Consider the following 230,686-nt stretch of genomic DNA (forward strand, 5'->3'; position numbering starts at 1 on the left):
TCACATCTTGAACAACAGATCCTAGCGCGTCTACGATGCGATACCTCTCGATGCACTTCTCAGACGAGATCGTGAACCCTTCGGTGACCGGGTTGGGGAAGACCGTACATCGACACATTTCGTCAAGGGGCGATGTGGACTCGTGCACAGAACTTGGCGTCTTGCCCGAATTTGATGTAAAGTAGTGGTCTTGTTCTCCTGCAGCGTGCACGGTATCACTGTCAACCGCATAGATGACGTTCAATTGCACGTCGAAAGTTTTCACCTGGTAGTACCACGTAGCACCGGCATCCGTGGAATGCAAGATGTTGTCAGATCCCGCACACCACAGCAACGTATCGTCGATAGCGACAACACTGCTACAGGCATACATATTCGAAGGGTACTCGGCCTTGTCCCATGTTTTTCCGCTATCCTGCGTGATAGCGATGCCAGAACCAACAGCCACGCCGCGTTCCGCGGAGATGCTCATAATGTCGTAGATAAATGCGGAGATGCCATTACCAGATCGTGCCGGAAGCCAAGTGTTACCTCCGTCTGACGTACGATAAATCCCCCCGAACCAGTCAAGTAGCAATCCATTCCACCGATCGCTGAAGGAGATTCGATATGGCTTTCCACTTTTAACCTCCACGTATCTCCATTGAGATCCTGCGTTCGTGCTCAACAGAACGCCGTTGCAAACAGACATCACAATGATGCTATCGTCGATGATTTCGATGTCGGTGATGATTCTGTCGTAACACTTCGCAACGTCGATTCCAAACTCGATCATCTTTCGGAGAACAGTGTCAGCGCGACCATCGATCACGACGACATTGTCATCGTAAACAGCCCACAGTGTTGTGTCGCCTACAAGTGCCATGCCGGCTATCCCATAAAGACTGCCCGCCCCATAACTATAGTCGGACCAAACAGTCCTCCATGTTCTACCGCCATCTTCCGTCTTTGACACAAAGACATCACCCTGATAACCCCACCCCGCGCCACCAGCGAATCCCACAATTCCGTTCACAAACGCGAGGCTATTGATTTGATCAGCGCTATCGTGAGCGTTGCTAAACGTTTGCCACTGTGCTTTGATATCAGCAACGTTCACTACGAGTGCAGCAAATGCAAGGATGTAGAGGCGGTTCATCGTCAACAATCTACACGTTCGTCATGAATCTTGGCTTTGTCATACGGACTGGGTTGAGGATCTTTGCTGCATGATCGGATACGCCCTCACGCCGGGAGAGTATGACGTCGGGAGTCACGCCGGGAGAGTAAGACGCCGGGAGCCACGCCGGGAGAGTAAGACTCCCGGCGTTATGACGTTCTGGGCATAGCGGCGTTCCCGACTCATTCAACGACAAACACCTGACGCCATACATTCTTCTGTGTCATACACTCAAGAACATACACTCCGCTCGTGAGTCGGATGGGTAGAATTGATGACGAATCCGTTTCAGTTACCAAGACACGTCCCTGCAGATCAAGAACACGTTTCGTGAACGGGATATCTATCAATTCCGCTGGAAGATCGATGGTGAGATGATCGCGCGCAGGAATTGGGGAGAGCGTTAAGACGTTATCCGCCAGATCTTCTGTATCATCAACGCTCACGACAGTTGGTTTGATATAGATAACAAATGCAATATCTCTCCTACTGAAGTACGGGTAGCCATCGCTTTGGCTCGAGTCTCTTTTTGTACGAGTCCTCCTAACCATGTGTTCTTGCAAGAGCGTATCTACTCGAACGAATTCTACCTCACCGGTAGGCCATCCGGAAGCGAGGAATGCGTTGTTTGGAGGCCACTGGTACCCGACGAAGGAACCGTCTGTGTTTCTCATGACAACTTCGAAGCAAACATATAAACGCACCGCCCCTGGCTTCACGTATCGTGATAGGAGGCCAGTTACAACAGTGTTTCTTTTACGCACGATGTGCAACGAGTCGCCAAGCGTTGTGACGTCAAAGAGACCACCTATAGAACCCTGATGCCATACGGCACTATTGCAGTAAATAATATCGTTCATCATCGCCTTGGGATTTGAGTTCTCGGGTGTCGAACCCAACATCGACGCGCGGATATTCACGGAGTCTGCAAACCGCCGGACCGCATATTCATTAACTCCGTTCGAATCTGAATCCCGGTGGTAACTCAGCTCCTTGATAGCTGACTTGGCATGCTGATAGGCAAGGATGTCTTTCACCCACGAAAGGGTATTGGACGTGTTTGATGTGGAGGGGGCGATGAATGACGGTTCAAATCCATCGCTGCGCAGTCGCAGTGCTGCTGCATCAAGAGCTGCACCCAGTTTCGATGCTGTCCACTCCGCAACAAGATCTGGTTCCAGAACAGCCTCCCATCTGTCAGGGACAATGTTCCACTTCGTCTTGAGATGCTGGTACACTGCCGACACGAACTCCGCGTACTCCTGCGGTTGGTCGTGGAGGTACGTTCCACTCGCATTCTGTCCAGTGTATGCCACATAGCTCACATTGATTTGCAGGTCTTCGCCCTTGGCATGCAGTCGCGTCCGAAGCGGGATCACTACGTTCTCGATGGTGGCATCCAATTCCGTGAAGTGAAAGCCCCCTACATCGATCGTTGAATCACTATTGTCATTTACAGTCACATATCGGTTCTGAAGCCAACGGGTATAGGCAGGGTCAGCTCCCGTTGGACAACCCGCTGCACGCCACTCTGCGTAATGGTCAACTGGATTCTCGGAACCGGCGCGAACCTCAACCCGCAGTCTATTCACACCCGTGAACCGCACCAGACTGTCAAGCATCCGATCACGCATGAGAGCGTACTGGGGATCGCACTCAGACGCTATGTAGGCCGTGGCTTCCCACCGCTCGAACGGACGTCCAATGATCGAGTCTCTCACTTCCCACGTGCACTGTGCATATAGTGGGGGCGAAAGCAGGAGAAGGAGGATCAGCAGGCGGATCATTCAATAAGCCTACCAAGAATCGTACCCAAAACCATGGGCCGCGTAGGACCGCGTAGGCCGTGCCCGGCACCCTTGGTGCCGGGCACGGTCTACGCAAACGGCACGCCCGGGTGGCCTATACTCAGGTCGAGTTCGATGTATCTGTTCGGGGCCGCCCCCTGGAGGAACTTTCCGTTTGTACCGGGGCGCACGATGATCCTCGTGTACCGGAAGACGCCGGGCGTTTGCGTGCTGAATCGAGAGTATAGCCCGAGCGGACGGTAGACGTTGTCTTCGGCGTCATTGCGATTCTGAAGAGTATGGTATGTGACGCTAACGCTCGGACTCATTCCAGCAAAAAATCCTTGGTGAACCGCGAAATCGTCGAGGGTGCTTTGTGATCGAAAGTCATAGAATCCAAGCATGGACGTTAGGTCTGCCTTTTCCGAAGGGATGTTTGCGATCGCTATGCCCCCTACCCACAGTTCCACACTATGCGGACTCTTTCCTTCTTCTCGATCTTCATTCGGCACTGCTCCCAAGGCAAAGGCAATACTGCCATCCGTTGCATTATCAACCGTGGTTACTGTGGGCCCAAATCTATCGGGATCTAACACTAGTGCATCGCCCATTGTAGAGCCGCGTTCATAGAGCCGCAATGGCGTTGTACCGGATTGAACGTCCCGACTATACCGCCATGCCGGTGCACCCAGCGCCGTGTCGTATGACGGAAGCGTTTGGTAGTTGGTAGTGACGATGCTCAGCCTGAACTCGTAGAGCTGTGGTGTGAGCTCCAGAATCTCAATACTCGGATTGGGGTCTCGGTTCTCAAAGTCACCAACAAAGATCGATCCGGAGTCCGTACCGAATTCGGATTCGCCGATAGACCGATACGAAATGCGATATCCCTGACGAACGCCAAGTGATCGTGCCGTGAACGAGACTTTCACACTACTCGCGTCCATGGCGATCACCACCAATGTGCCCTGCCCACCACCACTACCATCCGGTGCTGTCGGTTCTTCTCTTTCACAAGACATCAAAACCACTGCCATACATGTAGCGATCACCAGAAAAACATGGCGCTTCAAAACAGAGTAAGATTTGGTCATCACGTGGCTCTCTCATAGAAGTGAATGTAGGTCCCAAGTAACCTACCGGCCATTGGACCACGTATCAAGCCAAACGATGTATCATATTACGTATTCACAGTCAGCGTAGACAGGCCCCATTGCCGTATGTTAGGACTTGATAGGGGGCTTTATTATTAGTATTCAGAGGACCTTCTTTTGAGTCCATCGGCTGATCTCTACGATCTGGTGCACGCGCTCACAGCGTCGGAAAAGCGGTATGTGCGACGCGTGGCGTCTCTGTCCGGACGTGACACATCGTGGCTTGTCCTCTTTGATGCGATCAATGCTCAGTTGGCGTTTGATGATGACGAACTCCGTGCTCGACTCAACAACCACCCAATGCTTGGCAATCTCTCCCTCGCAAAAAAGTACACCTACAACAACGTGATGCGTGCCTTGCGGATGTATGGTACGGGTAGAGACATCGACAGTCATCTCGCTGATCACGTTGAGAACTACAAGGTTTTGCAAAGCAAGGGGCTGCACGATCAAGCACGGGTTGTCCTCCAGCGTTTGAGAAGCGAAGCGTTATCTCACGATGCATTTCTCAAGGTATTCTGGACCATCGTCTGTGAGTTTGGAGCGGGAGTCCATTCAACCGAACGTGCGGCAATCGACCACCTCACGTCGTTCCTTGCCATGCAACAAGACACACTTGCATGCATGCAGAACTATACGTTCACCGCCGGCATCTACTTCAAACAACGCATCATCCTTCGTCACCGTCCCAACGCTAGAACGACCAACGAGAAAGCCGAACTAACAGAGATCGTATCGCCCCTTCTCAACGATCCTGATATCGAGTTACTGTCGGACACAGCGCGGACGTTTTACAACCTTGCCCTTGGTGACTATTGGGAAGCAATGGGGATGCCGGAGAAAGCGCTGCCATACTACAACACCTTTGTGCATGAGGAGGTCCTCGACCTGCCCATTGGTCCCTTCGATTCGCTGCATCTTGCCAAGTTCACCAACGCTATGTTCTTTCGGCTTCGCAATAACATCACCGAAGGCCTTGCCGACATCATCACCTCTCTTCGCAAACGCGTCGGTGTGGTATCACTCACTGGTTCACTCCCAACCATTCAAGTATGGCGATATGAACGATGGATCGTCTTCTCGGTCTTGCTCATGAATTGTGAAGGTCGAGAGCGAGACGCACGTGCTCTTCTTGCGAGTGAGCAAAGAACTCTGAACAGGGTGAGACCGCAGATGTCCAAGAAGATCGCCCTGCAGTTACAGATCGCACAGATACGAACGTTGTATGCCGTTGGTGAAACACAGGAAGCAGCAAACCTAGCCGAAGAGATCGTCAACAACGAAGACACCGATGCTATCGAATACACCATCGCGCTTGTTGGCCTACTCCTCGTCAAGTACGATCTAAAGTCCTATGACGATCTAGACCTCCTCCTTCGTTCTGCCAAACACCATCTCGGTTCGCGAAAACACTACCATCGCAGCGAACGAGCCATTGTGCAAGGGATCGGCAAACTCCTACGATGCACAACAACGGCAGAACAGAACACCGTCCGCTCCGAGCTTGGATCAACACTCACCGCTATTTTTGCCGACCCGGCAGAGCGCACCGTTTGCAGTGCGATAGATGTGTTGAAGTGGTGTGGGGGATAGGTGCTGAGACACGGAGATACGGAGATACCGAGATACGGAGTTACGGAGTTACGGGGTTACGGGGTTACGGGGTTCGCTGTTCGCTGTTCTCTGTTCGCTGTTCTCTTCCAACCAATACGTCAACATCATACCTTTGCCCTTGATCTCCATGGAGCCACGTTCGTGTAGGGTCATGGCATTGCCATTTCGCTCTTTCGCCATTTCGCCCTTCAAAGCGAGAGCGAAGCTCGAGCTGACATGGATCTTTCCTGGTTCGCTCGTGCTCTCCATCCTGCTTGCAACGTTCACCGTGTCCCCCCACACATCGTACTGCAAACGTTGTGTGCCGATCACGCCGGCCGTGACGGGACCGCAGTGAATACCGATGCGCACCTTGATATCGCCCACGTCCTTTGTCCACGATGTATCTCCGAGGGCAGGGGGCATGGTGATTTCGAGCGCGTCGAGTGAGGAGATCATGTCGAGTGCACATGAGGCGGCGTTGACAACATTCTCAAACGACACGGCCATGTAGCTGTCGCCGATGGTCTTGATCTTGACAACGTTGTGCTTTCCACAGACAGCGTCGAGTGTGGTGAAGATCTGCTCGAGCAGGTGCACGACGTGGCCCGAAGGAATGCGGTCGGAGATGGTGGTGAAGCCCACGATGTCCAAGAAGATCACGCTGACATTGTCATAGTGGTCGTTGACCACCTCGCCCCTTGCCACTCTATCAGCAATATGTTTGGGAAGCGTTGAGTGGAGGATCGCGAGGTGCTTTTCATGCTCACTTCGCTCCTTCGCCATTTTCCGTTCCGCCTCCTGGATGGCGAGCTTTGTGGCCGTGTCCTTGCCGTTGATATCTTCGGTGATACGCGTGAATTCGTTGTTGTGTTCTACGTACCCTGCAAGGTCGTTTCTCTGTTGGCAGAGATCACGAAGCTGCTTGTGGATGGTTGCCGTCTCCGGATGAAGCGAGTGCTTCAGAGCATCCGACAACGCAGAACGAAGTGTTTGCATGGCTCCGTCAAGATCAGAGTGATGGGCCTCGATCGAAGCACGCGATCTCATCATGCCGACGCGAAGCCTAGGATCTTTGATCGACACGGTTGACAGTGTAGCAAGCAATTCATCAGCTTCGGCAAACGACCCCATGTCGACCAGCGTCGCAAGGATATTGCAGGTACCGGCCACCACGTCCCCGGAAGCACCAACTTCCGTAACGAGTGCATGTGACCGACGGTGGTATTCCAGCGCCAAGGCATAGTCCTGCATTTGTGCATAGACGTTGCCGATGTTGCCGGTAGCGTAGGCAGCGTACAAACGATTACCATCCTCCGTATGAAGTGCTAGGGCCTGCTGGAGGTGTTCTAGTGCAAGCGTGTAGTTGCCTGTACTCGAATAGAACGTGCCGATATGCGTAGTGATAGCCGCAACACCATTCCGATCGCCGATCTCCACATAGAGGGCCAAAGCGCGATGGTAATGTTCAAGGGCCTGTGGGTAGTTGCCAGTATTTGTGAGGACGGTGCCAATACAGCTGTAGTTCACAGCTACGTTTCTCTTGTTTCCAATGCCCTCATAGATCTGCAAGGATCGATGGTGGCATGCTAACGCTTCAGCGAAGTCGCCAGTGATCGTGTACACGTTCCCGAGACTAACTGAAACGCTTGCGACTCCAACTGCGTAGTCAATTTCTTCATAGAGTGCCAGCGTCCGCCGGTAGCGTTCCAGTGCATCAGCCAGGTCTCCTTGATACTTGTGCACCATGCCGATCCTGTAATTTATGTGCGCTATGCCAGAACGGTCGCCGAGCTCTTCATAGATGGCCAATGCAGACTCGAGGCTCTCCAGCGCCATCGGGTAGTTAGCCATGACGATATGGACCATGCCAACATTACCCATGTTTTGGCCAATGCCCGGTTTGTCGCCAAGCTCTTCGCATGTGCGTTGTGCGTGTTGAAAATGTTCCAACGCTTCACTGTGATTGCCGCGCGAAAATCTCGCCCAACCTAGTGCCTGTGAGCGCACCTCCATCGCTTGCGGCGTGCCGATCGCTGCTAGTTCCTCGGCACATTGCTCCAACGCAGGAACATCACTTCTGTTCGTAGCATCCGTGGCCGCATTTTTGAGTTCTTCGAACGTACGTGTGCTCATGATAGGGGGCTCTCCAGCCAGTAGGTCTGCATCATGCCTTTGCCTTTGATGTCCATCGTGCCTCTTGGCACTATGTACGCCTCGTTGAGCGCCTTGCTAAGCGCCTCGTTGAGCGCCTTTGCAAGAGCTTCAGAGATGTGAATCCTTCCTGGCTCGCTGCTACTCTCCATTCGTGAGGCCACATTCACCGTGTCTCCCCACACATCGTACTGCATGCGTTCCTTGCCAAGTACACCTGCCGTCACGGGCCCACAGTGAATTCCGATCCTGAACTTTATAAGCGCCTTTTCTTTTTCAAGCGCCTTTGCAAGCGCCTCGTTGAGCGACTCGTTGAGAGTGATGTTCATCATCTCCATTGCAACATGTGCTGCATTGATGACGCTGTCAAACGCAACGCACATATAACTGTCGCCGATCGTTTTGATCTTGGTGACGTTGTGCTGTTTGCAGATCGCATCGCATTGGGAGAAGACATCGTCGAGGAGTTCGATCACATCTTGAGATGACATGGATGCCGAGAGCTGCGTGAAGCCCACGATGTCTAGGAAGATGACCGCCGCATTCTCATGATGATCATTCACTGTCTCACCGCGTGCAACTCTGTCGGCAATGTCCTTGGGTAGCGTTGAGTGCAGCACGGCCATGTGTTTTTGATGCTCACGATCTTTTGCATCGATCTCGCGTTGTTTCTCCTGCATGGCCATCTTCAGTGTGGCCTCTTTTCCGTTGATCTCTTCGGTGATGCGAGAGTACTCGTTGTTGTGCTCTACATATCCGGCAAGATCACTTTGCTTCAATGCCAGATCGCGCAGAGCTTTATGTAGATCAGCCTGCATTGGAGCAAGGGTGTGTTCTTGAGCGATCAGCAGAGCCGCTCTCAGCGTTGCCGCTGTTTCACCAATTCTGCCATGATGCTCTTGAAGCGATGCGCGGTTCTTCTCTTTTTGAACCAGAATGTCGGGATCATCGATCTGCAAAACGTCCATGGTTTGCAGCAGAGCGTCAGCTTTGGCGTGCTCCCCTATCTCGATCATCGCTGTAATGATGTTGCAGGTGACGAGTGCCACACCGCTGCGGCTGCCGAGCTCCTCGTGCAGGGCTAGCGCGCGGTGGAAGTGCTCGAGCGCCGCCGGGTAGTTGCCGGCGCGTTGGTGCACGGAGCCGATGTTGATGGTGACAGCTGCCACGCCGCTGCTCTCGCCTAGCTCCTGGTGTATTGCGAGAGCGCGGTGGTAGTGCTCGAGCGCTTCCGGGTAGTTGTCGGTGTGAAAGTGCACGACACCGATGTTGCTGGTGACGCGCGCCACGCCGCTGCGGTCGCCGAGCTCTTCATGCAGGGCAAATGCGCGGTGGAAGTGCTCGAGCGCCGCGGGGTAGTTACCGGTGCTGCTGTGCACGTTTCCGATGTTACCGGTGCTGGCTGCCACGCCGCTGCGGTCTCCTTGCTCCTTGTCAATAGCAAGGGCGCGGTGGTAGTGCTCGAGCGTCGACGGGTAGTTGCCGGTGCGAAAGTGCACGTTTCCGATACCTACTATGACGCGTGCGACTCCACTCCGATCTTCCAGCTCTTCGTATATAGCCAGAGCGCGGTGGTAGTGCTCGAGCGCCGCCGGGTAGTTGCCGGTGTTTTCGTGCGCGATGCCGATGTTTCCAGTGACACCTGCCACGCCGCTGCGGATGCCCAGCTCCTCGAGCACGTCTAGGGAGCGTTGGTAGTGCTCCAGCGCCGCGGGGTAGTTGCCGGTGTTCCCGTACACGTTGCCGATGTTACCGGTGACGCGTGCCACGTGACGGCGCTCGCCCAGCTCTTCGTGCAGGGCCAGTGCATGGTGGAGGTGATCGAGCGCCGCGGGGTAGTTGCCGGTGTTCATGTGCACGAGGCCGATGTTACCTGTGACGCCTGCCACACCGCTGCCGTTGCCGAGTTCTTCAAATTTGCCTAGAGCGCGGTGGTAGTGCTCCAGCGCCACGGGGTAGTTGCTGCCAAGCGCAAAACCCACACCGCGTGCGGAGTGCGCCGCTGCCTCGGCCTCTGGCGTGGCCAGAGCGTCGAGCTCATCAGCGCATTTCATCAATGAGACGGCATCGTTGATGCTGTTGGCATGATCAATGTCGATCTTGATCTCTTCAAAGGTTCTCATGTAGTTCTGTTCTCCAACCAATACGTCTTCATCATGCCCTTGCCCTTGATATCGAACGATCCTCGTTCGATAGTGACAAGTGACTCTGAAGAAGTGACAAGTGACTCTGAAGAAGTGACAAGTGACGAGTGACTAGTGACGAGTGGAATTTCGTGCGATTCCGAGATTGGATTCTTGATTATTGATTCTTGATTACTCTTCAGATTCGAAGCAAACACTTCGGACACATGCACACGTCCTGCTTCGCTCGTACTTTCCATCCGTGAGGCTACGTTGACCGAGTCTCCCCATACGTCATACTGCATGCGTTGCGTGCCGATAACGCCGGCAGTTAATGGACCTATATGAATTCCAATGCGGAAATGAACCGGGTGCGAAGTTGGAGCGATGTGCAAGAAGTCAAGCGCACAACGTGCTGCGTTGACGACGTTATCGAACGACACACACATGTAGCTGTCACCGATCGTCTTGATCTTGGTGACGTCGTGCTTCTCGCAGATAGCATCGCACTGCGTAAAGATGTTGTCGAGTAACGTGATCACGTCTTGTGACGACATCGTTGACGAGAGTTCCGTGAAGCCCACAATGTCCAAGAAGATCACCGAGGCATTGTCGAAGTGGTCGTTCACCACCTCGCCCCGTGCCACCCTCTCTGCTACATGCTTTGGTAAGGTGGAATGGAGTACGGCCATGTGTTGCGCATGCTCACGATCTTTTGCATCGATCTCGCGTTGTTTGTCCTGCATGGCCATCTTTAGCGTTGACTCTTTGCCGTTGATCTCCTCGTTGATGCGTGTGTATTCGTTGTTGTGTTCCACGTATCCGGCAAGATCATTCTGTTTCAACGCTAGATCGCGCAGAGTTTTGCGAACCCCAGCCTGTTTTGCAGCAAGCATGTGTTCTTGAGCGATCAGCAGTGCCGCTCGAAGAGTTGCCCTTGCTTCATCAAGGTTGCCGTGATGCTCTTGAAGCAATGCGCGGTGATGTTCTCTTTGAACGACAATCTCGGGCTCATTGATCTGCATATTGTCCATGGTTTGCAGCAGAGCCTCAGCTTCTGCGTGCTCCCCTGATTCAAACATCGCAGAAATGATGTTCCCGGTGACGAGCGCCACGCTACGGCTCTCGCCGAGCTCTTCGTGCATTGCCAGCGCGCGGTAGAGATGCTCCAGCGCCGCCGCGTGGTTACCGGTGCTCGAGTGCATGACGCCGATGCTGCCGGTGGTGGCTGCCACGCTGCCGCTCTCGCAGAGCTCCTCATGCATTGCCAGAGCGCGGTGGTAGCTCTCGAGTGCCGAGGGGTAGTTGCCGGTGGTGTAGTGCACGTTGCCGATGTTGCCTGTGAGGCGTGCCACTTTACTGCTGTTACCGAGCTCCTCGAACACTGCCAGAGCGCGGTGGTAGTTCTCGAGTGCCGAGGGGTAGTTGCCGGTGCTGAAGTGCACGTTGCCGATGTTAAGGGTGACGCTTGCCACGCCGGTGCGGTTGCCTATCTCCTCGAACACTGCCAGAGCGCGGTGGTAGTGCTCCAGCGCCGCTGCGTAGTTGCCGGTGCTGCTGTACACGTTGCCGATGTTAAGGGTGACGCGCGCCACATCGCTGCGGTTGCCCAGCTCCTCGTGCATCGCCATTGCTCGGTGCCAGTGCTCGAGCGCCGCGGCGTAGTTGCCACGCACATAAAAACCCACACCGCGAGCGTTGTGCGCCACAGCCTCGGCCTCCGACGTAGCCAATGCATCGAGCTCATCTGCGCATTCCATCAAAGAAGCTGCATCATTGCTGTTGATGGCACTATTCACAGCGTCTTTGAGTTCTTCGATTGTTCTCTTGGTCATGGGATGAAGTTACGGGGTTACGGGGTTACGGGGTTACGGGGTTACGGGGTTACGGGGTTACGGGGTTACGGGGTTACGGGGTTACGGGGTTACGGGGTTACGGGGTTACGGGGTTACGGGGTTCGCTGTTCGCTGTTCGCTGTTCGCTGTTCGCTGTTCGCTGTTCAGAGTTCTCTATGTGAGCGCCCGATCTTCCCTGCCATGCTCTCGTCAACCCGTGCCTCGGCAGCGAACTCAGGCCAGCGTTGGACGGCGGTGGTCACATCGTCGACGATCTCTTTCCAACGTCCGCGCTTTAGGAGTGCAGGTCGTGCGCAGTCTTGAAGGTCTTGGAGCACGAAGCCGTCGCGCTTGCCGTTCATCGACATTTGATGCGTGGACGTCCACGCGCCCGAGGGGTTATAGCTGTACGTAACATCGAATGCCGGAGCGAGCGACCACTCCCCGCGTTTGTTCATGAGGAAAGCGATGTTCTTGACGTGATCATCTTGATTCCGTGCAATGATGTTGAAGACCATGCGACGGTAGAACTGCTCGAGCTCTGCCGCCGACAAACCGATCTGTCGCATCACCATCATGGCCTGCTCATAAGAATAGACGCCGGGAACGTTGAAGTCGTAGTGTGCGAGAGCGCAGAGCGACTGCATGTGGATCTTCTCGCCGTGAGGACCGCGATCGAATCGACGCGTCATGAAGTGACGTCGACCATGCTCTTCAAGGAGTCGACATTCCGACATCTCGATCCCTGCCGCCTTTGCCATCATTGAATAGGCATACTCGACAGCCCCAAAGCCCCTTGGATCATCGAGCTCCTTATCGCGATTGCCCGACACGCCATCGAACTTCAGCAGCCAGTACTCATAACCGTCACCCGCATTGACTTGACCGGAGCGCACATCATTCGTCGACCGGTTCCATGCGATCAATGCCTTCGCACGCGCTCCTCCGGCCGATGTTCCCACAAGCAAGATGTCGCGCATGGTTGCAGATGCCTCATCAACGCGTATCGATCCATGAAGAGCAGAGCGATGCAGAAGTACGTCGCTTGCGAGTTGCACCAGGGCATCGATCGCGAGCGGCGTTGAGGTGCGTTGCCTGGGACCTTGTGCAGGTGCGAACTCCAGCGCCCCCATCCCACGATTGCCCGTATAACACAGTCGTTCAAGGGTACTGAACTCTGCCGGTGTGCGACCTTGTGTTGCAAGCCAGGCATTGATAAGGGCATTGCCAAAGGTGTCAGGGAGCGAGTCAGCAAGGAGTCCCGGAAGTCCATGAAACGTACGCTGCGCAAGTGCCGGAAAGGTATAGACCCGCTCGTGTAAGGGCATTGTGATCGGCGACACTTCAATGCCACTGCGCACGAAGTCCGATTCGTATTGGAACCGCGCAACGGTATCATCATCGTCCATTGTGACAGCGCCGATCGTCCGTCCCCACAGTCGCACCTCGGCGATCACGACTCATCTCCCCACGTCCACGGTTTCTGCTGCTGATCGGATTCACGCGACGTTGTCGCACGCTGTCGACGTTTCCCCTTGTGCTTCAACAATTCCATCGGACTCGGCTTCTCATCGGGCAGGATCAGATCAAGCGCGTCCAGAACCTGCATCGCACGGCAGATGCGAAGAAACCCCGTGAGCTGCATGCCGACCTCTCCCGATTCAAATCGCTCAACCGTGCGCTTCGACACCCCGGCCCGTTCTGCGAGAGCCGCCTGCGTCAGGTTCCGAGCAAGCCGCTCGCGCTCCAGTCGTGCACCCAGCTCCCGAAGCACCGCCTCATCTGTCATGGTCGATTCGATCTTCATAGTCGCCAAATATGGCGAATAACGATCATAATGACAAAGCATTTCGTCAGATATGGCGAGATAGCGATTAATCGTCTTTATTGGCGATTTATGACGCCTATTCGAATGCTATTCGTCTATTATGGCGATTTGCCTTACTTCCCATGAATTCGCTATTCGCTATTCGCTATTCGCTATTCGCTATTCGCTATTCCCAACAGTCTATCAAAATCCGACTCAAACAACCGGTCCTGCACGATGCGATACTTTTCGAATTCGCTTTCTGCATGCGCTTGAGCGATTTCAGCTGTTACCTTACCAGCATCCTGCAGGATCTCTAAGTCAGTCGCAGCGATGAACCGATTGAGGCGTGTTTCCCAGTCGTTCATGGTCATTGGAATCTTCCGTAGCGCCATGCTTTCTGCAAGGTCGAGGTAGGCAGACACTAGGCGTTGGAGTTGCGCCATCTCATCTTCTGTAAGGTAGTTCTTTGCCACGCCTACGTCGAACTTCTGGATCTTACCGGACGGTGCGTCCTTCCATGTGGTTAGGCCCATGTGCTCTTTTTGTGCGCTTGCACGTGCGACGATCACTTCTGCCGCTGTATGGCCATGAATGGCCCAGTGCAATTTGTTCTGAACGGTGGCGAAGAAGCGTTTCGTTGATGTGGCAGTAACGTCGTAGTCGATGGAAGTCGAGTAGATGTCTGTGATCTTCTGGTAGAACTTTCGTTCACTCAGTCGGATCTCCCTGATCCTTTCGAGCTGACGTTCAAAGAACTCATCCGTGAGGGTGCCGCCTTGTTTTAGGCGTTCGGCATCCATGGTCCAGCCCTGGATCGTGTAATCCTTGACGATCCTATTGGCCCATTTGCGGAATTGGACGGCGCGCTCGTTCTCGATCTTGAAACCGACCGCGATGATCGCCTGCAGGCTATAGTGCTTCGTCTGGTAATTTTTGCCGTCCGTCGCAGTTATTAAGTACTGCTTAACAACTGAAACTTCCTGCAGTTCATTATCGCTGAAAATGCGTTTCAGATGCTGGTTGATCGCCGGGACCGAGACATCGTAGAGCGTAGCCATCATCTTCTGGGTGAGCCAGATATTCTCATCTTCGTAGCGCATTTCAACGCTGGCTTCAGAGTCGCCTCCAGCCGCCACAAACGTCAGATACTCCGCCGCTGAAGAACGCACGATAGAAACTTCCGTTTTCCCTCTGGTGCTACCGCTGCGAGATTGTTTGGTCTTACTCATGTTTCCGAAACTCAAATGGCCACAAACATCCTACCTCTCAACTTACAATGGGTCGCCTTACCTTCCACGCCTGCGCCGCCGTACTTCCCATGACTCCGCGGAGTTTCAGCCTCTTCCACCGCAGCTGCGATCTCCTCAAACCGGAGCCTCTTCAGCTTCTTCATTTCCAAGACTCCCAGCCGCACCGACTTCTGTTCTCCGAACCACTCATTGAGCTGCGATGTTGCGCAAACAAGGAAGAACCATTGCGAGAGATCCAGAGGGTCGGCCTTCTGTCGATCCAGTTCTTCGAACACGCAGAACACATAGACATCGGCCGATCTAATAGACGCCGTTGAATATGCGTTCGTTGTCGCATCCCACCCTGACTTTGGAGCGATATCAAACGCGATCGTACTCGGCTTCTTTTGCTCCCACGATTGCAGATACGCCGATGACTTCACCTCTATCGCAACACCATGCGGCGTCACCAGATCAAACTTGTCCCACTCTACGCGTGGCTTCTCCGTTGCACCCACCGCCAACCCCACGATATACTCCGCCAACATCCCACGATTCGCATTGGATAGATGATCGGAGTATGCCCATTGCAAGAAGGAAGGGGCAGAGATGTGGGTTGGAGGGGGCATGGGGGTTGAGCATACTATGCCAACCATGATTAACGGTCAGTTGTCACAAATAAAATAGCCCATCAAGTACACCCTGTTGTCGTATCCCATGCACGACCCGTACGGATTCAATGTAGATCGCATTTTGATAACGATCCATTCCAAGATATTGGCCCCAGCTAACCACGTCTTCTAAAAAGTACATTTCGGTGTACGGACTACTGTACTCATTCAGCGTGCCGTCTTCTCCTCGCGCGACAACATGCCAATCAAGCTGTAAGAGTTTGTATCGTTCCGGATTGTGAACTCGAACTACTACTCCATACTGATTCCGACTATCTATAGTCACTGTCAACGTGTTGAGTTCCGCTTGACTCAACTGCACGACCGCGCGTGAATGAACCACTAGGTTCTTGTAACTGACTGTTAGAACAACAACGACAGCTACCAGGATTGCTAAACGGATTTTGTATTGATTAACCCAAGCCAACAAGAACTGCAACTGGCCTATGAGCCTTCGGCCGTGGTCCTTGTTTCCATCTGATAGACATACGTAGAGCAATCCGAGTGCGATAGCTACTGGCGCAACTATGCCCGAGAACATATTGCCATGAAACCATGATCTGGTACTTGAAACATACGTAACCAAGACCAGAGTCCCCGCGATAGCAAGCGACCCATACACAAGCACTAGATATTGTCGATAGTTCATTTTGGGGTCCAATCTGTTGATTTGAGATTAAGAAATAACTCATCAGTCTGATTCTACTCCATCACACCACCAATGAGGATAGTTGGATCGTACGGGTTTTCCTTCGTGTTAGATGGCAAGAACTTCAACACTAATGCCTTACCGAACCTATTAAGCCGATCGAGCGCAGGCGAACAACATGGTGCTTGCCTACTGTTGGGAGTACAAGGAGAGTTCGCGTTTCCCAAGCGAATCTCGTAACCGACAATGTCACCCGACTTATCTCGGAGAAGGGGTGTAAGCACGATCTGCTTTGTGGTTGGGACTGTGCGTATTTCTGGGATTCTGTACGGATTATACCAGTTAATCAATTCACAGGATTCCTCAATAGTAATGAAGGGCGTACACGACTCTTCAAGACTAACGCGATACCACGTAGATCCAGTCGTGACTGTGTCTTTCTGTTCAATCGTTAACGAATAGATACTCATATCGATGCCAGTCGGTACGTCCAGTTCGAATGGAACACCAGTGGGAACATCAAAGTACTCTCCTCTTTTGGCAAGTGAGAATTTATATAAAGGTCTGTTCAACTTTGGCTTTACTAGAGCTCCTTGTTCATCGACCTCCATAAGTGACCGCCCCTGCACATAAAGTGAGGGCACCTCATTGCAATGACTGCAAGCATTCAGGATGAATGGTACTATCGCCAAGAAGAACCATTTCTTCATAATGTCAATTCAATAGGTTTTAGAGATTTGTATGTGCTGCTCATGCTCAACATCATTTTTCGATGGAAGCTTGACACTGCACCCCAAACAACGAAGTATGGTTGCGTTCTTATTGACAATGTCCATCCAGCCCCCATACCCGGCTCATATACTTTCTTTTCGCCACTGCTAATCTGTTTCCATACGGAACGGCTAACACTCGGCAATTGTCCAATGTATGCGAATACTGGCTCAACGCCGCTCTTCCTTACATTCATTAACTCCTTGTAGCCTTGACGAAATCTGAATGAGTACTCATCAATGTTCGTGACTGGTGCGCATTGACGTGTTGCTCGCTCTATAAAATGACGAACGCTCTCCCGATCGACGGCAACGGTGTCTCGCACCCATTTGTCATCTCCAACCAACGCGGAGATTAGTATACGTGCCTCGGATGGGAAGATGGTCTCGGCGATTTTAGTAGAGAGCAGCTCGCTCTTCTCAACAGACGGCAATCGTCCCACCACGATCACAAGCCCCTTGGTTATCGGCGACAACGAACTCAATCCCACCGGCTGACTTGTTTCGGTCGGTCCAGAACTACGCGAGAGCAGCAGGTAGGCCACAACTGCAATAACGGCAATCGTGCTAACAATCACTCTGCGCCTGTTTCCGATAAACCATCGGGGATTCGACAATTCGCTTTTTACTTCAACACCCACGTCTGCCGCGTGGCTGCTAAAAGCAGTGTCAGGCGTTTGCGGACCCTCTTCGCTGGATGGGGCGCCTTTGTGCGCTGCCTTCAACTTCTCAACGTAGCCATCCACTGCTAGCTTTGTTTCTGGCCGGAATGATCCTGGTCGCTCTTGTACAACATGCTGAATCTCTACTTTGAATAGATCAAGAAGCTTTGAGATGTCGATGCTTAGGTGATGTACGTCCGCTTCGTCGGTGTGGCCATGTGACCATTGGTTACGCAGTTCTCGCACAGCTGCGATCTTCGTAACGATTCCCTTCTGCGTGAAAGGGAACACACGTGTGAGGTTTGGGAATTCGACCTTGCCCATGCTCGTCATCGGGAGCGGTCTTTCGTTCGCGTCCCTCCAGCTCTCGTAGTCCGTGGCGAACTCAAAATAGTGCGTCAGGAAGAGCAGGTCACAGTCGAGGAAGCTTGTCTTGTCCTGATTCCGGGAGTCTCTAAGTCTCTCATTACCACTGAAGACCCGCTTGCCTGGATAATCAGGAGATGCTGTTGCAACGTACGGCCGCACAAATCGATCGAAGTACCTCGCGTCGATAGACCTCAGCGCATCATCCAAAAACAACGCCAATGGCCGTTCCGCTGCCTTTAGGAGATCCGGGATAGAGACTGTTGCCATCGAACAATGCCCTCATTAACTTGCATTGAGTATCGAATTCGTATTGGCAAATATGCATCTTGTTTTGGCACGGTCAACGGGGTCGTGCGCTTTGTAGAGGGGGCTTGTTAGATGGTGCTTTTCTCGTTCATTGGTGTGGCAGATACGAACTTGGCTTCAGAGTCTAAGGGACCTATCATAACGGCAGTAACGGGCCTTAAACCGGATGCGGTCTACTTGATCGCTACACAGAGTGAGAATTCGAAGCACGACTTCCTCGCAGGGGGCGGTTCGGTGAAAAAGGTACTCGCAAAACTGGAACCACGGTCTAAGGTCACGATCGTTACGCTGGATATTGAAGATCCTACAGATCACAACGAGATCTACCCAAAACTGAAGGATCTGCTCGCCCCCTATGTAAAGAGTGGCGTTGATCTCACAGCCGCGATCTCCTCAGGTACACCGTCGATGCAGGTCTGTTGGATCCTTCTTGCTGAATCCGGCGATGTGCCGCTTCGACTCATCCGTACGGTTGAACCGGAGCTCTCATCAAAGACGATCCGCGATGTGACACTCGGTACCGGTCTTCCGCGCATCACTGCGTTGCAGGAAGAGAATCGTGAGCTTCGCGAAGTTGCGCTCCCGCAGATCGTGATGAAGGGCAAGAAGGGCATACTGACGATAGGAGATCGTGACGTAAAGCTCTCCCCGACGCAATTCGCCTACTATCGGTTCTTCCTTGAGCTCTGCAAGAAGGGCAAGACGGACGATGATAGACGTCTGCGTCTTAGCGGTTACGATATGAGTGATCACTTTACGACAACGGTCAATCGATTTCAACAAGAGGGATTCCCCGACTTCGAAGCAAGCGACTCGGTTCGACTGAAGAAACGCAGCATGATCGCTGCAGATGTCTTTCGCTCCAATGTCACGAAACTCAACGCAAAGATCATTAGCGTACTACCATCACGTTCACTAGCTAGGTACTATCAGATAGGTCATGTAGGCTCGAAGAAGGCACGACACTATGGCATTGAATTGGACCCGTCGAAGATCACTCTGCGATAGACGAATGTTTCTGCATCGTTGCTGACGTAGTACGCTGTACATATCCTAGAATATTGCATCTGTCAAACATCTCTTTCACTCCTTGAGGGGAACGATGAATCGTTTCTACTGGTATCTCGTCGCTGCGCTTGTTCTGTGCATCGATCCACGCGCTGCAATGGCGCAATTCCCTGTGACACTCACGCTCGATGCACGCAGTGCCGATCCCGTGGTCACTCCACCCACGCGCTCCGATGCGCGCTATCGCATCACAGTATCGGGCACGTATTCCCAGTGGCCGCAGTTCGCGGACTGTCACGGCGTAGATGCCGTGTGGGTCTACGATGTTCCTCAGGAAGAGATCGACGCGTTTCGCTGGCCGCCCAAGCAGATCCTTGGACAACCGTTTGTGGAGATCCCGCACTGGGTTGGCGACTCCACGAGCTACTCCTTCCCACCAAAGGGCTTTGGTATCGAGCCGCTGTTCGAGATCAGCTTTCGCAAGTACCTTGGCTTTCGTGTCAATGGTGAACCGTTCCCCGCTCTTCCGTTGGATCCAATACTGCACCGCTACCAGCAGACACGTGCCGGCACGGGTGAACCGTTCTCATTTCGCATCGTGGACTCTACGTTGGTCCTACAAGCAGGCACACCGGTTGCCCGACATGAAGACAACTGCGGCAGCCTCACCGTAGTGGTGGAAGAGATCCTTCCCAAGGAGATCAACATCTGCGATGTGCAGCCGATCGAGATCAATGGCGAGACCATCGGACTACGCGTAGACGCTGCAGTCCTTGAACTTGATTCAACCATCGTTGATGGTCAACGAAATCTGTTGACATCGCCCGAAAAGATCGGAATCGTCTCGGACGGCAAGTTCATTTGCCCGGATTCGCTCGTATGCGATAAGGTGCGCACGAAGCCCCTTTCCATCGGTCTCGTGGTGGATGTCTCCGGCAGCATGCAAGACATCGTCTCTTTTGAAGGGGCTTCTATCAGTCGCATTGAAGCGCTGAAGATCGCCCTGCTCGGTACGCTCAAGAAGCTGTTACCGGGCGACAGTCTGTTTCTTATCCGTTTCAACGAGACAGTTGTCCTCACGCGTGACTGGACCTCCGATACGGCGTCCCTTGGCACGGCAATACGCTCTCTCTTTGCAAGCGGCTTCACGGCCTTCCACGAAGCGATGATACAGGGTCTTACGAAGATGTCAACACATAAAGCACCTTACAAGGTGCTGATCGCGATGACCGACGGACTCAATAATCGTACTCCCTATGAAGAAGCCCCTGTCATCAACACAATACGAAGTGCGAACGTACCGGTCTATCTCATTGCTCTTGGATTCACTGGCGATACAGCAGAAGCATCAGGTCTGGCATCGATGCAGCGCTTTGTTCAAGCGGCACCGACGGGAAAGCTCTATCGGATAACGACGGGTGACGAATTGGTATCTGTCTATTCCAACATAGCGAACAACGTTGCTACGGAAGATTGCTGTCGGCTCTACTTCAAGATCCCACCATGTGATCGTGGTCAGTCAAAACGGAATCTGCGCCTTGTCTATGTAGAAGGTGACCAGATCGTATCGAAAAACATCGTTGTTGACTGTGACCTAAAGACCACCGGTGTGATGGCTGATGACAACACAGATGATGACCGCGCCGAGATGCTTCAAGCCGACCCTACACCTTCTTCCGACGTGGCCTCGATCACCTGCGATCTCACCGCACCGTCATTCGTGCAGTACGAACTTTATACGATCGATGGTGTCCTTCTACGCCGCACGGACATCGGCATGGTGGATCTTGGTCGAACACGGATCGACATCCCAGTGAACTCACTCGTGAACGGGCTCTATGTATGTAGAGTAGTTGTCGGTCGGACGGCACAGCATGTCACCATCCTTGTGCAACGATAATTCAAGAAAGAACACAAACATGAACATGAAGATCAAACTCATAGCTCTTGTCGTAGCCGCTGCGCTCAGTGTACTACAGATGCGCGCCCAATGCGACACCACCGGACAGAAGATCATTGTGTCGGCCCAACCTGCCACGGTACTTGCCGGTCTATCCATTCAACTTGTGACCGAGCTGCCTGCTACTATTCCGCCTGTGGCTGCCGTGCGTCTATCCGCCTATGTGGACGGACAGCGAGCAACAGTACTCGCCTACACTTCTCGCAGCGTCGACATCCTGTTGCCCGCCTCGGTTGGCGAGGGAACTCACACAGCGTGGTTCTGCATTGATGATGGACCATTCGGTTCCGCGTCGATCACGGTTACCACGCGAGAAGAGACACTCGATACGGCCATTGACAAGACAGATCCCGATCCGCGCACCAACAACGGCCCTCGTCAAGACTTGTCAGGAGCGGGCCGCAGGCCACATGATGACGGCCGACGTGACTATCCGAACGGCGGACACGGTGGCTCGCTCCCCTGCAGTGAACGACACGTGATCGACGGAACGTTCACAAGATTGGCAGACAGTATCAGTCGCGAATGGGCCGGTATTCCGCCAATGATCGGCCGCTTCTCGCACATGTACCTCGACTACTGTGCTGAAAAAGGCGCGATGTACCTGCTTAATGATTGGCTCTTAGGAACAGGATCCTACAAGCAGAATTGCTACAATGTCTTCGAGTTCACAACCGGGAACGGACGCGAACAATGGAAGATCAAGGTCACGCATGACAGCGTGCGTCCGGTGATCGTGGTCCTCAATGGTGCTGATGTAACCGATGATTCCACACTCGTCCTCGGTGGCGGGTTTGGTTATGGGGCTTCACCAAGCGACACAACGCCCCATACCATCTATGAGTTTGGCGTGAAGGTCTCGGATGGCCTCTTCATGCTCCCTTATGGAGGCGATCCAGTGGAATACAAGCCTGCTACCGGCGTGTCACTGGACTGTGACGAGAGCATTACAAGTGGTTATGGACTGATCTATGAGCCCAACATCCGATCAGCACACTATTCATCGACCGGTGTCTCAACTCAGCAATACGAACGGTACATTCCAACGAGCGGGATCATTGGACTTGAGATCGAACCCAACATTGTAACCGGCGAGTATGGTGGCGACAGCATTCGTTACCGCTCAGGCAACGGCCCAATGGTCACGAACCGCTGCAACAGCCGCGGTGTAGTTGATGGCATCTATACCGCAGAAGAATGGTCAGGGTCCACACCTGTTGTCGGCCAATACGCCAACCTCTACGCTCAATTCTGCAGCGGCACCCTACACATCCTCAACGACTGGATCTACGCTACGGCGATGCCCAACAACGCAACGTGCTACAACCTCTTTGAACTCTTCACCGGGAACGGTCGTGAACATTGGGGCATCTGGGTCTTCCAAGACGCGGCACGCAAGCCACGCGTATTCCGCAACGGCGTTGAAGTGACCGAAGACACAACCATCGTGAAGTCCGGACTTGCCGGCTGGGGCGGATCACCACGACTCGAAGCACCCCACGCCATGTATGAGTTCCAGATCAATGCGATGGAAGGGGGCTTCTCCTTGCAGTATGCAGATCCGGGTCCTGCTAGCTTCTGCACCACCGCGACATCATCAGCAGATGATGAAGGATCAGTGATCGCTCCGGTAATGCTGCAACCGCAACCATACCGCCAGTCAGATGGTCCTCTCACGCTCACGTATCTCCCCGTCGGAGCGACGATCGACATCCTCGATGTACGAGGCAGAACGATCCACTCTGCCAACGTTGGCGCAGCGAACGCGCTCACCATCAACTTCACACAGCCACTTGCAGCGGGCCGTTACACCGTGCGTATCACCAATGATCGCAGCACACAACAGCTTCCGCTGATGGTTCTACCCTAGGTAGATTTCTACTTGATTTCCACGCCGGTTCTGCATTGTATCGGATGTTCCGCCCCCTCCCTGTTCCAAGAAGTTGCATGTGTTCAACAACACACACATCACTTCTGGGGCTGGGGACAACATGCAAACGCTGGACACACGCATCAAGGGCACCTACCACATAACCGACGTATCAAATCTCGCATCGATACTCAACCAGGGACTTCAGTCACATGCGGAAGCATACAAGTGCGGGCTCGTCAAGAAGGACATCTCCGAGCCAACGGTCAATGCGCGCCGGGGCAAGTTTCGGTTCTCCGATGGAAGATCCCTTCACGACTATGCTGTTTTGTACTTCAACCCGCTCAATCCAATGCTCTATATGCGCAAGGCTATGCAGAAGCGTCTCGTGATCCTTGAGTTCTCCACTGAGATCTTCCGTCATCATGGCATCAAGGTGACAGACGGGAACGCAGCGGATGGCGCTACACAAGTTCTAGAACCGGCACAACTCGACCTCGTGGACTTTGATACCGTGTTCGCACAGTACTGGACCGACCACACCGATGGGAAGCGCAAGCGTTGTGCAGAAGTTCTCTATCCGAGCGTACTTCCATCAGCGTTCATAACCGCAATTTGTGTTGCGTCCGCTGAGCTAGCCAAATGGATCTGCGATCACATTGAACCACGTTTTCACTCACTAGTTCAAGTGCGTCAGGAGGTATTCTTTTCATGAACATCATCCATGGCAACATCTTCGCGACCGATTGTCAGACCATCGTCAACACAGTGAATTGTGACGGCTTCATGGGTAAGGGTCTCGCGCTCGAATGCAGGTTCCTCTATCCTGACGCATTCACGGAATATGCTGCAGCGTGCACGAGTGGCACGGTAGCGACCGGCACGATTCAATCATATCGAGCAGGGCAGAACATGCTTCTGAACTTCCCAACGAAGCGTCAGTGGCACCTTCCATCGAAGATCGAGTATCTCGATGCCGGACTCAGGACGTTTGTTGAGACATACGAAGGGCTTGGGATCACCTCTGTAGCATTCCCATTGTTGGGAACGCAGAATGGCGGACTGGATGAAACTCGGGTGCTTGATCTTATGGCAAGACATCTTGACCAGCTTCCGATCCGCATAGAAGTCTATCGCCACGACCCTCGGCTGGTAGCGCCCTATATGGAAAGTTTGATCCTCTTGATCAATAGCATCGGCCATACGGAATTCGGAGCACAAGCTCGGGTCAAGGCACCGCTGTTGCGAGCGATCTCAGAGGCGGTTGAGTCCGGTGCTGCTACATGTATTGCCGATCTCCTTTCGCTCCCCAAAGTCGGGGACCGGACCATCGAGCGTCTCTTTGCAACCAGAGCGCGTCTTGCAAGCGCAATCGACCAGCAGTCTCTCTTCGTCTAACACATCGATCATCATTCATCAAAGGAAACACCATGGGCTGGACCTCACTTCTCGACGACATCAACAAGCGTTTTGACGATGACAATATGTCAGACGCATCGCTCAATGAAGAAACATCGGAACATAGACTTATCGTCCTTGCTGCCATCGTGAAAACCCACAAAGCACAGCTGGGAGCCTTAGTAGACCTTGCTTCAGATCCAAGTGTCGATGTTGCTGCACGGTATAAAGAGGCGAAGGAGAGGCATGACGATGCTGTTCTGCTTCTACAAGAAATGTTTAGAACACTTACAAAAGCAACGAATGCCGTCGATCGCGAGCGGAGCGTCCGGAGACAGCTAGAAAAAGAGAATGCATCGCTGCGATTGCAGATCGATGCACTCTCTCAGAATGACATAGCGTACATGCGTTGGACTGAGCTCCATTCACGGCCTGCCGACCTTAACCGGCACAAGCCGAACGCCTAGCCCCCTACCGTACCACATCCTTCACCCACTGGTAGAACACATACCCTACTCCGAGGCCTATTGCCGGACCAATGATCAGACGGATGAACTCGCGCGTGGCGGTACGGGCGATGGCGGTGAACACATTTGTGATGAGTCGCATGACGGCCTCCGTGGTTGGTAGGTGAAAAGAGTTGTGGGTTATCGCAGTGGTCCTCTACCCCTCATTCCAAGAAGTCCTCGGTGTCATCTTCGACGGTGCCGAGGATGGTGAGGTAGAAGCGGACGTCTTCATCCAGGATATTGCCGTCGTTCAGGAGTGAATGCTTGGACCGGACATCGATCTGCAGTGGATCGAAGGATGCACCACGCAGGTCGCAGTTTGCGAACTCGCAATCGATGAGGGTGACGCCAACCCAACGGGTGTTGCGGAGATCAGCCCCCTCATACCTGACGGTGTTGTGGAGGGAGTCGGTGAAGTCGCACCCACAAAAGGTGCAGCGCTGATACTTCACACGTCCAACAGCCATGTTGCGGAGAACAACGCCATCAAAGGTCATCGTAAGGATCCAGACCGGGAACGCGCTGTCTGTGATGCTAGGCAGGATCATCGGAGCGGACATATCATTCCCCTTTGTATGGTGTGTAGTGTTCATGGGGCTAGTGTATGCGTGTGGGCGACGTGTGGTGTCGTTAGCAAACCGTCACAATGATTGAAAGGAGGTGAATAACACCGGAGCCCAAACGATCGTCGGGATATCCTCCCAGCCGCGACGGAGGTGACTACGCGTGAAGATCTCTCTGGTGAGCAGGGATGCAATGCGTTCTTCAGCAACGGTGGAGCTCAAGCCCAGCACGCTATACATCCTGACGACATCCTCTTCGCGAGTAATGATGCCATAGGTGCTGCAATGCAACACGTAACCGATCACTACCCGATCATGATGGTCGAGTTCCTCGCGTACACATAGCCCCTCAAAGGAGGATGCAGTGAAGTCTGTTGCATCCTCCTTATCTCGCACAGCGTCAATGTGCCTGCGCAGCACATGAAGGGTATCGGCAGAGAGCAACGCTATGTGCGCAAGTGCACCGATCAAACGATACTCCGCAGCGAACTCACCGGCCGTAGTGTAGCCTTGCATTAGACCGGAAAATTCTCCGAGTTCAAAAGAGCTTGGGCTGTTGTACCATGGATAATGGCTTGCAACTCGCTGCTCACGGGATTTCTCTTCAAGGAAAACGCTTGAAGTCCGGAGATGCCGCCCGTGATCAGCGTCCTTTCATCCGCCATGATGCCCGTCATTTCCGCACCGGTAAACACCGCATCCGTGAGGTCAGCGCCACTGATGTTGGCATTCGTCAGGTCTGCATTCACAAAGGAGCAGCCGCGCAGAACGGCACCGCTCAGATCTGCTCTCCCCAGATCCGCATTGCTGAAGTCGCGGCGGGCATAGTTCGCTCCTCGGTGTTCTGTTGCGAACATGTCCGCGTCGGACGATTCATTTCCTACGATCGCATGTAACAAACCGTCGAACCCAACCTCCACGCCGATCTGTTGGAACATATCACGGAACATCTTCCAGAGGGGGCTCATCATCACATCATCCGTTTCATCCACGATGATGCGAATGGAGCGCTGCTCGGCGCGGGCACGAACATGTCTGAGCAGTCGGGAAAGATCGTGGGTGCGCACAACCGGTCCACGGTCACTGCTTGATTCATCAGCTCTGCCGATCGCATGCGGATTGAGAAATGTCACTCGTGGTACGTGACGTGGTCCGGCAACGATCTTCCGTCCAATACAGTGACGTCTCAGCATCACCCTACTCACGTTCGGCATGGCAGAAAGAACCAGATCTTCAACATCAGCCACATACGACCACGTGCCAACAAGCCCCGTCCCATCCCCGAAGCGATCGAGATGCTGTATACCGGCACCATCCAACGGCAACCACATGTCGAATCGAAGGTCACGCAGACCCGCCGGTTCCCGGGAACTGAGGTAGTCCAGATCAAAGAGCTCAACATCTCCCCTGATCGACACGATCTCCTGCAACGGCGGCGTTCGCACCACAAGGATATCCGGCTCCGTAGAACCATATCCAAGCACATGATGCCACTTCGTGATGAACTCCGTTGGGTCAGTTGCGTGCGTATCCATATCTCCTCCATAGCTCCGGTGAATGATCGCCCACTATACCGTGGACTTCACCGGAAGCTATGAGGAGCGACGACGTATGGTGTCGTTATATCTGTCTAACACCCAAGTGCAACACAATGCGGCTATGCTCCATCAACACAACTCTCATTGTCTAGTGCTGTATGGACGACCACGACTAAACTAGAGCCATAGCCAGGTTCTCGTAGTCCAAACCCGAAGGTCCATTCTTACCTGATGGATGAATCCATTGTGCGACATGAAGCGATGCACTATGGGAATTGATTCCATTGCCTATAGAAGGTTTCACACTTTTCGAACAGGGGATGGATGAAACAATCATTCCATAGGTCCGTGTTAAGTCTCCGAATAGAGACATCAGCTGTTTATCCAATCCGAGTATGATCACTCTCGGAGGAGTTTTGGAATCCAATCTGTTCCTGAGGTAATCTAGAATCCTTGGATATCGATAGGTAAGGCACCACTTTTTGTATGCAGCTTTGTCTTCAATAACGACGCCATCTATTGACATTTGTTCGTGTTTGAAGGACTCGATGGCAGTGTTCTCCGCAGGAAGGGGGAAGAGCTCAAGCATGGTTAGTGATGTTCCTCCAATAAGTCTTTTTGTGTTCGGCGCTGATACGGCACAGGAAAATTTGGCACCTGTGCGCCTCAATCGATAGTCATTAGTGAGGTGCTTTAAGTGCGCCTTGCTGGCCCTCTGAACACCACCTTCCTTCAAAGCCACAATCCGCTCAAGACCTTCTAAGAATGGCTGATATTTGGGTACGTTATTGTGCCATCCATAGAAGTCATCTTTCGCGTCAATCGCCTTAGACGTGATAAGATAATGCTGTTTTGCAGGGGCATCAACGAGTTGAGGCTTGCCTTCCTTCAACCAATACTGTACGCGCTCAAACACCGAGCACGAGGATCCTGCCTCCTCAATGCTGACAAATATCCAATCGGCTGTGTCAGAGCCATGTCCGAAGTAGTTAAGAAGGTAGTCCTTCTGGTCCTGCGCCGAGATCTTATTCCAACACGTCAAACACATAACAACCCCAAACAAAGTGAATAAACCGTTCTGCCCCTTTACTTCCCCTTCTTTGCGATCACTTTCGGCTCGGCGATGTAGCGATCATGTTGCGCTACCCACCAGAGCTTACCCTTATCAGACCATATGCAGGTCACAACATAGAGACTGCGAACGTCTCTCACAAAGGGTGGCAAATAGCTACGTAGTTGCTCGACCAATTCCTGCGTTGGTTGGGGATAGATGGCTCTGAGTATGGCAAGATCGGGCAGCGCATTGGCTACCATTGCTAGTGTATCGCGGTTGAGGGTATCGGGTTCAAAGGGACGTTCGGGGACAAGTCCACTTGTACCGTACACGCGGTCGATGCACGTATTGCCTGCGCTGGTGAGGTAGGCGCGTGTGTATTGGATCCGCGCGCCGGATGGTAGATGCGCGGTTGACTGCATGATCCCTTTTCCGTGGGTCCGTTCGCCAAACACGGTGCATAGCATATTGCTCTCCAGTCCGAGTGCGATCACCTCTCCACCGGAAGCGGTGGCTCTGTCCACGAGCACGTCAAGGGGCTTTGCACGCAGATATCCCTTTGCTATAGCAACGAACAGCGCGTTCGGAGCAGTGCGGTAATGTGCAACGGAGATCGTATCTCCCATGCGAGCAAATGGTCTGACGATTTTAACCGACTGTTCGTAGTTCCCACCACGGCATCCGCGCAGGTCTAGAATAACTCGTCGGATATCCATGAAGGAATAGTTCCAGAGTAATCGATCAACATCATCGCCCGTGATGTTACCGATCGCATGGATGCGAATGAATGCATAGCCATTGGCTATGAGATCCACCACATGTGTATTGCGAGTTGCCCCAGTGCGCAACGGTATGGTAGCTAGACGTCCGCCCCTGCGTATGGTCAACGTCACAACGCTATCGCTGCACTCAACGATCTCGCGGAGCACCTCCCATCCAGCACAATCCGTCACATCAGTGCCATTCACAGCAAGCACCCTGTCAAGCACAGCGATCCCCGCATCATACGCCGCGCTCGCATAGGCTACATAACGTACAAAGGGACCACGTCTATCAGAGCTAAACTCCAACCCAAGATTTCGTGTGGTAGCACCGTAGTGGTTATCGAACCCGGAGATATGCCATGCCGTGTGACGAAACGTGTAGTAGTCACATCCCTGTAGGATGGAGTCCACTGTCGGTCTCATGAGGATGCTATCCGGCAGCTCCCTGATATACTCCCGACGCAACAGATCGCGCAGGAACACTACATCGGCGCTGTCCTTGGCGGACAGAAGCCCCATAGCAGCAACGCTCACAACAACAAACAGAATACGTTTCATAGGTACCTCCGTCGATAATATCTGAGACGGGGCGACGTGTGGTGTCGTTTGGGTGCCGATCTTTACGGCAGCGACATCAATGACATTAGGGGGCATGTATGTCTAATCAAGTTCGGCGCGTTATCAAGATCCTTTCATGGCTTGCTGCTGGCAACGCGATGACCACGCACGAGATCATGAACAGGCTGCGCGCTGAGGATGAGGAGTATGCTGAAGTAACACTGCGTACAATTCAGCGCGATATCAACGACATCGAAGGTTCCGGCATAGCGCTCATGTCACGCAATGACACCGGCCAGAAACAATACTATCTACAGCGAAATGCAAGAATCATTCAAACTCTTTCGCACACCGAGAATTCAGCACTTGCAGAACACATGCTGCGTGCGGCCTTTCCTCAACTCCGCAATGTAGACCTCCAACACCCTACAGCAAGTGCGGGAGCTTCCCAAGACATCATCGCGACCATTACTATAGGTCAGCACTTAGAGCCAGTGAACGGCGAGTTCATCGACAAGCTCATCGAAGCCATCACCAACGGCACATGGTTGCGCATTCAGTATGGGATTCCGCGCAAGGATCTCGTCGTTCATCCGCAGCGGTTCATACCTTATATCGGTCGGGTCTACCTTGCCGCCTGGGATCCAGAGCACCAGACCTATCTTTCACTTTCCATCGATCGCATCTCACAGATCACCGAAGAGAAGTACAACGGCGCACCGGCCCCTTCCTTCTCCATCGAGGAGTTCATGAAGAACCGTTTCGGTTTGTGGGTAGGCGAACCTCAGACAATCGTTGTCCGCGTTTCGGCCGAGCTTGCCAACAACTTCAGCATGCGACAATGGCATCCCAGCCAACAGATGACCCTGCTCCCCGACACCGGCGAACTCCGCATCACCATGCAAGCCGGCCTCTCCTACGAACTCATCTCATGGGTCATGCACTGGACGCCGCATATCATTGTCGAGGAACCGGCAGAACTGATCGCCGAGGTGCGGAGGCTGCATGAGGAGGGGTTGGGGAAGTAGAAACAACGTTTAGAGCTAAGCCTCATTAAGGCGTCCTACATACATTTGCCGAATGGAATTTCAAAAAGAGAGGAATTGATGTTGAAATCACTTCATAGGTCTTGGCGTACTATCTCTGGCCTGGATGCCTTCACAATTCTTCTCGTTGCACTAACCGCTGTTTACCTCGGAATTGAGGCCTCGATCTCTAGTGGACGCTACGCTAATGTCCTTAGGTCTTTCGATTGGCTGTTGCTCTTGATGCTTGTGATTGAATTCACCTGGAGAACACTTTCCGAGGGCCCACCATGGAAACAAATCAACAATCGTTTTCGAGGTCTTTCAATCGTAGGAAAGGCTAGGCAACTTGTTCCTCTGCAACAAGAGAAGGTTCCTTCTGTCGGCTTTGTCCATTCTACTATGTATGTCATCGATCTCATTGTTATCCCGCTGTATTTAGCCACCTTACTCGATTCTGTAACCCTAGACATGCACGAGCTAACACTCATTCGCATGTTGCGCCTATTGGTTGTTGTGCGTGTCATCGACGTATCGCCGTTGCGAGACTTTGTTACAACGGTCCTACATTCCCTAAAGTCGGTGATGTATGCCTTAATTGTAATGGGTATCCACTTCTACATCTATGCAGTTGCAGGGACCTTTTTGTTTCGGAAGGCTGATCCGCAAGCCTTTGGCGACCTTCCGACGGCCTGCATTACTCTAATGCATGTCAACGGAGGCGAAGGTTTCACTTCGATTTTGACCGAACTGAATAAATACGGTGGCATCTATGGGACGATCGGAACAGCGTACTTCAACTCCTACGTTTTTATTGGAGTGATTCTCCTGGTCGGGATCGTAACTGCTATGATCACGAATGATGTTTGGGATCATCGCAACAAGGCTAATCACGATGCTCGCAACAGATTTCTAAGAGCAAGTTATCGCCATCGCAAGCGTCGATAAGTTCGGGGCACTGCAATCACTTCACTACCCCCATCATCGTCGCGAATTTCGAGGCCTCGCTTGTCGGTTTACCAGCACTTCCCCGTATCACGCCCTTGATGCTCCACTCAGGCTGAGCTGCGTGGTGATTGTTCCTTAGGTCCGGATTCTTCAGTAGTGCAGCTTGAATCAAGAACCTTTCAATCTGACCTAGCACTTTGCGCGGCACTACCTTCTTTGCATTGTTAGGGGCTATGAAGAACATTACTGGTGTCCCCTTGATTCCTCGCGCAAACACTTCCTGATAATGATCTTGCTGGTGAGACCCCATACACTCACTATAGAACGACTTTTTCGTCTTGCCCACATACCAAGCCTTGTGACCGCGTCCGGCCTTCATGGCAAACACGTAGCACCCTTGCTTTGAACCAACACTTTGGGGGATTCCTTTGAGAAACGCGGCCTTCTCACTATTGTCAATGGTTCGAGCGGCTCCCTTGTTGGAACACTTGATTGTATATGGTCCGTAAACCTTTAGCTCCGTCATGTAACCCCCAAACAAAGTAGTAACTGAATGCCTCGCCGTAGCCGGCAACATTGTCATAAGTCGGCAAGTAGTGTCACTCTGAGTAAATCGGCTTGCTTGCCTCTCTTCTAAAGTATGACGCTTTAACAGTTAGAATCAACATCAGCGTTCCTCTAAGAGGCCAATGGCGGCAAACACGCAAAGCCGGGACCATCCATCAACGTATTGGCCAGGCACTGGGCGCTGGAATAGAACACCTCTTTCCGGATCACTAGCTGTCACTACCAGAGCTACCGCTCATAGCATGAAAAGCTACTACTTGCCGGCACAACGAGACAAACTCCTCGTAGGACAGATCACCTTTGGCGTCGTTTGTTTTCCAACTGCAGATTCGGAAGGCGGCAGGCCCAGTTCCATCGCCGACATGATCCACGGTTGGTAGAAGCCCTAACCGGTGTTTGTACTTTCTGCGTTCTTTCTTCGATTCTTCATTATCATAGGTTCCAATCAGCTCCCAGCTGAGAGTCTCACCAGTATAGTCGTCTAAACCATTGGAGGCGCACACAGCCCTATGAATCTCCTCGAGATATTCTCGATTTGTTGATTCCATATTGTTGCGCTTTTTATCACGTCGAAGATGAATGGCAGCTTTGGCGCGTAGCCATTTTTGATACTTCGCATTATCAACGCGGCCATCAAGAAAGGAGGGCAAATCGTATTTCGAACTACCACCACCATTGCGCTGTGCATTCACGCTTACTCCCGCTGCTTAGTGAATATTCCTTTCTGATTCCTCGACATTGAGCTAGTTTATGTTCTGGATTCAATGCGAAGACGTCAACCACTCCCTCGTCTCCTCGTCCTCGGAATACACCGTGCAGCTGATGCGTCCACGCGACATTAGCGTACGGTAGGTGTTCTTGATAAGGAGATCAGCCTTTTTTATTGCTGCCTTTGGGTCTTGCTTAAAGAGCGACTTGTACCCCCGCATGGAATTGTCATTTGATGAACGCTTCGTGGCGTCCGTAATGATCTTCCCGTTTCGAACAACGAGGTCCGGTCCAATTATGACTCCGATGTGGTCTAGTTCAAGGCCTTGACACGTATGGATACACCCAACCTCAGAGACGGAGGTCTTTGACATGATCCACAGACTCCCCTCCTTGGATAGGTTCCACTTAGCCTTGAACAACCCATCATCGAGCACAATGTCGAATTTGCTTGCCTCCTTCTTGCTCTTCCAATCCCAACAGTACCCCGCAACCATGCGAGCTGAATTATTCTTCTTATTCAGTGCAACGATTCTTGTTCGTAGGTCAAGAGCACCGTTAGCTACTTCAAACGTGTATCGAGAATCACTTTTAGAGACATTGGCATTCGGCCTGATCTGAAGCAGATTGTCAAGCCATGCTATATACCCATCGGAACCTGCACATCGGAATTGCGATTCGAGCTTCATCTCGATGATATCAGCTCGATGTTCACGCGCCCAATGAATGATCTCCTCACGCGACCCAATGTCCAGCCAATGAATGCGTTGGTCCTCATCTAAGAAGAAGACCGAGGTCTTAGCGCTATGAATGATCTCCTTGATCTGGTTCTCACCGAGGTTGCTATAGAGACCAGACTTCTCATTGAGTCGATGGGCTTCGTCCACGATCAAGGTATCAAACGTATTCTCCTCAACGTTGGTAAACCCACCAGAACCTACGAACATATTCGAGATCCGACTCTTCGTCATCGATCCGGTTAGCAAGGCTTGGTACACGGCACGCGGTGCGCCATTCTTTGTGACGTACTTGCTGACCTGCCTCTTTGTGGTTGTTGCCACTAGTAGGTTGATCGCGACTACTGACTTCCCAGTTCCGGGACCACCATTAACGATCACTACCTTCTTCTTTCGCTTTCGTGCACCATTCAGCGGAGCAGCCGCATCGAGAGCCGCCTCGTAGACTACCTTCTGTTCATCGATAAGATTGAACTCTGCGTTCCCCTTTATCAAGGATGATAAATGGTCCACGAGCCCCTTAGACGGGACGATCTTTCCTTTGGAAAGCACATATAACGCCTCCCCACTATCGCCCTTCCTGACGTGCTTCCTAATGAAGTCTCTGAGTTTCTGCGCATCATCGCGTAGAAATGCCGGCGCATCGTCGATATATGGCTTGTAGTGTTTTGAGAGGATGACTTCCGGCCGATCACAATTGTGTAGATAGGCACAAGGCTTCAGACTGATGGGCTCTCTACGAACAGCCTCATTGTAATCCTCAAGCAGTGCTGCGTAGGACCATGCCTGATACGATGGGTGGGCTACCTCACGTTCCGCTCCGCCGAGATAGGTGGAAACGATTGCATCCTTAGCTGTCCCTTGCACCTCACTCCACTGCTTGAGCTCTACGATCACGATCGTGCGCTCATTAGCTGAGTTGTAGCCGCTTACAATGAAGTCGATCCTTTTGCTTGTATTAGGAATCGAGTATTCGATAGCTATACCGGCATTAGAAGGGAGCTTACTATCAGCCATCACACGTTGCATACACTCCAGCGAGTTCTTCCATGACAACAACTCACTTCGGCTTACATTGATACCGATCTTAGCCTTCACAGCCGCCTTGATGATCTCATCAATGCGGTTTGTGAAAACGTCTTCGAGGAAGGTTTTTGTTGTTTCGAGATAGACGATCATGCGGTCTCCCTTTCAACGAAAGTAATCAGGCGGCACTCATCGTATCAACTTGTATTGCCTGTGACTGCTCATACAATGTTCCCAATGTAATGTCTGGAGCGACCTGACAATGACGGTGTGATCACGAAGCATTGAGATGAAGCTATCTTGGTTCCTTGCCCAACGACAACTAATCATCTCCGTCGGAATCATCAACCTTGTTGGGCCAGACGCCGGCCTTTGAAGAACGTCTCGTTCTCTCTTTCGTGTGATGATACTTCAACCGCACAGCTGTTGCCGTCCAAGTTGGGTCGTTGGCAGCAAATACAGTACTCGAATACTTGAATAACTGGTGCTGATAGGCAAACGCGGCTGTGTATGACCCTTTCTCGGAACGCGCAGCAAGTTCGACTCCTAGAAAGAGCGCCTCAAAAGGTGAAAGGTAGCCGCGAAGAATCTTGGCATACTGTCTCTGTTCTTGATAAGACTGATCTCCTGCATAACTAATTAATGTGTTAATGGCTCGGGACCATTCTCCATAGGATCGTTCAACATTCATGCAATTGCAGTGAATCATAGACCAGTCAACTTTCTTTTCTGCATCGTGGGCACTAGTAATTACATACCCATATAGATATTCAAAGACACTTCGTCCGACAAGTGTCTTGGGAGGGTTAATGTTGGGTGTGATATAGCTTATACGGTCCACGGCATCATCATATCTTCTCAGCATCTCAAAAAAGTGCTCGAGTCTTAGCTGTCTTTGGCTTGTACGTAACTGGGCAACTGAAACAGCAACAACAAGTACGAGAGTTATCGACTGAAGGAGTATTGCGCCAACTCCGGATAACCAAGAGCCATATGAGTCCCATTTAGTCCACTCCTCTTTAACGATACCTGGCAATCCAATTGAGATTGTAAGAATGAGTACAAACACCACTATCATGATCACCAATACTCTGGGCCTCAGGGTCCAAATACGATCCATCCAATCGAGAATGTTCATTACTAACTCCAATTAGCGAGAAACTTACACCACCCTTTCAACCTCTGCCATGTCTCGAACCTCCACGGATCTCCACGTTCCCCAGCCACCGGCGGAATTCACGGCCTGTACCCAGAGATCGAGGGCAGCTTTCTTGGCCTTGCTTTCGTCGGTTGGTTCGCCCTTGATTTCCATGATAAGGGTTTCGCCGGAAGAGAGACGGACAAGGAAGTCTGGGATGTACCTTCTGCGCGACCCATTCCAGAGATAGGTGATGTGGAAGTTGAGATGGTCGTTCTTGATCCAGGCGTTTACGTTGGGTGATACGTCGAGGTGGTTGGCGACGAAGGATTCCCAAGCGCCGTCGGTGACAACTTTGTTTGCGTGACACTTCTCAGTCTTTCGCGTTGGACGTGTGGTCCACCATGTACGCATGTTCGCCGTTGATCCGCGCGGATTCTGATCGTCAAACACACACTCAAGTGTCTCAACATTCTGCGCGTTGATGTACCGAACAAGATGCTGCACCACGCGGTCCATGCTTTGTCCAATGAGGATGCGACGTCGCACGGGGTCCTCACCTGCGGGACCTAACACTCGTACCTTCTCGCTGGTAAGGAATTGTTCGGCTAATCGCACAAGCTGAATCAAAAGGTACTCTGGCCGACCAGCAAATACTCCGTCCATCTCAAGCCAAGCCTTCTTGGCTGCCTTGAAAACGAGTGTCTGGAACCGGAAGTCATCCGGAATCCTCGCAAGATCTACACTGGTCACTCGCGAGAAGTCCTCAGCACCTCCAAGGGCAGGTGCAAGCTCTGCCCGCACAACCACCTTTGATGGATCGATGATAAGGGGCTCTACATCATCCCACATCACAACAAGTTCCGGACGTACCACGTGCTCCACACGTAAAACGTTCGGCCAAACGATCTCGAATTCTGCGCGGTCGTTGAGCGACTCTATCTGGTGCGATTCCTTGGGTGGCGGTGGTGCATCGCCCCCTTCACTCTCTCGCTCAAAAATGGTGAGTGGTACACCGAACACGTTAACGTATTCTGGCTTAAAGAATCCGGTTTCTTCGTCGATCTCGTATGACACACGACGCAAACCTCTGCCGATCACTTGTTCGCACAGGAGCTGACTGGAGAAAGCTCGCAGACCCATGATGTGGGTTACGTTCTTTGCATCCCATCCCTCACTCAGCATTGCTACGGAGATAACACTTTGTAGGTCTTGCCCAGCCTTGCGCTGACGTCCAACTGTATCCACGAGTTCACGCAACAACTCTTCCTTCTTCATTCCAAGGAGTCGCTCCTTAGCATCGATAGGAATGTCCGTTGCCTCAATGATATTCTTGAGTCGCTGTTCGTAGTCTTTGTCAGTCGAAGCCGATTCACCGATCTCGGCCTTTTCAAGTACCCTGCTATCTACACGCAACGTTTGATGCGGCGATGTGAGTTCAGGAATGAGTGCATCTCCTGAATTCAGATAGTGCTCGATGCGAGCTGCGGTCTCTGTGCGATTGCACACCGTAAGCATCACCGGCGGCACATTCTGTCCGGCACTCTTCCACGCCTTCTTTGCCTCTCGCCAATCATGTGCAAGCAGGGCATAGGCCTGCTGCACCAACAACGGCAATGCCTCGTGTGGGAGTGCTCCTCTACGGTTGAGGTCTTCGCCAACCTCAGGCTCTCGATAGAGATGATAGAGCTTGGGTTTTAGGGTCTTCGTATCGGGGATCACACCATCACGCACGACAACGCGTGGGGTCTTCACAAGTCCGGCCTCGATGGCATCATTCAAACCAAAGTCAGACACGATCCATGAGAAGAGCGCCTGGTCTTGGGCCTTCTTGCCCGACGGAACGAATGGCGTGGCTGTGAGATCGAAACAACGATTGATACGGAGTTGACCGTGGATACGGTCGAGTCCTTCAATCCACTTCGTTGATTCTTCCACATCGATCCCCGCCTCCGATGCTGCCTTCTTCATCGACTTGTCATCCTGCGCAAACCGGTATGCATGGTGCGCCTCATCGTTGATGACAATGATGTCCTTATGAGCTGCAAGGGGGCCAAGCACTCGCCGTACAAATGCCTTATCACTCTCCTGCCCCTTCTTAACAACGGATCTCTCAGACTGTTTGAGTGGCATCAATGAATGCCAATTCTCATTGAGGATCACAGCGCCGTTGAGTTTCTGACGCATGGCTGCAGTAGGACAAAGAACGAACTCATCGTAAACGTTCCGTTCATCGCCGGGCATAAGAACTTGAAGTCGGTCACGCACGGTGATCCCAGGCGCAACGATGAAGATGGCCTTGGAGAACCTCTTCGTTTCGCGCGGGAACATCATGGCATTGAGCGCTTGCCAGGTGATGATCATGCCCATGAGTGTGGTCTTGCCCGACCCCGTGGCCATCTTATTACAGATGCGATCGAACGGTCCGCCATCACCTGGGATGTTGATCCCTTGTTTGGCATTTGCTGGACCTTCCACCCACCATATCAGAGTTTCAACCGCTTCGAGCTGGCAATAGTAGAACGGGTAAAGTCGATGTGAACGATCATTCCAGTGCTCCAGCAACTCCCGCGTCACCGTTGTCACGTTCGGATACCCTTGCGCTCTCCATTCATCCACCCGCTCACGGATCTGATTCACAAGTACAAGCTCTTCTGACCGCCGGGTTCCCTTAACTGGGTCAAAGATCTCATAACTCGCAGGCCGTCTACCCTCAACGAGGTTGAATCGTACACCATCGTCAACCCAATGTCGTGTGGGGACGGAGTACGGCGAGTTAATGATCAAGGATTTAGGTTTCACTCGTCTTCCTGTATGCTTGTCGCGGATCGGTAGGCCTATTAGGAAACTTCAGCTGCAAAGCACCTTCGTTGATCAGATCGCGAAGTATTCTGTCTCGAACATACTTTTCCTCGCGTGAAAGGTGGACCGCAATCTCCTGCAGCGTCCGGAAGTCACTTGTGCAGAAGTCGACTACCATCTTCTTCGAAACTTCCTTTGTGCGTCTAGCCACATCACTTTGCGGGGAGTTCGGATCCTTATGCAGGGAGTTCGGATCCTTATGCAGGGAGTTCGGATCCTCATGCGGGGAGTTCGGATCCTTATGCGGGGAGTTCGGATCCTTATGCGGGGAGTTCGGATCCTTGTGCGGGGAGCTCGGAACCATAGGAGGGGGGCTCGGATCCTTAGGAGGGGAGCTCGGGTCCTTAGGAGGGGAGCTCGGGTCCTTAGGAGGGGAGCTCGGGTCCTTAGGAGGGGAGCTCGCAACGGCGTAAGTAGCTCCTCTTCGCTCTCCTTGTCGCTCCAACAAACCCTTTTCAATCATCCCATTGAGAAGAGCGGTAATGTCTGTGCGATGCAAAGTGAGCATACCTTGCAGGTCACCATTCCGAATTCTGCCCTTTTGTTCTGAAGCAACGAGCGTAGCCATTTCATCCCCAGAAAGGTTCTTGACCACCTCAGTTCCAAATACTTCTTCGAGCCTCTTTACAACTTGGTCTGGAAACGTGGAGACCGTTGGCAGCTCGAGCACAACTCTGTCTGGATTTAGTTGTTCCCTAACAACTGGAGATGCCCAGCGAGCATTATGCCAGCTTAGACGAATTCTTTCAACTCCAGAACCTGCCTTGTCACCAACTCCAAGAAAAGCAAACATTCGCTGCAATGTCTTGTTGCGACATTCACTAACACCACCCGATCTGAATTGCTCGAAAGACACGAGCAACGAGCCTGGATTTGAAAATACATACCTGTCTCGGTGCTTGTGAATCACGACTCCTCCCTTGCCAAAATGATCAGCATGGATTAGTGAATTCACAAGTGCTTCCTTCAACGCCAGATGAACATCTGTCTCTTGCGTGCGCACCCCATATTCGTCGATTTGATACGGTTGTTCGAGATGACCGTACAATCTGTCTCTGACTCTCGTAAAGAAATTAAACAGATTGTGATCCCAATTTCCGTCGTCTGTAACACGATGCGTCCAACGCTCCGTTTGATCATTGGACAAATGTTCCTGGTAGTCAACATGATATCCCGATATCGCACGCGGATCGTAGAGGGCCATTTCACTTCCAAACATTAACAGACCCGCAATTGTAACGCCAGACTTATTTGACGTCCGATCAACTCCAACGGCACCAATCCGACGCAAAAACTCCTCATTACCAAGCGAGTGATACTGATGAGAAGGTTGACTATTCTGAAAAATCTGTCGGTATTGCCGAATAGATTCAGGAGACAGATCGGAGAGCGTGAACTTTTCCAAAACTTGCCCGTCACCTGGGGCATCACTGTGATCGGCAAACATTCGTCGTACTTCGTCCGGATCACATCGGTAGTCGCCCTCTCCCTGCCGCCTAAAAGTTCCAACAAATGGATCGCTGCCCAGATAGACGGGCCGCTGATCTCGTGTTGCGCGGGGAACATCAACTACGAGAATTCGCTTACCATTCAGCTCAAGGACTTCAAAAGACGAATTGCTAAGCAAGTTGGGCCTTGCGACTAATCCACCATGTATTGCATTGAAAATGTCCTGACGGGTCTTTTCTGGATCATCTAATCCATGAATTTCTAGTGTTCCATCGCTCTTCTGTGCAACACCGAGGGCAATCGTACCTCCATCAGTGTTTGCAAATGCCGAATAGCTCTCCCACAACGTACTGGGGAGACCTCCTCTGCCAGACTTGAACTCCAGCTTGGAATCTTCACGCAGAAGAAGTCGATCAAAGAGTGCCAACTGCTTGCTCATACGCTTCCCTCACCCTACCTTCATGATCTTCAAACTCTCGATACCCCGATCATCAACGATCTTCACAGCGATAGTTCCGAACTCCCCTTTTTCAAAGGGTAGCGAGACGGTGCCGTGGAATGCATCGATACGGGATTCGTCGAGTTCTGCGCGAATGGTTTTCTTGAGGCGGTTCCAGCCGTCTTTTTCGCCGGCCATGGGGAAGAAGACCTGACGTGGGAAGAGCGATCGATTGTCGTAATCAGTGTCCAACATCCACACAGCAATGTTCTTCTTTCCACCGCTCTTGAGCTCGCCGGTGGCTACATCGAAGTAATCAAAGCCGTGCACCTCTACTTCATACGTGCCGTCGGAACGTTGACGCAGCTCAACATCGGGCTGACCCATTAGCCAGAAGCTCTGGTTGCTCTTCCCTGCCTTCTTGAGATCCTCCGTCAACAAGTCGGTGTTCATCTGCGCCTTTAGGAGCGTCACTCCAGGATATCTCATTTCATCGATATCCTTGGCGGCTTCGGGGTCGAAGGTGAATGCACAGAAGAGGATGAACTTGGCTGCTGGCTTGATCATACCACATTCGTGAATAGCAAGCTCTACCTGACGTTGTTCTAAAGCTGCATGGTCGGGACCAAAACTCACAAGCACTCGATCGGCGGTGTCCTTCATCGTGGCAATGGCATGGATGTATCGCAGGTCGGGCAGTGTTTCCATCGACGAGAACTCGATCTTCTGTCCACCCTTCCCCCGCACCCCTGTCTTGAGCAACTCATCGCGCCATCTATTCTGTCTCGATGTCTCGCCCGATCTCGCCACCGATACATCCGGTTCTGAAGGGGGCTCCGCATCGTCGATATTGATCACCGATGGAAACGGAACAGCCTCCACCGTGAACGGTCCGGTGATGCGCAGCTTATTCTTGGAAACCTTTGGCTTGTCGTATAGTACTTCCTGATCTGCATGAGCTGCAATGCTCGCATCCATCTTCTTCTGCATTACAATTCGTGCTGCATGGAATTGTTCAAAGGGGGCTTTGCACAGCGCAGGCCAATCTGTTGGTAGATTGAACGGCACTTCCCATTCAAACAAGGACTCCTTCGGTCCTAGCACGATAGTCTTCTTCTTCCGCACGCCTTCGGTGACGGTGAAGTTCAGGTTCTTTGCGTGTTTCTGCAGCATTGCGTTGAGTTCGGCAAGAGCACTCTCGATCTTCGGATGCATATCATCATAGATAACGTCGATTTCCGGATTGTTCGCGATGCTCTTGAGAGTCACATGCGGCACGGTATCATAGATGAATCCGCCTTTGAGACCTTCATTCGGATAGCGCAGCTCATAGTAGTCAAACGAAGCCGTCATGAGCCGCTGTTTAGCGAGTGTGATCGCTACACGCGATGTATCACATGTGATCCAGCGGCGTCCCCACTTTTCTGCGGCCGTAGCTGTTGTGCCCGCGCCACATGTGATGTCGAGGACGATGTCGCCAGGCTTAGTTGAGAGCAAAAGACAACGTTCAATCACTTTAGAACTGGTCTGTACAACGTATACTTTTCCTTCCGCACCACTGACGGTTGTATCTGTCCAAACATTTGAGAGTGGCATCGCAGGGAAATCAATGGATCTCCTCTCATACCTCAATGTGTTTGACGCCGCAATGAGCCTGCTTTGCCTCTCGAGACGCTGAATCTTTTCTCTATCAATAGTCCAATATCGTCTTCCTAGCTTATAGTTTGACCCGTGGTATTGAATTTCATACTTGTATCCAGGGTTGATAGACGTTAGGTCAGTCGATGCCACACTACTTTGCTCGCTATCACTATCTTGGCGACCGCGGAAGATCTGCTGATAGTGTCTTATAGATCGTGATTTACAATACCACAGCAAATAGTCACACACTCTATGAAGATCTGTAGATCGCTGACTGCTCGTCTTTACGAAAGTTATCATACTTACGAACTGTTCTTTCCCAAAGATCTCATCTAACATGCATCGGATTAGATGTTCATTCGTTTCGGATATCTGAACAAATATTGAACCCGAATCATGCATTAAATCTCGCGCCAGGAGGAGTCTGTCTCGCAGGTATGTTAGATACGAGTGAATTCCTAACTCCCATGTATCACGGAAAGCGCGTATCATTTCCGGTTCACTGCTGAGGTCCGAATCTTTGTCTGCTGGGCTAACTTCTCTTTGGTTTACAAATGGTTGAAAATTACTCCCGTATCTAATCCCGTACGGTGGATCGATATAGATCATCTGTACCTGTCCAGCCATGCTCTCCTTTTGCAGCAGCGAATTCATCACAAGTAGGGAATCACCCGCAATGAGTCGGTTACTCCATCCCCTATCGTGTTTATAGAAGCTGATAGCATCTCGCAGTGGAAGCTCTTCGAACGGTGCGCTGAACAGACCCATCTGTGTCAGGTCTTGCAAGTTCTTTGCCCCCCTCACCTGCTTCTGAAGGGCAGAGAGGATACTTGCCGGGTCGATCCGTTCATGCACATGCAAGGACACTGTGTCGATCTCAAACGACGTACGTTCTGCTTTACCCGTCCAGTTGAGATACGGCTCCTGCATGCGCTTTAATGTTGCCAGAGCCTCTCGCATCGTCTCCGCATCACCCGAAGCAAGAGCATCGTCAATGACCTTTTCAACCTTGGAACGTGTGCTATCGAACTGCAGGGCTGGGTCGATATGCGGATCATACGCCCACGTTGTCTTTGGCGACACCGGATCCGACTCCGGCGTTACCAACCCTACTTCCGGAATATTCTTCCTCTTCTGCTCAGGATGTCGATACGAGACCACCTTGGTCTGCCAGTCTTCTGTAAGGATGGAGGTTTTCTTCTTTGACATGGGAGGTGGGATCGATGGTGGTGAACAAGCCTATGAAACTAACGATAGAATATCAACCTCAACACCTAGGTCTTGATGGCAGATTTCTGCACTGCTGCCACCAGTCCTGCAATAATACTGGACTCGTGATCTTCTGCCTTCTCTCCCGTTTGTAGGGTAAAGTCGTGCTTCACAAGGATGGCGATCAACTGGGCAAAAACATGCTGCGAGTTTTCTGGTCCACCCATCACCAGAAGTTCCTGGAATGACTTAAGAAGACGCTTCTTATGCTGCAAGCCCTCAATTGAAGATACATACGAGCGGAAGAGCCGGATTAAGACCCCAACAGCGAGCAGGCCGATGGTAACGATGGTAATCCGACGAACGATGCTCGATGCTATCTGGTAGCTTCCACTAACTTCTGAGTCGTGATTGTATAACACAAACGCAACTGCACCACCAGCGACAAACATTGCCAAGGCTGCTGACAATGCTGCCTTGATTCGCATCCATTTCAATGCGCCAGCAATCTCCTCAATTGTCTTTTGCGAGACATTATTCGAGACTTCAGCTTGCAGCGCAATACGTAGTTTTGACATCTGCTCATCTGTATGTATCTCTGCTTTCTTTCGAAATGCCTCGAATGTCTCATCAAGTCGTTTTTGTGTTGCCTCTGCCGTTTCATCATATAGTCCGGCACTCTGCATGTAGCGAACGCTGCCAATGATCGAGATGCTCGGCTTGTAGAATCTTTCCCGTATCCGCACATACCTATCTCCGACTGCGTTGACGAATTTGCTAGAGTATCTCTCTGTTTCGTCCAGAGAATCAATCTCTAGAAGCACACTATGGCATTCTGCGGCAAGGTTAATAACGAGTTCGACAGATTTCGCATCTAATTCGCTCCAGACGTAAAGAGCAGCATGCAAGACGCGGTAGAACTTTTCAGTGTCAGCGCTCAGTCTCTCCAATAGTGCAACGCTGATATCTGCACCGAAGAATTCTCGCTCCTTCCCAATCACGTGATCACGTAGGTCTGTCACAACGGTCTCTACAAGGTCGCGCCCTTGCAAGTCGACGACGTTAGTAGTGAGTACATTCATAGACATCTTCTAAGTGGTGGCAATTGGCATTCTTCGTTCAGTCGGACTACAACACTTCTCGATAGTACTTCTTCAACCTTTGAGCCATGAGCGCTCTTCTTGCGACGAGGAAGTCTTGGTAGTCTGACGTTCTCATCTCAACGAAGGATGCAGGGATGTCATGCTCCTCCAAATTCGACTTGAGGTCTGATTCGCTATGTAGGGTTGTGATCTCGCGTTCGTCTGGTTTCTCGATCTCGGCTCGGACGATCTTCATGTAGTCAGCAGGTTCCTTGTTGCCGATCTGAATATTGATCGTGGTATCCGCGATAACGAGATTGGCCACCTGATTATAATCTCCTCTGCCATGACCGGCCTTCTTCAATCGATCCTTCGGGAAGAGATGGTGCTTATCGCTTCCGATTCTCACGAGATCATGGGCATGGGAGTGGCTGGACAAGAATCCGCGTGCCTTCATTGCAACCTGAGCTGCGAGATAGACGCTGAAGACCGGCGAGTTCACACTTGCAGTATCCAGGTTTTGAACAACGGAGACGTCCCAGAAGACATCAGAGAGTTCTGCTGCTTCCACCTCCCGAAGCCATTCGCGTGGACTTGATGCAGCCTCGAGCCGTGTGATGTCGTAGTCTACTTGCGTCTCAGTTGAGCCACCATATCGAGAGGTCAACAAACTCATCACAAACCATCTTCGAACGATGTACTGTATATCAGCGTTCGCAAGCCCCCTCTTTCGCAGGATCAGGTAGATCGCATAACACATATTCACAGCGTTCTGCGATCTGATCAGCGACCTGCTGACAAAACCTGCCTGTGTTAGTATATGCAACAGGGACTTGTACTGGTGCTCATTGACAACATTGTACACTCCCTCTTTGAGTTTTGCAAAGGATGCCTCTGCGATCGCCGACTCATATGAGCGAGTCTCAAAGTTGCGGCCTGACAAGAGACTGACTAGGTCAACAAGGCGCCCACGACCGAATTCAGACCAGAACGCTACTCGAAGTACATCTGCATAATCCGGATCGTAGAGATCGTCGTTCTCTTTTCCCATCCACTTGATTCGCTGGAAGTACTCTGACCCAACAAAATCACCGTCGTTCTCCTGCAAATGCGGAAGAAACTCTGGTGCCGCCGCGAGCCGGGCAAAGTAGTCCACGCACTTACGGAGCATTGGTCCGCCATACTCTTCACTTGCTGCGATCTTCGACATCGCAAAGTCAGCCTGACTTAGCGTAACTCCTTGTGAGTTGATACGGATAAAGATCTCCGTTACGGTCTGAATGTCCAGATCAGGAGCGAGTTCGATGATACCGATCGGCCGTTGAGCGATCTGCTGCACTCCATTGATCCGTTGAAACACCACGTTGCGATCAAGGTCGGGGTTCTTCAAGCAGTAATTCTCTAAGAACTCCAATGCGTTAAATCCGGGAGCCATGACCTCAGAGATGTCGTTGATCCAAAGACTATTCCTCTCTATGGCGGGGTTAAGGGTCTCAAACTTCTCCTCCATTGGATGAAAGGCGATCTTGATCCGCACTCTCTTATAGCTGTCGTTCAATACAGGCTTACCAGCTAACGCCGCCGTGAGCGCTGTAAGTCTTTGCTGTCCGTCAATGATGATCTGCTTACCCAGGGCAGTAGCCCCGTCTTTCCCTTTAATACTCGGATTCAGCCACGTAATGATGTACCCAACAGGAAAACCACGGTACAACGAGTCCATGAGATCGCGGACCTTGGATGGAGACCAAACAAATGGTCTCTGAATCTCCGGTATCAGGATGGTCTTCGACTCAATCCACCCCATCATGACAGAGATCGGTTGCTGAGTAACGCCGTACTTAGGTGTATACATTTGTCTGTCTCTTGCTCTCTTCGTTGAGTGTACAGTGAAGTTTGCTCGATTCTATCGTCACTCGCTCAGATCCCTTCCAGGTGCAAGGGTGTCCGGGGCAATCTACACGTTCTCTCTCACTTCAACCATGGTCTCCCGGCACCCTCGTTGCCGGGAACGATCAAACACAGCTCAGCGTTGGATCCCTTTAGACCTCGGCATTCTCTTCGTTCATCTTCTTAAGCGTGGCGAGCGCCTTATCAACGGTTGGCTTGAGCTTCTTCCAGTCTTCATCCGTTGGGTAGAAGAGATTGGCAGCGCCCTTTCCTGGTATCACATCCTCGAAGGGCACAACGTTGCCGATGAGAAATGCAAACTCCCGTTTCAGCTCCAGCTCTTTGTCTTCTTCATTATAGACAATAACATCAATGATATCTGCGATTCCCACGTAGCACCCCTTGAAGTACATTTCAAGATTTCCTTGCGAACAGCCGATATCATATTCTACACGGGCAATGTGATCGGCCGGCAATGAGTTTGAGGCGTGGATCAACATTGGTCCACGATACTTTGAGTTCCAGCTCCGAAACTCAATATCCTTCAGCATAAACATGATCATGCTCGTATATGGCTGCCGCACGCTGATCGCAGGTAGCTTGTCGGTGTTTGGGATCTTACGCGTTGCCATGATGTGTCCCCTTTTACGTGATACGTTGTTGGTACGAACATGCGGAGAAGACCTGACGACATAAATGACATTTGTCATGTCTTCAACTAGCACCCCCACACCCCCTACCACGATCTCCGCCCCCTCTGTGCATCAGTCGAGCTAGCTGATGTTCCGAGTGAGGGGGCGGGATCATGGGGCGTATTATGTCAGCCGCGTACGTAGGCTCTGGCTTCTTCGAGTGCGGCGACGTTAAGACCGTTGATGATGCGGGTGCTGCCGGATTCGCATTCGAGTTGGAGGCCGTTGGCGCTTAGGATCCAAAGGAACTTTGCGCTGACGGTGCTCAGGCTTGTGATGTCGGCCACGGCGATGGTTTCGGTAATGAGTCGCTGCGAATAGGTGATCACCCAGAACGGGAACTTCCACGACCGCTCACTAACGATGATCACGCGCTGATCGGTGATGACGATCACAGCACGGTTGCGGAAGAAGGCGGTGATGAAGATGGCGAGGTAATTGGCTGTGATGTACGTGACCCAATAGATCATGGCCAAGATGCCGCTAGGGGGTACTGCATCAAGCCTCCCGGATCCCACGTACCTCATTGTCTCCCCTGTTCGCAATACACGCTGTACGTGCTCACCGGCCCATGCTGGAATGGTTGTCATGCTTTTGCCCCTTCATGAATATGATATGGAACACGAACATGAAGATCTGGGCGACGTAATGTGTCGCCCGAGAGGGGAGTCACGCGACCCTGTCGCTCCCGGCACCCTTGGTGCCGGGCACCAAGTACGAGCTTTACAATGTAGTCTCTTCTTTCTCGTTTACTGGCATTCAGTCATTCTCATCACGACGGTCTGAGGGATGCGGCCCTACGAAGACCACCAACCGGTTCGATCCGGTGGCACTGCCGCAAACGATGAGGTCTCGTATGAATCTATCTGCATACGTGGCGCAGCAGTGCGCTCGCCATGATGTCCGTCGCGGACAACTTCCCACTGCCCTTGGACTGGGCAATATCAATAAGGCTCTCCGTCGACTCGATGCGCTGTGCGCAGGTGAGTTCTTCGACGCAGATCTGCTGGAGCGAATGCGACGAAGTCCGCTCTTTGTACCGGCCGACCTAGATGCTGCCGTGGCCGTCACGATCGATGAGGCTCGCGCTGCAAATGCTGCGTGCGAAGAACGCGCCGAGCTACTCCGACGAAATAGGTTCTCGCCTCACCTTTGGGTGGAACATCGACCGGGTAGGCCAGACTGTACGCTGCTTACGCTGTACTGGGCAGGTATGAACCATTTCAAGCGTGTCGCTATTCCGCAAGGGGTGCTCGATATGGTTCCGATCGAACAACGACTGCAAGCGCTGACGTTGCTCATCGAGCAGCTACCGAACGATGCTCCTACGTGGAGCCGGCTACACTATGGCTTTGGTCCACCTCTACTCTTTCACTATCGCATCACGTACGACGCCTACTACACCTTCGATCTTGCACAACAGCGCTGGAGCGAAGAACGCAGTGGGCAGCCACCGATCCCAACTATTTCCGCCGGACATCGCTAGATCTTCAACACAACTTTCCCTACTCTCATGAACACACAACAACAAAGCCCCCTACAACAACAGGGCGAATATCTTTGGTCGAGTGAATATGTCTCTGCCGGCCATCCCGACAAACTCGCAGACCAACTATCCGATGCCGTGTTGGATCATTACCTCGCGTTGGATCCCGATGCACGCGTGGCCTGCGAAACCATGGTAAAAGGCGATACCGTCTATGTGGCCGGCGAGATCACGTCCACAGCCCATGTATCGGAAGACGAGTTACGCTCACTCCTGCGGACTACGATCTGCGGTGTGGGCTACAATTCCAACGACGTGCACTTCAATGGCAATACGTGCTCCATTCTCTTCAACATTTCGCAGCAGGCACCCGAGATCAATACGGCTGTTGGGCAGGGGGCTCTTGTTACAGCTGGTGACCAAGGCATCATGTTTGGATATGCAACGCGCGACACACCAACGCGCATGCCCCTTGCCATCTATCTGGCAAAACTGTTCATCGAAGAGGCATACGGTGGTATGGGCGTGCGGTATGCGTTGCAGCCCGATATGAAGAGTCAGGTATCGCTGTTGTACTCCGGTGGCGTGGCAACATCCGTGCAGGCGGTTGTGCTATCGATGTGTCATCTTCCTTCGTTGACGTTGCACGGTGTGCGCGAGATGTTCTCCGACGCCATCTTGCCGCGTGTGCTGGCTGCGATGCCGCACAACATTGCGCAGATGTTTTCAGCCAAGACCGTCTACCACATCAACCCTGCGGGCTCGTGGAATGTGGGTGGTCCGGTATCAGACTGCGGACTTACCGGTCGCAAGATCGTGGTGGACCAGTACGGTGCCGACTGTCCGATCGGCGGCGGTGCCTTTTCCGGCAAGGACCCCAGCAAGGTAGATCGTAGCGCCGCATACATGGCTCGGTGGCTTGCGCTGCGAGCGTTGTCGCAACAGCCATCAGCGCAGAGCATCCAGGTGCAGCTCGCCTATGCCATAGGTCAGGCCGAACCCGTCTCCTACCGTGTCTACGACCCCACTACCGGCATCGAATACGGCTTGCCCGATGTATCGGCAGCGCTATTAACGCCCGGTGCCATCATCGATACGCTGCACCTGCGTGCGCCGATCTATGGTGCCACTGCACGTCGTGGACACTTTGGCATTGCTGCGTACGAGAAGCGTGGATATCGGCATTATTCATGGGAATCGGAATAGCTACAATTCATTGGTGCCCGGCACCAAGGGTGCCGGGTGCGTGCCGGGTGCGTCACCTCACCCACGCCACCATACGGCGTACGGGCACTCCATCGATCAGTGCTTCAATGGCGTAGGCTCCGGTTGGTGCCGAGGAGAGATCAGCAGTGAGCTGCGGCGCAACACCCCGCGTTTGTGTGATCAAGCAGCCATCGATCCCGTACACGTTCAGCGCCGAAATGTCGCGCGTCGATGAGACGTTCAACCGACCATCACGCGAGAGCGACACAGTAAGATCGGAATCCGTCGGACGGCCGTGACCGTCGCGGACGCTGACGATGTCGTTCGTGCGCATGCGTGCATAGCCTTCAGACGTAGCAAGGTGTGCATAGCCATCAGATGTGAACACGATGTCGTTGATCTCGGGATTGCCAATGTTGAGTGGATCGCCTACTGCCCATCGCTTGCCGTCATCTGCGCTGATCGCAACACCGAAGTCGGGATGGAGTGCCATCACACGTCCGTCGGGCATTTCGATAAAGCGGATCTCTGTGTCACCCAAGGCCTGACGGTCGGGAAAGATGAAGACTCGAGTCCACGTGCGACCATTATCGGTCGATCGGTAGATGTATGATTGGTCGAGTTGATAATCTCGGTTATCCCAGTTGAGAGAAAGGCTTGTACGACGGCGGTACTCACCACTGAAATCTTCGATGTACCACGGATCGATGTTGACTTCGGCAGCAAGACAGAGTAATGTGCCCGTAGGAGTCTTGTACAGCGACGAGATGTACAGCGATGTGTCGATGGCGCTTGGAATGCGCTCCCACGTATTGCCATCGTTCGTACTGATGACGAGTCCACCCGGTGTGGTATCTCGGGGAACGTGTTGGTTACCACTGTCGAGATCATAGATGCGCATTCCGCGCAACCCGGCGATGATGGCCCCGTCATTAGCTACAATCATGTCACCAATAGCTGCGCGTGTAGTATCGTTCCCCTGTACGAGCACGGGCATCGTGTTGCTTACGTAAACCCACTCCTTGCCCTGATTGAACGAGAAGTACACAGAATCCATGGCTGATACAATGATCCTAGGCGACAGCTGCTTGATGAAACGCGACTTGCGAGGGAGCACCGTATCGATAAACGAGCCATTCGATGCGTATCGCGTCACCACGTCACCGGTGACCCACATTGTATCGGGATGGGCAAAGTAGAGTTGTGATGGACCGTAGCGATGTCGATACTGACGATAGGCGTCTGGTCCGAACAGGAGTGACCCTCGTGTGATCTGTTGCGTTGTATTTGATGAAAGCTTGATCTTGTGCAGGAACGGACCCGACACAACAATGTCCCACGAGTTCATGCCGGGCTCATTCAGCATTACACGTCCGTGTTCACTCAACAATGCCATCGATCCATCGCCTCGCGGATAGAGGCGCGATACACTTATGTAGCCCTCACCCCATTGCGGATCGGGATTAATATTCGACACGAGCTTCCATGTGCTGCCAGCATTGGTGGTCATGAGCAGCTCGCCGGATTGAAACCCGCCGTACCATACACTATCACTCACAGGTACAATCTGGTACCGATCAAGAGAAGCGATAAATGAGAAATATTCCACACTGGCGGGACGCTCATGGATGGTGGTCGCTCCGGTTACAGTGTTGATCATTGTATAGACAGTGCCCGTAGCAGCATTGCCCTCGGGGATATAGGTCTTCACGAGTAGTCGATCGCCGAGCGAACCAACAGCCGTAACCTGCTGATACGCTGTGTAGCGTTTCGGCAGGTAATGCGCCTTGAGTACAGCATCATGTCCGACCGTCCATACTTCACCGTATCGACCAACAACAATCGCGAGTGAGTCGTTGACAAGACCAACGTATTGACAGACGATCTTGCGAGAGACCGTATCACCTGGCGCATTGTATGCTGTATCGGTACGAAACGCAAGCGTGCTGCGAGGTCCGATCGATACACCACCGCGATCGCCGATCTGAATCACAGTACCGTTCCGCAGTTGCACCCATTGAGATTTACTGTCGATCCGCGTCGATGTTTGTTCGCCAGTACAAGCATCAACCTCGATGGTCATCCCCTCACTGTCCACCATGCCGAAGTAACCCGGACGTGTAGGCGCAAGCGTCATCGAGTTATAGACAATTGATGGCCACTTTACGTTTTTCCATGTATCACCAGCGTCGCAGGAAATGTTTGCGCCATCAAATGGGTGGCTACTATTCATGATATCAAAGATGACGGTGCTAGGTTGGATGTACTTGGCTCGAAGTTCATAGCGACCGTTGAGACCAATATCACTCGTGTCCTTGACGAGGTACCGAATCGTATTACCGCCATCTTCCGACACCAGATTAACGGGAATCTTCATGTAGACGTTGCCAACGAAGTACCACTTGCCCGACCAGTCAATGGTCCACTCTGTTGCTACATCGATGAAGAACATCTTAATGTCGAAGATCGTCCGCCATGTTTGGCCACCATCCGACGTAGCATACGTATCGTACGCACCACCGTCGAAGAGGACTGTCGATCGTGTACGATCAACACTCATGTACCCAGTGCCCCCTTTCAGACGACCGTACTTTGGTATCTGAAAAAGCCACTCTGGCTGTTGCGCAATACTTTGTGGCGCTGCGAGCACAAGGCAGCAACAAAGCGCCAGAATTGATCTGTTCATACCTAACCCCATTCACTGAACAATTAACATACACAACTTGTCAGCGAACAAACAACGGGTTGGCTCAAAGGGGCTTCTGCCTACCTTTGTTTTCATCCGGCTCTGATTCCGGAGCACATAGTTTATTTGTGGCTTATATAATGTACCGTCTCAATCAGATGATCAGATGTTTTGCGCTCTTCTTTCTTGCTACACTCATTGCAGCAACCAACCTTGCCTATGGCGTTGTTCATGATACTTCAGCCGTTGCCGCAAGAGTAGGTATCGGGTTTGTCGCAGGAGCAACATTCAACACGTTTCAAAGTTCCTCGCCGATCAGTGTTGAACCGGGTGATTGTAATTGTCCGGACTATGAGTTGCAGACTGGTGAAGGTCTTGTTCTTGGGATTGATTTGGGAATTCCCCTTTCGAGCAGCGAGGCGTGGCCATGGTCGCTTGACGTACGTACGCAGTATGTTACATCTCAGGCGGCACTGTATAGGGGAAGGTGATAGCCTGCCGTCTCTGGATGAAAATGGGGAGGTTGTTTATTCATATAGCGAATGGCGGGGTTCGGTAAGCTTCTCTACTGTTGAAGTCGCACCTGCAATCTTGTTGGGCATTGGCAAAACCCCGTTATCCGTTTCACTTGGGGCATCAATTGGGTACATCATGGAGTCAGAACTCTTACGAACGCTCCATATGATTGAACCTCCTAATGCAGTGTTTGATCCGTCCTTTTGCCCTGAGTGTGAGTACTTTGATGAAGGCCGATCTCTTGTATTGTCAAGGGGCACAATAGATGGCATTGTCAAATGGACTGCAACAGCATTTGCCGGCGTAGAATACAGGCTAGTCAGTGAAGATGCAGAGGTGGTCAGTTCGTTGCGCTATCGTTACGGACTGACTGACGTTAGCACAACGTATGGTCTGCGGGTGAACGCAATCGAGTTCTCGATTGCAATGCGCGTTTTTCTATAGGTCAGACTCTTTACCCAACAACAGACGGTGGGAACGGTTGGCGCGCTCCTGCCCCTTACTTCTCATACACATTCCCCATGTGCTACTCGAGACGCTCGCGATGTGGCCAAAGGTGTTCGTCTTTTGGTAGCGTGGAAAGTCGTTTACCGTCCCATTTGAAATAGAACTTTCCGTTGACGTATAACACATCCTACTTCGGTAAGAGCAGTCGCGGGGTGCTTGTTGTACTTGGAGATCGCACCACTGAATTGCTCGCATGTGTCACGTCCGTTCTGTATCGTGAACGTCTCCCATGCCAATCGCATCGGCAAGCGCGTGTATGAATGGAAGAAGCCAACACCTGCGATCTTGTTCACCGGCGACTTCAGCTTAAACACAAAGGGGCACCCCGGTTCCAAGGCTGCAAAGCCCCCTCCACCCGGCTTCCAGAAATTCACTTCCGAGACTGGAGGGTTCTGCGCTGCAAGATGGTGTTGTATAGCGACTCTCCTGTCTGGATTCCAGCCCCAATCCAATGAGAATCACGTTGAATTCCGCCATCTCTAATCGATGTTGATGCTCACGCCCGCCATCAGACCCATTCTGCTGAAATCAAACGAAACCAAACTCAATTCACCATTGCCAAACACCTCCCGAGCTTGGCGATCGATAGCTGGATCAATATCTGAAAGAGTTGCATTGGTGAAGCTGATTGTTGACAGAGAAAGCCCTAGGAGGATCGATATCTGAGAGTCAAGGGTAAAAGCGGCACCCGCCATGATATCTACGCCTACCGTTCCCGGCAGGTTCAAGACGGCACTCATAGACGTCGTATCCGCAACGCCTGGAAGTTGAGTCCGATCGAGTTTGGTCTTTATTGACGTTGCGGTTAAGAAAGTGAGACCTAAACCAACGTATGGTCGAAACTCAATACCTCCTTTGTCAATCCATGCACCACGAGACGTGTCGTTGAAAATGCAGTCTAGAATGGTAGAAGTGTTGAATGTAACAACGATCCCACCATGAACGCCACCTACGTTAATCGATTGTGCGATCAGTGGGTTTGATGACGGCGCGTTGTATAGGAATGAATATCCTGCAAAAGTTGTGAGACTAACCGGGTAACGTACAAAGACACTGTCGACGATTTTCGGCAACGCGTTCAGCTTAGCCGCAAACCGCTGGTTGTGTATGTTTATTGAATCTGGATTGATGTTTTCGCAATCACATGCCGTGGGTGCCATGTGTTGCGGACAGTACACAAAGCGGTGTTTCCATGGCAGGAGTCTCACGGGACCATATTTCAACGACCCAGTAAATCGATACATACTTGACCCTAGATCATTGATGTATGACATCGTCAGACCGTAGGTCGAACCTGGTTTGAACACGTCGATCTGCGACAACGAGGTTGTCAATGCCATGCAGATGAGAAAGACAAGTAGCGTGGCGAAACGCATGTGAATGGCCTTGATTATGTTGATGTTATTGATGTTGTGTTCTTGCGTGCGTCCTGCTATTGCCCCTTTGCCTCACCTCACTTCTCTACCCCTATCAGCACAACACTCCCCGTCTCGTCTCGTTCGAGTGTTACAGAGCCAGACGGGATGCCTGCTTGGTAGCAGAGTTGTTCGCATTCGTCATTGGTTCTGTAGATGAGGGACCAGCCGTAAAGGCCTTCCATGATCCATTGTGTTGTGCACTCCTTTGCGAAGTTTCCGATGAGCATAGTGCCCCCTTCGCCTAGCCAGGAATACATCTTTGCGAGCAGGCGCACTGCCCTGCGCTCGTCCAAGTAGTCAAAGAGACCGCAACACCAAATGGCATCGTATGGGGCTGATGGTTCAAAACGAAATGCGTTGCGGTGATGGAACTCGAAGGTGTAGCCAGGTGGCACTTCGTCAGAGAGGAGTGCACGGGAATACTCGATAGCGTCGGCATCGGCGTCCACGAGATCGAAATGCACAGCAGAGTGAGGCGAGCCGAGTTGGTCGATCACTTTACGCTCTATACGACCTGGACCGGAGGCCACATCAAGGAATCGCTTTGGAGACGTGGCACGTGAGATCACACTTGAGACAAGGCTGCGAACGATGTCGATACGCGAGCGAACAGCACGCGAGGCCTGCTGCCGGTAACAGAACCGATTCCACACATCGTCCTGTCTACTTCCCTCATACGGCTGCTGGTATATCCAATCGAGTGTGAGATAATCACCGGCATACCCCTGTGGCTGGGTGATCATACGAGATTGGATCTGCCCCCTTCGAACTACATTGCCCATTGTGGAATGCAACTCGGTTCGTAGCGACGCATTGCCGAGACGAATCTCTTCCACGATGGGTAACAAATGTGTGCTGATGGTGCGCGTAAGGTCGTCAACCCTACCGTTGGTCAACTCATCAAGCCTACTGCCCGATACATGGTCCGCCACAGAGAGCAGCGATGGTAAGGCCTGCTCAAGTAGTGCAGTGTTTGTTTGACGTGTATACATTGTCCTCTTTCTGAATGTTCGATACGAACATCCGGAAAGCCCCTTTTCGATACATCACCCTAATAGGGGATTTCATCGATAGGTGGACAGCATTCAGACAGGAGGGTTCTTGCACAAGCCGAGATTTTCTGCATAATGTACAAGCTCTGTGTTCTTGTGCACATCAAGCTTGCTCATGATGTTCTTGCGATGCGAGTTGATGGTCTCTTCACTTCTAAACATCTCAGCCGCAATCTGTTTGGTAGTGTAGTGACAACACCCTATATAGTACAGCACTCTTAGTTCAGTTGTAGTCAGTGCGGTTGGCGAAGGAAAATACGTGAGCTTGGTAACAACCCGACCTAACTCGCCTTCATGCACGAGTTTGAGAAGGTGGAACAGCTCTTCCCTTGAAGCGTTCTTGTAGATCAAGCCCTCGGCTTTTGATCGCTCTACTTTATACCTGATCTCAGGGTTGACGTGATATGTAAGAAAGACAACCTTGGGTTTTACAGTGTGTGCCTGAAGTTTAGAGCACACCTCAAAACCCGACATATGCGGCATCTCAACATCTGTTAGCACGATGTCTATCACATCCTTCGCACGTATGATCTCCTCAAGTCCAACACGCGGATCGGTTGCTGTTCCGACGATCTCAAAATCGTCATTGCCCGCGAAGTACGAACGAAGGCCATCGAGAATCATTTCGTGGTCGTCCATGATGTAGAGTCGAATCTTCATGATCTTGCTTCCATAGGAACAGTGATCTCTACAAACGTGCCGTGACCCAACGCACTGTCTATGCGGGCAGATCCGCCAATGAGTTCTGCACGGGCAAAAAGCTCGCGTGTGCCTAGCCCCCTTTCAACTGATAACAAATCGTAGCCGATTCCATTATCTTCAACGGATGCAACGATGGCATCCGGCCGCACGATGAGCTGCAGGGTGCACTTGGTTGCTTTGGCGTGACGTAAGATATTCTGCATGAGGGTTTGAAAGAGTCGAAGAAGAGTACGAGCAACATTATCACTAATCGTATGAAGATCTCCCACTACGAGCGTTTCTACGTGGCACGATCTATTTGCGAGCATGGCATCACGACCAAGATCCTCCAGAGCATGTTGAAGACCTGGGCCGGTGATACCAACCCCAGAGAGTAGGTGCGACAACCGGCGAATACTTCCATAGACCCTTTCTGACACCTGCTTCAACGTTTCAACGGTCTTCTCATACTGCGTATCGACCTCATTGCCCGCGTAAGGGGCTAGGCGTTCCACCATCATTTGCAGAACCGTGAGATCTTGGCCTACGGAATCGTGCAGGTCACGACCGATCTCTTCTAGCATGCGTGTCTGCGTATCCATGATTACGCGAGTCAGTTCCTGCTGTCTTTCTATCTCACGTGCCGCCTTCTCATGTTCATACCGTGTACGAAGCTCAATGATCGAACTCACAGATGAAGGAACCGCTTTGAGTCGCTCACTCTGTACTTCTACAAGCTCTTCGAGAAGCGATAGTCTGTAGGAAGGCTCCCTGACATAGAGTAATGTATCTGTAAGAAGCTCATGCCGCTCATCGAGAAGTCCAGCCTCACGTGAAAGAGTGCGAGCTTTATCCACGATGTTCTTCGCTTGCTGAACATCTCCATCCAAAGCAGCGACGCGTGCACTAATTGATGCAACTTCCGTTCTCACTACATGAGAGAGATGGATCTCATCGATCTCTCTTATCTCCTCCACCAAACGTTTTGCCAATTCAACGTCATCACAACGCAGTGCAAGATCGGCGAGTCCATTTTTTAATCGTGCTTTTTGTCCGTAGAGCCCCTTATCCTCAATACAGCGTAGTGCCTCTCGATATCTCTCTTCAGCAACATCGTATCTCCCATCCAACTTTGCTATAACAGCGATGTTCTGCAGAAGAGTAGCTCGCTCAGGTCCAGGTTTGAGAAAGGGGCTTACGGTGAGAGATTCAAGGTAGAGCCGCTCAGCTTCAATGAAGTTGCCGGACCGCTGAAGCGCGGATGCAAGGTTGGCTTTGACTGCAGCGCGTTGGGATACTCTTGCTTCGCGATCGATTACGTCTATGACAGAAATGTAGGCCGAGGTTGCACCTGCAACATCTCCGCGAGTGAGTAAAATGGCAGCCACCTCTGTCACACACAGAGCGGATTCCAACTGTCGCCCTTCTGTGTCGAATATCGACCGAGCTCCGAGCAAGCGGGTGATAGCTTCATCAATACACCCCCTCATCTTCAGTACAATTCCAATCCTATGATCTGCAGCTGCTCGGGCAAGAGGTTCACGGTAAATGTCGAGAGTCTCCAACTCTTTGCAGCGTTGCTGTGCAAGAGAAACATCCCTCGATGTTGTAGCCGCCCGAAGTTGTAGCAATCCGAGAGCAAATTGTTCTACGTCACCGGATGGCTTAGGCATTTCGGAAAGTACCCGTTCGGCTTCCTTGACATCCCTTTCTACGAAAGCACTTTGGACTGCTTTGGCAGCCACCCAAAATGGCTCGGAGGGCGCACCTTCTACGTCACGAACAAGTCCATGAATAAATTCGAGCAACGTCACTAATTCCCCTTTTTACGGTATGTATCACGAACATACCTTTACTAGATTTAATGGTTCAAGATTTTCAATCATAATCACTTCAGAGGGGGCTAAGATGGTAACACCGGGCAATGTATATCTCAAGCGTGTCAACGCTACTAACTTAGGGTTTGCTTTCCTTATTAATCATGCCAATGGTACGCGTCAGGGTCAGTACAACGTCGGAATTCAACTGCCGGCAGGCACAGAAGTTCTTGTAGATGACAACAACCTTCATACCGCTCCTGGTGGTGTAGAGTTCATTGAAAGTGGATCACTGATCTTGATCGTTAGCCACACGAACACTCTGTTCAATGGAAAACTTGCAGAGACTGCAACTCCAATTGACGTTACCGATGTGAAACTGCCACGTGCAAAGAATTCACGGGTATCGAAAAAGGCACCGAAAGCGCCCAAGAGTGAAAAGAAAACTGCAGTGAAGACGACGAAGACCTCGAAGAACGTGGCCGGAAAGAAGAAATAGTCACAGCGCGTTAAGAGCCCCGAGTGGCATGTACGACACTCGCTAACAGTTCACTCCCCCTTCCTCACAGGAGGGGGAAGTGCTGGGGGTGAGCCAAGAAGGGTGATTCACTCCGGGAGAGTAAGACTCCCGACGTCACTCCGGGAGAGTAAGACGTCGGGAGTGACGTAGACCACCTCCACCCCACCCCAATCACAACCCCCAGCGCATCCCGATTCTTACCGGCACCCAGAGGATCTCCACGGGGTCGAACCCGGTCATAACCGATACATCGAGTGTGAAGGAGCCCCCTGCTATAACATAGACGTCGAGCATGATACCGGTCTCGATGTTGAAGGAACCAACAGAGGTAACAGGATAGCCCGCCGTCATGCGAACGGTGGTTAACAGGGTCTTTCGTTTATCTGCAAGCTCCATCTCGACGCCAAGCACTGCTCCTTTGTAGGAACGATCGCGGTCTTCTGGTGGTGTCTCAGGAAACCATGCATATCCGCCCTCATCGATATCTACATATCGGTACCCTGCAACGATGAAGAAGGGGCTCTTGGGAATACGCCCCTCAACATCAATAGCCCACGTTAGGGTACGCTCCCACTGATCAGCGTCGGCAACAGGAAACGCCAGACCGGGAGCGATGCCGACGCGCCAGTTCTGCACCGGACGATCACCGATCCCCTCGAATGATGGCCACATGTCCACCATCGATTGGGACCGGACATCCACGCTTAGGGCGATGAGCCCAAGGATGACGAACGTGATTCGATCGATCATGGCGAGGATACCCGAGGTTGTGCGCTCATGACGTTGGCCGACGATGCGGCGAGCACTATAGTGTCGCGTTGGTTTCGTGCCCGGCACCCTTGGTGCCGGGCACCATCAAACACCATCGAGCCAGAACGTCGTCATCGAACCCTTGCCCTTTACGTCGATCATGCCGCGAGGGGTGGTCCGATACGGCTGCACGGCTTCGGCGAATTCTTCGCTGATGTGGATGCGACCCGGCTCGCCGGTGCTCTCCATACGAGAAGCAACGTTGACGGCGTCTCCCCAGATGTCGTACTGAAGACGTTGGGTACCAATTACGCCAGCAGTGACCGGACCAATGTGCAGGCCAATACGGAAGATGAGTGGCGAGCCATCGGGCCAGGTGCGTGGATGATCACGTATGGCAATTGCTACGTCTGCAAGCCCCCTAGCATTAACATGAGCTTCCTGGTCCGACTTCATACACATGAAGGCATCACCGATGGTCTTGATCTTCATCACTTCATATTGCTCGCACAACTGGTCAAACGCGCGGAAGATCTCGTCCAGCATGCGCACGATACGCTCGGGAGGAAGGTTGGCCGACCGTGTAGTGAACCCCGCGATGTCGGCAAAGAGAATCGCTGCCTGCTCGTGCGATGTGGTGGTCGATCTGTCGTTAAGGATGAGTTCTGCGATGTGAGGGGGCAATGCACTGTGGAGGAGTGTGCGGTGTCGGTCCAGGACGGCCTTCTCTTGATCCAGGCGCCGCTGCGACTCCATCATCAAGATCCGTCGCGTGGAATCAAGAGCATGGAGCTCTGCATGAACGCGCTCATACTCCTTCGTGTGATGAACATAGGCCACGAGGTCACTGCGTTGTTCGGCACAGTCACGCAGGAGATCGTGGGCCTCTTGCTGCACCACCTTGATGTTCGAATGTACTGCCCGTTGCAAGGCCCCGGTGATGAAGCCCTCTGCTTCATGAGCATCGTTGTTGAGCATGGATCTCCGCGATCGCAATATCTCGAGCCAAGCAATGCGCTCTGGGTCATGAACGGCCGATAGCTCGATCACCTCGAGGAGATCGAGCGCACGGGGGATGTTGTTTGTTTCAAAGTAGAGTCGACACAGATCAACACGCGTTCGCTCGATACCAGCAGCATCGGCGAGTTGCAGTTGAAGTTCAAGCGCTCGTTCATACTGACGAACTGCCTCCACGCGTTCTCCCAACTCTGCGTGCACGCTGGCAATGTTCACAAGTGCCGACGAGATGCCGTGCGTGGCCTGCAGCGACTCGTAGTGATCAAGAGCGCGTTGGTAGAACGTAAGCGCTTCCGCAAAGCCGCCCGTATGCTGATGAACGATTCCGATGTTGAGCAATGTTGTGGCGATAGCATTACGATCGTTCAGCCGCTCATGCTCGTGGTAGGCTTCAGTGGCATAGCGCAGGGCTTCTTCGTAGTCACCCATTCGAATGAGAACGGCGGACAGGCTCGTTTTCACTCTTGCTTGACCAACAGCGTCCCCAGATTTCGCACCAACGTCCAACGAATTCTTGAAGTATGAGATCGCGTCGTCATATCGCCCCATACTCTCATACACCAATGCAATTGTCGACATGGCCCCAGACACATCCTCGAGGGCGTTGCGGTCCTGTGCGATCTTCAACGCCATCGAGGCATGGTGCAGGGCATCATTGAATCGTCCGAAATGCCAGTCAATGATGCCGATGTTCTGGTGACTGCTGAAACGCCCGAGGTCGTTATCCGTCTCGCTGAAGATCTCAAGTGTTCGAACATAGTTCTCGCGTGCTTCCTCGAATCGTCCGGCACTGTACGAGATCATGGCGATGCCGCCAAGCATCCGCGCTGCAGACGCACGATCGCCTGCCCCCTCAAAACTCTCGGCTGCTCGACGATATTCACCCACTGCATCATCCGTGCGGTTCTCGACCGATGCAAGGTTCGCCAGAAGATGATGATGAAGACCGTTCAGTTGCAGATCATTGTGATCGGTTGCTTCCGCCGCAAGACGGCGCATCGCTCCTAGATCTCTCTGGGCAAAGGCACGGCTCGCGTCGGCCTGGATCTCCTCTCGTGTTCTCATGCTCATCGTGCAAACATATACTTCGTGCCCGGCACACTCCAGAGTAAGTATGTAATTTGCCTTCCAATTGTATCAACGAGGTGCAGATGCTCCAATTCATCGTCTTTTTCGTCGTATCCGCGTCATTTGTCCTTCCGTGCCTTGCACAGACAGATACACAAGCTCGTGCCGTAAACACATCAAGAATGAGCATAGGAGTGGTGGGAGGGGCTACACTCAATTCGTTTGGGAGCGGCACTCGTGTCCAAACCGACACCAACTATGGCGTGGGTCCGTACTATGATACGCAGTCGGGAATGGGATGGATGATCGGCGTTGACTTCGGCGCACCTTTAAGCGATGCCCCCTCTTGGAAACGGTCACTCGACCTTCGACTTTCGTTCGCAACGGCGAATCTGGATCTTGTGAAGCAAGGTGTACAACTGCCATCACTCGATGAAGACGGAGACACGGTATACTCCATCCTCGATCACTCCGGCACCGTGAGCTATTCTGTGATAGATCTCGCCCCCTCCCTACTCATCGGAATTGGCAATACTCCGTTTTCATTTTCTATAGGGGGCTCCGTGGGCTTGATCGTCTCCTCCAACATGAAGGAAACACTGACCTTGATCAACCCGTTGAACGCCACATTTGATCCGTCCTTCTGCCCCGAATGCGAGTACTCAAGTGACCAACGTTCAGTAGTGATCACCGATGGTGACATCGAAGGGGTTGCATCCGTTCAGGCAACGGCATTCGCCGGAGTAGAGTATTTGCTGGCGCTGGAGGATGTGGAGTTCCTCAGCACTCTACGATATCGGCTTGGTCTTACCGACATCAGCACTGCGTACAACATGCGCGTAAATGCTCTTGAATTGTCGTTAGCTATGCGGGTTTACCTCTAAACGCCTGCGTCTGGAGCGTGCCCCGTGCCCGGCACCCTCTGAAACACGTCATTGAGCGTTACCCCAAAAACATCGGCGATCCGAAAGGCGGTCTCCAGTGACGGCGAATATTTGCCCCCTTCAATAGCGGCAATGGTCTGACGCGTGAGACCAACGCGTTCTCCGAGGTCTGACTGCGACATTTCATTGTGCTCAAAACGCAGTCGACGGATGTTGTTGGTTATGATCACATCGCTCATGATCGTTGCTTGTAGTAGTTGCGGACGATGATGGTGTCGCGAACAACTTCGGTGATGAAGACGATGCAGATAGAGTCGTTGACGATGGACCAGCCGCTTTCGACGAACGGTTTGTAGATGCCAACAATGATGATGCCGGTGAGCAGGACAAAATAGCCCGCACGATAGGACTGTCGCTCGATCACCGCGTCGCGCTCATCAGCCGGCACCTTGGCCTCAATGGGATACCTCAATCGCAATACCAGGTACCCTAGTCCTACAAACACCGCAAAGGCCGAAGAAGCGATGCCATAGAGTTTGAGCTGTTCAAAGCCGGGCATCGGGATCTCTACCCCCTGCTGAAACCCGTAGACGTAGATCAGATACGGGCCGAGGGTAGTAACAATGGATGCGAGCATCATCCAGGCAATTCGTTCGCGATAGGCCATCATTGACTCCGAAAGAGATGTTAAGTATTTTGTACAATATGCACAGTTTATTTAACATTCCCAGCACTCCGGGAGAGTAACACTCCGGGAGCCACTCCGGGAGCCACTCCGGGAGCCACTCCGGGAGAGTAAGACTCCCGGAGTCAACTCTTAGTAACTCCGTATCTATGTATCTCCGTATCTCCGTATCTCCGTACCTCAGTAACTTCACTCCCATGTCATTGCGAACATTCGACGAGATCAAGGCGTCCGTCTCAGCAGCGAATCTGCGATTCGACGGCGCAACGTTGGAAGCTGATGCGTCAGAACTTGAACGTCTCGGAACGGACGAGGCATCGGCGGTGGCATTGGGAGCGCGTGGGGCGGCTCGACTCTATGCCGGTGACAATCAGGCGGCATTGGAGCTGTTCACAAAGGCTCTTGATCTCTATGAGGGTCTCGGTCACACTCGAGGCATGGCCGCTACACACGTAAGCCTCGGGAACTACTGTTTCTCGGTCGGCAACCATGCTTCTGCCCTGAAACACTTTCAACGGGCTACGGGGCTTTATGAACAATTGGGCGATGTAGCAGGCCTGGCAAAATCGATAAGCTCGTGCGCCATTGTCCATCATGTCATGGGCGATTCGACTCTGGCCCTTGAACAGTTCAACCGAGCACTGGATTCGTATGATTCTCTTGGGCTGCAGCTGGAATCGGCACACGTGCTGAATAGCATTGGCATACTCTACAACACATTGGGACAGTTCGTACCGGCTCTCACGTACTTCCAGCGAGCACTTTCTATCCACGAGAAGTTTGAAGATATCTCGGGATCAGCAACCGTCCTTGCGAACCTCGGAATGGTGCATGCCGGGATGAGCGATGCAGATAAGGCACTCGAGTTCTTCCAACGCGCAATATCGATCCATGAACAACTGGATCAACATCAGCCGATCGCCTACATCACCGGAAACATCGGCACTGTTCTCTACAACACAGGTCGCATCGATGAATCAGAGCCGTGGCTTCGTAAGGCCGTGGATCTCTCCCGGACATGGGCGCTGCTCATCAGCAGGCGTTCTTTACGGAGTTGCTGTGTGGCGCACTCTACGCTCAGAAACGTCTCGACGAATACCATGAGCTGCACGATGCCAATGTCGACCTGATGAGAAGATACCGCGATGTTGAAGCACAGCTCAGCATCACCGAAGCAAAGGTGCTCGTTGATGCCCAGGATCTCGACGGTGCACGATCACTCCTGCAACAGTCTCTTGCAAATGTTTCGGAACTGGGCGAGCGATTCAATGAGCTCACGTTCCATCGGGAGCTGCGCGATCTTGCTCGACTACGCAATGATTTTGAAGGATTCATCATCCATAACGACGCATATACCGCTATCAACGACGAGCTCCGTGGCGCTGATGCCGCTCGGAAATTTCAAATGCAGATCGCTGAGCAACGCATCGAAGCCGAACGCAAGGAGTATGAGAAACACATGGCCGTCCTCCACTCCACGCTCCCCAAACACATCGCCGATAGAGTGGCAAGGGGCGAGGTGGTCAACGATGCCTTCGACAATGCAGCCGTCTTATTCTTAGACGTGGCCGGCTTCACCACAAACTCCAGTGCTCTCGATGCCGGTGTGGTTGTTGAACTCTTGCAGAACATCTTCACAACGTTCGATGCGATCTGCGAACAACACGATGTGATGAAGATCAAAACCATCGGCGACTCCTACATGGCCGTCGCGTTTGGAACAGCGAACGTCATGCCGAGCGGAGCCTGTCCTGCCGAAGGGAGGATCGAGGCACAACAAATAGCGAATAGCGAGCAGCGAATAGCGAATGTAGCGCTGGTCATGATGTCCAGCCCCTTCTATTGGCCACACACCAACGAACGCGTCATGTTCCGCATTGGACTTCATCGTGGTGCGGTAGTGGCCGGTGTACTCGGCACGGAACGTCTTCAGTATGATGTATGGGGCGATACGGTGAATGTAGCGTCACGAATGGAGAGCACAAGTGAGCCGGGGCGGATACATGTGAGCGCGAGTTTTGCTGAAGCACTCAACTCACCCCCTAGCCCCCTCTCTCACGCTTCGCTAGAGAGGGGGAAGTTTAATTTGGTCGAGCGTGGGATGGTAGAGATCAAGGGTAAGGGGGAGATGCAGACGTATTGGTTGGAAAGCACTATATGAGAACCTTCGAAGAGATCGAGAACGACCTTGATCATGCACACAGCATCAACGACACCGAAGCAATGCTGCGTTGTGCAAGAGAACTCGATGCTCTCGCCACACCGCAGGCCGAGGCTTTGGCTAGGAAGTACCGTGGCTGGACTCTTTTTCTTCGAGGTGATTTCCCTGCCGCGCTCGATCACTACAACCACGCCTTGGCACTCTATAAAGATCTCGAAAGCCGAAGCGGGATAGCAGCCATCTTGTGCAACATCGGTAGCGTGGACACCAGCACCGGAGATTACTCCGCTGCGCTCGAGCATTACCATCATGCCCTGGCAATTCATCATGACCTTGGCGAGCGCAGGGCTGTAGCGCGCGTCACGGGCAACATCGGTAACGTACACCGCAGCACAGGAGATTATCCCGAAGCGCTCGAATGTTACCACCGCGCTCTGGAACTCCATGAAGAGCTCGGCGAGGTAAGCGCTGTGGCGCGCGTCACAAGCAACATCGGCATCGTCTACCTCAACACAAACGATTACCCCGAGGCGCTCGCACACTACCACCGCGCCTTGGCACTCCATGAAGAGCTCGGTAATCGCAGCGGCGTAGCGATCGTCACTGGCAACATCGGCCTCGTACACCGCAAGATCTTCGACTACCCAGCCGCGCTCGAGTACTACCACCGCGCTCTTGCACTCCATGAAGAACTCGGAGAACGCGGCGCCATGGCCATCGTCATCGGGAACATCGGTCTTGTACACAAAGACACAGGCAACTACCACGCTGCGCTCGAGTACCATCGCTGCGCCCTGGCACTCCATGAAGAGCTCGGTGACCGCAGTGGCACGGCACGCGTCAAAGAAAACATCCTAAGTACCTATGTCGACATGGGCTCCGACGCAGAGGCAACGGCGCTCCTGCAGGACATGGACACCGCGTATATCGACGATCCTGTGCTACGGTCCAACAGCGAGCTCATGCGTGCAATGCTGCAGGAGCGCAGCGGCGACGTGGATGGTGCTGTCATGACACTTCGGCGTGCCTTATCCGATGCCGACACGCACGGCCTTCGTGAACAGTCCGCCAATATGCACTATACACTCAGAGACCTAGCCCAGAAACGCAACGATTTTCCCAGCTACATCGAACACAACAACGAGTTCACGCGCATCACCGAAGAGATCAACGGCAAGGATACCGCCACAAAACTCGCCACACAGGCCAAGCAACGAGAGATCGATTCGCGTGAACGAGAGTTTGCACAACACATGGCCGTCCTCCACTCCACGCTCCCCAAACACATCGCCGATAGAGTGGCAAGGGGCGAGGTGGTCAACGACTCCTTCGACAATGCAGCGGTCCTATTCTTAGATGTTGCCGGCTTCACCACAAACTCCAGTGCTCTCGATGCCAGTATGGTTGTTGAACTCCTTCAAGACATCTTCACAACGTTCGATGCGATCTGCGAACAACACGATGTGATGAAGATCAAGACCATCGGCGATTCGTATATGGCCGTCGCTTTTGAAACAGCGAACGTCATGCCGAGCGGAGTCGAGGCACAGCGAACAGCGAACGTCATGCCGAGCGGAGTCGAGGCACAGCGAACAGCGAACGTCATGCCGAGCGGAGTCGAGGCACAGCGAACAGCGAACGTCATGCCGAGCGGAGCCTGTCCTGCCGAAGGGAGGATCGAGGCACAACAAATAGCGAACAGCGAACAGCGAATAGCGAATGTGGCGCTGGTCATGATGTCGAGTGTGTTCACATGGCCACACACCAACGAACGGGTGATGTTCCGCATCGGACTTCATTGTGGTCCGGTAGTTGCGGGGGTACTCGGCACACAGCGCATGCAGTATGATGTATGGGGCGATACGGTGAACGTTGCAAGCAGAATGGAAAGCACGAGCGAGCCGGGGCGGATACATGTGAGTGCGAGTTTTGCTGAGTCACTCAACTCACCCCCTAGCCCCTTCTCTCACGCTTCGCTAGAGAGGGGGAACATTCGTTTGGTCGAGCGTGACATAATCGATGTCAAGGGTAAGGGGGCGATGCAGACGTATTGGTTGGAGTAGGCTGACGATAAGACTCTTTATCTCGTAAAGGGCTCTGCGCCTTCATTCAGTATGGACAGAAAGTTGTGATAGGCATAGACGCGGTTGCGTTGTTTACCGGTGATCTCGCGAACGATGCCAAGGTTCATGAGAACTTCGATGGCCTTGCTCGCCGTTGGGAAGGTCATGGCGGACATCTCGCAGATCCGATCGATGGTGGCGATGGGTCGCGCTTGTAAGGCCGAATGCACACGGAGAACACTGCCTAACTTTAGGCCATTCGTACGAATGGCAACGTTATCTGTATTGAAGCGTGAAAGCAGGCGGTGCGCCGTTTCGACAGCACCGGCAGACGTTTGCTCCACTCCCTCCAGAAAGAAGCTGAGCCACTGCTCCCAATCTCCTGTGGTCCGAACAATACCTAGCAGTCGATAGTATTCGGCCCGGTGCTGTTTGAGATACAAACTGAGATACAAGAGTGGCTGACGAAGCACGCCCTCGTTTTGAAAGATCAGTGCGATGAGTAGCCTGCCGGTTCTCCCGTTTCCGTCGAGAAATGGGTGGATGGTCTCGAACTGCACATGAGCCAGTGCCGCCTTCACAAGAGTAGGCACATCATCGCGATGGAGGAACTTTTCAAGATCGGACATGCAGTGTTCCACCATCGCGGCAGGAGGGGGCACGAACTCTGCATTTCCGGGGCGGGTGCCTCCGATCCAATTCTGGCTGCGGCGGAATTCGCCGGGCATACGATCAGAGCCACGTCCGCCCGACATGAGCCGCTCGTGGATCTCTTTGATCAGTCGATTAGAAAGAGGAAATCCTGCCGCCATTCGATTCAAACCATGCTGCATGGCCGCTACGTAGTTCGAGACCTCCACAACATCGTCGAATGGTACACCCGGAGCTTCGTCGAGTTCAAACAGTAAAAGGTCGGATAACGATGACTGTGTGCCCTCGATCTGCGAGGACAATACGGCTTCCCTTCGGACATACGAATACAGGAAGATACCCGCATCAGGAAGCAGGGTCGACACGCTGTCCAGCCTTCCACAGGCCAAAAGCGCGCGCTCCATTGTCCGACTCAGTGCAGCGTCCATTTCGATGGGTGGAATAGGCGGCAAAGCCCTAGGTACGAATGCACGCACCGTCTCACCCCCGACAGAAGAGGCTTCATATGTTCCGTTTTCATGCCGCTGCATATGGCCAACATACGAAATCTCGTCCACTATTAAAGTATACTGCATTTTTCTTTAATAGCGTGGTCCGTTATTAAACATAACGCTGCCAGCTCCGGGAGTCACTCCGGGAGAGTAAGACGTCGGGAGTCACTCCGGGAGAGTAAGACGTCGGGAGTCACTCCGGGAGAGTAAGACTCCCGGAGTGGAATAATCGTTAGGGCTTCCGTTTCCAAGAATGCCCAGTGCAGGAATACTCCGACACGACCAACTACCTCTTGGAACTACGCGAATCGAACATGGTGTGGTTCTCGCTCCAGCCACCCACCCGGTCCGCTCCCGGCGCGTGCCCGGCACTAAGGGTGCCGGGAGCGGTCCTTTGCGCGCTGCTTCCGCAAGGAGATCTCAGAGCTCATCTGAACTTCCAGGTTCACCATGCCCTCCTTGCTGGAGGTCCAGTCCTTGGCATCGGTTGCGTCAATGCTCATTGCCTGACCCGTGGCCCACGAGTCCTGGTTGGCACCAAGGAATAGGAACTGCCAGTTATAGACCTTCCTCTGATGGTCAATGATCCGCGCAACGTCGGAGAGCTTGTATCGCGCGCTGGCGTTCTCATGGCCGTCGGTGACGATCACTACTATCACAGCGCTCGGACGCTCTTCTTCTGTACGACTGGCAAGCCTGTCGCCAACGCGCGTGATCACGCCTACCACTGCGTCGTGCATTGCCGTGCAATCGCTCGGACGGTAGTTCTTCTTCGAGAGGATATGGGGCGATGTGGCTCGCACTCCATCAAGAAGGACCTCCACAGATGTATTGAACACAGCCACAGTGAGGTCTAGCTTCTCTCCGCTGTCCTCTAACTGATCACGCACCACGCCATTCACGCTGCTGATGGTCTCGTGCTGCAAATGCTCCATCGATCCGCTGGCATCAATGATGAGCACAAGTTCCGTGAGATCGTTCTTCATGGGTCCTCCAAGGGTGTTGTTGGTATGGTGCAAAGAACGACTTCCGGACGACGCTATGTGTCGCCCATGAATCGTGCCCACGAATGCCCACGAATCGCTCCCGGCACCAAGGGTGCCGGGAGCGTTTACCGGGGGTTGAATGGGCACGGCAACCGGGTGTGGGCTGCGATTGCTAACTTCTCCCCTCGGCGATCCTCACGATCGACAATAAGGGGCCATGATCTCTTGGGGTGTTTCACTAGCCGCAGTGCAAAGGGGTGCCTGCGGGCTTGCGTTCTTGTTATCAACGGTACTCGCCGTTGCCCAAGAAGAGCGCCCTGCAGATAGCTCCCAATCCACGCCGTTGGTTACGGTAACAGGAAACGCATCGATCACGGCCGACTTCTATGACCACTCGTCCGACCCACCAGGGTCACAGGCCGGACGTCGCCCGGCACAGCTCTATCGTCTGGTCTTTAGCCCCACGATCACCCTAGGCGGGCTTATCTCTCTGCCGTTCAATATCATGCTCACGCTGCCGGAAACGAATACCACTACTCCTACGATCCAAAGTCCGTCCTTCGGACAGTACATCACCAACCCGGCCAACGCCTTCGGGTTCTCAAGCTTTGCTCCACGTATCGGTTGGGCTCAGTTCTTCCTCGGCTCTCATACACCGCAGTATTCAACGCTGTCAAACTCGGATCTGCCTCTCTTCGGTGCCGGGATCGACTTTCAACCCCTCGGTCTGCGGATAGCAGCGTCAGGGGGCGTGGTGCAACGCGCTGTGGAGCCGGATTCCTCGCGTGGCACTCCGGCCACATACCGACGTGACGTATACATGGGTAGGATCGGCACAGCATCCAACGACTCGCTCACCTTCGGTCTCAACGTTGTCTACGCACGTGACGATGTTTCGTCGATTCAGAACAATGTCGTGACGATCATTCCACAGCGCACGGTAGATGGCGATAGCACCATCATCCTCCCGGCCGATACCATACGTCTCCGACCCGAAGAAGGAATGATGGCATCGGTCGATGTAGTCCTTGGTCTTGCCAAGGGCATGAACATCACCGCAGAAGCCGCTGTATCAAGCTTCACCAGAGACCAAACATCGGATGTGAAAAGTATCGATGGCAATCCCCTCGATCTTGTCACCACGACCCGCGTCTCCACACGTGTTGATCTGGCCGGCACCGCAAGCTTCAACGTCAAGTCAAATGTATGGGGCTTCTCCGTTACCACACTCTACATGGGCGCGGGCTACGTGCCCATAGCTCAGCCCTATCAACAGTCGGATAGGTTTGAGTGGAAGGTAGCCCCCTCCCTACAACTGTTTGGAGGCGATGTAGCGATCAATGCCACTGTTGGACATCGCATCAACAACCTCTCCGGTACGAAGGGAGAAACGCTCTCCCAAGCGATCTATGGCGGTACTGTTAACGCACAGTTCAGCGACGGTTTCTCGACGATGTTTCGGTACTCGAATTTTGGCATCCGCAACAAACGTGATCTAGACACGCTGCGTGTGGAGAACGTGAGCCAGTCGTTTGGGATCGACCCGTCCTTGATGATCGACGGTGAGGATGTGCTGCACACTCTCAATGCAAGCTTGGGGCTTGATACCTACGACGACTTCAACGTGGTCTCCGGTATCGAAAGCTCCAACGATATGCGCAGCGCGATCATCAACTACCTCGGCTCTATCAAACCCGTCCCACTCTCCGTAGGCGTGAATGCATCCTACGTGGAAAACATTCTCTTTACGGGGCTCTTCATCGTTCGGTCCGTTGGCGGCATGATCGCCTATCGCTTCCTGAATGGTGATGTTGTTCCGTCGGTCTCGATCACCAATAGCAGTACAACATTCGGACCATCTCCGTCCGACCAACAGCTCTTCTTCAAAGCATCCGTGCGGTGGCGCATAACCAAGACCACCGCCTTCCTTGCGAGTTATGGCAACAACAACTATACGTATGGCAACCCTTCATCACGAAGCACTGCCTTCACTGAACGTATGATCCAGCTCGCTCTGAGCACGTCCTTCTGACCACGCACTGTGAGAACTCTCATGAAACAGCTCGCCCCCTTCACGATGATGCTTTGTGCTGTGTTTCTGCTCGGCGTGGCTGATGGTCATGGACAGCTCCGTGTGTCTCTGAACCTCTCGTCTCGACCCGATCCCTATCTCTCAAACTGGGCACAGCGAAAGGAGATCGTGATCGTGAGCGTCACGAACACGTCATCCAATGCGATCGATGTGAAGTTCGACTGCAAGGTGAATAAGGACGGCGCACTACTCGCCAATACAAAACGCGAAAGCATGCAGATCCTCTCGGTTCAGCCGGGTTCAACAATGTACTATGGCGAAGATCTTGTCCCACTCGCCGCAATGAAGATCATCGGTAATGCTGAACAGACCGCGGCAAGATCCGGGATGTTGCCTGCAGGTGAGTACGAGCTCTGCGTAAGCCTCATCGATCCGATAACAGGCTCCACACTCACACAACCTGTGTGCAAGACCTTCACGATCCAGAGCTATCAATCGCCGGTGCTGCTCCTACCGCTTGATGGTGATAGTCTGCGTATGGGACAACGTCCACTCTTCCGTTGGACTGCTGTCTCACCAAGACCCACGTTTCCGGTGCGCTATCGATTGCAGGTCTTTGAAGTAATGGCTGGTCAAACACCGATCACGGCCTTTCGCGTGAATCAGCCGATCATCGATATCCAAGACATCACGTCAACACAACAACTCTGGCCGCCTGACTATGATCTAACGAGTCAACAAAAGAGATTCGTATGGACAGTGCGTGCGCTGGATGACAACAACAACCCCATTGGCGAACCCGATGGCTATGCAACACCGTTTGTATTGAAGCCAACTGCACCCACCGTTCTTCCGGACATCGTCACGGGCGTTGGCGTAGGCAAATCGGGCGAGGTCAATCAACGCTCGGGAGAAGGGGGCTCATCATCACAACGCTCTTCAGGCGGAGGTGGTGGCGGCGATGCAGCTCGAGTCGCAGCCGTTGTTGCCGTGGTTGATGGAGAGATGGCAACCGTGCAGAAGAAGTCGGCATATGTAACACCACCAAGTCTACCGTGCGGACAATGCAGCTACCCTGTAACGATCTCGGATACAACAGCCCTTGCCGGTGATGCTGTTGTTGGTGACTCCATCACGATCGGACGTTTCAAACTCAAGATCACTGCGCTCACACATGCCCCCTTCGCAAAAGTCACAGGGAAGGGCGAGATCACTATTCCGTGGCTTCTTGCTCGAGTGTTGGTAACGTTTGATAGTCTGCGAGTAAATGCAGCCAAACAAGTTGTAAAGGGCGAAGCACGCGCAGAAGTTGATGCATCGGCACCGCAGTATCCACAACAATGGGCGATCAATCAGGCAACAAGCTGGAACTGGACAAAGCAAGCCGTTGCATGGGTGGATGACTTTGTGAAGCAGAAGGGTGCTATTGTGAAGTCAGTCAACAGCATGAACACGCCGCTCAAGGTCCCACTCGGCTTCAACAACATCAGCGGCAATACGGTCTGCATCTCGGAATTCCTCTTCAAGAAGGATGATGCGCTGATGGCAATGGTGGCCACGGTGCCCCTTGCCAAACTCGACGATACACTCAGTCTTGGACTCAACGAGATCCCGATCTGTCCGGAAGGTGTTGGCAAGACCGCTCGTATGGGACTCCTTGCCGATATCGATGTTAGGGGGCTTACCGCTTCCCAACCAACGTTTGCGATCACGGCACGCGCGCCCTCTACATCACGTCCGGGATGTTACGTGGTGTTTGGATGCGACAACAACAGCGACACACTCTCCATCGATCTAGACGTGGCGTTTCCGCGCGATTGGATCACACCACGTCCGGATACCGATTCTACAAAGCAGTCCGTAGCAACACTCGTCGGCAAGGCCATTGCCTGGAAGGAATGGGTGATCTACGGCAGCCTCCCATCAAGCACGTTGGTGGGTACAAACGGTATGGGGCTCCGTGTTGACACACTCTCCTACGACTTCAGTGACCTGGCAAATCCTCCGGGGATCGTCTTCCCTGCGAACTACAGCGGGGCAACCGACGCCACGTTCAATGGCTTCTACGCAAAGCAGGTCCGTGTTTCCATGCCGGACGGATGGCGCACGTTCGCAGACTCTGTTGGTGCGCCGGAGTTCATCGCACAGTCGCTGATCATCAACAAAACCGGCATCACCGGCACGTTGCTTGGTGTGAACGTGATCCAGTTTCCGAATGCAAACCTGAATCGACTGAGTGCAAGCGTTGATACGGTAAAGGTGATCCTGCTCAACAACAACCTCACCTCTGCATACATGCGCGGCCGACTGCTTCTGCCGATCACGGATACAACACCACAGAATGCGCTGGCCTACAAAGCACTGTTCAATAACGTTGCGAAGTCGTTTGATTTCTCCCTCACACCTACAACGCCCCTCGACATCAAACTCTTTGCCGGTGCCAAGCTTACGCTTCTGCCATCATCATCACTCTCGATGACGATCGCAAAGAATCGGAAGAAGTTCTCCATGGTCTTGAATGGCGGTCTCGGATTTAATGCCATCGATCTGCAAGTAGGACAGAAGAAGGTATCGGTGGATCTCTCGCCGGACTTCGAGAACATGCGTGCGTCGTATACCGACTCCGTGAAGCACACCTTTGACTACTCCATCGGTGATTGGGCCTTTGCCAGCAAGCAGAAGAAGATCGCCAAGTTCCCTATCACGATCGACAAGGTGAAGTTTGCCAAACTCACGCCCGTTGGTGATGAGCTGTTCCGCGGCAAGGTCAATCTCGACATCATTCTTGCACTCGATTCAAATCGTATAGGGGGCAGAGGGTCGTTCGATATGACCGTTGCCGTAGAGAAGAGCAACCCTGGTGCGGCCTTCAAGTTCAAGCCACGCTTCATCGACTTCAACGTCAACAAGGTTGCTGTCCATGCCAAACTCGCAGCCGTTGAAATGAGCGGTGAACTCAACTTCTACAACGAAGATCCAACATGGGGCAACGGGTTTGCCGCATCGATCAAGGCAAAGTTCAAGGCATTGCAATTGCAGATCGATGCTGCCGGACGATTCGGGTCAAAGGTCGACAACACAAACAACCGTTTCCGCTACTGGTACGTAGATGCAAAGGCAATTCTTCCACCTCCGGGCATTGTCTTCCTTCCCGGCTATGCCTTCTATGGCTTTGGGGCAACGGCGTGGCAGAGAGTCTTCGTTGATATGTCGGGCGCTAAGCCGAACGCTGCAGCTGTTGCTGGCGCAACCACAACAACCACCGCAGCAGGCAGTGGCGCAACCATGCAGCCGAATAGAACGATCGGTTTTGGATTCAAGGTTCTGGGAGTGTTAGGTACATCACCCGATCCATCCAAGCTCAATGCAGATGTTGCATTAACAGGTCAGTTCTCCAACACAGGCGGTATGGTGAACATCGGCTTCATCGGCGATCTGTGGATGAAGGCTAAGCTTCTCGAGCGTGCATCCGCTCCTGTGAAGGGGACGCTGAATATCAATTACGACTTCACAACGCAGATCTTCGATCTCAATGCCACAATGACAGTCAACAAGCCCCCTGTTACGGGCAATGGCAATCTGAAGGTCCATCTGGAGGGTAAGACCGGCATCTGGTATGTGAAGCTTGGCGAGCCCACAAATCGGAACACCGTTGCCGTAAACTTCCTCGGAACGAGTATCTCTGCGAACGCCTACTTCATGTTTGGGAAGAACATCACGCCCCCTACCGGATTCACACAACGCACCTACAACGGGCTTGCCAGCGTGGGATGTTACGGCATGACGCCTTCGTCATCCGGAACGACCGGAGCGATCTCGGGCAATGGATTTGCCGGTGGACTTGATGTTGGCTTTGATTCCGGAGAACGGATGCGCGATATCGTTGCTCGTCTCAAAGCAAAATGGCGTTTTGCAGGGGGCTTTGAATTCAACGCCTCACTTCTGCGATATCCGAACGGCTCGTTGTGTGGTGGAGATGGAATGAATTGGTGGTATGTGCAAGCGAATGTTGCCGCCTATGCCATTGCCAGTGCGAGCGTCTACATCACACCAAAGAAGATCTCCGATGGATGTCTCGTCTGCTGCACCAAGAATCACCCCAATGGTTGTACGTTCAATATCGCAACAATCAAGTTTGGTGCGTGGGCCGAGGCCGGATTCCCGAACAACTCATGGATACAAGGTCAGGCAACCGGCTCGTATGACGTGTTAGGCGGTGCCTTCCAAGGCAGCTTCACTGCCGAGTTCAATGTTGGAAACAAGTGTACGCCTGCCCCTCCGGTAAGTGCAACCGTGGCAGCTCAGGACGTTGCGGCCGAACAATCAACGAAACTCATCACGTCGGTTACACCGGCACATAACTCGCTGAATGTAGCCCTGGCTGAGCCACTGATGGCGATCTACTCGTTTGAACCGAATGCTGCGTTCGAACTTGTAGAGCAACAAGGAGGTGCAGGGGGCAATACCATTAACCGCACCTTCCAGGTGAAGTATGCTGTCACGGTAGAGCAGTTGAACGAGAGCACGTGGGCACCAGTTACGATGACCATGACGAAGGATGCTCTTGGTGCCTACCTCTTCCGTCGGAAGTCCAACGTGGTGATCAATTCGAACCTGGCCAATGATGTAGTACTTAGCACCACCGGCCCGATGTCTGCCAACACGATCCCTGTCTCCGCCTACAAGCCACCAAAGACTACGGCAGTGAAGCCCCCTCCAAGCAACACAGCTGCATTCAACAACACGTTCAATCCTGTGGAGAATACTCCGCCCCCTACAGACAATGACTCGTATGCCTTCGATAACAGCGGAGTAGAGAACTTCAAGAAGTCTACATTGGATTGGGAGAACGCCAAGAAATATCGTGCTACCGTAGTGGGTACGTTGTGGGAGTTGAATGCGAGCAATCAATGGGTGATCGCAAAGTCGAAGAGTACGAATCAGAACATCACGCAGACCGTGACGTGTGTCTTCAGCACACCGATGCCGATGGTAGCAGTTGTGAAGTCTGCCCCAAAGAACAATGTCAAGTGACCACCGATACCAAGGACTGACAGTCATGAGCAAGATTATGATCTCCGTCGTGCTCTCTGCACTCGTTGTGTTTGGTGGCACTCTCCACATCCAAGCCCAATCGAACGAGAGTCTCAATAGTGCACTTCGCATTCAGATGAAGGGCATTGCCAAACGATATCAAGACTCCGTTGTCCTACGCTGGGCTCCAGGGAACGCGGCATTGTGGCGCATGTCTCGAACACAAGGTTTCCTCATTGAACGTGCTGAGGTAGTAGGTGGCAACGTTGGCGCCTACCGGGCGTTGACTGCAAAGCCCCTTCTTCAATGGAGTCAGCAAGAGTGGTCCACTGTCCTTCAAACCTATCCCTATGCAGACAGCACGGAAGAGCAGCTTATCGCAGTAGCCGTGGAGATGTCGGAACAATCCGGCGTCCCAACGGATATGGTGATTCGTGATCTGTCGGACCTCGATGCATTGCGCGAGAATAAGACCCGATTGGAAACGGCCTTCACCTTTGCCTTGATCGTTGCAGAGCGAAGCAGGGTTGCTGCCAACGGTCTTGCAATGCGATTCGTTGATCCATCGGCTGATGTCAGCAACACGTACCGATACCGCATATCAATGATCGGTTCAACAACACCCTATACAGTTGCACCGGCCATCATCGAGGTGGGTCCGTATCGTAAGACCGCAGCAGAGCGCACCGTTGGTATCGCTGCAGAAGGTCTGGACACCAAGGCCATGCTCGTATGGGCCAACAACACCGGTCACACAACATTCGATGTCTATCGTTCCGATGACGGACGAACGTTTGCAAAGCTCAACACAGCACCGATCATGACGTTGCGATCCGGTACGTTGGATTCTGAATCGAATGGCTACATCGATTCCGGTCTCGTGAACTATCGCACCTACACCTACCGCATCGTTGGACACAACTCCTTTGCCGAAGAAGAGATCCTTGGAGCGATTCAGGTGATGCCTAGAGATCTCACTGCCCCGCCAACGCCAAGTGGTGTCCGTACAGAGCACATAGGAACCAAGGATGTGTCGATCACGTGGGATATGCCGAGTGAGCCAACGCCGGATCTCGACGGCTTCTATGTTCAGCGTGCACGTGCAGAGGACGGGCCGTATTCATTAGTGAATGTTAAGCCCCTTACCGCAGATTCGCGACGGTTCATTGATACCTCTGCGATACTTGGCGACGCATTGTACTACCAGGTTGTCTCGGTTGATACAGCCAAGAATGGAAGCCTCTCCTTCCCGGTCTACGTTGCTTTTGCCGATAGCATCGCCCCTTCATCCGCCGTTCTTGTACGGGGCTCCATCGATACCGCCGGCATTGTTCGGGTCGTGGTGCAACATCCGCCCGATACCGATGTTATGGGGTACAGACTTCTTGTTGCGAATGATTCTACGCATGAGTTCACGGTGAAGCGCGAGTTGTTTGATGAAGACTCGATGTTTGTGCGTTCAGACACCATCCTCGTCGATACGATCGAATTGAGGACTCTGACGAAGTTTGTGTACTACCGTGTAGTGACGTTGGACTGGCACTACAATGAGTCGGACGTGAGTAACATGCTTGTCTTGCCACGTCCAGACATCATTCCCCCAGTCTCCCCCGTTATCACGGACTACGTTGTGACCGACACAACCATCATTGTGTCGTACAATCCGAGTACGAGCAGGGATGTGAGTCATCACGTGATCCTACGCCGTCCGTTCAGCGCGAATGGTGCGATAGAGCCCGCATGGGATTCCCTAGCACGAGGAGGAGTTCGCGACAGCATGCTCATCGACAGCGCCGGAGTGCGTTCGGCAACGTATCAATACGCTGTGGTTGCCTATGACAGCGCGGGAAACAGGTCGCCCCTTTCCAACATCGTCACCCTTGTTCGATACGACAACGGGATCCGTCCACCAGTGACCGATCTCCGGGTTACCTATGACTCCACGGCACGGACCAATCTCCTGGAGTGGAACTACACGAACATCGGAGAGCCCCACAGCTTCCTAATCTACAAGCGTCTTCCCGGAGGAACGTTGGGATCGTACGCCATTGTCAAGGACCAAACCCTGCGCGAGTTCTTGGACACGAAGCAAGCGGACGCCCGAGCTACCTATGGTGTAAAGGTCGTTTGCCAAAGCGGTGCTGAGTCTTCGATCGTCACCATCACTCCACGGCCTTGACGTTATCATCCGGAATCCGATCCACAAGGACGTTATACGGATCGATCCCGACGTTGGCCGGACGTTCCGGAACATTGAAGGTATAGGTGTTTGTAGCGCGCGTTACCTTCACACGACGCATGGCAAGGGGCTTGCCAAGCTTCTGACCCTTCGCGGCTTCTGCAAACACACCGATGTCGATGTAGTCCTGCAGAACAACGGGCGTTTCCTTGCCAAGCGTGTCTGCACGGTACTTCTCGGAACGAGTAGTGACCGTAACCTGCCACTGAGCACCCACCTTCTTCGCGCTCGATGATTCAACGCGATTGGAGAACAACGTGATGTTCTCAAAGAGGTCGTCTATGAGATACTGCAATGAGTCTGGGGTAACGGCTCTGAACGCCGCAACGGCATGGATCGATGTCGGGTAAGGGGCTTCTCGATACGCATGATCTGCCAATAGCTTGCGTAGCGCAGCATTCACCTTGTCCTCTCCGATCATCTCTTTGAGGTAGTAGAGAACTACAGAACCCTTGTTGTAGTGAATGTAGCCCTGACCCTCGGTGGCCATGATGGGACGCTCGGCTTCATATTCGCCAGCCCTGCCGCTGAGGTAGTTATCCATCTCATAGGCCAAGAACTTCCGCATCTTCTCCTTGCCGTACTCCTTCTCCATCACCATCAATGCAGAGTATTCAGCAAAGGACTCGGAGAGCATTTCGGAACCCTGCATGTCTGCGCCAACTAGCTGATGCGCCCAATATTGGTGACCCATCTCGTGGGAGACAACAAAGAACACGAAGTCGATGTCGTCCTCTCCTACATCACGTAGATCAGCAATGAAGCCAATTCCTTCACTGTACGGCATGGTACCGGGGAATGCCTGGGCAAAGCTCGAATACCGTGGAAACTCAATGATCCTGCACTGCTTGTGATAATACGGACCATAGTTGGCGGTATAATATTCAAGACTCTTCCTCAGGCTCTTTAGCATGTTCGGAACGTTGTATGCGTGCTTGGGAATGTAGTAGACTTCGAGATCGATGCCGTTCCACTTCTCGCGGGCAACTTCATACCGTGCCGACATGAACGAATAGAAGTTCGCAGATGCATGGTCCAGTGTATACTCGAAGTACCGACGTCCATTCTTGCGCCATTCCCGGCGGAGCGAACCTGGAGCAATGGCGATCTGATCCTCAGACGTACCGATCACGGTTGAAACATTCACCAGGTCAGCATCGACATCCAGATACATCCTGCCGCGCGCGTCCATGTTCATCGTGTCCAGTCTTGGCATGCGATGTCGAGGGGGCAATCCATATTCGCGACGCTTGTTCTTGTCCGACAGCTCTGCTCCTGTACTGTATCCAATGCTCGGCAAGATCTCCATGTTATTGAAGAACGTTCCGTTCTGCGTGACCGATGTGTTCGATACGTTGTTCTCAAAGCCCTTGGCGATGTAGTGTCCGCGTGTATGGATGGGCAACGTATCACCCGGCATCATCGGCTGCGACAACCGATAGATGCGATACTTCAGCCGCGTATCATTCAGCGTGATCTTCGCACCAGGGATGTCGATCACCAATGAGTCGAGAGACGTTGGGATGTTGAAATGCACATCGCGGATCACTTCGTTGGTTTTATTCAAGAGATGCCCCTTCACATCCACGAACAAGTTTCGTTGTTCTGGATAGACCTCGATCGCGTACTGAAGATCTATCCAACGGGGCTGTGCAAGACGTTCATACTTCTTGTACGTAAGCTCATAGGACTTGGCCATCTCTTCAGTCTCGTCGGATGAGGTGTAGGTGTTCAGCACCTTCGTGTTAAAGAACACCCATCCTCCACAGACGATAAAGGCAAGAAGAGCAAGTGACAGCTGCCATCGTTGCTCATAGAGTCGGACGCGTGCCGTAGCGATGCGTGCTCTAAAGGACGTTTCCTTACCACGCTGTAAGAACGCATAAACAACGCCGCTGAGCACCAAGGCCGCCATCGACCAATAGACGTTGAACCAGATCTGCGGCGTTACGAACGGACCCCATGCATTCATGTCGGAATACGTGAAGCCCGGCGTTGCGCCATATCGTAGCATATTCGACTGGATGTCCAAAGCAGGCCACACAAAGGCGTTCACCACCAATACGGCTACAAAGGCGAAGTATGCAACGTAGCGGTTGTTGATAAGGGACTGGAACAAGAAGGACATCACGATGAGGTAGCCAAAGCCCAGCCCCTCTACAACGATGAGTCGGATGAAGTACTGCCACAGATCCACTTCTGCATAGCCATTGAGGAGCTGGATCACGATCGCTACGGGCATTGCGCTGGCCAGTACTAAGAGGATACCGCAGAACAGCGCAATCAGCTTCGAAGCAAGCGTCATGCTTGTTGCCATTGGTGTGGCATCAACGATCTCCGAGATGCGTGCATCTCTGTCGCGCCAGACGATCACACCTGTATAGAACGCGATGATACCAACAACAAAGAGGGAGAAGCCCCCTATCACCGTGCTCAGGACATTGTACGTCACTGGATACTGGGCACCGCCATATCCGTCTGTGAACGTAGTAAGGCTTGCAATGAGGTTGATAAGACCGATCACCACGATGATGATGAACGGTCTGTTCTTTACAAGCGCCTTGAGTTCATATCCAACAAGACCCAGCAGTGTGCTCCATTGGAATTGATAGGCGGGAGCTTCTGCAAAGGGGCGGAATGGTTCGTAAGCGGACGTAGCGATTGCAGCATCAGGAACTGTCTTTTGCTTGCGAGCACGTGTCCGGCGTTTTGTGGTGGAGAACAGCGCGTAGATACCAACGAGTATCAATACCGCCACACCCATCCACACAAGCCGGTTCATCAAGAGGTCACCCTCGAGTGCAGCCGGCATTGCGTTTCGCTCATCCGTGGTGAGATATTTCGTTGCAATGGTGAAGGGCTGCGATCCAAATGGGTCGAGGAGGTTGGCCAACCACTCTTGTTCGATATCACGTGTGTAGCCACGGCTCACCACATAGAATACCAAGATCATCATGCTTCCAACGAACGACACGATGGTGCTGCGGAAGATCATCGCCAAGCCGTAAACGATGGCACCTGTGAGGAGGGTGTTGGGAATGGCAAAGGTGATAAGTCCGTAGAGGTGACCGTTCCATATGACCGGCCCGTAGCGTGCGGGTTCTGCCCATGGCATCAACGGTCCGAGCAGTGCGCCAACACTGACGCCGAGAAGCGGAATGATGGCAAAAGTCACAGCGCCGAAGAACTTGCCGAAGAAGTATCCGCTGCGTGATATCGGGGATGAGAAGATGAATTGATCCATGCCCGTGCTGATATCGCGATTGGCGGTTGCCGACATAAAGGCCGTTGTCATGAGAAGGCACAACAACGACATCAACATGTAGTAACCCTCGATCACGTACGGAGCGTTTTTATGCACGCTCCCAACGCCCCCTCCCAACTGAATCGAATCTGAGCTCACTGCACCAAGGACAAGAAGAGTATTGATGCCGAGGAAGATCCACGTCATCGGCGATCGAAGCCATTGCTTCCACTCGAACGTCAAGAATGTGAACATGTGACGTCCGTTAGATGAGTGAGTTGAGTTTTGCGAAGTACACGTCCTCTAGCGTTTCATCCGTGGCGCTGAAACCCTCCGGCGGTGCATCATCAGCGTAGATGTGGAGAAGGGGCTTTCCACCCACAAGCTTGTGACTGATCACGCGATACTGTTCTTCGAAGGCGGCAAGGTCTGTTCGCTCAACGCGACGTTCATAGATCTTACCACGTACCATATTTAGGGCATCATCGGTTGTGCCGGTATACAGTACTCGACCCTTATCCATCACAGCCATATGAGTGCAAAGCTCTCTCACATCTTGTACGATGTGCGTGGAGAGGATCACCACCACCTGTTCGCCGATCTCGCTGAGGATGTTGTAGAATCTATTGCGTTCGCCTGGGTCGAGTCCGGCTGTAGGCTCATCGACGATCACGAGTTTTGGACTTCCGATCAGACATTGAGCGATACCAAAGCGCTGCCTCATACCGCCGGAATAGCTACTCACTGACTTCTTCCGTTGATCGAAGAGGTTGACTTTGTGGAGCAGGTAGTCCACCATTTCCGAGCGTTGTTTTGCGTCGGCATGACCCTTGAGGATCGCCAAATGATGCAGCAGGTCTGTTGCGGAGGTTCGGGGGTAGACGCCGAACTCCTGTGGGAGGTAGCCGAGAAGTTGTCGGACGCGGTCTTTGTCCTTGAGGACATCGACATCACCGAGCATTACCGACCCGGAGTCAGCCTCTTGGAGCGTTGCCAACGTGCGCATGAGTGTCGATTTACCCGCGCCATTCGGTCCCAGGAGGCCGAACATCCCGGTACCGATCGAACATGTCACATCATCAAGAGCACGCACACCATTATCGTACTCCTTGGTTACGTTGTTGATCTCCAAACGCATCGACACTCCGCAGTAGGGTGAAACAGACAGGCCCCCTTGACGGCGACGGACCCGAAAGGTTTCAATGTACGCCACGGAGGGCGTACCCACACCCGAACCCGTGCCCGGCACCAAGGGTGCCGGGAGCGTATCTTTGTGCTATGGCGAAATACAAATTCGACGGCCGCTACCTCACATCTGCATCCGGACTCCGCATTGGAGAACTCGTCGTGAATGCTATCAAGAACGAGGGTGGCGCGAAGATCGGGATCATCGACGGCGACATCATCAAGAATGCCCGGGGCATCAAGGTAGGCTCGTTCGATGGGAACAACATCAAGGACCACGTGGGCAATCGCGTGGGAGGTGTAGCTGATGTTGCCCGCTCCGTGAATGGCACCATCGGCATGCCGATCGTGGCGATGTGGTGGTTTTTTGTGCGATAACGCCCGAACTCGGGCTCACACCCGGCATCATAGGTACCCGGCATCACGCCGGATGACGTCCGCGGAAGAACCACTCCAGCACCTTCCCCTTGCCAACCACGCGGCTCACTTCGTTCATGATGAAGTACGGCACCAAGGCAAATACAAAGACAAGTATTCGCGACATCATCTCGTTCGCCCCAACGGCCGTGATCTCTTCGATCGACGCTATCACCGTGAGTCCCTCGATGAGCCCGCGCACGATGTGTTCCAACAGAACGAACATCGCCGAGAACAGCGTAAAGAGCACCACTTTGTACATCGTGGGAATGATAAGGGGCTTATCATCAAATCGCTTAACCACGGAAACGAACTTCACGATCAAGATCACTTTTGCAAAGACCAGTGCCTTGATGATGGCAAAGCCATACTCGTGATACTCAATCCCCAGCTGCGCCATGATCAGAGATCGATAGGTCAGGAATGAACTGAAGATGAAGAAGAGATAGATGGTGATACCCACCATCTCTTTAAACTCCTTCACAAACCACTTGACGATCGTATTGCTCATTTCTCCCTCATGGTATATCGTGTCCCACGTAATATTAGCACATTAGCACATTAGCACATTAGCATTAGCAGATTAGCACATTAGCACATTAGCACATTAGCAGGGTACCATGTCCCACCACATCCGCCGCACAGTACGCATCCTCTCGATGTTATCGAGCGGTAACGCATTTACAACAGCGGAGATCGCAAAGCGAGTTTCGGAACTTGAAGACGATAAGGTAGTAACGATACGACAGATCCAGCGCGACCTTCGTACGATGACCGAGGCCGGCGTACCGCTTACAGAAACGCGGGACGGACGTTCCAATCGTTGGTCAATGCCATCCGGTACACGACTGCTTCAGCCCCTTACCGTCAACTCCGGTGAACTGCTCTCCCTCCACATCTTGAAGGGGGCTCTTGCAACGTTCAAGGGAACCAAGGTGGAACAAGATGTAGATCGACTAGCGCGGAAGTTGGAGAAGCTTGCGCCAGGGACGGTCTTTATGCAGGAGGATCTTGTCAGCGAAGTATCGCCCGGACGTTATGCTACTGCCGTGAGCGACTCCGTCCTCGTTGATATCGTTGCAGCCATCGTGGATCCGCATTGGGACCGGGTAACGTATCGGAGCATTCATGCCTCAACTGTGAAGACCTTTGTTGTGAGCTTCTGTCGACTCATCAATCATGCGGGCAGGCTCTACGTTGCAGCATGGCATCCGGTCCATCATCGCTATATCACACTTGCTGCTGACAGGATCGATCATGTGGAGCGAGCCAGTGATGTGAACGACCCGATCCATTCGTTCAATGAGAAGAAGTACCGCTCCGGAAGATTTGGCGTGTATGATGGAGAGGTAACGCCGATAAAACTTCGGATCGACAAAAGCGCGGCGCCGTTCTTCACGTCGCGCATTTGGCATCCTTCCCAAGAATTCACTGAGCTCAGCAATGGCAACGTGAACATGACGCTCAACGCCCCGCTCTCCCCCGAACTTCTGTCGTGGATCGTTAGCTGGGCAGATGTGCTGACCATCGTGTCGCCCAAGAGGCTCAAGGACGCCTGCCGCGCCAAGGTCGCCAGCCTCCTGTAGCCCGCTGCCGGTAGCCCGTTTAAACCGCGCCAGAACCGCACCCGGCACCCTAGGTGCCGGGCGCGGTTCTGGCGGTTCTGGTACGTTTCAGGCCCCGATTCTGGCACGCCTATTGCTGATATCACCCCCCTATGCCATCCTTGCGCCCGCTTTTCACAGCCCTTGCGTCCATTCTCATCCTTGCAGGATGCACCTCCGACGTGGTGGTCCCGGATCCGCCAAAGGATGTGATCATGTTCGTTGCCCGTGATCCGATCACGCGTGTCACAACATTCTACCGGATGAACATCGATGGCACAGAGCTCACAGCGGTTGGACCGGTCACCGCTCCTACCAAGAATCTCATCGCCGTTACTGATGGTGGTCGGTATCTCTTCTACTCCGGAAAGAGCGGATCGGATCTGCCGTTGTTCCGGTTCGATGTGTCGGCCACTTCGTATACGCAAGTAAGCCCAACAAGTGCGGCCTTCCCTACGCCATCTCCGAACGGAGACCGTATCGCATGGTTCGAACTTAATAGCGGACGATATGAGCTCATCGTTTGTAGTAAAGATGGTACGGAGCGAATCACCCTCGTCGATTCTGCGCTCATCAAGGCATCGATCTCCGTACAGGGTCCACCAGCATGGTCACCCGATGGATCGAAGATCTGCTTTGTTGCCACCGACACCACACTCTCCGGACGTATCGCTTCGGTTCCGTTTGTAGTTACCGTTGCAACCCGTGGGATCCAACGCTTCCGCACACGCGATGAAGTCAAAGCAGCTCAGTGGCTCTCTGATGATGCCATCGTCTACCTCTGGAATGAGCGGAGTTCCTTTGTGCTGAAACGGTTCGCCCTCAGTACAGAACGTGAAGACAACGTAACGTCCACGCTCCCAACACTGAACAGCTCGGTCATCAGTGTATCGCCCGACCACACAACCATTGTCTGCGTCAACCCAATGCTGATCGTTGATGTGGCAACAGGCACCTTTAAGACGATCCCAACCAACGACGCCGTGATCCACGAACGTATGTGGTCACCTCGCTCAGATGAATTCATATACGGCGACCGTACATCGGCCTCTCTCTACTCCGAGCGCCTCTTCCGCGTGTCGAAACTCGGCGCTCCGCTTCCACTCCCCAACGTGGATTCCCTCGGTAGTTCTGCCAGCGTCGTCTGGATGCGCTAACAGCGTAATATTGCCGTAGTTTCTACGGCATTAACAGCTGAACTACCGATGTCAATGTGTTGTGGCATAGCTAAATTGCATACGTCATTCACTACGTACGGCCAAAGATCTCATGCATCCTCATTCCCCTTCGTGTGCATCGTGTGGCACCCGCGTAACGTCTACGTTCGCCTCGCTCACAATCGACGAAACGGCTGAGGTGTCGGATGTGAAGTCCTGTGCGAATTTCGGACGCAATGCATCGATATTCAACTACGGACAATATCCCCGTGGTGTGTACTGCATTCATCACGGCCATGTGAAGCTCACGCGCCCTGGTTCCGATGGTAGAGAACAGATCCTTCGGTTCGCTGGCGCGGGCGACATGGTTGGCTACGCAAGCATGGTCTCCGGTGTTCCGTACTCCATGAATTGCACGGCAGTTGAAGATTCCTCTGTGTGCTTTATACCAAGTGAGACGCTTTTTCGCATCGTTCGCGAGAATCCCCATCTCGCATTGCGCGTGATGCAGGACCTTTCCCATGAAGTTGAAGACGCAGAACGCAGAATTGTAGAGATCGCGCAAAAATCCGTTCGGGAGCGCGTAGCCGAGGCACTCCTCGTGCTCAAAGAAACGTTCGGTCTGAGTGAAGATGGCGAGACACTGAATAGTCCACTCACTCGCGAAGAGATCGCGGCAATTGTTGGTACGGCTCCGGAAAGCGTTATCCGCACCCTTTCCGAGTTTAAGTCCGATAAACTTATCGAGACAGAAGGCCGTACGATCCGCCTCAAAAATGTGAGGGGGCTCAGCAAAACCGCAAATATCACGGACTGACCTGACAAAAGTCATAGTAACAGGATGGTCTCGCTGGCGAACTTGGTAGAGGTCATGAAAAACGACACTACCACATCGCCCCGTTCACCTTGGGATCGTTTGTTTCCTGAGACGTCGCGCCGAACTGTACTGCGCGACATGGATCTGTATTCCCCAGGAGACTCGTCAGACTCTGTGTTCCTGGTCGAAAAAGGTGGGATCGTGGAGATCCGTGCGGATGGCTTGGGAATCACCCACGCTGTTGGATTGAGCGGTCCGGGTTCTCTTCTCGGTGCGCGCCTTACCACCACGGCTGCCGTGCATGCCGTACGGGCCACAGCTCTCGCGGATAGCGTGGTTCGGGTGATGGACAGGGCCGGATTCCTGCAGTCTACATTGTCAGACCCGGAGTTGGCTGCTGCCTACATGCATCAACTAGCCAACCGCCTCGAAACAGCGCGGCATCTGTCAGAAACTTGCGCAGCTCCCACTACCGGCGATCATATTCTTGGTGTATTGGAAACTGTAGCAGCAACATTTGGTGTTAGTGACGATGGATCGGCTTCGATCCCAGTGCAAGAGTCTCTTCTCGAACGTATGACCGGCACGCCTCACCGCCTGCTGATGGCGGCAGTTCACGAACTTCGATCACACGGACTGGTCCGGATAGAAAAGGATGCTGTACGATGGGTACTGTAATGACCAATCCCGAAGCTCTCTCGGTCTCACCTTCTGAGCAAGGTCAGATGCTACGAGCGTGTATGTTGCGCGAAATGCGATATACAGGCCTCCTGAGGAACATCGCCGATCAACTCTCTCAAATTGAATCGGTTCTCCCTGCTGAAGCACGCCGGGAAGTTCAAGGACTTCACCGCGAAGTACTGCAAGCACTTGACACGGACTCGATGGCTCATTTTGAACACATCTTTGAGACCATGCACGGCGGCTACCTTCAACGGCTGGCCTCTGAGTATCCTACTCTCACTCCTACGGAACTACGACTTGCTGCATTCCTGCGGCTACCCATGCCGTCCAAGGAAGTGGCCCGCTTGTTCTCGTGCTCGGTTCGAAGCATTGAGAAACACCGCGAACGGATGCGGAAGAAGTTTAATCTGGATCCGCACGACAATTTGACGACCTTTCTTGCCTCTAGGGTGTGAGAATCCAATCCCGCTGGCACTTTTTCGTACCTTTGCGAGTCTGCTAATGGCAGCAGACATCCGTCCTACCGCAAAGGAAACGTCTCTATGGCCAAGAAGATCGAGCGCCCAACGTTGGGCAAACAACCAAAGACATCATGGACCAATCCGTGGTCCCGTCAACATTACATCTACCTCGCAGCCGGTGTGGCCGTGATCGTAGTTGGTTTTCTGTTGCTCTCCACGGGTATCTCCCAATGGGATAATCCACTCGCCGTTGATGTTGCTCCGGTCGTTCTTGTACTCGGATACTGCGTTGCAATTCCTGTTGCCATCATGTGGGCTGGCAGAGCAAAGACAGACGCCTGAAAAGGCAAAACCTCATGATCAAAAAATACGCTGATGACGTACGTCCGGAAGACGAGGAACGTATCCTCGTGCGCACCGAACGACGCATGCGATCCGTTTCGCGTCTCCATGCAGCGTCAACCTTGGTGCGTAACCTCGGCGTCCTCTTCCGCATGATGCGAGACCAAACATTCAAGATGTCGTGGCCAACTCGTGCAATGATTCTCGGCGCCCTTGTGTATTTCTTGGTCCCTACCGATGCTACCCCGGATTATATTCCGGTACTCGGGTATGTGGATGATACACTCATTGTAGGATGGGTGATCAAACGCCTCGCACGAGAAATCGAACGGTATCGCACCCACCACTCTACTTGAAGCTATGGATCTTCTCAATGGCCGATATCATATCGGCGGCATTGCTGTTGACGAACTCTGCACCATTGCTGGTGCCCCCGTCTACGTTTATGATACTGCCATCATGGCCCGCCAGGTAGACCGGCTTCGGTCTGCCTTTCCTGCGGTCAAACTCCGCATCATGTATGCATGCAAGGCACTCACGAACGTCTCGGTCCTGAAGGTGATGAGGGGGCTTGGCACCGGCCTCGATACGGTGTCCTTGCAAGAAGTGGAACTAGGTCTGCATGCCGGCTTTGCTCCGGAAGAGATCCTCTACACACCAAACATGGTCTCGTTCGAAGAGTTGCGCACTGCCGTGAACCTCGGCGTGCACATCAACATCGATACGATCTCGGTTCTTGAGCGATTCGGTCACGAATTCGGTTCACGTGTGCCCGTCTGTCTCCGCGTCAATCCCCATATCATGGCAGGGGGCAATGAGCGGATCAGTACTGGTCATATCGATTCCAAATTCGGGATCTCCATCCATCAGATGCGTCATGTACAGCGGATCGTTGCAACACACGGTATCCATGTGAACGGACTTCACATGCATACCGGAAGCGATATCGTTGATGCCGATGTGTTCCTGCAAGGCGCAGAGATCCTGTTTGAAACAGCAGAGATGTTTCCAGAGCTCACATTCGTCGACTTCGGAAGTGGCTTCAAGGTGCCCTACAAGCCGGATGATATCTCAACGGATATCGAAGATCTCGGTGCGAAGCTCTCTGCTCGTATCGCAGAATTCAATGCGGGTCGTGCTACGCCGATCGAAGTGTGGTTTGAGCCGGGGAAGTTTCTAGTAAGTGAATCCGGGACGTTTCTCACACGGGTGAACGTTATCAAGCAAACAACGGCAACAGTGTTTGCCGGCGTTGACTCAGGGTTGAATCACCTGATCCGCCCCATGCTCTACAACTCCTATCACCACATCATCAATACAAGTAATCCCACGGGAACGCCGCGCATCTATACCGTTGTGGGATACATCTGCGAGACGGATACGTTTGGTTGGGATCGCAAGCTCAATGAAGTGAGAGAAGGAGACTGCCTTGCCTTCCTCAATGCCGGCGCATACGGATACATGATGTCCAGCAACTACAACAGTCGCTACCGTCCGGCAGAGATCCTTGTTCACAAGGGCAAGGCCCACGTGATACGTCGCAGAGAGACCATTGAAGATCTTCTGTCAACGCAGATCGACGTCGACCTTTAGAAGTGTAGACCGATACCAACGTTCCACATGTGAACGTTCATCGGAGCAACCGTTGTGAACGGCCAGTTCATCTGGTTCATACGTAAGGCCTTGAAGCCTGCGGCCACGCCGTTCTTAAGGATGAAGTAGACGATCGGCATTGCGGCCGGCGATGATTTGCCGATCTCGCGAGCGAACCATGTGGCTCCGGCATCAGCGATGCCTTCGATGCCCTGGCTCAATGCCCAATACCAAAACATGTGTCGCGGATAGATCTGCGACCATTCGTATCCAACGCGAATACTGACGGGACCTGTCACACGCCACTCGATCGTTGGACGCATTGCTTCACCGAACCGCAGAGCCCCTTCAAAATCACGAAGGGCTTGTGCCGAAACAGGATCACTCGTTACGGATTGCGGTGTAACGGCTGTCCAGGAGAGAACAGCATTTGAAGCGAGGAACATGAGGTTAGAGGATTCGCCAAGCTTGTAGCCAAAGCCCGACTCATCGGCGAGACCAACACGGAACAGGTTCGTTGAGCTCGATCCGGCGATCGCCGGGTTATCGCCATCTGCAGGTGTAACGATCCCTTGCGCATCCGCAGCGTTACCATACCACAGATACACATTGTTCGAGTACCGCTGGATGATACTTGGGTCGCGGAACCATGCCTTCTCTCGCCCCATACCCAGCGTACCACCAAAGGTCATGTCTTGTTCAATGGTCCCAGAGATACCCTCACGAGATGGCGTTGCGGATCCATAGAACAGCGAGACCATCGGAGTGCGCTCGTTGAAGTCCACTTCCATCATGAAACTATTCGTTGAATCTTCCTTGTGTGATCGCGAACTCATCGCGAATGTGCTTACGCTCATCACAACAAGACCAAAAACAGCCAGTACCGTTGAACGCATTGTCACTCCCAACACTTGTGATAGGATTCTATTTTCCTGAATCGTCCGATGGACGTTTGCGTCTGCTACGCATTTTGCGTTCTGTTGGTTTCCGTTCGTCGAGATTTTCTTTGAAGACCAATCGATCCGAGGTGTAGACCTTACTTCTGCCTTCCTCGCGTGTGTTGCGTCTGGCGCTGCCACTAGGACCTCCGCCGTAGACGCCGCCGCCGGCACCCGGACGACCACCGCGTTTTGGCCTTCCGCCAAAGCCACCGCGTCCGCCTGTACCACCGCCAGCCCCACCCCGTGTTCCTCCGCCCGGACGAGCTCCGCCGCCTGAGCGCGAGCCTCCGCCACCAAATGCGCCACGCGATCCGCCTCGTGCACCGGCACCAGGTCCACTTCGCCCACGCGCCGGACGATATGCCGGATTTTCGCTGGTAAGCGGCTGCCTCTCATCGAATGAACGCGGCCCTCTTGAGTCTGGTCTCTGGTCCCGTCCCCCGTCCCGTCTTTGGTCACGACTTGGGCCTGGCCGTTGGCCACGACTTGGGCCTGATCTTTGGTCGCGTCCTTGGTATGGTCCTTGGTCCCGTCCTTGTTCCGGTCTCTGGTCCCGTCCTCCGTCCCGTCTTGAGTCCCCTCTTGGGCCCTGTCCTCCGTCCCGTCTTGAGTCCCCTCTTGGGCCCTGTCCTCCGTCCCGTCTTGAGTCCCGTCTTGAGTCCCCTCTTGGGCCCTGTCCTCCGTCCCGTCCTCCGTCCCCTCTTGGGTCAGGCCTTGAGCTTCTCTCATCATCGAACTGCGGATTCGTTCTGCGTTGCGGTGGTTGTTGCCCACCATAACCGCCACGTTGTCCACCGCCGCCGTAGCCACCGCCACCTGTGCGTTGACCACCGCTGCTGCGTTGACCACCGCCGCCACCGTATCCGCCACCTTGACCGCCGCTAGGGCGGGGCTTGCGTCCACGCGGACCACTACTGCGGCCCATGGCCGATTCATTGGTCAGCGGCTGACGTTCCGGATCGCGGTCGCGGTCGTCCCTGTTTCTGTTCTCCATACTCTCTCGTTATCCCTTCTTCCACTTGATGGTACACCCGATGGCCTTTGTGGTGGCTGTTTCGGGCTTCGTGCCGCTGAGAAGTGCATTCACTGCATCTTCAACGAACTTCGATTCTGTTTTTGAGGCGTCATCCGGATTATCGTCGATGGCGCCGATGTATTCTACGGTCCAGCCTGTACGAGTGCGGAGCAAGACAAACACATGCGGTGTCCGGCGAGCCCCATACTTCTTTGCTACAGCCTGTGTTTCATCGATAACGTATGGGAACGGGAACTTCTTCTCCGATGCTCGTTCTTGCATCTTGGTAAAAGAATCTTCCGGTACAGTAACGGTATCGTTCGGATTTACGGCAAGTACCGGAAATCCCTTAGCGGCAAACATTGTGTGCAGTGCAATGATGCGGTCTTCATACTTCACGCTATATGGGCAGTGATTGCATGTGAAGACCAGGATCACTCCTTTGGATTCCACAAAGCTACGCAGTCCTACGAGCTTGCCATCCACATTCTTTAGGGTAAAGTCCGGGGCAGCGTCCCCAACCTTCAGTCCGTCCGGTGCAAGCGGGTTTTGAGCCTGTAGGGGGCTTCCCACTCCGCCAAAGAAGGCAAGGAGCAGACAAAGCGTTACAGCAAATGATCGAATTGTGATATGATCCATTAATGATGATCTCGAAATGTGGTGAATGTCGAGTCGAGCATGCGCTCACTGAATTCTTGTTCTCGGAAGAGTCTCTGTCCGTTCTTCACAAAGAGTGTTGCCGGTATTGCCCCGCTCCATGTTGGATCCACCTTGTCGATCCACAGATGTGGCTTCTGTTCATCAAGCAGGACCGTTTCGCATGCATATGCCTTCTTCCGAAGGAATGGGATAACCTTTGTTTTGAGGTCTGACGGCGAGTCGAGGCTTACAAGGAGTACCACTACCGGACTTCCAGATACCCGACGTGCCAGTTTATCGAAGGACGGGAGCTCTTCAACACACGGTTTGCACCATGTTGCCCAGAAGTTCACCACGTAGGTCGTGTCTTTTCCGTTGGCGAATCGTTGTTCAAGATCAACGAGCGTGACCTTTGGAACGGCCAGGCTGAACATCGAACAAAGAAGCGCTACAACGATCACGTGATCACATCACCGACTGGTTCAAGAAGTTCGGCTTCGGTTGGGTTGACCTTGATCCTCGAAACCTCCCGTGTAATGGGGAATGCTTCGAGAAGTCCTTCTTCAAGGGGCCTCATGAGCGGTTCGATGATCTCGCGGTCCTCTGCATGCAGCCAAGCTTGTCTGTCCGTTTTTGGGATCACCACCGGCATTCGCTGTTTTGCATTGTGCACATAGGACATCAAGATGTTGGCGTCCGTTGTCACGATCGAAAAGGTCCGGTGCTGCTCCCCACTGTCCTTATTCGTCCACTCTTCCCAAATGCACCCAAGAGTGAAGATCTCTGATCCGGTCATTTGCACGAAATGTGGCTGTTTGATCGGTCCGTCGTGTCTCCACTCCACAAATCCATTGACTGGTAAAAGCCCCCTTCGTTTCACGATGGCATCGCGAAATGATGGTTTTGTGTAGATCGTTTCCCTTCGGGCATTCAGCGTCATATCACGCAGTTCATGTGCAGCAGCCTCGTCCTTTGTCCACCTTGGGATCAATCCCCATTCCATCAGCGAGACCCGGTCCGGTTCAGAGCCGGTAACGAAGGGTAATGACGGGTGCGCAAATGCAGAGACGTGAAAGAACGGCGTATAGTCTTCCGGATGGTCGAACAACGCCCCTGTATCGGTCTCAATGACGTGCGTTGAGGCAAAGATCGATACCGTAAAACACACGTTAGCGAAGGAACGGGAACACTACCATTGCAACAAGGATCACGATCCCGGCCATCATTACCAAGGCATAGTTCTGAGCCACACCTGATTGGATCTTACGAAGTGCGGAACCTGTTGCACCAACAACCCGTGCTGAGCCATTCACAGCACCATCGATCAGAACTACGTCTGCGATCTTCCACAGAAAGTCCCGCGAAAGAGCTACGATCGGACCGGCGATGAGCATGTGGTAGATCTCATCTACGTAATACTTGTTCAGCAGCAATTGATAGAGACCCTTGAACTTCGCGGCCATGACTGTTGCTTTGTCGAGTCCATTAGCATAGATCCGCTTGGCAAAGAGAATGCCGAGGATGGCCAGTACGGTAGATGCCGTCATGAGCATGATCTCGAGCGAGGTATGGTCACCGCCATGAACTGGCAACATGGACATTCCGCTTGCGAAGATCGGCTCGAGCCAATGTTCAAGGAGATTCGGGAAATGTATCGCATGTCCGATCACGTGCGGTACGCCAAGGAAGCCACCGAAGATCGAGAGGAAGGCCAATACGATCAGAGGGATCGTCATCGTTGATGGCGACTCATGCGGGTGTAGGTGATGATGATCGAACCGTTCCGTACCATCGAATGTGAGCGTGGTTACGCGCCACATGTAGAACGCCGTTGTGAAGGCCGCAACGGCACCAACGGCCCAGAGAACTGGACTACCATTGAGGAATGCAAACCAGAGGATCTCGTCCTTGGAGAAGAATCCGGAGAGGAATGGGATACCAGAAATGGCAAGTGTACCGATGAAGAACGTGCGATACGTGATCGGCATATACTTCTTGAGTCCGCCCATCTTCATGATGTCCTGCTCATGGTGCATTCCGTGAATAACAGAACCGGCACCGAGGAAGAGCAGAGCTTTGAAGAAGGCGTGTGTCATCACGTGGAAGACACCGGCGGTGAAGGCACCCACGCCGAGTGCTACGAACATGAAGCCGAGCTGCGATACCGTTGAATAGGCCAGAACCTTCTTGATATCACGCTGTGCGATACCGATGGTACCGGCAATGAGAGCCGTTGTGATTCCGATGCCGGCAACAACGGCAAGCGTTGTTGGAGACATTGCAAAGAGCACGTTGGTACGAGCGATGAGGAAGATACCGGACGTGACCATCGTTGCAGCGTGGATCAGTGCCGAAACCGGAGTAGGACCTGCCATAGCGTCAGGAAGCCAGATTCCAAGCGGGATCTGCGCGCTCTTACCGGTACATCCGAGGAAGAGCAGCAGCGTGATGACGGTAACGGCGGTACCGCCAACAGAGAGAACTCCGGGAGCCTGAGCGTTGATGGTTGCGTAGTCCAGAGTGCCAAACGTGTTGAACAACATGAACATTGCAAGAAGCACACCGAAGTCACCGATGCGGTTCACTACAAAGGCCTTCATCGCAGCGTCGCCTGTCCATGTGATCTTCGTTCCGTCGAACTTCCTGTCATACCAGAAACCGATGAGCAGATACGATGCCAAGCCCACACCTTCCCACCCGAGGAATGTCAGGAGGAAGTTGCTGGCAAGGACCAGGTTCAGCATCATGAAGACGAAGAGGTTCAGATAGGCGAAGAACCGTGGGAACCCCTTATCGCCATGCATATAGCCAATGGAATAGACATGGATCAGGAAGCCGATCCCCGTGATGATGAGCGTGAACAGGATCGACAGTTGGTCGAACTGATATGCCACATCAACATTGAAGGAACCCGTTGCGATCCACGAGTAAACCTTGACGATCACCGTTCGATCTTCGGGGGCTCTATTGACGAGTCCGACGAAAACCATCACGGCCGTAACGAAGCTGGCAAGGATGGCCGAGCTTGCCATGCCCCCTATCAACTTTTCGTTCTTGATGCGTTTGCCAAAGAAGGCAACGATCACAAAACCGATGAGGGGGAAGAGGGGTATCAGTGCTGCGTAGTTCATCCGATTTCCGGGGCGATTGTCTCGAAGTCCAGTTTCTCTACGTCCATCTCGAGATGGTGGAAGTGAATGCGCATCGTCTCATCCACAACCATCATTGAATTGCGTTCTACCTTCATCCAGTCCGATCTGCGAGCGGTGAATGGCTCGGAGGCCACCACGATCGAGCTCGGTTTACCGTACGATGGTTCCATAACACAATGGTCGCCAACACAATGATACTCACGTCCGTGCATGTAGTACAACGATGCCGGTTGAACATTTGGGTTGGTTGTGTAGCGAACGGCGATAAGGCAGGTTCCGTTGGTAACGGCAAGATTGAGATATGAATGTTGTCGAACCGCAGATTCCATCAACAACGTGTTGAGGTCTGCGAACATCCCCTTCATTGCCTGTACCATGTCTTCGCAGGTAACACTTCCGTGCGGATCTGCGATGTGATTCAGAAAGAGACCGAACAGATGCTCGGAATCCGTGCTGCCATGAATGGCATCGTATGCTGTGTCATTGAGTGTGCGCAGGAGTTTGCGACGGATCTGTTTGAAGCCGCCAACAACTCCATTGTGCATGAACATGAGCTGACCGCAGGAGAACGGGTGGGAGTTCATTTCTTCCACCGGCATACCGGGAGATGCAGCGCGAACGTGCGCGAACATACACGGCGAGTTGATCTTCTTGGCCAGACTCTTCAGGTTGTGATCGCTCCATGCCGGCTTGATACTGCGGAATACGCACGGCTCGTTGTCGAGCTCCGGTGCATAGAATCCGATACCAAACCCATCGCCATTCACGGATACGGACATCTCACCCGCATTCATCGTCTGCGCCGTAACGAGCGAGAACTTGGGTTTATAGAGCAGATCGTCCGCTAGGATGGAAGGTCCGATATAGGCGATAAAACGGCACATGCGCGTTTACGGGGCTCAGTTAAGAGCTGCCTTCTCCGTGCACCACGTGTTGTAAACACCATCAAGCAGGAGATTGAACGCATCTGCAGCTTCACGAGCGGAATCAAGCGCGGCTTGCTTCTGCTCATCCGTGATGCACATGCGCTCGAGCGCTTCGCGCGTTACCGTGCGGTGGATCTCATCGGCGTGCTCGTGGACGGCAAAGAACTCAAGACCGTTCTTCGTGTCGAGGTCATACCACTTCTTGAGTCCAGCGATCTTCGTTGTGGAGATCTCCGGGATCTGTGATTCGTACGCATACAGGGCTGCAAGGCCTTCTGCCGGGTTGTTACGTCCTGCGAGTTCCTTGAGGATGCGAACAGAGGCGCGTGTGTGAGGAAGGAAACGGCGTTCCTTGATGTCCTCACGCTTCATGCCCAGTTCTTCTGCAAAACGGAGCCAGAGTTCCGGGTGATTGTCCGGACCGTGCTCTTCTTCGATGAGATTCTCGAGAAGCATCTGGCGGACCACCATGTCTTCCGTGTTGGCATGTGTTGCGCTCACGTACGTTGGGAACGCATGAACCTGATGGTAATACTCTGCAGCATACTCACGAAGCATTTCCTTTGTGAGGGTGCCTTCGTTCCACATGATATAGAACGGGTGTTGGAGCATGTGACGCTCTGTCACGATCTCGTCGAGCTTGATCAGGAATTCTTCGGTCGTCATGAGGTCGTCCTCGGATTGGTTGAAGTGCGGTGGAATGAGAGGCAAAGATAGGTCTTTTCGTAGTTTTGCCCTGTACCTATGAACGCAATAACGACTGAAATTCATGCCGGCCCGATGGAATGGGCCGATCCGGACAGCGACACCCTGGTGGACGTTGGTCTGGCTGCACGTGTGATCCTCTACAATGACGAGGAACATACCTTCGACGAGGTGATCACCCAGATCATTTCGGCCACCGGTTGCTCCTACGATCATGCTGAAGGCCTCACCTACGAGGTCCACTCTCGCGGCCTCGCCATGGTCTTTGAAGGACAGATGCCGGAATGCCTCCGCGTGAGCAGCGTCCTTGAAGAGATCGCGCTGCATACGAATGTCACCTTTTAAGACAGTGACGTAGTGACAAAGTGACGTAGTGACTATGTCACTTAGTCACTTTAACTATGGCTTTTTTGGCGGCGGTGCTACACGTGTGGAGTCCGTTGTGCTGCCTGGCATGGTGCCCTGGGCGTTTTTCAGCTGCTGCTGAAGCAGGTCATTCACTGAGCCCCCGTTGGGGGAAAGACCGGGGATGTTTGGCAGAGTAACATTCGGTCCGGTTACCTGGAGCGCATCCTGGTTGTTCTTGATGAGCTGTTGCAGAACGTTCTGCTCGCCTGCCTTTGCCTTGTCGAGAAGCTCCTGATCGAGATCGCGGAAGAGTGTGGAGTCCGTGATCTCTACGCCGTTGGCCTTGGCCAAGGCGTATTCAACGCTGGCATGGATCTCCTTTGCGTATTGCGACCTCGGATACCGTTCGAGCAAAAGGCCATAATAATACAGGGCACTGTCGTTCATATTCCTGTCGCGCTCATACATCCATCCCATAGCGTAGAGCGCCTTGGGGGCATATTCGTTCTCTGGGAATTTCTCAACGATAGCCATGTACTGACGTGAAGCGTAGCCGTAGTCCTTCACCAAGCGGAAGCTGTTCCCGGACCTGTAAAGTTCGGCGGCATCGTCAATGCCACCCTCCGAAGAGAACCCAAGATTAGCGGATGCTTCTCGTGCGAACTCTGATTTTGGCCAACGCTCTGCTACGATCTCAAACAAGGAATCAGCTCTGTCGGGATCTGTGTCCCTGATCAGACGTGCTTGCGAGAAGAGGTATCGACCTCTGGCTGGGTCGTTCGCCGACGTGCTGTCATAGGCGTAGTTGTAGTACACGAGCGCCGAATCATGTTGTTCAAGCTGCTCAAAGATCCGCCCAAGCGTGAAAAACTCAACGGATCTCCGTTGAATCAACGAGTCCTTGTACGTGGTGTCTATGACCAACGCTTGGTCAATGCTGCGGATCTTTTTGCGCTGATCGTCCCATTGCTTGAGCAAGGTGAAGTACTTGTTCGCAACATCGTAGACGGGCGTACGGACAACCTTTGCCTTAGCGAAATACTTCAGGGCCTCGTTGTAGTTGCCGGTTTTGTAAAGCCCCATTCCCTTTTGGAATGACTGGGCCATCATTTCCGGTCGACCAACAAACGAGGTGTCGGCCTGACGTTCTCGGGCAATGACGGCCGGGTCCTTAGGGTTCTCACTGCGAAGCCGGTCTAGGGCAAGTCTCTCTGCCTCGATATAGGATGTCCACTCGCTGAAGTTCTTGTTGGCATCAAGGTCGTCAAAGATCTTCTGGGCCTCGTCATACTTGCCAAGCCGAACCAAACATGAACCGCCATAGAGCAAGGCTTCAAATTCGGCCAGTGCATCAGGGGTCTCATCGAATACCTTGCGGAAGGCGGCTTCTGCCAGGGCATACTCGCCAAGTCGGTAGTAGATCGACCCAACGTCTACTTGCCACCGAGCACGCTGCTCTCCGTCCTCACATTGTGCAACGGCCTGTTTGTAGGGGTTCACAGCCTTATCGATCTGACCGTCCTCGATAGCCATCTCTGCTTGAATGCGATATGCCTCGGAGAGGATATCATAACGATCCTTGTACCAGGCAACGTCAACGGCTCTCGACAACGCCTGCTTCCCTTGCGTCATCTTCCTCTGCATGAGATAGTCTTTTGCAAGAAGAAGGTGTGCATCCGGAGAATAGTCGCCATCGGCAAATCGTTCAACGAGCTCGATACACTTCTGTTGAGACGGCACCCATTCCGACCGAATAAAGTAGGCCTCGGCCATCAGATACAACGAACCCTGGATGTAATCGGACTTCGGGTGATTGGCCACAACCTTCGATCCCTTGATCAGGATCGAGTCTACCTTTGTAGCCACGGGTTGCAGTTTGGCACGCTCAATAACAAAGGCACGCAGGAACTGATACGTTGCGTTCTTCGGCGGCCCACCCACAAGTCGCATACTGTCCATAGCCGGCACTAATACACGCGGCTTGTTGCGCTTGTTCTCGTCCTGAAAATCAAACTCGTCCTTCACCTCGGTCATGATCCGACGCATGTTGTAGTACGTGTTGAAATACGTGGTCTGGTTGTCAAACCACGCACATCCTTGCGTACCTACTGCAATGATCAGGAGGATAAGGGGCGATATGGTGCGGGAACGGATCAAATGGTCTTGCGGAGCCAGCGGTTGCGCATTTCTTTCTGACGGTCGGTGGGCTGCTCTATTTCAACCACCCGAAGCGTTGGCTGGGCCAACGGGGTGATCGTTGCGGTGTACAAACGTCCGTCACAATGTCCGGTCAGAACCGTGGGCATTCCGATCCGAGCACCACAATAATGGTCAACATTGGCCGGGGAAGCAACTCGCCTGCCCTCAATGGCTACGATCTCGTCATCGATCCCAATGCCGGCTTGGGCAGCCGGCGACCCATCATCTACGGCCCTCACAACGACTTTCCCGCCGATTTCCGCCACTGCCATGCCGAGATAGGGGGCTGGTGGTACGTTGGCAAATGCTACAGCCTCGCCGATCTTGACGGGTTCAGGAGCTTTTGGCGTATCCATCACCTTGAGTCCTACGGCTTCCAGTATCTCGTTATATGGCAGCTCGGTGGTTCCGTTGAGCCATGCCATCAGCCGATCCTTGATCTGGATCTTCGTCGATCCTTCGATGAGCTCGATCACTTCGTCTTCTGTGAGTCCCTTCGACGAGTCGGCTTGATATCTCGTCCAGAATGCGCGCATCGCATCGTCAAGAGAATATTTACCGTCGCTGTGATCGATCAGGTAAACATCTAGCAGGAGGATGATCACGCCCCCTTTGAGATAATACGAGGGGAATCTGTTGGAGCCATCCGGACTTGCCATGTAGAGCTTGAGCCAGGCAAGGGTTGAACTGTCGCGCGTGGACATGGCACTCCTGCCCTGCACCGTGGCGAGCTTTCCAATGTGATCCTTTGAGAGGATCTCGATGTATTCCTTGGCCGTGGAGAATCCGCATCGATACGCAAGCAGATCATCATAGTACGATGTGAGACCTTCAGCAAGCCACAACATCGGTGTATAGGTCTCGCGTGTGTAATCGAACGGTCCGAGCTCGATGGGTCTGATCCGCTTCACATTCCAGAGATGGAAATATTCGTGACAAAGCAGCGAGAGCAGTCCGATCACCTTTGACTTATCGAGCATGGCCGACGGATCAACGGCATTCACGCTTGAGCGTGCGTGTTCCAATCCGCCCCCTGCCCCGGGATAGACCTGGATGATGAAGACGTATCGATCATACGGCACACCACCGAACATCCCGGCTTCCACGGTAACAATGCGTTTGATCTGCTCGGTAAGCCACGAAACATCAAGCGTGAAATTCGTTGGCACTGCTACTTCATGCTTTGCGCCTGCTAGGTCAAATGTCTGTATTTGATGATCACCGATCTCAATGGGTGAATCAGCGAGTACATCATAATTCAAAGCTCCCAACAACATCCCTTGTGATGAGGGGGCTTGCACCGGCGAGAGTGATGTTGAAACACTTGGCCACGTGGATACATCGTGCGTGAGCAGCACGTGATGGATCTCATTGGTGCGACCTTCTACATACATGCAGACGGCTGTTGGAACGAGGAAGGCGTGGAATCGATTGACGTGATTTGTGCGTACGGTACGCTCATGTGCATAGATCACGTAGTCGATCTCTACAGTGCTTGCGCCTTGTGTATCGATCACGAGTGAGGCTTTGTCTCTCCAGTTCGATGTTGTGCGCTTGCGGGCAGCACCGGTACCGACCCATGTAGTGACGTTGCCTTGATATCCTGCATAGTCGCGGATCTTATAGCTGCCCGGTGACCATGATGGCATCACGACGGTAACGCTTGAACCCGTAACGGAGTCGATGCGCATACGCACAGTGATCAGGTGTTGTGCCGCACGATCGAAGCCAAGTGTATAGGTGATGGCGGCTGTTGTTCCGCGCAGTTGTTCATCGCGTTGTTCGATGGAATACATCAGCGTTGTCCGAAGTAGGTGTTCTTCATAAAGTCTTCGTCAAAGGTCTGGTCTTCTTTCGACTTCACAACATCTGTCCCCTGCGGGACCTCTCCGCCGGTGATCTCGCGGTAATGTTCCCTATTCTCTGCGATCTCCTTCTCCTTTTCGGAGACGGCATCCTGAAGCTCCTTTGTATGCCGCGTTCTCCACGCCTCGTCATCAAGTTCACTTTCGATCACGAACGGGTCTTGTCGGCGGAGTCGGTTCAGCTTGCGCTCTTCAATCTGCAGTCTCTTCTCAAGGATATCGAGTTCTGCCTTCCACCGTTCGATGTCCCAGGTATCGGTGATGTGGTCCTCTGTTTCATTCACGCCGAGCACGGCTAATAATGATCGGAGTTGACTCACATTGCGATCGCGATACGCATTCTGCACGCGGTGCCACTCTTCCGAGCCGGGAGCGTTGGCCCCAACAGCATCGGGGTGGAGTTTTTTCACCAGCGTGCGATACATCATCACAAGCTCTTCATCATCGTGAATGTCCACGCGTTGTTGCGCTGCACGTTCACGCTGTTGAACGTCCATATCAAATGCTTCGCGCAGTCGGCGATTGAACTTGGCGTATTCCTTGTCTACCACTTGATTGACAAGGTCGATGATCTCGGGAGTGAGTCTCTCACCGCGTGCGATCTTGATACTCAACAATTCAACACGACGGAACAGCTCGGCCCCTTCAAGTGCTTTGAACTGCAATTCGCGTTCTAGTTCGCCAAAGTAATGCTGGTAGGTGGCGTTGAGTCGAGGCCGGACCTCGTTGGACAGTCGATGCCACTCCTCAACCGCAGCACGCAGATCCGATCGAACGGTCTGATACTGAGACCTGATCTCTTCGATCTCGGGATGGATCTGGGGAAGCGTCATACCAACAAAGTTACGTTGCAGTTGGTGCCGCTGTCTCCTGCGCCATGAAGCGCGAGACCATCATTTCGGCTACGGCACAAGCAAGTGCAAGGACAATGGCGAGAGGCCAAAGTTCAGAGCCGGTGCGCGCTGCTTGGACCACATCGCGCATCGATCGTTCTGCAGTGACCTCGATGACATGATCGGGATCGGTCACAAGCGGATCCACAGCACTCTTCCATGCTGACTCTTGGAGGTAGGAGAGGCGCGACTCATTGGTAGGACCATTTGCTGTTACGGTCACAACCGGCAATGAATCTGTGGTATAGACCTTTACAACACCGCTGCGGAACTGCGGCGGAATGGATACAACCGTTGCTGTTGGAAGTCGAACCGGCGCTACTGTACTCTTCACCCTGAGAACATCATCAACAACAAAGGCTTCGCGTCCGGCAAGACGCGGAGGAACAGGTACGCGAACAGGCTCACCCAGTACAACATCCACACCTTGGTCGCGCGGAGCCACACAGTAGAGCATGGTTCGCACAACAAAGGCGGCAAAAAGTCCGGTCCCTGGATAGGTACTCCACGGGAGTGTTGGCGCAACGGCGCAATACATCACGCGACCTCTGCCAACCGCTTGCTCGCTGACCAAGGCCCCTGCACCCGTTTGAACGATGTCAACACCGCCGATGGCCGGCCGAATGCGCCATACCTTCGGTGATTCAACGCCTCTATCCTTGTTTCCATCCTCACGGAACACCCCTGCGAACAGCGGATGTGACCTGTCTGTTGTTGTTACGCTGAACGGTGCGTCGTCCGGTGCATTCTGGATGTCCTTCATCGTCAGACCGCAGGCAGAGGCAAGCGCTTCAACACCGGCTTGGTCCGATGCAAAGAGAAGGAGTCCTCCGCCCCTTCAACGAATTGTCGAACGAGTGACGTTTCGGTTTGCGATACTGCGCCGCCGGTGATGACGATCACGTCCACATCACCCAAGCTCGGAGCGGCCTGCGATACCGTACCAAAGGATCGGACGATCGGTGCGCTCCGTTCCATGCCGGGCAGATCGAGAACGGTTCGAACAAAGATGGATTCTGATGTCGGGCCGATCAACGCAACACGAGCTCGTTCAGGAACCGTATATCCTGCCCACCGGACATTGTCACGATCGATAGCATCATTTTCAAGTTCGATCGATGCAGCCATCATCCCCGATCGTTGAGGTGGTGCTGCAAGAGTGATGGTACGAGTTGCACCGGCAGGGATATCCACGGCTCGTTGAGCCACTCGTGTGCCATCAAACGCCATCGATACCAGAACACCAGTTGCATCTCGTTCGCTGCCGTTACGAATGGCCGCTTCGATTTCCACCGGCTTATCGGGCTGAAGAAGTTTTGTGACCACGTGGAGTGAATCAACAGAGAGATTCTGTTCGAGTCCGCGTTGCCCTTCTCCGATACGCACAAGGAAGACCGATGCATCCTTTTCGAGGATGCGACCCGAGTCATCCGACGCACGCCAGCCGATGCTTGATTGAGCATCACTTACAACATAGATCTCCCGGTGAAGATGCAAGGCATCATCGAGGAGGGGGCGGGCAGCACGTAATGACCGCGGAAGGTTGGCAGCACCTTCAGTGAGAGTGATCCGATCGATCTGATCAAGAGCCACTGAGAACGTGCGAGAGAAGTCAACTGTCTGTCCTGGGTCGAGCCCCGTCATTGGCAACACTGCAACCTCATCGCCATCCTGCAGACCAGAAACGATCTGCCGTGCCGTTGCCTGTGCCTGGCGGAGTCGGGAGCCACGCGCGTCGGCTGCCTCCATACTTCCCGAATTGTCGATGAGGATCACAACACTTGAGCGCGATGTAGAACTCAGGAGCGGCAATGAGCCCGGTATGGTTGGTCGGGCAATGGCGATGATCGCAAAGACAATGAGGAGTGTACGCAGGATAAGAAGCAGGATCTGTTGGAGCTTCAGTTTGCGAACGCGTGTCTGTTGCAGTTCTACAAGGAACCGCAATGACGAGAACTCCACCGTGCGCAGGCGGCGCAGGTTGAGCAGATGCAGGAGGACCGGGATGCTCGCGGCCGCAAGGCCGATCAGAGCAAAGGGGTTGAGGAAGTTCATTCAGCGAGCTTCACCTGGCGTTGCAATTCGAAGACTTCATCGCGTGTGAGGTGACGGTATTCGCCGCGGGCAAGACCACGCGTAGTGATACCGGCATACTCTTTACGGTCGAGACGCTTCACATCATATTCAAAGTGTTCAAAGATCCGACGCACCTCACGATTGCGACCTTCACGGATGCTAAGCATCACGTTGGTTCGGTCGGAAGGGTCGATCGTGACCTGACACGGTTGCGTAGGTCCGTCATCCAGATCGATCCCATTTGCGATCTGACGTGCATGGTCCTGACGAAGGGGCTTATCAAGCACTGCCTTATACACGCGCACGATGCCGTAGCGTGGGTGCATGAGCATGTTCGCAAGATCTCCGTCGTTGGTGAGGAGCAAAACGCCAGTTGTATTGCGGTCCAAACGTCCTACCGTGAACAGGCGTGTCTTCAGACGCACGATATCAAAGACCGTGGCTCGCCCCTTTTCATCACTGGACGTGGCGATCACATCCTTGGGCTTGTTGAGGACGATGTAGGTAAGGTGCTTGTAGCGTGTGATCGGCTCACCATGGACTGTTACCATGTCATCGATCTCAACCTTGGTACCGAGTTCGGTTACCACCTTGCCGTTCACCTTCACCACACCTTGGCGGATGAACTCATCTGCCTTTCTGCGCGATGCAACACCGGCATCGGCAATGGCACGGTTGAGCCTCACCGGTTTTTGCGGTGCTACAAAGTTTTGGTCAAGGGGCGGAGCAGATTGCCGCGGTGATGCGGGCTGCTTGGGCGCAGCAGTGCGGGAGGTTTTCTTAGCTGCTGGACGCGTTGGTTTTTGCTGGCGCATAGCGATTCTCATCGTGAGCGTGAAGGGTGTGGAGGACAGTGTCGAAGACCGTATCCACCGTTATGGTTGTCATACATTCATGGGTGCCAAGCGGACACGTTACCGTGCCGTGTGCACTACAGGGTCTGCACGCGAGCTCTCTCTGCTCGATCACGTGCCCATTGGGACCAAAGGGGGCGAACCCAAACTCCGGAACCGTTGGCCCGAACACTGCGATCACCGGCACATGCTGCAGGGAAGCAAGGTGCACGGGAGCACTATCATTCGAAATTACGACATTGGCGCGGGCTATCAGTGCTGCTGCTTGTCGGAGTGTGGTTCTCCCCGAGAGATCAACAACCCCGTCGAGACCCTGCATCATGCCCTGTGTTGCGGCGTCACCAAGGACGGCTACCTGTACGCCAGAGTGTACAAGTCTCTCAGCAAGTGCTCTGTAGCGGTCTGCAGGCCATTGTTTGGTGGGCCATGCCGACCCGGGAGCCACTACGGCAACCGGCCCGCCTGCAGCAGGAACCATCGACTCGATCACAGCCACATCATCCGACGTAAACAACCTTATCGGCGTGAGTTCCTCGATCGTTAGTACGTGCGGAAAAAGGGGCTCCAACAGCTTTAAGTGTCGGCGTGTATCGTGAATGTGCATGGGATACGGGATCGTATCCGACGCGATCCATCGCGTAGCTGCATCCGCATACGTCACCACTCTTTCTGCCTTCAGCGCCCTTGCAAGAAACATCGTGCGCATACTCTTATGCGGCACAACCGCGGTGATCGGACCTCGACTTCGAAGCGACGCAACAAGCTCCCCACGTCCGGCTGACGAACGATGAGCACCCCGTTTATCAAAAGCCACCACCTCATCTACAATGCCAAGCCCCCTCACAAACTCCGCAGCTGCAGGCGTAGTGATCAACACAACATTCGCACCAACATCCATCTGCTTGATGGCTGCACACATCGGCAATGTCAATAGGACATCACCAAGAAAGGCGGTTTGTAGGATGTAATACGTCAAAGTAAGCCAGTTACTAGTTACAAGTTACTAGTTACTCCCCAGTAGATTACGTAATCAGTATCTGCGTAACTAGTAACTAGTAACTAGTAACTAGTAACTGAGTAACTGAGTAACTAGTAACTAGCTTCTCCATCTCCTATGTTGCCACGACCACAATTCCGGTCTTTGAAGGATAACATCTTCGAGTTTTTGGACGTGACGTTTGGTGAGTTCTATGATGCCTTCCTTGGTGTTTTCAAGGTCATGCATTGGCAGCTCGCGTATCGGTGCATTGTACGAACCATCGGCGAGGCGCTCAGCAAAGGCATAAAAGATCGGCGCGTTGTATTTCAGTGCGAGTGCGGCGGGAGCTTCATAGGTTGGTGTTGAGCGTCCAAAGAACTCGATCCACGGATCTTTGTCGATGTGGCCATGTTGATCAACGAGGAAGGCCACAACGCCCCCTGAAGAAAGAGCTTTGACAAGGGGGCGGGCGGCTTCGCCCATTGGGACAACAACGTTTCCAAACCGCGTGCGATAGGCGTTCAGGAAGCGATCGGCTGCCGCATTGGATTGGGGATGAACAACGATGGTCACCGGTGCATCAAGCATGATGCCGGCCGTCATAGCAAGGTACTCCCAGTTGCCATAGTGGGCCGAGAGGAAAATGGATGGTTTGCCAGCACGATGTCTTTCGAGCACGGCATCAAACCCTGGGATCTTTACTAACGAGGGAAGATCGGTCTTTGACAGTGCCGGTGTGGCGAGCAGTTCAGAGAGAACGATGCCGAGGTTCTCATACGAGCCTCGCATGATCACTTCACGCTCCGGTGCGGAGAGATCGGGGAATGCCTGTGTGATGTTGGACATGGTGATGTCTCGGCGAGACGCAGAGAGCCCCATCAATCGTCGGCCAATAAATGCACCGAGGCGCTGCCTACTGCGCGGCCCCAGAGCCTGCGCGATACGTCCAAGCGCAAGAAGTCCGGCAGTAGATGTTGTGTCCGTGATCGACATCACCGATTCGTTGGCATGAGATTCTCCGGTGGGTTTGGAACCGGCGAGAATGCTTTTGCATAGAGGTTATACCAATTCGGTTCGCGCACCTGACCGATCATTGTTGAGTGAACGAGTCGGTGATTCTGCTGGAGTTGCCAGTCTACAAAGTAGAAGTAGACACCGCCTTGGATGTGTTGATAGAACCAGATCTCGTATGGCTTTGCATCGATCGACTGAATGAACTGTTCTACTTGAGTTGGCTGTCCGAATCGCAGGAGTGCTTGGCCACGATCCGTTTTCCATCCGTTACGAAACGCTGCACTTGAATAGAAAGTCTGCGCACGCTTATACATTTCGCGGAACTCATCCAGACGTTCATTGGACATGGTGGTCACGTCAGGGTCTCTGTTACGCCAGAAGAGGAACAGATAGCGCTGCTGTGCCCGTTCGTCTGTACACTGTTCACGAATAGCCTTCTCAGCCGATGATGCCAGTACGTCAGAAAGTTCGAGTTCAAGGGCAAGTCTCTCGCCCTTGATAACAGACCATTCCGAAGCCTGGAACTGCTCATCTTCTGTTAGCATGATCCTGCCTTCAGGGGGCAGTTCGGGATTGAGGATGTAGAATCGTTCCTCGCGGGTATCGTAGACTGTGGCTAGGTCTCTCGACATCATTCGAATCTTCAGCGTATAGACACCGGAGCGGAGAGCGCCGGCTGGGATCTCTTCCCGGACAACAAGTCCGTCACTGCCGCCAACCATCTTCAGATACGACGTGAGTTGTTCGTCGCGCACGTTGTCGAGAACTTGGAACTCCAAGGCGAAAGTGTCGAGCTTGGCTCGAACAGCATTATAGATCTCTGCATAAACGCAGATCGAAGGATCTCGTCCGATGATTTCGTGCCGAGGGTTGGGTACCGCGGGCTGTCCGTTTCGATCGAAGCGAGCATCAGACCCGAGCTTCATCGGCATCACGAACATCACATCGCTGATCACCGGTAGGAACGTAAAGGATCGGACCGAGCTGGAGAAGGTGCTTGTTACGGTTGACGATTTGTCGTTGACATCTGTTGCCACAAACCGAACAAGGTACTTGCCCGGAGACAATGTCAACGGCCGAACCCCGGCAAAGAACCGCTGATGGGCTGGAACCGAGCTTGTGCTGAACGCCGAGGACAACCATTCGTCACGAGTTGTGTCCCCCACCTCAGAGAACCACCTCAAGGCTGCAAAGAAGTTCTCCAACAAAACCATCCTTCGTTACGACATAACGAACGGCAGTATCAGCGAATGAGTAATGGAACTCCCACTTCGTACGTGCACCCTCACCGCGGAACTGCACAATATCGGCAACGATATCGAGCTGTTCTTGAGTCCACGTCAAGCATGGGTTCCACACCGTCATGGCGATGAGGACGGTCCAAAAAAATCGAGCGTTTGTCATAGTGGTGATCCGCCGTAAAAGAACAATGCCGTCGATCGAGGTGATCAACGGCATTGAGAGAAGACCTTACATTATCAGCCGAGGATCAGTTGAATCGCATCGCAATGCTAAGACGACTGATGAGGCCAAGATTTTGTGTAGGGTTGATCGAATAATCGACCTGACCTTCAAAACCGCCGCCATTATACTTCAGACCTACCCCGCCAGCCAGACCGAACTGATCCGAGCCGAAGCGATATCCTGCACGTACGCTGACGAATTCTTTCCAAGTGTATTCTGTGCCGATAGCGAATTGCTCTGGCACGTCAGAGAATGTCTCGAAGTCAACAGCGGCCATCCACGAATGTTGAAGCACACCATCGGCGTCGATCTCCGGCTCAAACACAGCCCCTTTGCAGAGATCTGCGCCAAGACCGATGCGGAATGACAGCGGGACGTTGAAGTCCGATGTCTGCATCTGCATGTCGAGCGGCATGGTATTGATACCATCCGTTGGAGGATTGGTGCGTGTTACGTTCGGTCCTGTATAGGCTTGTTGCGTTCCAAGGGAGTTCACAGAGAAGGCCAAGACCAATCCGTTGAAGCCTGTATTGTAACGCGTACCAACATCGAAGACAAATCCTGATGCGGACATGTTCGTGAAGGCATGCTGCACGTATTTGGCAGTGGCGCCGAATGCGAACTGCTCGGTGAGGTAGCCAGCAAGTGTGAGACCGATAGCGATATCGCTCACGTTGTAAATACCGCCGGTACCTTCTTGTTGGTCCGTTGTGGTAACGTTGATGTCACCACTGGAGAAGCCTGTGAAGCTAGCCGCTAGTCGGAACTTCTCGCCGACAGGGATGGCAACGGCCGCAAAGCTGTGCGACATTCCGGCGAACCAGAACGTTTGGCTGAAGTCGGCCGCGAACCTCTTCACATCCGCCAATCCTGCCGGATTCCAGAAGATCGAGGTAACGTCATTTGACAATGACGAATATGCACCGGCCATACCGGTACCGCGGGCGCCAACACCGATCTTGAGGAACTGTCCTCCGGAGAGACCGACCTTGGTGAAATCGCCGGCTGTTACTGCGATAAGCTGCGCCGATACGATCGACGAAGAGAAGCAAAGCAGGACAGCCGCAAGCGCGAGACGAAGTGTAGTGTTCATGTTCTTCATTGGGTGTCCTCCTTACTCTCCGTCACCAACAACACGAGCCGGGCCTACAACGACCGCGAATTTCCGGTAGATGCTTACGCCCTCCGGAGTCTCGATCTTTGCCACAAGCATCTGGCTTGCCACGCGCTGGTTGTTCTTGGAAATGAGCGTCCAGACATCGGCACCGGCCTTATCAGGTGTTACGCCGTTCAATTCATTATGCTCGATGGTAGTGATGATCTCACCATTCGTGTTGTAGATCGTGATCGTACAGACACGCGGTAGTCGCGTGAAGTAGATCATGCCTTCGAACGGCGTGCTTACACCTTCGTGGGTTACGTAGTATGGATTTGGAACAACCTGAACCTGTTCAAGTTGTTCTTCCGTGTACGATTGTGAACGTGTAGTTGCAGAATACTGATCATATTCTGCGACCTTGATATATGCCTTTGTGCTGTCGAACGGGAAGCCGAAGGCACCACCGAAGGTCATGAACCGCACCTTGTCACCTGCCTTGAAATCTTCCGTTGGGAATTCCGTTGGCGGGTTGGAGGTAGTAGGAGCATTCTCAACTGCTGCAAGGCTCGATGTGCGACGTCCGCGCAGTGAATAGTCAACAACGAATTGGCAGCCACCGATCGTGAACATATTAAGGAAGTCCAAGGTGTCCTTGCCTGTTGTAGACACGTTGCGTGACTTATAGTACCGCAACTGCTGTCCAACCGGGCGACCTGAATTTGACTCCGCAGCATAGAAGCGGAGACGAGCCGGGCTCCACTCGCCGTTACGTGAGTTACGCCATCCGAACGCAGCACTACCAAAATTCCCCATCAGAATAGACTCAGGATTTGGGAACGAGCGCTGTTGCACCTGGGTGAGAGGAGCGTAGTCCAACACCTGTGGTTTGAGATCGAAGTCATATCCAACAGTTGCTTTGCCGACGGTGCCGTCAGGACGAGGATCGTCGCGCTCGAATGAATACACGTTCTTCACATCGAATGTCAGGTATGGCACGTTCTGGAAGGTCATCGTTGAGTCCTTGCCAACATCATCAGTGGTGTTGAGCTGGAACTTTGTTGTGATGTTCTCCGTGCCACCATCCTTGAATGTCACTTCATAGATACCAGGGCCATTGTTATAACTCACTTCCCACGGTTGGGCAGGTACAAAGCCCGGATACGGAAGTTGGACGTATGCCGGTGGAGGATTCAGCGGATTGGAGTTATCAAACACGCTTGCCGGAAGATTACTCTTCTTTACGGATACAATAGGCGGACCGCTAACCGTGTAGGCAGTGTCTGTGCGATACACACCACCCCATTGCTCCATTGCATAATCGAACGCAATACCCAAAGCGCCGAGGGCATACTTGTTTGAGAAACAATATGCGTCGGATGAAAAAGTTCCGGAGCGGATGACTTTTTCGCGCGAGTCTGGCATGCCGAACGTGGTAGTGTCGAATCTGTTGAATGATCCGTCTGGATTGTATACAGTATCAATGGTGATGCCGAATGAGTCCGCGTATACGCCAGAATTCTCAGAGAAGTATCCCGGAAGACCTCCGCCTGAGGCTTGGCCACAGAGTTCCGGAGGCAAGAGGCTCGACCACGTATTGAGGTTCTGTCTTGTTGCGGAATCACGAAGGATGAAGACAACGCCATAGAGGCCCTGGCCGGCTGTTGTCGCCTGAGGGTCACGGTTAAAGTCACTCCAGAGTCGGAAGAACTCAAGCTCAAGGGTTCGGCCTGCAAACAACTGATTGAATCGCTGAGGGTCATCAACTAGGAGTCGGACGTTATAGATGCCGCCCAACTTCTTCCGATTGACGTCATCGCTTGAGAACGAGAATGAAACAGCACTTCCTGGACGAGATGCCAATGGAGTTACCGTTACAACATTCGAAAGTCCAACGGAGCGGTTGTTCAGCTTTGATGGAGTTGGAAGTAGGAAGTCGCCTTCATCATAGCCTCGCACCGCATAGGTGTAGTCGATGTTATTGATGAGCTTCTCACTTGCTTCCGGATTACTCGAATAGTCAATGCGTCCGTCACGATTATCATCGCCTTGGTCAAAGAACACCCGGCCATTCGTCTGGTCACGCATATTGCGCGCGATGAGCTCACGACGAACTTCATTCGTCTCTTCCCAAGGTCGCTTAGATGCAACCACTGTTTTTGAACCATCAGACCCTACGATCGTGTCCGTATCGTTGAAGAGGAATGGATCCTGCTTCACTCGGCGGGCGAGGATGAGTTTGACAAGCGAGTCTTTGGCCACCTTAGCCGCAACTGTATCCAGCTGAAGTGTTTGACCGGTGCGGCCAACTAGCGGGAGTGTTTCGATCAGCGTTGTGAAATAGGTGAAGCGAATCGAATCGAGCTTGTCAAAGTTCGGAACGCCTGCCGTTGTCCCTGACGTAATGATCGTTGAATCTGTTCGATTGATACGAAGCCCATAACGTGGATCGCGAGCACGAATCAACTGCGAGAAATAAGAACCCCACGGCTCTTGATTCTGATTGATCGTGCGAACAACCATGAACTTCTGCTGTCCGGGCTTGATCACGTCGATGATCGAGAACTGATCCATACGCGCACCCGTATTGCCGAAGGAAACACTACCATCCTTCAGAAATGGTGTAGCCAGTTGAAACTGACCGATCTGCTTCCAAGCAAGTGGGCCTTTACGAGCATTCTCTTGAAAATCGACGCTAAACGTGTCTTGGTCGGTACGACGAGCACGATATATGCGATAACCAAAGAAATCTAGGCCGCGTTCGAGCGTATCCACCGACAATTCAGCAGTTGAGTCCCATTGGAACACAACGGCATTGTTGAGCGGAAGGAAGCCCTCTGGTGGGATCGCAATGAAGCTATTGATACCCGTTGTGGAGCCTGCAGGCGCACCCTTGATGATCGAGATCCCGGGGGCATTCGGTGCACGGAATTGGTTGTCATAGACGAACTGTGCAAAACGAACCTTACGGATCAATTCTGCCATGTCTTCTGTTGTCCCTGTAGCATCACCACCGAGGCCAGTTGCACCGAGGATGATACCTACAACGATACGTGCCGAATCACCCGGACGCATGTTGAAGGGCCCTGTAGCCATCATCAAACGGCGGTCACCGGGACCCAGATCCGGATCCTTGCGCTGACTTGAGATGAAGTTATACCGGTCTTCGTTTTCGATCGGGTCTTCCGTGATCGGCCAGTTACGCATCGTCTGAAGGCCGAGTTGCTCTGAGACCGGAAATTGACGCTTGTCCTTGCGGAGGTATTTCTCCGCATCAATGGCTGGCGACTCAAGGAAGTTGAATCCGAGGTATCCGAATCCTTGGTTGGCTTCGCCACGGTCTGCGTTGGTCCATTGCACGGCAAGGTTCAATTCCGGCGCTTCGAGATAGTAGCGAGCACGGTCATTCTGTGCACCGCCAACAGGATTTGTTTGGAGAGCAATATCAACGTCCTGAACAGCAGCCATCCAGCAATCGTAGAGCGTGTCTTGGTACTTGATTGGGTGGATGAACATGTACTTCAGGAAGACGAAGTCTGCATAGTCACCAAAGCCCCATGAGTAGACGATCTGCTCGATCTGCATACCGAAAGGATATCCGTCTGCCTTGCGCTTGGTAACGCCCCCTTCATAATAGCTGAGGTCAGTGTCCTTGAATGTGCAGAACACGTCCTCTTCAGAGATGAAGGCCGGACCCTTTGAATAGTTCGTCTTGAACCGTTGCGCAGGGTCATTTACATACAGACCGTAGTAGTTGTTGTAGCGGATGGTGTCGGCCGGGCTAGTGTCCCAGATCGGCCAACGCGGAAACGTAGGATTCTGGAAGTCCAGACCGTCCGTGGAATTGAAATCTGTTGAGAAATACGTCCGGTACTTGTTGACGCCAGCATCGGTGGTGGTGTTCACTTCATCACCATCTTCAATGGTGCCCGGCACCATCCAAGACAGACCCGAATTCGGATTATAGGTGATCATAACGCGCTTACGGAGCGAGTCAGATCCAGGTGGTCTCTTGCGAGCACCGAACCATGCACCACCGGCAAAGATGTATTGGTTACGGCGTCCGCGCGGCCAGAATGTACCACCAACACCGTTCCGAACATCAAAGCCAAAGATCCCATAATTGGTGATCTGAAAATCGATATTCGACACAACGTTTCGTTGTTGATCGAATACGCCGCGTGGCGTTCGTTGCACGCTTTCGCCACCTTTGTCTTTCGACTTCGGTGTGGTTCCGGCCGTTCCTGCTTGTGCCGTCACGGTGACCATGGCAAGCATGGTAGCGACCGCGATGCAGAGCATCCATCGTTGATTCATGACATCTCCAGTGTTCTGCTTCATGTTCATTGTTGGTCTCCGCGTCAGAATCTGAATGCAACAGCGAAGTACGCTGTACGCGGGAATTGATAGTTGCCACGCTGTGCTACAACATCAGCCACATACTCTTGATAGCCGCGATAGGTCTCTTCATTCGTTACACGACCATCGTTGTTGAAGTCTACGAGTGGCTGATAAAGCCTCTTGCCGATACGATCATACTGAGACGGGGCGAGTGAAGCCTTGTTCACTGGGTCCGCGTCTCGGTAATACGTTACCTGCGGGAAGTCTGATGGTTGGCGGTTCAGAGTCGTTCCGTTATAGTCCGGACTTCCCGTTGCTGTGTAGTAGGATACAGCACCGGTGAAGTTCAAGAGATTCGTTACGTCGAGTGTGAGATCGATCGCGGAATTCCCGCCGAGGACATCACCCAGTGGAATTGTACGTGTGATACGAAGCTCAGTGTTCCACGTTGCCGGGAAGCGTGCCGAATTGATCTGACCTGCCGCCTGTCCACGGGCGTCGACCGGTGTATATGGAAGACCGGTCTGCCAAGAACCAGAGACGTTCATTGTGAAATACTCAAGGAAGGTGATGCCGCCGATAGACGGGCCTTCATCATTACCCCAACTGAATCCTAGCTGACCGTTCACGCGGTTGCGTAGGTCAAAGCTGAGCGGGAAGTCTGTTACAGGGAAGGCAGGGTTGCCCGTATATGGGTCAAGAGCGACCGTTGTTGCGCTGTTATTTGCCGTTCCTGTAGCTGAAGACAATGTGTAGTTGATGTTGAACTGCCAGTTATCGGTTAGTCTCTTTTGGAACGTAAGCTCTACACCGCGTGCATTTCCATAATCAGCCAATACCTGCTGATAGAATGGCGTTGGAGCAACACGGACGTAGGCAAGGCCAGACTGATTATAGATGTCCTTGTAATAACCCGTGATGGTAACCGCAAGATCATCGGTCAGCTGTTGGTTATATGCCACCTGATACTGGTTTGTCCGCTGCATTTCCATGTTTGGATTACCCAGAGACTGGGAACCGCGAAGCTGGAATGCATTGAAGGAATCATAGAAATCAGACCATGGTGGTGCCTGATAATAGATACCGTAGGAGAGCTGGAAATTCTGACGTTCGGTGAGTGGATACGTAATGGAGATACGAGGACTGAAGTAGAACTTCGGCTTCACCTCAGCAAAACCCGTAGGGCTGCCGAACGGATAGAACTGATCGAAGCTCGTACGATAGAGCGCATCTGCGTTCAAGTAGTCTACACGGAGACCTGGAGTGAACACAAGCCCCTTGAACATGATCTGATCTTGTACGAAAACAGCCGCAGTTGTTGGGGTGTATGGCTTCTCTGACTCTGCCTTAGCGTTTAAGGCCGCTGGGTCATTCAACTTTGTATCGAAGTATAGATTACCTCCGTAGAGGTCGCCATAGACGTCATAGAACGGTGCACCATCCCAAGGTGAAGCGTTGAGGTGACGCTGCAGATTCAGTGAACGGAACTCGACACCTGCCTTAAGCACATGCCTTGTTTCACCAAATTCCGCATTGTGTGTGATGTTACCATCGATTTGGAAGAACGTTGCTTTACGGAAGTCAACACCCGTTTCATTGCCACGAGCAGCGAAATAGCTAATCAGACCATAAGGATTTGCTGTGGACTGGAAATCCGGTGGGCCCTCCACATACCCGGTGATCGGATTACGCTTCGTCGTTTCGATCTTTACGTAGCCATCCTCAGTATACACAGTCTCCCGCAAGTAATCGTAGGCATCAAGGATCTTATTAGCCTCTCCTTGAATGTATGAGGTATCATTAGCACCGAGGTTGTCTTCCGGGTAGTAGACATCAAATCCACTGAAGATACCGGGTGCATCAAACGTCTTACGTTTTGCGTTCTCGGTTGTTTTTCCGTTGAAGGAACCACGGATTTCATACACGGTATTTTGACCGAGTGTATGATTCAATTGTGCGAAAGCATTCGAACTATACTCTTGCACTGCTACCTGCTTTGCTGTTCGAGTTGGAACGCCGTTCGGCGAAGCCCCAGAAATGGGATCTCCTGAATTGTTCGTCACAACACCTTGGTCATTGGCGTATAGCCAACCCCAGCTACTGCGCTCATAGTTTCCTAGGCCATACATACCACCAACAAGAAGGGCAATGTCATTGTCAAGCTGGAAACGCAAACGACCAGTGATATTACGTGCCCATGTGCGCTCGTTTGGCCGCATGCCGATGTTGTTGCCGATCGGGTCCATAACCTGGAGTCCGAAGTTGCGGTGATTCTGATAGGTATTGCGCACTGCAATGAAAAAGGTGGAACGGTTGAAGCCAAGCGGACCACCCAACGTAACGTCCACTAAATCTTCGAGCGGATACCCTGCGTCAACTCCATTACCTGCTGTACCAAAGAGGAACGGAACATCCTTCCGCCAGCGAACAAGACCTTCGAACCTGTCTGTTTTTCCTGTTCTAACAACGGTATTGACAATAGCGCCTGTAGCATTTCCGTATTCAGCACCGAAACCACCGGTTTGAGCTTGCACTTCTTCTGTTGCAAATGGGCTCGGCATTGCCGCGGAATTGGTCGCTCCGGAGGTACCGAGGCCCCCAGTAAACTGGTCCGTTACGGTAAGGCCATCAACAAGCACCTGGGTCTCTGTCGTACGTGAACCACGAACAATGAAGTTGTTACCGGACGCACGGATGCCGGCGTTAAGTGACAAGGCTGAGGCGATGTTATCGCGAGCCACCTTCGTCATGTCGGAGCCCTTAATGGTACGTGATGTACCAATGTCCGTACTACGGATCATTTCTCGGTCTGCCGAGACGTCGATCGTCTTCATCTTTACACCACCAACCGAGAGTTCGAAATTCACGGTGAGCGTCTGATCGGCAATGATCGAGATCCTCTTTACGGCAGTGTCATAACCAACGGCTGTAACACGGACATCCCATGTACCAGCGTTGATGTTGACGATCGCAAACGAACCGTTGATCTTCGTGATACCACCGCGAGTGGTCTCAAGAACACGGACCGTTGCGCCTGGAACCGGCTTGCCGTCTTTATCCAAGACCTTGCCGGTGAGAATACCGGTGATCCCGGCCCAAGACGCCGCGCTGGCGGCAATGAGAAGGATCGCGACGAGAAGGTACCGATGTACCATGGATCTACTCCTGAAGGACTCGATGGACATTTTTTCTTTTTTCTTCTTGATCAACGGACCACGACAACAGGCACTACGGTGCGTAGCCCGTTCTGCTCAACAACACAATGGTAGGTGCCGGCAGCGAGTGACCGCGTTGCGATCACGAGTTCCCATTCACCTTGTGCTGTTGGACTTTGCGATGTCATGATGGTCTCTCCGAGTGTCGAGAGAAGGGACACCGTCATTCTTCCACTAGTTACACTGTTGATTCGAACCGTTGCAACATCATACGCCGGGTTCGGCATTACTCGGACAGTTGCGTCAAGGACAGCACCCTCTTCATCAACACTGTTCACAGGGGTTAACAATGCTACATCATAGGCCGCGAACATAACCTTGGCTGCGTCTGCTGGTGTCTCAACATTTGTAACGCGATCGCCCGGGTTCGGACTTGCGCTGTAGGCCATATACATACGACCGTTGAGCACATCGTCACAAAGTGTGCCGTACTGACAATTCACGCCGTCACCGGTTAGGTCTGTAGGGGGCGACCAGATATTCACACCGGCTGGCTTATAAGTTGCCCATACATGTCCGTTGAGTGCATCAACCGAAACAAGTGTGTCCGGCTCATTCTGTGGATTGCCACCCGTTGTGTCTGCGAGAATGTTCTTCGTATCACCGTTCTTGAACGAACCGTACAAACAATACACAGTGTTCTGTGCATCGATGCCAAGCTGAGGCCAGCGGCTCACACCATCGAACACGCGCAAGTTCATCACATAGCCTTCACCATCCCACGTTGATCCATTCGGTGGCGCCATGAAGAAGAGATTGGTCTCACCTTCTTTCGTATACAGCATGCCAAGATCTGTTAGGAATTCTTTGCGATTGAGAATGAAGATCGTGCCGGTCCGAGTACCATTTGTGTCTTTGCGTACAACATGCGAAGGCACTACACCCATCACATAGTGAGAGATGCCCTCAGAGTCAATGATCACATCAAGGTGACCATTTGGCGTTGGTACAGTGTCTGAATACACTTCAAAGGTTCCGTACTGATTCAACGCCGAGTCGATGTCTGTGTATTGAGGCGAGAAGATGACCCGAGCCTCTTCGGACGGCCACGTCGCTCCACCGTCGGTAGAGGTGCGCGAGATCATACGCAACGAGTTGTCCGTGTAGACGATAACAACCTTACTGCCGCGAGCAGTTACCGCATAGGTATCTCCTCCAAGTCCAACAGGAGTTGCACCTTCCGGCGCTCCAGACCCAGTGAAGATCGTTTCGCTACTCCAAGAGAATCCGCCATCGGTGGAACGACGATACCCAACTTGTGGAGAGCCGTCAGGCAGGGTGCGGTTATAGATCAAATGGGTGTTGCCCTGACCATCCACAGCAGCACGCGGCCATAGTGATGAGTCAGCCGGTGATGTTACTTCCTTGAAGAAGATCGGTTGATCTCCAACACCGGAGTTTCCATAGAAGCGGATCGGTGTGTGAGACGGTGTACCGATGAGTCCATCAGCATATTGAACAAGTGATGGCCATCCGGCTCGCTGCGTTTCGATCTTTTGCCAGTCCTCAATTCCCAGCGCCGGTGCATCCGGGGCAGAAACCTCAAGGAAGGTGTAATGGGTACCGCGATTGTTGCCGGCAAAACCAGGAATACGTGTTGTTAGGTCGCGCGTGGAGTCTTTCGAGGTCATCCAAACCATCTGGACGTATTTGTCCGGGCCATCAGCATAGTATGCAAGACGGTTGGACATAGCTCCGTTGGTTTGGAAATCGTAGTACGTAAAGCCAACCTCAATACCGGGGAGCCCGGCTTGAACGGCATCCACAACCTTCGGAGTGCGATGGCCGAGGATCGGAGACGAAACGGCCTCGCGATACTCTACGTCGTTTTGAGTGGTTGAAACTTTCCCAATGGACTGCCGTACTGGCGCACTCACGGACGTTTGAGGCCGTGGCACAACGATGTTCTTAGCGCTCTTTAGCGACTGGGCAGGCGAAGCCGTGCCTGCAATTGCAAGCGCAAGGACAACACCATACATATGGAATTGCGTCAAAAAACGGTTCATTCCATCTCCTGTATTACAACTTCTTCATAAGAGGGCGCACGAGGCGGTGCGCAATATACAATGGTTTTGAAACCATTACGGGGTGATTTGAAGGCCAACAACGGCATTGAATAATATCCCCTGCATCGTACGTGCTTCCGCTCCAACGGATAGCGATACCCATTTCTGCAAATTCACCTGTCCGGTAACACGCCCGTATCCGATGATTCCTAGATCGTCGACGCCTACACCCCCACGCACAAGGAGCTCACCAACTCCGGATCGGAGCAGTGACTTCTGGATAAATGCTGTCCCCCAAAGCCGGGAAACTGTGGATGTGGTGGTGATCGAACCACGGTCATATTCACCAGTGGGTGCAGGGTCGAGCTTTGACGGCCGACCACTTTCGCCCGGAACTCGCCCGGTCCAAATGGCTCCGGGCTCAACTCGCCGGATGTTCGCCGTAGTCACAACATCATTGGCATAGGAAATAGACCCGAATTCGAGTCCTACAACCAGACCTTCTCCTACGCCAAATCCCACACTCTGAGATATGATGCGGGCATTGGATACTGTGGGTTCACTGCCGCCAAATCCGGTTCCAACATAGGTCCCAAGTACAACGGCCAAGGATGGGGGAAGGGGCTCCTCGACATACTCTGGCCGTTGGTCCGGCAGACCGTCCTGCCCTGACGGCATATCAGTAAACAGAGAGGCAATTGACGGTAATGTGGCCATGGAGGACTCTGTATTCCCCTGAGAACCTCGTTCGGCAGTACCCGCATCTGCTGGAACCATGCCTGCCTCCGTGGCAGGAGCGGGATCTTGGGTTGCCCCAGCAAGCCGACCGGTCTTGCGAACTGGCACGCTCTCAGCGGAACCGACAGTTACGCCATCAGTGTTAGCGGCAACATTTGCCTGAGCGCGAAGCTCCGTGAGATGCATCATCACATCCTGAACAGGAATGGTAAGGGCAAACAACCCTACCACCATCGCTGCCATCAAGCGCTGCATGCGGAGACCGCCGCCGCCGCCAGGTGAACGCAGCGGTCTGGCTGCTGCAGAGTCGATCCGGGCAAAAACCGCAGTCAGCGTATCCTCACGTGTATCCTCTGGGACCTCGATAGGATCGGCGCAGGACATAGCGATATGAATGAGGATGGCCGCATCAAAGGCTTCTTTTGCAGCAGGATCTTCGGAGATCCGCTTACGGAGCTCCATGTCCTCTTCGATCGAGAGATCGCCGTCGAGATATTTCGAGACGAGAATGTCCGGTATCATTTTTCGTGCAGCACAACTGCTGCGAGAAGTTTGCGCATCATGAGTCGGGCGCGATGCACGCGCACCTTGGCCAGCGAAATGTCGATCGAACAGATGTCTGCGATCTCCTGATAGGAGTGCCCTTCATACTCTCGCAGGATCATAGCCTCACGCAGAGCGTGCGGAAGGACCTTCATCGCACGTTCGATCTGTTCACGAAGGGCTATATCTACGTCGGCGTCTTCCTTCCAAGCATGAGCCCCCTCATCAAAAGCTTCATGGGTCTTACGCCTGGACCGGATCATGTTCAGACAAGTTCTGCGGGCGATCACAAAGAGCCAGGAGCGGACATTGTCTCCGCGGAGTTCCTCGCGATGCTCATAGAAGCGAATGAAGGTGTCTTGGAAGGCATCTTTGGCCGCGGCCTCATCATCCAGCATGTGCCTGCAGAAGCGGTACACGGCGCTCTGATAGAGATCGTAGATCGTGCGGAATGCTGCTCTGTCACCTTGCCGGAATGCAGCTACCACCAGAGTGAGTTCCTCTGGAGGTAGTGGTTTGCCGGTATGGTTGCTGCGTCCGCGCATGATGATCAACCCTTCGTTAGGAGGTTGACAACGCGGAGCAAAAAAGAGTTACAGGGAGACCACCCAATTCACCAAGGTGAGTGCGCCGAACACGAGCATGGTGATGATCCAGACAACGAGACCTACAACGATTCCAAACCGACGATGAAGTCCACCCCACGTGGTAAGGGCTATAGCGATGGCGATATACTGCCACACGGACACAAGACTGATCCGTTGGAGCCATGTGAAAAGGACCGGTGCCTCTAAGGGGCTTATGAAGATCCCGGCATGGAGTCCGGCCCGAGCGGTATGGAAGTATAAATGACTGGTAGTTGTGAGGGCGAGGTCAGCACACTGCAACAATGCCGACGACGCAACGGAGACCATGGCCATTGAATATGTGACCGGTGCATCGGTCATGAACCTGGTCATTACAAGGAACAGGCCGGCCAGCGCGGCGATCGATACGATGGTCACCATCAACGCGCCGCCGAGCGCGCCTGTGAACTGACGTTGTGGCGAAGAAAGGTCGAGCTGCGCATCCTTCACCGGAGCAACAGCTGCATTCTGCGTAAGAATGCGAGACTCAACGGCCAGCGATACATCTCCATTCTCGAGCATTGCACACCACGTGCTTGTCATGGCAATGAGCAAGACGGCTATGGCGAAGATCGCCATAGCCGTTTGCGGTGTTGCTTCTTGAACTCTCCACGGCGCAACAAGAAAATGCCAGAGAGCCTTACCTGCAGAAATGATTCGCACGAAGGATCAGCCCCTTACTTCGTTGGCGGAGTGAAGAGTGCATCGGTGATCGGTGCATTGACGGAATAGGAAGACCGCATCGTCATGGAGTAGATGCTGTTCTGGATGTGTGTAACACCCGGCAGCTTCACACCACCAACGGTTGTGTAGTCTTCGTACTTCTCTGTCGTGGTGAGGATCCCCTGTTGTGTCTGCTCGTCCTTTTCAAGGCGCGCGACCAACATTGTTTTCTCGTCGATGAAATATCGATCTGCCCGACCAAATGGACTGGTAGCCTCAAGAAGGATCATTCCATCGCGCTTGCCCTTCACGGTAACCGTGTATCCATCGGAAAGGATGGTAGCGAATGGGAAGATGCGCGCTTCAAGGATGAGTTTGGCTGATTCGTCCTTGCTCTGCTCCCCTGCCGGACCATTCATCATGGAGACCCATGCAGATGTTCCGTTGATCCATTGAGATTGCTTCATCACGCCGAGATCCATCACTGACATCTCTTTATTCGGCGCCGAAACGGTGCGTTCGAAGGTTCCGTTCATGTCGCGACCTTGCATCTTCATCTCAACGGTGCCCTTGATCACTACGTTCTTTACGGAGTCAACCGCAGCACGTCCACCAACGGCTTCAACATATTTGTCAACGATCTGTTGTGCCGTGAGGTTCACCGGCTCCAATGCTGCTGCCTTGGCAGGTTCAAGATCGAGGGTGAATTCTTTGATCGGACCGAACTGCTCCAGCTTTGATCGTATGTCCGGACTGCCAACAACGATGAGTCTCAGGTTGAACATGTTGAGGTATCTGCTTGCTGCCTCTTGAATGTCACCCTCAGAAAGCGCTTGAATATGCGAAGTATGGTTGATGACCTTGTCAATGGATATGTCACTCAACCAAGCATTCTGAAGAACCGCGGCTACAGTACCAGCACGCTCAAAGGCGATCTGATATCCACCAACCACAGAGGCGATCCGACGTTTAAGCGCTGCCTCTTCCGGGCCTTCGCCGGCCAGTTTGCGAAGCTCTCGATAGATCACCGTGATCGCCGAGTCTGTCACAGCGTTGCGCACTTCCGAACCAAGTGCGATACGATTGTAACGACGTCCGCGCGTAAGCGTCGAAAACGGTGAGTAGGTATAGGAGTACGTCTCGCGCAAGGTATTGAACAGCATGCTGCCAAAGCCACCTCCTACGTAACTCACCATGATGTCAGTAGCATCGTAGTCTGGCGAGCTAACGGCTGGACCTGCTGCACTAACGATGATCGTACTTTGAACGGAACCCTTGCGGGGCACGAAGTAGACACCTGCCGGCTCTGTTGTCATCTTCGGGAAATCCACCTCCGGACGTGTGCCTTTTTCCCACGAGGTGAAGTACTTCTTCAGAAGATCACGTGCTTCCTTCTCAGTGATGTCGCCAACGATGGCGATTGAGGCAGAATTCGGTCTGATGTAGTCACGATGGAAGGTCACAACATCTTCTCGAGTAACAGACTCAATGGTCTTCTCTGAGGTGCGGCGTGCAAGAGGATTGTCCATTCCATAGATCACCTTGCGCGAGAGCGCGGTGGCGATCTCCATCCCACGCGACCGTCTGCTCTGGACGCTCGCCTGATACTGTTGCTTGAGTTTCTTCAACTCCTCTTCATCGAACGTAGGCTCGCGCAATTGTTCGCTTAAGATCGAGAGTACCGTGTTTGTGTGGCGCTTCAGGAACGAGGCATTGATGGTCATCGACTCACCGGCAGTGGACACCGAGATACCGGCACCTACGCCATCGAGCGTCTCAGCGATCATCTGCGCCGTCCTGCTCTTCGTGCCCTTACCAAGCATGTCGCCTGCAATCGCAGCAGTGCCTTCCTTGCCCGTCGGATCATAGGCATCGCCGCCTCGGATCGCAAGGCTGAACGTGAGTGTTGGCTGCTCATGGTTCTCGATGAGATACACATGCAGTCCGTTTGACAAGGTGAATTCTTTGTACTCCGGGAACTGAAACGCCGTACCAGGGAGCGCATTTGGTCTGACGTTCAGATCTGGCGGATCGAGCTTCTCTGACTTCGGCGTCTCATCAGCCGAAGAAGGGGCTTGTGTGGCAGTCGATTTCTTTGCCTTCTTTGAAGATTTCTTCTTGGATGTCTGTGCGCCTGCTTCAAATGAGAGGACAGTAAAGAAACTCAGAGCAAGCAACGCGATTCGGTACATGGCTTTTGATGTTGTGTTGGTTTTCATGGTTCACCCCTTCACTGGCAAGTAGGTGAGAACAACGCGTTCGTTCGTTCCAAAGATCCTCTTTGCAACGCGCTGGATATCTGCCTTGGAGACCTTCATGTACTTGGCCATCTCGTCATTGATTGCGCTGGTCGACTTCTCAAAGCGATAGGCATTCGAGAGCGAAAGAGCCTTTTCGTAGACCTCCGTGCGACCTTCAACGAAGTTTGCTTCCGTGATATTCTTTGCCTTGGCGAGTTCTTCGTCAGTCACACCATCGCGAATCACCCGTGCGATCTCGGCATCGATGCTCTTCTCAACATCTGCAAGCCCCTTACCTGGTGCTGCGATCCCAACATAGAAGGCCATGCCTGTGAACTCGCGCTGGAACACAGAAAGATTGGCTTGTACAGCAACCTGTTGGCTGTCTATGATAGCACGGTAAAGTCTGGATGATTCGCCATTGGACATGATGGTGCTTAGAAGGTCCGCTGCGTAGGCATCCGGATCTGTCTGCGGCATAGCGCGGTACCCCACAAACAATGCGGGAAGTTGCGCCTTTGGATCGTTGATGGTCTCGCGCACTTCGCCCGACATCGGTACATATTCACTCACAACCGGACGACGTGGCTCTGGTGCCTTTGGATATCCACCGAAGTAGGCATTGATGGTCTCACGAACGAGTGCTTCGTCAAAGTCTCCGCTTACAACGAGGATCGCATTGTTCGGTTGATAGTACATATCGTAGAAGGCTTTGAACTCTGCGATCGATGCACTGTCGATGTGTTGTGCCGATCCGATCGGCGACCACTGATACGGCGTCCCTTTGAAGAGCACAGCTTGCACCTTCTCCATCCACCCGCCATACGGTGCGTTATCGTAGCGGTTCTTGCGCTCCTCTTTCACCACACCGCGTTGGGTTTCTACACCCACCGCGTTCACATGCAGCTTTCGCATGCGTTGTGCTTCGATCCAAAGGGCAAGACGTACTTGATTGGATGGAAGAACGAAGTGATAGACGGTCTGGTCGTTGCTCGTGAATGCATTGAGCTGTCCGCCTGCCCCATTCACCATCTTATCGATGGTAGCACGCTCAATGGCATCTGTTGATTCGAACATCAGATGCTCAAAGAAGTGCGCAAATCCTGTTCGCGCAGGGTCTTCATCACGTGAGCCAACCTTATAGTGAACCACGGTGGCAACAACGGGGGCTGAATGATCCTCGTGGAGGATCACATGCAATCCATTCGGCAGGTCATACTCAGTATAGGCAAGGGGCTTTGTTTGCGCCATGGCCGACAACGAGAGACCCACGATGACAACAGCAAGGGCTGCCATCCGGGAGGTCTGACGATTCATAGGGAAGTGTTCTCGATCGATGTGAAACGAAACGGAAGATTACGAAGGATAAGGGGAATTCGTGCAGAGACCACGGCCAGAAGAGTAAGGATGAGTCCGAGGATCGGCATTGGATCTCCGAGAACAGCATACAACGTACGATCTCCACTTCGCTGCGCGGCGACCATAACAGCCCCCTGCGTCATTGGAGCAATGGCAGGATGCGGATCTTCCGACCCATCGGATCGAATGATACCACTTACTCCGGAGTTCGCACATCGGATCACATTCCTGCGTTGCTCGACAGCGCGCATGCGGGCAATGTCGTAGTGCTGCTCCGGTCCCCACGTGCCGTTATACCACGCGTCGTTTGTGATGACGCATAAGATGTCCGAACCATTGTTCACGAGATCCCTGGCAACTTCGGGATAGATCGACTCGATACAAATGATCGTTCCGATCCGAGCGAGTGTATCACTCCCCTTTACCACAGGGAGTGGGAGTCTGGTCTGCCCCTTCCCCCATGCTGAGATACCTACGCCCCATTCTATCCACGACATGGCGAACGTGAGCTGATCCGCAAAGGGCAATCGTTCTGCAAATGGCGTCAACATCGACTTCCGATGGACCGGAACATCACTTTTGCCGGCGTTGATCATCATGGCCGCGTTGAAGGCGTCGAAGCGGACAGAAGGATCCACGCGTGACTGTCTAGCAGAAGGAGGTGCTTGACCGGGTGCATAGATCATGATATCTGCATAGCCGGCCAGCAAGGAGATGGATGAGGTATCAACCCACTGCTGCAGAACATCCCATTCGGGCATGAACCGCGGGTCCCTGATGGTATAGGGTATCGACGTCTCACTCCACACAACGACGTCGGCCACTACGCCGCTGTTGCGCATCGAATCCGTTAACTGCTGATGCATCCGAACTTGAGCGCGGGTATCACCCCACTTATCCCATGGGTCCTCATTAGGCTGGATGATCATCACGCGTACGTCGCTGGCTGCTCCAACGAGATCAGCAGCCTTCCAGACTCCAATTCCAAGCCACGAGGCCAGCACCAGACAGAGTGCAACAGCTTGGTAGACAACGGTTCGACCAACAACACGCTGAAGCGTGAGATAGACGATAGCCACATTCACGCATGCGATCAGAAAGCTCAGACCGTATACACCAACGGTGTCGGCGATCTGCGCGAACGGTGTATGGATGAGCGAATATCCCGTTGTAAGCCACGGGTACGAGGCATCCGTTTGCCCATGAAGCCACTCAAAACCAGCAATGGAAAGGGGCGCCATGAACAACATCCAGCCAGTACCAAGTCTGCGTCGAATGGAAGCCAAGGCAACGAATGGAAGCATCAGAAAGAACGGATGAAAGAGCCAAAGGGCAATACCGCTTGCAAACAGATACGGATCGGTACGTTCTTGCCACGAGCATACCCACCAATTGGTGAGACCATGATAGATCACAAATGTGAGATAGAACCAAGCCACGATCTTCCATGAGCGTGTTGCCCGCCCATCATCAATGATGGCGAGGAGTAACGGAACGAAACCCAAGAAGGACAACACGCCGGCCAAACCAAAAGGAAGAACCTGCGGGAATGCAAGACCGAGGAGTGTACCGCTCAGGGCAGCTCGGACAAATGGAGCACGAAGGATGGATGACATGGCTGGCCCAAAACTACGAACCGCTCCTGCGCCATTGGGCACAGGAGCGGTTCGATGAACTGCAAAATCGAGGGCGAATTACTTCGCGATCGTCACGTTCTTAGAGACGATCATGCCGTTGCTGCGAAGCACGAGTGTATATGCACCCGAAGCAAGCGTAGCAGCGTCGATCGAAGCCGTGTGTTGTCCGGCTGCAAGTGAAGCATTCACAAGTGTGAGTACTTCTTGACCTGCCGTGTTCAAGAGAACAAGTTGAACTTGACCGGCAGATGTGAGCGAGAAGGAAACCTTCGCGTCATTGGCAACCGGGTTTGGCGATACGTCTGCAAGGAGAAGACCAGTGCCTTCTTCGCCGATCGTAACGTTCACTTCTTGCGAAGCAGAACGAGCGCCATCCTTGTCAACTGCTGTCAAGCGATAGGCATATGTGCCTGCCGCAAGGTCAGCGTCCTTGATCGCATAATCACGACGGATGCTTGAGGTGCCCGAAGCCGGAACCGTGCTAACGGTAACGAAATCGGAACCGCTGATCGCATCGCCGGCCTTAGCACCGGAGACGGTTGCACGAGCCACATCGAAGTGGTCCGTGTTCTTCTCTGTCGCTGTCGACCAGAATACGTCTACATCATTTCCACGAGCCTTTGCATCGAACGACACGAGTTCAACAGGGACGAGACCGCCACCGTTGGATTCGAAGAAGTCGAAGATGCCGCGAACAATGCGCTCAATACCAGTACGTACGCCTGAACGTGCAAAGTGACGCCAGTCTACGCCGAGATACACAGTGTTCGTTGTGATAGCAGCAGTAGCTGTACCCATGATGGAGTCCACAGTGTTGCGGTCACCGGTACGATACGAATAAGCGATGTTCGCAATACCGGACGTAGTTGGATCCGAGTAGATGCGGATGAGTGCAGGAAGTGGTTCTGCGTCGTTCACAAAGCCAGTGCGGTTTACGAGATCCGAAGAACCGCGAGCGATAGCGCGACCTTCTACTCTGCGACCACTATAGGTTGATGGGAACGGTGTTCCAGGTGCTTGATTCGACGCACGAAGTACGCGCTGAACGAAGTTGATATCACTTGATACCGTTGCACCTGAGTGCTGTGCAGGGAACCCTTGACCTGAGATCGCAAGGTTCTTCTTGATACCCGGCTCACCGGATGCAACATAATTGCGGATATCATCACGTTCAGAACGTGTGAGTGCCGAGCGATCATGTGACCAGAACATCGTGTGATACACCGTGTAGTCTACAGAACGTGTGGCCCATGCATTGCGCTCAAACACATCGAAGTCGAAACGATTATTCGATGGGTCGTTGCGGTATCCAAGGTCATTGAATGACTTCTGGAGACTGTCTGCGTTAAGACGTCCGGCAATGTCATTCTGCGTAGGAGTACCGGTCGAAATGACGTTGGCTGATCCACGAAGCGACAGGACCATCTTCTTCGTTGACTTGCGCAGGTAGAAGCGAACAACTTTCGAAAGCGTGTTGTTCGGGATGTACTCATCTGATGTTGTGGTTACTTCAATGCGATAGCGCGGAGTAACGTTGAGGCGCATTGAAACGAGACGAGAAGGAACATTATACCCAGGCATGCCGAAGTATACCTGCGGCGTCCAACCCGGGATGTTGAAGACGATGTCCTTCGATTGACCTGAGCCAAGTGCCGTCTTTACAACACGGTCAACAACTGGAGTTGTATTCCATGTAGGTACTGCGGCACTCGAATTGTTCGAAGCAGCTGTTTCGAGATAGACTCGAACACGAATGTCAGAGTTGGTAGTTGCCAGTGCACCGTTGTTACGGATACGAGCAGTAACATCAACCGGAGCAACGGTCATGATGTACTCTGCGTCGTTCGTTACGCCCGTTGCATCTTGATAGGCACCCGGCTTGAGAATGTCGATCACTTCGAGGTCACTCACAAAGAGACGACCATCGAATTCATCGGCCCCGATGTCGTATCCGAGACCAGCTTGGCCACGAACATTGCCATCGATGTCTTGTGTAGTACCTGGCAGACGCTCACCGCGGTTGTTCAAGATCGAACCAACCGGAGGTTGAGGTGTAACCTTCACGCGAAGTTGTTGATTTGGAGCAACTCCATTATACACGAAGTCCGTTGTGAAGTTTCCGATCACAGAGTTGATGTCTTGACCTGTCCAGTTACGCCACTGAGCGATCGTTGAGAACTCTGTTTGTGAACCACCAGAAACGATTTCACTCGTAGCCGAGATCTCAATGACTCGGGCGATGCCTGCGTTTGGAGCATAGATGGCATTGCGATTCGAAACAAGTGCACCCGGTGCATCCGAAGGCAGGTACCATGTATTTACTCTTCCATTGCGGAAGATCGTTCCTTCGTAAAGGATCGCTGAATGCGTCAGTGAAGCAGCATTCGCATTGCCCATCAAGGCAACAGCGTTGTTCAGGATCTGTGGCGTATTAGCATTCTGAACACCAACACCGACAATTGCACCTGTTCCAACAATGTTGTCGTTGGAAAGCAGGACGGTGTTATTCACAACCGAGTCTGCGAGTGTGAAGTACGTTGGAATGTTCGGCGTGATGAGCATAGTCAGTGGATCTGCTGATGCTGCTCGGCGCGTCCAGAGATGGATACCGGCCATATGTGTTGCAGCGGCAGCACGGGACAATCCCCAGATCGTATTGCTCGTTACATATGTGTGCTCAGGCTGGTTCGGGAAGCTTACCGTTCCTGCTTGTGTGCGTGGACCAAATCCCTTGTTTGTGCTGTTGATCGACTGGAAGTCATTGCGAGCTTGCTCAACAACGATACCACGCGTCCAAGCATTACCGCGAACGCCGCTGATCTCATTTCTCGAGATGAGAAGGTTCATGTTGTTGTACCGCTGCTCACCGCCGGCAATGATACCGGCAACATCCGCTTCTGTACCGCCAGTGACGGCGCCAACATTATAGATGCGGTTCGCAACGATCTTCACACCGTCTTCGTAGGCGGCAAAGATACCGGCACGACGGACGTTGAAGATCAAGTTGTTCGAGATCTCGGTTCCAAGATTGTAGAATGGACGGAAGTCGTTCACACCGGCCTTGATGAGCGGTCCGATACCGATCGAAACGATACCGTATCCAAATCCGCTGATCTCGTTGTTCATGAACCTGTTGTTCGTATTGATCAACGTATCAAGGTTTCCGAGGTTGTCAGGGTTGATGGTATCACGCTGCGTGATACCAGCCGTGAAGCTGATGTTTGTATTCCGTGTATTGCTTTCGAAACGGAACTGGTTCGAACCAGAGTTGAACTGCACTTGCGGGAGTGATGATGCATAGGATGGTGTTACACCATCTGCATTACCTACGATACAGTTCTTGATCTGAATATTCGAGGATCCAGAAGAGAGGTAGAACACCGAAGTGAACGGCGATGGGAAGCTCGGAGTAGACGTCTTACGCATCGTGAACTTCAACGACCGCTGAGCTCCACCATCGAATGTGATGTACCCTGCGGAGTTTGCATTCTGAGCATTGCCGAAGTAGGTCTGACGCTGGACTGCATTCAGATTTGAAGGGGCAATGTTCTGGCCTAACAAGACACCGATGCCAGACTCTGTAACGAAGTTGATCGTAACTGCGGCCTTGTTGATCGAGCGCTCGAGGCTTGTCTTAAACGTGATCGTGTTTGTGGCGCTTACCCCGATGATCCTCGATGAGAGATCCATGGCTGGCGTGTTGATTCCAAGCTTTGTTTGCGTATACGATGCGTCCGTGAATTCAAACGTTACCGCACCGCTTACACCCCTTGATATAGAGGTCATCCAACGCTGCATCGATCGTGAGATAGTTGCGAGGACCTGGCTTTGTAACGCCGATCGTGTACACGCCGGCGAGGTTTGCGTTGATCGTGCGATCAACACAGATCTCGTTGTTCGTAGTTACAGGATCTCCCGGATATTCAACACGGAAGCAGAAGCGATAATCGCCACCGTCTGTTGGCGTGAATGCAGGGAATGTGTAGATGGCTTTATTGAACTGTCCGGCACCAATATCCGCCACGATACCTGTTTGATTGTACACAACAATATTGTTGTCGCGTGATGATGAGGCGAACAGGAACATTGGAGAGATCCTGAATACCATTATTCTCAAAGACCGCTTCTGGACGCATCGGACGGTTTGCATAGAGTGCAGGCGTTGTAGCCGGTACTGTTACCGAGCTAACGGCTGGCTCTTCGTTGTAGCCAACTTCAAAGATGAAATCTGGCTGGCCCGGGCGTGGGAGACAGTCATTGAAGGAAGTCTGATCCGGAAACGGAGTAATGAGCTGCGTGCAAATCTGTGCCTTATACAAACCAACTTGATGGCCTGTGCCCGTTGGAATGAAGCTTTGGAATGCCTGCGTAAGACGCGCCGAACCTGGGATAGCTTCGTCGAGTTGGACGGTATCGAGGAAGACGAGATTGCCCGATGGGCCCGTGATGCGTGCAATTCCGCGGAAGGACTTCACTGTATCCAAGCCTGAATTCTGGAAGATCGCTTCAACAGGAATTGGAGTGGTGTTAGGATACTTGTACTTCCGTGGTGCTTCGTTCGTTTGTGGCGAACGGATCTGTCTTGTAGACATGTCTCTGTTCACAGCTATCGTAAAGGCTTTGGCATAGATGTTTGAACATGCCGAAGCTCCGCCAACAGATTCTACCAACAACGTGTATTCGCCGCCAACGGCTGTTGTGGTATTCAACGCAGCACCTGAACCGGCCAAAGGGCCGGAGGCCGACGATGGAGACGAAATAAAGCTTACAGGGAATGTACCACTGGAAGGGCCGGTTGCAGTCCAGTCCGCGCGATACACGGTATCTGTGAGTGGCAGCGGTCCAAAGATCCGGTACTTGATCGTAAAGTTCTGGCCTGCACGTCCGGCACGAAGCGTCATGCTTGGCTTTGGGCGCTGTGGAGTTGCACCATCATATATGTTGCCACGAGGCAAAATTGCCGAACTGTCCGGAGTGTCATTCGGGAACGACGAAACGAAATCGCCGATGATCTCAATGTCATAGTCTTCAACTTCACCTTGAACAAAACCAGGGAACACACACGGATCCTGGGGGCAAGTGCCTGCTTGTGTCATGAAGAACAAGCGAAGACGTGTAACTCCCGTCCGGGCACTACATGGAATTCTGAGCGTTGTTGTAAACAGGTAGTTACCAAAGACGTAGTCAGCAGAGCAGTGCAAACGCTCGTCCGTTGTGAAGATGCCGTCTTGGTCGAGGTCAATCCAGATCGAATATGCTTTTTGGCCAAAAGCGTTTGTTTGAATCTGAACGGGAATATCTGTATTCCGAGCTCCCTGAAGAGTGGCTCCCGTGTAGTATTCATAACCACTCTGGTTTGCATAATCCGTACCCGGAGAGCTTCGCGAGAAGGATCCGAAGGCAAAGAACGTGATGCCTTGTCCCCAGAAACCAGGCATGAGCTGCGGTTTACAGTACTGCGCCTGGGCTTCTGTAGAGAAGCTCAGTAGACCGACTATAACAACGAGCCCCAAGAGAAAGGAGTAGATCCTCTTCATAGGTGTACCACCAGAATGTTGAAATTATACGTGCAATTCGTTTGTAGAGTCATGCGCAAACAGCCGAGCCGAGACCTGAGGGGTCCCAACCATGAATGTTTAAAATATACACATTCACCATACTGTACAACCCAATACCTAGGGTTTTGTGACAGATGCGGTCCCAGTTTTTTTTGAGCCGAGGTATGTCGTCATGCTCGTAGCCCCGGGAGGAACCAACATATTACAGCTCGTCTGACTTCGATAGCCGGAACCGCAGTACACTTCGGTGCGACGTTGGCCGCCCCCTACTGAGAATAGGGCGGAACTGACCTTCATCGGATTAACCTTCTGGACGCGAAGTCCTTCTGCCATAGGGAGATACGTCATTGCCTCCCGACTATTCACGGCAGAGATCAACACGAGTGGCGTGGTCTTAGAACCGGGATTCCGAACGCTTACAAGACCCCTAGTATCGAATTGGGTGATGAACCCGGATTCGGGGAGGGTAAGGGGCTCAAATTGTCCGTCTCCCTTGCCATACATGACCAGTCCTTTTCCTGCATCGTAGCGCACTACGTCATCTTCCGCTCCGTAGATATTGCCGGAGATAACAAGGTCGATCCACGCATCTCCATTGAGATCAAGGGCTTCGATGCCTAGGACGGGCGAGATCTGGGCAATGGCCGGCAACGGACGCAGGGTGAAATGCCCCCTACCGTCATTGATCATTACCATGGATTCCATCATAACAGCTGCCCTGTGGAAGCAGGTATCGAGCATCTGTTTATCAACCACCTGCTCCACGGAAGCCATGGCGAAGTCAATGAATTCATTGAACTTACGGTTCAGCGTGGGCATTTGGGCAAACACCTTGCCACGGTCGCGTATGATATGTCTCTTTCCTCGGAACCACCACGTAATGAGTGGGTCAATACTCCCGTTCTCATCAAAATCGGCGGCAAAGATCTCGATCGGTGTGTCCGTACCTGGCTGATATCGGGAATTGAGCCCGAGGTTTCCCGCCACATAGTCCATATCGCCATCATTATCTACATCGGCGCCCATCAAGCTGTACCACCAGCCCGTCGTCTTCTCTAGACCCGAGGCTGCGGTGACGTTTTCGAACCGTGAACCGGTGTTTCGGAAGATGGTAAGGGGCATCCACTCGCCGTTCAGGAGGAGATCAAAGCGTCCGTCGCTATCAATGTCTGACCACAAGGCGGAACGAATAATGCCGATCCGGGCGACATCTGGGATCACTGTTGAAGTGACATCGGTGAAGAGCCCCTTCCCATTGTTGGAAAGGAGGTAGCTCTGTGATGCGTATGGATATCGGTCTGTCTCTACCCCGCCACCGATGAAGACATCGAAGTCACCGTCCCCGTCATAGTCACACGCGTTGATGGTGGTAGCGTTGGTACTGATCTGCGGTACACCGGTGAGCTGACGTGTGAGAATGCCCTTACCGTTATTGATGTAGACCCGGAGTCCACGTTCTACATCTTCTTCCGCGAATTCCGGACCGCCCCCTGCCACAAGGAGATCTCGATCACCATCGTTGTCGATGTCCACGAGAACCATTGCTTGTGTTTCATAGGTGGTATCAACTCCATCGAGACCGGAATTGGAGCGAACAAAGGAACCCGGTGTTTTCTGCAGGAATGTTGCAATGCTGCGACCAAGACGGTCGCCGAACAACACGTCATCCAGACCATCACCATCTACATCTCCAACAGCAACGGCCGGACCGCCCCAGGATACTCGCGTTGGCATGATGCGATAACGCTTGAAGTCGTCGAAGTAATTTTCCGTGTGTTTGAAGGCGAGTCCACTTGTTGAGGTTGCATCAACAAACACTGGTTTGTGATTCTCTGGCGATTGGAACATCGACATCGCAGCGGGCTCGGCATTTGCACGATCGAGGGCAACGGTAGAGTTCACCGGCTGTTGCAGAAGGATCTGTACCGGACCATCCGGCCATTGGACGATGATGGAATCGATGATGGTTGCAGCGCCAAGTCCGATAGACATCTTGTCGTCCATTCGAGACTGATATCCGCGCACGAGGTAGTGTTCTCGGTAGTAGGAACGTCCATCGGCAACAACATGTACCTTGGCACCTAGACCGCCAGTGTTGCCGTTGGAACCCTTGAATGTGAGGCAAACAAAGGCTCCGCGTTGTTGTTCGACAGCGTTGTTACGATAGACAAAGGCAACCGTGTCCATATTGGCTGCTATCAGATCGAGGTCCCCATCGCCATCAAGATCTCCGTAGGCGGCACCAAAAGTTGTGCTTGTGTCTGCTACGCCCCATTCCCTTGCTACATCTGTGAACTCGAGATTGCCTTGTTGGCGGAACATGCAATTGGGTTCAGTGAGGAAACCTAGTTTGGGCACAATGCCTTGTTGCCGCAAATTCAAGTTATAGATATAGTCCTGATTGGAAAGATCCGACGTGTATCCGTTACCGATATAGACATCGGCAAGTCCGTCAAGGTCAAAATCGTTTATGAGGCAGGCCCAGCTCCAGTCAGTAGCTGCCATGCCTGTCATGTACCCAATGTCTGAGAACTGGTTATAACCACGGTTGAGCTGAACCATATTCCGAGAGACTTGATTTGAGTCGTACGTCGGATTATGAATAGACATATCTCCGTTGCTACCAGCGTTGAGAATGCGTCGGAAATGATTTGACGGCAACATGTCTGTGGTGACGATGTCCGGCAGTCCGTCTCCATTGAGGTCTGCAATATCACTTCCCATGCTAAAAACGGAAGCACGCCGTGTCATACGATTCATGCTCTCGGCAAACGTACCATCTCCGTTATTGAGATAAATCAAATCCGACGAGTTAAAATCATTAGCTACGTAGATATCGGGGAGTCCATCAAGGTTAATATCCGACACCGTTGCTGAAAGCCCCATACCATCGTCATTGATCCAAGCTTCATACGAAACATCTCGGAAGCGACCATCTCCGAGATTCTTATAAAGCTTGTCCCTATTCCCGGAATGTCTGAGTTCTGTAGCCGAGAATTCATTCAACTTCCGTACCTGATCAGCAGTCATGGATTCCCGTTGTGCATCGAACTTTGGAACTGAGCTTCCGTCGCGTTGCCGCTGTGCAGATTCAGCACCAACAGCGCTATCGGACCGAATATTCGTAGTGACCAAGGAATAGAAATTGGAGTAGACAACGAGGTAACAGTCTAATCTGCCGTCGCCATCATAGTCGAAGAAGACACTATTCACGGTTTCATCGAGAAAGTTGAGCCCGTACTCAGCAGCTTTTTCAGTAAACCTTCCTCTTCCATCGTTGATCAGAAGCCTACACGTATTTTGCCACCGAGCAACAAACAGATCCAGGTCCCCATCGGCGTCGATGTCCACAAGATTGACGCCGGTTGAGAACTTCAGCGAATCATTAGTGTAGCCGATGGTCGGCATAATGTTCGTGTACTTCCAGTTGCCTTCATTGCGATAGATTCCAAGCCCGAAGAAACTTGACAGTATAATATCAGGCCGACCATCCCCGGTGATATCGCCGATCGCAACGCCACATCCAGGAACCATTGAATTGATTCGCTTCAACGAATCTTTAGAAACATTCAGGTCGTTCATTTCGTGACGAAACTCAATCCCAGTCTCGTGAGGCAACATCCGAGTGAACAGCATTTGTGCCTGCGCATAACTTGTTGTCAACATCATGACGACAGCCATGATCGCCCAACTCAGAGGTTTGTTCATAGCGTACATTGAATTTCCCAAAAAACAAAGTGCTTGGAGCGGGGCTTGAACCCGCACACCCCCTTACGGGATACGAGATTTTAAGTCTCGTGCGTCTGCCAATTTCGCCATCCAAGCAGGACGGTAGCCTGTCAATTTACAATTCCTTTTTGCTGCGAATGATCTCCCATATCGCGGGCAGCACACTTATCACAATGATCGCACCGATCACGAGCGTAAAATTCTTCTTCACCAACGGCTGATTGCCGAAGAAGAACCCAAGCATCGTGAATGAGGCCACCCAGACGATGGCACCTACAACATTGTAGATAAAGAACGTTCGGTAGCGCATCGATCCTACACCGGCAACGAAGGGGGCAAACGTTCTTATGATCGGCATAAACCGAGCAAGGATGATCGTTTTGCCGCCGTGTTTCTCGTAGAAGGCGTGTGTTCTATCGAGATGTTGTTTGTTCAAGAACTTCGAGGTAGAACTTGTGAAGAGTCGAGGTCCCACCTTCTTCCCGATCGCATAGTTCACCCCGTCTCCCAGAACGGCGGCGATCATCAGGAGCCCCATGAGGACCGTTACATCCATTGAGCCAAGTGAGCAGATGGCCCCTGCTGCAAAGAGCATGGAGTCTCCCGGCAGAAACGGCGTCACCACCAGCCCCGTCTCCGCAAACACGATCAGGAAGAGGATGGCATAGGTCCACATCCCATACTGCGCCGTGAGGGCTGCCAGGTGGACGTCGATGTGGAGGATGAAATCGAGTATTGTTTCCACTAGGTTACGGGGTTACGGGGTTACGGAGTTACGGACGTGACCGTTGGAAAGGGCGAGACGATTGAGGGCTTCTTCTCGTAAGCAGGAGTGGGCGGCCATGACGAGGGCAGTTTTGACATGACCTTCAGCGGCGGCGAGGAGTTGGGTAGCCCCCTCATAATCGACATTGCCGAGGGTCATCACGATCTTGCGGGCGCGTTCGACAAGCTTTTCATTTGTGAGTTGGAGATCCACCATCACATTTCCATAGGTCTTTCCTATGCGGACCATGGAAGCCGTGGTGATCATATTCAGGATCATTTTTTGGGCCGTGCCCGATTTCATGCGTGTGGAGCCTGTGATCGGTTCCGGGCCGACCACCGGGCAGATCAGGACCTGAGCTTCAGGGCAGTGCGTCCGAACCACGTCCTTCGGGTTTGTGCTGACCAAGATCGTCGGGCAGCCGAGGCCATGGGCATGGCGGATAGCACCCAGCACGTAGGGCGTTCTGCCCGATGCCGTGAGTCCGCAGACCACATCCAGGCTTGTAAGCGGAGACGGCTCGATCGAGTTCAGGTCAGCCACCGCCTGTTGTGGGGAGTCCTCAGCCCCTTCCACAGACCTGAACACCGCATTTGGTCCACCCGCGATAAGTCCTTGCACCATATAGGGTTCGGTGCCATAGGTAGGGGGCATTTCCGACGCATCCACAATGCCCAGACGTCCGGACGTCCCTGCGCCTACATATATAAGACGTCCGCCGGCGGCAAGCGCAGTGGCAACCAGATCCACCGCCACGGCCACATCATCCAGGACCAGGCCCACGGCATCGGCCACTGTGCGGTCTTCGGCATGGAGCATGGCAACCACATCATGCGTAGAGGCCAGATCAATCTCCGTGGTACGGGGATTGATCGCTTCCGTTTGCAGGGCGGCCAGTTGTTCGAACAGCGTCATGCTGCAAATCTAGCCAGAACCGACAACGATTTTGGTCGGGGATTTGTCAGGTTCTTGACTTTCCCTATCTTTGTGGCCCTGTCATTACAATCGACGCAAAACCAGGCCATGGCACATCACAAGTCAGCAATCAAGCGCATCCGTCAAACACGCAAGCGCAAGATCTACAACCGCGGCAACAAGAAGCAGCTTCGCGAGGTCATCAAGGCCGTTCGTACAGCTACAACACTTGAAGTAGCACAAGAGGCGCTCAGGAAGGCATTCAGCATTCTGGACCGCACCGCTGCACGTGGCATCATCAAGAAGAACAACGCAGCGAACAAGAAGAGTCGTCTCACGATGGCCGTTCGCAAGCTCGAAGTCAAGGCCTAACAAGGTCCACAAGGACCCGTAGCTCAACTGGATAGAGCATCTGACTACGAATCAGAAGGTTTGGGGTTCGACTCCCTACGGGTCCACAGAGGTTGTTACAGCAGGATACGCCAAGATCTATCAAACTTGGCAACTGACAGGAAAATCAACGAGTTATGCCGAATGTAGCACAGTAGCTTGTATCCTGATGTAGCCCGATGACACACGAAAACTGCCAGTTAAAGCGTCAGTGGTAACTTGGACGACCAAGTACGGACGCACTAACTGGCAGTTTTTTTATGAAGCTCACCTTCTACGCCGACAAGCCGTCAGAAGTACGAACGCCGATCATGGTTCGGCTCTCGCTCTCCGGGCATCGGCTGCGATTTGGAACCGGGATCTCCACGGAGACCCGTTATTGGAATCCGGAGAAGCAGGAATTCCGATCTCAAGATCCTAACCGCAACTCGCACACGAAGCGGAAGGATCTCATTGAGCAGTTCATCAAGTCTGCCTACAATGACATGACTCCGTCCGGCAAGGACAAGTTGCTGTCGAAATCAGACATTCAATCCCTCGTTGAGAAGATCCGCAACTACCTTTCGCCGTCTCATCAGAACACGGCTGGTGAAGCTTCGTTCGATGAGCGGTTTGAGGAGTTCATTGCAACGTATACCCTACGCACCAGATCGGGTCAGATCACATCGCACCGACCCAGCAATGGAACAATTGTCCAGTACCGGCGCTGCCTTACACTTCTTCGTGAGTGGGCAGTCTTCAAGAAACGGACGATCACCTTTGAGATAATTGACGAAGCCTTTTACAACTCGTTTTGTGAATGGCTTGGTACTGCCAAGTCCATGCGCGATGCATCGATAGCCAATCACGTCAAGGTGCTGAAGATCTTTATGAAGTGGGCATTCAGGAAGGGATATCACACCACTACTGCATGGGAGTCCTTCTGGCGCGACAAACGGACCGGCGAGACGATGGCGCTTACTGTCGATGAACTTCGGCGTATTCGCGACGTTGACCTTACCGACAAACCACGTCTAGCAAGAGTCCGCGACATCTTCCTTTTACAAGCGTACACAGGTATGCGTTATGGCGATCTTGAACGACTAACACCTGATCACTTTGACGAAAAGGCCGGGATCATTCGATACACATCGGAAAAGACCAACACGAAGTGTATTGTACCTATCACTCCCCCATTACGCGCACTTCTCTCTCGCTACCCGTCGCGCCTGTTTGAGTTTCCTTCAAGTGTAAAAGCGAACCTCTACCTGAAAGAGCTGGGCATCGCTGTTGGACTCAATGAATCAATCACCATCTCGCACTATCGTGCCGGAAAGAGAGTTGACGAACGGATGCAACGAAATGAACTCCTGACAACGCATGTGGCGCGACGCAGTTTCGCGAGCACTTCGGTACAGTTCGGACTCTCCGAGGCCGTCATCTCGCGCGTAACAGGTCATGCCGCACGCGGCGTTCTCCAACAGCACTACATCATCCTCAACGATGAAGCCGTGCGGGACATGGTCTGCAAGGCATGGGAGCAACTATGACCATCACCGATGCTATCCTCATCAATCCAATGGCAATGGAGCACGCCCGCGGAATTCTCGCCGGCGAGCGTGCGATGCTGCATAATGGTGTTGGCACAAAGAAGCGCATTGAATGGCTCGTTACTCAGCGCGACACCGTATGCCGAGACGCATCGGTTTTCCTCCCTGCCCACCTAGCCCCTGAGCTTGAGGCAATGTCAACACGCGATGCTGTATCGTATCTCGAATCAGCACGTCGCAACCTCGCTGCCTTGAACATTGGCTCCACATTTCGTCACCTGCGGAACGCAGAGCGTAGAATGGGTCGTTCCGGATTCACTCTTGATCCGATCTCTCAGCAAGGGGCCATGTTGTTATTGGCTGATGACGAGGATTTCGCTTCCGCATACAGGCGAGCCGTGGAGCCCCTTTTACAGCACATGGAGTCGAGTCCGTTCTTTCTCGAAGCCGAACAGCGCTACAGCGAGATCATGTCAACCACAGATCTCGAAACCAACAAACAGCGCCTGGTGATCGAGCACGTTATGCAGACCCTTCCGGACATGCTTGTGGGGATGCCCGGTTTGGAGAGCAGCATCGTCCGTCAGATCGCCTATCTGAATGGAAGACTCCTTGACCAAGATATCATGCTCGCTCTTGCCGCTGTCATCCGCGAACTTGGAGCAGGCGTCATCGACCAGCTGAGTACATTCATCATCGACGACGTTGTAGATACATACCGGATGGTTCTCTCCGGACTTATCAATGACCGCATCACCGAATTGATGGGTGATCGCCAGCCTGCAACGTCGCACATTGAACCAAATGCCCCCGCGCCTTTACCAGCTGATCCCTTTCCAGCCCAAAACCAAGACGCCGCACAACTCCCAGACCTGTTATCGATCAACGAGACAGCTGACTACCTCCGTGTAACACGCACAACTGTAAATCGGCTGATAAGATCCGGCGCACTCACCGGCACGCACGTAGGTCGGCGTCACCTCATCACACGAAAAAGCATCGAGAACTACCTTGCGCTGTCAGGAAACGACTAGGTTTTGACGTTTCCACCAGCTATTCTGTCCCTCAAACGTTCACATAACATCCTTGGGGGTGTCGTTAGGGTGGTCGTTAGGGGTGTCGTTTGGGGGGTCATTTGATTGCGATTTGATCTATGGTTTGATTGTGATTTGATTGGTCTTTTGATCGCGAGTTTTCAGGCCAAAACTTGAAATAGAAGCCTTCCGTTAGGGTTTTCCAACCCGTCCGTGCACTTGCAGACCACTAACAACCTCTAATTCGGGCCTCCAGACCCAGTTTCGACTCACCTTTTTCGCTGGAATGCACTTCCCACGCCACTCCCGTTACCCTAAAGTTAGTGTTCCACGGAAGGCAAAAGAACGAGCATTAACGAGATTTATGGAAACTTCTAGTTGTTTTAGGGATCATCTAGTGTACTCTTAGACACATCTCGATCAACTCAACAATCGGAGTTTAGAGGAAGCGTTGAAAACGCAATTCAGCCAGCGAATCGCTCAGCCTTATATTTCTCCATGTTAGCTCTTACCGATATACGCGCAAACGCCACCGCCTTTGCCGAACGATGGAAGGACGAGGTCTCTGAGGACGCAGAAGCCAAAACCTTCTGGCATGAGTTCTTTGCCGTCTTTGGGGTCGACCGTAAGCGCGTTGCCTCGTTCGAGAAGCAGGTGACCAAGACCGGGAAGAACCAAGGCTTCATCGACCTCTTCTGGCCCGGGGTGTGCCTTGTAGAGCACAAGTCCGCCGGTAGAGATCTCGACAAGGCACTCGCACAGGCTGTAGACTACTTCAGTGGTCTCAAGGATCACGAGCTTCCGCGGTACGTGATCGTCTCGGATTTTCAGCGTATACGCCTTCACGATCTCGTTGACGACACCAATGTTGAAATCAGGCTTGAAGAACTGCCGCAGCGGATCGAGCTGTTCGGTTTCATTTCCGGATATGTCCCGCGGAAGTTCCGTGATGAAGACCCGGTCAACGTCAAGGCTGCCGAACTCATGGGTCGCCTGCACGACGCGATCAGAGCCACCGGATACGAAGGTCACCAACTCGAAGTCTTCCTGACCCGGCTGCTCTTCTGCCTCTTCGGAGACGACACAGGCATCTTCAACCGCGATTCCTTTGTCTCCTTCCTAGAGACAAAAACCCGCGAAGACGGCATGGACGTTGGTCCGCAGCTCTCGTTCCTATTCCAGCTTCTTAACACGCCACCGGAGAAGCGTCCGAAGAATCTCGACGAGGAACTTCAAGCATTCCCCTACGTCAACGGAAGTTTGTTCGCAGAGACGATACCGACACCCAACTTTGATCGGGAGATGCGCGAACGCCTGTTGGAATGTGCCAACTTCGATTGGACATTCGTATCACCAGCCGTTTTTGGAGCGATGTTCCAAGGGGTCATGAACGCAACAGAGCGTCGGAACCTCGGAGCTCACTACACCAGTGAGAAGAACATCCTCAAGGTTGTGTCCGGGCTGTTCTTAGATGAGATCGAAGAGGAACTGACGAAGGCACGTTCATCAGAGCATCGCCTTCGTGCTCTTCACGATCGTATCTCTCGAATGCGCTTCCTTGATCCGGCGTGTGGTTGCGGAAACTTCTTGATCGTCACGTACAAAGAGTTGAGACGGATCGAGATCGAGATACTCCTTCAATTGGAAGCCCTTGGAAAACTTTCCGGTAAGGGGCAACAGGTCTCCGACATCTCCGCTCTATCCAGGCTCTCCGTTCACTCCATGTTCGGCATTGAGATCGAAGAGTTCCCGGCGCGCATCGCCGAGGTTGCTCTATGGCTGATAGACCACATCATGAACGTTGATCTCGCCAGAGCGTTCGGCGGATACTTCGTTCGTCTGCCCCTCACCAACGGACCTACGATTCGCAACACCGACGCCTTGGAGATTGACTGGCGAACCAAGTTCATTGACACAGAGCCTGATGCCGAGTGGTACATCCTTGGGAATCCACCGTTTGTTGGTGCAACAACTATGTCCGACAGCCAACGGAAACAGATTCGCAAAGTGTTCGGTGACGTATCTGGAGCCGGCGGGACATTGGATTATGTTGTTGGCTGGTACATCAAGGCGGCTGAGGCTATTCAGGGGACACATATCAGGTGTGCCTTTGTCTCAACGAATTCAATATCGCAAGGGGCACAGGTAGGATTCCTTTGGAAGCGACTCGTTAATGGGTTTGGAATAAAGATCAACTTTGCCCACCAGACTTTCCGGTGGTCGAATGAAGCGAGAGGTGTTGCCGCAGTTCACGTCGTAATCGTCGGATTCTCGACATACCCTGTCACAAATCCGATCTTGTTTGAGTACGGAGGAAACGCAGGCCAACCCATTAGCCGCAGCGTCCGAGAAATCAACGGCTATCTCATGGAAGGTGAGATGGTGTTTATCCTCTCCCGACTTCTTCCCTTATGCGATGTCCCGGAAATGATGAGTGGTAACAGACCAACCGATAGTGGGCATCTTCTTCTTGATCCTTCAGAGAAGAGTCAACTACTAAAAGAATGTCCCGCCGCATCTTTGTACGTCAAGAGATGTGTAGGATCATTAGAGTTCTTGAACAACAAAGAGAGATTCTGCTTATGGTTAGTGGGAATTTCACCTTCTGATCTAAGATCTATGCCACCCGTGTTGAGAAGGGTGGAGGCGGTCAAGGAGTTCAGATTGGCAAGTGTTGCCGAGACAACCCGGAAACTCGCGATGCGACCCTGGGAGTTCAGAGATACGAGAACTCCGACGAAATCATACATCATTGTTCCCAAAGTGTCTAGCGAAACTCGGTTCTTCATTCCGGTTGGATTTATTGATCCAGAAACGATTACGACGGACCTCAACTTCATGATCCCGGATGGTGAAATCTATCACTTCGGTGTTCTGATGTCTACGATGCACATGGCGTGGGTCAGGTACGTCTGTGGACGCCTCAAATCGGACTACAGGTATTCGAAAGACCTTGTCTATAACAACTATCCCTGGCCTGATGTCACCGAAGAGCAACGCAAGAAGGTAGAGGATCTCGCTCAGAAGGTATTAGACGCTCGTGCCAACCACTCTACGTCGTCACTAGCAGATCTGTACCATCCCACCACGATGCCTCCAGACTTGCGCAAGGCTCACGAAGCATTGGACAAGGCTGTAGATGCCTGCTACCGCAAGGAACCATTCAAGAGCGAACGCGAGAGGGTGGAGCATTTGTTTGAAATGTATCGGAAGCTGACGGAGGGGTTTGGGGCGGAGGAGAAGAAATCGAAACGAAGTTCACGCAAGAGAACTGCATGAGTATTCTAGAACAATCGAGCGAACAAGTAGGTCCTGAGGAGCAGAAAACGGACAATGGATTCGTAGCACTCCTCGACGTTCTTGGTTTCGGCAGCATGACTGAACAACGAAGATCGCAGGTTGCAGCAGCTCTGGAACATGCTGTAGACAGTCTCTTACCAAAGCTCTCTGAGATGATGCCTCACAGTAGTAAAGAACGTTTGAAAGAGCCAGTCGTACGGATGTTCTCCGACACAATCATCGTTGCCTTTTCGCGGATACAGGGGGCATCAGTCATTCAGGATATGTTTCATTTCGTTAACGACTTCCTTGGAATGCTCTTTTGTCTGCTCATGAGTGATAGAATATTGATCCGGGGTTCCGTCGGATATGGAACGATCATTGAACGGAAGTATGGGATATACGGCACTGCAATTCTTGATGCGAAGAATGAATATGAGGAAACATCGTGGGCAAGTATACACTTCACAGTAGCAGCAACTTCTTTCATCGCGAAGTGGCATTTATGGGCTATGGAAAATGGCGTGTCCGACACTCGCTTACTTCCTGGCACTGCACATGTTATGAATCGAACTCAATTCTATGTTTCGAACGTGCCTTTTAAGTCGTCGCACAAGTTCTCGAGTGATATTCCACCAACGATGATTGGCAAACGGTTCGTCGTCCCTTGGCCTAAAGACTTAAGAACGGTCATCGAATCTGAGCACATCCTAGCGCAAAAACAGACAACGTCTTACACACGCATCCATGAAGTTATGGACGTCGAATACGAGCATGGCTCTGAACGTGTTCGCGAGATTATCACCAACACTCTCGACTTTGCCGAAGCATACCTAGCGCGTTACCCGGACGTAAACAGGCCGCTGAACTGGGAGGGGCCTTTGCCTTAACGAGTCAAACATTGCGACTTGGATTGCACCGATTATCGCGCCCTACCTCCAATTCCCAGAGCCAATGGGAACGGCATGTTAACGACGCTCAGATCAATCGCTCTACCAGCCAACCTGCGCCTAATAGCAGTTCAATGTCTCGATCAGATATGTGATCCGAGAAGATGGCGAGGCACACCAAGTCAGTTGGACGTGTGACACCGACAAACAGCCTCTTGCAGTGGTCAATTGCACTGCCGGTCAAACTGGTAGTGTTCTTAGTTCCAGTGAGGATTGGAAGCAGTGACTTCATGTCCCAAGTCCTCGAAAAGTATGTCTCGACAACAAGAGTAGCCGCATGGGTCTCGCCCTTTACTCCGTGGATCGAGTCAAAACGCAGTCTCACCTCACCAGTCGATCCATGATGCAGCAAGATGTTGTCACCTTCCTCCGCACTCCGATTACCGACGTTGGGCTCTGATTCTGTCTTTCCACCCCACGCCAAGAACTCCTCCACACTGGCACAGTTGGCATCCGGCATGATTGCTTTCAAAAGCTTAACGAGTCTCGCAATCTTCGTGTTCCAGGCATATTCAGATAGATCAGCACCAGGCTGGAGAAAATCCCACATCAGCTTCTTAAACTCTATATATGAGTCATCTGTTTTTAAGAACGCTTTCAGTTCAGTGCGAGAATTGATAAGCGGTGCTTGCTTATCGGGCGTAGCACGACGAACGGCTTCTAACACACCTCTGGCAATTCTTATTGAAGGCTCTGCAAACGAATTGTCTTTGTTCGCCAACGCACGGGCCTCTATCACAAAGCTATAGAGTGAATCCGGCATACTGGCCTTGCGACTGAGATTGGCTTGGAAGCCTTTCCAGTAATCGCCTATCGCTTCTGGAAAATTCTTTGCCTTTGGATCTGTGAGATTCTTCCGTCCACCAACAACGCATACTTCATTTTTTTGAAGACTAGATTCGGGGAGCTCGCGGAGCACTAGATCAGCAAACGCGGGAACCACCCGGTGTATCGAGCCGCGATCGAATACAAAAATTGTATGCTTCCTTTTGTTGCCAGAAGCAGCAGCTTTAAGGGTTTGTGGTTCGATAACAGTGAGAGGCGACGCAAAGCGGGCAATGTCGTCTCCAAAACGATGGGTCTCAGACAGCGGTAAACTTGGACGATTATCAAACAGCTGAGGTGTAGTTATCGACGTAGCGTCGAATTTGAAAATGGCTTGGTTCTTGTCACCAAACTTTTGCATCACACAACCATCTGCTGAAAACAGTGTTTCCAAGATTCTATCCTGACTCGCGTTGGTATCTTGTAACTCATCGACGAAAACCCAAGGGAATCTGTGTCGAACTATATTGAGAAGGTACCTTCTACGAACGAGACACGCCTCTGCATAGGCATACATATCATCGAACCGGAAGTAGCCGGCTTTTGAAAGTTGACGTTTCAGCGCTGTCAACTCGTTAGCGGTATTTGATGTTGGTCCAGGGAAACCCTTATTTCTTTCAGCGGGATGGCTCACGCGTAGTTCCGCACCATTCAAAACGAGTTTCCCGATGACATCCTCCAGTGGCTCCGAACGCCTCTTCATCACGCCCTTAGTGTTCCCATATGGCCCTCTTTCAAACAATGAAAGTGCTCTATTGGAAAATCTTTCGTCATCTATGGCCGTCACCTCAATCCCCTCCGTACGCATATACGGCAATGCAAGAAATTGGTCAACAAATGCCTGGAATGTCCCAATGAAATGCGGATATCCTAGCAGTTTGGCCAACGATCTGGATTGACCTAGACGAGATTCGATTTCCCGTCGGGCTACGTTTGTATGAGACAGAACCAAGACGCCCCGATCTGGCCATCGCCACTTATTTGCGAGAAGAGCGAGTTTGGCCGTTAGGATCGTCGTCTTTCCGCAACCTGGTCCGGCCTGAACGTCGCAACTCGTAGATGCCTTCAGGATCGCAATCTTCTCCGCTGAAGAGAGATCAATCGCGAGTTCATCCGCCAACGAAGCAATCTCACTATCGTTAAACTCAAGCTGGGTTGGCATTGGCGGGAACACTAGGGGTTTTGCCACATACATATTCGATTGCCTCGACGAGGTAGAGCGGCAGCTTCTTGCGAAGTTCCTCTGGTGTTGGCTTGGCGTCTTTTAGAGCAGCGGCGAGGCGCTGTGCGGTTTCAACCTTAGATGTCTGTTTGTTGAACAAAGGCTTGAACACGAATGCTGCCAAGTGTTGCGCCGATTGCTGTTTTGCTTCTTCTTTCATAAATGCGGTCTGAGCTGCAGCGAGGGCGGCTGAGTCCGGTTCGACTCCCGTTTCGGACAAGGCTTTCGCAGCGGCAATGGCCATGTGAAGTTCACTTGCTAGACCAGAAAGTGCCAAGTCGTATTCGAGAGTCCATTGTGGTGAGACAAACGTCCTTACACTCTGACCGTCGTGTTTCTTAAGATTCGTCTCATGCGCTTTAACTTTCCCTTCCCTGATGAAATCACTCTCTTTCTTACGGTCGCCGAGATAGTCAGCCGCTTCGTCAGGTGGAATATCGCGGTCGGAGATGCAGGCCACCGGTATCGGCAGTTCTTCAATACCAGGTACTCGTTGAAAAACTCTGCCATAGCGAAATAGACCGCGGTGTCCAACATTGACGATTGATACACCGTTGCGTGAGAAAGATAGGCCGAGGAGGTCCGACAAGACAGGAATGAGAATATTCTCGGCTTCTCCTTCAACGATGACAACACCTCTCGCGAAGAAGAGATTTGCTCTCGTGGTGTCTAGGAACTTTTCTAAAAAGCGATAGTCTCCTGGGGCTAACAAAGTATTGTTCTCAGATAACGGGAACACTCTACCGCAATCCACTATAGTGACATCCTCCAACTTGGCCTTGGAAGCTAGATTCGGACTATGCGTTGTGAGAACTGCCTGAACGCCCGACGAGATAGCTTCATCTTCGAGAAACTCCATTAGGCGTAGCTGAAGTTGGGGGTGCAGATGCGCCTCTGGCTCCTCCACAAGAAGCAACGGCAGTCCTGTTTCTGCAGACTGACTGAGCAAGAGCAATTCCGCAGCAATGAACAAAAGATTCTTGAGCCCAAGTCCATGACGCGTGTGGTCCGTTACACCTTCCTTGGTGAGCCACAATTCAAGCTTTTCAAGAATTGAGCGCAGTCCAGCTTGCCCATTTAACGTGATTTTGCCCGTTAACTTGTCTGACCCCACAGAGAGCTTTTTTAAGTATTCGGTATTTAGTTGGCGACAAGCCGCTGCGATTGCAGGACTCTCCTCAATCCACCGATCGGTTGTGTCTACAATACCTCGCAGAGTCGAAGGAGGAAGCTGTGGTTTTCCAGCCTCGAGAGGAGGCAACTCACTGGGCTCGTCTTCGTCTTTGAACGCTGGGTGGTTAATGAGAAGTTGCGAAAGACGTGAACCTCTACCTGCTGCCATTTCGGCGTCAGCATCTCTTAATGGCTTTAGATATGTCAAACGGAGGAAGGAGCGGATTTCCCCATCAACAGCTTTCCCTTGTCCATTCGATCCGGTGCGTGTCGAGGCCTCTACCATCCATACCCTTGCGCCGATCTTGTTCGTCCTCTCAATACGGCGAGCGCGGAGAGTCAACTCCAGAATCGGCTTCCCATCGGTTAGTGAAAGCCATTCAAGAAACCGCGCCGCTTCGCTTTCTGTAAGTTCTTCAAAGCGACAGTAGATCGAGAACTCCTGAGCAACCGTTCCGGTTGAGCAGTGAAAATCCTCGTCTGTGATCCGGAGCCAATCTTGACTGGTTGTTCCTAGTACGAGACGCAGTGCATCGATAATGGCGGACTTCCCGGAATCGTTCTGCCCAACAAGCAGGGTCAGACCCGGCCTTATTGCTAGCTCCAAGTTGGAATTGCTAGCCTTCGAACCGAATATTCGAAAGTTGTCTGCTGAAAGGTAGGTTAATCTCATTGTTATCTTACTCCTGATCTTTCCCCTGTGTAGTCTACAGTCGGTGTAATGGCAATGGACATTCCAAGCAATGCGATCACAAATAACTGCACTCTAACGCTGAAGTAAGTGCAATCTAGCATTGTGCTTAGAAGAACGACAATCCACATAGTCCGGTAGTCGGTTGCACGCGTGTTTGAGATGCTCAGGTGGCGCGGATACTCCAGTCACCACGTTCCTTTGTTCTTATAGATTTCAATACCTCCGAAGATCGCTTTCTTGGCATCTTCAATCGAGTCGAATCGACGCTTTCCCCAAGTGGATCCAACCTTGCATTTATACTTGCCCGTCCGTTGATCGACAAAGATCAGTAGTTGATGTCCCTCATATTTGAGAACATGAGTCCCATTTGCGTTTACCGCCCATCTCTTTCTCATCCAAGTAGAGAGTCTAGACGCTTTGCTCTTTAGGCGGTTTTCAAGACGCTTGGGATTGACATAGTCTCCCGTCATCTTCTCAGCACAAACACATCCAACTCTAAATTCGCTATTAACAGCTGCGTGAGATACAATGTGAATGTATCGTATTCTTTCATGGTTACACATCATACAGGTTTCGTAGTCAGCCTCGTCGACAGTCTGTCCTTTACCTCTAACATCTATGACATTTTCAAGAGTCCATCCCTTATGGGGAACGTTTGGTTTGTCCCACATTCGGCTCATTGTTTCATATCCATGATTATTGACGGAGGGAACAGTACGCTACAATTGGTTTGGTGTTTGAGATTCCGCACAATGCGACCACGATGTTCCGCGATAAAGTGACCACTATATATTGCACTCCATGCAGTAGCATTTGCAAACTAATAGTGGGCTTAGAAGAAAGGCTGAATCCGGTATCCATTGAGCAGTAGCTTGTGAAACATGGTGATCAAGACTTGCGGATACTCAAACAGCCTACAGGAGCATTCATTGACCCCAGCCATTAAGCCTATTTCTCATCCCTTAGCTCCATGATTCTCTTTGGCTTGTTGTGTTCGCAATAGACCTTGATGCCGATCTTAACGGCAATAGCAGTGGCCGTAACAATTACTGTCTTGACGGCAATGCCCGCATCGGTTAATAGCGCGGTGAATATCGTTGCCACTTTTGTCGTGTCGATTACTTTGTCCAGACCGTCTCTGATTAGCTTTTGGTACAGATCGTTCTCAGGATCACAGAGTGCCCCATAAATGACTCGTTGCACTGCACCAAAGATGCTACGACCAAGTTTGCTTGGCTCGGTCAATTCTTGTTTCGGCGGAAGCAGCTTGATATCAGCAGGTGGCAGCTGTTTTTTCGATAGCTCATCCACTTGGAGCATAAAATCCACGACACCTTTAGGTATGGCGTTTCCAATGTCCGCAAACATTTCATCTTCTGTTTTCGTTCGAATCGCCTTTTCTACTCTGGCTTTTATGTCTTCAATAACTATATTTTCATTCCCCTGCTTTCGAAGTCCTGCTAAAAGGGCTTCTTGCATGAACCTTTCGGTTGTCTCGCGCCGGAACTGCACTTGCTTTGTTCTCGTCCGTATAACGGCACAGTTCGAAAGCACCCAGTTCATAAATGGTGCAGCGCTCTCCAAATCCATCTCTTTGATATAGCATATAGCAAGAAGTGCCGTTGCTTCAAGGTACAGCCTTGTTCTTGGAGATACTTTGCCTCGAACACTGATAAATCCGCTCTTTGCAAAGTCTATGTTACCCGCATTCATTGCAGCTTCGAAGACTAGGTTCTTTGACTGCATTAGGCGTGTCTCATGACCTGTTTTCCTGAGAATGCTCTGGATATCTGCCAGAATTGACTCTGCCTTGGCGTAGGCGCCATTCTGCACGGCTTTCTTGAGGTCTGGTTCCAGAATTGACAAGCGCTTCTTTTGAAGCTCAGTAAGGTTTGGCATGATTCCCCTTCGATGAGACTATACGATACTCACACAATCTACCAAGCTACCATAACGGAAGCCACTGTGCGGAACGCTACTAATAGGAAGATTCTCAATGAGAATATAAGAGCCTAGCGAATATTCCACACGCAATGACCACCTCTATCTGCCTAAACAATCCTACTATGCATAGCATCGCTATGCCTAGGCAATCTAAAACTAGCATTGTCTTTTGAAACCTCGCGGCTCACTCTATCCAGTGGTCATTGGCTGTGGGAGTGAATGGACAGTGAGTGCAGAGGTTGCACATCAGACCTAATCCCGCACTAATCGGAGATTAGTCGAGTCGCCATTGAATCTGAATGTCTCTGATTCAATCAAGCCCTTCTCCAGGTCCTCCATCTCAGAGAGTCTCTAAAGAAACCGGCATCAACGGGATCTAGTGCTTTTCGATCAATTGAGCCTGAGGTTATCCTGTCGATTGACGTATCATCTGTGATCGCTGCCGTTCCCATGTTATGCTTTAGAGCTGCCCTCTTGGGTAAGCTAAGACTTCACCTAAAGTGGCCATCAACAGCTTGCGCAAACAACCACCTTTGTGAGAATCATTGAGGCGACACAGCAGAGCATCTCAACTGACTGACCGCAAGAACACCTACATGAGAACTACTGCGCAACATGCAGTTCAACTACCATCGATGGGAAAGCGCTTAATAGCGTCTGCAGCATACTCTTGAGGATACTTCCCTGTATTCTTGCGCAGCTAAAAAATCTGACGGGATACATTGCTGCGCCAGTAAATTGCAGAGGGCTCCTTAGTGTATAGGTCCCCCACGGAGTCTCCTCGCGCCTAAATTTTCGCAGAAATCGCCATTCGGCAACGACATTCGACACAAGGATTAGGCTAACTGTATCACTACTTCGGACAACGAACGTATCTGCTGCACAGCGGCGAATTTTTTCGGCTTCATTTGGATACTTGTAGACTGTATCACCAACGGAGCTGTCATTTATCGTCTCAACTACATCATTCAAAAAGCGGGATTCAACGGTCTCCGCAAAAGGGATACCAAAGGCCACCGGAACACTTGACGTGTCATGTGAAAATACAATACGAAATTCTTTAGCCAATGCTTCCGGCGAGATAGAAATGTACTCGCGTTCACATCTCAGCGTATCAGCTATGTACTGGCGAACACTCACATAGATTTGAGCATTAGACGACACAGACGACACGATCAATGTCATTAGCAGTAAGATGGTGTGTAAATGGCACATCATGGCTCCGCACTTGTATCCTTGTCACCAATTCTAGGCACACTTTCAATAATCTTAGCATGGGTGGCAGGATTGATCTTTGGGTCATATGATGTTGACTCCAACTCACCATTTTCTTTGTAGGTGTCTACTCTGTTTGCCATCGCTCCTCCCAAAGCATGTTGAGCATTTTCGCTAAGTACGTTAGGAGCTCTATTGGACAAGCCAGCTCCTTGGAGTAGTCTATGTACAATTTCATGGGTCTCACGTTCACCATTCAGATAGTTTGAGACACGAGCAGAAATTGCGGCAATAGCGCCCACCGTCCTCCCGTCAGCATCAACAAGCAGGGGATTCCTATACATAATGAAATGTCTTGATGTCTCCAGAGTTGCTCCATCTTGTTGAACATCGTTCGAAGACTCATAGTCTTGTGCAAGGAAATGACTGTGTGCCCTTTGCAATGATTGCTCTGATTCAGCCACACTCTCGGCATTTACTTTGGTTACGCTGATTCGATAGACCACGGGAAGTCCTGCTTCATCCGTTACATTCCCTTCGTTGAATGTGTTATTAATATATGCTTCAAGGTTGAACTCATCCGGGTAGGAGAGTGCATTTGGACCTGCTCCCGTTGCGACGTAAACGTTTAACGCGATGACCCTTCGGATTGCGACGAACTCCCCAGTCTCCTGATTTCGCCTTCCTTCTCGATAAGAGACACCTTCTAGTCCATCTAGATCAATTGAATACACAGGGTTTAGCGATGCGTATTGGTACGGTGTCAGAGATGCGAATGAAGCACTCAACGGATCCACACTCAAGAACCTTGCGATCCGCGGATCATAGATGCGGAAGCCATAATCCTGCTGATTCCCCTCTCCCTTCACCTCATTGTCATTCTCCTTGCCGTTGAATCCGAACCTTGCCGCGTCTTCGCCACTGGCTCTCCACCGTCTGCCCGGCATCTCCATGCCGAATGGATAGTAGTCACGACGGTCAATGACTTCGGCGTCTTGCGTTGTGTCTCCGAATCCGGTTGGACGTGCGATGAGAAGATCGCTGATCGTTACACGTACATTGCCGAGATGGTCGGTGAGTTCGTAGCGCTTTGATCCGGCGTTGCGGTGTTGCTCAGATCCGATCCATGCGTAGTTGCTGGTGCCGTAGGTGATGCCTCGTTGTTCAATGCCGAGTCTGCTGCTGCCGTAGATGTGGACTTCGCTCTGCTTGATCGCACTGTCGGCATGTGGACGTTCATAGACGCTGAGGATGTTTCCTTGTGCGTCACGTGCATACCACGTGGTGCTCTTGAGTGTGCTTGTTGGCTGGTAATACCTCTTCACCACACGGTTGCCCATGGCATCGTAGGTGTATTCGAGTTTTGACGTGCTACCCTTGGTGATGCTCTGGATCTTGTTCGACGGAGTCCACACAACGGCCGTGATGCCACTTGCCGTGTCTCCGATCATGTTTCCGGATGCATCGTAGGTGTAGGTGTTCGTGTCCTGATCGTCCACATCAAACGAGTGGTTGCCTGCCACGCCCCCTGGATCATCGACGTGTGTCAGACGATTGCGGCTTGTTTGATATCGGTAGACGAGGGAGTCCATGAGCGTACCTGCACTGTCGACACGGACGAGACTCTTGAGGTTACCGTTGCCGTCGTACGTGTACGAAGATCGGTAATTCGGCGTGGCTGTCCATGCGTTGGATACACGCGTGCTGAGTGTGTCAACGCGGATGCGGTTGAGCAGGTCGTAGCGGTAGCGAGAAGCAAGGTTCTCCTTGTATCCGGTTGATGTACGAGAGCCCCACTGCCACGCGCCGATATTGCCGTTGTAGAGCGAGGAAAGGGGCTCCTGGTGCCACGTGTTGCTAGACTCAGTGGTGGTGGCTGCATCGGCAAACGAGCCGGTGTGTTTGAAGTCGTCAGTGTGATAGCCTAGGAACATCCCGAAGGCATCACGACCGAACAGTGCATGTGCTTCCGATGATCCGCTCTTGCCGTCTCTGCCCGGGTCGAGCGTTGGTTCAAGAGACGGGTTGTTGATAGCCTTGAGCCAGCCGTTGATGGTGTAGGTGTAGTCGATACCCTGCACGTTGTCCTGACCGATCTCAACCCGACGCAATGGACCGTGGGTTTCATAGGCATACGAGGCGTCCTTGGCCCAGATGATGCCGTCTTTTGATGTCTCACATGTGATGATGCGACCATCATGATCGTAGGTGAAGCGTTGGTGATAGGCGTCGTTTTGCTCGGGGCGGTAGTGGACCTTACGGACGCGGCCCGACATCAGATCGTACTCGTAGCCCACGTAGGTTACGAGTGGATTAGTATTCTCTACGACAGCAGGGAGCGACTGCACCATCCATTTCACGTTGCCATGGGCGTCATAGGAGTAATAGGTCTTGACTTGATCGCCCAATGTTGTGGTGTCGCCATCCTGATCGGACATAACACGCGACACCCGGTTGCGCAGATGTGTCTGAGCGCTGTCGCCGTACGGTATAGGCATGGTATATGCGCCCGTGTACGTCGTAATGATGCGATGCGTGCCCGCAGCCGTAGTTGAGGACGATGTAGCATCCGCTTCAGGGTCCGAGATTGTACTTGAACTCTGCCCAACCTCCACAACTCGGCCCAAGGCATCATAGTTGGTGTAGGAGTGTCGACTTATTGCTTGCTGTCGCGCGTTTTGCGATAGTCTCAAGCGCCCTACGTTGTCGTACCAGAACCTTGTGAGTCCTCCGTCCGGTGTGAACTGTTCCACCAGTTGACCAATGCTGTTGTAGGCATACGTGGTCTTCATGACGTGGCCGTTGGAGTCGCCCCGGTCCTCAGACAACTCAAGTGGCCTAAAGCCCGCAGGCGGCACGGTCTCAATGAGATTGCCGGCGCGGTCATAGTAGTACAACGTGTAGTGGTAGAACTTCTCACCGCGCTCAGCGATGAAGTGATCGTTGATCCGCTTCGGATCGAAGCAGGTGGTGTCGTAGGTAACGTCCACTTCAATAAGCTTACGCTCAAGACATTCCGACATCTGCTGATCGATGCTTGCCACGAGCCGTTCAACTTCTTCCGCAGCACAGCTCTTTGGAGTAAGCAGCACAGTTGGGGCAAGAGTGTCGGCATAGACCCATCGGAAGCATGCGGTACCACAGTTGACGGTGTCGCAGATGCCGCAAACAGGAATGGCTTTGCATGAGTCCTGCGTTTGCGGGACGGAGCACGAAAAGTCGAGACAGCGCGGAAAGGTGTAGATCTGAACAGTATCATTCAACCTCAATCTAAACGCAAGCTTTCCTTCGGGAGTCTGAATAAACCGCCCAATTGAGTCCCGGAAGTTCTGTCCGTTAAGGAGATCAACGAATGCGTGCTTGTCTTGAGTGAACCGGCGCTGATTGTATTGAAGACCCATACCCTCCGGCAATACCATCCCAATGTTGTATATGGAATCGTAAGCCGGAGCCCACATGTGGAATTGCAAGTTCTCAGTAGTATCACACAGCGACAGCCCTAGATCACCAACAACATAGAGCGAGTCGTCAGTCGGTGATAAACGGACGAGCCATTTCGTTTTTGAAGTAAACCTCAGAAACTCTTCCAACTCACTCATTGTAATCGTTCTGCCGTTTATGCATGCGATGGTTTCTGTCTCACACATCGTCCAAGACAGTATGGCTGGGATTGGATCAACAGTCGGATACCACAATCCGTCGACGTCACAGGCCATGCTCGGCTTTAGAGGATCGTCGATCCGGGCTACGGTTATCTCGTCATCAGAATAATTAACCTCAGCTCTAACTTTGTAGAATGTTACATGGTCATCATCCGTGTGAAAGAGCTCTGTCGTGTTTGTTTCTTGGATATAGAGATCAGCCAGAATGTCTTCAGATACCTTTTTACCCCAATTGTCGGCAAAATACTTGTTGAGAATGGCTACAAGCGGGTGTGGGTTCGTCGGTCCGTATGGTTCAGATATCGCATCTATTGCAGGTGGCTCATACATGATCTTGCATTCACTGCCGATGCGCTGAACAAAGAAGCGCGACTGCTTAACCTTGTTGACAGTAAACGTCCATATCCCTGCTGAGTCAACATCGTTGGTGGAATCCGCAGGTGGAAGGCATGTTGTCTCGATCTGCGGGAACTCAGCCGCGAGCATGGCTATGATCGGACGAGCATTCCATCGCGAGACAACGGCGACTGCCGTGTCGCGATAGGCAAGAAGTTCGGCATTGAGAACTTCTACGATCAGGTCGGCAAGGACAACCGTTCTCTCGACATGCTTCCACTGCTCGGTCGGGCACGTATCGCCTTCCATAGGTCGTTGCACGCGGAACGAGGTTGCATAGGATGCCTCTTGCCATTCCTTGATATCATCTCCGTTGGGACGGATGATGATGGGGTGTCCATCCAGTGAGTCCCATTCTATTGGGAACGAGCATTGATCCTTGCACTCAGCAACGAGCATGTTTACCATGCAGGAGAGCTGGTAGGATTTGATCACTTCTTCGCGTGGTTCACCAACAGGAAGCCTGTCTAGGTGGCCTTCGACCCAATATCCTTCCTTGTTGTACATCCTGACGATGCTATCACGGAAGGCTGTTCTGCGCCGTTCGCACGAGCTTTGGCAAGTGTCGATCATGCCCTTGTAATAGGCTTCCACGCCGAGGGAGTCTATGTGCTCGTCAACGGGCTTGTAGTATGGGTTATTCTCTTCAGCCAGTTCTGCAAGCCTCGCTGTTTCGTCGACATTTGCTCGCAACCTGTCTGTTCCGGCAATGCATTGTTGAAGCTGCCTGTACTTGTCGTTGATCTCCACGGAATCGGTCGATGAGCAGGTCCACGTAGAGTCATATTGCAAAGCCAATTCGCACGTCGCGTTTGTGGAATCATTGGGCGAGCGCGGCATGATCTTCCACGCATTTAAGATCCACGCCGCACCCGTGATCTTCTCAGAATACGGTGCTGCGCTACAATACTTGGTGCCGGCGCAGTTGAGGAACTGCGTGATGATATTCTCACCGGCATGCGTCCACACTGTGGTATCACTCGTCCATCTCGTTGCGTCCCACGCGCCCACCACAGCTTGCCAGCATGCATAGAGTTCGGCGCAGTTATAGCCCCCTTCCTCTACCATCCGTCGAACGAGAGAGTCGATAATACCGTTAGCGCTTGTGTCTCCGCCAGGTATAAGGTCTACGTCCGACAAAAGGAGGCTGCCGTCATACCAACGAACATACGTCGAGAGAACGCGACCGGAGTCCGTTCCCGTGCGTTCCAGAACAGAGGCTTCCCACCGATCAAAGAGCATCGCTTCGTAGTTGTAGCGCCCATTTTCAGTTTCGCACCCGGTCTTGCAGCGAGCTGTATCAAGGACGATGCCACAACAGTCATCTGCTTGTACATAGGCCACGGAGTTCGAATCGATGACCGAGTCGCGATACGTACGGTAGCGCTGGAGCATCCTACGGGCCATTGTTTCATCCGTGAGATGAAGACCATCACGCATACGATCAAGGTCGGTTGCATTATCCTCAGAATTGAAGGCGGCTGCGAGGATCTGATTTGTTACTGTCCGATGACCGTCCGCCACTTCTTGCTTGATGACTTCAGCGTGTGTCGAGTCAGGTCCAAGCACGATTGGTGTGAGGGTGCGCCTAAGGATGTACGATCCCGGTTCGAGCTCGTGGGTGACCTCCGAGATGGTCGAGGGCGACACACCCGGGCATTCGCCATGGACTGCATCGAGCGAGTCAGCATAGATCACCTCGCCCGAGGAGACTTCAATCACCTCTACCTTGGCGTGGTATTCACACGTGGAACAGAAGTTTGCACATTCGTTGCGTAGGGTATCCGGATCCAGGAAGTAGCTAAACGTCACGGATGTAGAAGTCAATATCTCAAGGGGGCGCTCAGCAATGATCCGTCGGTCGTCAACGTTTGTTCCTCGTCGGACGGTGTCCTGAATAACAACGTCGTTAACCACAGATGAATCATTAAGCGTCAGAAGTGCGCTGTTGCCGCTACCTGCTACAAGCGCTGTTGCGAGTGTCTTACCATCGAATCGGACATAGGCAACCGAGGTGACCCCGTTCTGATCGGTCGTAGCTACACGACTAACGGCGGTATCTGTTGGCGCGTCCTTGCCGAACATCGTCACAAGTTCGCGGTCGCTTACAGGGCCATAAGATGTGCGAATCGTTTTCCCGCTTCCGATCTTATGAGCGCTGCCCACGGCAGACTGCTCTACCGAGCGTGACAGCGGGTCATTGGACAAGACCGTGCGTTGGAAGGCAAAGCTGTCCGCTGAGGGCACTGCCTTGTTAGCGTTGCTGCTAGACCAATACGTGTTGATGTCTCCACTCATCGCACTAACAAGCGAGGGAAGATTATCAAAGTGTTTGGCGCGGTAGTCTGACGGGGTGGAGGATGTTGTTACCAGGTTTGTAACGTACTTGAGGTGCGCCGGCGTTGATCCCGAACGAACCTTTGGAGCTGCCAGCGTCGAAACTAGGGGCCTCCCTTCGTAGTCAAGCACGGATTGTTGCACCAGCACATCTCCCGACGTCGTCACCGGTGTTTGCACCTGCAATGGCTGCATCAGGCGCGAGGCGTACGTGATGCCCTCAGCAATTCCCGTCAGTCCGCCATCATCTTCAACAAACGAGCGGTTGAAGATCCAGTTCTTATCGCGGTCAAACTGCCTGTAATAGAAGTAGGGCTTACTGCTATCGAATTCAACATCCTGTTGATTGTCCATATCCGTCAAGCTCAGGATCGTTACCATATCGTCCTGAGCTGGAGCCTTTGACCAGCACCCCCAGTTCTTTTCGTTGCCGATGCCACCAGGGTAGTAGTTCCCAATGGGCCGCACGCGCCATGCGTAGTAGCCCGTGCCTTCCGCCAATGTGAAGTCGATATGCGTCGCAGGACCATAGGTGATGAACCGCTGGGCCTGACGCCAATCAACCTTTGCATACGTCTTGAGCTCTGAATCGCGGTTACTAGGGCTTGTATTGTAAAGCCGCAAGACTTCTACTTCGAATGAGGGGTAAAGGTCTGGGCACAGCGTAACGTTGTCTTTCACTTGCCACGATAACCGCACAGGGTGCGTGGTGTCGGCTAATGAGTCGGTGTGGACATACAAGTTCGATGGACAGCTTAGAGTTGACCCCGGGTAAGGGAGGATGCGGTACTCTTGGATGAGCTTGGCGGAGAAGACCAACGAGTCGATCATCTCCGATGAGAGGCCAGTTGTGTCAAGCCCGGTGATTTCAATAACGATCTCATTGGAAGTCTCTGAGCCCGGATCACAGGAAAGGTCAGCATACTGGGTCACGTCGATCACCATTGTCGCGACTGGCTTGGTAGCCGTTAGCGTACCTGCTATCTCTAGCATTTCACCAGAGCTGTATGACCATCGAGGCGTTAAGCCATCGTACCCGTTAACAATGAACTCAACACCAATCTCAAACAAACCACGACCGTGCATATATCGCTCACTCTGACCCTGGATTCCGAAGGACAGGACGAGCAATGCACGAGACAGGCACTTTTGCCCACACGTAACCTCAGAAGGCATTGCCGCGAACGATACAACTATGGATTGTTCCGGGGCCACACTTTCGCCCAAAAGCGAAGCAGAATCCGTACGCTCAAGCATTGGTACATACTGGACGGTCTCTGTTAGCCTATGCTTTTGAGCAACAACGCTCAGTGATGTCAGCAAGAGCAGCAACAAAAAAGTCAGCGACTTCACCATATCTCCTCCAATTCTCAACGTGATTTCATCGTAGGTTCCTACCGAGAGCGAACAACTCTAAATCCAGCTGGAGCCATTCCATCACCAGTCGCAAACGGATCTATCGCACGATAGGTAGACGTGTAGCAATCACTCGAGAAGCCTGAGTAGTTTCCGCCACGTGTGATTATGTTTTCGGACACAAAGCCTCGCCAAGGATCAGTTTGCGCTTCAGCAGTGTATGGCGTTGGAGACTCAAAGCAGAACTCTGCAATGTTGCCTAGCACATCGTAGATACCCCAAGCATTAGGCATCTTAAGGCCAACTGGTTGACTCACGCGCTCACCTGACCCGTCAATTGAATTTTCCCGATACCATGCGATAGGGTCGATTACGACATTAGGGTCTTTACCATCGCTGATTCCTGCATACGTATTGTCAGTTGTCCCGGCCCTTGCGAAGTACTCCCATTCGGCACTCGTTGGAAGGCGGTAGCCATTAGAAGTGCGATTCCATTGTATCGATGTTCCGTTCACTGTGTAGGGAGGAGTGAGTCCTTCTAGTTCGGATAGCTTATTGCAGTAGGCAACCATGCCAATAATGTTTAGATCACCAACTGGTTTGTTCGGTCCCTTGGAAACGGTCGGATTTAACCCCATGACACTTTCATACTGTTTCTGAGTGACCTCATACTTTCCAACCCAGAGACCTTTTGTGAATGTCACCTGATGAACAGGTTTCACCTTTGATCCACCACCCAACTGGCCTTCAATTGCCCCCATCATAAACGTCCCGGGCTCAACAGCTACCATCTCCGGCACTTCATAGGTTGGTATTGTCTTGGCAACAAAGTCACTGATCGTTGTATCGGCTCCACTCACGGCGACGGTTTGCGTTGCCGGTGTAAAAGTCATTCCGGCCTTTGTAGGCGTTACCACGTACGAGCCATTATCAAGATCAGTGATCGCATACGAGCCCGTTGCATCGGTTGTCACTGACTTAGATGGAACAGCAATCGTAACGCCACTCACACTCTCTGTTGTAGTGGCCTTGACCTTGCCCTTGATCGCGAACTTGTTTGTTGGGTCAGGTGGAGGCGTGGTACTTGAGCACGCGCCAAGAGCAATGCCCAAGACAAGAACTCCGAGAGCACTTGAGTAGGAGAGAATGTTCTTCATGTTGTTGTTCCTGCTTCGCTGATGTTAGAATGTTGTTCGTGTTGTTGGTACTTGTCTTAGGCCACCTATTCAACGGCCCGCCCAAGGTTTCTCAGATCATGGACAGTGTAGTCCTTGTAGGCCGCTGCCGGCTTGCCCTTCTTCGTGATGAGCTTCTGCATCGCTTCATTGGCATCATCAAGTTCATCTTGCCGGGCCTTTCGCGTTGTTACGTTCGACACCGTCAGCGTCTTGACAGGAGCCCCTTTGGGATAAGTGCACGAGATCGAAACAAACGCCCCTTGACTGGTGACAATGGTGGTGATGCTTGTTGGTTGGCTTCGCCCCATTGCCTCGGAGCCGCCGACTGACGTGATAGGCATGTGCTTGGGCTGAGCTGACTTGGCTTGTTTCACTTCTGTTGTCACTACAAGATTGCCTGTTCCTTCTTCGCGTTCGCACGAGCTTTTGGCAGATGCTGCGATGAGATCCAAGAGCAGAGTGAATGCCTCGGCTTGTGCCTTTGCGGCTACCTTCTCCAGTGACTTCGTCGGCTTAGAAAGTATCATGCGTTTGACGGTGGTCGCCACCTGCACGGTAGTCTCCGTAGTGTAGACAAAGAGGCCCTGACGGCTTTGGATCCTCAGAACCTTAGGCGTACGTGTAATCTCAACGGTATCCCTTACCGGCTGACTACCAGCTTGGTGTCCTGTGGTTTCTATGACGTACGTCACCACATCGCCTATGTTAGGCACGGCCGTTTGTGCGGCGGCGCGAATAGCGCGCACGACGTAGTCTGCGCACGACGCGTCTTGCTGTGCGATGGCAATGCCGCCTGCGAACATCGCCACCGCTATGATGTAGAGTGCCCAGCGCATCAATACTTCCTCTTGAGGCGTTCGTTCAAGAGGCGTTTGTATTCAACAATGATATCCTCGGGGCATTGACGCCGGCACTTGGGCGACGTTGGCGGGCTGCCACTTGAAGGGTAGCACTCGCGGCATGTTGGGAACATCGAGGTGTTGTACTGATCACTGAAGTCGTTCTTTGCATCGTAGTACTCTATGGAGTCCTGAGCACGAGACGCAGAGTCCTCTCCACTCCAGTTGTTACGCAACCCGTGCAGCCAAGGCAGGTCTGTCTTGTCGGGCGTGTCGAAGAGGATGTTGCCGCAGTTGTCCCGTGTCGGGTAGATCACGTTGGTGCAACAGTCCGAGGTGTCACACGGCAAGATGTCACCATAGTTATAGCGCAGACTATCGGGGTCAAACTCTCCCGTTGGAGGCCACGTGGAGCACCTCGTTGAATCGAACTTCCAACAGGCCGGACGGATGATGCGCCAGCAGCCGTTGCTGCCCTGGCTCACTGAATCGGGCAAGAACCCCATCGTGTTTTCCGTGATCATCTTGCCAAGCAGTAGAGTAATGATCTCACTCGTGCTGTCTCCGGCGCAGTCCGTTCCTGCAAAGAGTCGAACCGTTTCAAGTTTCAGCTCCTGACATCCGTCAGAGTTGCACACCCTTTTGCGGTAGGTTACCGTGTAGGTGCACTCACCAATGGTCACAAGCTTCTGAATCAGCTGGGCGTTGCCCCACGGCAAAACAGCTTGCTTACATGGCGTGCAAGGGTCTGGGTGGTTTATGTACTGGGCATCCGCTTGCTGGGTAGCCATGACGAGCACAAGCGCCGCCACGGAAACGATCAATGATGCAGTCTTCATTGCCCGCCCCCGTTGCTTCGTTGGCTGCGCCCAATTGAATCCAACTTCTTGAGGTCTACGCTGTCGCCAAAGAGCTTCAAGCGCCGCCTCTCGGGACTTAGCTTTAGGTCAAAGAGCTCGCCCTTAGCGCCTACCCCTGAAGGAGAAAGTGATTTCGGGGTCAACAGATCAACAGGGATCTCATTGGCAGCTTCTTGCAACAGGCCCTGATGCATGCGCTGCATCAGTGGTCGGTAGTCCGCTAGGCCATAGTCAGCACGCTTGTCATACTTGACGGACATACTGTTTGCGTGCTGCTCTTGCAATGGGAAGATGCCCTGTTCTGTTTCGCGGTCTTTGCGCGTTAGGCGTCCGTCGGGTGTGTATTTAAACAACGCTGCAAAGTGTTGATCATCGAACTGAGCCACAAGGCGCAGCGTTGCTTGGTCGTAGACATAACATGTAGCACTTGATGATGTTGGTTGCACCCGCAGGTCATCAACATAGACCCCTGAGCCAACGGCGCTGACACTGACCTTCTTCACACCCGTACTCGTCAGCGCTCCGGTATTTGCCGGCACTGTCCACTCAATGAGTTTCCACCCGGCAACATCAGCGATCACGCTGTGCGTGCTGATTGCGCTGCCTGTGCCAATGGTGAGCTTGCACGTATCTGCTGCGCCGGCGCGCACCCACGCCCGTGCAACGAGCCCATCGTCTTGCGTTCGTTCCGTGATGTTGATAAGGCCGATGGAGTCCGCTGTTGTTGTCAGGGCCAATGATCTCTTGCCAGTGTGGCTTGCGGCAGACGACGAGGAGGCCTTGTCTTCGAAGCTCTCAAAGAGTACACCTGCGTGGTCAGCATTCTTAGCGATGATCGACGGCAGCGTTCCCTTGTGCGCAAATCGGGCCGTAGTAGGAATGCCTATGGCGTCATGCTCAATGGCGACGTCGCCGTCAGGTGTATAAGCCAGTACGCGGCTCGTCCTGACCCATTTGGCCTCGTCACGTGATGATGGGTTTGCGTGCGGGAAGCTCTCAAACAAGCTGCTGGTAATCCGACCGGCGCTTCGCGGCGACGAGTCCTGCACCGCCGACTCCGTGGCAGATCTAAAGACAAAGGACTCGTGCGGACGCCACTTGCCTTTGAGCGTGCGCTGATACGGGTTATTGTGAGCCGAAGAGAAGCGTCCTCCATAGATGGCATAATATTCAGCAGTGTCAATTCCCAGGTCATCCGTCCAGGTAGTAGCCGACGCTGAGAGGACCTGGCGACCACTGTCCGGGACGAACGGGTTAGATCCAACAATTCCCCTCGATCCGTACATGGCTATCGAACCAGCGGCAGCGGTGAGTTGATTGGTCTTGCCGCTGCGAACAATGGTGGCCACCTTATGATCCGTTGACGGCGATCCCGAGAGTACATAGAAGTTGACTGTTGTGCCCACAACGCCGCGCACACGCACAAACGCCGGCGCATGGCTGCCTGCCTCTTCCATTGTTTCAACGAGCGCAACAAGGTCTCCGGGACTAAACAAAGAGGCTGCATCTGCGGTAACGACCATCGACGAGGCATCAACCGCCGTGATTGAATCCCTCAAATTCTCGTTGGTCATCGCCGAGCCCATTTCTGGATAGACATGCCAAGCCGGGTAGGTCATCTGAAGGAGTGCGCCGGCATGAACTTGGCCCGCTCCAACATCGGCGCCGTCATATTCATCATAGCCGATGGTAACAACGGGCTGACCCGTGCCTTCATCAAAAGCTCCATTTTCCTGCACTCGCACCATGCCGTCGCGCCGGTAGACTACGCGCTTTTCAAAACATGCGTAGCTCACAAGCTTCGTTGAGACATACATCGACGACCTCTGCTCCGAGATCATCGACGAGCCCGTAGCCCCATGCACGACTGGCGCCCAGATCAAAAGGACTCCAGCATCAAAATTGCCGGAGAGCGAGATGTGATTGTTGATGATCTGACGAGAACTTGACATCACCTCTTCGCTTGTACCCATCTCACGAAGTACGACAAGGGGCTCTCCCTCACTTGACTTTGTTAGCACAGGGATCTTCTCACCCGGCGCGAAGTATTCGTGTTCTTCCGAGGCAACTACGTTCCACGATGTTGGCGACGGCGAATAGCTGCCGGCGCATTGCCGAATGGCTCTTGTCTTGCCATGCATTTGATTTGTCACCACCGTAAAGCCTTGCCCGGCGTCGATGTTGGTGATCGAAACCGAGAGAAACGGATTGGGAATTGGCGGCAGTCCACTTCGGTCATGGACAAGACGTGTGGCCTCTTCTCGCAGCGGGTAGTCGCGTGCTGTGAAGAAGTCTGTTACGGTGTATCCGGGCGAGGTTTCACCAAAGGCAATGCTTCTGGTGACAACGCGTGAATATCCGATTGACGCGCCCGGCCATGCCGATGGGCAAAGCGGAGCGGAAAGCTGTTCTAGATCTTCGCCTGCCGCTAGGCGCTCTTCAAAGGACTGCTCCGATCTGCCAACGATGAAGCGGTATAGCGCTGATTCTTCGCGCATCACTGCCGGTTCGTTTGTAGCAACACCGGAAGAAATTGTACGCGCTCCACCGGGCAAGACTTCTTGTCGCTCATAGATGTACTCGCGGCCATACATGCCGGCGCGGCCTTCTTCAATGCCTGCGTCGTACATATAGATACGCTTTACACGAATGCCGCCGCCAACTTTAGAGATGCACGGAATGCGCACGTAGGAATGTTTGAGGTATGGCGTGCAGGACGGGTTGGTGACCCACGATGAGATGTTGTATGCCCACGATGAAATGTCACCACCCATTCCTCCAAGGCGCTCATACGTCGCTTGGTTCGTGCTGATATCGCCCTTGACTCCATCACGCAAAGTCTTCGGCTTTACGCTGTCATGACAGACGGGGTCAAGAAGTCCCTGGTTGATGACAAGCTCCTTGAGCAGAGCCCGCGGCTGTGGAGAGCCGCGAAGTGTGACGACAATCGTTGAGCCAATAGCAGAGTCTACAGCAGCGCGCACAAAACCCGAGATATACTCGCTGTTCGAGGCCGGGAATCCTTCTTGTCCGGCATCGAAGCTGCACTCTCTAATGGGAAAGAGGAACTTGAAGAACAGCCTGTTTAGCTTGACATGTTTTTTGAGTGCGGCCATGACGTCGGCGGTTGAAGCCGTCAGCTTTGAACAATCAAGCCCCACGCGCACATAGTCTTCGACTTCATTGTAGACCGTTATCGGCACGAATGCTTCTACGGGCCGGTCTTGCACAAATGAATAGCTGTTCTGCTCATACTGCACTTCGATCTCGCCCCCCGATGGCAAGATGATACGCTTGAGCTGCCATGCCGCTGGGTCGTACTGCGTGGACTTACCTGGCAGATACGTTTGATCCAGGTGCGATCTGCGGTTTGACCGCGCTATGGGACCATCACGTCGGTAAGCGCCCCATGCATCTACAAAGACAGGGTCGTAGGCCGGATTTTCAATCGTATCGTTGCGGGTCTTCCTGTCGTTCGTGTCGGCAATGTCCGAAGTGTCATTGATAAATGTGCCCGAAAAGGCAAGTGTCCCTGTAAGCCGAGACTCTTGCGCAAGCTCAGCGGCGTATGGTTCTTTAACAACGTCACGATACGAGTAGATGAATTCGTACGGGCTGATCGTTGCGTTCTGTACGTCGCCATAGTCCGTCCATATTCGCTTGAGCGTAAGCTTGCCATACTGGGCTGCCGCCACACGGGAGCCAAGGTGCACGGGAAGAACCCCTTGTTGCGTATGGTAGTGCCGAGAGTTGAGACCACCCGAGATCACATAGATCGAATCCCAATCATTCGGGTTTTCAATCTCTTCGTTTCTTTTCTTTGCCTCATTCCAGCGAGAGTTCAACAGGAACCACTTTGACTTTGACTGCATAGTCTCATAGGTGTACTCGAGGTTGACAGTCTTGACGATGTGCGTGTAATTGCCGTTCTCATCCTTTGCCAGTAAGACGATGCGCTCAAGGCACTGACTCTTGTTCGCAAACTCGTTGTCACCAATGAGGTCCTCGCTGATCACCTCCTTGTTTGTAGCCCTTCCTCCACATTTCTTGCCAAGAAATCTCTCGGCAGAATCGCGGTCGAATCCGCTGAGATAGTGCCTGCGCCATAGCTCGCTGCCGGCGGCTTCCTCATCGTAGTCAATGTTGCCCGTGTTGATTGACTCAAAGGCATCATTGCGCTGCTTGCCGCTTCCGCGGAAGTCTATCGGCGTGCCACCAACTGTAATCGTGCGTATAGTCTTGTTCGTTATAAAGATCGCAGTATGTGTCTTTGTGTCGATCTCCGACATGTAGTACATTTCTCTTTCGCCCATCGACACACTAGCCCGGTCGTCATGCTTGTTCGTGAGATTGCCTTCTTCCCAGGTATATCCACGATATGGTGTGCGCCATTTGAACCAGTCCTTGCCGGGAGCATATTGGCCGGACTTAGTATATGTTCCTGCTGCTCGCTCATAGTTAAACCGGGTATAGCCACCGAAATCATCAGCTGTCGGACCATCCATGGTTCTATCGACGTAATCGGGCGTCTGTATCGCCGTCAACAGGAACATTGAAGCGTATGGCTGCGCCTTGATCGTGCCGGCAACGTTGTTGGCTCTGGCAAGCTCCGGCCTCTGAGGGTAGAGAACGCGGGCTCCGTAGGCAAACCCCAAAGCCCCTTTCTCCATTGTCTCAACGTCAGTGCGAGTATAGGAGAGCTGGCGTTCATTGCGGTTGTAGACCGGCAGGCCATAGACATATCGAATACCGTTTCCGTTGGCCACTGACAACTCTCCGATGCCGTCGGCAATTGCCGGCTCGGAGCGGTTGACAAACCCATCCACTTGAGCGTTTGGAGCGTGCGAGAAGAGCTGCGGGCTGCCACCACCCGACGTCATATCACTTGCCAGCTCTTTGTTCAAACGATAGGAGATGCATGCCGCAGCACGCGGTCGGTAGAACGTGTCGGTTGGCTCTGCACTATCAATTCGATTAAAGATCCCCGAGGGGCCTTGATTTGATGATGCCGTATAGGCCGCTTTGTCACTTGATGAGAATCGCACGTTATCGGCCGGGTCATTGAGAAAACGCATGAATGCTCGTGCGTTGCCATCCGGAGTGTAGGCCTGGTGTTTGAATTCATTCACCCAACCTGACCCTGTTGGAGCTGAGCCCGACACGTCGGTGGTGTTTTCACCGATTGTCACCGTTGCTCCGGCTGTGAGTTTGTCTGGGCCGGCGCCAAGCTCCATACCAAGAGTGCCGTTTATGAGTTTCGATGACTTTGCTTGCGGAGCGGCATATCCCGGCCGATTATGCACGAGGCGCATACTGCCGCCGATTCCTTGCCCGGTCACAGCGAAATCATCTGCTGAGAAATATCCCGGAGAGAGGTAGCGGTCACGGTTGGTGTAGACGCCCTCCCGTTCGAACATCCGGTCCGCCATGCGCGAGCTGACTCCCAAGGCTTTCCCGTGATATAGGTAGCCGTAGGCTGAGTCTACCACGTTATCTGCCGGCGTTTGCCACGTGTAGTTACCATGCAGACCAATGTTCGTGCCGCCTAAGATGAAACCGGGGATATATCCGGCGGTCGCTCCAAACTTGATCGTAAGACTACCGCCAGTGTAGGCCATAGTGCTTGTCTGCGTGGACACAGGGCCAGTGATAGCCGAGACAAACGACGACACAGTGGAGTAAACACTACGCGCGGTCTTGATGTCTGATGCTTGTTTAGCTGCTAGTGCTCCCTCAAGAATCTTTCCCGACTTTAGTTTATCTACGGCTTCATTGTTTTTCTTTGACAGTTCGCTCGTGAGCAAACCGGCAAACGCGTTTGCCCAATTGATGTTCGCAGAGAACCTTTGGATTCCGTTAGTTGATTCGAGATTGAGACTCAGTGCGTTAAAGACGTTGAGTGAGAACCCCGACGTGATCGAGTATCCACTGAATGTGTTGTAGCGGTTGGCGGCCTGAAACGTGAACAGATCATACGAGGCGATCTGAAGATTGGCAGACATCCCAACAGAGAACGTTTCGTTTTTCTCCTGCCTGTTGATCGATACGACCTCGGCGCCGTTATAGTCGTCAGGAATTCCGCGGGCGTTTCGATTGATTGAACCCGGATTCAAACTCCACCCAAAGCCAACCCATGAAGCATCTTCCTCAAGAGCGGCACCGCTGTGATAGGCCATCGTTACAGGGTACGATGAGCCCGACGGTCCGGGGACTTCTAAGAGCGGTATGTTATACGTGAATGCCCCGGAGAACTCGTTGACCATTCCCGTAGTGCCCAAGGGCTCAAAGCCGGTGAACTCCGGTTGAACGGGGCCCGACGTGATTGCCAGCACAGAGATCGGCACAAGCATTTCGAGCACGATCGCTGTTAAGAGAGCACATGCCATCATGCGCGCCTTCTTCGTGCTTACGGACATTGAGATTCGAATTGATTTCGTCATGCTGCGTCCTCTTGTCATCACAATGGTGTCTTCTCTTTGGATGATGTCGTCGATATGGATGATGTCGTCAACTGACTACTACTACTGACCCAGACTCCCGCTACTCACCTCTGGCATGTCTGCAAGTTTTGAAAGGTCACACTCAAAGAGATTTCTACCTGTTGCATACTCTCTATCACTCCACTCAACGATGACGTTGGAAGAGTTGACAAGCTCCTCTTCGGACGCCGCAAACACGAGCCGAACGGATCTCTTTGTTCTCAGGCCTACGTCTTGTTGGAACGCGGCCGAGAGACAGTCAACAGTTCTTGAGCCTAGCCGAAGCTTCACGTCCTGTTCAATGGTGAACGCCAGCGATTGAATGCGCCTTGTGAATTCATCCAAGTGCGAGATGCCTGAGAAGACCGGATCGGCGCCATCTGCTTCTGTTGTTCTGATCGCGAGTTCAAACACCGAGAGCCCCTTCTGCGCATTAGCCCTGCGATGACGAGCCTGGGCAACAGCGTCCAACAGCCTGCTCGGTAGGTACTGCATCGAGAGGACATAAGGGCCGGCCTCCACGGAGTCGACTAGTCCGTTCGACGGGTCCCTGACCCATCCGGCAAGTTCCTTGACGGATACCTCATGCTTCGTGCATGAAACAAGGAGAAGAGCCGGCAATATGAGCGCAGCGACGTTCAAGGCTTTGGCCCCGCATCTGACTTCGCACTGGTAGCTCCGGGCTTAAACTGCCCGCGGTATGTGGTGCGAAGGCGCTCCAAAACAACATCTGTCATATCAACAGTTTCTAAGGCAAAGACAAGCATACCGTCATCTTGAACGGCGAGGAAGCAGTCAACGCCTTCACTCTTTGCCACTGACTCGGCTGCCGTGCGCACCTGAGAGATCACACCCTCCGTTAAGAGCTGCTGCTCTTGCGCAGTCTTTTGCTCAACAGCCTTTGAATAGTCAGCTATTTGAGCTTCTTTCCTGCGGAGCTGAAGACCCAGTGAGTCTCTCAATCGAGAGTTTGAACTCCCCACGCTTTCATACTCAAAGACAAGGCGCTGAAGCTCGCTTCTGAGCGTGTCAACATTTGCTCCCCAGGCCATGGTGGTGGTGCGAAATGCCTTCTTCGCATCGAGCGCTCCGTCGTAGCGTTCCAGCACCTTCTGAATGCGCACGATTCCAATCCGTGGTGGGCGAGAAGCTACGGTCAGCACCAATGCTCCAATAGAGAGAGCAAGAGCCAGTAATGAAATGGCGAGCAGTGCAGGATTCGATAGTAGTCGATTCATATGCCGGTAGGAAGAGTCGTAAGGTTGATGTTTTAACGGACTATGACAATCAGGCAGGTGGCACTTTCGCCGCCGGCTTCTGCCATCGCCGTGTATTGACCGGAAGCGAGCTGCTGGCCTCGCATCACTTCGCTGAGTGAGATCACGTGCTTGCCCTCTGCTCCAAGTTCTCGCATCGTGTTTCCGATTGTTCTGCCGTCTGTCGTTACAATCTTCAGGCGGACAGATTCAAACCGGTCGGTGGCCACGAGTTGAAGTGATTGGCCATCTTGTGCAATGGTGAGCTTCGGTTCTGCATGTGATGCTCCGCTTAGCACGCCGCTTCCCTTTGTGAAACGTCGCCCTGCTGCTGCAAATACTTCACCCTGATTGCCCGCGCCGGCCCAGCGCACCGAGACCGAGTCCACCGATTGCGATGACTGCACGCTACGCACGTCCTGCACAAGCCTGCCACGTCCGCTGATACTCGATGAGTGTAACCACCGCGCATTGCCGCTCTTGCTGTCTTGGCTGCCGGCGTCTTCAACGCTGTTGACGTCGCCGGTTAGAACGCTCCAATGGCAGCGAGGGATCGTCAAATTGTTCATCCAAAGTTCTAATCGCCCACGTCTGGCGAATGCCAGGTCAAGCCGGCCATCAAGGTCGAAGTCTGCCACCACAACATCCGGGCAATCGTCGATGTTGCTAAGGCCAACGTCGAACGTAACATCTTGCAACTCAGAGCCGATCAATGAGAACACGCGTAGGTACCTGCAAGTACCTTGGCTACAAACAATGTATTCATCACTCCCATCGTTGTCGAGATCCGCGAGCACTATTGCGCTAAGGGCCTCCTCATAATCCGGCATAGCGCGAATAACCATCTCTGTTTTCTCTCCGGCATCGGAACGCCTTGAGTCGGGTAAGCCCGCAACATTGTTGCTTATCTGGTCTTTGCCTAGTTGACGCCACGCGATTGGAAACGGCGCCGAGGCAACGGAGTCACGCATAAATGAGGATGACGCCAGGCCCGTGCTCATCGCGCTGTCACTGTCAAACAGTACGTTGTGACGATGGCCTCCTGCGGTTGCACCGGCTACGTCGATCACGAGGTCGGCCCTTGAAGAGCGAACCAGTAGCCCTCCGGCTTCGCCACCCGTAGTAATCTTAGACATCGGCGAGATGAATTGCACCACCGGCGTCTCACCCTCACTAAGTGCCAGGCTCTTGATGATTGCTTCATCAAAGAGCGTCTTGGCTTGATATCCATAGAGTCCGGATGATAGGAGCAGCACACAAACAGGCTCATGGCTACCAGCAGTACTACCTGCAAGGACAAGATCCGTGCGGCCATCACCGTTAACATCGAACTGCGACATCGATGAAGGCGCAAGCAAAAGAGGCAGTTGAATATCGCTTCGGCGTGCAACTGTCTCCGAGGCAGTAAAGGCGTTGACCGTGATCTTGTCATCGCCTAAGACGTTCATCGTCAGCAGCTCTTCCTTGCCATCACCGTCGGTGTCAAGGCCAAATGCGTACGGGGCTTCTTCATCATTGCCAGCAAGATCGAGGGCAACAAAGCCCGTTGTTCTGTTAACAAGCAGCACGCCCGCACTGGCGATGTCTACTCGACCATCGCCCCCTACATCAAGGCAAGAAAGGTAGCTGGTCCCGCGCCGGCTACGGTCTTTGAGGTCATCGACAAGTGTATCGCGAACGAATGTTCCTCTCTCTTGGTTTGGGCGCTGAGCTACAATATCTATCCATGGCGTGAAGCCCGTTGATACCCAGGCCCCTGATGACTTTTGTTGAAGTGACGCGTAGCGCCCTTGTCCGCTGGACTCAACGCACTCACTTGGCTCTTCAGCGCCAGAGCACATGAGGCGGACGGAGTCCGAAAGGTCCGTGACCACGATAAAGAGCTGTCCACTTGTGTGAACGAGTCCGCCTTCAATCGCCATCGGGACTGCTTCTCGGCCATCACGCATCTTGGTGATCTTCATGGCCGTAATGAGCGGTTTTTCCAGTCGCGGAGCTAGGAGTCCACCCTCATGTCCAAAGATCTCGAGCTTTCCGCAGGCGCCGGCAGGTCCGGAGAGCCACACCACCACTTCGCTGATGATCGTGCCTGGCGGAAGGCGAAGGCGAAGGCACTGACGTTTGATGTCTTTACTTCTGTAGGAGACCCTACCGGCTGTGCGGTCGTAGGCCCTTATCGTGTCGAGCCGGGCAACATCTGCTCCCATAAGCGCCATGCACTCCTGCCAGCACGTCATTTGACACGCAAGCGCTAGGACGATCAACGCTGCTGCATGCAGCATTCGAGAGTTACCCATACTACCCTCTCAAGATCACATACGACGTCAATGCAATTCACAGCTACTTGGTTAGTAGCTCGCCGCCAAGACATATCCACAGAATCAAGGATACAAGGATCAGAACTTCAGCTGATGGTTTCGGATAGATTCCTAGCGCATGCCACCTCTATGCGCTGCCTTTGATCACTATCAGAACCGAGGTCTATACGCAACAATCCGTATGTATATCTACAGAGCATTGCTCAGCGGCAAGAATAGATGCCGTAGATGAGAAACCCAAATTATTTTTTCATGTGCTCACGTTTAGGTATACGTGATGATCGAGATCTTCGTCCGCCGAAGCCCTTTGGACCACATCAACACGGCAGATGGGGCTCTGTTTTGCTCAGGTTTCGTTGTTCAACTGCCTCAACATGCGGCGGATCCTGTTGGCTGCAACGCCGTTTTGAGGCCGGTGCAGCTCACGGACTGCTTGCGGTTGACCGTGGATAGACACAATTCCTAGCATTTGTGAGTAAATGCCCACGATGTACGCCAACCTATCCCCAATGACGGTAACCGGACGGCAACGATGGGATATCCCTAGCAAGTACGCCCAACAATCCGCAAATGTGTGCTGCAACCCCCGCAAGTGGCATTAAGGTGCACATCGGGACACGGAAGTAGACACTTGCAAGGCTCAACTATCGACTTCGAAGCAGTTTGTGCGCGTGAGATGGGCATGTTGCGACGGAAACGGACTGCTTCGGACCATGAATTGCCCTCAAGAGGACTAAACGCAGACACAAATGTGCTCTTGTTCACCCGATCAACGCACTAATCCGACCATTGCAATGAACTTCCTACGACCTGGGCGGCACCTACAGTCTGTCTTGTAGAGATATTGCGGTGACATGACGGACGTGTACTGAACTGGATGTTCGATGCATTGACAGTTGAGGTGGCCCACATGCGGGAACGACTGCGCAATGCACCTTGGTTTCTGTGACAAAGGCCAACTTGTGTCGTACGGAACTAGTATTGCCGGGGATCAGCACGACGATCCGCCTCTGAGTCGCACTTGGTCGCGAGTAGTCTCTCAAGTCAACCCCCTTTTCGTCACAGGTCGTGACAAGATCATAGCGAGATCATTCGTCGACCGTAGAGAAGGCATGTCAAAGCCAGATGTCAATTCATCGCTCCATAGTGCCAGCGATAGCGCCAGTTGACAACTGCGATGATTTACTATCTAGCTTACTAAGTTGATCGTTACAAGATTTCGTACGACTCCCTACGGGTCCACGACGTTATAGCAAAGCCGCATTGATGATGCGGCTTTTTGCGTTTGGATGGGTGCGTCATCCCGAGCGGAGTCGAGGGGCGTGCGTCACCCCGAGCGGAGTCGAGGGGCGTGCGTCACCCCGAGCGGAGCCTGTCCTGCCGAAGGGAGGGTCGAGGGGCAGCGTATAGTCGGGCTAAAGCCCAGCCAAGCAAGAACTCTCCCCCCATCCCCCTCCCTCACGCTTCGCTAGGGAGGGGGTGCCGGTGCGTGTAACCCCATTGCGTCATTCTGTCATTTCGTCATAGTGTCATTTCTTCCGGTCCCTCGTCGCTCCGCTCCTCGGGATGACGCTGTGTCATCTGGTTTTCAAAGAAAAGTAATGCGAGCACCATCTAGGATTGTGCTCGCATTACTCACTTGGAACTGATTCCAAACGGAGTGCTTGCTTCAACATATCAAGCTCAGTCAGAGGTTTCTGAGTCTTGATTGCCAAAAGGGACCTCCTTCACCTGTACCTGCTCGTCTAGGGGTACTCTTTCGAACACTCCTTTGAACGGCGCAGCAGGCTGCACCAGCCTCCAAATCTCTCGCGATGCAACATGTCCGAACCATCGCTCCACACCGTGTATACCGCTATAGTACGACTGGACAATAGTCTCTAGAGCTAATTCAGATTTCAACTGGTCGTCCATCCAGGTGCGGAAACGACTGTATTCACTCCAACTCTGAAAACCATGTATTGGCTCCCAAGGGCATGTTGGGCCTTGAATCATCCAATCATCTCACTTTGACTCTGTTGCAGTGTTGACGACCCAACTCATGGCTCTTCAATTTATTGACGAACACGGGTTCTGTCTAAAGGAATGGGGCTTTGTCATCACAAGTTCCTACTCCAAACTTTGCTCTTCCAACTTTTGCAACACCACTTTAATCTCGTGTTCTAATCGTTCTTCTCCATAATAGCATGGGTCTTCGTTTCGCCATTCCTCATTTGGCTCGTAAAAATCCAAGTCATATGCAAGACCCGATAACAATTCACAAGAGTTGTCATCATTCCAGACCAACTCTTGAAACTCTTGAATAAGTCTAGTCCTTTCAGAGTTGTGTCCGTTCAGAATGAGTTTCAAGAGGTTGATGGTTTCAACTGAAGTCTTCATAGAGACGCAATTTTGTAAGTACTCCCGCACAAACATCAGATTCTTCTCGGGATCAGTTTTCTACGAACCTCCCAAGGACATCAATGACTCGACAGTGTCTTGATTGTCACAGTGTTGCATCATTCGTTGACGCAGTGAAGCCACAAACTCATCGGAGGCAAGATTCCGACGGACGATTGCCATCCCTTGCACGAACTGGTCTATTACTGACCACTCCATATCCAGGAAATGCTCCTTCTGCTTGCTTGTTCCAATTCTAGCAAACAGTTCTACGTCGCCGTCATACAGTTGGTATATCTGGACTTTTTCCAGTGTTATCATAGTTGCCACGAGACACTGTTTGGAATGTTGACGCCTTTCCTATCAGCAATTGTTCCACCCGCATTGACGATCATATTCCGCGCAACTCTGCCCACCCAAGTACAAAGGAATAGTTCAGCGAGCCCGCAATCTAGCATTGGGCGTAGCAAGTCATCATAATCTTTAGGGTCGATGGTCAGTTACGTACGGAATGAACTGGTCAACGCCGGCGGAATCTCCAAATGCTAACTCCTTGAATTCGTCATTATTCTACGATAGGAATCGGAATCAATGAGTATCAACTAGGCCGGGGTGAAGATCATCAACGATCACTCTTCCAACAACTTCCCACGGCTATGACGATTCAGAACTTTCTGAGCAACAGTACGCACGTACTCTACATGCATAGAATCCGTGTAGCATCGCCTAGCGAACCATACACCATTGTTTGTTGCTTTATACTCGACCATGAGGGCATCCCCAAAGACCGGTACATATATGTACGAGAGCCACAGGCGTCTTTCAACGGAAATGGTGGCGAATATCCGATAATCGTATCGTCCAATATTCTCTAGCGTAATGACTACCAAATCCATACCCCTACGTCGAATGGTATCCCGATGAACGATGATTTCAAACTCCTGAGTCGAATCTCTAACGCGCATTTCAGGGTCTCGGTCATTTAGCACTTCCACCGCAAAGAGGGACAATGTTCTCATAAGTGCCTCTTTGCCGTATGAACTTCGCAAGTGAATGGGATCATCCGAAGCTGACTTTTGCACGAGCATTGTACTGTCGATTCTTCGCGATGATGTGAAAATCTCCCACCGAATTGAAACGGAATCAAGGCCACTTCTCTCACTTTCTCGCAACTCTCTTTCATGCTTGTTCTCACAAGCAATTGAGATGAATGCCAGTAGGGTTAGAATCTGAACAGCCCACCCTGCAAGAAAGTGAGTCATTATGTAGTCCTTGCAGCTATGGATAATCCCTACCTTACAGATCATCATAATCCACGTTGTAATTATAACTGTCGATCATTCCCCACGCCCCACGCAACTGCAATCTAGCATTCGGCTTAGCAAACCAGATTGACAGTATACATTTGTACCATGCTCCGCCCCTTCATCACCACGGCTCTGCTGGTTCTTTCTGTTGTCTCTTTGCGGGCACAGATCGAATATGCTACGTGGGTGTTTGGGGTGAATGCGGCGGTGAGGTTTACGATTCCGGGTGGTGGAATCGATTCGATACCGACGGTGATCGATGGACCGCAGATCGATGTTCGCGAGGGGTCGATGGTCTATTCGTATCCGTGCGATAAGGCCTTATCAGTCTATGCAATGGGTGAGACGGCCTACGACGCTCAGGGGAAGGTGGTCGTAAATGGTACAGTGCTCAGTGGTGGTGCGAGCTCTTCGCAGGGTGGCATCTTCGTCCGTGATCTTCAGAAGCCGTATTCGCTCTACCTATACATCACGCCGGATATGACGGATATCAGCGCAACACAATCGCCCTACTACACTCGGAACAAGATGGAGAGAAGGGGCGATGGATTGTGGGAGATGGTGGAACGTGATGTGGTGTTGGAGTCTCGACCGGGCTCAGAGCGGATCTCAGCAACACATGATGCAGCAGGAACGGGCTATTGGGTTCTCACGCAGTACACGGATACGGCAAGCGCGACGATAGAGTTTGTTGCCTACCATCACACTCCCACAGGGATCGATGCAACACCCGTGCGGTCTCGCATTTCCGGAGTCCCTATTCCGCACCAAGCAGGGATGTTGAAGTTCTCCGCTGATGGCACGAAGCTGGCAATGACGAATGTGAGTGATCTGGTGGTTGCGGTGTACGACTTCAACACGTCAACAGGTGTCGTGAGTGGTCGACGTTCCATCACGCTCGATAAACCGCGACGTATTGCGAACATGTCGGTGTGTTACGGTCTGTCATTCTCGCTCTCGGGATCGATCACCTACGTGTCCATGCGAGCAACGGCTACCGACGGCACGCCAACGCGGTCCTATGTCTTTCGTTTTGCAACACCGCCTTCTCCCGGGAACGTAACCATCACACCGGAGATCGTGTGTTATACGCCCCTTCACAATACGTATCCATCGGCGTTGCAACTGGCTCCGAATGGACGGATCTACTTCACGAACAACAGAACATTGGGAGAGATCACTGACCCTGAAACACCGATCGGCTCAACGGTACCGGTTGTGCTGGATAAGGTGTCGTTTAGAACAGGGAACAGGTCTCTGCTCGGACTCCCTACGTGTATGGAGAGTACGTACCTGCGTCCGACGCCGACGTTGGTGTGCGACGTACCACAAGGCACCGTCACAGCACCAAGCGGATGTGTAGGCACGTGCATCACCATCACCCACGCCGTACTCAACGCTCCTGATACATGGCTCTGGCAGTTCCCGGGCGGCCTACCGTCAACGTGGTCAGGACCAACACCTCCACCTGTCTGCTACAACACTGCCGGACGCTACCCTGTGATCCTTACGGCTACCAACGAAGCCGGGACGAGTGAGATACGCGACACAGCCGACATCATGATCAATCCTGGTGTAGATGCAGGAGCAGATATCATGGCCTGTATGGGCGGACCTGTTACGCTGCGAGCACAAGCCGGAGGAAGTGTTGAGTGGACAGACCTTTCAACCAACACTGTCCTCCCGGGAGAACAGCCCGTTGTTCGTTGTGATGTTCCAACGATGTTTCGCGCGGTTACATGGCAGCCCTGTTATGCAGCTGATACAGTACTCGTGAACATCTCACCGGATGTTGAGATCGTACGCTCTGATACAAGTGTATGCAGAGGCGGCAGTGTTGACCTCGTTCTCTACCCCGGAACACGAATTGAATGGGAGCAAGGGGCTGATCCAATAGCACGTATCGATGACAGCACGTATCGCTTCTCGCCGCGTGAGACGTTTGTGTATGATGGACTCGTTCGTTGGGCTGATACGTGTACGCAGCGACTGCTTCTTACCGTACTGGTGATCGATAAGCGTCAGATCGAAGTGCGCGTAGCACCGGCAGCCGGCGGAGTTGGAGACACCATCAGCGTTGACGTGCGCGTGCGCACAACGTCCATTGGTGGTAGTGTGCGTGTGCAGATGGAGCCCCTTGACGGAATAGAATGGCAGGACCCGTGGGACAGCAGCTATGTTGTTATGCTGGACTCATCCGAAACGAATTTCACGTCGCGCGTAGTTGCCTACGTGAACGGCAGCAGAACACGTTTGATCACAACGATCGCCGAGGTAAGTGATACGTGTTCTACGGTCACGTACGAGCCCGGACTCCTCACTGTTGAACAATGTGCGCTTGAATTCCGTCAGGTGCGGTTCACAAAGCCCCTTACCATCACTTCAACAGACGGAGTAGTTGTTGTTGACGGTCAGGACCGGATAGACGTAGCCTTCTACGACGTGCTTGGGCGGTGCTTGGAACGCCATACCGGCGTGCACCACCTTGATCTCACGATCTCTGAGCGCCAACATTTCCCGATCTTTGTTGTGGCCACACAGGGCGCGCAGCACATCATCCATTGTATTCGCTAACGGAACAGGTTCTATGTATCGGTATGTAAAGGGGCTTCCTATTGCCCTCGTCGTTGTGGCACTGATTGCCGGCTGCTCATCGTCGGAGCCAACATCTCCACCCGTTGATACCTCACTTGAGATCAAGGGCAGTGTAACACGCCAGCGAGCAGAGGATGTTGGCAATGTTGAAGTGTGGTTAGACTCTTCGTTGTCGATCACGATCAAGCCCGACGCTACATATTCGTTTGCCAATGTTGCCGCCGGAACACACCACGTAGAAGTGCGTGCCGGATTCCCGATCGACGTGGAACCGTCGATGCGCAGCGTTGTTGTTGGTACGAGTGATGTTAGCAATGTTGACTTCGTGGTTGCGCTCAAGGCAAGTGCGATGGACACACTCATTACCGCTACAACTGTTCCGGGGACGTTCCAGATGGGATGCGACTCATCGGATCTGTTTGCGGATATCTACTGGGCAACGCCAAAGCACACCGTAACGATCACGAAGTCGCTCGAAGTAGCCATCTACGAAACCACCCAACGTCAGTGGATGCGGGTGATGAAGCAGAATCCAAGTCTTGTTGTTGGCGACGACCTGCCCGTAACCAACCTCACCTACGACTCTGTGATCGCCTTCTGTAATCGCATGTCAGAAGTGCACGGATTCGTACCAGTCTATACCGGCAGTGGTGCAAGCGTTCAGATCAGTCCAACCGCAAACGGATACAGACTCCCCACCGAAGCCGAATGGGAGTATGTTGCTTCGGCCGGCAGCACAACAGCATTCAGCGGCCTTCCCGATACCGTTGTTGGCAGGCCCATTGAGCGGATCTTTGACGATGTAAATGAGATAGCCTGGTGGGGCAACAACCTTGGCGGCGTGAACACCGGCAAACCACAACCCGTTGGGTCGCGCAGGCAGAATGCCTGGGGATTGTACGACGTGCACGGAAACGTTGCAGAGATCGTAGAAGGTGCGCGCACCAAATACACCAAGACCCCAACCACGGATCCACTCGTTCTGCCCTATAAGGACGGACCGGTCATCCGCGGCGGTTCCTGCATGGAAGTGCAAGGGGCTCCATGGCTCATCACGCTTCGCGGACGTCGCACCATCCGATTTAACGACGCCTACCCATTCGTTGGGTTCAGAGTAGTGCGGACGAGGTAGCGGGTTAGAGGGTTAGAGTGTTAGAGTGCTAGAGTGCTAGAGTGCTAGAGTGTTAGAGGGCTTGAATTCCATGTGTCTTGCCCGGCTACAATCAACCAACACCGTCTAAGTATCGGATTATAAGTCACGAGCCCAACGCTTCGAAATATTCATCTAGGTTCGTCAAGGCTATCGTGAAGCCTTCTTTGAATCCGAGTTCTATGAACTTCAGCATTTGTTCAGCAGACTCATAGGAGATAACAATGTTGACCATGGTCTGATCTCCGTTCGAATCAAACGAGACATTCCATGTGGATCGACCGAAGTCACGAATGATGTTGTCACCGCTTTCGTCGCAGAATGCATCAACTGCGACATATGCGGTTTCTGGTGTGACGTTGGAGTAGTCAGCCCGACACCAATGCGTATCTCCTTCCGGACCAGTCATTGCGTAGAGCCAGAAGCCCCCTGACCGAAAGTCCATTTCCTTGGACTTGGTCTGATACGGACGTGGCGCCCACCATTGATCGAGCAATTCAGCAGTGGTCCATGCCTTCCATACAAGTTGGGAAGGGGCGTTGAATTGACGCTGAACACGGACGGTAGCTGAATCACTGTCCACGGTGAAATCGAAAAACATTGCAGAATTCATCATCGTCCTTTCTTGAGTGTTGTAAGTACATCATCGAGTTGACTGAACCGATTTTCCCAGAGCTTCCTGAATTGCTCCAGCCATTTATCGACCTTCTTAAGATTCCGAACTTGAAGGGTGTAATGCACCTCACGTCCGCTCTGCACAGCACGCACGAGCTCACATTCTGTGAGAACGCGCAGATGCTTGGACACTGCCTGTCGCGACGTTTCGAAGTGTTCCGCCAACGCATTGGGCGTCATAGAATGCATAGCCAAGAGAACAAGAATCGCCCTCCGTGTTGGATCTGCTATCGCTTGGAATGGATCGCGTCGCATATCATCCTTATGAAACCATTTGGTTGCGAATATAACACGCAACCATTCATTTGCAAATGAATTACCCCCATGACTTCGTCATGGGCTAGCGTACTTTCGCCCCTTCGGGGCTATTCGCTATTCGCTATTCGCTATTCACTGGTGTTTCCACCACCAACGTCACCGTCCTGTTATAGAACCTGCCTTCGGGGAGGTCGTTGGTGTGGACGGGGGCTGTTTCGCCGATGGCTGTGACGTTCACATTGTTGCTGTTGAGGGCTTTGGCAACGGACGTAGCTCTGCGCTTTGAGAGATCCATGTTGAACTGGGCATCGCCCATTCTGTCGGTGCTGCCAACCACGTTGATCGTACTGGCAATGGTCACCTTTTGTCTGATGCGTTCGATGAGACGTGCATTTGCCCCTTGCACCTTATCATCGCTGAAGTCAAAGCCGATGATGGCGTAACGGTCGATCTCCTTGTCCTTGATGCGCTCGGCTCGTTTCTTGCTGATGGTGCGCTGGTCAACAGCGATCTTCTTCTCGTCACTCTGCGCATTGGTGCCTTCGACGTCTCGGGCAACCATGCGATAGACAACAACATCGCCCGACCTTGGAATGTGGGCCTGATCGTCTTGGAGATTCCAGTCAACGACTGTAGGGGGCTGACCATTTCCGTCAAGCTGCTTGATCTGCTTGCCTCCCTGTGATGCCATAATGGTCCAACTTGCCATTCCGCGTTCTGCTACAGCTGTTGGCTGGAATCGCAATGCCGGAGGTGTTACGGTTCGCACGGTGTCCGTGGTCCACACTGGATCAAGGATGCGCGGATCAGATGACTCGATCTCTACGCGACGGTTCTCTTCAACGCCATCTGTCTCACGAACATTCGATGCCACTGCGGGTAGTCCGCGTTTCGCGAGTACGATGCGCGAAGCATCAATGCTCCATGTGTTGACGAGGTAATTGCGCACGGCTGTAGCTCTGTCCTGTGCGAGTGGACCATCCACTTCTTCGTTCGTATCCTCACTGATACATCCAGTGAGTGTGATCGTTGACTGAGGATACTCACGCATACGAGATCCGAGGATGTCGAGCAATTGATAGTAGGTATCAAGCATCGACATCTGGTGTAATCCGTTTTCCGTGAAGGTGCCAATTGTGGCCGGTATGCGCTGCGTATATCGTGCAGGTATTTCGGATGAACCGGCATCGAAGAACACATAGGGCAAGAGTGGCTTACAGCTTGATCCAAGAAACTCTTCAATACGGATCACAACGGATGGTACTTCGCGCCCGTCAGCTTCGAGTCCAACAGCATTCACGCTTGCACGTATTGAACCGGGAACGGTAGCAGCGCCGCGTCCGACACTGTCATCAACGAATGCGTACAAGAGTGTTACACCTGCACGAAGGGGGCTAACTGACCACGGAACGGCTGAAGTGATGTCTGATAATCCATACGAGAACAAGACCTCAGGACTCAACGTCCACTGCTCTTTCTCATCAAGCGGAATATCAAACGATGCACCCAACGTGATCATCGGCACCAAACTCGCGAGCTCGGGGATGTCGGCCGTTGCAACAAGACGTTCGCGTCCGCCATTCTCAAATGTTCCAACTGTTGGCTCGATCAATTCTTCCTTCTGTGTCACCTCGCCACGAAGCATGTAGGCAAGGGTTGGTCCAAGCATGAGCTTAAATCTGCTCGAGACGTTTAATCCTACCAAGAGGTCAAGTCGCAACGATGGCAGAGATGTTTCCATCGTATGTCGGATCGTGCCCGGCACGGCCTCACCATTGAGATTCACCGTGCGTGCTTCATCGGTGGTGAGTGTGCCGTCCAAGGTCATGTAGCCCAAACGCACATCACCAAACCAGCTTGAGCTGAATGGAACCCTGGCCATGAGACCAAGATCCCAGCCAAATCCGCCCCCTCCATCAAAGCCCGGACTGCAACACGGGATCGTGGGCAGGGCATCGAAGGTTGCAGAGTGGAAGTTGTATCCGGCGTGACCGAAGAGTCCGATCTTCACATCATCATTGCCACGTGCAATGACGATACCATGCATCACAAAAAGGACGGTAAGGGGCGTTAGGAGGCGCTTCATCGGATCACCTCCATGAGTACTACGCTACGGTTCAACGTCGACTCCAGCACTACCACGTATCTTCCGGATGGTAGATCTCCAACATCGATGGGTATGTCCTTCATCGTATTGCCAGCGACAACCCCACTTGCTCTCACTCCTCCAACGGTCTTACCGAGAACATCCTCGATGCGAAGCATCCACGATGTTTCCTTGTCGGCATTGATCCGCACCGTTGTTGATCCCTGCACAGGGTTGGGCATTACACCAATGATGTTGGCTGCTGGGTTGGGAGAGAGGAACCGTCGCGCAATGCCCCCTGCTCGACAGATCTCATCGAGAGCAAAGACCGCAGCTGCCCCATTCCCACTGATACTACAACCATTCGATCCAAGGGCACTCACGATCTCGATGATGGTAGAATCGTGTTCGCCAAGGGTTGAAATGAATTGCAACTGAGCGCGATAGGTGGAGTCGGTCTTCACAAGAGGCACAGTCACGATCCGTGTACCACTGCCATCAGTATTCCCCCGAGACGCATCATTGGCCGGGGCAAGAATCGTTGACGTCCGCAGGACAACTGTGGCGGTAGCATTGGTACCGATGCATGATGGCGTGCCTTGTTGTTCTCGCACACTCACGTCTACATCTATACGCTCTCCATCTCGTGCGATCTGCTTCGACACCACAACTTGGGCTTGTTCCGTACCAACAACGGTATCCACCGTGACGACGATCGGAACCACAGCACATCCGAAACCATCCGTTCCTGTGATCGTTCGTTGTTGTGCGCCGCGCAGCGTACGAGTTCGTAACGCAGACCCATCGTCCCATTGGAATGTGATCAATTCATTTGGCACCTGCGCTACTACTGAGTCGCATGGACAGATGGTGGTGTCCGTAAATCCAACGCTTGTTACTAAGGGGCTTCTTACAAACACTGTGACGTTGGTGGTATCCCTACATCCATTTGCATCCGTACCGATCACCGTGTACGTTACATCCGACATTGGCATTGCGTTCACTGTTGGTCCAACACCAGAGAGCAATCCGGAGCCCGACCATTGATACGATACACCACCGCTCGCTCTCAGCGTAGCCGTTGTACCCGCGCAGATGGTTGTGTCAGCAGACACTGTGACGCTAGGCAATGGCAGTTCATTCACTGTTACGGAGTCTGTAGTGATGCAGCCATTGGCATCAGTATGGATCACCCGATAGCCCCCTGCCTGAGTGGCAATAAGAATACTATCCGTTGATCCATCACTCCACAGGAAGGTACCAGACGTTAGTCCCGAGCTGAGACGAAGCGAAGAACCGCTGCACACATTCAACGATCCATTCGGCGAAAGTCGAGGTGCTGTAGTGGGGTTGATAGTAACCGTTACCGTGCGGCTATCCACACACGTATTCGGTCCGGTAACAGTGATCGTATAGGTTGTTGTCACTGCCGGACGTGCCACCGTTGTTGCATTGGTTGTTGTGCTTAATCCGGTTGGTGGAGACCACACAACGGTGCTACCAATCGGCACAACTGCGTTGAGTGTTGCAGAGGTATTTGGACAGATCGATGTATCGGCAAGCCCCGTGATCGTTGGAAGCGGAAGAGCAGTGATCGTTACGTCTTGCCCCACCATACATCCTCTGTCGTCTGAAGCGAGGACGGAATATGTCTGTGTCTGCCCGATCGTCACCGTCGGATTTGCGATCGTAGGATCAGACAGTCCGGTAGGGGGCGACCACTGATACGTATACCCGGCGCGCGGTGCAAGTCCCAGCGCGATCTGCGTGCCTACACATACAGCTGTATCCGTACGTGTAAAGCGAGGGATGAAGATGTCCTGCGGGAAGTTCGCCAGACCATACTGATTGGTGGTTCCTGCTGCGAGTGTCAGTGCGTTTGAGACAAAGGTGCATCCTACGCCAACAACGTTTGGGAGACTGACTGCTGAGAGGAAGGGTTGGAAGTTCATACAGATATACATCTTCCCGTCCGGTGCTATCTGCATATGTCCCGGCGTCACATTCTGATTCACCGTCCCAACGGTCACCTTCGTTGCCGGAATGTTCGCCTGCGAAAGATCGAACTGGAAGATGCTACTGCGGGTAGTTCCAAGCGATGCCCATCCATTGTTTGTGTATAAGAGTCGGCTGTCCGGTGAGAAGCAACAGCCGTACTGCATCGTTCCCAGGTCGAACGTGATGCCAATTGTTGCTTGGCCTGTTGCATTGTTGAACCGATAGAACTCCGTGCCGAGGTTCTCATTCACCGCAGCAAGGTATCTCCCGTCGGGAGAGACCTTCATTTCCCCTCGCACCTGATTGATGGCTGTGATCGGAAGAAGTCCGGGAGATGATACGGCACCGGCAAGTGACAGCCCCGTGGGCAGTACCGGTATTGCACGGATCGTGCCATCACGTTTCTTAAAGAGTACCCAATAGTCTCTTCCGTTGCATTGCCGCACAGCCGTGAGCTTTTCTGTGACCTGTACGTCGAGGTCCTGCGTTGCACCGATCGTCAGTGACCCATCAGGATTCACTTGAACCGGTCTGGCAACGCAGCGTTTCTGCGGTCCGGACTCATCCTCAACAGCGAAGATGATGAACCTATCTGTTGTATTTGGCACGCGAACAATGATCGCCCCCTGCGTAGAAGAAGGGTTGCGTATCGAAGCATCGGTGGAGACCAGTACTCCATTGCGATCGAAGACGCGTGGTCCATCGGTAAAGAATAGCAGCGCCCCCGTAACCGAGTCACAGACAGACGCCGAACCTTCCGGTGCTGTGAAATTCGGCTGTGTACCAACTAACGGCGGAACCGTGCGGAAGTCAACCTGCACCTTGTTCCCGAAGATCCACAATGATGATGTGAGATCCTGCCCCAAGACCGGTGTGATCATCATGACGATCACTACCGCGAATTGAACGATACCCCTACCCATACACCCTCCTATGAGTTAGCCCGTATCAAGGATGCCAACATAGGTAAAAATGCTGAGCTACCCCCATGCGCCTACCCCCATGCGCCCTTACCCCCATGACTTCGTCTGGGCTAGCATACTTTCGCCCTTACCCCCATGACTTCGTCATGGGCTAGCATACTTACGCCCCTTCGGGGCTATTCGCTATTCACTATTCGCTATTCGCTATTCGCTATTCGCTATTCACTATTCGCTATTCGCTATTCCCTATTCGCTATTTTCCCCAATGCGCTGGCTCCTACTCCTCGTCCCCGCGGCGATCGGCGTTACGGTGTTCGCACCGGACAGCCCCTTGCTCGTTTTTGTCACCTGCGTGCTTGCCCTTATTCCGCTGGCCGCGCTTCTTGGTGAGGCAACCGAGCATGTTGCCGCCCATGTTGGGTCCTCGATAGGGGGCTTGTTGAATGCTACGTTTGGCAATCTTGCTGAGCTCATCATTCTCACAGCGATGTTGTCGCGTGGATTACACGAGATCGTTCTAGCCGGTATTCTGGGTGCGATCTTGGTGAATGCAATGTTTGCGAGCGGACTTTCGATGTTCGTTGGCGGACTCCGCGATCACGTGCAGGAATACAACAGAGAGAGCGCCAGAGACATGGCTACGCTGTTGGCCCTCGCAGTCTTTGGTCTTGCTGTGATCTCCGTTGTGGATATGCGGCAAGCCGAAAGTGCAACATCGGGACAACACGGCGCTCATGGCACGCCGATCATTGCCGGGATGCTCTTCTTTGGGTATCTGCTGTACTTGTTCTACAGCATGTACACACACAAAGACCTCTTTCAAAGCAGACGTGAGTCCCACGAAGAAGATACGTGGTCATTGAAGAAGGGGCTCCTTGTATTGCTTGGTGTGACCGTCTTTGTGGTGTGGCTTAGCGAGACTCTCTCGGGTGCGGTTGAAGCCGTTGTTGCTACTGCCGGACTAAGCGAGGTGTTCGTTGGTGCGGTTGTGATCGCTGTGATCGGCGGCGCTGCAGAGATGGCTTCCGCTGTGCGAGCTGCGGGGAAAGACAGGCTTGATCTTGCGTTGTCGATCTCTATGGGCGGAAGCGTACAGATCGCATTGTTCGTTGCCCCGGCACTTGTTCTCGTAAGCTATCTCGTGGGTACCAAGCCTCTTCACCTTGTCTTCAAACCACAAGCAGTTATCCTCTTGTTCTTTTCTGTGATCATCATGGCCCAACTGTCATCGGACGGGCGTTCTACGTGGTTCAAGGGTGCTCTGTTGCTCATCGTCTACCTCATCCTCGCCACGGCGATCTATTTGGTACCGTGATCATGAAGTACTTCGCTCTTCTTCTCGTATCCCTCGCCGTGGTGGTGAGTTTCAACACTCAGCCCCTTCTTGGACAAGACGAAAAGGCGATGCGAAAGAAGTGCGCGGTCTCGGTTACGTGGACATGGCGCGGAGAAGATGCTACCACCGTGGTTACCGTCAAGAATGCCACAAAGAAGACGTTGGTTGACCCCGTGGTTCGTGTGCGGTTCTACAACAAAGAAGGCGCTGAGGTCAGCACCGATGCCAAGGGGCTATGCAGCCCGCATCAAGCCAGGTGCGTCCAAGCGGTTGGAAGCACGGTTTTGGTCGAGCGTAGATACAACTGCCGTGACTGCCAAGGGCGAAGTCGAGTACTGTGTGTTTGAATAGCAGCACCTGGAAAACACACAACGAGCGGACGATCTTATCGATCATCCGCTCGTGTGAGGGGGGGGTACATTGGGAGGGTACCAATGTCTACCAAGTCATTTCAGGAATCTTGCTGTAGTAGTGGTGTTTGAACCACGGAGCAGAAGGCCATATACTCCCTTAGGAAGTACAAGGTTCGAGAGGTCAACGACGATCACGCCCAAGCCATCGGGTTGATGGGTTCCGAGAAGGCGCTGTTCACCAACTGCATTTACGATCGAAACAGAATAGACGTCGGCCTCGATGCCTGAGATGGTCAATGACGTTGCGTCGTTCATCGGCTGTGGCCAAACATTCTGCGACACTGTTGAGACGAGTTCTTCAACAGATGTAGTGGCCTTGACATCGATCGAGATCGGCTGCATCCAGTTCCAAACATCAGATGCCGTCTCTGCACCATCAAGATCCACTGCATTTCCCACAGCGCGCAGATACACGGTCCCTTCGGCTGTTGGCGCCGTGTAGGTAAAGCTGAACGTTGCCATGCCGGCAGCCATGGACTTTGGTGCCGAGTGTGTTAGCTCAGCCCCCTTCTTTGCTAGTCCAGAGCCTGCAACTGGAGCAAGCACGCCTGCATCCGTTGTACCGGTTGCCGTTGTTTTTACGGCCACGCCAACGCCAGCGCCTTGCAATGTTGTATGAGCCACAACCACCGTAAACGTGCGTGTTTCACCTGGCGCCATGGATATGGTTGTGCCGGTAATGCCTTCGATGGACACCGTTGTAGACGGTGTTGCAAACTCACCATGACAATCGCCACAACCAGCTCCTGTAAGAGATGTGCGCCCGTTCTTGCCGCCTTCGTCTGCAATGGATCGAGGAGCGGTGGTTATGAACGATGCAATAGACAAGACCAGTGCGATGGTAGTGGTCAAGGTTCGACGGGTAGACATTTTCATTTCCATGATTGGTGTGTAAACGTGTTGATGTTTAGCGTACCACAACAAATGGCGTAGCATTTGTAAGGGGCATATCAGCCGTGATCCATCGCACCAGATACATGCCCGGTGCAAAGTCTACGTTGAATCGGTCCGTGCCGGATGTGATCCCGCCGCGACGCACAACTGCTCCTGTGAGCGAGTAGATCTCGTACCTGACCACTTCCGTTGAAGGTGCATGCACGGTAGCTTCACTGTTCACAGCTACCGGAAGTGGTGTAACAAGAATGGCGCTAGAAGTGCTACCATCCATCACATCAGAGATGATCGGATTCTTGATGTAGAAGGCACCTGATACTTCGAGAACTCTCGATGGATCTGCATCATCCACGATTCGAACTACACCTAGTCCGTCTGCATGCTTTGGGATGCTCCACACATAATACTTGCGCGATGCATCTACGGCATGGGCGATCTCTGTCCATCCGTCGCCACAACCGTCCCATTGAATACGGATCTTCTTTGCGGAGTTCGTGATCCATTCTATACGGTGTGTTTGACCAGGAATCATCACTGCACCTGTTCGAGGCGAAGTGATATGCACCACCACGATCGACGAATCATCGTCATCACCAGAGTTTGTGCTGTCGTTGTCATCATCATCGTCGTCGTCATCGGACTTGGCAACGATCGAAAACGGACTTGCATTCACATTCTGCGAGAGCGAATCCTTTACATCAGAGATACGGACGTACCCCGTTGTTGTGAGTTGATTCGGCACGGTCCATTCAACATTGCCCTGGGACTGTGGAACACTCGAGGCGATCAACAACCATGGTCCCGCAGGACTGTCTGCCGACCACTCAACCCGAAGATTCACACCCGCCGTGTCTGTTGAATCATTCCCGCCAGTACCCGTTGAGTCATTCCCACCCGTACCGGTGGAGTCATTCCCACCAGTGCCGGTAGAATCATTCCCGCCAGTACCCGTTGAGTCATTCCCACCCGTACCGGTGGAGTCATTGTCGTCACTATCGTCACTATCGTCATTGTCGTCACTGTCGTCATCATCATCATCGTCACTGTCGTCATCATCGTCACTGTCGTCACTGTCGTCACTGTCGTCGCTGTCGTCATCGTCGTCACTGTCGTCACTATCGTCACTGTCATCTTCGTCCTCTTCTTCCACCATTACTATCGGGCCCGTTGCACCGTTCCACCGAACGATCACCTTATCACCGGGATGGTAGATCTCGCCACCAACGGGTGAGAGGAGGGCAAGTTTGAGAGGAGCAGAAGCCTTGATGGACATCGCTGTTGTGTTCATTGACGTTACGCCGGGAGTCTCTACACTTTGAATGCGTATAAAGAGAGCCGCCGTGGTGTCAGTTGGAACCGTCCATGTGAAGACGCCGGTTGAAGCCGGTGTACTTGCCGTGATCGAAGACCACGGACCTGATTCGCCAGTAGTGCTGTAGTCGATCTTCACGTTCTGTACGCTCGTTGACGTCCATCTGATCTGAGCGGAAGAGCCTACCCATAGAGTAGCACCGCCTGCAGGTGCTGTTATGGCCAGAGCAGCTGGTGGTGGAGTATTGACAATGGCGAAAGCTGCATTGGAGACGTCAGACGTGGTGGACGATGCTGCTGCATCGCGAATCCGGACATATCCCGTTGTTGTGGTTGTGCTTGGCACCGTCCATGCGTGAGTTCCTGCTGAAGCAGCCACAGAGGCTGCGATCGTTGTCCACGGACCAGTTGCCGAAGAGGCGCTCCATTCAATGGTGACGTTGGTAACGGAACTCGACGTCCAGTTGATCGCTTGTGTTGACCCTGCAAGGAATTGTTCTCCTCCGTTAGGGCGCGTAAGAGTGATCACTGGTGTAGGGGCCGTTGCCTGAACAACGAGAGTGAACTCCGGAAGTCGGTTCCATACATCGCCATTGTCTTCAGCGCCGTCATCGTTCGCTGAGAGTCCAACTGCGCGTAGATAATACGTACCTGGTGTAGTGGGCGCTGTCCACGTGAAGTCGTATTGAGCTTGATTGCCCACCATGGTCTTTGGTGCCGTATGGGTGAGTTCGCGAGCCGTACCCGACATCTTGACCTGGAGTCCCGTTCCGCCGGCGGCAAGTGTACCCGCATCCGTTGTTCCGTTGATGTCCGTTTTCACGGCGATGTTCACCCCGGCCACTCTTCCAGTACCTACATGGGCTACAAGAACCGAAAGATTGAGGGTTTGTCCGGGAGTTGCTGTGCGCGTGTTGCCGGTTGATCCCGGAACACTGACAGTAACGGCCGCAGAGGATCCCGTAGCATGACAGGTACCGCAACCGGCACTGTTAAAAGCTGTACGTGCAACCTTGCCATTGTTGCTGGCTAAACCGGGCACAGCGATGAGCAAGAAAAGCAGGGCAGAAAGTTGTAGGAGCCGGGACATATCGGCCTTTAGGGATAGTGTGGACATGCCCCTGTTCATGGGGCTCTGGGGGTATATGGAGAACGGACCAGAAAAGGTTACAGGCGGCCAGTCGGGGCTTGGCTGTATCTTTCTGAGCCCCTTTCTCCATGTAGTGCTTGAATCCCTGCAGAACACCTACCTAATGGACATTCACGAACTTCCATCCGATGAGGATCTCATGCATCGCGTACAACGCGATGATGTTGAGGCATATCGTGAACTGTACAACCGATACAAGAAGAGGATGTTTGCATACATCCTTCAGATCGTACGGGACCAAGAAGTAGCAAAGGATGTTTTTCAGACGGTTTTCTCGACGGTCTTTGCGAATCGAGATCAGTTCACGTACGGTACGTTCCGTGCATGGCTCTTCACGATCGCAAAACGAACGGCAATGCGGGCGTGGACAGAAGAAGCCCCTTCTCGAGCGGCCGCGGGAATGGATGAGGCATATGACCCGATCGATGAAGACGACAAGACAGGGCACGATGTGATCCTTTCCGACGCACTCCGAACTGCCATCGAGAAACTCACTCCCGAGTTCCAAGAGGCATTGCAGCTGCGGTACTACGAGGATCTGTCGTTCGAGGAGATATCAGAAAGAATGAACACAACATTGTCTCTTGCCAAGGTAAGAGTCACTCGGGCTAAGCAAGCGCTTCGCAAGCTCATGATCCCGATAGCGTATGAGGTAACATCATGACAGCACGACCAAACATGGATCGCTCGGCCGGCAGAACAACAACGCCGGAGGACCGACTGATAGACGACGTAATGGAGTCAGAAGAACTCGATGCCTTCTTCAATGACGTCGAAGTGAAACTGATGTCGCATGCTTCACAAGCCGTCCCTGCACAACGTTCTTGGCTTCCGTTTGCCGGTGGTGCACTTGGACTGCTTCTATTAGCGTCTGCAGTTGTCTACCTCTTGACGAATGATCCCACTGGTGCAGTCGAGGTCACCTACTCGTCTCCAGCTACACCGCAAGTGGTTGTATCAACGAGTGTTGAGCGGCCTTCTACCGCACCGAAGGAGATCGAACGCTTAGCAGATCCGACTGATCGCTCCATCCCGCCTTCGTTGCCATCTTCAAAGCCTACTACACGGGCAACGCAGCAACAGAGCGAACCATTACGTGCGAATGCCTCAGCAACAAGCAACACGAACGATATGGTCCGTAGGGCAGACTCTCTTGAGATTGTCTTGGGCACCACCACAGACACTGGGGACAAGGCCACATTGAACTATATGATCGGCGTTCTGCGCAAGCGAACAGGTCAACCAGAACTTGCTCGTAGATCATTGGCCCAAGCAGAGGCATTGGCATCGTCCATATCCCACACCGCCCTTCTGGCCAAGATCAAACGTGAACAGTCATCACTTCATTGATCGTACGAGTCTTGGCAACGGTGCAGGGGGCTCAACGTCGTCCGGACCTGAGGCGTCATGGTTGCCCCCTACTCTATAGGTCCACGACTCAACCGGCAACTCTTTTGTGCCGCCGATGATGAAGGAGATCATTCCAGGATCAGTTGACGTTGTGTATCCCGACGCTGTTCTCACCGTGAGTCTGTAGGTACATCGGATCTCCGATGACTCTCCATCAACGAGAGAATCGGGGACGTTCCATGCTACCTGATGCGCGGGAGCACCTGTTCCTCGGATCGTATCGGTGTGTCCTCCCTCGTCGGCGATCACGATCTCCCACGATGCAATGTCTTCGTCTGCATCAACCGTAGGGTAGAAGTGGATCCGTACGGGGCTCATCAGTATCGTTGTCCACGACTGCGACTGGATCGGCATCTTTCGTTCGTATCCATGGATCTCGATAACCGATGTGTCGTATTGATCAGAACGTTGTGCAACAAGAGTCCCACGGAATCCGGCAGACCTGAGCCACTTCGTAACATCATTCATACGGATCACAGCTTCTTTATCAGCGAGCTTGTTAAAGGTGATGGTCAGCCGTGATGCCGACGCGCATGCACGCCGAAGAGCACGAGCATTTTGAGCTGCCATTGATCGGGCCACCACGGAGTGAGACGTGGTATCAGATACATCTGGGAATGCTACCGTCACAGTATCGGTATCGAGGAGATCTCCGGGATAACGCACCATTCCTATCACGGGAATTCGCACAACATTGCGATGGTGAATTCGCTTTGTCGTCCACGATTCATGTTCACGTCCGGACTCATCAACAAACAGCGGTCGCACGCTTGCAACAACCACAGGAGTTGGTTCGATGTATGTCCGCTGATAGTGTTCACGAAGGATCACTGTTGTGCGAACAAGTGTATCAGTGACGAGCATTGATGAATCGATATCTACTGCCAACAATTGAATGCCGGATGCTCCCACTTTTTTTGAGACGATCGTCGTGTCTCGAGTACGAAGTGTATCGCGTTGGATTCTGCGGGAAAGACCGGAACGTGGCTGAATCCGGACGCCCAGTGAAAGTGTCGAGATGCGCCATGAAACATCCGTTGAAAGAGATGACAATGGGATCTCAGCCATGATAAAGGGGCTAATGTGAAACGCTCCAACATCATCACCATGCGATGCGATACCAACTTCGAGGTACTGAACAAGACGGGCTAGGCCCGGGAGTTCGCCTTCGCCGTCGATACGCACCGACCCTTCGGGGAAGTCTATTCCTGGTGGTTCAATGATCTCCTGTGATTGCTCCACTGAGGCGATCATCGGCACACGTCCTACGATACCGAGTTGAAGTTGAATGGCTGGAAACGTGTACATCACGGCAAGCCGCAGATCAGCCGCGAGGTAGGTGAGCTCAATGTTGTGCAACACTACGGCAGTGAACACTTCATCATCAATTGAGAGTGTTGTAGTCTCTCTCGATTGCGCACTAGTGTTAAGCGACGTGATACCCGCGCCGGCGATCAACCACCAACGTGGTGCCAGTTCTGCACCGACGAGCAGATCGCCCCCTACCTGAAAACCAATAGAAGGATCATAGTCGATTCCCGCGCTTGGGTAGCCCGGCATCGTGGTAAAGGATGGAGTACTCAAGGATGCACCGCCACGAACGACAAGTCCGAACCACGGATCTGTAGCTGAAGCGGAAGTATGTAACAGGAGAAGAAGGATCGTCAGCGTACAATAACGAATCGCTGTCGTGCCTGAGAGCTTTGTGCCCGAACGATACACTGATACGCCCCCGGTGTAAGACCGCCACCAAGCGTCAAAGAAACAAACGAGTTGGTACCTTGCGAAGGCAACTCTGTGGTGAGGAGCAAGTTACCTGTGATATCATAGAGCTCCAACACAGCACCAACAACAGCATGATGAACAAGGATCGATACCGGACCGGATGATGGGTTGGGATAGAGCGTGATCGCAGGTTGTGTTGTATCCCGTACTACCGTCCTCACACCACCACCTGTCCACTGATCGCGAACCACAAGACGGATGTTCACGCTATCCACCGTGGTAGCCACTACCCCAGTGTCTGCCAGGAACTCCACAGAAGAGATGGTAACATCGGACCACGATGAATCACCGAGGCATGCCGTGAAGGTAAGTGTGACGATCGTATCTGATTGCGGGAGATACGCACCGTCTATTGCTACGCGACGCATAACGCTGTCCGTTCCAACGTCAACAGCGCTGCCATCAAGAACAAGTACACTTCTTCTGAACGCAAGGTAGACTCGTGTTCTGGTGGTCCCATGTGAACGCAACCACTTTGCCCCCCTGGTGATGGTGACAGGAATGCTCATCCTGCCGCCAATATCAATGGTGTCTGAAGGAGGCGTCATTCGCACCTGAACAGTATCGTCCTCCGGATCCGTTGTGTCTGATGTGTCGCCGATGACCGAGTGGAAGAATATTCTTGCAATTGCCGTGTCCGTCGATCCATACGCTCGAACTGTAGCAACGATCGTTTGCGACCCTTTCACATCAACACTCAGCGTTGCCGCGAGTGAATCGCCGGGTCTCAGTATTCGTGGAAGGGGCTCCGCCACAACCAATGAAATGGTTGTATCAGATCCACGAGTGCTCATTGAATCCAGCGTGATGTCTTCTGTGCCAACATTCGTCACGTATATAACATGTGAAACAACGCCCACAGCTCTGATGGTATCCGGTTCCTGGGTGACAACGGATAACTCAGCTCGTGTGGTATCGGGCGGACGTACACCGATGTACTCTATCGTCCCTTGAGCAGATATCGCGGTGCTCGTCCATACCTTGAAAAGCGTCGACCGTTCACCTGTATCACTCGGAGAGATCGTTGTCATCACCGTCCATGTGGACCCACTTGCAACGATCACCGGCATCGGTTGTGTTAGGACCGTGATGTCCGGCTCGAAAAACGTGATGCTATCGATGCGCATGGAAACAGATGACAGATTCACGACATTCAGAGAAAGAGTTGTGTCAGAGCCAACTCGGATCTCGCCCGCCGTTATGTTTGGGAGGTTAAAGCCCGGCGTCGGAAGTACGGAGACCATCGTGTGCAACTGCTCATTCAGACGCGTTCCAAAGCGTGCTTTGTAGATAAGCTGATGTGATCCGAGTTGTTTGGAGCGGACACCAACAAGAACAGTATCAACGGCACCTGGATCAAGGGTCAAGGTGGTTGCAGAAATTGGCGGTCCAATGATCCACGCCACGTCCGGCACTAGATCTTCAACTGCTATTGTAACAGTGGTAGAACGATCACCACGATTCTTCAATGGTATTCGAACGGTATCGGGCGTGTCAAGGAGTACAGTATCCGGCGTGGGTGCAAGGATCACCACATCTGCCTGACGAGAGTCTATTCCATTCCAGCGTACACGTGCGCTACTTTGCGTTCCATTGTAGTGCAGGACAACATCTGCTGAATCAACACCCTCAACAATTGCCGCACAGGAAAGGTCGATCGAGGAGGTGTCTGTCGATATACTGTCTGGGAATGCAAGGATGATAAGGGGCATACCAGACGGTTCAACAACAACACTATCAACACGGACAATGGAGGGTCCGGTCCTCACGATCTTCATTGATACAGGGCGCGGTGAGGTGAGTTCAATATCTCCCGCATCCACGTCAAGAAGACTCAATTGCGTCGGCCTTGGGCCTACAGTGGAGTCGATCGATATACCACGAAGTTGCACGAACGACGTATCTCCATCAACAACGATACGTACAGAATCTATGAGGACTCCTGCGGTCTCCGGGGCCCAGCGAACTGTCACTGCCACCTGTTGTTTTGTACCTATTGTATAAGGAGGTGTTATTGAGAATGACACACCACGCTCACCTGCCATCGAGGTCGTTGATGAGACAGTAGCGGCTCGCAATTGGCCATCATTGGCTATCCTGATGATCCCCGACCCTGATTTGCCGATCAACACCGTATCAAACGAGATCAGCTTTGGCGAAATCGATATTCGCGGGAGAGGGCTCCAGCGCAGCATGTAACATTCAGGCATAGCACTCGCAAGTGGTGCCGCACGTTCTGGAGATATCCCAACCGGAAGATCTCCTGACGACGTCTGCCCGTATACCGTGAATTCAAAGTTGGTACCAACTGACAGCCATCGAGGTACATCGATTCCAGAACCCGCTGCATAACTGCCATATCTCAATTGCCGCAAGTCTTCGGAGAGAATGAACACAGCTGCATCAATTGCGCCTTTAGGGCCAGACTGTCTGGCGTCAGCCGTGGTGGCAAGCGACCCCGATGTTTCAATTGCTATACAGATATTGCCTTCTCCATCTCTACACAGAGAACGAACGGTATCGGAATTCGTACTACCGAGATAGGTGGAAGCGATGACCGTACCCGCAGCATCTACAATACTCACAAATCCGTCAGAGGATCCGGATGTGGTAGCGGAGTACGAGCCTGAGGTAGCAGGTAGTACTGCGGAGGTTGTCACTCCACCAACGATCACACTTCCGGATGGACCCTTTTGCGCATCTATCGGACGAACTTCTGCAGTGCCTTCGACCATGGTTGTACGTATAAGCCCACCACTGATCGACATAACCTGCACGCTCGCACCTCTGTGGTCTCGCTCTGCTGTAGTTGCTCCGGGAAAGTCGGCACTCTTCGTTGACCCAACAAGCACGAACTCCTCGTCACTCATCGCAATGACACGAACGATCTCATCATCAGCATCGCCCCCTGCATAGGTAGCATACTGAACAGATAGGAGGTCTTGGGCGAGGACAAGCATGAATCCATCCTCATCCCCACCTGCAATTGCCTGCATAGCGGTTGGTGTTGTCTGGATCTTCTCTTCCTTTGTTGTGCCAACTACTACTACGGATCCATCGCTTCGTACCAGAGCATGATTGACGTGGAGGATCTTCTCAGTGACGATCTGTAGTGACGAGATCAAAGTTGTAAGCGACGAATCAATCCGCATCACAATGATGCGATACACACCATCATCGTCATACTCAACTGTTGCCGAGGGAAGGAATGAAGTACTGGTTGTGCTAAAGACAACAACCACGCTACCGTCGGGGTCTGAAGCCACCGTCAGTGCTTGGTCGTCTGCGCTTGTACCCAGATAGGTAGCCGCGATTCGTTCACCAGCCGCTGATCTTCTCTCGAGCATCACGTCCCTTCCAGCAAGTGCTGTGGGCCGGTATACTCCTGAAGTAGTCGCGACATCCGACGACGATGTTGTGTAGATGCAAAAGACATCGCCGTTTTTTGTTGCCGCAACAGAAACATCATAATCTGCTGCGGAGCCTCCTATATATGTTCCGTCTGCCGATGTTTGAGCAACGGAGGCCTGAGTACCAACGATCAGATTGATACTCAAAAAGAGGAGTGCAAAAAAGGCTCTAATCACGTTGGCAAACTACAGCCTTCCTAGAATGTAATGCGAAGGATCGAGGTTGAGGTGTTATATGACGTAGTGAATCTCTGAAGCGGAGAATTGGCCGTTCCCGTTTGAGGTTCGCCCGTAGTGACGAGGAATTCTTCTTCGTGGCGTGGACAAACGATTCGATCAGAGCCCGACGCAGGAACGTTCACAAGTGTTCCCTGGTGAGTGCAAACTGCACTGAAGACAGCGAAGGTTGCCTCACCTGTACGGATGATGATCACTGGTTGACCGTTGTTGTAGGGAGCAAATGCCTTTCGCACAGCACCGCCCACGATGGCTAGTTCCGGAATAGTCGTTACATCAACGTCAACTTTGTCACCAGTTGTAGGTGCAGGTGCTACGATCCTACTGTCGGACTCGCACGAGGCAACGATAGCCGTTAGTGCCAGGCCACACAATCCGATCCCAGCACTTCGAAGAGAGACATTAAGGAACGCTCTTCGATCGACCTGTTGTGATGATGGAGAGCCCATCATTTGTCTCCCGTGTTACCGAAGAGTGAAGCATGGATCTCGATCGATTGACTCACTTTGTCATTGAAGCTCTTGCGACCCTTGATGCCGAAGTCATTCCAAGGCACCGTGAATCGCGCATCGAGCATCACGAGGTCTCCCGATGCGCGAGCCTTGGTTGCATCACTTGCGCGCACGTAGGTGATGGTCACCGTTGCTTCCATTGCCTTGGTAATGCCATGCATGGTGAAGTCACCGATGGCAGTTGCCTTGATCGTTGCCTTTGTGCCATCGGTTTGCACAACAGAGATGTTTCGTAGTTCGCGAACCATATACGTGATCGAGGGATGATGTTCAGCATCGAGCCATTCCTCGCCGAGCATATGACCGTCTCGTTTAGACATCCCGGTCTGCATCGTGTTCGTCGTAACCGTGATGGTGCCCGATGTGGCTTCGAGGTTTGCCGGGTCCATCATGAATCCGCCTACGATGCCTGAGGCAGAACCTTCGATCTTCTCAAGTGGTGCATTGCTTACGAATGTTAGCTCGTTGGTACGAACGGCATTGTTGAGCTTGACGTATCGCTTACCTGAAACACCGACCTTTGCATCCGTGGCAGCATTTGCAGCTGAGAAAGCAAGTGTTGCCACAAGGGCGAGTGAGGCCACCCGTGCTACTCCAACATGAGCATGACGGCGTCTACGCGCTAGGACGATACCGGCAATGGAAAGCCCCATACCTAGAGCCATCCATGGAGCAGCTCCAAATGGGAAGGCTACGTCCAGCAAGCCCATCCATTGACCAGGCTCATAGGAGGTGGTCCGAACAGTGGTACCGAATAGGGGGTCCAACTCTTCCTTTACCACAGGACGTCCGTCTCGTGAATAGAATAACACGTCACCATAGGAAATGGAGTTTGTGATCCACAACGAAGCCATTGCGACGGTGAGTGCAAGACCGATAAGAACCAGTGCTTTCGGGAGCGACATAGTGACCTCTTGGATTGGTTTGAGTTGAAAGTGTTCAGTAGAAGATGTGGATCTGCACATTCCAGCGATTGGCCTTGTATTGATCAAGCAATTGTGGTGACTGGCTCGTCTCCACGATGCGGTAGTCTGGCCGTATCTCAAGGAAGGGTAGAAGGAAGACCTGTGCACCGATAACCCATTGTGTTACCGTTGATTCATATGATGAAGGGGCTAGGGAGGTTAGGGTTGCCTTTTCGGCTCGACCTTCTAGGTATACTCCATCGAGAACCTTGACCATCAGGGCAATAATGGAATTGCGTGTATCGGCAAGCCCCGTTGATTTCATCATGAGCACCTCGGCCATGAGTGATACACGGTCTTCAATCCCAACTCCTGCGAAGACCGACGTCATGGTCATAGAACTGGAAGCAAGGACGGAGGTACCAACGTATGAATTCGTCATCGCCGTGAATGTGTTGTGGTCGCTGAGTACCACTCGCCCGCTGTACCCAACGCTTCCCGATGTGACGGGCCGGCCGTTGATGTTGACTTTAGCCATGTTCGTCATGTCGAATACGCCGGCAGAGAGACTTAGCCACGTTGGTGTTGCGTAGGTTACCTCAGCACCATACTCGGCATAGTTCGGAGCGATCAATGGATGAGCATATGCCGTGTTGTCAGCGATCTGACGGATCATCATCGAGTGGTCATCGTAGCGAATTCCCATTGAGGGCTGGAAATGACCTACCCGAAGTTGGGGCCAATCCGAAGTAGGCTGCGCGATCACGGATGCTGACCATGACGTTTGTCCATCGTACCGGATGGGGCCTGCATTGTACGTACCCTCGATCGATATCCCCGTGAGTGGTGTCCAAGCGGCATGCATCGCCACCTGCATTGGGAAAGTCTTGCGCGTGGAGCCTGAATCGATACTTCTGGACGATTGGGCTCTCAGGTCGAAACCATAGGTAAACGTCTCGTTTGCGGCCAGATTCGTCTGTTGAAGGGGCTCATAAAGTCCCCCAAGCCCCACCGAAGCAGGTTTGATAACACTCTCGTCCATCATCGAATACCACCCAAGCTCATTCCTCAGTCCGGCCCCCTGCTGATTCACGTGGCAGTTAGCACACCGGTTGCCGCTCATGAGGGTATACTGCGGTATTGCCAGTACAGCCGGCGCGGATAGGATGAATAAGAGTGCGAAAGCCCCGATGATCTTCACAGTGTTCCACGAGGTGATTGGGTGTTTCGCAGTACATGGGCGATCTGGCCTAAAGAGTTACATTCGCTAGGTTCTGTAACCTAAATCGGCATTCCCACTTCTTATTGGGTTGGGGTCTATTGCGACCTGATGTCGCGCTTTTTCATCTCGGGAGGTTCTATGTTCCGCTTGATATTCCTCATTGCGTTGTTACCAGTAGCGCTGTTCGGAAGTACTATCCCTCACCCGCAAGTTTTCGTTGCGAACCAGGGTCAGTGGCCTTCTGCTGTGCTCTATGGTGCCACAACGTCGAATGTCTCGGTTTGGATCACAAAAACAGGGATGATCCTTGACCAGATCGGACTGAATGCGGCGGGGACCCGACAGCATCAGGCAGTTACCTTTGACGTGATCGGAGCAACGGGCCGTCCAACATTGGACGTAACTCGTCCCGTTTCGGGTCCGTCTGTCTCCATGTTCCGCAAGGGATCGTCCGCAACAGCCCTCGCAACAGCATCATCGGTAGTGGTCCGTGATGTTCGCCCCGGTGTCCACGTTGAGTATGTCTGGGACAATGGAGCTGTTCGTTACAACATCCTTGTTGACCCGGGCACGGCTCTTCCATCACCGTTGTTCCGCGTGACGGGCAGCGATGGACTTGCAACAACGGCAGATGGTTTCTCCTGCAAAACCACCCTTGGGGCGATCTCGATGAGCGGCCTTGCTGCCTATTCCAACACTCCGGACCGCGAGCGCAGTGTAATGCCAATTGCAAGGGGCTCGGAGATCGGGTTCGTCGTGGCAGATCGCACAATGGCCGAGGCACTCACGGTAGACCCAATTGTATCAGCAACTGCCATTCACGGTAGCGGCAACCAAGTGGTTACGTCAATGGTTCTGGACCGCAACGGGAATGTGGTTGTAGGCGGTTCAACCAATTCATTTGATATCGAGATCCCATCCGGCGGGGCCCGCCCTATCGGCCAAGCAGGCACTGACGGTTTTGTGGCTTGCTTCACACCGGACCTCAAGACGATCCTTGCTTGGTCCTATATCACGGGCGACAGTAACGAAGCTGTTCGATCGATCGCTGTAAGCCCCCTTGGAGACATTTGGGCAACCGGTGAATCGAATTCCACGGATCTCCCTGTGTCAGCTGGCAAGGGCGGCAAGTTCTCAGGTGTCCTTGATGGGTTTGTGTTCCGCTTCTCTGCAGATCTCAAGACCATCCTCGCTGGTAAGTACTTGGCCGGCAACAAAGAAGATCGCCCACTGAGCATCACATGTAATTTGTCCGGCGACGTGTTGATCTGCGGTCAAACGCGTTCCACAGCGGGAATCTCCGTTAGCGTAGGTCATGATCTTGTACCGAATGGCGGCTGGGATGCCTTTGTCCTAAAGATCGAACGCACGGGTTCAGATGTTGAGCACTTCACCTATTTCGGAAGCCCAGGCGATGATGCTTTCACGACGATCATTGTAGACCCGGCCGGCAATACGGTTGTTGCAGGATGGACGGGATCCAATGAGTTTGAGACGTTTCCTGTAAAAACGCGGATATGGGTACCTGATCCAAAGGACTACTATTATGGCGGTCACTATGAGGATGTTGGCTCGAATCCGTACGACGTAGAATACAATGGCGGTTCGTCAGATGCCGTGGCTGCGAAGTTCTCATCTGAAGGCATTCTCACGTTTTCGACATACTTCGGTGGTAAGGGAGAAGACAAGGCACGTCGCGTTCTGGCAGACAAGGATAATCGTATCACCATCATTGGTACGAGTCTTTCGTCAGACCTCCCGCTGCCGGAAGGTAGCTCAGCAGTGTACCACAACAAGGCCGATGTTTTCATGTTCGGGCTAAGTTCGGATGGTCTTCGCCTGACTAGCTGCTCTTATTTTGGAGGCAATGGTGATGATGATGCGGCAGATGCATGTTTTGATGCCGCCGGAAACGTCATGATCACCGGATCGACAACCTCAACGGATCTTCCCCAGACCGGCTCCGGAACAACGAATGTTCCCAACGGGGCAGACGAAGGGTTCTTGGCAGTCATCACATCGTCGGAGGTTCTGTATTCAACCGTGTTTGGATGGACCGGCAGTGATATGCCAACGTCTATGGCCCGTGATGCACGCGGTGATGTATTCATCGCCGGTACGACTACTTCCACATTGCCTGGTCAAGCCCCCTCTACGAATCTGAATGGCTTCGTTGCGAAATGGGCATTCGGTACGCTTGCATTCAGAAACCCACCTGCCGGAACCACGTTCTGTACTGGTTCACCAGTGAATGTCTCTTGGCTAACAGAGGACATTGCGGCTACGTCTACGTATGACGTGGACTACTCAACGGATATGGGCATGACGTGGATGAAGGCTGCCACTGGATTGAAGACAAAGTCCTATTCGTGGACCGTTCCTGCACAGCGTCCAGACTCTGGATCTGTTCTACTACGGGTCTCTTCAACGAATGGACATATGTCGCTCTCTCCTTCACCATACGTAGTGGAATCCGCCCCAACGTACGCAACACAACCAAGCTCCGGCACATTCTGTCCTGGTTCAAACATCACACTTGCACCGGAAGTGATCAGCACAACAGCAACCTATCAGTGGCGCAAGAACGGTACGCCGATCTCTGGTGCAACACAACGGACACTCACGATCTCGTCAGCCCAAACCGCTGATGCCGGTTCCTACGACCTCGTAGCAACAAGTGCTTGTGGTGCATCTACAAGTTCCGCTGCGATCATCGCCGTTTCCGCTCAACCGATCATTAGCAGCCAGCCGCAATCAGCCAACGTTGCTGATGGCGGATCTGTGACTCTGCGCGTGAAGGCCGATGGCGAAGCTCTTACGTATCAATGGAATCACAATGGTTCTGTGGTATCGGGAGCAACTTCAGACTCTCTCGAGCTAACAGGTCTCACAAAGGCACAAGAAGGCAAGTACCGTTGCGTGATCGGCTCAGCATGCGGCAGCTCAACATCAAATGATGCAACGATCATCGTTGGCACAACATCGATCGATGATGAAGAGACGGCAAACGTACTCTTCATCTCCCCACAACCAGCATCAGATATTGTTACGGTGACAACACCATTCACGATGTCGAGTTCATCGGTGATCAACGTCTACAATGTTGATGGCATCAATGTTGGCCGCCTGTCTGGGATCACGTCCACGTCAGCATCATCGTTCACCCTGTCGCTTGGACACCTGCCAACAGGCGTCTATAGCCTCGTTGTATCAGATGGCACAACATCGCTTCGTCAGCTCCTGATGATCTCGCGATAAGGGGCTTATCGTTTGAATGGAGCCACGAGTTGACTCCAAAAAGAATGCGGATACGACTCCACCCCCTCGAAACCGAGGGGGATGTCGAGTCCGCTTTCTGGTATATAGGCCTGACCAAACAACCAGTCCCACAGGCTCAACGATATCCCATAGTTCACGCTCTTCCTGCCAGCAGGTAGATCTTTGGCGTGGTGCCAGATGTGCATCTGGGGTGAGTTAAAGAGGTACTTGAGCGGACCGATCGGCAGCTCGAAGTTGGCGTGATTGAGGTGACCGATCGTGAGGGCAATAATGTGGACGGCAAAGAAGTCCTGCAGCCCAAAGCCAAAGAAGGCAAGCGGGAGGTACTCGATGGTGCGATACACAATGGTCTCCATCCAGTGGTAGCGCAGATGTGCAGCAAAGCCCATCTGTTCAACGCTGTGATGCACCTTGTGAAACTCCCATAGTCGTGGCGATGCATGCAACAGACGGTGCACGTTCCATTGTATGAAGTCGCGCGCAACAAAGAGGATCAGCAGTTGCGACCATCCAGGAAGAGCACGAACATCGATCCATTCAAACGATGTGATCCCGGTGATGGCCGTTACACCGGAGCGCAGGAAGTGCACAACAACATCGGATACTGCTGCATAGCCGATAAGGGAGAACACGAAGAAATTGAAGAACATGTACCACGCGTCAAGCCAGAAGTCTCTGCGGATCTTGGGTTGCCCCTTTCTCCACGGCATCACGATCTCCAATGTCCAAACGGCCAGTGAGAGTCCAATGAGCCACCAGAAGTAGTTGTGCCAGCTTGGCGTGGTGATCTCTGTCCAGAGGTAGTTCGCGTAGCTGGAGTACGCGTTGGCCACGATGTTCAGGATGGTATTCATACTGTAAACTACGGCTGAAAAACGAAGACGTCATGTGACCTCGTCACAGTCGGCCGAACACCGTAACTTTCTCCCTCCTCCACGGTCGGAAATCTCGTGCGCCTCAGGTTCATCCTCATCACACTTGTCATGATAGCCCTGGCTTCCCCGGCCCGTGGGCAGTCTGTTGACGCGTTTGGATTGAAGGTTGGACCATGGCCTGCGATGGAGGCCAAACTTTTGGTCACGGATGCCGCAGGCAGAACACTTCGGCCTACGCTTGCCGACCTTCAGGTATGGGAAGAGGGTGTGCCGGTTCAGAACCTCCGCTTGAACTGCCCACAGCCGGTAGAGATACGTCCGGCATCCATCGCATTGAGCATCGACATCTCCAACTCAATGTCGCGGGACCTACCGCCCGAAGTAATGATCCTTGCCCGCAGCTTCAGTACTGCACTCGTGCGTGGCACAGCAATGCCTCCGTCCGATGTGGCGCTTCAAGTTTGCGATGATGCCCTCGGACGCTTGTTGACTATACAACAAACAAGCAACGACTGGTGGATGTGATCAGCTCTGTAGTACCGCGAGGCGAAACGATTTCGTCAAACACTTGCGACCCAGATGACGGAATTCTCACCATCGCGTCCCGTGGCTCCAATGCACGTTCCGCAGTACTCGTAACCGATGCGTTTTGGGGAGTCGATGTCCAGCGATGACGTTGAACGCTCCATCGACATCTGTACACGAAACAACGTTCGGTTCTTTGTGGTAGTGATGACTGAGCGAGGTCTCTCTACCACCGGCATTGTTGAGTCGTTCCGCACCATCGCCGCCGCAACCGGTGGCGGTGTGTTTGAGGGTGTGACAACGGACTCCATGGCTGCAACTCTCGCCGCCTCACTTGCAACCACCATTCAAGGCGCGGAGCCTTGCACCGTTATGTGGGATGCATGGCCGTTGTGTCCTGCAGCGGATGTTCGGCGCATCACGTATGGTGTGCGTGGTGTGGATACCGTTTCCATTGACTACCCATCGCAGTGGTTCGAAAAACGTCAGCTCACCGTGTCTCCGACGTAGTCCGCTTCACAACACTTCCGTCCGGCTCAACGGGAACTGCCATCGTCCGCGTAACAGCCCGCAGAGCCCCGGCCACCATCGTTAACGTCCTCTCACCAGATCCCGCATTCACAGTTTCCTTCATCATTTACTCTTACGGAGGGATCCTTCATCGATCTCACCGTTACCTATACGTCGGATGGTAGGGGGCTTATCGGTACGCGACTCACACTCGTAGACCCCGCGTGTGAATGGGAGATGCCGGTGATCCGCGTGTCTCGGTCTACATCGCCCGGTGTGTACGATATTGATGTCATAGACCCCAACGGGAAGGAGACATTCCTTGCAGGCTCGGACACTGTGATCACCTGGGTCAGCGGCGATACTACACGTCCGGTAGACGTGGATGTTACGATCGACTACGGCGCGACATGGATACCTGTTGCACGTGGTGTTGTTGGCACCCAGGTTCCGTGGGCACCGATACCGCGTGTAACGAGTGATCGTTGTCTTGCGCGTGTTACGTCAAGTGCTCGCCCCTTCCCGACTCCTGCTTGCCTTTGCATATGAATGCACAGCGCTTGATGCAATGGCTGTAGGTCCGGCCAAGCCCTGGAGTGGTTCGATCGCCATCGGCACTGCCTATGGATTCTTCGCACGTGGGTCAAGGCTATGCACGCATCGATGCCGTTTGGCTACCACACACGGACACCATCTGCGACGTAGTGGGCGATCCATCCGAACCCTCGAGAGTACTTACCGGCTCCGTTGATGGCACATGTGCTGTTCATGAAGATGTGCTTACGGTTCGAACACTGAACCACGGCTCACCGGTACGTGCAGTACAGTTCGCGGGCAACGGCACCTCGTGTTATACTGCCGGCGACGATGGGCGGATCATTCAATGGAACCATGCAACAGGTGCACAACAACGAGTTGTTGTTTCCCTTGGTTCACCCATTGTTACGATGCGATGTATCGGTTCAGACTCCATCATCGTAGCCACAAAAGATGGGATCACGCGCTGTATCCTCACATCCGACGGTTCGAATATCTGGCAGTTCTCTCTTGGGTCGGATGCCATACGCTCGATCGACGTACATCATGCACATCACAAGATCGCCGTTGGCACGATCAACGGAATGGTCTATACCGTGGACCCATTGAACGGTACAGCCACAACCATTCCTCTTCAAGTATCGGCATCAAACTCGCCGATCGTTGACGTTGCATTCGGGAATGATAACACCAACATCAGTCTCATCCTTGCTGCGTGTGCAGACGGTGAAATGTATTCAACAATACCAAGCACATCAGGTCTTACACCGCTGAGACACTATGATCGTCCGGGACGCTGCATAGCGCGATACGACGATATGATCGCACTTGGCTGGAACGGGTCCATCACAACTTCCTACGTTTCACCCGATCCGTTGTCAGCAGCATTCACCAATGATGTAGACGTGATCATCAATGCAATGCTCGACCGTTCAGCCAAGAGACTCGTAACCGTTTCTCAAGGGGGCTGGGCATGGATCTGGGACATCGACGCTCGCAGGCCGGAACAGGTTTTCCGTATCGAACCGATCGACCCCCTCGTGGCCCCGGCCTTGAGCCCTAGCGGCAGATACCTCGTGGCTATGGCCGACAACTCTACACTTGCTCTCTATGATCTTGACGATGTCCGTGCTGCACCTACAACATCCGTGATCGGTGGCGGCGTCTTCGTGCTCAAGTTCGATCCCGAAGACGATGCATTGCTCGGTGTTGGCAGCGCCGTTGGTGTAACGAGGATCACGGTGCCTTCACTCATTGAAGGTATCACCTACCCATCTTCGTTTGGAGAGGTGATCGACTTTGCATGGAGTCCGGACGGCACCTTGCTTTCCATCGTTGAGCCCAATGCAAGCATCCGTACAATCGACATGGTAACAGGTATGGTTCCGCCCCCTATCCCTGTGAACAATATCATCGATCGTACCATCACCAGCATTGCATGGCATCCGAATGGGACGTTGCTCTATGCTGCGAGTGGGAACAACCTCTCACTCATCGATGTACCAACTCGTAATGTTGTGTTGCAAACAGATCTCGATGCACCGGCCAACGAAGTTTCCGTCTCACCTCTTGGAACCCAGGTGGTGATCGTTCAGAACACCAGAACAGAACCCGTCCAGATCTTTGATGCATCCTCTCTTACTCCGCTTTATGGTGTTGGTGCTTCACTAGGATCCAAATACGCCCCTTCTCATGGACGATTTGCCGGCGCGACAGTGATGCATGCAACATCTTCTGTCTTCGGCGCAGGGATCGTGCGCAGTTTTGGTCCGTCAGGTCCAACAACCATCTCTGATGTTTCCGATACACTCTTCTCCATCGTGTGGCCGCGAGCAACTGCTCGGAATGTTGACATGGGTAGAGTACGTGTTGCGCAGCGGAAGGACTCAACAGTGGTAGACCTGGTGAGCAATGTAACAGCGTTCAAGCTGCGGGCCGACTCGATCCGAATTCTCGGTGCTAATGCCACGGACTATAGAGTGACCATCGAGAACATTCCCGGTACACTTGGAGCCCCTTCCCTATCCCGAGGAGAGATCACATTCACTCCGTCGGTCCTTGGGACACGCACAGCATTCTGTGAGATCTACGTTGGCCGCGATACGGCGCGGTTCGACATCACCGGAGTTGGTGTAGAGCCAACGTTGGCCTTTGTGCGTCAGCGTATCGATATGGGCACACATCTTATCGGTGAAACATTCGATTCAGCAGTGGTGGTGCTGAGAAGCGTGTCGGCCACCCCAACGCAGATCCAACGCATGTGTCTGTTAGACGGGCCAGTGATGCCCTTCCGGATCGTGGAGGGAGCTGGTGTGACATGTGCGGCCCCATTCACGGTAGCAGCGGGCGACAGTATTCGGTTGGTCCTTCGTTTTACACCGTCCTTCATCGGTCGCGTCTCCACCCTCCTCGAAGTAGAGACTGACGATGGACTCGGAACCTATGACGTTACCGTACTCGGAACTGGTATTGGTCCGGTGATCGGTCTGCGCAGTGATTCGGGATATCCCGGAGACAGGCGCCCCTTCACTCTTGAAATGCGCGGTGTGAATGGGATGTTGCAAGGTGGTGCTACCCTTGGCTACGAAGCGGAGTTGACGTTTGAACCATCTGTAGTGGTTGCACAGGCAGGTGAGCGCACGGCCATCGGCAAGGTGATCATGCGCGGCACATGGTCGGGTGCAGATTCGGTGATGCCTTCGGCACGATGATGACGTGACGATTGATGTCTTGACGATGCAAGGTCGAACGATCAAACACCAAGAAGAACGAGGTCGATCAGGCCAGTTCACTGTCCCGATCGACCTCATACATGTTGCACATGGCGTCTATATCATCCGTGTGAGCACGTCAACCACGGTGAAGAGTGTGATTACTTCGTGGTAGTTGGCAAGCCCGCGGAGGACCAGGCATTGTAACCGCCTGAGACGTTGTAGACGTTTTTGAAGCCCTTCTGCACCATGATGTCCGACGCGCGTGCGCTTCGTCCGCCAACAGCACAGTAGACCACTACCGGTTTGTTCTTATCGAGCTTGGCGATGTTTGCATCGAAGCCGGCATCGTTCACATTGGCAAGCTTTGCGTCCTTGAGATGTCCGGCACGATATTCGTCGGGCGTGCGAACATCCAAGACCACTACACCGCCTTTATCGATCATTGTCTTGGCTTCCGTTACGTTTACATTCTTCCTCGTTTGTCCACATGCAGTGGACGTGAAGAGAACTGCACCAAGAAGCATCACCGGCAGAATCCGCATGATGAAACGCATCATTTGGTCTCCTGTAGTTCTGCCATCAAACGATTCACGGACGTCCACGGACCTCCATTGAAGGCCTTGTAGCCTTTGACGAGGCCAGACCAGTGGCTGAGCCACTACGTCCGCCCGATGCACAGCAGAAGACGATCGGCTTCGACGTTGGCATTGAACCAAGCTTGTTCGGCAGTTCGTTCAGAGGAACATTCTTTGAGCCGGCAACGTGGCCGCCACTGAATTCAGCAGGTGTGCGCACGTCGATGACAATTGCGCCATTACGAAGTGCTTCGGCAACGTCATCGCTGCCTCCACCCATCATGTTTTTGAGAAAGTTGAGCATTTGTTTCCTGTGGTTACTAGTTACAGTACGAATGTAGGTAGGGAGCTGACTCTGTTTCTGTGACGGAGTCACAAACCTCATACATGGGCGTGACGGCGGCTCCACAGGAAGTATTTCTCAAAGGCCAGTTTTGCCCAATGGGCTTCCGGACCAGGGATGATAAAGGAATGCTCGCGTGGGCTCAGCATGTGGTCGCCCACGATCATCATACCCATGTTTCCGGTGTCCATGATGCAATACGCGGCCATGTCATCGAACTTCTCTGCCTTCAGTGGGAGCCCCTTGATATCCGCAACGATGTTCTTCACAGCGGTCTTTGCCATTTGTTCTGTTGGCCAGCCGGTCTTTGGAACACCGCATGGAACTTCAGTTTCCATAGGGGGCTTGATGTGGACAGCAACACCGGCAGCAAAGACATTCTTATACGTTGGATGTTGATATGTATCGTCCACCTCGATGAATCCGTTTGCATTTGCAAGGCCCGGCGTATTGCGAACAGCATCAACACCGAGGAAGCGAGGCATGATCATGGTGAACTTCGATGGATAGAACTCTCCATTCTGCAGTTCCACTCCGTCGGCGCGTACTTCCTTGATGACGGAATTGAGCTTATAGTCGATGTGATACATGTTGAACATCCATTCGCACATCTTCTGTGCATTGCCGAAGCCACCGATCCCGAAGTGTGCGGCGAACGGCTCCGCGGTGATGTACGTGATCGGTGCCTTGTCCTTGATGTGGTTCTTTGCCACTTGATAGCGCGTGTTGAAGAGGAACTCATATGTTGCGCCGAAACATGCAGCCCCCTGAGCAGAGGCGATCACGATCGGGCCTGGGTCTTTGAGGAATTTCGTCCACGCTTCGCGAGTCTTTTGAGCCACGCCCAGACCGACGATTGAGTGAGAGTGCTCGCGGAGTCCGGGGATGTAGTCATAGTCCACCTTTGGACCGGTACCGATCATGATGTAATCATATCGCACCGGTTCATGGTCCTTGATCATGACAAGGTTGGCATCGAGGTCGAACCGTTCCACTTCCGCCTCGATGAAATTGATGTTGTGGGCCTTGTAGATAGGGCGCACATCGAACGTGATATCCTTTTCTTCGCGGAGTCCGAACGGATACCAAATGAGCGAAGGGAAGAAGAGAAACTTGTGGGTATTGGCGATCACCGTTACATCGTGGTTGTCGCCTACCAGTTCCTTGAGTTCGATCGCAGCGGTATATCCGGCGAAGTTCGTGCCAATGATGGCTATCTGTTTGCGTTCCATTGAGTCCTCCTAGGTTGAATCACTGAATGCAACTTCGGGGGGTTCGCCCTAAGCATATATGACCAAAGTCACATTTCGGACACAAAAGACCGCTTTGACGCCGACAAAGAAACTCCGGGGCTCGGCTGGGATGATGCCGGGCCCGGGATAACTGTCGGCGCGACGTGTGAAGTAGGATGTTCCGAGCACATTATTGCAGCTCGCGTCAACACTGATCATGCCGAACGTGTAGCCTATGGTGATGTCGGCAACATTGTACGAGGGGATAAGACCTGATACGGCCGATGCGGTGTACTCGGCATTGCTTGCATCGCTGTATTGCTGACCGATGAACGACAAGAGCAAGGAAACACGGAAGCCCCCTTCCTTTACATTCATGCCGGTTCGATTTATCGTCCGGGCGGGACAATGCCATTGGGGATCCAATGAATGACTGCCAGCTGCCGTACGGTGCTGATCACAGTGGAGACGCCGTTGGAGTAGGCCTCGAGTGAACAACCGAGCAACTCGTGAAAACATGGGCCGTTGGCTATCCCAGATCGGGTATCCAACGGCTCTTGTCGTAGATTCGGTTGGTAGATCGATTTGATGAATAAGGGGCGAAATGGTGATACGTCAATTTGTCGCACTGTGGTTGTCGGTGAGCCTCCTTGTTGTTGGCTTGCTTGCGCAGAATGCTGAGAACGTCAAGAACGATCGTGGTCGTCAAGGGGCCTGGAAGATCTGGCTAACCCGTAGTCTGGAGGAGAGTACAGATTCCCTCATAGCCCCCTACTATAGATATGTTACCTACACAGACGGTGAAGAGTCGGGCCCCTTTACGGATCACTACAGAAGTGGTTCTGTGTACCGGAAGGGCAGACTGATTCGTGTTGGTAAACGAGCGGTGCCGGATGGGATAGTGGAATTGTATAGAGAATCTGGTTCGCTTAAAGCGCGCGAAACATACTACCGAGGCAAGCGCACTGGACTATATACCAAGTATGCGATCTCAGGTGCTATGACACTTGAGGGCGAATTCGATGAAGATAGACGCGTAGGCATTTGGACAACATTTTATGAGACTGGGCAGGTCAAATCGAGGGGGAACTATGTAGACAACAATCAGGACGGAGAGTGGGTAACGTTCTCGGATGATGGACGTGTAAAGGAAACCGCCCTGTATTCCGATGGAAAACTGATTGACTGGGCTGCACTACTGGACCTCTGCGAAAAGACACAATCCTCGGACCGCATCACGGATGCATTACGATACTGGGAGCAGGCTCGCACCTCCATCTATACATCGATGGGTCCCACCTCCCTTCCGGCGGGCCGACTGCATATGGCACGATGTCGTATTGCTTGGATTCAAGGAAATGCGTCACTGTCATTCCAACATCTCGATACGGCACTACAGATCTATCAGAGCGCCGGAGATGCCGGACGCATCGTTTATCAAGATGCGATTCAGAAGATCCTTGAGTTTGCACACGAACAATACGCTGCAACGCTGCTGACTCGTTTGAATCCGGTTCTGATCGACATCATGGACAATGACACGACACTTAGATACAGCAGCTTCAAACGACTCCTAAGAACTTCCTACCGAGGCAATGTCGTAATCGAGGACCACTCTCTCCTAAGAAGACATGTGCAGTGGGCTTCAACGAGGCTACCAAAGCTTGCCACTGCAGAAGACACTGAGTATACCAAGGACATGTATACGATATGGAATGAATTGCTCACCTCCTCGTTTTTCATGCACGAGTATACCCTGCAAGCGCAATGTCGACGCGAGGCGGAGGCTCTACCCGGCCTGCACAACAATTCGGACATTCATGTCCTTCGAATTCGATTCCTGCCTACTCGTGCTATGGACATCTTCTCCGACTCTGTTACGACATGGCAGGAGAAGAAGAATCGCCTCTTGATGTTCTTAGATGAATGCCGCGATGTTTCTGGATTGACCTATGGATCTGAATATGCTACCGTTGCCGGCTTTGGCATCCAGATGACGGACACCGCATTCATTCATGCAGTGCTTAATAAAGTTCCAAAGAGCGGAGTGGTTGCGACGGACTACACAAAGCACGCGATCGCAAGCCACCACGTGTGGCTATATCTGGCCGAGCAGAACTGCGATTCGGCTCGCAAGTACCTTGAAGAAGTGCGCTTGCTGGGTATATCTCTAAAGTCACAGAAGCTCTACGATAGATACAAGGAGGCTGTAGATGAATGCGGTCATACTGACCTTATACGTACACTCCCTGAGGTCGATACCCTTCGCACGAGCAAGGGAGAGATCAGCTCGCTGTCGCTCCGGGACCTACTAACCACGGTATTCACAAAGGACGCACCCGTCTATGTGGCTGCAATCACTGAAGGGGCAACGTCTGAGCAACGTCTTCTAGCATTGCTTCTTGTTGACTCAATCGCACCTCTTCCATCACATTCAGTCTACTTGGATGGATATTCTCAGATTCGACAGAAAGTTCGTACCACCGTCGAGAACAGAACTTCTCCAGTTGACAAGGCCGAAGCATTGTTTCGAGTGTTACACGATTCCGTTCTAACAAAGTATGTGGGGAGCATCCCACTTCGGAGAGTGTTTGAGAACGGACAGTACAACTGTGCCTCTGCTGTAGCGCTCTACTCACTCCTTTGTAATGATTTTGGGATACCCATCACCTACTACAAGTCTCCGGGACACATTGCATGTGGGATCCCCGACAAGAGCACGAACTCCGTAATCCCGGTTGAGCTCCTAGCTCCTGAAGACGGATTCGGATTCATTAAGCACAGGGACTCACTCATTGCCCACCTTCTTACATTTAAGTTGATAACGAATGACGAAATGGATGAACTAGGAGTGGACTCGATCTTCCGACAGTATTATGAACACACGCAGTTGAGATCATTCGAGAGTTTGCTATCTGTGGTCTCTAGCAATGCTTTATCTCGAGCCTATATTGGAGACAAGGAGTTCAATGAACACGATTACGTGAGCATCATAAGGACCACAGTTCTTGATTCATCTAGAAGTCAGTGGTCATTGCTCTTCGGATTGTTACCCTTGACATTGGATTCTTCACTTGCAGGCAGGTTCATTAGAGATGTACGCTACATGGCAGCGTATTTCAGCGGTCAGAGACATTTCACCATTATGGTTCTTCCGCTACTTGCGAGACTCGGAGTCGTCGCCCACAGAAACGGCGATGGCGTTTCTGTGGAGCGAGCATTCCAGAGCTTTTATGACTATACTGAGAAGGATAGTAGCGGACTCGCACTGCGACAGTTGATTCAGAAAGCGTATGCAGGCTATCGTCTCGGCGTAGCAATGGAGGCCGGCCACTCAGACACTGCATATGCATATTATCGGAAGTGCTGGTCGGATCGCTCCCTTGATGGTTTTCCAGGCTATGATCGTGTAGTTCGAGCCTATGCTGATGACTGCATTGAAGATAGAGCTTACTCCACAGCATTGAATGTCGTCGAAGAGTATTTTCAAAACGCAGCAACACCCGCTGCTCAATCTGACCTTGTTCAGGTATCATCAAAGATCCTTCAATCGTACTACGTCTCTATAGTTGATAGCTCAAAGTATCGACGCATCGTTAGGCTGTTCATGAAGGAATACCTACTTATGCTTCCTGACAGGGCGGAGCAAGCAAACCAGCTGAAATTCATCCTTGAAAAGGCGGTTTTTTGGGCCCGTCATGAGTTGGGTACCATTGCAATTGCTGAAGCAAAGGCACTCGGATTTGCGAAGGACGACCTAGTAAAGATCGAGAGTGTCCACAATGTGATACTACAGAATCGATCACGCGTTACTTCGATGAAAGGTGTTACGTATAGTATTGGGCTTTATCTGGGGGAGATCAATGGTCCTGTAACAACGTACATTCCGGCAGGAAAGACTCTAGTGTTTGCCAGCGTCACGGCCGATGGACTTGAGCCTGGCCAGCAGTTTGCCTTAAAAGTGATCGTTAAGTCATCAACGACATCCGAACATATCATCTTCGATCATAATGTTGGAGCCGTAGACGAGATCACGTATTGCTACAACTCTTTTTCTGCCTACCGAGCGTCCCTTACATCCAAAGCAACCATACTGGTATATGTCAATGGGAAGAAGGTACTCTCTCAAGACTATGATGTACGATAATCATAGTAAACCCCTAGAGTTCTGCCTTCACTGTCACAAAGAAACTCCGGGGCTCGGCAGGGATGATGCCGGGCCCGGGATAACTGTCGGCGCGACGTGTGAAGTAGGATGTTCCGAGCACGTTATTGCAGCTCGCGTCAACACTGATCATGCCGTACGTGTAGCCTATGGTGATGTCGGCAACATTGTACGAGGGGATAAGACCAGATACGGCCGAGGCGGTGTACTCGGCGTTGCTTGCATCGCTGTATTGCTGACCGATGAACGACCACAACAAGGATAGACGGAAGCCCCCTTCCTTGATGTTGAGTCCTGTTCGAACCACGTAGGATGGAACATACTCCACGGCGTTGCCATCTATGGATGGATCGTCCGATGCGAGATAATCGCCTTGCAGGACGGTTGCATTGATGATCCAGTGAATAGCCGGAAGATCAAATCCGCGCCAGAACATGGCAGTAAGATCCATATCAGTGACAGCTTCAATGCCGGCAGTGTAGGCATCGGCAATGTTGGTGCGGTAACGGTACGGAAGGTAAAGGGGCGCCTCATCGCTCCGCAGAACCTCGCCGATCTTGTCGTTGTAGCGGAGGTAGAAGGCGGAGGCATCCCAGGAGATCATGTCGGAGACCTGACCCCTTACACCGAGATCCAAGGTATAGCCACGCTCATCTTCGATGTTGGGGTCGATCACGAGATTCGGATTGTTGATCCGCAGATCACTGAAGGTGATAGAGCGATAGTTCTGCGTTGCATTGGCGTAGATCTCGATCGGACCGATCAAGTAACTCGCACCAAGACCAACGAGGGCAATGGTTCGCGACCGTTCTTGCTGTTCGTAGACCAATGAGTCCACAACAAGATTGCCTGCAAGGTCTTTGACTATCAAGGCATAATACCCGTCGGAACGCGTGGTGATGTGTTCTAGGCGGACACCCGGCACAAGTCTGAATTCCGGCGTGATAGAGATCAATGCCTCTGCAAAAGCTGCTGCATTGTCATTGGGGAAGGTGTAGTCGGAACCTTCAAGATGATCGGGGTTTGTGAAGGAGAAGTCCGGACCACTACCATCCGATGCATCACCCTGCTGCTGCGTTGAATTACCGCGATAGAGACGCACACCTGCTAACAATGACCACGGTGCATCGCCAACCACAAGATCGTGCTGGATGGTAGTCTCGTTGCCAAAGGAATGAAATGTCCCGTCGATCATCGTTCGCGGACCACCCATATCTACCGTGTTGATCCTGTCGAGATTCCCAAGTGCCTGACGGGAGCTGAGATTACCGAAGAAGATCGACCGAAGCGAGGTCTGCTCCGACATGAACCAATCAAGCGTAAGTGAAGCAAGATTCCAATTCACGTTGAACCAATTGCGAGCACGCACAGACTGCGATGGATCTGTCTCGAACATGCGATCGGTAAGTCCGCCGGGCTGATGAGCGAGGTATGTCATGAACGTATAGTCGGCGCGGAGCCGCACGTGCGACGTAATGTTCGTAGTCACTGCCGCATACGCGAGATGCTGATGGAAGTCGCTGTTAGGCCTCCACCCGTCTGCTCTTCTGAATTGATAGAGCGCTACATAGTTGGTTCCATCGATCGTTCCGCCGAGTCGTGCAAAGGCACTAGCAAAACCGAACGAACCAGCCGTTACCGATGCATCAGCGGCAAGGGGCGCCGTACGAGCCCCTCCTTGAATACGAAATTCACCACGCCACCAAACTGGGTGCCGTATCGCAAGGCACCTGCACCGCGCACAACATCGATCCGATCAAGAGCTGCCATCGGCGGAACGTAGTAGCTCTCGGGATATCCAAGCGGGTCTGCAGAGATATCATATCCGTTCTGACGTGTGGTGAAGTTGGATGTGCGGTTAGGATTCAATCCTCGACCACCAATACCGAGCTGCAATCCGGCCCCGTCACTCTCCCAGATGTTCAACCCCGCAACACCCGACATTGTCTGACGGGTGTTATTCGTTGCCGTGTTGGCGATCACGTTCTCCAGCTTGATCCGCTCAGTCTTCTTTGCTGCATAGATCGCTCCGGCTTCAACATCATTCACACGAGAGATGAGAAAGGGGCTTACGTGTTGATCCTGTACTTCAACAGTGGGCAAGACAAGCGTATCCTTTCGTGTTCGCGTACTGTCCACCATCCAACGTTGTTGTGCCGGTGACACAAGCGCAGTGCAGAGAACCATGGCGATGAGGAGTATGGATCTCATCGTGCACGTATCCAGTCGTATAAATGAAATCCGAGTTCTACACGACTCAGATCACGTTCAGGATCGATGAGGAGAGCACTGGGAGCCCCATTCAACGTGACCCATACCTCTGCCGTTACACGCGGGTCCTTCATTCCAAGCGCTTCATAATGATCGTGCAGTTTGTGTGCATACTGCACGATCATGTCCGGCTGCATGGACATCTGCTTCTCTTGGTGTGCATTGAGAAACGTACTGTTGTCTACATATCCCCTGCGTCCGGTTGCTCTGTCCTCAACAACAAACGCCGCCGTACCGGCCTTTTCCATCAGCATCACACGCCACGAGAAGCGATATCCCTCCTCTGTCCACAACAACTCTCCCGGATACAGGAGATACCGCAATGGGACGAGAATCTGAACCACGAAGTAGACAACAAGACCGCTCGTAACAACGGAGTTGCGCCTGGAGGTAGTGCGCCCTTGTTCGACGACGGAGCTATCCGCAAAGAACACAAGAGTCATGGCGATCATCACGAGTGGGAAGACGCCGATCTGGAACATCATACCAGTAACACCATGGAAGACGATCACGGCGAGGTAGGCAATGAGTCGAGTACGCTTCCACGACAACAAGAACGGCACACTCACATCATAGATCATTCCGATCCATGCAAACGCCCAGGGAAGCCACCAGAGCGTCATGAGCGGACCTATCACGGGCAGATCGGATTGCGCCGGAAGCCATATCCGAAGGGGCATGGCATCGATGAGCCACGAAGACGTGATCTTCGCGATGCCGGCATAGAAATAGACCAGACCGATCTGGAACTTGAAGACATCGAGTGTCCACTGAGGAATACTATCGGTTCGGAGCTCAGGCCTGCGCCATACGTCGAGAGAGAATCGACGATTTGCAGGCACCCAGCAGAACAAGAACGCGACCAGGCTCACGAAGTAGTAGTGATTCAGATAGTACGTCTTGTCAATCAACTCAATGTAGGTGAAACACAGGAAGAACACCACAGCACTTACTCGATACCATGCACCCAGCATGATGCCGATAGCCGCCGCCGTCATCACTCCAAAGAGGATGTACATCTGTTGTGCACCAAGAGCCGTGACCCATTCAAAACCCAGATACGGGAAATGCATTGTGGGACGGATGTACTGCTCGTCCACCCAGCCAAGCGCGATGAAGCGCACACACGAAATGGTCATCACACAACCGAACAGCACCCGAAGCAAGGCTAGGGGTGCTGGTGAGATCGATCGGTTCAGATACGAAGTGATGGTTGTTGGCAGACTAATCGCCGTCCCCGCTGCTATAGGTTATGGAGATGCCAAGGAGAGATGACATCTCGCTCTTCCAGAAGCGTGTAAGCTTCTGCATCTCTATGTAAAGGGGCTCCACAGCTGCCGGATTGGTGCTGACCAGGATAGAAAGCGGAACGTCTGCGCCCAGGACGTTGAATGCATTTTCAACAGCAGCGATCTGCGCTTCAGTATCGGCGATGAGTCGCTCACCGTTGGTTACGGTCTTCAGATACGAACGAAATGACGGAACAGTATCGCCCCCTACCGTGCGGCCATACCACAGATCCACGGCTGCATCGAAGTGCGCACGTGCAAACTGCAGTGATGCACCGGAATAGAGCGCTTCCACCTTTGTCGGTTCTGCAGCCGATTGTCCGGCACGCTTCCCAAGGGGCAGAGCGATCTTATAGTTCTTCAGGAGCTCATACCCGATGTTGAGATGATTGAAGAGAAGACTCACAGAACTACCGGCATCAGTACCGGACCTATCGATGAACTGTTGTCGATACGTGTTTGTCCATGCTACCAGTACCTTATGGATCTCGACATACACGGCATTGGCCACAGCCTTCGTATACGTTCTCCTCTTCGCATTCGCTTCGCCATCAAATCGTTGTCTGATCTCTTCTTCCGTCCCGCTGTTCAAGAGGTAGTCAAGTGCAGCAAGCCCCCTTGTATCTCGTTGAAAATTCTGGAAGGACGTATCGCCGGATGCGATGAAGGCTTCTATTGCTGATGCGTTGGCCGGGAAGGTTGAGACGTTCTCTACCATGGACCCGAGAGCCCCTTCTGCCGGACCAAAGTCATAGGTGATCACAGACTGCCAGTGCAGTGTGAGCGTGTTGATGGCCGATCGCAATGTATCAAGAGTTGCAAGTGAGGGGGCTTCGGTACTCGCCAGAGATGCGGAAATCTGAGCAACACGTTTTGCATCTGCGTCCACAGAAGTAAACGCTGGAATGATGATGCTATCGGCAACACCCCGGAGCATCGCTGAACGGTCGAACCCATCGGATGTTGGGCCATTTCCGTCATCAGTACAGGACACAGTCAATACCGATATCAGAGCTGCTATGATGAGCTTCGAAACGAACTTCATTGTCTTCCTTGGGCGGCAACCCAGTTTGTTTTAAACGATTCCATCTCTGTGTCGGTAAATCCGTAGATCGATTTCAGCATCATACGGGCATCAACAACCTTGGGCAGATTCACAACCGGTTGTTGCCAGATAGCGTATGACGTCCAAGGTCCATCAGCAGGCGCTTGCAGCAGGACCAACAATGCATCGATCTGTGCATTGGTCACTAAGCGCGACAATTGAGGAACAGCCTTCCAGCCATGAAGAAAGCCCACACACTCACCATAGGCATGGATAGCACCGGCACGTGTTTTATCGTCGACCGATGTTGCGGAGAGTCCGTCAACCACTGCATACGTGTAGTTAATGACCGTTGCCATAATGGCCCGTTCCCATGCATCGCGCATGTTGGCAAGGCCGGCTGCAAGTTCGTTTGAATAGTCAGAGCCAGCCTTTGCGGCGGCCTGTGCCCTAAGCGCTCCGTTCTTGAATCGCGAGTAGAATCCAAGCCCGTCATTCTGATCGCGACGGGCACAATACGCTGCTGCGTATTTGTCGGGGTTGCTCGCAGCCTTGTCCGTGTTTGGGAAGGAAGGGTGCGCACCAAATGCAGCGACGATCCTGTCAATGGTAGCAGAGGTCACAGTTCCATTCATCAATGTAGCGGCATGATTGTACAGAGCAGCGGCATAGAGCCCCTTCTCCGCCATCTGTTCCATCTCCAGACCATGCTCATCGAACAGGTAGCCGCTGTAGACACCTCCCGTTGACGCCGGTGGAATGGACTGCCAATCGTACGACTTCCCGCTTACTCTTGAGAGTGTTGCGAGATATTCGTCCACATAGCTGGTATAGTAGCTGCCTGTGAAGGAGCGGATCGGTGCGTAGGCTCCTTGAAGTGCATCAATCGATACAGTCTTCCCAGCCGTTCGGCCGGTCTTCATGATCGTGGCCAGGGTCTGCATATCACCAAGCAGACCTTTCTCTACAGAGGAGTTGGTTTGATATTGGGTTGAATCGTACACCACTGGTACAGTCAGCGGGTCAGGCTCTACTGAACAACCAGAGATCCAGATCACTGACAGGCCGATCATGGCTATGAGGACGGACTTTAACATTTCGGACCTTTTTAACTGCGACGTTATTGGTCCGAATTTAAAGCTTATTTGGACTTAGTCCAAATAAAAGGAAGATAAAGCAGGAATCATAGCCCCGCGGCCTTCTTTATGCCAGATCTTATCGGGAACCAGATTGTCTGCATGATCGCGGCGTCCTTCGGGAGGGTGTAGCGGATCTTACCCGGAGCATATCCATCACCGTCATTATCATTTTTGACAACGAGCCAGTTACCGAGGATTGAGGCGATCCCGTCAAAGAGACCTGTCTTCTTTGTCTTCTTGTCTACGATCTTGAATTCGAGTCCGGTGAAATGGGGCTCCACCACACCAACACATTTCCTTCCGCGAATCGTAAAGTCAAATGATGATGCTCTGGCCACACCATTGCTGATATGGAGGTTGTCCGCTATTGGAAGGAAGCTGTTCAGACGCATGATATTCATCGTACCAAGAGAGCCTTTGGCTGACAACATGTAGACCTTGGATGTGAGCGGGATGGTAAACGAGGCTTCCATCATAGCCTGTCCTACAAAGACGCCTCTTGCCCACACATTGAATGGACGTTCATCTTGGTCTGGTGTATTCCTGAGATTAACGGCCATCATCTTTACGCCGGACCACCATAGCTCTGCCGGCTTCACACTATGTTTCCAACGCTCGCCATAGAGGATCGTTGCGGAATCTACACGGATCGTATCGATACTCAGATCAAATGGGATCTTAGACACGATCTCATTGGGCATCAGTGGATGATCTGTTGCCGGATCTGAACGAAGTCTCTTATTACTCGCGATGTCGAAGTCGAGTTTTGCAAGATCCACGGTCTTCACATGCAGGGCAGTTCGAGCAGACAACGCGGGAAAGTCTATCTCTGCCAATCGCAATCGCGTTCCTTGTATTCGGAAACGGTCGTTGTTGAACTTCTTCGTTGCAAAGTAGTCTACATCATTCTGACTTGGACCAAGTTCAAAGTGACGAATCGTGATCTCCTGCGTGCGGTACGAGAAAACAACATCAGATGCCTGATAGGTATAGGCCGTTGGAGAGTGATACAACACCGAATCAACAGACAGCATAGAGTCTGCAGGGCTAATGAGAATGTGAAGTCCTGCAACGAGAACAGATCTATTATCAGCATAGTTTCGCGCCCACGTTCCAAGTGTGAGTTCGAATCGATCTATGGGGCGTTGCGCGGGCTTCAGCGAGTCTATAGACACATTGCGCAATCTCACCGATAGATCCGTCATCACACCGGTGAACATCGCTCCGGGGTCCACATCTGTATTGGTGAACGAGATCCCGGTAACGTCGATCGCAGAGATATGAAACGGCTGTGCATAGTCAGGAAGAAGCCGGACTATGATCATATGCAGAATGGAATCAATATTCGGAATACGAGGGAGTGAAACGAGTGCTGTATCCACCGCAACAACTGTATCTGCATCTGTTCCACCCCATACTTGGTGACGCACCTGGGGGTCCGTGATGGTGATACTCCCGATCGAAAGTCCATTGCCCCATAGAACATCCCAAGGGAAAACCCCGGTAGTGCGTATATGCGGAATGTCGATATCTACGAGTCGACCAACAACCTCGGCAGTGTCCCGATATCGTATTCGAATATCACGCACGTTGAGAGTGCCGATGTAATAGGCATAGTCGATCTCACCCAGCTCCACCTCTACCATGCCACCGGATGCAACTGTTACACCGGTGGATACCCGAGTCCGAACATATTGCGTGATCGCATCACGGATCTTTGCATTGATGGCACTAGAAAACAGCATATAGCTGAGTGCTACTACTCCCATAAGGAGGACGACTGACCCAAAAGTGGTCATTACGACCATCTTCCAGTTCCACTTCTTCATATGTCCTTTGTGTATGCCTAGATCCCGGCAGCCTTCCCCAGACCCTCCCTGATCGGGAACCAAATGGTCTGCATAATGGCCGCGTCCTTCGGAAGGGTATAGCGGATCACTCCGTCTTCATAGTCATCGCCGTTATTGTCGTTCTTGATCACGATCCAGTTCGCTACAAAGGAGATGATGCTGTTAAAGATGCCGCTCGACTCCTTGGTCTTCTTATCAAGCACGGCGATCTCCAGATCAGTAAAGTGCGGCTGTACAACACCGGTACAAGAACGCCCCTTGATCGTATAGGAGAATGCTGCAGAGGAAGCGATGCCGCTTTTGATCTTCACATTCTCCGCGATCGGCAAGAATCCATTCAACTCTGTCACATCGAACCGACCCAGAGTGCCTCGTGCAGAAAGCACATACACCGGTGACGTGAGTGGCATGGTGAAGGTTGCCTCCATCGTTGATCTGCTCAAGAATGTACCTTTTGCCCATATGGTAAGGGGCTTCTCCATCTGATCAGGACTGTTTCTGAGGTTCGTTGCAACAACCTTGATCCCCTTCCATGTAAGAAGTGCCGGCACCAAACTGTGTTTCCATCGCTCACCGTACCGTATCGAGGCGGAACCAACCACTACGCTGTCAACAGCCAACATGAATGGGATCGTTCTTGCCAACTCATTTGGCATCATCGCAACACCAGATGACGGATCCACCCGCAGTCTGCGGTTGCTTAAGATGTCGAGATCCAACGTCCCTACATCAATGGTTCGAACGTGTAACGCAGTTCGTGCGGAAAGTGAGGAGAAATCAATGTCCTGCAATTGGACATTACTCCCGCGCACTCGGAAGCGGTCGCTGTTATATCTCCTGCCCTTGAAATATGTTTCATCGTTCTGTGTGGGGCCCAGTTCAAAGCCCCCTATCTGCAATTGTCGAGTACGATACGAGAAGAGAACCTTGGATGCAGAATAGGTGTACTCGCTTGGCAGATGGTACTGCACGGAATCTACCGTTAAGGCAGAATCAACATCGGAAACGATCACATGCAGTCCCTGCACCAGGATCGATCGATCACTTGAGTATTTGCGATTCCATCGATCCAACTTCAGAACAACTCGTTCGATGGGTTTGATCTCAGGGTGATCTGCGCGGACGGTAATGGTCCCGATGTCTAGTGAGAATCCATGTATCTGCCCGGCATACTGCGACTCCGGATCGTCATCGTGATTATCAAGTGAAGCCTCAACGAGCATCACACCATCGATGGAAAGGGGCTGAACATTCGTCGGCACAAGCTTTACAAAGAGCTTGTTGAGCAAGGAGTCTACATTCGGGAGTTTCGGAAGTCTGACAACTGCAGTGTCCTTCTCAGGGGCCTGAGGTTTGCTCCGTGCACCCCACGAGCGCATCCGCACAGCCGGATGGTCAAGAGTGATAGTGCCGATCGAAAGGCCACCGCCATTGATGACGTCCCATGGAAGAAGTCCTGTTACTCGCAATTCCGGAAGATCGATCTGCATCGTACTTCCAACGGCCTCTGTGCTGTCATGATACCGAACGCGGATATTCCGTACGTGAAGCGATCCGGTATAGTACGTGTAATCAATGTCACCGAGGACGATATCGAGCTTACCGTCCGATGCGGTCTGGGCTTCTGCGCGTACACGGGTCTGAATGTACTGCACGATGGCACTGCGAATGTTCTCTCGGATCGTTCCCCTGAAGATCGTGTACCCAACGAAACTGGCAACGGCCAGCACGCCCAGCGTGATCGCTGTGATCAGAGTGATTCGCTTCCACGATGCATTCAGCATTGGTACTCCCAGTGATGCATGCAATATCGACAGAAACGATGTCACGTATCGGCCTGCTCAATGCACTAGGTGATATACCCACCTTTTCATGGAGAACACTCATGCGCATCGAACGCGAGACCTTTGGTCTGCACCTCATCATCGTTCCCTCACCAACGGCACGCATACCGATCTCTGCTGCCGCTGAGTTAACGACCGTTGCCGAACACGCTGCAATGATGTTTCGGTTCGGATTCAAGGCCTTCCACCTTCAGGAAGATCATGCACACCTTTTGGTGACGGCAACTGCACAGGAAGACGTTCCGTCCTTCCTCAACACTCTTCTCGATACACTGCGAGAACACATCGTTGCTCTAGGAGGACCATTCAGGGGATTTTCATGGGACGAAGCAGTTCATGTTACGCTTCTCCCTCCGTGGCACGTGGAGATCCTAGCCAGCTTTGTACGCGACCAAGAGCGGTATCACCAAACGCGCACTCTTGAGCAGGAGCTTGATGAGGTCTTTCGTCCGAATGCCCTGGAGCCCCCTGAAGAGATCAGGGAGCCACGTCCGAAGTTCACTCTCGGCGCGGTGAACTGATCAGCCGAGATCCTTGACCTGACCAGAGGCAACCAGCGACATAGCGTCGGCAAAACGCTCCATCTCTTGAACCGTTGAGTAGACGGATGGAGCAACACGGAGCCCCTTGAACTCATCGTGTCCGATGGCAACCGTAAAGATGCGGTGTTTATCGAGGAGATAGGTAGAGAGTTTGCCCGGATCCGTCCCGTCGATATGCACGAGTCGCAGACCACATTGGTTTGCATCATCCTTGATATTCGTGAGGAAGCGCACACGCTCCATGGAACCAATGCGATCGGTCCAGATCGTATGCAGGTATCTGAGGCGTGCTGCCTTCCTCTCGATGCCAAGAGCTCTATGGAACGCGATGGACTCAATAAGCGCATTATGGAGTGCTGCCGGGTGTGTGCCGATCTCTTCGAACTTTCGAATGTTCTCGTCCATCTCCTTCGGTGCAGCCATCAACGGCCATACAGAAGCGATCTTTTCCTTCTTCACATACAGCATACCAGTACCGATAGGCCCAAGAAACCACTTGTGCAGGGAGGTACCGAAGTAGTCACATTCCAGATCTGCCTGTGTGAACGGGAAGTGGGCGAACGAGTGGGCACCGTCTACAATACACGGAATGTTGTTCTTCCTTGCCAATCGACAGATCTCCCTCACCGGCATGATCTGTCCGGTCAGAAACACTACGTGGGAGATGTGGATCACCTTGGTGCGAGGTGTGATCGCAGCTTCGATCGCATCAACGGCGTCCTTTGCATTCATCAGCGGGACGGGATATTTCACCTTCTTGATGACGATCCCCTCCCTGCGCGCACGTTGTTCCCATGCTGTGAGCATACGCGGGTAGTCCTGCGTTGTGGTCACAACCTCATCACCCCTCTCCATCGGAATACCCAACTGAACGGATTGAAGGGACTCGCTGGCATTCCGCGTAATAGCCACCTCTTCGGTGCCTACGTTGAAGATGGAGGCAAGGCCTTCACGGACCGACTCCACCTGTGGCTCTTGGTGTCTCCACATTTCATAGGCGGGCATCGTATTGGCCTGCTCCGTGTACCTGCGAACCGCATCCTGCACCGTACGTGGCGAAGGAGAAACTCCGCCATTGTTGAGATTGATGATCGTTCGATCAACGGCAAAGGCCTGCTGAACGGTGAGCCAGAAATCTTCGTCTTGCGCCACATCGGATGCCGGACTTCCCGGCAGTGCTTGAGGGAGCCATTGGGTAACTGCATGCAGAGCATGAGTACCGAATAACGCTGTAGGCCCAAGAGCGGCCATGGACCGAAGGATGGATCTGCGCGACGTCATGCAAGCCCCTTATACGCGCTTTCGAACTCCGATAGCGCCGATGAATGAAGCGATCGTCCCCACAAGCAACGGAATGATCGCGCTGATGAGGTAGAAGGACGGAGATACGAAGATGAGCTTAGCACTGTGGATCTCTTGTGCAAGCTGAAGGCCTGTATGACCCTGTGCAAGAGCCTGATTCGTTGCATATCGATGCATGAGACCAAAATATTCCGGGTACAGAACACCAACAAACAAGAGCCAGATCAAGAGGAGTCCGGCCGTAGCCGTTGCAGACGTGATCAGTCCTGTAGACAGCGCTGCACCATAGCCGAACGAGTCAATCGCCTTCATGCGTTTATGGACCATGGAACCTACTGCAACGATCGGTGTAATGATCAGCCACAGGAAAACATTGGCGTGAGATACGTCATTGGCATGCAATCCGATCAGTGATTCACCTAGGAGAACCAGCAATCCGGCAGTCGCAGCTATTCCTCCCCACATCAAAAAGACCATCACAGACACTCCAGCCCCTTATCGGGCACGAGAACAGGGTTATATTCGCAGCTCCACGTACGAAAGTAGCACGATGAAACATACCGCCTTCCATGCCATCCACGTTGCTGCCGGCGCAAAGATGGTCTCCTTTGCCGGATTTGAGATGCCCATCCAATACCCAACAGGTATTCTGGAGGAACACCGCATCGTCCGCAACGGAGTTGGCGTGTTCGATGTATCCCACATGGGCGAGTTCATGGTGAAGGGGGCTGATGCCCTCCCACTCATCCAATTGCTCACGGTAAACGATGCGTCGAAGCTCATGCCCGGGAAGGCCCAATATTCCGCGCTCACACGTCCGGATGGCGGTATCGTGGATGACCTCCTCGTCTACATGAAGGGCGAGAATGACTACATGCTAGTGGTGAACGGTGCCAACGTCGACAAAGATCTTGCATGGGTAATGGAGCATGCCGCTCGCTTCCCGAACGTGACAGTGGACGATCAGAGCGACAACATTCACTTGCTTGCGGTACAGGGTCCCAAGAGTATCGAAACGCTGCAGAGGCTGACAGATGCCAAGCTCGACGACGTGAGCTATTATGGTTTTGTTGAAGGGACACTGGCGGGTGTACCAATGATCCTGTCCCGCACAGGGTATACCGGAGAGATCGGATTTGAACTCTACTTCAGCGGTTCTGTAGACGTTGCAACAAAGGTTGTTAACGCCGTTTTCGAAGCCGGCAACGAGTTTGGCATTGCGTGGATCGGACTTGGCGCACGCGACACCCTGCGACTGGAAAAGGGCTACTGCCTGTATGGCAACGATATCACAGACGAGACTAACCCTATCGAAGCTGGTCTTGGCTGGATCACAAAGCTTGCCAAGGGTCCATTCAATGGCAGTGACGTGATCAATTCCGTGAAGACCAACGGTCCAACACGCAAGCTCGTCGGTTTTGCCATGCGCTCTGAGAAGCTGATCCCTCGCACAGGGTATTCGATCGTTTCCGGCGGCGAGACCGTTGGTACGGTCACGAGCGGCAATACGTCACCAGGTCTTGGAACCGGCATTGGACTCGGCTACGTTCCAACAGCGCTCAGCGCACCGGGAACGATGATCGAGATCGCTGCTCGCGGCACAACCTTCCCTGCAGAAGTAGTGAAGATCCCGTTCCTCTGATCATTCCTCAGGGGCTACAACTTCGATCATGACACGAGCGGTTCCGGAACGGATCATATCCAGTTCCTTGGCCGCGCCTTTTGAGACATCGATCAAGCGGGTGTGTTTCCACGGGCCGCGGTCGGTTACCCGCACCACTACCGACCTTCCGTTCTTGAGGTTCGTAACGCGGACGTTGGTGTTATACGGGAGCCAACGGTGAGCGCAGGTAAGGCCATTCATATCATAGCGCTCGCCGCTCGAGGTCTTCTTGCCGTGGAATGCCTCTGCATAGTATGATGCAGTTCCGGTATCTGCTTCTACGGCCATCACGTGCATCGTAAGAGTATCACTCAGCGTCTGCCCCTGTTTTACGGCACCCGTTTGAACACGTTGCAGGTTCGATCTCAATCGTGCTTCGTCCTCAAGCGTTTTCAGGATCGTTGAGTCGATCATCGTGGTATCCGTCCGCACCGAATCAACTCGGATCGTATCAGCTTCAAGCTTCTTCGCCTTGGTTAGCAGCAGGTTTGCCGCCTTGCGAAGACTGTCACTGCGCATGCGTACAAACATCGCCTCCACTCGGAGGCTATCGCTACGTCGCCACTGCACGTCCCACAGCTTCTTCAGACTGTCTGCGCGGAGCTGCAGGGCTGCCGACGACACCCGCAACTGGTCCGGTGTTGGCGAGTCTTGCGACCTCATGCCCACGGCACCGGCAACGAACATGACGAGGTACACAACGAATTGAAAAGCCCCTTGCTTCACTGCGAACTCACAGGTGTTGTGCGATATGACGTCGGCGAAGAACATCTACGAGATCTCGCACGTTCTCCGTCTCTCCCCGTTTACAGATCATGATCGATGATTCGGTCTCGATAACGATCAGATTGTCTACGTCCACAATACCGATCAAACGTCCGGTTGTACCGCTCACAAGACAGTTGGTTGTGTGCAACGTGACAACATTCCCTTCGATCACGTTGTTCTTGCCGTCCTTCATGGACATGCGATAGAGTTCATCCCAGGTGCCTACGTCGCTCCAACCGAATGACCCTTCTACAACGCCGATCGTAGTGTCTTTCTCCAGAACTCCAACATCGAACGAGACCGAGCGCATCTGACGGTAGAAGTTCTCCGTCATCTCTGCTTCATCCGGTGTGCCGATGTATCGTTCGAGAAGATGGAAGAGCGGTCCATGATCCGGGAGGTGCTCATCAACGGCTTTAATGATGGCTCCGATCGTACCTACCACGATACCACTGTTCCAAATGAAGTCG

General features: G+C 52.7%; 169 protein-coding genes and 2 tRNA genes (2 of these 171 running past the window's edge). 53 read left to right on the forward strand and 118 right to left on the reverse strand.

Annotated features, from left to right (window positions below; all coding sequences use genetic code 11):
- The 3 genes from IPI29_09285 to IPI29_09295 form a co-directional block, all read right to left on the reverse strand.
- Positions 1-1,138: the 5' portion of a hypothetical protein gene (locus IPI29_09285; GenBank protein ID MBK7412731.1), read on the reverse strand. Its footprint begins 131 nt before the window's first position; 1,138 of the gene's 1,269 nt are visible here — the first part of the coding sequence; the start codon lies at positions 1,136-1,138; the stop codon falls past the left edge of the window.
- 203 nt (positions 1,139-1,341) lie between these two features.
- On the reverse strand, positions 1,342-2,946 hold the full coding sequence (locus tag IPI29_09290) for a T9SS type A sorting domain-containing protein (protein ID MBK7412732.1): 1,605 nt from the start codon (positions 2,944-2,946) through the stop codon (positions 1,342-1,344).
- Between the two features lie 89 nt (positions 2,947-3,035).
- Positions 3,036-4,037, reverse strand: a complete 1,002-nt coding sequence (locus tag IPI29_09295; protein MBK7412733.1) for a hypothetical protein — start codon at positions 4,035-4,037, stop codon at positions 3,036-3,038.
- A gap of 177 nt (positions 4,038-4,214) precedes the next feature.
- Between IPI29_09295 and IPI29_09300 the strand changes: the two genes are divergently transcribed.
- Positions 4,215-5,690, forward strand: a complete 1,476-nt coding sequence (locus IPI29_09300) for a hypothetical protein (GenBank protein ID MBK7412734.1) — start codon at positions 4,215-4,217, stop codon at positions 5,688-5,690.
- Positions 5,691-5,738: 48 nt separating this feature from the next.
- Here the strand turns inward: IPI29_09300 and IPI29_09305 are convergent, their stop codons facing one another.
- From IPI29_09305 to IPI29_09345, 9 genes are all read right to left on the reverse strand, one after another.
- Positions 5,739-7,826, reverse strand: a complete 2,088-nt coding sequence (locus IPI29_09305; protein MBK7412735.1) for a tetratricopeptide repeat protein — start codon at positions 7,824-7,826, stop codon at positions 5,739-5,741.
- Positions 7,823-9,967 carry a tetratricopeptide repeat protein gene (locus tag IPI29_09310; protein ID MBK7412736.1) on the reverse strand — a complete coding sequence of 715 codons (2,145 nt, stop codon included), beginning with the start codon at positions 9,965-9,967 and terminating at the stop codon, positions 7,823-7,825. Before IPI29_09310 ends, IPI29_09305 begins: the two co-directional genes overlap by 4 nt.
- The gene (locus IPI29_09315; GenBank protein ID MBK7412737.1) at positions 9,964-11,802 is read right to left on the reverse strand and encodes a tetratricopeptide repeat protein; all 1,839 of its coding nucleotides are present in this window, start codon (positions 11,800-11,802) and stop codon (positions 9,964-9,966) included. The genes IPI29_09310 and IPI29_09315 overlap by 4 nt, the downstream gene beginning before the upstream one ends.
- 164 nt (positions 11,803-11,966) lie before the next feature.
- Positions 11,967-13,211, reverse strand: coding sequence for a type II toxin-antitoxin system HipA family toxin (locus IPI29_09320; GenBank protein MBK7412738.1), 1,245 nt, complete (start codon positions 13,209-13,211; stop codon positions 11,967-11,969).
- Positions 13,212-13,255: 44 nt separating this feature from the next.
- Positions 13,256-13,609, reverse strand: coding sequence for a helix-turn-helix transcriptional regulator (locus IPI29_09325; GenBank protein MBK7412739.1), 354 nt, complete (start codon positions 13,607-13,609; stop codon positions 13,256-13,258).
- A 173-nt stretch (positions 13,610-13,782) separates the two neighbouring features.
- Positions 13,783-14,841, reverse strand: a complete 1,059-nt coding sequence (locus tag IPI29_09330; protein MBK7412740.1) for a virulence RhuM family protein — start codon at positions 14,839-14,841, stop codon at positions 13,783-13,785.
- An 11-nt stretch (positions 14,842-14,852) separates the two neighbouring features.
- The gene (locus IPI29_09335) at positions 14,853-15,470 is read right to left on the reverse strand and encodes a hypothetical protein (protein MBK7412741.1); all 618 of its coding nucleotides are present in this window, start codon (positions 15,468-15,470) and stop codon (positions 14,853-14,855) included.
- Between the two features lie 43 nt (positions 15,471-15,513).
- Positions 15,514-16,161, reverse strand: a complete 648-nt coding sequence (locus IPI29_09340; protein MBK7412742.1) for a hypothetical protein — start codon at positions 16,159-16,161, stop codon at positions 15,514-15,516.
- A gap of 706 nt (positions 16,162-16,867) precedes the next feature.
- Entirely contained in the window at positions 16,868-18,229 is a 1,362-nt protein-coding gene (locus tag IPI29_09345) for a hypothetical protein (GenBank protein ID MBK7412743.1), read from the reverse strand.
- A 111-nt stretch (positions 18,230-18,340) separates the two neighbouring features.
- Between IPI29_09345 and IPI29_09350 the strand changes: the two genes are divergently transcribed.
- The 6 genes from IPI29_09350 (at position 18,341) to IPI29_09375 (ending at position 24,971) form a co-directional block, all read left to right on the forward strand.
- A complete protein-coding gene (locus IPI29_09350; GenBank protein MBK7412744.1) occupies positions 18,341-19,276 on the forward strand; it encodes a hypothetical protein in 936 nt (311 codons plus the stop codon).
- A 94-nt stretch (positions 19,277-19,370) separates the two neighbouring features.
- Positions 19,371-21,176: a VWA domain-containing protein gene (locus IPI29_09355; GenBank protein ID MBK7412745.1), complete on the forward strand. Its 1,806-nt coding sequence runs from the start codon at positions 19,371-19,373 to the stop codon at positions 21,174-21,176.
- Between the two features lie 19 nt (positions 21,177-21,195).
- Positions 21,196-23,106 (forward strand): hypothetical protein, encoded by a 1,911-nt coding sequence (locus IPI29_09360; GenBank protein ID MBK7412746.1) that lies wholly within the window; start codon positions 21,196-21,198, stop codon positions 23,104-23,106.
- Between the two features lie 121 nt (positions 23,107-23,227).
- A complete protein-coding gene (locus IPI29_09365) occupies positions 23,228-23,821 on the forward strand; it encodes a DUF4433 domain-containing protein (protein MBK7412747.1) in 594 nt (197 codons plus the stop codon).
- Positions 23,818-24,504 (forward strand): macro domain-containing protein, encoded by a 687-nt coding sequence (locus tag IPI29_09370; protein MBK7412748.1) that lies wholly within the window; start codon positions 23,818-23,820, stop codon positions 24,502-24,504. Before IPI29_09365 ends, IPI29_09370 begins: the two co-directional genes overlap by 4 nt.
- Positions 24,505-24,536: 32 nt before the next feature.
- Positions 24,537-24,971: a hypothetical protein gene (locus IPI29_09375; protein MBK7412749.1), complete on the forward strand. Its 435-nt coding sequence runs from the start codon at positions 24,537-24,539 to the stop codon at positions 24,969-24,971.
- Between the two features lie 4 nt (positions 24,972-24,975).
- Here the strand turns inward: IPI29_09375 and IPI29_09380 are convergent, their stop codons facing one another.
- The 6 genes from IPI29_09380 to IPI29_09405 all read right to left on the reverse strand — a co-directional run bounded on the left by IPI29_09380 (position 24,976) and on the right by IPI29_09405 (position 29,490).
- On the reverse strand, positions 24,976-25,113 hold the full coding sequence (locus IPI29_09380; protein ID MBK7412750.1) for a hypothetical protein: 138 nt from the start codon (positions 25,111-25,113) through the stop codon (positions 24,976-24,978).
- 61 nt (positions 25,114-25,174) lie between these two features.
- Positions 25,175-25,606, reverse strand: a complete 432-nt coding sequence (locus IPI29_09385; GenBank protein MBK7412751.1) for a pentapeptide repeat-containing protein — start codon at positions 25,604-25,606, stop codon at positions 25,175-25,177.
- 48 nt (positions 25,607-25,654) lie between these two features.
- A complete protein-coding gene (locus tag IPI29_09390; protein ID MBK7412752.1) occupies positions 25,655-26,092 on the reverse strand; it encodes a hypothetical protein in 438 nt (145 codons plus the stop codon).
- Positions 26,092-27,111, reverse strand: a complete 1,020-nt coding sequence (locus IPI29_09395; protein ID MBK7412753.1) for a pentapeptide repeat-containing protein — start codon at positions 27,109-27,111, stop codon at positions 26,092-26,094. Before IPI29_09395 ends, IPI29_09390 begins: the two co-directional genes overlap by 1 nt.
- A gap of 175 nt (positions 27,112-27,286) precedes the next feature.
- Positions 27,287-28,006, reverse strand: a complete 720-nt coding sequence (locus IPI29_09400; GenBank protein MBK7412754.1) for a hypothetical protein — start codon at positions 28,004-28,006, stop codon at positions 27,287-27,289.
- A gap of 194 nt (positions 28,007-28,200) precedes the next feature.
- On the reverse strand, positions 28,201-29,490 hold the full coding sequence (locus IPI29_09405) for a PDZ domain-containing protein (GenBank protein MBK7412755.1): 1,290 nt from the start codon (positions 29,488-29,490) through the stop codon (positions 28,201-28,203).
- 98 nt (positions 29,491-29,588) lie between these two features.
- Here IPI29_09405 and IPI29_09410 point away from each other — a divergent pair, with 98 nt between their 5' ends.
- Positions 29,589-30,518, forward strand: a complete 930-nt coding sequence (locus IPI29_09410) for a WYL domain-containing protein (protein ID MBK7412756.1) — start codon at positions 29,589-29,591, stop codon at positions 30,516-30,518.
- Positions 30,519-30,596: 78 nt separating this feature from the next.
- The gene (locus IPI29_09415; GenBank protein ID MBK7412757.1) at positions 30,597-31,463 is read left to right on the forward strand and encodes an ion transporter; all 867 of its coding nucleotides are present in this window, start codon (positions 30,597-30,599) and stop codon (positions 31,461-31,463) included.
- Between the two features lie 16 nt (positions 31,464-31,479).
- Here the strand turns inward: IPI29_09415 and IPI29_09420 are convergent, their stop codons facing one another.
- The 11 genes from IPI29_09420 to IPI29_09470 all read right to left on the reverse strand — a co-directional run bounded on the left by IPI29_09420 (position 31,480) and on the right by IPI29_09470 (position 47,490).
- Positions 31,480-31,989 carry a hypothetical protein gene (locus IPI29_09420; GenBank protein MBK7412758.1) on the reverse strand — a complete coding sequence of 170 codons (510 nt, stop codon included), beginning with the start codon at positions 31,987-31,989 and terminating at the stop codon, positions 31,480-31,482.
- 250 nt (positions 31,990-32,239) lie between these two features.
- A complete protein-coding gene (locus IPI29_09425; GenBank protein ID MBK7412759.1) occupies positions 32,240-32,722 on the reverse strand; it encodes a hypothetical protein in 483 nt (160 codons plus the stop codon).
- A 69-nt stretch (positions 32,723-32,791) separates the two neighbouring features.
- A complete protein-coding gene (locus tag IPI29_09430) occupies positions 32,792-34,654 on the reverse strand; it encodes a DUF2075 domain-containing protein (protein ID MBK7412760.1) in 1,863 nt (620 codons plus the stop codon).
- Positions 34,655-34,823: 169 nt separating this feature from the next.
- Positions 34,824-35,639, reverse strand: coding sequence for a hypothetical protein (locus tag IPI29_09435; GenBank protein MBK7412761.1), 816 nt, complete (start codon positions 35,637-35,639; stop codon positions 34,824-34,826).
- A 24-nt stretch (positions 35,640-35,663) separates the two neighbouring features.
- Positions 35,664-38,441, reverse strand: a complete 2,778-nt coding sequence (locus tag IPI29_09440) for a DEAD/DEAH box helicase family protein (GenBank protein MBK7412762.1) — start codon at positions 38,439-38,441, stop codon at positions 35,664-35,666.
- Positions 38,431-40,389: a putative DNA binding domain-containing protein gene (locus IPI29_09445; GenBank protein ID MBK7412763.1), complete on the reverse strand. Its 1,959-nt coding sequence runs from the start codon at positions 40,387-40,389 to the stop codon at positions 38,431-38,433. The genes IPI29_09440 and IPI29_09445 overlap by 11 nt, the downstream gene beginning before the upstream one ends.
- Before the next feature lie 9 nt (positions 40,390-40,398).
- On the reverse strand, positions 40,399-43,239 hold the full coding sequence (locus tag IPI29_09450; protein MBK7412764.1) for a site-specific DNA-methyltransferase: 2,841 nt from the start codon (positions 43,237-43,239) through the stop codon (positions 40,399-40,401).
- Positions 43,240-43,304: 65 nt separating this feature from the next.
- Positions 43,305-44,321: a hypothetical protein gene (locus IPI29_09455; protein MBK7412765.1), complete on the reverse strand. Its 1,017-nt coding sequence runs from the start codon at positions 44,319-44,321 to the stop codon at positions 43,305-43,307.
- Positions 44,322-44,367: 46 nt separating this feature from the next.
- Complete coding sequence (locus tag IPI29_09460) at positions 44,368-46,173, reverse strand: DUF262 domain-containing protein (protein MBK7412766.1); 1,806 nt, start codon at positions 46,171-46,173, stop codon at positions 44,368-44,370.
- A gap of 187 nt (positions 46,174-46,360) precedes the next feature.
- A complete protein-coding gene (locus IPI29_09465) occupies positions 46,361-46,840 on the reverse strand; it encodes an ASCH domain-containing protein (protein MBK7412767.1) in 480 nt (159 codons plus the stop codon).
- Between the two features lie 188 nt (positions 46,841-47,028).
- The gene (locus tag IPI29_09470; protein ID MBK7412768.1) at positions 47,029-47,490 is read right to left on the reverse strand and encodes a hypothetical protein; all 462 of its coding nucleotides are present in this window, start codon (positions 47,488-47,490) and stop codon (positions 47,029-47,031) included.
- 266 nt (positions 47,491-47,756) lie between these two features.
- Here IPI29_09470 and IPI29_09475 point away from each other — a divergent pair, with 266 nt between their 5' ends.
- Together IPI29_09475 and IPI29_09480 are read left to right on the forward strand one after the other, a co-directional pair.
- Positions 47,757-48,386, forward strand: coding sequence for a hypothetical protein (locus tag IPI29_09475; GenBank protein ID MBK7412769.1), 630 nt, complete (start codon positions 47,757-47,759; stop codon positions 48,384-48,386).
- Positions 48,387-48,413: 27 nt separating this feature from the next.
- Positions 48,414-49,592 (forward strand): methionine adenosyltransferase, encoded by a 1,179-nt coding sequence (locus IPI29_09480; GenBank protein MBK7412770.1) that lies wholly within the window; start codon positions 48,414-48,416, stop codon positions 49,590-49,592.
- A 52-nt stretch (positions 49,593-49,644) separates the two neighbouring features.
- On the opposite strand, the gene IPI29_09485 is transcribed toward IPI29_09480, so the two are convergent.
- Entirely contained in the window at positions 49,645-52,278 is a 2,634-nt protein-coding gene (locus IPI29_09485) for an exo-alpha-sialidase (protein ID MBK7412771.1), read from the reverse strand.
- Positions 52,279-52,436: 158 nt separating this feature from the next.
- Between IPI29_09485 and IPI29_09490 the strand changes: the two genes are divergently transcribed.
- The 3 genes from IPI29_09490 to IPI29_09500 all read left to right on the forward strand — a co-directional run bounded on the left by IPI29_09490 (position 52,437) and on the right by IPI29_09500 (position 53,784).
- Positions 52,437-52,769: a hypothetical protein gene (locus tag IPI29_09490; protein ID MBK7412772.1), complete on the forward strand. Its 333-nt coding sequence runs from the start codon at positions 52,437-52,439 to the stop codon at positions 52,767-52,769.
- A 190-nt stretch (positions 52,770-52,959) separates the two neighbouring features.
- Positions 52,960-53,238, forward strand: a complete 279-nt coding sequence (locus IPI29_09495; protein ID MBK7412773.1) for a hypothetical protein — start codon at positions 52,960-52,962, stop codon at positions 53,236-53,238.
- A gap of 258 nt (positions 53,239-53,496) precedes the next feature.
- Complete coding sequence (locus IPI29_09500; protein ID MBK7412774.1) at positions 53,497-53,784, forward strand: hypothetical protein; 288 nt, start codon at positions 53,497-53,499, stop codon at positions 53,782-53,784.
- Here the strand turns inward: IPI29_09500 and IPI29_09505 are convergent.
- The 4 genes from IPI29_09505 to IPI29_09520 all read right to left on the reverse strand — a co-directional run bounded on the left by IPI29_09505 (position 53,781) and on the right by IPI29_09520 (position 58,125).
- Positions 53,781-54,461 (reverse strand): hypothetical protein, encoded by a 681-nt coding sequence (locus IPI29_09505; protein ID MBK7412775.1) that lies wholly within the window; start codon positions 54,459-54,461, stop codon positions 53,781-53,783. The two genes, IPI29_09500 and IPI29_09505, sit on opposite strands and share 4 nt — an antisense overlap.
- A 293-nt stretch (positions 54,462-54,754) precedes the next feature.
- Complete coding sequence (locus IPI29_09510) at positions 54,755-55,711, reverse strand: class I SAM-dependent methyltransferase (GenBank protein MBK7412776.1); 957 nt, start codon at positions 55,709-55,711, stop codon at positions 54,755-54,757.
- Between the two features lie 93 nt (positions 55,712-55,804).
- The gene (locus IPI29_09515) at positions 55,805-56,431 is read right to left on the reverse strand and encodes a response regulator transcription factor (GenBank protein MBK7412777.1); all 627 of its coding nucleotides are present in this window, start codon (positions 56,429-56,431) and stop codon (positions 55,805-55,807) included.
- Complete coding sequence (locus IPI29_09520) at positions 56,428-58,125, reverse strand: tetratricopeptide repeat protein (GenBank protein ID MBK7412778.1); 1,698 nt, start codon at positions 58,123-58,125, stop codon at positions 56,428-56,430. Before IPI29_09520 ends, IPI29_09515 begins: the two co-directional genes overlap by 4 nt.
- A gap of 160 nt (positions 58,126-58,285) precedes the next feature.
- On the opposite strand from IPI29_09520, the gene IPI29_09525 reads away from it, so the two are divergent.
- Positions 58,286-58,768: a hypothetical protein gene (locus IPI29_09525; GenBank protein MBK7412779.1), complete on the forward strand. Its 483-nt coding sequence runs from the start codon at positions 58,286-58,288 to the stop codon at positions 58,766-58,768.
- 192 nt (positions 58,769-58,960) lie between these two features.
- Here the strand turns inward: IPI29_09525 and IPI29_09530 are convergent, their stop codons facing one another.
- Together IPI29_09530 and IPI29_09535 are read right to left on the reverse strand one after the other, a co-directional pair.
- On the reverse strand, positions 58,961-59,539 hold the full coding sequence (locus IPI29_09530) for a hypothetical protein (protein MBK7412780.1): 579 nt from the start codon (positions 59,537-59,539) through the stop codon (positions 58,961-58,963).
- A 105-nt stretch (positions 59,540-59,644) separates the two neighbouring features.
- Positions 59,645-61,627, reverse strand: coding sequence for a tetratricopeptide repeat protein (locus IPI29_09535; GenBank protein MBK7412781.1), 1,983 nt, complete (start codon positions 61,625-61,627; stop codon positions 59,645-59,647).
- 80 nt (positions 61,628-61,707) lie between these two features.
- On the opposite strand from IPI29_09535, the gene IPI29_09540 reads away from it, so the two are divergent.
- Entirely contained in the window at positions 61,708-62,508 is an 801-nt protein-coding gene (locus IPI29_09540) for a hypothetical protein (GenBank protein ID MBK7412782.1), read from the forward strand.
- Here IPI29_09540 and IPI29_09545 read toward each other — a convergent pair.
- Together IPI29_09545 and IPI29_09550 are read right to left on the reverse strand one after the other, a co-directional pair.
- Positions 62,505-62,747 (reverse strand): helix-turn-helix transcriptional regulator, encoded by a 243-nt coding sequence (locus IPI29_09545; protein MBK7412783.1) that lies wholly within the window; start codon positions 62,745-62,747, stop codon positions 62,505-62,507. The genes IPI29_09540 and IPI29_09545 overlap by 4 nt on opposite strands.
- Entirely contained in the window at positions 62,744-63,175 is a 432-nt protein-coding gene (locus IPI29_09550; GenBank protein ID MBK7412784.1) for a hypothetical protein, read from the reverse strand. Before IPI29_09550 ends, IPI29_09545 begins: the two co-directional genes overlap by 4 nt.
- Before the next feature lie 215 nt (positions 63,176-63,390).
- On the opposite strand from IPI29_09550, the gene IPI29_09555 reads away from it, so the two are divergent.
- Genes IPI29_09555 through IPI29_09565 form a run of 3 tightly spaced genes read left to right on the forward strand, consistent with a single transcriptional unit; the run spans position 63,391 to position 67,417 of the window.
- Positions 63,391-64,323 carry a tetratricopeptide repeat protein gene (locus tag IPI29_09555; protein ID MBK7412785.1) on the forward strand — a complete coding sequence of 311 codons (933 nt, stop codon included), beginning with the start codon at positions 63,391-63,393 and terminating at the stop codon, positions 64,321-64,323.
- Entirely contained in the window at positions 64,212-65,354 is a 1,143-nt protein-coding gene (locus IPI29_09560; GenBank protein MBK7412786.1) for a hypothetical protein, read from the forward strand. The genes IPI29_09555 and IPI29_09560 overlap by 112 nt, the downstream gene beginning before the upstream one ends.
- Positions 65,351-67,417 (forward strand): tetratricopeptide repeat protein, encoded by a 2,067-nt coding sequence (locus IPI29_09565; GenBank protein ID MBK7412787.1) that lies wholly within the window; start codon positions 65,351-65,353, stop codon positions 67,415-67,417. The genes IPI29_09560 and IPI29_09565 overlap by 4 nt, the downstream gene beginning before the upstream one ends.
- A gap of 17 nt (positions 67,418-67,434) precedes the next feature.
- On the opposite strand, the gene IPI29_09570 is transcribed toward IPI29_09565, so the two are convergent.
- Positions 67,435-68,598, reverse strand: a complete 1,164-nt coding sequence (locus tag IPI29_09570) for a Fic family protein (protein ID MBK7412788.1) — start codon at positions 68,596-68,598, stop codon at positions 67,435-67,437.
- Between the two features lie 332 nt (positions 68,599-68,930).
- Complete coding sequence (locus tag IPI29_09575) at positions 68,931-69,545, reverse strand: VWA domain-containing protein (protein MBK7412789.1); 615 nt, start codon at positions 69,543-69,545, stop codon at positions 68,931-68,933.
- A gap of 217 nt (positions 69,546-69,762) precedes the next feature.
- Between IPI29_09575 and IPI29_09580 the strand changes: the two genes are divergently transcribed.
- Genes IPI29_09580 through IPI29_09590 form a run of 3 tightly spaced genes read left to right on the forward strand, consistent with a single transcriptional unit; the run spans position 69,763 to position 78,790 of the window.
- Positions 69,763-71,577 (forward strand): hypothetical protein, encoded by a 1,815-nt coding sequence (locus tag IPI29_09580; protein ID MBK7412790.1) that lies wholly within the window; start codon positions 69,763-69,765, stop codon positions 71,575-71,577.
- A gap of 21 nt (positions 71,578-71,598) precedes the next feature.
- Positions 71,599-76,611: a hypothetical protein gene (locus tag IPI29_09585; GenBank protein MBK7412791.1), complete on the forward strand. Its 5,013-nt coding sequence runs from the start codon at positions 71,599-71,601 to the stop codon at positions 76,609-76,611.
- A 25-nt stretch (positions 76,612-76,636) separates the two neighbouring features.
- A complete protein-coding gene (locus tag IPI29_09590; protein ID MBK7412792.1) occupies positions 76,637-78,790 on the forward strand; it encodes a hypothetical protein in 2,154 nt (717 codons plus the stop codon).
- Here the strand turns inward: IPI29_09590 and IPI29_09595 are convergent.
- Together IPI29_09595 and IPI29_09600 are read right to left on the reverse strand one after the other, a co-directional pair.
- Positions 78,774-82,349 carry a hypothetical protein gene (locus tag IPI29_09595; GenBank protein ID MBK7412793.1) on the reverse strand — a complete coding sequence of 1,192 codons (3,576 nt, stop codon included), beginning with the start codon at positions 82,347-82,349 and terminating at the stop codon, positions 78,774-78,776. The two genes, IPI29_09590 and IPI29_09595, sit on opposite strands and share 17 nt — an antisense overlap.
- Before the next feature lie 10 nt (positions 82,350-82,359).
- Entirely contained in the window at positions 82,360-83,232 is an 873-nt protein-coding gene (locus IPI29_09600; GenBank protein MBK7412794.1) for an ABC transporter ATP-binding protein, read from the reverse strand.
- A gap of 140 nt (positions 83,233-83,372) precedes the next feature.
- Here IPI29_09600 and IPI29_09605 point away from each other — a divergent pair, with 140 nt between their 5' ends.
- Entirely contained in the window at positions 83,373-83,657 is a 285-nt protein-coding gene (locus tag IPI29_09605; protein MBK7412795.1) for a hypothetical protein, read from the forward strand.
- Positions 83,658-83,700: 43 nt separating this feature from the next.
- On the opposite strand, the gene IPI29_09610 is transcribed toward IPI29_09605, so the two are convergent.
- The gene (locus tag IPI29_09610; protein ID MBK7412796.1) at positions 83,701-84,207 is read right to left on the reverse strand and encodes a hypothetical protein; all 507 of its coding nucleotides are present in this window, start codon (positions 84,205-84,207) and stop codon (positions 83,701-83,703) included.
- Between the two features lie 109 nt (positions 84,208-84,316).
- Between IPI29_09610 and IPI29_09615 the strand changes: the two genes are divergently transcribed.
- The 8 genes from IPI29_09615 to lysA all read left to right on the forward strand — a co-directional run bounded on the left by IPI29_09615 (position 84,317) and on the right by lysA (position 90,354).
- Entirely contained in the window at positions 84,317-85,282 is a 966-nt protein-coding gene (locus IPI29_09615) for a WYL domain-containing protein (GenBank protein MBK7412797.1), read from the forward strand.
- A 131-nt stretch (positions 85,283-85,413) separates the two neighbouring features.
- Positions 85,414-86,457, forward strand: coding sequence for a PD40 domain-containing protein (locus IPI29_09620; protein ID MBK7412798.1), 1,044 nt, complete (start codon positions 85,414-85,416; stop codon positions 86,455-86,457).
- 112 nt (positions 86,458-86,569) lie between these two features.
- On the forward strand, positions 86,570-87,274 hold the full coding sequence (locus IPI29_09625) for a Crp/Fnr family transcriptional regulator (protein MBK7412799.1): 705 nt from the start codon (positions 86,570-86,572) through the stop codon (positions 87,272-87,274).
- A gap of 54 nt (positions 87,275-87,328) precedes the next feature.
- Positions 87,329-87,952, forward strand: coding sequence for a Crp/Fnr family transcriptional regulator (locus IPI29_09630; protein ID MBK7412800.1), 624 nt, complete (start codon positions 87,329-87,331; stop codon positions 87,950-87,952).
- A complete protein-coding gene (locus IPI29_09635) occupies positions 87,952-88,413 on the forward strand; it encodes a hypothetical protein (protein ID MBK7412801.1) in 462 nt (153 codons plus the stop codon). The genes IPI29_09630 and IPI29_09635 overlap by 1 nt, the downstream gene beginning before the upstream one ends.
- Positions 88,414-88,500: 87 nt before the next feature.
- Complete coding sequence (locus tag IPI29_09640; protein MBK7412802.1) at positions 88,501-88,761, forward strand: DUF3098 domain-containing protein; 261 nt, start codon at positions 88,501-88,503, stop codon at positions 88,759-88,761.
- Between the two features lie 14 nt (positions 88,762-88,775).
- A complete protein-coding gene (locus tag IPI29_09645; GenBank protein ID MBK7412803.1) occupies positions 88,776-89,117 on the forward strand; it encodes a DUF1232 domain-containing protein in 342 nt (113 codons plus the stop codon).
- 4 nt (positions 89,118-89,121) lie between these two features.
- Positions 89,122-90,354 carry a diaminopimelate decarboxylase gene (gene lysA / locus IPI29_09650; protein ID MBK7412804.1) on the forward strand — a complete coding sequence of 411 codons (1,233 nt, stop codon included), beginning with the start codon at positions 89,122-89,124 and terminating at the stop codon, positions 90,352-90,354.
- Here lysA and IPI29_09655 read toward each other — a convergent pair.
- Genes IPI29_09655 through IPI29_09690 form a run of 8 tightly spaced genes read right to left on the reverse strand, consistent with a single transcriptional unit; the run spans position 90,351 to position 97,693 of the window.
- A complete protein-coding gene (locus IPI29_09655) occupies positions 90,351-91,250 on the reverse strand; it encodes a hypothetical protein (protein MBK7412805.1) in 900 nt (299 codons plus the stop codon). The two genes, lysA and IPI29_09655, sit on opposite strands and share 4 nt — an antisense overlap.
- A gap of 28 nt (positions 91,251-91,278) precedes the next feature.
- Entirely contained in the window at positions 91,279-92,289 is a 1,011-nt protein-coding gene (locus tag IPI29_09660; GenBank protein ID MBK7412806.1) for a hypothetical protein, read from the reverse strand.
- Positions 92,290-92,298: 9 nt separating this feature from the next.
- A complete protein-coding gene (locus tag IPI29_09665) occupies positions 92,299-92,949 on the reverse strand; it encodes a thioredoxin family protein (GenBank protein MBK7412807.1) in 651 nt (216 codons plus the stop codon).
- Positions 92,949-93,410: a TlpA family protein disulfide reductase gene (locus tag IPI29_09670; GenBank protein ID MBK7412808.1), complete on the reverse strand. Its 462-nt coding sequence runs from the start codon at positions 93,408-93,410 to the stop codon at positions 92,949-92,951. The genes IPI29_09665 and IPI29_09670 overlap by 1 nt, the downstream gene beginning before the upstream one ends.
- Positions 93,407-94,117 (reverse strand): SOS response-associated peptidase, encoded by a 711-nt coding sequence (locus tag IPI29_09675; protein ID MBK7412809.1) that lies wholly within the window; start codon positions 94,115-94,117, stop codon positions 93,407-93,409. The genes IPI29_09670 and IPI29_09675 overlap by 4 nt, the downstream gene beginning before the upstream one ends.
- A gap of 1 nt (position 94,118) precedes the next feature.
- Complete coding sequence (gene nuoL / locus IPI29_09680; protein MBK7412810.1) at positions 94,119-96,080, reverse strand: NADH-quinone oxidoreductase subunit L; 1,962 nt, start codon at positions 96,078-96,080, stop codon at positions 94,119-94,121.
- The gene (locus IPI29_09685; protein ID MBK7412811.1) at positions 96,077-96,985 is read right to left on the reverse strand and encodes a class II glutamine amidotransferase; all 909 of its coding nucleotides are present in this window, start codon (positions 96,983-96,985) and stop codon (positions 96,077-96,079) included. The genes nuoL and IPI29_09685 overlap by 4 nt, the downstream gene beginning before the upstream one ends.
- 15 nt (positions 96,986-97,000) lie before the next feature.
- Positions 97,001-97,693 (reverse strand): CADD family putative folate metabolism protein, encoded by a 693-nt coding sequence (locus IPI29_09690; GenBank protein ID MBK7412812.1) that lies wholly within the window; start codon positions 97,691-97,693, stop codon positions 97,001-97,003.
- A gap of 114 nt (positions 97,694-97,807) precedes the next feature.
- Here IPI29_09690 and IPI29_09695 point away from each other — a divergent pair, with 114 nt between their 5' ends.
- Positions 97,808-98,077, forward strand: a complete 270-nt coding sequence (locus IPI29_09695) for an ATP-dependent Clp protease adaptor ClpS (protein MBK7412813.1) — start codon at positions 97,808-97,810, stop codon at positions 98,075-98,077.
- A 54-nt stretch (positions 98,078-98,131) separates the two neighbouring features.
- Here IPI29_09695 and IPI29_09700 read toward each other — a convergent pair whose 3' ends face one another.
- The 27 genes from IPI29_09700 to murQ form a co-directional block, all read right to left on the reverse strand.
- Positions 98,132-100,237, reverse strand: coding sequence for a tetratricopeptide repeat protein (locus tag IPI29_09700; GenBank protein MBK7412814.1), 2,106 nt, complete (start codon positions 100,235-100,237; stop codon positions 98,132-98,134).
- Positions 100,234-102,075 carry a M61 family metallopeptidase gene (locus IPI29_09705; GenBank protein MBK7412815.1) on the reverse strand — a complete coding sequence of 614 codons (1,842 nt, stop codon included), beginning with the start codon at positions 102,073-102,075 and terminating at the stop codon, positions 100,234-100,236. Before IPI29_09705 ends, IPI29_09700 begins: the two co-directional genes overlap by 4 nt.
- Positions 102,075-102,977: a hypothetical protein gene (locus tag IPI29_09710; protein MBK7412816.1), complete on the reverse strand. Its 903-nt coding sequence runs from the start codon at positions 102,975-102,977 to the stop codon at positions 102,075-102,077. Before IPI29_09710 ends, IPI29_09705 begins: the two co-directional genes overlap by 1 nt.
- A gap of 10 nt (positions 102,978-102,987) precedes the next feature.
- Entirely contained in the window at positions 102,988-103,800 is an 813-nt protein-coding gene (locus IPI29_09715; protein MBK7412817.1) for a hypothetical protein, read from the reverse strand.
- Positions 103,801-103,802: 2 nt separating this feature from the next.
- The gene (locus tag IPI29_09720) at positions 103,803-105,092 is read right to left on the reverse strand and encodes a BatA and WFA domain-containing protein (GenBank protein ID MBK7412818.1); all 1,290 of its coding nucleotides are present in this window, start codon (positions 105,090-105,092) and stop codon (positions 103,803-103,805) included.
- Positions 105,089-105,928, reverse strand: a complete 840-nt coding sequence (locus IPI29_09725; protein ID MBK7412819.1) for an rRNA pseudouridine synthase — start codon at positions 105,926-105,928, stop codon at positions 105,089-105,091. The genes IPI29_09720 and IPI29_09725 overlap by 4 nt, the downstream gene beginning before the upstream one ends.
- Complete coding sequence (locus tag IPI29_09730) at positions 105,894-106,943, reverse strand: glycosyltransferase family 9 protein (protein ID MBK7412820.1); 1,050 nt, start codon at positions 106,941-106,943, stop codon at positions 105,894-105,896. Before IPI29_09730 ends, IPI29_09725 begins: the two co-directional genes overlap by 35 nt.
- Positions 106,944-107,063: 120 nt before the next feature.
- A complete protein-coding gene (locus IPI29_09735) occupies positions 107,064-107,939 on the reverse strand; it encodes a hypothetical protein (protein ID MBK7412821.1) in 876 nt (291 codons plus the stop codon).
- Complete coding sequence (locus IPI29_09740) at positions 107,939-109,099, reverse strand: GWxTD domain-containing protein (GenBank protein ID MBK7412822.1); 1,161 nt, start codon at positions 109,097-109,099, stop codon at positions 107,939-107,941. Before IPI29_09740 ends, IPI29_09735 begins: the two co-directional genes overlap by 1 nt.
- 28 nt (positions 109,100-109,127) lie before the next feature.
- Complete coding sequence (locus IPI29_09745) at positions 109,128-109,418, reverse strand: hypothetical protein (protein MBK7412823.1); 291 nt, start codon at positions 109,416-109,418, stop codon at positions 109,128-109,130.
- Positions 109,419-109,449: 31 nt separating this feature from the next.
- The gene (locus IPI29_09750; GenBank protein MBK7412824.1) at positions 109,450-110,526 is read right to left on the reverse strand and encodes a PorV/PorQ family protein; all 1,077 of its coding nucleotides are present in this window, start codon (positions 110,524-110,526) and stop codon (positions 109,450-109,452) included.
- Positions 110,527-110,538: 12 nt separating this feature from the next.
- A complete protein-coding gene (locus IPI29_09755) occupies positions 110,539-114,837 on the reverse strand; it encodes a hypothetical protein (GenBank protein ID MBK7412825.1) in 4,299 nt (1,432 codons plus the stop codon).
- Between the two features lie 44 nt (positions 114,838-114,881).
- The gene (locus IPI29_09760) at positions 114,882-118,016 is read right to left on the reverse strand and encodes a TonB-dependent receptor (GenBank protein ID MBK7412826.1); all 3,135 of its coding nucleotides are present in this window, start codon (positions 118,014-118,016) and stop codon (positions 114,882-114,884) included.
- Between the two features lie 50 nt (positions 118,017-118,066).
- Positions 118,067-120,082: a hypothetical protein gene (locus IPI29_09765; GenBank protein MBK7412827.1), complete on the reverse strand. Its 2,016-nt coding sequence runs from the start codon at positions 120,080-120,082 to the stop codon at positions 118,067-118,069.
- A gap of 75 nt (positions 120,083-120,157) precedes the next feature.
- Positions 120,158-121,342, reverse strand: a complete 1,185-nt coding sequence (locus tag IPI29_09770) for a hypothetical protein (GenBank protein ID MBK7412828.1) — start codon at positions 121,340-121,342, stop codon at positions 120,158-120,160.
- The gene (locus tag IPI29_09775; GenBank protein ID MBK7412829.1) at positions 121,339-121,908 is read right to left on the reverse strand and encodes an RNA polymerase sigma factor; all 570 of its coding nucleotides are present in this window, start codon (positions 121,906-121,908) and stop codon (positions 121,339-121,341) included. Before IPI29_09775 ends, IPI29_09770 begins: the two co-directional genes overlap by 4 nt.
- A gap of 48 nt (positions 121,909-121,956) precedes the next feature.
- On the reverse strand, positions 121,957-122,652 hold the full coding sequence (locus IPI29_09780) for a hypothetical protein (GenBank protein MBK7412830.1): 696 nt from the start codon (positions 122,650-122,652) through the stop codon (positions 121,957-121,959).
- A gap of 14 nt (positions 122,653-122,666) precedes the next feature.
- The gene (locus tag IPI29_09785) at positions 122,667-124,871 is read right to left on the reverse strand and encodes an insulinase family protein (protein MBK7412831.1); all 2,205 of its coding nucleotides are present in this window, start codon (positions 124,869-124,871) and stop codon (positions 122,667-122,669) included.
- 3 nt (positions 124,872-124,874) lie between these two features.
- Positions 124,875-126,209 (reverse strand): insulinase family protein, encoded by a 1,335-nt coding sequence (locus IPI29_09790; GenBank protein ID MBK7412832.1) that lies wholly within the window; start codon positions 126,207-126,209, stop codon positions 124,875-124,877.
- Positions 126,206-127,867: an apolipoprotein N-acyltransferase gene (gene lnt / locus IPI29_09795; GenBank protein MBK7412833.1), complete on the reverse strand. Its 1,662-nt coding sequence runs from the start codon at positions 127,865-127,867 to the stop codon at positions 126,206-126,208. The genes IPI29_09790 and lnt overlap by 4 nt, the downstream gene beginning before the upstream one ends.
- Positions 127,868-127,945: 78 nt before the next feature.
- Positions 127,946-131,674: a T9SS type A sorting domain-containing protein gene (locus IPI29_09800; protein MBK7412834.1), complete on the reverse strand. Its 3,729-nt coding sequence runs from the start codon at positions 131,672-131,674 to the stop codon at positions 127,946-127,948.
- A complete protein-coding gene (locus IPI29_09805; GenBank protein ID MBK7412835.1) occupies positions 131,631-131,912 on the reverse strand; it encodes a hypothetical protein in 282 nt (93 codons plus the stop codon). Before IPI29_09805 ends, IPI29_09800 begins: the two co-directional genes overlap by 44 nt.
- On the reverse strand, positions 131,881-133,425 hold the full coding sequence (locus IPI29_09810; GenBank protein MBK7412836.1) for a hypothetical protein: 1,545 nt from the start codon (positions 133,423-133,425) through the stop codon (positions 131,881-131,883). Before IPI29_09810 ends, IPI29_09805 begins: the two co-directional genes overlap by 32 nt.
- 138 nt (positions 133,426-133,563) lie before the next feature.
- Positions 133,564-137,154: a VCBS repeat-containing protein gene (locus IPI29_09815; GenBank protein ID MBK7412837.1), complete on the reverse strand. Its 3,591-nt coding sequence runs from the start codon at positions 137,152-137,154 to the stop codon at positions 133,564-133,566.
- Positions 137,155-137,184: 30 nt separating this feature from the next.
- Positions 137,185-137,271: transfer RNA gene (locus IPI29_09820), tRNA-Leu, on the reverse strand.
- A 19-nt stretch (positions 137,272-137,290) separates the two neighbouring features.
- Positions 137,291-137,920 (reverse strand): DedA family protein, encoded by a 630-nt coding sequence (locus IPI29_09825; GenBank protein ID MBK7412838.1) that lies wholly within the window; start codon positions 137,918-137,920, stop codon positions 137,291-137,293.
- A gap of 12 nt (positions 137,921-137,932) precedes the next feature.
- Positions 137,933-138,856 (reverse strand): N-acetylmuramic acid 6-phosphate etherase, encoded by a 924-nt coding sequence (gene murQ / locus IPI29_09830; protein MBK7412839.1) that lies wholly within the window; start codon positions 138,854-138,856, stop codon positions 137,933-137,935.
- Positions 138,857-138,964: 108 nt separating this feature from the next.
- Here murQ and rpsT point away from each other — a divergent pair, with 108 nt between their 5' ends.
- The 6 genes from rpsT to IPI29_09860 all read left to right on the forward strand — a co-directional run bounded on the left by rpsT (position 138,965) and on the right by IPI29_09860 (position 145,978).
- Entirely contained in the window at positions 138,965-139,228 is a 264-nt protein-coding gene (gene rpsT, locus IPI29_09835; GenBank protein ID MBK7412840.1) for a 30S ribosomal protein S20, read from the forward strand.
- Positions 139,229-139,240: 12 nt separating this feature from the next.
- Positions 139,241-139,314: transfer RNA gene (locus IPI29_09840), tRNA-Arg, on the forward strand.
- Positions 139,315-139,506: 192 nt separating this feature from the next.
- The gene (locus tag IPI29_09845; protein MBK7412841.1) at positions 139,507-140,775 is read left to right on the forward strand and encodes a site-specific integrase; all 1,269 of its coding nucleotides are present in this window, start codon (positions 139,507-139,509) and stop codon (positions 140,773-140,775) included.
- A 764-nt stretch (positions 140,776-141,539) separates the two neighbouring features.
- Complete coding sequence (locus tag IPI29_09850; protein ID MBK7412842.1) at positions 141,540-141,809, forward strand: helix-turn-helix domain-containing protein; 270 nt, start codon at positions 141,540-141,542, stop codon at positions 141,807-141,809.
- A 498-nt stretch (positions 141,810-142,307) separates the two neighbouring features.
- The gene (locus tag IPI29_09855) at positions 142,308-145,088 is read left to right on the forward strand and encodes a class I SAM-dependent DNA methyltransferase (protein MBK7412843.1); all 2,781 of its coding nucleotides are present in this window, start codon (positions 142,308-142,310) and stop codon (positions 145,086-145,088) included.
- Positions 145,085-145,978 (forward strand): hypothetical protein, encoded by an 894-nt coding sequence (locus IPI29_09860; GenBank protein MBK7412844.1) that lies wholly within the window; start codon positions 145,085-145,087, stop codon positions 145,976-145,978. The genes IPI29_09855 and IPI29_09860 overlap by 4 nt, the downstream gene beginning before the upstream one ends.
- Before the next feature lie 88 nt (positions 145,979-146,066).
- Here IPI29_09860 and IPI29_09865 read toward each other — a convergent pair whose 3' ends face one another.
- From IPI29_09865 to IPI29_09920, 12 genes are all read right to left on the reverse strand, one after another.
- Entirely contained in the window at positions 146,067-148,025 is a 1,959-nt protein-coding gene (locus tag IPI29_09865; protein ID MBK7412845.1) for a UvrD-helicase domain-containing protein, read from the reverse strand.
- Positions 148,009-149,931 (reverse strand): AAA family ATPase, encoded by a 1,923-nt coding sequence (locus IPI29_09870; protein ID MBK7412846.1) that lies wholly within the window; start codon positions 149,929-149,931, stop codon positions 148,009-148,011. The genes IPI29_09865 and IPI29_09870 overlap by 17 nt, the downstream gene beginning before the upstream one ends.
- A 969-nt stretch (positions 149,932-150,900) precedes the next feature.
- Entirely contained in the window at positions 150,901-151,851 is a 951-nt protein-coding gene (locus IPI29_09875; GenBank protein ID MBK7412847.1) for a hypothetical protein, read from the reverse strand.
- A gap of 1,259 nt (positions 151,852-153,110) precedes the next feature.
- On the reverse strand, positions 153,111-160,862 hold the full coding sequence (locus IPI29_09880; GenBank protein MBK7412848.1) for an RHS repeat protein: 7,752 nt from the start codon (positions 160,860-160,862) through the stop codon (positions 153,111-153,113).
- 38 nt (positions 160,863-160,900) lie between these two features.
- Positions 160,901-162,019 carry an SUMF1/EgtB/PvdO family nonheme iron enzyme gene (locus IPI29_09885; protein ID MBK7412849.1) on the reverse strand — a complete coding sequence of 373 codons (1,119 nt, stop codon included), beginning with the start codon at positions 162,017-162,019 and terminating at the stop codon, positions 160,901-160,903.
- A gap of 65 nt (positions 162,020-162,084) precedes the next feature.
- Positions 162,085-162,876 carry a hypothetical protein gene (locus IPI29_09890; GenBank protein ID MBK7412850.1) on the reverse strand — a complete coding sequence of 264 codons (792 nt, stop codon included), beginning with the start codon at positions 162,874-162,876 and terminating at the stop codon, positions 162,085-162,087.
- Positions 162,876-163,718, reverse strand: coding sequence for a hypothetical protein (locus IPI29_09895; GenBank protein ID MBK7412851.1), 843 nt, complete (start codon positions 163,716-163,718; stop codon positions 162,876-162,878). The genes IPI29_09890 and IPI29_09895 overlap by 1 nt, the downstream gene beginning before the upstream one ends.
- The gene (locus tag IPI29_09900) at positions 163,715-170,179 is read right to left on the reverse strand and encodes a hypothetical protein (protein ID MBK7412852.1); all 6,465 of its coding nucleotides are present in this window, start codon (positions 170,177-170,179) and stop codon (positions 163,715-163,717) included. The genes IPI29_09895 and IPI29_09900 overlap by 4 nt, the downstream gene beginning before the upstream one ends.
- Before the next feature lie 81 nt (positions 170,180-170,260).
- The gene (locus tag IPI29_09905; protein ID MBK7412853.1) at positions 170,261-170,839 is read right to left on the reverse strand and encodes a hypothetical protein; all 579 of its coding nucleotides are present in this window, start codon (positions 170,837-170,839) and stop codon (positions 170,261-170,263) included.
- 17 nt (positions 170,840-170,856) lie between these two features.
- Positions 170,857-171,456, reverse strand: coding sequence for an OmpH family outer membrane protein (locus tag IPI29_09910; GenBank protein MBK7412854.1), 600 nt, complete (start codon positions 171,454-171,456; stop codon positions 170,857-170,859).
- 32 nt (positions 171,457-171,488) lie between these two features.
- Positions 171,489-173,756, reverse strand: a complete 2,268-nt coding sequence (locus IPI29_09915) for a VCBS repeat-containing protein (protein ID MBK7412855.1) — start codon at positions 173,754-173,756, stop codon at positions 171,489-171,491.
- Between the two features lie 2,145 nt (positions 173,757-175,901).
- Positions 175,902-176,171: a hypothetical protein gene (locus IPI29_09920; GenBank protein ID MBK7412856.1), complete on the reverse strand. Its 270-nt coding sequence runs from the start codon at positions 176,169-176,171 to the stop codon at positions 175,902-175,904.
- Between the two features lie 1,412 nt (positions 176,172-177,583).
- On the opposite strand from IPI29_09920, the gene IPI29_09925 reads away from it, so the two are divergent.
- Positions 177,584-180,052 carry a PKD domain-containing protein gene (locus tag IPI29_09925; protein MBK7412857.1) on the forward strand — a complete coding sequence of 823 codons (2,469 nt, stop codon included), beginning with the start codon at positions 177,584-177,586 and terminating at the stop codon, positions 180,050-180,052.
- 13 nt (positions 180,053-180,065) lie between these two features.
- Positions 180,066-181,205, forward strand: a complete 1,140-nt coding sequence (locus IPI29_09930) for an SUMF1/EgtB/PvdO family nonheme iron enzyme (GenBank protein MBK7412858.1) — start codon at positions 180,066-180,068, stop codon at positions 181,203-181,205.
- Between the two features lie 124 nt (positions 181,206-181,329).
- Here IPI29_09930 and IPI29_09935 read toward each other — a convergent pair whose 3' ends face one another.
- From IPI29_09935 to IPI29_09950, 4 genes are all read right to left on the reverse strand, one after another.
- The gene (locus IPI29_09935) at positions 181,330-181,836 is read right to left on the reverse strand and encodes an SRPBCC domain-containing protein (protein MBK7412859.1); all 507 of its coding nucleotides are present in this window, start codon (positions 181,834-181,836) and stop codon (positions 181,330-181,332) included.
- Positions 181,836-182,153: a winged helix-turn-helix transcriptional regulator gene (locus IPI29_09940; GenBank protein MBK7412860.1), complete on the reverse strand. Its 318-nt coding sequence runs from the start codon at positions 182,151-182,153 to the stop codon at positions 181,836-181,838. The genes IPI29_09935 and IPI29_09940 overlap by 1 nt, the downstream gene beginning before the upstream one ends.
- A 124-nt stretch (positions 182,154-182,277) precedes the next feature.
- A complete protein-coding gene (locus tag IPI29_09945; GenBank protein MBK7412861.1) occupies positions 182,278-184,242 on the reverse strand; it encodes an OmpA family protein in 1,965 nt (654 codons plus the stop codon).
- Positions 184,239-187,163: a hypothetical protein gene (locus tag IPI29_09950; protein MBK7412862.1), complete on the reverse strand. Its 2,925-nt coding sequence runs from the start codon at positions 187,161-187,163 to the stop codon at positions 184,239-184,241. The genes IPI29_09945 and IPI29_09950 overlap by 4 nt, the downstream gene beginning before the upstream one ends.
- A gap of 265 nt (positions 187,164-187,428) precedes the next feature.
- Here IPI29_09950 and cax point away from each other — a divergent pair, with 265 nt between their 5' ends.
- Complete coding sequence (gene cax / locus IPI29_09955; GenBank protein ID MBK7412863.1) at positions 187,429-188,478, forward strand: calcium/proton exchanger; 1,050 nt, start codon at positions 187,429-187,431, stop codon at positions 188,476-188,478.
- A 2-nt stretch (positions 188,479-188,480) separates the two neighbouring features.
- A complete protein-coding gene (locus IPI29_09960; GenBank protein ID MBK7412864.1) occupies positions 188,481-188,846 on the forward strand; it encodes a hypothetical protein in 366 nt (121 codons plus the stop codon).
- Positions 188,847-188,945: 99 nt separating this feature from the next.
- On the opposite strand, the gene IPI29_09965 is transcribed toward IPI29_09960, so the two are convergent.
- Both IPI29_09965 and IPI29_09970 read right to left on the reverse strand, forming a co-directional pair.
- A complete protein-coding gene (locus IPI29_09965) occupies positions 188,946-189,782 on the reverse strand; it encodes a T9SS type A sorting domain-containing protein (GenBank protein MBK7412865.1) in 837 nt (278 codons plus the stop codon).
- A gap of 37 nt (positions 189,783-189,819) precedes the next feature.
- A complete protein-coding gene (locus tag IPI29_09970; GenBank protein ID MBK7412866.1) occupies positions 189,820-192,234 on the reverse strand; it encodes a hypothetical protein in 2,415 nt (804 codons plus the stop codon).
- On the opposite strand from IPI29_09970, the gene IPI29_09975 reads away from it, so the two are divergent.
- Entirely contained in the window at positions 192,233-192,931 is a 699-nt protein-coding gene (locus IPI29_09975; protein ID MBK7412867.1) for an RNA polymerase sigma factor, read from the forward strand. The genes IPI29_09970 and IPI29_09975 overlap by 2 nt on opposite strands.
- Positions 192,928-193,617, forward strand: coding sequence for a hypothetical protein (locus IPI29_09980; GenBank protein MBK7412868.1), 690 nt, complete (start codon positions 192,928-192,930; stop codon positions 193,615-193,617). Before IPI29_09975 ends, IPI29_09980 begins: the two co-directional genes overlap by 4 nt.
- Here IPI29_09980 and IPI29_09985 read toward each other — a convergent pair.
- The 5 genes from IPI29_09985 to IPI29_10005 are packed head-to-tail and all read right to left on the reverse strand — an operon-like array spanning position 193,606 to position 201,727.
- Positions 193,606-195,399 carry a hypothetical protein gene (locus tag IPI29_09985; GenBank protein MBK7412869.1) on the reverse strand — a complete coding sequence of 598 codons (1,794 nt, stop codon included), beginning with the start codon at positions 195,397-195,399 and terminating at the stop codon, positions 193,606-193,608. The two genes, IPI29_09980 and IPI29_09985, sit on opposite strands and share 12 nt — an antisense overlap.
- Positions 195,342-199,049 carry a T9SS type A sorting domain-containing protein gene (locus IPI29_09990; GenBank protein MBK7412870.1) on the reverse strand — a complete coding sequence of 1,236 codons (3,708 nt, stop codon included), beginning with the start codon at positions 199,047-199,049 and terminating at the stop codon, positions 195,342-195,344. Before IPI29_09990 ends, IPI29_09985 begins: the two co-directional genes overlap by 58 nt.
- 20 nt (positions 199,050-199,069) lie before the next feature.
- A complete protein-coding gene (locus IPI29_09995) occupies positions 199,070-199,558 on the reverse strand; it encodes a Rieske 2Fe-2S domain-containing protein (protein ID MBK7412871.1) in 489 nt (162 codons plus the stop codon).
- Entirely contained in the window at positions 199,558-200,526 is a 969-nt protein-coding gene (locus IPI29_10000) for a YceI family protein (GenBank protein ID MBK7412872.1), read from the reverse strand. The genes IPI29_09995 and IPI29_10000 overlap by 1 nt, the downstream gene beginning before the upstream one ends.
- Positions 200,527-200,560: 34 nt before the next feature.
- The gene (locus tag IPI29_10005) at positions 200,561-201,727 is read right to left on the reverse strand and encodes a hypothetical protein (GenBank protein MBK7412873.1); all 1,167 of its coding nucleotides are present in this window, start codon (positions 201,725-201,727) and stop codon (positions 200,561-200,563) included.
- Positions 201,728-201,886: 159 nt separating this feature from the next.
- Between IPI29_10005 and IPI29_10010 the strand changes: the two genes are divergently transcribed.
- On the forward strand, positions 201,887-205,006 hold the full coding sequence (locus IPI29_10010; GenBank protein ID MBK7412874.1) for an immunoglobulin domain-containing protein: 3,120 nt from the start codon (positions 201,887-201,889) through the stop codon (positions 205,004-205,006).
- A gap of 5 nt (positions 205,007-205,011) precedes the next feature.
- Here the strand turns inward: IPI29_10010 and IPI29_10015 are convergent, their stop codons facing one another.
- A complete protein-coding gene (locus tag IPI29_10015) occupies positions 205,012-205,881 on the reverse strand; it encodes a sterol desaturase family protein (protein ID MBK7412875.1) in 870 nt (289 codons plus the stop codon).
- A 96-nt stretch (positions 205,882-205,977) separates the two neighbouring features.
- Here IPI29_10015 and IPI29_10020 point away from each other — a divergent pair, with 96 nt between their 5' ends.
- Both IPI29_10020 and IPI29_10025 read left to right on the forward strand, forming a co-directional pair.
- Positions 205,978-206,427: a hypothetical protein gene (locus IPI29_10020; GenBank protein MBK7412876.1), complete on the forward strand. Its 450-nt coding sequence runs from the start codon at positions 205,978-205,980 to the stop codon at positions 206,425-206,427.
- A gap of 135 nt (positions 206,428-206,562) precedes the next feature.
- On the forward strand, positions 206,563-206,937 hold the full coding sequence (locus IPI29_10025) for a hypothetical protein (protein ID MBK7412877.1): 375 nt from the start codon (positions 206,563-206,565) through the stop codon (positions 206,935-206,937).
- Here the strand turns inward: IPI29_10025 and IPI29_10030 are convergent.
- Positions 206,918-207,064, reverse strand: coding sequence for a hypothetical protein (locus tag IPI29_10030; protein ID MBK7412878.1), 147 nt, complete (start codon positions 207,062-207,064; stop codon positions 206,918-206,920). The genes IPI29_10025 and IPI29_10030 overlap by 20 nt on opposite strands.
- A gap of 116 nt (positions 207,065-207,180) precedes the next feature.
- Here IPI29_10030 and IPI29_10035 point away from each other — a divergent pair, with 116 nt between their 5' ends.
- From IPI29_10035 to IPI29_10045, 3 genes are all read left to right on the forward strand, one after another.
- Positions 207,181-207,486, forward strand: coding sequence for a hypothetical protein (locus IPI29_10035; GenBank protein ID MBK7412879.1), 306 nt, complete (start codon positions 207,181-207,183; stop codon positions 207,484-207,486).
- A 74-nt stretch (positions 207,487-207,560) separates the two neighbouring features.
- Positions 207,561-210,185 (forward strand): WD40 repeat domain-containing protein, encoded by a 2,625-nt coding sequence (locus IPI29_10040; protein ID MBK7412880.1) that lies wholly within the window; start codon positions 207,561-207,563, stop codon positions 210,183-210,185.
- Between the two features lie 4 nt (positions 210,186-210,189).
- The gene (locus IPI29_10045; protein ID MBK7412881.1) at positions 210,190-210,360 is read left to right on the forward strand and encodes a hypothetical protein; all 171 of its coding nucleotides are present in this window, start codon (positions 210,190-210,192) and stop codon (positions 210,358-210,360) included.
- On the opposite strand, the gene IPI29_10050 is transcribed toward IPI29_10045, so the two are convergent.
- The 4 genes from IPI29_10050 to IPI29_10065 form a co-directional block, all read right to left on the reverse strand.
- Positions 210,347-210,712 (reverse strand): rhodanese-like domain-containing protein, encoded by a 366-nt coding sequence (locus tag IPI29_10050; GenBank protein ID MBK7412882.1) that lies wholly within the window; start codon positions 210,710-210,712, stop codon positions 210,347-210,349. The genes IPI29_10045 and IPI29_10050 overlap by 14 nt on opposite strands.
- 64 nt (positions 210,713-210,776) lie before the next feature.
- The gene (locus IPI29_10055) at positions 210,777-211,067 is read right to left on the reverse strand and encodes a rhodanese-like domain-containing protein (GenBank protein MBK7412883.1); all 291 of its coding nucleotides are present in this window, start codon (positions 211,065-211,067) and stop codon (positions 210,777-210,779) included.
- A 77-nt stretch (positions 211,068-211,144) separates the two neighbouring features.
- On the reverse strand, positions 211,145-212,338 hold the full coding sequence (locus IPI29_10060; GenBank protein ID MBK7412884.1) for an FAD-dependent oxidoreductase: 1,194 nt from the start codon (positions 212,336-212,338) through the stop codon (positions 211,145-211,147).
- Positions 212,339-212,386: 48 nt separating this feature from the next.
- Positions 212,387-212,716: a TonB-dependent receptor gene (locus IPI29_10065; protein MBK7412885.1), complete on the reverse strand. Its 330-nt coding sequence runs from the start codon at positions 212,714-212,716 to the stop codon at positions 212,387-212,389.
- A 226-nt stretch (positions 212,717-212,942) separates the two neighbouring features.
- On the opposite strand from IPI29_10065, the gene IPI29_10070 reads away from it, so the two are divergent.
- Positions 212,943-216,485, forward strand: coding sequence for a toxin-antitoxin system YwqK family antitoxin (locus IPI29_10070; protein ID MBK7412886.1), 3,543 nt, complete (start codon positions 212,943-212,945; stop codon positions 216,483-216,485).
- Positions 216,486-216,498: 13 nt separating this feature from the next.
- Here the strand turns inward: IPI29_10070 and IPI29_10075 are convergent, their stop codons facing one another.
- The 7 genes from IPI29_10075 to IPI29_10105 all read right to left on the reverse strand — a co-directional run bounded on the left by IPI29_10075 (position 216,499) and on the right by IPI29_10105 (position 225,926).
- Positions 216,499-217,992, reverse strand: a complete 1,494-nt coding sequence (locus IPI29_10075; GenBank protein MBK7412887.1) for a TonB-dependent receptor — start codon at positions 217,990-217,992, stop codon at positions 216,499-216,501.
- Between the two features lie 146 nt (positions 217,993-218,138).
- Positions 218,139-218,714, reverse strand: coding sequence for a TonB-dependent receptor plug domain-containing protein (locus IPI29_10080; protein MBK7412888.1), 576 nt, complete (start codon positions 218,712-218,714; stop codon positions 218,139-218,141).
- Positions 218,711-219,913, reverse strand: a complete 1,203-nt coding sequence (locus tag IPI29_10085) for an HTTM domain-containing protein (protein ID MBK7412889.1) — start codon at positions 219,911-219,913, stop codon at positions 218,711-218,713. The genes IPI29_10080 and IPI29_10085 overlap by 4 nt, the downstream gene beginning before the upstream one ends.
- A gap of 85 nt (positions 219,914-219,998) precedes the next feature.
- Positions 219,999-221,108: an imelysin family protein gene (locus tag IPI29_10090; GenBank protein ID MBK7412890.1), complete on the reverse strand. Its 1,110-nt coding sequence runs from the start codon at positions 221,106-221,108 to the stop codon at positions 219,999-220,001.
- The gene (locus IPI29_10095) at positions 221,105-222,205 is read right to left on the reverse strand and encodes a hypothetical protein (GenBank protein ID MBK7412891.1); all 1,101 of its coding nucleotides are present in this window, start codon (positions 222,203-222,205) and stop codon (positions 221,105-221,107) included. The genes IPI29_10090 and IPI29_10095 overlap by 4 nt, the downstream gene beginning before the upstream one ends.
- Before the next feature lie 86 nt (positions 222,206-222,291).
- Entirely contained in the window at positions 222,292-224,076 is a 1,785-nt protein-coding gene (locus tag IPI29_10100) for a hypothetical protein (GenBank protein ID MBK7412892.1), read from the reverse strand.
- A gap of 17 nt (positions 224,077-224,093) precedes the next feature.
- Positions 224,094-225,926 carry a hypothetical protein gene (locus IPI29_10105; protein MBK7412893.1) on the reverse strand — a complete coding sequence of 611 codons (1,833 nt, stop codon included), beginning with the start codon at positions 225,924-225,926 and terminating at the stop codon, positions 224,094-224,096.
- Here IPI29_10105 and IPI29_10110 point away from each other — a divergent pair.
- On the forward strand, positions 225,920-226,462 hold the full coding sequence (locus IPI29_10110; protein MBK7412894.1) for a hypothetical protein: 543 nt from the start codon (positions 225,920-225,922) through the stop codon (positions 226,460-226,462). The genes IPI29_10105 and IPI29_10110 overlap by 7 nt on opposite strands.
- Here the strand turns inward: IPI29_10110 and IPI29_10115 are convergent, their stop codons facing one another.
- Together IPI29_10115 and IPI29_10120 are read right to left on the reverse strand one after the other, a co-directional pair.
- Positions 226,463-227,764: an aminotransferase class V-fold PLP-dependent enzyme gene (locus IPI29_10115; GenBank protein ID MBK7412895.1), complete on the reverse strand. Its 1,302-nt coding sequence runs from the start codon at positions 227,762-227,764 to the stop codon at positions 226,463-226,465.
- 9 nt (positions 227,765-227,773) lie between these two features.
- Positions 227,774-228,265 carry a DUF4199 family protein gene (locus IPI29_10120; protein ID MBK7412896.1) on the reverse strand — a complete coding sequence of 164 codons (492 nt, stop codon included), beginning with the start codon at positions 228,263-228,265 and terminating at the stop codon, positions 227,774-227,776.
- A gap of 70 nt (positions 228,266-228,335) precedes the next feature.
- On the opposite strand from IPI29_10120, the gene gcvT reads away from it, so the two are divergent.
- Positions 228,336-229,427 carry a glycine cleavage system aminomethyltransferase GcvT gene (gene gcvT / locus IPI29_10125; GenBank protein ID MBK7412897.1) on the forward strand — a complete coding sequence of 364 codons (1,092 nt, stop codon included), beginning with the start codon at positions 228,336-228,338 and terminating at the stop codon, positions 229,425-229,427.
- Here the strand turns inward: gcvT and IPI29_10130 are convergent, their stop codons facing one another.
- Both IPI29_10130 and IPI29_10135 read right to left on the reverse strand, forming a co-directional pair.
- On the reverse strand, positions 229,428-229,862 hold the full coding sequence (locus tag IPI29_10130) for a septal ring lytic transglycosylase RlpA family protein (GenBank protein ID MBK7412898.1): 435 nt from the start codon (positions 229,860-229,862) through the stop codon (positions 229,428-229,430).
- A 319-nt stretch (positions 229,863-230,181) separates the two neighbouring features.
- On the reverse strand, positions 230,182-230,686 hold the final stretch of the coding sequence (locus IPI29_10135) for a mannose-1-phosphate guanylyltransferase (protein MBK7412899.1). The gene runs 587 nt beyond the window's last position; 505 of the gene's 1,092 nt are visible here — the last part of the coding sequence; its start codon lies beyond the right edge, outside the window; the stop codon is at positions 230,182-230,184.

The sequence above is a fragment of the Ignavibacteria bacterium genome (genome assembly GCA_016707005.1).
Classification (GTDB): domain Bacteria; phylum Bacteroidota; class Ignavibacteria; order Kapaibacteriales; family Kapaibacteriaceae; genus UBA10438.

Bases quoted from the DNA above. Each gene is read 5' to 3' on its own strand.
- IPI29_09345 (MBK7412743.1), bottom strand. From the start codon at position 18,229: ATGGCAACAGTCTCTATCCCGGATCTCCTAAAGGCAGCGGAACGGCCA.
- IPI29_09715 (MBK7412817.1), bottom strand. From the start codon at position 103,800: ATGAAGGACATCCAGAATGCACCGGACGACGCACCGTTCAGCGTAACA.
- IPI29_09490 (MBK7412772.1), top strand. From the start codon at position 52,437: ATGATCAGATGTTTTGCGCTCTTCTTTCTTGCTACACTCATTGCAGCA.
- IPI29_09750 (MBK7412824.1), bottom strand. From the start codon at position 110,526: ATGAAGAACATGAACACTACACTTCGTCTCGCGCTTGCGGCTGTCCTG.
- IPI29_09645 (MBK7412803.1), top strand. From the start codon at position 88,776: ATGATCAAAAAATACGCTGATGACGTACGTCCGGAAGACGAGGAACGT.
- IPI29_09430 (MBK7412760.1), bottom strand. From the start codon at position 34,654: ATGATCGTCTATCTCGAAACAACAAAAACCTTCCTCGAAGACGTTTTC.
- IPI29_09510 (MBK7412776.1), bottom strand. From the start codon at position 55,711: ATGTATACACGTCAAACAAACACTGCACTACTTGAGCAGGCCTTACCA.
- IPI29_09765 (MBK7412827.1), bottom strand. From the start codon at position 120,082: ATGAACCGTTTTTTGACGCAATTCCATATGTATGGTGTTGTCCTTGCG.
- IPI29_09575 (MBK7412789.1), bottom strand. From the start codon at position 69,545: ATGAAGAACGATCTCACGGAACTTGTGCTCATCATTGATGCCAGCGGA.
- IPI29_09365 (MBK7412747.1), top strand. From the start codon at position 23,228: ATGCAAACGCTGGACACACGCATCAAGGGCACCTACCACATAACCGAC.
- IPI29_09895 (MBK7412851.1), bottom strand. From the start codon at position 163,718: ATGAAGACTGCATCATTGATCGTTTCCGTGGCGGCGCTTGTGCTCGTC.
- IPI29_10090 (MBK7412890.1), bottom strand. From the start codon at position 221,108: ATGAAGTTCGTTTCGAAGCTCATCATAGCAGCTCTGATATCGGTATTG.
- IPI29_09370 (MBK7412748.1), top strand. From the start codon at position 23,818: ATGAACATCATCCATGGCAACATCTTCGCGACCGATTGTCAGACCATC.
- IPI29_09910 (MBK7412854.1), bottom strand. From the start codon at position 171,456: ATGAATCGACTACTATCGAATCCTGCACTGCTCGCCATTTCATTACTG.
- IPI29_09785 (MBK7412831.1), bottom strand. From the start codon at position 124,871: ATGAAAACCAACACAACATCAAAAGCCATGTACCGAATCGCGTTGCTT.
- IPI29_09535 (MBK7412781.1), bottom strand. From the start codon at position 61,627: ATGAGCATGAGAACACGAGAGGAGATCCAGGCCGACGCGAGCCGTGCC.
- IPI29_09405 (MBK7412755.1), bottom strand. From the start codon at position 29,490: ATGAAACGTATTCTGTTTGTTGTTGTGAGCGTTGCTGCTATGGGGCTT.
- IPI29_10130 (MBK7412898.1), bottom strand. From the start codon at position 229,862: ATGATCGACTCAACGATCCTGAAAACGCTTGAGGACGAAGCACGATTG.
- IPI29_09545 (MBK7412783.1), bottom strand. From the start codon at position 62,747: ATGAGCGATGTGATCATAACCAACAACATCCGTCGACTGCGTTTTGAG.
- IPI29_09720 (MBK7412818.1), bottom strand. From the start codon at position 105,092: ATGAACTTCCTCAACCCCTTTGCTCTGATCGGCCTTGCGGCCGCGAGC.
- IPI29_09420 (MBK7412758.1), bottom strand. From the start codon at position 31,989: ATGACGGAGCTAAAGGTTTACGGACCATATACAATCAAGTGTTCCAAC.
- IPI29_09595 (MBK7412793.1), bottom strand. From the start codon at position 82,349: ATGTTCACATTCTTGACGTTCGAGTGGAAGCAATGGCTTCGATCGCCG.
- IPI29_09920 (MBK7412856.1), bottom strand. From the start codon at position 176,171: ATGAAGACTTCAGTTGAAACCATCAACCTCTTGAAACTCATTCTGAAC.
- IPI29_09640 (MBK7412802.1), top strand. From the start codon at position 88,501: ATGGCCAAGAAGATCGAGCGCCCAACGTTGGGCAAACAACCAAAGACA.
- IPI29_10115 (MBK7412895.1), bottom strand. From the start codon at position 227,764: ATGACGTCGCGCAGATCCATCCTTCGGTCCATGGCCGCTCTTGGGCCT.
- gcvT (MBK7412897.1), top strand. From the start codon at position 228,336: ATGAAACATACCGCCTTCCATGCCATCCACGTTGCTGCCGGCGCAAAG.
- IPI29_09580 (MBK7412790.1), top strand. From the start codon at position 69,763: ATGATCTCTTGGGGTGTTTCACTAGCCGCAGTGCAAAGGGGTGCCTGC.
- IPI29_09410 (MBK7412756.1), top strand. From the start codon at position 29,589: ATGTCTAATCAAGTTCGGCGCGTTATCAAGATCCTTTCATGGCTTGCT.
- IPI29_09540 (MBK7412782.1), top strand. From the start codon at position 61,708: ATGCTCCAATTCATCGTCTTTTTCGTCGTATCCGCGTCATTTGTCCTT.
- IPI29_09660 (MBK7412806.1), bottom strand. From the start codon at position 92,289: ATGGAGAACAGAAACAGGGACGACCGCGACCGCGATCCGGAACGTCAG.
- IPI29_09725 (MBK7412819.1), bottom strand. From the start codon at position 105,928: ATGCGCCAGCAAAAACCAACGCGTCCAGCAGCTAAGAAAACCTCCCGC.
- IPI29_09450 (MBK7412764.1), bottom strand. From the start codon at position 43,239: ATGTCAAAGAAGAAAACCTCCATCCTTACAGAAGACTGGCAGACCAAG.
- IPI29_09880 (MBK7412848.1), bottom strand. From the start codon at position 160,862: ATGGTGAAGTCGCTGACTTTTTTGTTGCTGCTCTTGCTGACATCACTG.
- IPI29_09435 (MBK7412761.1), bottom strand. From the start codon at position 35,639: ATGAACATTCTCGATTGGATGGATCGTATTTGGACCCTGAGGCCCAGA.
- IPI29_09870 (MBK7412846.1), bottom strand. From the start codon at position 149,931: ATGAGATTAACCTACCTTTCAGCAGACAACTTTCGAATATTCGGTTCG.
- IPI29_09445 (MBK7412763.1), bottom strand. From the start codon at position 40,389: ATGAGCAAGCAGTTGGCACTCTTTGATCGACTTCTTCTGCGTGAAGAT.
- IPI29_10055 (MBK7412883.1), bottom strand. From the start codon at position 211,067: ATGCTCAACTTTCTCAAAAACATGATGGGTGGAGGCAGCGATGACGTT.
- IPI29_09390 (MBK7412752.1), bottom strand. From the start codon at position 26,092: ATGCAAGGCTACACTACGGCCGGTGAGTTCGCTGCGGAGTATCGTTTG.
- nuoL (MBK7412810.1), bottom strand. From the start codon at position 96,080: ATGAACTACGCAGCACTGATACCCCTCTTCCCCCTCATCGGTTTTGTG.
- IPI29_09695 (MBK7412813.1), top strand. From the start codon at position 97,808: ATGGAATGGGCCGATCCGGACAGCGACACCCTGGTGGACGTTGGTCTG.
- IPI29_09325 (MBK7412739.1), bottom strand. From the start codon at position 13,609: ATGAAGATCGAATCGACCATGACAGATGAGGCGGTGCTTCGGGAGCTG.
- IPI29_10025 (MBK7412877.1), top strand. From the start codon at position 206,563: ATGTCCAGCGATGACGTTGAACGCTCCATCGACATCTGTACACGAAAC.
- IPI29_09940 (MBK7412860.1), bottom strand. From the start codon at position 182,153: ATGCGACGCGATCCATTCCAAGCGATAGCAGATCCAACACGGAGGGCG.
- IPI29_09655 (MBK7412805.1), bottom strand. From the start codon at position 91,250: ATGCGTTCAACGGTACTGGCTGTTTTTGGTCTTGTTGTGATGAGCGTA.
- IPI29_10050 (MBK7412882.1), bottom strand. From the start codon at position 210,712: ATGCTTCTTGGTGCAGTTCTCTTCACGTCCACTGCATGTGGACAAACG.
- IPI29_09710 (MBK7412816.1), bottom strand. From the start codon at position 102,977: ATGACGCTTCCCCAGATCCATCCCGAGATCGAAGAGATCAGGTCTCAG.
- IPI29_09860 (MBK7412844.1), top strand. From the start codon at position 145,085: ATGAGTATTCTAGAACAATCGAGCGAACAAGTAGGTCCTGAGGAGCAG.
- IPI29_09685 (MBK7412811.1), bottom strand. From the start codon at position 96,985: ATGTGCCGTTTTATCGCCTATATCGGACCTTCCATCCTAGCGGACGAT.
- IPI29_09395 (MBK7412753.1), bottom strand. From the start codon at position 27,111: ATGGATACGCACGCAACTGACCCAACGGAGTTCATCACGAAGTGGCAT.
- IPI29_09975 (MBK7412867.1), top strand. From the start codon at position 192,233: ATGCCCCTGTTCATGGGGCTCTGGGGGTATATGGAGAACGGACCAGAA.
- IPI29_10110 (MBK7412894.1), top strand. From the start codon at position 225,920: ATGTCACGTATCGGCCTGCTCAATGCACTAGGTGATATACCCACCTTT.
- IPI29_09875 (MBK7412847.1), bottom strand. From the start codon at position 151,851: ATGCCAAACCTTACTGAGCTTCAAAAGAAGCGCTTGTCAATTCTGGAA.
- IPI29_09465 (MBK7412767.1), bottom strand. From the start codon at position 46,840: ATGGCAACGCGTAAGATCCCAAACACCGACAAGCTACCTGCGATCAGC.
- IPI29_09690 (MBK7412812.1), bottom strand. From the start codon at position 97,693: ATGACGACCGAAGAATTCCTGATCAAGCTCGACGAGATCGTGACAGAG.
- IPI29_09930 (MBK7412858.1), top strand. From the start codon at position 180,066: ATGTATCGGTATGTAAAGGGGCTTCCTATTGCCCTCGTCGTTGTGGCA.
- murQ (MBK7412839.1), bottom strand. From the start codon at position 138,856: ATGACGCTGTTCGAACAACTGGCCGCCCTGCAAACGGAAGCGATCAAT.
- rpsT (MBK7412840.1), top strand. From the start codon at position 138,965: ATGGCACATCACAAGTCAGCAATCAAGCGCATCCGTCAAACACGCAAG.
- IPI29_09315 (MBK7412737.1), bottom strand. From the start codon at position 11,802: ATGACCAAGAGAACAATCGAAGAACTCAAAGACGCTGTGAATAGTGCC.
- IPI29_09615 (MBK7412797.1), top strand. From the start codon at position 84,317: ATGTCCCACCACATCCGCCGCACAGTACGCATCCTCTCGATGTTATCG.
- IPI29_09355 (MBK7412745.1), top strand. From the start codon at position 19,371: ATGAATCGTTTCTACTGGTATCTCGTCGCTGCGCTTGTTCTGTGCATC.
- IPI29_10065 (MBK7412885.1), bottom strand. From the start codon at position 212,716: ATGAATGTAAAGGAAGGGGGCTTCCGTGTTTCCTTGCTCTTGTCGTTC.
- IPI29_09495 (MBK7412773.1), top strand. From the start codon at position 52,960: ATGATTGAACCTCCTAATGCAGTGTTTGATCCGTCCTTTTGCCCTGAG.
- IPI29_09515 (MBK7412777.1), bottom strand. From the start codon at position 56,431: ATGAAGATTCGACTCTACATCATGGACGACCACGAAATGATTCTCGAT.
- IPI29_09335 (MBK7412741.1), bottom strand. From the start codon at position 15,470: ATGCCCCCTCCAACCCACATCTCTGCCCCTTCCTTCTTGCAATGGGCA.
- IPI29_09705 (MBK7412815.1), bottom strand. From the start codon at position 102,075: ATGTATTCCATCGAACAACGCGATGAACAACTGCGCGGAACAACAGCC.
- IPI29_09790 (MBK7412832.1), bottom strand. From the start codon at position 126,209: ATGAATCGTCAGACCTCCCGGATGGCAGCCCTTGCTGTTGTCATCGTG.
- IPI29_09565 (MBK7412787.1), top strand. From the start codon at position 65,351: ATGAGAACCTTCGAAGAGATCGAGAACGACCTTGATCATGCACACAGC.
- IPI29_09375 (MBK7412749.1), top strand. From the start codon at position 24,537: ATGGGCTGGACCTCACTTCTCGACGACATCAACAAGCGTTTTGACGAT.
- IPI29_09925 (MBK7412857.1), top strand. From the start codon at position 177,584: ATGCTCCGCCCCTTCATCACCACGGCTCTGCTGGTTCTTTCTGTTGTC.
- IPI29_10095 (MBK7412891.1), bottom strand. From the start codon at position 222,205: ATGTTAAAGTCCGTCCTCATAGCCATGATCGGCCTGTCAGTGATCTGG.
- IPI29_09625 (MBK7412799.1), top strand. From the start codon at position 86,570: ATGCATCCTCATTCCCCTTCGTGTGCATCGTGTGGCACCCGCGTAACG.
- IPI29_09665 (MBK7412807.1), bottom strand. From the start codon at position 92,949: ATGGATCATATCACAATTCGATCATTTGCTGTAACGCTTTGTCTGCTC.
- IPI29_09310 (MBK7412736.1), bottom strand. From the start codon at position 9,967: ATGAGAACCTTTGAAGAGATCAAGATCGACATTGATCATGCCAACAGC.
- IPI29_09380 (MBK7412750.1), bottom strand. From the start codon at position 25,113: ATGCGACTCATCACAAATGTGTTCACCGCCATCGCCCGTACCGCCACG.
- IPI29_10000 (MBK7412872.1), bottom strand. From the start codon at position 200,526: ATGTCGCTCCCGAAAGCACTGGTTCTTATCGGTCTTGCACTCACCGTC.
- cax (MBK7412863.1), top strand. From the start codon at position 187,429: ATGCGCTGGCTCCTACTCCTCGTCCCCGCGGCGATCGGCGTTACGGTG.
- IPI29_09470 (MBK7412768.1), bottom strand. From the start codon at position 47,490: ATGACAACCATTCCAGCATGGGCCGGTGAGCACGTACAGCGTGTATTG.
- IPI29_09585 (MBK7412791.1), top strand. From the start codon at position 71,599: ATGAAACAGCTCGCCCCCTTCACGATGATGCTTTGTGCTGTGTTTCTG.
- IPI29_09755 (MBK7412825.1), bottom strand. From the start codon at position 114,837: ATGAATCAACGATGGATGCTCTGCATCGCGGTCGCTACCATGCTTGCC.
- IPI29_09340 (MBK7412742.1), bottom strand. From the start codon at position 16,161: ATGAACTATCGACAATATCTAGTGCTTGTGTATGGGTCGCTTGCTATC.
- IPI29_09890 (MBK7412850.1), bottom strand. From the start codon at position 162,876: ATGCGCTGGGCACTCTACATCATAGCGGTGGCGATGTTCGCAGGCGGC.
- IPI29_09480 (MBK7412770.1), top strand. From the start codon at position 48,414: ATGAACACACAACAACAAAGCCCCCTACAACAACAGGGCGAATATCTT.
- IPI29_09560 (MBK7412786.1), top strand. From the start codon at position 64,212: ATGGGCGCTGCTCATCAGCAGGCGTTCTTTACGGAGTTGCTGTGTGGC.
- IPI29_10015 (MBK7412875.1), bottom strand. From the start codon at position 205,881: ATGAATACCATCCTGAACATCGTGGCCAACGCGTACTCCAGCTACGCG.
- IPI29_09600 (MBK7412794.1), bottom strand. From the start codon at position 83,232: ATGCGTTTGGAGATCAACAACGTAACCAAGGAGTACGATAATGGTGTG.
- IPI29_09350 (MBK7412744.1), top strand. From the start codon at position 18,341: ATGGTGCTTTTCTCGTTCATTGGTGTGGCAGATACGAACTTGGCTTCA.
- IPI29_09630 (MBK7412800.1), top strand. From the start codon at position 87,329: ATGAAAAACGACACTACCACATCGCCCCGTTCACCTTGGGATCGTTTG.
- IPI29_09735 (MBK7412821.1), bottom strand. From the start codon at position 107,939: ATGTCGATCACGGACACAACATCTACTGCCGGACTTCTTGCGCTTGGA.
- IPI29_09845 (MBK7412841.1), top strand. From the start codon at position 139,507: ATGAAGCTCACCTTCTACGCCGACAAGCCGTCAGAAGTACGAACGCCG.
- IPI29_09605 (MBK7412795.1), top strand. From the start codon at position 83,373: ATGGCGAAATACAAATTCGACGGCCGCTACCTCACATCTGCATCCGGA.
- IPI29_09385 (MBK7412751.1), bottom strand. From the start codon at position 25,606: ATGAACACTACACACCATACAAAGGGGAATGATATGTCCGCTCCGATG.
- IPI29_10030 (MBK7412878.1), bottom strand. From the start codon at position 207,064: ATGATGAAGGAAACTGTGAATGCGGGATCTGGTGAGAGGACGTTAACG.
- IPI29_09865 (MBK7412845.1), bottom strand. From the start codon at position 148,025: ATGCCAACCCAGCTTGAGTTTAACGATAGTGAGATTGCTTCGTTGGCG.
- IPI29_09620 (MBK7412798.1), top strand. From the start codon at position 85,414: ATGCCATCCTTGCGCCCGCTTTTCACAGCCCTTGCGTCCATTCTCATC.
- IPI29_09855 (MBK7412843.1), top strand. From the start codon at position 142,308: ATGTTAGCTCTTACCGATATACGCGCAAACGCCACCGCCTTTGCCGAA.
- IPI29_09810 (MBK7412836.1), bottom strand. From the start codon at position 133,425: ATGAAGAGGATCTACTCCTTTCTCTTGGGGCTCGTTGTTATAGTCGGT.
- IPI29_10010 (MBK7412874.1), top strand. From the start codon at position 201,887: ATGTTCCGCTTGATATTCCTCATTGCGTTGTTACCAGTAGCGCTGTTC.
- lnt (MBK7412833.1), bottom strand. From the start codon at position 127,867: ATGTCATCCATCCTTCGTGCTCCATTTGTCCGAGCTGCCCTGAGCGGT.
- IPI29_09330 (MBK7412740.1), bottom strand. From the start codon at position 14,841: ATGAGTAAGACCAAACAATCTCGCAGCGGTAGCACCAGAGGGAAAACG.
- IPI29_09360 (MBK7412746.1), top strand. From the start codon at position 21,196: ATGAACATGAAGATCAAACTCATAGCTCTTGTCGTAGCCGCTGCGCTC.
- IPI29_09800 (MBK7412834.1), bottom strand. From the start codon at position 131,674: ATGACCTCTATATCAAGGGGTGTAAGCGGTGCGGTAACGTTTGAATTC.
- IPI29_09850 (MBK7412842.1), top strand. From the start codon at position 141,540: ATGGGTGATCGCCAGCCTGCAACGTCGCACATTGAACCAAATGCCCCC.
- IPI29_09550 (MBK7412784.1), bottom strand. From the start codon at position 63,175: ATGGCCTATCGCGAACGAATTGCCTGGATGATGCTCGCATCCATTGTT.
- IPI29_09610 (MBK7412796.1), bottom strand. From the start codon at position 84,207: ATGAGCAATACGATCGTCAAGTGGTTTGTGAAGGAGTTTAAAGAGATG.
- IPI29_10060 (MBK7412884.1), bottom strand. From the start codon at position 212,338: ATGGAACGCAAACAGATAGCCATCATTGGCACGAACTTCGCCGGATAT.
- IPI29_09570 (MBK7412788.1), bottom strand. From the start codon at position 68,598: ATGCAGCGGCATGAAAACGGAACATATGAAGCCTCTTCTGTCGGGGGT.
- IPI29_10070 (MBK7412886.1), top strand. From the start codon at position 212,943: ATGGTGATACGTCAATTTGTCGCACTGTGGTTGTCGGTGAGCCTCCTT.
- lysA (MBK7412804.1), top strand. From the start codon at position 89,122: ATGGATCTTCTCAATGGCCGATATCATATCGGCGGCATTGCTGTTGAC.
- IPI29_09900 (MBK7412852.1), bottom strand. From the start codon at position 170,179: ATGACGAAATCAATTCGAATCTCAATGTCCGTAAGCACGAAGAAGGCG.
- IPI29_09305 (MBK7412735.1), bottom strand. From the start codon at position 7,826: ATGAGCACACGTACGTTCGAAGAACTCAAAAATGCGGCCACGGATGCT.
- IPI29_10100 (MBK7412892.1), bottom strand. From the start codon at position 224,076: ATGAAGAAGTGGAACTGGAAGATGGTCGTAATGACCACTTTTGGGTCA.
- IPI29_09935 (MBK7412859.1), bottom strand. From the start codon at position 181,836: ATGAATTCTGCAATGTTTTTCGATTTCACCGTGGACAGTGATTCAGCT.
- IPI29_09965 (MBK7412865.1), bottom strand. From the start codon at position 189,782: ATGTCTACCCGTCGAACCTTGACCACTACCATCGCACTGGTCTTGTCT.
- IPI29_09295 (MBK7412733.1), bottom strand. From the start codon at position 4,037: ATGACCAAATCTTACTCTGTTTTGAAGCGCCATGTTTTTCTGGTGATC.
- IPI29_09460 (MBK7412766.1), bottom strand. From the start codon at position 46,173: ATGTATACACCTAAGTACGGCGTTACTCAGCAACCGATCTCTGTCATG.
- IPI29_09970 (MBK7412866.1), bottom strand. From the start codon at position 192,234: ATGTCCACACTATCCCTAAAGGCCGATATGTCCCGGCTCCTACAACTT.
- IPI29_09995 (MBK7412871.1), bottom strand. From the start codon at position 199,558: ATGGGCTCTCCATCATCACAACAGGTCGATCGAAGAGCGTTCCTTAAT.
- IPI29_09760 (MBK7412826.1), bottom strand. From the start codon at position 118,016: ATGGTACATCGGTACCTTCTCGTCGCGATCCTTCTCATTGCCGCCAGC.
- IPI29_10080 (MBK7412888.1), bottom strand. From the start codon at position 218,714: ATGAGATCCATACTCCTCATCGCCATGGTTCTCTGCACTGCGCTTGTG.
- IPI29_09945 (MBK7412861.1), bottom strand. From the start codon at position 184,242: ATGAAGCGCCTCCTAACGCCCCTTACCGTCCTTTTTGTGATGCATGGT.
- IPI29_09885 (MBK7412849.1), bottom strand. From the start codon at position 162,019: ATGAAGAACATTCTCTCCTACTCAAGTGCTCTCGGAGTTCTTGTCTTG.
- IPI29_09320 (MBK7412738.1), bottom strand. From the start codon at position 13,211: ATGGACGATGATGATACCGTTGCGCGGTTCCAATACGAATCGGACTTC.
- IPI29_09950 (MBK7412862.1), bottom strand. From the start codon at position 187,163: ATGGGTAGGGGTATCGTTCAATTCGCGGTAGTGATCGTCATGATGATC.
- IPI29_09530 (MBK7412780.1), bottom strand. From the start codon at position 59,539: ATGATCGATCGAATCACGTTCGTCATCCTTGGGCTCATCGCCCTAAGC.
- IPI29_09815 (MBK7412837.1), bottom strand. From the start codon at position 137,154: ATGAACAAACCTCTGAGTTGGGCGATCATGGCTGTCGTCATGATGTTG.
- IPI29_09775 (MBK7412829.1), bottom strand. From the start codon at position 121,908: ATGCGCGGACGCAGCAACCATACCGGCAAACCACTACCTCCAGAGGAA.
- IPI29_09475 (MBK7412769.1), top strand. From the start codon at position 47,757: ATGAATCTATCTGCATACGTGGCGCAGCAGTGCGCTCGCCATGATGTC.
- IPI29_10085 (MBK7412889.1), bottom strand. From the start codon at position 219,913: ATGACCATTTCGTGTGTGCGCTTCATCGCGCTTGGCTGGGTGGACGAG.
- IPI29_09290 (MBK7412732.1), bottom strand. From the start codon at position 2,946: ATGATCCGCCTGCTGATCCTCCTTCTCCTGCTTTCGCCCCCACTATAT.
- IPI29_09525 (MBK7412779.1), top strand. From the start codon at position 58,286: ATGTATCACGAACATACCTTTACTAGATTTAATGGTTCAAGATTTTCA.
- IPI29_09555 (MBK7412785.1), top strand. From the start codon at position 63,391: ATGTCATTGCGAACATTCGACGAGATCAAGGCGTCCGTCTCAGCAGCG.
- IPI29_09485 (MBK7412771.1), bottom strand. From the start codon at position 52,278: ATGAACAGATCAATTCTGGCGCTTTGTTGCTGCCTTGTGCTCGCAGCG.
- IPI29_09505 (MBK7412775.1), bottom strand. From the start codon at position 54,461: ATGGCACCCACGGCATGTGATTGCGAAAACATCAATCCAGATTCAATA.
- IPI29_10040 (MBK7412880.1), top strand. From the start codon at position 207,561: ATGGATTCTTCGCACGTGGGTCAAGGCTATGCACGCATCGATGCCGTT.
- IPI29_09635 (MBK7412801.1), top strand. From the start codon at position 87,952: ATGACCAATCCCGAAGCTCTCTCGGTCTCACCTTCTGAGCAAGGTCAG.
- IPI29_09980 (MBK7412868.1), top strand. From the start codon at position 192,928: ATGACAGCACGACCAAACATGGATCGCTCGGCCGGCAGAACAACAACG.
- IPI29_09745 (MBK7412823.1), bottom strand. From the start codon at position 109,418: ATGCCGTTGATCACCTCGATCGACGGCATTGTTCTTTTACGGCGGATC.
- IPI29_09455 (MBK7412765.1), bottom strand. From the start codon at position 44,321: ATGAATGTACTCACTACTAACGTCGTCGACTTGCAAGGGCGCGACCTT.
- IPI29_09915 (MBK7412855.1), bottom strand. From the start codon at position 173,756: ATGCTGCATGCAGCAGCGTTGATCGTCCTAGCGCTTGCGTGTCAAATG.
- IPI29_09770 (MBK7412828.1), bottom strand. From the start codon at position 121,342: ATGATACCGGACATTCTCGTCTCGAAATATCTCGACGGCGATCTCTCG.
- IPI29_09415 (MBK7412757.1), top strand. From the start codon at position 30,597: ATGTTGAAATCACTTCATAGGTCTTGGCGTACTATCTCTGGCCTGGAT.
- IPI29_09590 (MBK7412792.1), top strand. From the start codon at position 76,637: ATGAGCAAGATTATGATCTCCGTCGTGCTCTCTGCACTCGTTGTGTTT.
- IPI29_09960 (MBK7412864.1), top strand. From the start codon at position 188,481: ATGAAGTACTTCGCTCTTCTTCTCGTATCCCTCGCCGTGGTGGTGAGT.
- IPI29_09520 (MBK7412778.1), bottom strand. From the start codon at position 58,125: ATGCCTAAGCCATCCGGTGACGTAGAACAATTTGCTCTCGGATTGCTA.